The sequence below is a fragment of the Streptomyces sp. Je 1-369 genome, from assembly GCF_026810505.1.
Classification (GTDB): Bacteria; Actinomycetota; Actinomycetes; order Streptomycetales; family Streptomycetaceae; genus Streptomyces.
In genome coordinates this window covers 1-230,686 of record NZ_CP101750.1, presented here as the reverse complement: position 1 = coordinate 230,686, position 230,686 = coordinate 1, and the positions used below count along the sequence as shown (strand labels likewise).

Genomic DNA, 230,686 nt, shown 5'->3' with positions numbered 1-230,686 from the left:
GCGGTGTCGGCCTCGCGCAGGCACTCCTCGGCGGCGTCCCAACGGCCCCGCAGGAACGCCTGATGGCAGCGCGCCTTCGCGACGGACCCCTGAGTGGCGTACGTGTGCTCGTCGTCGAAGAGCCGCCGCAGCTCCTCGTCGGCCGCGTCCACCGCCGACGCCGCCCAGAGCAGCAGCCAGGCGGCCGCGGTCTCCCGCCGGGCCGCGACGCGCGCCACCAGGGACCGCACTTCCGTCTCCGCGTCGTGCGCCGTGCGCGGCGGGTCGGCCCAGGCGCGGTGGCACAGGCGTACGGCGGGGGAGAGGTGCTCGCGGTGCCGCTCCAGCATGTCCCAGCCGCGCGGGTCACCGGTGTAGGCCGACGCGAGCAGCAGCTTGAACGCCACCTGCTCGACGAGATCGCCGAAGCCCGGCGCGCCGGGCGCTGTCAGCGCCTCCAGTGCCCCGGGCAGCAGCTCGAAGGACGAGGTGAAGTCCACGTGGTGGCTCTGGTCGACGTACACGACCGCGTAGGCGAAGAGCGGGGCGATGTCCTCCGGCACCGGCCCGCGCCGGATCTCCCGCAGGAGTTCCGCGGCGTACGCGAGCCGCCCGCCGCGCGCCGACATCACGGCGGCCCACGTCAGTCGGCGGGCGCGGTCGCCGGGACCCGTCCCGAGAGCGGCCGCGCGGTCGAGGAGCAGGGCCCCCTCCGCGTCGCCGCCGCGCAGCGCGATGCGCGTACCCGCGGCCTGGAGCCGGAGGGCGAGGCGTTCGTCCGGGCCATCGGCGGCGGACGCCTCGTGCAGCAGCCGACGCGGGTCGTCCTCGCGCAGCCGCTCCGCCAACGACCGGTGCGCGGCTCGTCGTTCGGTCGCCGAGGCGGCGGTGATCACAGCGCTCCGCACCAGAGGATGCCGGAAGACCAACCGCCCCGTGGCGTCCCAACGGGCGAGCCCGCTCGCCTCGATCGCGCCCAGCACCCGTTCGGCGCCGCCCGGTGCCGCCCGGCGCACGGCATCGTCTCCGACGGCCGCCGCGTCGTCCAGCGCGGCGAGCAGCAGGACGCGCGCCGCGCTCTCGGGCAGCGACCGCAGCCGCCGCACGAACACCTCCTCGAGCCGGCTGCCCAACGGAAGCCGGTCCGGCAGCGGTACGACGCCCCAGCGGTGCTCGTCCGCCGACCGGCCGGGCAACTCGGCCAGGGCGAGGGGATTTCCCGCGGCCTCCGCGACCACTCGCCGGACGGCACCGGCGGCGAGCCCCGGGTGCAAGCGCCGCAGCAGCGTCCGTGAGTCCTCGCCCGACAGCGCCTCGACGTCCACCGGGTGGGCGGGCCAGCCCTCCAGCGCGGAGCCGTCGGACCGGCTCGCGCACACCATGACGACGGGCAGAGCGATGATCCGCTGGTGCAGGAAGACGAAGACGGCGGCGCTGGTGGGGTCCACCCACTGGAGGTCGTCGACGACGATCAGCACCGGGCCGCGGCGCGCCTGCTCGGCGAGCAGCGCGAGCGCGGCCGCGCCCACCATGAACCCCGCGGGCGGCAGTCCTTCGCGCAGCCCGAGGGCCCGTTCCAGGGCGAGCCGCTGGTGCGGGGGCAGGGCGCGGGAGTTCTCCCGCAGCGGCAGCAGCACGTGGTGCAGCGCGCCGAAGGCGATGCCGGACTCCGACTCGCTGCCCACCACACGCAGGACGGTGAAGCCCTCCCGCGCCGCGCGTACGGCCGTCCACTCCAGCAGCGCCGTCTTCCCGATACCCGCGTCGCCGCGCAGCACCGTCGCCGAACCGCCGGCCCCAATGCGCGCGTTCTCCAGGAACCCCTCCAGCAGCGCCTGTTCGCGCCGACGGCCGACGAGCGTCCTGTCACCCTGCCCGCTACCCATGACTCTCCCTGATCGCCCTCCGACCACCGTGGCACCGCCGCGCTGCCTGTGCGTGCACGGCTTGTGCCCCTGCCCGCAGGGAAGGCCGTACGCTCTCGTCAACGGGGCCCGACCGCAGCAGGCTGACGGCGTGACGACGACCACGCCCACCCCTACCATGGGGGACACCACCACCGCGCGCCCCATCGGCTTCCTCCGCATCCACACGCTCCGGGGAGCGGCGCGCCAGGTCCGGCACGTGCCCGACGCCGATGCCCTGACCGACCCGTACGTTCTGCTGGGCCTCCACATCAGGGGGCGGGCCACACTCGCCAGGCCGGACGGCACCGCGACCTGCCTGCCCGGAGACGTCTTCGTCCGCGACGGGGCGCGGGGCTTCACCCTGGAGGAGGCTGAGGACTTCGAACTGCACCTGGTGCGCGTGCCGCACCGCGCCCTGGCCCTCACCGACCGGCAGGTGGACGACCTGGCACAACGGGCCCCTTTCGCCGACGGAACCGTCACGCCGCTGCTCGGCCCGCTCCTGCGCGAGATCGCCGCGGCGGAGCCCGGGCCCCCGTCGCGGACCGCGCTCCGCTCGGCCGGTGCGGTCGCCGACCTCGTTGCGCTCCTCGCCGTCGAGGACACCGGCCCCGGCCCTCGTGAGGACGGACAGGACCGCGAGGCCCTGGTGCGCAGCCTGCGCGCATACGTCGACGCGAACCTACGGGACCGCAACCTGACACCGGCCACCGTCGCCGAAGCGCAGCACATCTCCATCCGCTATCTGCACAAGCTCTTCGAGGGGCGGGGCAGCACGGTCGGCCGATGGATCCAGCACCGCCGCCTGGAAGAGGCCCGCCGCGAGCTGGCCCGCCCGGCACGCGACGACATCACGGTGGCAGCCGTCGCCAGACGCTGGGGCTTCGCCAGCGCCACGCACTTCAGCCGCAGCTTCCGTACGGCATACGGCATGTCCCCCAGCGACTGGCGCGCCGGCCGAACCAGCCCCGCCGAAGAGCCCGGGGCCGCCTGCCGTTGACGGTGCGCCGAGGGGTTCCGTGCTGCCTGCCGTTGGCGGTGCGCCGAGGGGTTCCGTGCTGCCTGCCGTCGGCGGTGCGGTGAAAGACCCGCAGCCGACAGCCGTTGGCGACGTAGCGAAGGCTTCGGGCCAGCTCGCCGTTGATGGTGCGCCGAAGGACCCGAAGCCGCCTGCGGCCGTTGGCGGACCGAAGGCCCGGGGCCGCCCGGCGTCGAGGGTGTAGCGAAGGCCCCCAAAGCCCCCGCCACCGACGACGCACTCAGAGACACGCCCCCGTCGCGTCGGCCGTCCCGGACATCACCATCCGCCGCCACTGCTGCGGCGGATGCCCGTACACGGACTTGAACGCGCGGCTGAAGTGCGCCGGGCTTCGGAAGCCCCAGCGGGCCGCGACCACGGCGATGGACGGGCTGCTCCGGCCGCGGCGGGTGAGTTCACCCGCGCACCGTTCGACGCGCAGACGCTGGATCAGGCGGCCGACGGTGACTCCCTCGGCCTCGAAGAGGCGGTGCAGATAGCGGACCGAGATCAGGTGCGCCGCGGCGATCCGTTCCGCGGACAGTTCCGGGTCGCCGAGGTGACGGTCGACGTACTGGCGGATCGTGACCACCAAGGGATGCCTGTCGTCCTCCGGTGGCCCTTCCGTGGCCTCGGCGAGGTCCTCGACGAGCCCGGCGACCAGATCCGTGACGAGGCCGCCGAGTCGTTCGCCCACCGGGGCGGATACCCGCGAGGCCGACGTCTCCAAGTGCTGGAGCAGGGCGGGGAGCACCGCCGCGGAGCCCGCGGGCGGCGGGAGCGCGCGGGCCGTGAGGGACCGCAAAGGCACCGAGGGAACGTGCAGCGCGTGCAGGGGCAGCCGCAGGAGAACGGACCGGGCCGTGCCCTCGTACTCGATGGAGAAGGCGCGGCGCAGGTCGACGAGGGCCGACTCACCCGGCACCACGGAAACGCCGCGCCCGTCCTGGACCAGCCGCACCATCCCCTCGCGGGGGACGAGCAGCGCGACCGCATCCTCCGCGCCCGGCGCGGTCGGGCCGGGACCGCGGGCCAGCCGCAACGGCCCTGACACGGACACGCAGGTGAGCATGCGGACGTATCCGAACCGCCGGAGCGTCACGGACCCGTCGGTGCGGCTGCCCATGTCGTCGGCTGTCACTAGAGGCGTGAGCCAGCGCGCGAAGGCTGACTCCACGTCGGTCGAGGTCTCGGCGCCCGGCGACACGGCCGCTGCGGATCGAGCGCTCACGGAGGGCTCCTTTCAACCGTCCCCGGGCCGGTGCCCTGTGCGTGGCAGAGGGGGACGGTCACCCCTGGTCCACGGCCCATGACCGTGAGTCTGGGCGGACGGCCGCGGGAGGCGTTAGGTCATATGACTGCCTTTCGCGCCCGCGTAAGCCGCTGCGCCCGAAGTGTGCACGCAGCGGCACGGATCAGTGGGTCGGCCGGTCCCCTTTCCGGCCGATGGCGCCCTAGGGTGAGTACTCCGAGCCGGCCGAGCCGCGAACGGCCCCGCGATCCGCCCCCTGCGCAGGAGTTCCCGTGGAAGCAGACGTCCCGGCCCCCGGGGAGCCACCGGTGCTCGAACGGCGCACGAGGGCCTTCGCCGAAACGTATTCCTGCCCCGCCGCGCCCGAGCCCGCGCCCGAGCCTGAGTTCGCTTCCGCCTCCGACTCCGCGCCCGAGTCCGAGACCGCGTCCGACCCCACCCCGTCCAGGTCCCGCATGGCAGCCCTGTGGGACGGCGGCGGCGCGGACGATCCGGACGTCGAGGAGGAGTGGCTCGCGCTGCCGGGAGCCGACGGAAACCGCATCAGGGTACGGATCCTGCGGCCGGCCGGCACCGACGAGCCGCTGCCGGTCGTGCTGTATCTGCACGGCCTCGGCTGGATGCTGACCGACGCGTACGCGCACCGGCGGCTGCTGGCGGATCTCGTGCTCGGCGCGGACGCCGCCGTGGTCGTCCCCGAGTACGACACCCCGCGGGACGCCCGCCACCCGCACGCGGTGGAGCGCGCCCACACGGTGGCCCACTGGGTCGCCCGGCACGGAGCGGAGTGCCGCCTGGACGGGGCCAGGATGGCGGTCGTCGGCGCGAGCGCGGGCGCCCAGCAGGCCGCGGCCCTCACGCTCGTGGCGCGCGAGCGCGGCGGTCCGGACTTCCGGCACCAGGTGCTGCTCTGCCCGGTGACGGACGCGGGGATGGACACCCCGTCCTACCGGCGGTTCGCGGACGGCTACTTCCTCAGCCGCGCCGCCATGCACGGCTACTGGCAGCAGTACGCGCCGGACCGCGAGAGCCGCGCGCACGGCGCAGTCTCACCGCTGCGCGCACCCGTGGACCGGCTGCTCGGACTGCCGCCGGCGCTGGTTCTGACGGCCGAGGCCGATGTGCTCCGCGACGAGGGCGAGGCGTACGCGGCCCGGCTGAGGGAGGCGGACGTACCCGTCGTGTCGATCCGCTATCAAGGCACGATCCACGGCTTCGTGCTCTTCGACCTGCTCCGCGGGACCGAGGCGTCCCGGGCGGCCCGCATCCAGGTGACGGACACCTTGCACGCCGCCCTGCACACGGCCTGAACGCGCTCCGTACCCGCGCTCCTCAACGGCCGTCCGTGCTCGCGGCGTCGCGGTGCCGACGCCACTCGCCGGGGGACGTGCCGTACGCGGCCTGGAACCGGCGGCTGAAGTGACTCGGGCTGGTGAACCCGCACCGGGCGGCCACCGCGGCGACGGTGAGCCGGTCGTAGCGCGGCGCGGTCAGCATGTCGCGCGCCTTGGCGAGGCGCTCGGTGATGAGCCACTGCTCCAGGCTGATGTCCGCGTCGTTGAGCAGGGCGTAGAGCGTGCGCACTGAGACGGCGTGCTCCCGCGCGATCCGCTCCGGTGTCAGGTCGCGGTCGGCGAGATGGCGACGGGCGTACGCCAGGACCCGCGTGAGCAGCGTCTCGTCCATCGCCGAGCGGACGACGGGGGACTCCTCGGCGTGCGCGGCGGACAGGAGCAGCGCGCGGACGAGCTCGGTGGTGGCCGCGGCGAGGGCGCCGGCGCCGGGGTCGCCCTCAAGCCGCCCGGGGTCGTGCCAGACCCCGCGCAGATGGTTCAGGACCAGGCTGTACATGGGGCTGGCGCGCAGCCGCGCCGAGGCCCGCACCACGGCGTCCACCGGCACGTCGAGGCGGTCCACGTCGAACATCATGGACTGGGAGGCGCCGTCGCCCGACCATCCGTAGACGCGGGGCGACAACTCGTGGAACACGCAGATGTCGTCCGGCCCGAGGAGCTGCCGCCGCCCCGCGATCTCGGCCCGATGGACACCTTCCGGCTGAAGCGAGACCGAGATGACGGGCCGGCTGCGGTGATGACGCACGTGCCGGTCGCTTCGGCGCACCTCGAAGCCGGAGTTACGCGTCGAGAAGAGCCCGAGCCCACCCACCTGCCACAACTCCATGCGCGCGTGAATCCCCGTCTCCGGCTCCTCGTGGACCACGTCATTGGGCACCAGAGAATCGGTCAACGCATGATGAAACGCGTCGGCCCGCTCGCGCGGCGCCACCGTGGACAGATCGACGAGCAGCACACAACCCCCAACAGGCCTACCCCCATGAAGCAGACATTCTGCCCTATGGGGAAGCGCGGCCCGAACGGTCGACGGCGCCGAGCGGTCGGTGGGGGAGAGAGCGTGCCTGTCCGGCGGAGAGGGTGCCTGTCCGGCGTGAGTAGGCGGCCCGTCCGGCGGAGAGCAGCCCTGTCCGGTGGTCCGCTACTGGCGCGGGGCGCGCGCCTCGATGCGGTAGTCGAAGGCGGCGCCGCCGACGCCGACCGTGGTCACCCCGCCGTCGACGGTGAGGACGGCCCCGTTGACGTACGACGCGGCCGGCGAGAGCAGCCAGCCGATCGCCTCAGCGACCTCCTCCGGATCACCCGGCCGCCCGACGGGAGTCAGCCGGTTCGCCTCCGCGTACGCCTCCTCGGCACCGCCCGACAGCCCCGCCTCCGCCGCGAACCGCGCCATCCGCTGGTCGGCCATCTCCGTACGCACCCAGCCAGGGCACACCGAGTTGGCCCGCAGCCCCTGCGGCCCGTAGTCGACGGCGAGGGAGCGGCACAGGTGGAGCAGTCCGGCCTTGGACGTCGCATACGCGGCGTTGCCGGCGCTGTTGCGGAGCGCGGCGACCGAGGCGACCGCGACCACCGCGCCACGGGCGGCAAGCAGATGCGGCAGTGCGGCACGGAGCAGGAGGAACGGGCCGGTGAGGTTGGTCCGTAGCAGCTCTTCCCACTCCTCGACCTCGGTGTCGCCGACGGCACCGCCCCGTCCGATTCCGGCGTTGAGTACGAGGCCGTCAAGTCTCCCGTAAGTCTTCACCGTCGTCTCGACGAGCTTCCGCACGGCTTCGGGATCCGCGGTGTCGGCAGGGTGAGCCAAGGCCCCGGTCTCAGCGGCGACTTGATGCAGCGGCTGCGGCCTCCTGCCGGCGATCACGACGTGGTGCCCCTCGGCCCGCAGCAAGCGGGCCGTCGCAGCACCGATGCCCGTACCCCCGCCAGTGACGACGACAACTCGCTCACCAGACATGAAAGTTGATCTCCTCACCTTCAAAAACATGCAGTTCGATCATATGCGGCACTGCCGAATCCGAATGACGGAGATCGGTCATGGCCCGTCGCGAACCGTTAAGCTCGCGCCTCGTGGACGAAGTCGTGGTGATACGCACCGGCTCGGGGCCGGAGGTCCTGCTCGTGCACGGGGGCGCGGGCCCGCGGACGACGTGGGGCGCGCTGTCCGCGCTGGCCGACCGCTGGACGCTGGCGTACGTCCATCGGCGCGGCTATCCGCCGAGCCCGGCACCACTGACAAGCCAGGACTACGAGGCGGACGCCCAGGACCTGGCGCCGCTGCTCATCGGCCGCCCGCACGTCGTCGCCCACTCCTACGGCACCCTCGGGGCGTTGATCGCGGCCGCGGCCGCGCCGGGCAGCGTGCGCTCGCTCACCCTGATCGAGCCGCCGCTCGCCTTCCTCCTCCCGGGCGATCCCGACGTAACACGGCTCGAGCGCCTCGGCGACGCGGTCCTCACCCACGGAATGGACACGGACCCCGCCGAACTGCGGGAGTTCCTGCGCCTCGCGGGGGCCTCCGTCGACGAGGGCCCACTCCCGGACGAGGTGGTCGCCGGTGTCCGCCGGGCGCACGGAGCCCGGCTGCCCAGCCGGGCACGTCCACGGCTCGACCTCATCCGCCGGGCCCGCGTCCCGGTGCTCGTCGCGTCGGGAGACCACGCGGTCGCACACGAGCGGATCTGCGACGCCCTCGCGGCCACGCTCGACGGCGAGCGCACGGTAAACCCGGGCGCCGGACACTTCGTCGCCGCGGCGCCGGGTTTCACCGACCGACTCGACACGTTCCTGCGAACGAGCGACAACTGACACCCACACCCACACCACCCCACCCCACGCGCACGGGTCGCCGCCAACCCGTCGAGGTCGCTGAGACAGAACGCGGACATTCTCAGGATCAGTTGAGGATCAACGCGGTCGTAGTGTCGGCGGTGTCAGCAGGAGACACCGTTACCGACAGGTCCTGGAGATCATCATGCGTTCGCGTCGTGCCGCCCGTTCCGCCCGCCTCGTCCTGGCTGCCGCGGCGGTGACGGCCCTCACCGCCACCGCCACCGCGTGCGGCCCCGAGGACACCGCGGGTTCCGGAACGTCCACGGCCTCCTCCTCCGGGAGCGCCGGAGGCGAGGGCTCCGCGAACGACAGCTCGTCCAGCGGCTCCGACTCCAACTCCGTTAAGGGCAGCGGCAAAGCCGACTCCGGCTCCGACTCCGGCACCGAGGGCGGCGGTGACAAGAAGAGCGGTTACGGACAAGCCTGTGGCACCAACGACGTGAGCTTCACGCTCACTTCCAAGTCCCAGGCCGGCGGCTACTACCAGGTCACCGCCAAGGCCAAGTCCGGCATCACCTGCTACCTGGACGTCAACACCCCCAGCGTGTCCTTCGGTTCCGGTACGGAAGGCGTGGCGTCCCCCGTCGGGCAAGGCGGCGAAGACCCCATCAAGCTCACCGGCTCCGCGGTCGCCTATACCGGCATCAGCCCCAAGACCACCGACACCGACGGCGGCACCGAGTTCGAGAGCGTCATCGTCGCCCTGACCGAGGACGACTCCAACCCCGCCGAACTGAAGCTGCCCGAGCCCGCCGACGTCGACAAGCCCATCGTCACCAACTGGTCGACCAACAGCGCCGAGACCGTGCCGGTCATCCCCTGACGAGCAGCCGCGGGACGTCGTGGTCGTCGGCGACGGGATCCGCAAGATCGAGCAACCGCTTTCGCTGTTCCGGCCGCTCGATCGTTCCGCCGGGCAGGTCACGTCGGTAGATCGGCCGCGAGAAAGGGAGCAAGGAGCGCGAGCAACGCGTCGGGGCGGTCGAGGGGGATGATGTGGCCGCAGTCCTGGATGTGGTGTCCGACCAGATCATCGGCGACGGGACGGAGCTGACATTCGAGCCCGGGGCCGACGGGGTGGGAGCCGACGGCCATGGTGGGCATGGTCAGCCGGGCCGCAGCGACGGCATCCTGGATCTGCTGCGCGCTGGTGGGAAGGGCCCGGTAATAGGAGAACGCGCAGCGCAGGGCCTCACCCCCGGTGTACGCGTCCACGAAGGCCGCACGAATGTCGTCGGGTACGCCTCGCCCGAGCGTCCCAGAGTCGAGGAACCAGTCGATGTACGGGGCCTCGTTGCCGGCCAGGACGGTCTCGGCGAGGCCGGGGACGGCGTGGAAGCCGAACCACCACGGGGCTCCGCCCGCGACGACGTGCTCTGCTCCGGGCAGACGCCCGAGCAGTGCCTCCATCACGACCAGGCGCCGGACGAGGCCGGGTCGGCGCAGCGCGAGCAGGACGGCGGGGGCGGTGCCCGCGTCGATGCCGACCACCGCTGCCGAGGGCTCGCCGAGCGCGTCGAGCAGCCCTTCGACGTCGGCGGCGAGGGTGCCTGCGTCGTACCCCTCGACGGCACGTGTACTGGCACCGAAACCTCGAAGGTCCGGGGCGATGACCCGATACTGCCCGGCCAGGCGGTCCATGATGCCGCTCCAGAGCTGCCAGGTGTGGGGGAAGCCGTGCAGCAGGAGAACCGCTGGTCCGTCCCCGGCGATGGCGACGTTGAGTTGGACTCCGTTCGTCGTGATGCGGCGTAGGCGGTGTTCGGTGGTGACGGGCAAGACGGCTCCCTTGGCTGGCTGCCGATGGCTGGTTGGATGGTTACCATTGGTGACCACAGAACGATAGGAAACTGTCCGACCGCTTCCTAGACGGCACTTTCAGGGAAGGTGGTGAGCCGCAGGTGACCACCCGACGAGAGGTGACCACCCGAGGAGCCGGGGCCGCCGGTCGCGGGGTACGCGGCGATCTGTTCGATCCCGATTGCCCGACGCGCCAGTTGCTTGACCGCATCGGTACGAAGTGGACGTCCATGGCCGTCAAGACCCTCGCCGGTGCCGCACCGGACGAGGTGCGTTTCGCGGAGCTGAGACGCCGGATGCCCGGCGTCTCACAGAAGATGCTGTCCGTGACGCTGCGCAGCCTGACCCGCGACGGGCTCGTGTCGCGCCGGGTCGAACCGACCGTGCCCCCACGGGTCTTCTACCGACTCACGGGACTCGGCTTGTCCCTGGAAGCCGCGCTTGCGGGGCTGAGGACCTGGGCGGAGGAGCACATGGCCGAAATCGACCGCGCCAACGAAGCCGCCGACCAGGAGGCCGACGGGGGGTAGACAGTCGGACTCCGTGCTCATCACTGGTGGCTGTGGCTGTGGCTGTGGCTGTGGCTGTGGCTGTGGCTGTGACACTGGGGCTGGGGGCTGGGGTCCTCGACGTAGCCGGTGTCGCCGCCCTGAGACCACGTCACCTTGTCAGGTCGACGTGCCGCTGACGCAGGCCGTCGCCCGGGCGACCGCCGAGGTCACCGGCGTCCCTGGCCCCGGGTAGCAGCCGCCGCTGTTTCGGCCAGGTCGGCACCAGGGACGAGAGCAGGCTGCTGGACTCAGCGCTCCGTGTCGGAAAACCTCTGTGCAAGGTCGCGATGCTTGCGCAGGTGCTCGCGCCGCGCGTGCTCACGACAGGCAAGGCAGGTCACACGATCCGGGCGAGGAGAGGTCTTCGCGTAGCCCACGTGCGAGGGCCGCGACGCCGACTACAGCCGGACCGTCGAGGGCTATCCGGACCTGGTGATTCACGGCCCTCTCCTGGCTCCCTCGCCGCTGGACCTGGCGGTGCAGCACAGGCGGCCGCTGAGCGGGTTCCGGTACAAGGCGCGCTCGCCTCTCTTCCTGCCCGCAGCGTTCACCGTCAACGGGCGACGCGAAGCCCGAAGCGCGGTGCCGGGCTCTTGGATCCGAGAGAAGAGCCCGGCACCGTGTACCGAAGGCGGTGAGTCGCTGACCGAGCTACGTGGTGCTTGCGAAGAGCTCGGCGAAATCGATTTCGACCGCATCGGTGCGCTCACCCTGTGGGGTGATGGAGGTGGGGCGGGTGTCTTTTCCGCAGAGCCCGACTGTCTGCGGGTTCAGGCCGTCAATTTTGATCTGCTGCAGGATCTTGATGTCCTTGAGGACGTCCTGGATGTATGCGCAGATGCTGTCGGTGAGCTTGTTCTCGGAGGTGGTGGCGGAGGTGGGGGCGGGGGGTGGTTCGGCCGCGGTGCCTGTCGTGGCGAGGGGGCCGAGTACTGTGGCGAAGGCCAGACCGAGGCCGACGAGGCCAGTGCGTGCGCTCATGATTCTCCTGTGCATGCGGAGGTTCCTGGTTCTCCCACCCCATTCATCCAGCCCCCGGGGCGGGCCGCATCCGGTGCACCCCCGATCCGTAGCCTTGGAACGATGCTCGGGCGGGTGAATTCGAGCGTCCTCTGGTCGGCGATGTCCCGACCCGTGCCGTCAGGCAATGGAGCGATACACGGTCAGTGGCCGTGAGCGGCACGGCCGCTACGCCACCCGTGCAAGTCGGACGACGCATCAGGCACGGGGAGGCTATTGCGGTCACTCTGTCAGGTGCGGTCGCTCGTATGGGTGATGGAACCGTCGGCCTCGGCGGCGCCCCACTCCGAGGACGGCGCCGGAGCCGTTCCGGTGGCCGACGCGACCTGTGGTGGAACGTCGGGTCAGATGACGCCCTGGGCGGTCATCGCGTCCGCCACCCGTTCGAAGCCGGCGATGTTCGCGCCCGTCACATAGTCCCCGGTAGCGCCATAGCGCTCGGCGGTCTCGTGACACGTGCGGTGGATGTCGTTCATGATGCGCGTCAGTTCGTCCTCGACACGCTCCGCCGACCACGACGTACGGGCGTGGTTCTGCGCCATCTCCAGCGCGCTGACCGCGACGCCGCCCGCGTTGGCCGCCTTGCCGGGCCCGAAGGAGACACCCGCCTCCTGGAAGAGGCGCACGGCCTCGGGGGTCGTCGGCATGTTGGCGCCCTCCGAGACCGCTTTCACGCCGTTGCGGATCAGAGCGGCGGCGTCGTCGGCGTCCAGCTCGTTCTGCGTGGCCGACGGCAGCGCGATGTCGGCCGGTACCTCCCAGACCCGCCTGCCGGGCACGAAGCGGGCGGAGGCGCCGCGGCGTTGGGCGTAGGTGTCCACCCGGGCGCGTTCGACCTCCTTGACCTGCTTGAGGAGGTCCAGGTCGATGCCCTTGTCGTCGACCACGTAGCCGGATGAATCCGAGCAGGTCACGGCGTTGGCGCCCAACGCGGCGAGTTTCTGGATGGTGTAGATGGCGACGTTCCCGGAGCCGGATACGACCGCTGTCCGGCCCTCGAGCTCCTCGCCGCGCTCGCGCAGCATCGCCGCCGCGAACAGGACGTTGCCGTATCCGGTGGCCTCCGGACGAATCAGCGAGCCGCCCCAGTTCCGGCCCTTGCCGGTGAGGACGCCCGCTTCCCAACGGTTGGTGATGCGCCGGTACTGTCCGAACAGGTAGCCGATTTCCCGGCCGCCGACGCCGATGTCACCGGCGGGTACGTCCGTGTGCTCGCCGATGTGCCGGTACAGCTCCGTCATGAACGACTGGCAGAACCGCATGACTTCCGCGTCGCTGCGGCCATGCGGGTCGAAGTCGCTGCCGCCCTTGCCGCCGCCGATGCCGAGGCCCGTCAGCGCGTTCTTGAAGATCTGCTCGAAGCCCAGGAACTTGATGACGCCGAGGTTCACCGACGGATGGAAGCGCAGACCGCCCTTGTACGGTCCGAGCGCGCTGTTGAACTCCACCCGGAAGCCGCGGTTGACCCGTACGCGACCGCGGTCGTCCTGCCACGGCACCCGGAACACGATCTGCCGCTCCGGTTCGCACAGCCGCTCGATCAGGGCGGCGTCGGCGTACTCGGGGTGAGCGGCGATGACCGGCGCCAACGTCTCAAGGACCTCGCGGACGGCCTGGTGGAACTCCGGCTGGGCCGGGTTGCGGTCTTCGATCTCGGTGCGCAGCCGTGAGAGCGCTGCCTTCGTCTCGGGTCGCGTGGTCAAAGGGGCCCTTTCTGACACGGCCGGTACGGGGGATCCGGTGAACACACGCATGTAAACACAGCGTCGGGCCCTCAGGTCCAGGCAGTGACCATTATGCGAGACCGGGGGCCCGGCCATGAGAGCAGCGGTGCCTCCCTGTGGCGACGCACTCCCCTGTGACGACGCCCGCACCTCGTCCCGCCTCACCCACTCCGCCTGCCCCGCCTCATGACTCAGCGCGTTCCCCGGCACCCGACGGTTGCGGGTTACGGCGCCACGCTGTGGGGCAGGAGCCGCGACGTCCGTCTCAAGGGCGGGACGACCGAGGCCAACTCACGGAGTCGGTGACGGCCGCCGGCAGGGCGGGAACACGCACGCCCCGTCACACCGTGACCGTTCACGCCAGACGCCCCCGCACCGGACCGCGTGCCATGACTAACTGAACCTCACTCGGAAACGTCGACGGACAGCACCTGAACGCGCGCGGAGCTAGCCGAAATCAACCTGCGTAGCTCCGGCCACGCCGGATCATCCGCTCGGACCAACTCGTCGACATCTCGTATTCGACGATGCTCGCACCCCCCACATCGCCGCAGCAGGTCAGCCCCCCTTGTCGGGGTGTTTGAATTGACCGTCGTTCTGGCCGAGCAAGGAGAAGTACCGTGCCTTTGGTGTCTGTCGTGATGCCCGTCCACAACTCGGTCGTCACGCTCGGCGCAGCTGTCCGGTCGGTGCTCACGCAGACCCACAGCGACCTGGAGCTGCTGGCCACCGACGATCAGTCGTCCGACGGCTCCATGGACCTGCTCAGGGAGTTCGCCCGGCAGGACGAGCGTGTCCTGCCGAAACGGGCGGCCGAGCGGGGTGGTGCCGGGCGGGCCCGCAATCTCGCCATCGAGCGGGCCCGGGGTGACTACGTCGCCTTCCTCGACAGCGACGACATGTGGCTGCCGGAGAAGGCCGAGCGGCAGATCGCTTTCGCGCAGGCGGGCAGCGCGCCGCTGACCTTCACCTCGTACTTCAAGATGGACGCCGACCACAAGGGCGAGAGCACCGACTTCACTCCGAACGGCCGCGTCGTTCGCGCGCGCGAGCATGTGGACTACGGCGCGATGCTGGTCCGGGATCACATCGGTGCGCTGACCGCCATGTACGACCGCAACGTCCTTGGCACGAGGTTGATGCCGGAGATGCGTAAGCGGCAGGACTACGCGCTGTGGCTGTCGATCATGCGTGACGGAGCCGACGCGCGGGGCCTGACCGAGCCCCTAGCGGTGTACCGGGCGCACCAGGCGGATTCGCTGTCCTCCAACAAACTGTCCCTCGTTCCCTACAACTGGGATCTGTACCGCCGGCACGAAGGGCTGTCGGTCCCGCGGGCGACGCGTGCGCTGGCCGGTGCCGTGTGGCAGTCGGTGCGCAACTCGCGTATCTAAGGGCTGTCCCGTAAATGATCTCCGACGTGGTCAGAGTGCGGTCTTGCGGAGCCCGATCAGGGGGCTCTTGCGCCTCCGGTGGCTGGCAGTGTGGTCGGGCAGGAGGTCGGCGACGGCGGTACGGATTGCAGCTCCGGATTGTGAGCCAGCGCCGTCGGCGGTCGCATTCGCGTACAGCGGCCAAGCGGCGGGTGCACGAGGCGTCGGCCAGCGCGCACCGAGGTATGGCGCCAGAGGTCCGCAGTGACTTTACGATGGCGCTGCCGTTTACACGGAGTGATCATGCAACGAATCGTCATGCCTTTGGGCCTTGCCACAGCTGCCCTGGCAGGCGGACTCGCTACTGCGGGCCCGGCGGCAGCCGGAGGCGTCGGTGATTTCCTGTCCCCGGCCTTCGGCACCAGCTGCGCCAACCAGAACACGGGTGCCCATACAGACGGCGCCACCACACATGGTCCGGGCGCGGCCAACAGCACTCTCGCGGGGCTTCCCCTCAGCAGCGCTCTGAACCAATGCGGAGGAGCCGACCTCGACCCCGTCCCGCTCGTCACCCAGACCGTCCGCACCGTTGCAGCGGATTACCAGCCGTCCTTTAAGGCGGCGATTATTCACCATGGTTTCGCGACCCCTTCATAACGGATCTCATCGAGAGGTTGGCCGGACGAGATGCGGGTCCTGTTCCGGCGGGTGGTGTCGCCGACGGAGGTGAAACGCCCGCAGGGCGGTGGTCGCCGTCGGGCAGGTGACCGTGAGGCCCTGGCCGCGATCGTCTTCGTGCCCACATCGGGCTGTGCATGGCGGCAATTGCCACCGGTCTTCGGCCCAAGCTGGCAGACGGTCTATCGACGGTTCGCCGAGTGGAAACCTGCGGGCGCAAAGGGGGGCCACTGACCGGACCGAATCCGACCGATCGCGGCAAGCTCGGATCGAAAATTCACCTGATCACAGACAGGAACGGGTTGCCGCTGTCCCTGGGCATCTCGCTTGCGAACATGCACGACGGGCAAGGTCTGGAGCCGCTCGTGCGCGGCATCCTGCCCATCCGGTCGCGCCGTGGCCAGGGCTACACCCTGCGCGTCAGCGCCGTCCCCGCCGCGCACCTCGGACTCCTCGCCCGCTGCCAGCCGCTCGACGGCGGCCGCGGCGTTCCACGGCCCCGGCCCAGCGCAAAGCAACGGCTAGGGCCCGTGCCGGAAGAAAGTCCCACTACCGGAGCGTGCGTGGAGGGGGCTCGGCGTCCGGCCTGCGGCCAGTTGGTCCGCCAGCTCGCCGGTTCACCAGTCCGTCAGTCTGCCAGTCCGTCAGCCCGCCGGTTCTCCGGCCGCGTGGGCCTACGCGCCAGCAGGGGGAGACAGGGGGAGACAGGAGCTGCTCGCCGTCATCGACGACCTCGGCGTCATGGACTGGACGGAATCGCCAGGTTCGGTCGCTTCAGCGGCTGGCACGGGCAGCTTGTGCGAGGACGGCATGGGAGACGATCATCCGGTCATGAGATCCGAGGTGCAGACGTTCGTCGGCGACGGACCGCTTCCCGACTGGGATGTGAGCGAGGAAGAGTTCGACCGGCGTGAACGCCGGCTGACGGCGATCTCAGGCCCCGTCACCCCCGAAGAGGCCGCCGCCCTGGCCACCTGCTTCGGTCCCGACGACTGCTACGGCCTCGCCTGGACGCTCGTGCATTTGATCGAGACGGCTCCCGGCCCGGTGCCGCAGCTCGCGGACCCGGGCCCGGATGCCGACGACTGGGCCGAAGTCCTGTGGGTGCGCTGGGGCAGAGGCAGCGAACTTCCCCGTGGCTTGACGACTTGATCGTATGAGAAGCCCCCCTGAGGCAGCAGGCAGCAGGCAGCAGGCAGCAGGCAGCAGGCAGTCAGGATGGCTGGACGTGGTCGAAGAGGGCGAGGGCTTCGGCGGGATCCGGGCTCACGAGACGTTCCAGGCCGGCCGCCGTGATCCTCGCCCACCTGCCGGCCCGCGCCCACATCTGTTCCTCGAAGGAGCGGACGGCTTCGTCCAGCTCTCCGGGGCCGGGAGCGGCGACGATGGACTCGGCGAGTTCGGCGCCTTCCAGCATCGCCAGGTTGGCGCCCGCCCCCAATGGAGGCATCAGATGGGCGGCGTCGCCCAGCAGCGTTACCCCGGGGACGTGGGTCCAAGTGTGGGCTACGGGCAGGACGTAGAGGGGACGGTGGGCGAAAGCGGTGCTGTGCCGGAGGAGATCGAGGACGGGATCGGCCCAGCCGTCGAACAGCGCCGGCAGGCACGAGCGCATGGCCTCGACGTCGTCGGTCAAGTCCAGTTCCGCGTGCCAGTCCAGCGGCACGCGGAACTGGGCGTACACCTTGACGTGGCCGCCGCTGACGCGCTGGGCGACGATGGCCCGGTTGACGCCGTACACAGCCAAGGAACCGTCACCGACCAGCCGAGCGAGGTCCGGGCGGCGAGTGTCGACGTCGTCCAGGGAGGCCTCGACCGTGGTGACGCCGGTGTAGTGCGGCGTCACCGACGAGACCGCCGGACGAGTCCGGGACCAGGCGCCATCCGCGCCGACCACGAGGTCGTACGTCTCCTGTCGCCCATCCGCGAAATGGAGCAGTACGCCGTCATGAGTCCCCGGCACCACCTGTGTCACGCCCCGCCCCCACCGGACATCGAGAGGCCCGAGCAGCAGGTCACGCAGTTGCCCGCGGTCGATCTCGGGGTTGGCCCGGTCATCCGGACGGGGTCGCCAGTCGCGTAGGACGGTCCCGTCCGTGTCCAGGATGCGCATGGCCTGCCCCTCGGGGCGGGACAACGTCTGGAACGCCGCCATCAACCCCGCCTTTTCCAGGGCGAGTTGGCCCATCCCCGCGTGCAGGTCCAGCGTGCCGCCCGGGGGCCGGGCGTGGGGGGCGGGATCGCGTTCGAGGACGGTGACGGGGTGGCCATGACGGTGCAGGACGTGGGCGAGGGTGAGGCCGCCGGGGCCACCCCCGACTACTGCGATGCGCTGTCTCATGTCGATACACTGTATTGATTCGATACGCTGTATCGCAACAGTACGATGTCGGCATGACTGTCTGGGACCGGCAGGAGCCGCCGCCTCGCCCCGTGCCGCTCGACCGGGAGCGGATCGTCGCGGCCGCCGTCGCGCTGGCCGACGAGGGCGGCCTGGAAGCGGTGTCGTTGCGCAAGGTCGCCGCCCGGCTGAACGCCGGCCCGATGCGGCTGTACGGATACATCTCCACCAAGGAAGAGCTGCTCGACCTCATGGTGGATGCGGTCCAGGCCGAGATCCTCCCCGAGGAGCTGCCCGGTGACTGGCGTGCGGCGCTGCGTGACCTCGCCAACGGCACCCGGCGGACCGCGCTCCGGCACGAGTGGTTGGCCGACCTGCTCGGCGGCCGCCCGGCCTTCGGCCCGAACGGCCTCGCCGTGGCCGATGCGACACTGGCCGCACTCGATGGCCTCGCTGACATCGATACCGTCATGCGCGCCGTGGAGACAGTCAGCTCCTACTTCACCGGCGCGATCAGGCGCGAGATCGCGAACCTACGGGCCGAGCGCGCCACGGGCCTGTCCAAGCACGAGTGGCAGCGCGCCTCTGGCCCGTACCTCACGAAAATGTTGGCCACGGGCCGCTACCCGACACTGACCAAGGCCGTGTACGACGGCACGGACATGGACGCCGAAGCATCCTTCGCGACCGGCCTGGACTGGGTCCTCGACGCCGTGTCCACCAAACTCACCGGGTCCTGACCGTCCCGATGGATGTGGTGCGGGTCATGGAAGCGCCGGCCGATCCGGACGGACGCCGTCCAGGCACCACGGCCGCGCGGCGAGCTTCATCTGCCGACGGTTCACCGACCCGGCCTCGCGACAGGGCTATCCGCAGGAGGACCTCGACCCGCCGTCACGCTCGTTCGTTGCCGACCTGCGCGCGGCAGTCGGGCGTCGCAGCCCGGGCGACGCCGAAGCGACCAAGCTGTTGGACGAGTGGCTGCAGCAGTGACCGGAGTTTCAGGCGCTTCGGGCCGACCAAGATGTGGAGGTGCGCAGAGACGAGCGCAAGCGGATCGTTCACCCCACTTTGGGATGCTCGACCTCAACTGCTTCAGCCTTTTCGGTGAGGACAGCCGCCAGCGGCTGCTTTGGTTCACGCCACGCGCCGGGACCGACACCGCCGAGAAGCTCACGCTGCTGATCGTTGTGGGCACACAGGTGATGCGAACCGAAGCCTCCGATGAACCGATCGAGGAGGTACGAGGAAGTACCGCTCGAGCGATGGACGAGCCAGGCCAATCACCACCGTCCAGTGCGGCCAGTCCGACGAGTTACAGACCTACCGCGTGCTCTCGAACAGCGAGCGAATGTCCAGGTTTCTGATGCGTTTCTCCGGGCCGCGGGAATGAGGTCGCTTGCAGTTGCTGGGACAAGGAATGGCTCCAGCCGCTCTCGGAGTGGTGGCCGACGGACGGTGGATCCGCGTTTTTGCCCAGTAGGTCGCCGCCACTGGGGTGTCCGAGACGGGCATCCGGAAGCCTGTGGTCGGCTCCTTGCAGATCTCACGTTCCCGTAGCAGGCCACGCGCGAGTCTGCGCTGCACGAGCGGCGCGGCGGATACCGGAGGCGGGTGAGCCGGCGACGGGCCCGAGCAGTACTTGGTCTTCGTCGACCGGCTCGTGGACAGTGGCCCACCGCACGGTGGAATCGGGACGGGAGAATGTCACGTATGACATTTTTCTTCCGTTGTCCGTCGGCGTCGCGGCGCCGGGTTCCTGGGCCGGTCGCACTGGTTGGCGTGGTGGCCACCGTCGGCGTGTTGGCGGCGTGCACCCCCGACGCTCTCCCGGCCGCCGAGCCTGCCAAGTGGGGCATCTCGTATGAGGCACCGAAACGGGGGAGCGGTGTGGAGGCTGAGTTCCTGCGCGAGCGGCGCGTCCTGGAAGAGGTGCGAAGGTCGCTGGCCGAGCAGGTGCGGCTGCCCGGAGGCGTGAGGATGACGGCCAGATCCTGCAAGGACGCCGAGGCCGAGTACGACCCGGAGACGGGGCAGATCGTCGTCTGCTACGAGTTCGTCGCCGAGACGCGCGAATTGCTCGGCGGCGAAGTCCGGTCGGATCTCGACGAGCGGGTCGAGGGTGCGCTGCGCGAGACGCTGTACCACGAGGGCGCGCACGCGCTGATCGACAAGTGGGAACTGCCTTTCGTCGGGCGGGAGGAGGATGTGGCCGATCAGTTCGCCGCGCACCAGCTCATACGGCAGGGCGCGCGCGGGCAGCGGCATCTCGCCGCCGTGGCCGACACCTACCGGCTGTACGCGGCGGACGACGACCCCTCGGACATCGACTTCTCCGACGAGCACTCCCCGGATGCGGCCCGCGCCGCCAACTATCGGTGCTGGCTGTACGGGGCCCGCCCCAAGATCCACGAGCGCCTGGTCGACGGCACGATCCTCACCCGGGATCGGAGTGAAGGGTGCGAAGAAGAATGGGAGGCGCTCCGGCGCGGCTGGGAGCACTTGTTGAAGCCCCACCGGGCGAGGAGTGGAACGTCGTGAACGGGGCGGATCGGTTCAGCCCCGGCCCCAGTTGTGGCCCTCCACCAGGGCCGCACGGCCGACAAAGATCGTCGATGGTGAGGCCGACTGCTGGTGTTCTACGACTTCCCCGCCTAGGGCGTGTGCCGAAATTGCTGGTGCTGTGAGATACCGGACCTTGATCGGTATGCCGGTGTTGGGGCAGGCTGACATGCATGGTTTCGGTGTTGCAGAACGTGGCGATCGACTGTGCAGATGCCTATGAGCTGGCTCGTTTCTGGAGCGAGGTGACCGGTTGTCCCCTGCATCCAGAGGACAAGCCGGGCGATCCGGAGATTGACGTGATGTTGCCGGAGGGCCCACTGCTGCACTTCAACCAGGTGCCGGAGCCGAAAACAGTCAAGAACCGGGTCCACCTGTGCCTGCGCCCGAAGACCTCGCGCGAGGAGGAAGTCAAACGGCTGCTGAGCCTCGGAGCCGTCCTCGTCGCCGATCGCCGAGAACCCGATGGCGCGGGCTGGGCCGTCCTCACAGACCCTGAAGGCAACGAGTTCTGTGTTCTCCGTAGTGAGTCTGACCGCGCTGCGATGTCTTCCTGAGGCTCACACGAAAGATCAGGTAGGCGCGGTTCTTGCGGGAGGCGTATGCCTTGTCGGCGCGGACCCGGTCGGGCCGGGTCCGCGGACGCCCGGCCCCCGGGCGGGCGACACAGACCTTCTTCAGGACGGGCTCGAACTGCGGGGAGTCACCGCGCTGTCCAGCGGTGATCACGATGGACATCGGCTTCTGGCCCTGCGCGACGGCCAGGTGCAGCTTGGTTGTCAGGCCGCCGCGCGAGCGGCCGAGGCCGTGGCCGTCCGGCTCGACGGCGACACCGCCGGACGGTTCCTTCTGCAGGTCCCCTTTTTCCGTGCTCCTGCGGCGTGCCGGTGGGCCCGGCACACGGTGGAGTCGATGCTGAGGTCCCAGGTGATGAGCTTCTCGGCGTCGGCCTGGGCCTGCAGCTCCGCAAAGATCTGCTGCCAGGTCCCGACCCGCTGCCGGCGGCGGAAGAGGTCGTACACCCGGGCCCAGGGTCCGTACCGCTCCGGTACGTCCCGCCACGGTACGCCGGCGCGGGTGCGGAACCGTATGCCGTCGATCAGCTGCCGCCTGGTCCATGTCGGCGGACGGCCCAACTTCTTACCTCTGGGCAACAGCGTTTCCGGGCAGGCCCACTGCGTACCCGTCAGTTCTCCACGCGCCACAGAAGAAGATCATCTCAGCTCAAGATCCCCTTCCGATACCCGCCCTAGTGCTGGTTCCAGCGTATGACTCCTGCAGAGAAGCTGCCCTCGCCCGTACGACCGGCCAGGGCGATGCCGGTCCGGGACGCGACGTTCAACTTCCGCATGATGCGTGCCACATGGTGCTCGACGGTTCGGGTCGACAGCACCAGGCTTTCGGCGATCTCCCGGTTCGCCCGCCCCTGCACGACGAGTTGAGCCACCTCCTGCTCGCGGGGCGAGAGCTGATCGCCGTACCCGAGGCGGCCGCGGCGGTGGGTGGTGACGATGTCGTGGCGGCGCAGCAACCGCTGACAGCGCGCGACGTCCCAGCGCGCGCCCAGTTCGCGGTAGGTCTCGACGACGTCCTGGATGACACCGGCCGCCAGAGCGACGTCGCGCGCCGCGCCGGGCACGTCGAGCAGGCAGCGCCCACGAGCCTCGGCCGCCCTCGCGGCGTCGAAGGGCCGACCCAGCCCGCGCCACCGCAGCTCCGCGTCCTCCCACAGGCCGACGGCCTCGTCCCGCCGCTCGTCGGCGTCGGCGAGCAGCGCCCGGCACATGGTCAGCGCGGCGCGGGCCGCGGGCGCGTCCAGATGCTGCGTCGCCGCGTCGAAGTCGGCGACGAGCCGCCGGGCCCGCCCGCCCTGCCCGCTGCCGCACAGCGCCTCCACCGCGGTGGGCGCCACCTCGCCCGCCCATACCCAGCCGCCGGTGCGCTCCAGGCGGTGCAAGGTCTCCTCCACCGCCTCGCACGCCTGGCCGGGGCGTCCCGCCTCCAGATGGACGCGGGCGGTGGCGGCGGCAGCGGCGGTGAGGATGACGCCGGTGTCGTAACGGGTGGTACGGGCCGCCTCCGCCAGGTCGCGTCGGGCTTGCGGGACGTCGCCGAGGACGTGCAGCCCGGTCAGCCCGCGGACCAGCATGGCCTCGGCGGTGAGGTCGGGTATCTCCGCGTAGAGCCGGGTGGTGCGATCGGCCGCGGCGTGCAGGCCGTCCCAGCGCCCCTCGTGCCAGCCGAGGACCAGTTGGGCGGTCTGTGTGAGCCCTTCCAGGTACGGGCTGCTGGTCTCGGTGAGGCCGTGGGCGGCCCGCGCGAGGAATTCGCGGGCCCGCGCGTCGTATCCGAGTGCGGTGGCCGCGTGCGCCAGATTGGTCCAGCCGCGCGCGTGGTGCGCGGCTTCCATGGCGGTCGCGGCCGGACCGCGCAGTGCGTCCGCGGCGGCCCAGGCGCGGGGATCGCCGAGCAACATCAGGGCGGTCGCGCGGTTCGCGGCGATGGCGGCGCGGGCACCCGGCTCCGTGACCTGGCCGTCGAGTGCCTCGCACCGCTCCAGCCAGTGCAGATGACGGTCGACGGGCCAGCCCTTGATGGACGGGATGGCGGCAACCGCCATGGCGCGTGCGGCGGTCTGCGGGTCCGTCAGCTCGAGGTCGGGTATGGCACGGGCCACCTCGTTGAGGCTGTCCAGCGCCCCTCCGCTCTGGTTGCGGAGCACGACGCTCAGGTGCAGTCGGATCTCGCCGCGCAGCCGGGGCGGCGGGGCGTCCTCGTCGAGTACGCGCCGTACCGCGGCGACCACGCGTCCGTCGGCGCGGGCGAGTTGGGCCGTGCGCGCGAGTTTCGCGGCGGTGCGGATGCGGCCGTCGGCGCGCGGGTCCTCGTCGACGGCGCGTGTGTAGAGGCTGGTCGCGGTGGAGTAGTCGCCGGCCGTGGCAGCCCGGTCGGCCGCGGCGACGAGGCAGCGCACCCCCTCGCGTACGCGCCCGGCCGCCTGGTACAGCCGGGCGAGGTCGACCAGCGGCAGCGGACCGTCACCGCCCCGGTGCAGGGCCCGCGCGGCGCGCAGACTCAACCGGGCCAGCCGGGGCCCGGGCAGGCGCGCCAGCGCCGCGCGGCGGTCCAGCGGATGGCGGAAGACGGGGCGGGGGCCGTCGGCCCGCAGCACGGCCCTTCGCAGGCACGTCTCCACGGCCGCCCCGGCGCGGTCGGGGGCGACGTCGCCCACCTCGGCGAGCACGGCGACCGGCACGGGGCGGCCGAGCACGGCCGCCGCCTCGACGATGCGCAGGGCGTCGTCGTCGAGGCGGGCGTACCGCAGTGCGAAGTCGCGCCGGAGCGGGGGCGGAACGCCCACGGACCGCACGGCCGCGAGCACGGAGTCCGAGGTCGGCAGCGGTGCGTTGTCGGTTGCGGGTGTCGGCGCTGTCTCCATCGCGCCGATGTGGTCCGCGGTGGTCGGCTCTTGGTGTGTGCCGTACGCGTCTACACCGTTGGCTCCCTTGGCCCTCGCGTGCGGTGCGTCGCTCACCCGACGGGTGTTTCCCCTCGTTCCCCCCGTTCCTCCTGTTCCTCCTGTTCCTCCTGTTCCTCCCAGCGTCATGGGCGGGTCGGCGCTCCCGATGTCCCGCACCTTTCGGCTGACGACCGCGGCCAAGGGGTCGCGTCGGCCCTCCTCCACCCGCGCACACAGCAGCTCTTCGGCGGCCCGCAACAGGGCCTCGGCGACCTCCAGGAAGCCGCCTGACCACTCGTGCACCAGGACGACCAAGTCGTGCAACTCCGCGACGTACTGCGGGCGGTGGGCGTACAGCCACCGGCGTACGAACTCCTCCGTCTCCCCGCACGTCCAGGGCCGGACGTCGATCTCGGCCACCGGCGCCCGCACCGCCAAGCCGACCCCGAAGAGCGGCAGGCCGGGCGCGGCGTCCTCGGTGACGACGAGTCGCAGGCGGGGCGGCATCACGTCCATCAGGTGGTGGAGCAGGGCGAGGGTGGCGGGGTCGGCGTGGTGGACGTCCTCCACGACCAGGACGGCGTCCCCCAGCCCCGCCAGCAACGCCGCGACGGCACGCGGCAACATCGCGCGCCGTGACGCGGGGTCGGCCGCAGCCGCGGGCGGCTCCGGCAACTGCTCGGCCAACTCCGGTACGAGGAGTCCCACGATCCCGGCGACGGCGGGAAGGGACCACCCTGCATCGCCGGGACGGCACGGCAGCCCGGCGAGGGCGTCCGCTATGGGGGCGAGGGCATCGGCGACGGGTGGTTCTGCGGGTGGTTCTGTGAGGGCGGCGACCGCGGTGACGGAGGTGCGCGTCCCCGACTCCGGCGGGACGGACGATAGGTGCGTGACGTCGGCGGCGGGGGAGAGGGGCGGACGAGTCGGCGCGCCGCCACCCCGAACTTCGGGCGCCGCAGCCACCTGCGCGGCTGCGTCGACCTCGCTGGGAGCGTCAACACCTGCCGTTCTCGGCTCCCGGCACGTCCCGCGCAACTGAGTCCACCCGGCGAACTCCATCTCAGCAAGGACCTCGTCCACCAGACGGGACACGCCCGTCCCGGACTCTCCCCGCACCACTGCGACGATCGGACCCGCACGCAGCGCGTCCCGCAGACGTCGGGTCGCCTCGGCCCGGCTGACGGAACCGCCGCCCTCGGCGGCAGCCGCCTCCACGTCCCAATCGGAGTCGAAAGAACACCCCGGGTCGAAAGAACACCCCGGATCGTAAGAACACCCCGGATCGTAAGAACACCCCGGATCGGGAGAACGACCCGGAACGAAGGAACGGTCCGCGTTGAAGGGACGTCGGGTCACGGTTCCGCCTCTCGCCTGCCGTCGTCACCCCGGGCAAACCGCCCTCGGCGAGGAGGACGCTTCTCGTAGGTGCGCGGCGTTCGTTGAACCGTGGTCTACCCGCCGTTGGTACGACGTCGCAATAGGGGCCCACCACCTACGGAATGCCGACACCCGCCGTCAGAGCGGCATTCGGACCGACCGCCCACCCGAACGCCGAGAGGCCCGCACCGCAGCTCCTTCCCCCCCGCCCCCACTCTTTGGGTAGCGCTACGGATTGCTGTGCCGCGTCCGCGTGACCGAAGCTCTGCCCCGTCCGACGACGCCACTTCGTACGTCCAGGTCCCCGGCCCACTCATCCCCGCGTCCTGACCGCATACATGGCGCTGTCATGTGCATGCCGCAACATGTCCACCACCCCCCACGTGGTGCAGAGCCCCCACCCGTACCCGAGGAGAACCCATGAAGTTCGATGCTCGCGTCGTCCGGCGCGTACTCGCCGTCGGCGCAAGTACCGCCCTGCTAGCGGGATTTGCCGCGACCTCCGGCGCCGTCGCCGCTCCCGTTCCGCCGGGCGGCGGCGAAGACCGCATCGTCGGGGCGGACCGTCCCGGCGCCGTCAACGGCTCGTACATCGTCACCTTCAAGAACTCGGTCGCCCGCGCCGACATCCCCGCCTCCGCGAAGGCCCTGGCCAAGGAGCACGCGGGAAGCCTGCGCTACACCTACACCGCCGCCTTGCGCGGCTTCGCCGTGCGGATGACGGAAGGCGAGGCCAAGGAACTGGCCGCCGACCCGACGGTGGCCCGCGTGGAGGCCGACGCCGTGGCCTACGCGGTCGACACGCAGACCAACCCGCCCTCCTGGGGCCTGGACCGCGTCGACCAGCGCGACCTGCCGGTCGACAAGAGCTACACGTACGACACGACCGCCTCGGGCGTGAACGCGTACATCGTCGACACCGGAATCCGCATGGGCCACCGCGACTTCGGGGGCCGCGCGGTGAGCGGCTACGACTTCATCGACGACGACTCCAACGCCTCCGACTGCCAGGGCCATGGCACGCACGTCGCCGGGACCGTCGGCGGCGGCGCGTACGGCGTCGCCAAGGGCGTCAAGCTGATCGGCGTGCGCGTGCTGAACTGTCAGGGCACCTCGGGCGACACCTGGGCCCCGGTCCTCGCCGGGATCGACTGGGTCACCAAGAACGCGGTCAAGCCGGCCGTGGCCAACATGAGCATCGGCGGCGGCAGGACCCAGTCCGTCAACGACGCGGTGGCCACCTCCATATCCTCCGGGGTGACCTGGGTCGTGGCGGCCGGGAACAACAACGCCGACTCGTGCTCGTACTCCCCGTCCTCCACCCCGTCGGCCATCACGGTGGGCGCCACCAACAGCCGGGACGCCCGCGCCACCGGCTGGTCCAACGGGCAGGGCTCCAACTACGGCTCCTGCCTGGACATCTTCGCCCCCGGCGACAGCATCGTCTCCTCGTCCAACGCCGGTGACAGCGCCTCGCAGACGATGAGCGGCACCTCCATGGCCTCCCCGCACGTCGCGGGCGCCGCCGCCCTGCTGCTCGCCGCCCACCCGACGTGGACCCCCACCCAGGTCCGCGACCAGCTGGTCACCGACGCCACCTCCGGCAAGGTGACCGACCCGCGTACCGGCTCCCCGAACAAGCTCCTGCACACGGGCGGCGGCGACAGCACCCCGCCCACCGGCAAGAAGTTCGAGAACACCGACGACTACCCGGTTCGCGACAACGCCACCGGCGAATCGCCGCTCCCCGTCACTGGCGTCACCGGCAGCGCCCCCGCCGACCTCTCCGTGACCGTGGACATCCGGCACACCTACCGCGGCGACCTGAAGGTCGAACTCGTCGCGCCCGACGGAACCGTCTACCTCCTGAAGAACTACGACAGCAACGACAGCGCCGACGACGTCCGGGCCACCTACCGCGTCGACGCCTCGAGTGAGACCGCCGACGGCACCTGGAAGCTGCGCGTGAGCGACAACTGGGCCAACGACACCGGGACGATCGGGTCCTGGGCCCTGCAGTTCTGAGCGTTCCGACCGCGCTGAGCAGGGGATACCTCTGACTGACCCGCCACACCCCATGGGGGGCGTCGACCGCGCACACGCCGGTCGGCGCCCCACCGGCGCTTCTCACGCCTCGACGGCAGCCGGCGCAGAGTCACCTCGTGCCGCGCCGGAGTCGTCGACCGTCAACGAAGCGGATGCGCGACGTGTGGCGAGCTGGGGGCGTAGGGAGCATCAGCGAGCGGGAAGTCCACGAGCAGGCGGCCGTCCGGTAGGCCAGTCCAGATCGTGGCGCCCCGTCCACCGCCTGGCAGCGCGCCGGCCGGCTCCCCGGGCAGGGGATGGCCAGGGCTCCAATCGTGTTGACCGCCCCGGGCAGGCAGTGCTGAAGTCGGCACGTGGACAGCATCCCCGCCAACCGGCGCCTCTGGAACCAGATCAGCAGTGCCTACCAGCACAAGCACGACCCGCACATCGGCGCCGCCCCACGGCTGTGGGGCATGTACTCCATCCCCGACGCCCACCTGCACGCCCTGGGCGACGTCACCGGCAAACGCGTCCTCGAACTCGGCTGCGGCGCCGGCCAGTGGTCCAGGGCACTCGCCGCCGAGGGTGCCACCGTGGTCGGGCTCGACCTGTCCGAAGCCCAACTCGTCGCGGCAACCCGCGCGATGGGAACGGACCGCTACCCGCTGGTGCAAGGCGCCGCCGAACAACTTCCCTTCGCCGACGCCAGCTTCGACCTGGTGTTCTGCGACTTCGGCGGGCTCAGCTGGGCACCCCCGCACCTGGCCGTCCCGCAGTCCGCACGCGTCTTGCGCCCGGGCGGGCGCCTGGTGTTCAACGTCGCCAGCCCATGGTTCGAAGCCTGCTACGACGAAGCCGCAGGCCGCGTGACCACGACGCTGCAGCAGGACTACTTCGGGCTGAACACCATCGCCGAAGGCGACGGCGCGACCAGCTATCAGCTCACCTACGGAGACTGGGTCAAGGTCCTGCGCGGCGCGGGTCTCATCATCGACGACCTCATCGAGCCGCGGCCCGGACCCGGAACACGCAACGGCTACAACGAAACCGACCCACCGGACTGGGCACGCCGCTGGCCGGCCGAACTGCTCTGGGTAACCCACAAGCCGTAAACCCCACCACGCCACCACGCCAGTCGACCAGACACGTCCGGCCTTACGTGCCTACCACTGGCCTCACCACACCGCGCGTGCACACCCGCGCCTCCACCGAGCCGGACGACCATACGATCGGTCGCTCCGGCGACGGACGGGACCATCTGCGCAGGCACGGTACCCGCGCGGTGATCCCGGAACGGGCCGACCAGCGGCATCGCCACCCGCTACGAGACGACTGCGACCATCCACCTAACCGGACTCCACGTCGCGGGCATCTTCCTCCGGTCCACCGGCTGATCCGCTGGCTCAAGTGACCGCCGGACCCGAGTGGCGGTAAGAGACCTCGACTCGTTTCCGTTGCGCCTGAGTAAGTCGGAGCAGCGGCAGGTCGGCATCGGGATGCCCGGACCGGACCTCCTGACGCCAACTGTTCCTCCTACACGGCCAACTCCCGCTCCACGCCCGCCGAGGCCGGCCCGGCAGGCACCCAGACCGGTGTACGGGGCGACGTCATGCGGGGGCGCCGAGCGGCGGGTGGTCGAGTACGCGGGGCTTGTACTCGACCAGCTGGATGCGGCCGTCGAAGGTGTGGTGCTCAAGCATGTCGAGGGCGAGGTCCGGATAGCCGTCGTAGATGCGTTCGTCGCCCGTGGCCCCGGTGATCACCGGGAACATCACGACCCGGAAGCGGTCGACGAGGCCGGCGCGCAGCAGGGACCGGCACAGGCTGAGGCTGCCGATCGTGCTGAGGAGCCCCGAGCCACTCGCCTTCATGGCGCGGACCGTCTCGACGGCGTCGTCGCGGACGAGCGTGGAGTTGGCCCACGTCAGGGGCTCCTTGAGTGTGGAGGAGAACACCACCTTGGACGCTTGCGTGAGCTCGTCGACGGACGCCTCTTCCTCGGGCCTGAATTCCTCCTGGCCGCCCGGGACCTCGCCTGCGGCGAAGCCCGACATCAGGCGGTAGGTGTTCGCTCCCATCAGGTAGGTGACCTCGGGCTGCGCACCGAGCCAGGCGAGGTACTCCGGGCCCTCAAGACCCCAGAACCCGGGCCAACCCTCTCCCGATGCGTAGCCGTCGAGGGAGGTGATGAAGTCGACGAGAAGCTCCGACATGACAATGTCCTTTCCTGGGCTGTCTGGGCTGTCTGGGCTGTCTGGGCTGACCCGGACTACCCGGGCTGTCACGAGCTTGGACCGGCCTGATGTCACAAACTCATCGGCCGCGCTCTGGAGTAACGAGAAAACCCATGACGCCGCAGCCGGCCACCGGGCGGAAACTTCGTGCAGCCTTACAGTGGCGAGCGCGAAAACCTCGGCGCTGTGGCGCGCGGGCCACCCGCGCAGCTCATGAACGATGTCGAGGCATCCGCTGTCGGCCCCCGACGCAGCCCCGGATCCGTACTGGCTGATCGTGCAGCGGCGCGCCCCCGCGTACGCCCAGCACTCAGAGGGCGCGGCACAAGCCGCGGGACCCGCCCGCGCCGATGACGTACTGGATCCGCCATGACTGTGCCTGGCGCCGGGGTCACAGGAAGCGGCGGATGGGCTGGACGGCCACTTCTCGGATCCGCTGGACGGCGGAACGCTTCTTCCAGCGGTCTGGCCGGATCAGTTCGCTGACTGCGGTGTCGGCGTCGAAGTGTTCATCGAGGGTGGCGGTGAACTCCTGGTCCAGGATGGCGAGCATCACTTCCTCGTCGTGGTCGAGGGAGCGACGGTTGAAGTTGGTGGAGCCGATCAACGCGGCGACGCCGTCGACGGTGATGATTTTGGCGTGCATCATCGTCGGCTGGTACTGGTAGATCTTGACCCCGCACGCGGTGAGCTCTTCGTAGTGGTGCTGGCCCGCCAGCTGGCAGACCCGCTTGTCGGTGTGCGGGCCGGGGAGCACGATCTCCACCTCGACGCCGTGCCGCGCGGTGGCACAGAGGAGTTCGACGAAGTACGTGTCGGGGGAGAAGTAGGCGGTGGACAGCCGGAAGCGTTCCTCGGCCGATTCCAGCATCACACGGAGCAGCGTCTGCATGTCCTGCCAGCCGAAGCTCGCCGAGCCGCGCACGACCTGCACGATGGCGCCGCCCTGCGGGCGGTGGTCGATGAACCGGTCCCTTTCGTCGAAGAGTTCGTCATGGCACTCGGCCCAGTTCTGTGCGAACGCTGCCGCGATACCGTCCACAGCGGGCCCGCGGACCTCCACGTGCGTGTCGCGCCACTCGTGCTCGTTGCGGGCATCGCCGCACCATTCCTCGGCGATGCCGACCCCGCCGGTGAACGCGGTCTCCTCGTCGACGACTAGGACCTTGCGATGACAGCGGTGGTTCTGCTTGAGCGGTGAGAGGTACAGGGGCTTTCGGAACCACGCCACCTGCACCCCGGCCTGTTCCATCACAGCCAGTTGCTCGGTCTCGATCAACCGGCTGCCGAACCCGTCGAGGAGCAGCCGCACCCGCACCCCGGCTCGGGCTCGCTCGGCGAGCGTCTCGGCGAACTGGAGGGCGATGTCGCCCTTCCAGTACACGAAGGTCATCATGTCCACCGTGTGCTCGGCACGGCGGATCCCCGCGAGCATGGCCGCGAAGATCTCGTCCCCGTTGCGCAAGGGAACGAGCGCGTTGCCTTCGGTCGCCGCGATCCCGATCAGCCGCTCCAGACGTCGTCGTATCCGCGCGACACGGGCCTCGAAGTCAGGCCCACCCGTTTCATCGGGCAGCGGCGTATTCAGCTCGGTGGGATCCTGCGTACTGGTCATGATTCTCCGGCCGGCACACAACGCGGATGTCTCAGGGCGGCGGTGCCCGGTCCGGCGCGGGCTGAGCAGCCAGCCGACTCTACCTCTCGGTGGTGCGACCAGAAGGCCCCGTGCATGGGCCCACATCCGCGGGGCACGCGATGGAGACACGACACCTCAATCCAGGGAGACCATCGTGGTGATTGTCGGCATCGTCGCAGTTTGTGTCGTTCTGGCGGTCCTCGCCTTCCTCGTGCCCCGCCTCTCCCGCCACCCCGAACGCGGTACGCAGCGCACCCTGGGGGCCGGGTCGCGTGCAGGCGGCAAGGCTCCGGGCATCCTGGGCCGGCTCTTCAGCAAGCCCTTCCGCAGCAGCTCCAAGGCGGTGGGCCGCAGTGGCTCCGCCGGACGCCGCGCCCGGGGCCGTATGCCCTTCTGAGACGGCGCGCGGGAGCCGAAGCGTGCACTGGCAGCACGCCTCAAGGTCTATGAACAACGGGCCGTGCCGCGTACTGAGCACATTGCCCGGGTGAGTCTCGCCGTGAAGCAGCTGCTCCACGGCGCCGCGGTCGCCGTCCGGTGGTCGCGGGCTCATCAGTCTGCCGCTGAGGAACACGCCGTCGGCGTAGCCGACTGATGTGATGTGAGGTGTCACGGGTTCGTAGTGGGTCCACAGCGTCACGACGAAGCCATCCCGGGTGTACACGCGCGGGTCCGCCCGCGGCTCCAATGCCGGGCATCGTTTAACGTCGCGACGTGACGACGATCTACGTACTGGATGGCAGGCGGATCCACACGCTGGAGGACTTCTGGCTGGTGATGGGTGAGGCGGTCAACGGCCCCGGCGGTTACTTCGGACGGAACCTCGACGCCTTCAACGACTGCTTGGCGGGCGGATTCGGCACACCGGACGACGATGACTTCGCAGTGGAATGGCACGATCACGCGCACTCCCGGCAGGCCCTTGGGCATACGGAAACAGCACGCCAACTGGAGATCCGGCTGGGGCGCTGCCACCCCACGAATCGCCCCAGGGTGGCCCGGGAACTCGCCGAGGCGCGCGCCGGCGAGGGGCCGACGGTCTTCGACTGGTTGATCGAGATCTTCGACGACCAGGTGCCCGAGGCTCTGGTGCTGCTGTGACGCCAGTGAGCTTTGGCGCGTCGTCTGTCAAGGTGCACGGCACGCTGCGGGTCGAGCAGGTGCTCAGGCGCTGGGACGCCCGCGTCTCCGCCCCTGGCTGGACTGGGGGCTGATGTCCCGATACGTTCCGCAACGGATGCGCGGATGCGCGGCTGCGCGGGAAGAGAAGGCGGCGTGAATCTGTCGGAAGCCGACGGGTCGCCGCACGCACGGCGGCGGACGCGGGACAGTGGGAAGTGATCGTCGAGACCCGGGACCAGGCGGGGATGCGAGCGCAGTCGCGCCGCCTTCGGGAGGCAGGAGTCGATGCGTCGCTGATTCTTGTGCACCCGGGCTTCGTCGTGCAGATGTATCCGTCGAACCACGCCGAATCCACGTAGCCTCCGCCAACGCGGTCAGATCCAGTTGCAGTTGGATCAGCGACCATCGGCGACCATCAGCGACCAGAACGCCCAGTCTGGCGACTCGTCATCGAGCGGGCCCATCCCCGTTTCCTCCCTGCTCCTCCGGGACGTCCTCGGACGAGTTCGAAGGTGCGGGGTGGCCGTGAGCTCGCGTGCCACTGTATGGGGCTCCCCGTCCGCTTTCGGCGGTCTGCGCCGAATTACAGATTCTGTCCGCATTACCGCCGCGCATAGTGATGCCGTCGTCGCCCCGCGCGGCGCGCTCCCACTCGTCCTCCGGGGGCAGCCGCACGTCCAGGACGCCGAGGCGCCGCCTCGGCTGATCGGACATGTTTCATGGTCACCCGAGCCTGCTACCTAGTGCTACTGTGTAGAGGTACCCAGTACTACGAAGTACCGCGCGACTGCACAAGGCGAGGGAAGGACGGGTGCGATGGACGATCTGACGGAGATGCTGAAGGGCACGCTCGAAGGGTGCGTGCTCGAAATCATCAACAGCGAGGAAACCTACGGGTACGCCATCACCCGCCGACTGAACGAGCTCGGCTTCGCCGATGTCGTCGAGGGGACGGTGTACACCATCCTGCTGCGGCTGGAGAGGAACAAGCTCGTCCAGGTGACGAAACGGCCCTCCGGGGTCGGGCCACCGCGCAAGTTCTACGCACTCAACGACGCCGGACGCGAGGAACTCGCGAAGTTCTGGGCGAAATGGCAGTACGTGTCATCACGGATCGACAAGCTCAGGGAGGGCGGGCGATGAAGTTCTGGGAGACCGTCACGGGAAGTGATCTCACCAGGGACTGGCAGGCGTTCGAGGTCCGGGCCGAGGCTCTGCCCGACGACCATCGGGCAGCATGGGGCCAGATCAAGGTCAGCCTCCTTCCCCACGGTGACTTCACCGGCCGCAACTTGATCCCGATCCTCGACTCCGCCCTGGGGCTGCTCGAGCAGACCGCGGCGGACGGACAGAACGCCTACGAAGTCCTCGGCGACGACATCCAGGGCTTCTGCACGGCGTTGGTCGGCGGGGAAGGGGCCCGCACCTACCGCGACCGGTGGCGCGAGCAGTTGAACCGGAACGTCGCCAGGAAACTGAACCGGCTGGGAGGCTGACGTGAGCATCCAGGACATCATCGAGGGCAAGAAGCAGTGGCGCGCTCACATGGCCCGGGTCAAGGCGCTCCCGCCGGACTACCGGATTGTCTACAAGGAGATGCAGAAGTATCTGTTCAAGGTCGGACCTGTCGACCTGCTCGACGGGTCCCTGCTCCCCGGGATCGTCGACTTCTTCGAGGAAGGCGCGGCCTCGGGCAAGGGAGTCCTGGAACTCATCGGCCCCGACGTCGCCGCGTTCTGCGACGACCTGATCAAGGACTCACGCACGTACGCGGACCTCTACCAGGAATCGATCGGCGCGGAGCGAGGCGCGAACGAGGAAGCTCGTGGGTGAGGTCGGTCGTGCAGTTCTGCGGCGTATCGAGCCCAGTTGCCTCCGGACTCCTCCGGACTGGGTCTAAGCGGTGGCGGTCTCGGGGCTGATGCCCAGAAGCTCGATGAGGACCGTTGCCGGCAGCCGGGTGGAGAGCCCCATCAGGGCAATGGAGGTGACGGTCTTGCTGATCAAGGTGATCGGGTCGCCGCCGGGCAGCCGCCAGCAGTCGCGGCAGATCGCCTCGCCGGTGCGGCGGTAGACGCAGGCTGGTCAGCTTCTTCGTGCCGCGTCGTGCAGGTGCTTGACCATCCAGAAATCCTCGACGCGTGCGCCGTCCCCGGTCATCGCCGTGACCAAGGAGCTGAGGATGTCGGGGAGCCCGTCCGTTGGGGCGGGTAGATGGGCGGCGACGCACTGAGCCAGGACACCGAAGACGATGGCCTGGCGGAAGACGAGGTGGGAGGGGCGTTCCCACTCGGGTTCGAAGTCTTCCGGCTCGCCGATCAGCAGCGCGCGAGCACGGGGGAGCGCTTGGTCGTGTGCGGCGGTGAGGTCCTCGCGCAGTCGCACTCTCGCGTCGGCCGGGAGGGCAGCGGCTGTCAGTGCCGCTACGGCCAAGGGGTGTTCGCGTAGGCCCGCATGTACGAGGGCCAGGTCCAGGGCGTGGTGCCGCATCGGTTGAAGCAGCGAGGGACCCAGGTCGGCCAGATAGCTGATGAAGGGCTCCCGCTTGAGCAGGGGCGAGTCGATGAGTCCCTGCCCGAGCAGGTACTCCGGCACCCGCGTGATCTCCACAGCGCGGTGCGGGCCGCGTACCCAGGAGTTGTCGAATCGCGCACCGGTCGCGCGCTCGACAGCCGCCAGACCGACGCCCCACAGATGGCCGTCGTCCAGATCCAGGCCTTCCAGCAGGGGCTGCCAGGCGTCGGGGCGCGCGCCGAACGTGTACTCGGGCGCGATCATTTCGAAAGCGGAGGAGATCAGCCCGTCCTCGGCCAGGCTCAGTTGGGAGACCGCGTTGACGTTCCAGTAGGCGCTGGCGGTGCGGCCCTGCCGGGAGAGCGGGCGCAGCACCTCCTCGCGAGAACCTTGGTAGTTGTTGTTCTCCACGACGACGACGGCAGGTCCCGACCGGGAGACCAGGATGAGATCCCTTTCGTAGTGCTCGCGCAGTTCCTCCAACCGCAGGGGGCGGCACTGCTCGGGGTTGCCGCCGAAGAGCCGGATGACGGCGTCCTCGTCACGGCCGTGCACGGCCGTGAACGTGGCTGCCTCCTCCAGTCCTAAATCGGCGAGGAGACCCTGAAGGTGCTGGGGTGAGGTCATGCGGAGATTGTCGTCTGCGCCACTGACAGTCGGGGCCCGGTCTCATCGAGCGCGCGGTCGCGACCTCGACAGGAACGTAGGGGGCAGTCCTCAGAGGTTCGGTACCGTCCGGCACTCCTCGAACCGGCTCCGGATGACGCCGAGTTTTACGGCCCTCCGGTCGTCCGACCCAGCGGTCCCCCCGGACGGTTCGGTGACGAAGACGATGCGCGGCTCCGCGGCCATGCGGTCGCGGATGACACAGGCGGGCGCCCCGACGCTGTTCAAGGTGTGGGAGGCGTCCGGACCGCTGTCCAAGGCGATGTCACGAAGACCCGTAACGATGCAGGGAGTCGGCAGCACCCACCCCCGGTGGTGCTGCGGCAGGTACCCCACCGCGTCTCCGGGACGGCCTGTTTCCCGGACGGCCCGTGCCGTGCCGTGGCGGTGGTGTCGACGCGGTCATCGCGATCACGGACACCCACCCGTAGGCACGGTGGCCCAGGCGTCTCAGCGCTATCGCCGAATGACTGAACGGATCCAGGAGAGTTGCTGGGAGACCTCCCCGGCTTCGGCGCTCTTCTCCCGGTCAGAACCGTTGAAGACGCCGATGAGGGTTTCGGTGCCACGCGGGCCGATGGTCATCACCGGGCCTCCGGAGTCGCCCCCGGCGGGAATCCCGGACACCTTCTTCATGCAGAAGTCGGGGCCGCCCGGTGCGGTGTGGCCCGCGCACAGCGGGTCATCGGCCCGTACGACCTTCAGGTCCGACTGCTTGAGGACGGGGGACTGGCAGGCGCTCTCGTCCGTGGTGCAGGTGGCACCCCACCCGTACTGCCGCACAGCTTGGCCACGGTGCACGCCGACCGTGGACAGCTGCGCCGTGCGGACGTTCATCGGCGGGACCTTGACGAGCATCATGTCGGCGTGTGAGCTGCCCACGCGCTTGCCCGGCAAAGGGCGGACCGTGGTGCCCCTGCGCATGTCGAGATGGCCCACCCGGAAGGAGATCCGCTTGTCGGCGACCGGCTGTGCCTGCTCGTAGAAGCAGTGTGAGGCGGTGAGGATCCACTGGCGTGCGACCGCCGTTCCCGTGCACGCCGGTTTGCCGTCCACGAGCATGCGCACCGCCCACGGGCCGTAGGTGCTCTTGGACCCGCCGATGACGGCGGAGGCCGGAGTGGACGAGAGTACCGAGCTCGCGACCAGCATCAGGGCGGTCAACAGCAGTAGTCGAACGCCACGCACGCGACGCACCATGCAGAACAACTCCTCTCAGAGGTACAGCCGTACAGATGGTGAGAGGCACTGCTGAGCAAGGACGTTCCGCATGAGCCGCACCACATCGGGTCGGCGCAGGAAGTTCTTCTGTATGCCCACTTGAGCGAGCTCGTGTCCACATACGGGTCACCACAACGTCCGCCCCTGTTCATGAGCCGCCGGGCAACTCCGTTTAGGGGCCCCCTGTCTAACCGGTTGACCAGAAGCACCACTGCACACGCACACCCTGAAGGGTCACTTTCGCATGCGCATTCACCGGACCATCGCAGCCACCGCCACCGCCACCCTCGCTCTGACGCTCGGCACGGTCGCCTTAGCGGCGTCGACGGCCCAGGCCGCCCCGTCCACCGCCTCCGTCGTCGTCGAGGACGGCGAGCTCTGGTACAAGGCGGCAGCCGGTCAGCAGAACCAGGTGACGGTCGACGAAAAGATCGACCACCGCGGTGAGCACGACTCCTACTACGTCCTCACCTTCCACGACCGGTACGACATCTCCATCTCCGCCGACGCGGCGGAGGGGGACGAGTGCGCGTACCCCGAGGAGGGCGACCGCACCGCCGTGCGGTGCGCGGTCAAGATCCCGGAGAACTCCGACGACTCCGACAGCTACGACATCGACCTCGGCGACCTGAACGACACCGCGACCCTCGCGCCCGACAGCCAGGCGTGGGCCGGGATCTACGGCGGCAAGGGGAACGATGTCATCAAGGCGTCGGAGTCCGCGCTCCTGCACGGCGGCGAGGGCGACGACCGCCTCGACGGCGGTGGCGGCCCGATGGGCTTCGGCCCGTGGGGCGATGCCGGGAACGACACCCTCACCCACTGCAGCCAGGACTGCTTCGGCGGCCCCGGCAACGACTCCCTGACCGGCACCGGCGAGGCGAACACCCTGCACGGCGAGGACGGCAACGACGTACTGCACGGCCAGGCCGGCGCCGACGTCCTCTACGGCGGCAAGGGCAACGACAAGCTGTACGGCGAGGCGGGCGACGACACGCTGTGGGGCAACAGCGGCGACGACGTCCTGTGGGGTGGCACAGGCACCGACAAGCTCTCCGGCGGTCCGGGCCGCAACGAAGTCCACCAGGACTGAGGACAGTGCGGGACCTGTCCGAGCTCTACCTGACGCGGGGGCCGTCGAGTCGCGAGGAGACAACGGACGGCCCAGGTTGAGCGATGCCCGCCGTCCTCCCGCCGCCCGGCGATCTGCTGGAGCTGGACGCCCAACTCACCGAGCGCCTGGACCGCATCCGCTGGACGATGCGCACCGGACCGTTCGTCGGCACCCTCATCAACCACCTGGTTGACGATCCGGGGGAGCCGCAGGAGAGCCTTACCTTCTCTGGACCGGCCGGCCTCTGCTACCGGTCAGGACGCCGACGACGTGCGCCTGGCCATCGCGGAGCTTGTTCAGTCCGGCGATGCCCGCGTGCAGCGCGGCCAGGAGCCGGGCGAGGCGGAACCACTGGAAACGCACCAGCGCTTCCGCCTCGTCATGGACTGCGAGCACTTTCACGAGCACCGGCTGCGGTCGGGCCTCGGGGACTGACGGCGTGCCGGGCAAGGTACGCGTCGAGGACGACCACGACTCATCGTGATCTAGGCAACAGCGCCTCAGGCAAGTCAACCCTCCGGCCACCATCCGGTGGTGGTGGCGGTCCGTCCGCCGCCTGCGGAGCAGTCCCGTGGTCGGCGGCCCACATGTGCGCCGCCTGCCCGCACCACGCGCGGAAGCCGGAGATCTCGGCGGGAGGGTTCAATGCGCTTCAATGCGCAATGTCCGGGTGTCAGGACGAAGGCGAGGGGCCCGCATCGTCCGTCGGCGTCAACCTCCTCGCGTCGGCAGCGTGGGTGAGGACGCCCGCGTCGTAGTCGGCCTGCATGCGCTCGGTGTTTCCGTCAGGTGGACCAAATGACACAGCAGCCGTTGGGCCCGAGGGGGCAGTGCGCATCAACATCGTGAGCCACCTTCAGCAGATGCGAGCAGTTGTTGCCAAAGCGCTGCACTGAGACCGTTAGCATGTCATCTACTGGATGACGAACACCGTGTCGTCGACCTGATGACTACCCGAGGGAGGTGCCCGTGACCGCAGCCGACCAGCCGTCCACGGCCCGTACCGATGCCCACAGCCCGGCGTCCTTCCTCGCCGCCGCGGCGGCTCTCACCGTCATCGACGGCGCGCTGCGCGACGCCCAGCACGAGACTCCCGACGCCGTCGGCCCCGGTCCCGAACAGGCGCTGGCCACCCTGATGTTGCTGCGGCAGGTGCGCGAGCAGCTCGCCGGCTGGGAGACCGGCCTGATCGAAACAGCCCGTGACGCGGGCGCCAGCTGGGCCGACCTTGCCGCCCCCCTCGGCGTGGCCAGCCGCCAGGCCGCCGAACGGCGCTACCTGCGCGGCCGCCCCGGCGCCGTCGGCACCACCGGCGAACAGCGCGTGACGGCCACCCGCCGGGCCAGGGCCGCCGACCGCGCCACGGCCACCTGGGCCCGGGCCCACGCCGCCGACCTGCGCCGCCTCGCCGCACAGATCACCGCACTCGACAACCTCGCACCTGAGGCGTGCTCAGCCCAGACCGCCCTGCACACCGCTCTCGGCGCCACCGACGCCGCCGACCTCGTCACGCCCCTGGTCGGCATGCGCCCCTATCTCGGTGCGCGCCACACCGGCTTGGCGGCATCCCTGGACGCCCTCGAAGACCGGCGCACGACGACAGTCGACGACGGCTGACTCCCACCGCGCAGAATCACCTCGTACGGGCGCGGTATGGCCCACCCCGAACCACGCGGACGACGGACCGCGGTCCGTCGTCGGCCCCAGTCCCATCCGTTCATGTCGTTCTTACAGGCCTACAGGCATACAGGACTTCAGGCATACAGGAGAAAGAGAGCACCATGGGTAGCAGTGTCGAGACGATGGAGTTCCAGGCCGAGACCCGCCAGTTGCTGCGACTGGTGATTCACTCGATCTACTCGAACAAGGACATCTTCCTGCGCGAGCTGATCTCGAACGCCTCCGACGCCCTGGACAAGCTGCGGCTGGCATCGCTGACCGACGACGGCCTCGCCGATACGGACACCGCCGACCTGCACATCGCGCTGGAGGTCGACACCGACGCCCGCACGCTGACCGTCCGGGACAACGGGATCGGCATGACCCGGGACGATCTCGTGGAGCTGATCGGGACGATCGCCAAGTCCGGCACCGCCGGTCTGCTGGAGAAGGTCAAGGAGACCAAGGACGCCGCCACCGCCGAGAGCCTGATCGGGCAGTTCGGCGTCGGCTTCTACTCGGCGTTCATGGTCGCCGACAAGGTCACCCTGCGCACCCGGCGGGCCGGCACTGATTCCGGCACCCAGTGGGAGTCCGACGGCGAGGGCACCTACGACCTCCAGACCATCGACGGTCTGCCGACGGGCACCTCGGTCACCCTGCACCTCAAGCCGGCCGACAGCGAGGACGGGCTCGCCGACTACCTGTCCGAGTCGAAGATCCGCCAGATCGTCAAGCGGTACTCGGACTTCATCCGCTGGCCGATCCGAATGGCCACCGAGCGCACCGACACAGAGGGCGCCACCACCCGCGACATCGACACGCTCAACTCGATGAAGGCCCTGTGGGCGCGTCCGCGCACCGAGGTGACCGAGGACGAGTACAGCGAGTTCTACCAGCAGATCAGCCACGACTGGCAGGCTCCGGCCGAGACGATCCACATGCGCGCCGAAGGCACCTTCGAGTACGAGGCGCTGCTGTTCATCCCCTCGCAGGCGCCCTTCGACCTGTTCTCCCGAGAGACCAAGCGCGGCGTACAGCTGTACGTCAAGCGGGTGTTCATCATGGACGACTGCGAAGCGCTCATGCCCAACTACCTGCGCTTCGTCAAGGGTGTCGTGGACGCGCACGACCTGTCGCTCAACGTCTCCCGCGAGATCCTCCAGCACGACCGCCAGATCCGCGGCGTCCGCCGGCGCCTGGTCAAGAAGGTCCTCGGCGCCCTCAAGGCCATGCAGTCCAAGGACGCCGAGCGTTACGCGAAGCTGTGGGAGCAGTTCGGCCGGGCGCTCAAGGAAGGCCTGCTCGAGGACACCGACAACACCGAGACGCTGCTGGAACTTGTGTCTGCCGCCTCCACCCACGACCCGGAAGAGACCACCACACTGCGCGAGTACGTCGGGCGCATGAAGGATGGCCAGGACGCCATCTACTACCTGACCGGCGAGAACCGCGCGATGGTGGAGAACTCCCCGCACATGGAAGCCTTCGCCGCCAAGGGGTATGAAGTCCTGATCCTCACCGACCCCATCGACGAGGTATGGGTGGACCAGGTCCCCGCCTTCGACGGCCACCGCCTGCAGTCCATCGCCAAGGGCCAGGTCGACCTCGACGACTCCACCGACACCGACGGCGAGAAGGAAACCGACGCCGCCAAGGCCCAGCGCGAGCAGGACTTCGCCGCGCTGCTGCCCTGGTTGACCACCACCCTGTCCGAACACGTCAAGCAGGTCCGCCTGTCCTCACGCCTGACCACCTCGGCGGCCTGCATCGTCGGCGACGCCCACGACGTGACTCCGACCCTGGAGAAGATGTACCGGGCCATGGGCCAGCAGATGCCCCCGGTCAAGCGGATCCTGGAACTCAACCCCGCACACCCGCTCGTCACGGCCCTGCGCACGGCACACGACGCCAATGCCGACGACCCCGCACTGGCGGAGATCGCCGAACTGATCTACGGCAGCGCGCTGCTCGCAGAAGGCGGCGAGCTGCCTGACCCGGCCCGCTTCACTCGGCTGCTCACCGCCCGCCTGACCGGCACGTTGTAACCACGGTTGCGGTCCGGCAGAGCCGAATCGCCCGGCTCGTTAGCCCGGCCTGCTGCGGCGCCCCGCACAGGGCGCCGCAGCAGGCGGGTACCTTCGGGCTTCCCACGTTCTGAGTGACCGCATCGGCACCGCGCGGACGGTGAGGTGCACCTCGCTTGCCCGCGCAGCCGTGCATGTAGAGAGCCATCCAGTACTGGGGTGGGTGTCCAGCGGCGCTACGCGTAGAGGTGCGTGAAGCCACGCAGGATGTTCCGGCCGTCGCTCCGGTATTCCAGATGGGACTGCGAGCCGATGAGTCGGCCGTCCTCGGAGCGGAGGAACTCCACGGGAGCCTGCGCGGAGCGGCCGATGACCCGGAAGCCCTGGGGAGGCTCCCGCACATACAGGGTGTGTCGCTGGAACAGGGTCACCGTCGGCCGCACATGCGTGAACAGGGGTTCTGCCGGGTCGACGTGTACCTGGCTGCGTCCGACGCGCTGGGGGCCGACCTCCAGGCGGCCGCCCGCGGCGACGGCGAGGATGTGCATTCCGCCGCAGATGCCGAGCACGGGGACATCGGCGCACAGGACGAGGTCGATGAGGGGTGCGTAGTGCTTGCGGTCGTGGGCGCGCACTTTGGTGCCGCTCAGCACGATCGCTTGATGGCGGCCCCGGAGCCGGGAGGGCACCGAGGTCGCGTTCACGGTGTCCGTGTGTGATCCCAGCTCTTCCAGGCATCGGCGCAGTTGCGTCAGTGACAGTGTTCCGTTGTCGACGATCAGGACGCGGGGGTGGAGCACGTGTTGGCTCCTCAGCCTCGGGCGATGACGGTGCCGACGTCGGCGTCGGCGTCGGCGTCGGCGGTGAGCAGGTGGGACAGGAGTCCGTTGCCGATGACGACTCGCTCGACGCCGCGCCCCAGTGCTTCGTCTGCGGCGCGCAGCTTCTTGCGCATTCCGCCGGTGGCGATGGTGTCGCGCAAGACGGCCGCGGTCTTGGCGGAGATACGGCCGACGGGCCTTCCGTCGACCATCAGGTGGCTGACGTCGGTGACGAGGACCAGGTCCGTGGCGGCGACGGCGGCGGCGACCGCGGCGGCGGCCCGGTCGGCGTCGGTGTTGACCTCCTGTCCCGAGGGGTTGCGTGCCAGCGGGGTCAGGAGAGGGATGTGGCCCGGCTGTGCGTGCCGCAGCGGCGCGGGGTTCACGCCGATGGGGGGTCCGACGAGGTTGTCGAGTTCGACGAGCTCCCTGTCCCGCCACCACAGGCGCTCGGCCGGGCCCGCGCTGATCATTCCGTCGCTGCCGAGCAGCCGTCGGGTGGTGACGGCGCGCGTGCGCAGCTTGTGCCGGATTTCTTCGCTCAGTGCCGCGCTGACGGTCTTGATGTCGTCGAGGACCTGTGGCGTGGTCCAGCGGCTCTGGTTGCCGTAGCGGTCGCGCAGCATCGCCGATGGCGGGCGATGGCGCGGGTCGAGCTGCTGCAGCGGGCGTGACCAGCCGTGGACGAGGATGAGCGGGCGTTCCCGTGCCAGGCGGGCCAGGTCGTCCCACCAGGGGTCGTCGAGGGTGTCCAGGCAGCTCCCGCCGAGCTTGACCACGGTCGTGGTCGCGGGCGGCCTGTGCGACCCGTGCGGCGTCTGCGGCATCGTGCTCATGCGGGCATCACCGGCTGCATCGTCAGCCCCGTCTCCTCGGCGAGGCCGAAGCGCCGGTTGGCTGCCTGCACGGCTTGGCCCGCGGCGCCCTTGACGAGGTTGTCGAGGGCGGCGAGGACGACGATGTGGCCGCCGTCCTCGTCGACGAGGGCGGTCACATCACAGAAGTTGGATCCCAGCACCGCCTGCGGGTCGGGCATGGGGATGCGAGTCTCGGTGTGCCGTCGTACGCGCACGAAGGGATGCCCCTTGTAGAAGCGGAGGTAGGCCCGCTCGAGGTCCCGTGGGGTGATGGTCCGGTCGCTCAGCACATAGAGGCTGGCCAGCAGGCCCCGCACGGTGGGGACGCCGTACGCGGACATGGTCAGGGAGCCGACGGAGCCGGATCGGGTCCGCTGCAGAAAGTCGGTGACCTCCGCGGCGTGCCGGTGGCCGGTCGGGGCGTACGGGGTGATGGCGCCGCTGCGCAGGGGATGCAGGCCGGCAGTGCGCAGGCGCAGACCGCTGCCGCTGGATCCGCCCTTGGCGTCCACGAGCACCCGGTCCACGCGCAGACCCAGGCCGAGGACCAGAGGCGCCAGGCCCAGGGTGACCGCGGTGGCGTAGCAGCCGGGAAGCGAGATCAGCGCGGCGGTGTCCAGTTGCTCGCCGGTCAACTCGGGTACGCCGTACACGAAGCGGTCCACCAGGTCGGCGCGGCGGTCCACTTCGGGGTACCAGCGGTCGTGGAGCTGTCGGGTACGGATCCGGAAGGCGCCGCTGAGGTCGATCACGACGGGTACGCGGTCCGCGAGCAGTGCGGCGAGTTCCGCCGACACCGGAGCGGGGGTGGCCAGGAAGGCCACATCGAGCTGATCGGCGATGTCCGCGGTGACGCGCCGCACCGTCAGGGCCGGGTCGATGCGCAGGCCGGGATGGAGCTCGCCGGGGCGCATGCCGACGCTGGAGGCTCCCCCGAGGAAGGTGAGTTCGAGGTGGGGGTGCAGCGTGAGGAGTCTGATGAGTTCACCGCCGGTGAGCCCGGAGGCGCCGATGACGCCCGCACGGATCATGCGGGGACCTCCCGGAGATGACGGGCGATGGCAGAGGGGGTGTCCGCGCCGGTGACCGCGTCCAGCGACCGGAAGCCCGGCGCGTGATTGACCTCGTTGACCACGTAGCGTTCCGGGCCCCGGAAGAGGTCGACCCCGTAAATGCCCGGGCCGAGTTCGCCCACCACGTCGTCGAGCACCTTGCGCAGCTCCGGGTCGCTCGGCACGGCGCGGGCCCGATGCCCGAGGGCCGCGTTGGAGCGCCAGTCGACGTTGTCGCCGGTGTCGCCGGTGCCGCCGGTGCACTCGACCGTACCGAGCAGCTCGCTGCCCACCACCATGCAGCGCACCGAGGTGTCGCCCAGGTACGGCTCCATCAGGCATGCCTGTTCGAAGCCATGCCCGAGGTCCTCGACGTAGTCGTAGATCGACGCGGCGGTGTCGGCGTGCCGGAGCAGGGTGACGCGCTTGCCCATACCGCCGAAGACGGGTTTGAGAACGAGGGGCAGCGGCAGCTCTTGCAAGCAGCGATCGAAATCCCCACGGGACAGGACGAGACGGAAGTCGGGGACGGCGATGCCCGCGGTGCGCAGCACGGCACGCAGGGCTGCCTTGTTCTGGCACAGCCCGATCGCACGGGCCGTGTTCAGCGTGCGGAGCGCGGCGGACTCGGCGAGCGAGGCGAGGAGACCGCCGCGGGTGTAGCTCCGGCTGCGCACCCACAGCGCGTCGTAGCCGGCGAGCGAGGGCGCGTCCGGGTGCCCCAGGCACAGCGACTCGTCGTTGACCCACTCCAGGCGCAGGCCGAAGGCCGGGCCGGCGTCCATCACTCGGCGTTCTTCCCAGCCGACCCGGTCCGCGGCGACGGCGACCGTCCGCGGCACGTCACTGACCCCAGTCGCGAAGCCGGGTCTCGACCATGTGCAGGATCATCCGGCCCTCCGAGATCCCCTCGACGCGCAGGGTGAGCATGCACTCGGGGCAGGCGAGCGTCTCGCCCTCGACCAACGCCGGTACGGTCAGGTCCGTCTCGCACTCGGGGCAGGTACCGGCGAGCGTGTCTCTCGTCATGCGCAGTCTCCCATTCCTGCTGTGGGTGTCAGGCGGACGCGAAAGCCGCGGCAGCCCTACGGATCGCGTCCCGGTCGAGCAGCGGGCCGCCGTCCCGCTCCTGCCGTTCGACGAGCCAGGCGGTGAGGACGTCGACGTCCACCTGAAGGCCCGATCCGGCCAGCGCCCAGCGGACCAGGGCGGGCGTGAGACGACTGCGCACACGTAACCGCCGTTCGTTGCCGAGGAGTTCGGCGGGCAGCGTCTCGTACGCGTCGGGGTGGCTGAGCTGGCCGACCAGCTCGTAGGCGAATGCGTGTGGGGTGGCCGGACCGGGTTGGAAGGCGTCCCCGAGTCCGGAACCGCGCAGCGCGAGGCGGGAGAGTTCGGTGAGGTGCGTGAGGTCGAAACGGGTGTCCGCGTGCAGGACGCGCAGGGCCATGAGCAGCTCGGCCAGCGGCGTGTTGCCCCCGCGCTCTCCGATGCCACCCACGGTGGCGGAGATCCACCGGGCGCCCGCTTGCGCCGCGGCCAGCGAGTTGGCGACGGCCATGCCCAGCATGTTGTGCGAGTGCACTTCGATCTCAGAGCGGTCGATTGTCACCAGGTGTCCAATCAACTCCGCCATCTGCCACGGAGCGAGACAGGCGACGGTCTCCGCCAGCCGGAAGCGGTCGGCTCCCGCCCGAAACCCCGTCGTCACATAGGGCAGAAGCCGTTCGACGGGAGTCCGGGCGCCGTCCTCGCCGCTGAAGGTGACATGGAATCCGCGCTCCTTGGCCTGCTCAATGGCCGAACGGGCCAGCACCTGCAAAAACTTGAGGCTGGACGAGCCGAGCTTCAGTGCGGCGTGCCGCTCGGAGGTGGGGATGGAGCACATGAGGTGCCGCACCCCCAGCCGCCCGGCCTCCTCGAGGGCCGCGGCGACCTGCCGACGGTCGCGTACGACGAGCAGTGTCATACAGCGCTCGGGACCGACGGCCTCATGAGCGGCGAGGACGAGGTCGGCGTCCCTGCTGCCCGGGCCCGACACCATCCCCACTTCGACCAGCGCCACGCCGGTCCTGACCAGCAGGCCCGCGAGTGCGGCGGCGTCCTTCGGACGGAATTCGACTCCCGCCATGTGGGCGGAGTCCCGCAGGGTGGCATCCGATACGAGCGGCGGGCGCACCGCGCCGGCCGGGCTCTCTGCTGCCATGTCCCGCACTCCTTGTCGCGGACGTGTGTGCGCCGGACGCGCCTTGCGTTGTTCGTGTATGCGTCGGACGCGCCTTGCGTTGTTCGTGTATGCGTCGGACGCGCCTTGCGTTGTACGTGTATACGCCGGACACACCTTGCGGTGTACGCGTATGTGCCGGACGGCTCCACGAGCAGGCCGTCCGACCTCACTCCCAGTCCATGAAGGGCTCAAGCCCCACGGTCAGCCCCGGGACCGCCCCCACCCGGCGCACCGCGAGCAGGAAGCCGGGCGTGAAGCAGGCACGGTCCATGGAGTCATGCCGGATCGTCAGCGTTTCTCCCGTTCCGCCGAAGATGACTTCCTGGTGGGCCACGAGCCCGCGTGCCCGCACGGCGTGCACCGGTACGCCTTCGACGTCCGCGCCGCGGGCGCCCCGCAGCGCGGTGGTGGTCGCATCCGCTTGCGCAACCCTGCCGGCCTTACGGCGGGCGTCGGCGATGAGCCGGGCCGTGCGCACGGCCGCCCCGCTCGGGGCGTCGACCTTGTCGGGATGATGCCTCTCGACGACCTCGACGGACTCGAACCAGCGCGCCGCGTACTGCGCGAGCCGCATGGTCAGCATCGCGCCGACGGAGAGCGGTCCGATGAGCACGCCCGTCGTCGGAGAGCCGGCCAACCAACCTCGCAGTGTCTCCAGCCGCTCGTCGCTCCAGCCCGTGGTGCCGACCACCCCGTGGATGCCCGCACGCACGCAGAACTCCACATGGTCCATGGCCGCGTCGGGATGGGTCAGCTCCACGGCGACCTGGACACGGGCGCGGGTGAGGTCGTGCAGGGGGTCGGCGCGCCCCAGCGCCGCCACCAGTTCCAGATCGTCAGCCGACTCGACGGCCGCGACCACTTCACGACCCATACGCCCGGCCGCACCGATCACTCCCACACGGATGGTGCCCACCCTGTTCCCTCCCGCGGCCGAGGGATGCCCGTACACACAAGCCAAGCCCCGCCATCGGAGCGTTGCCACAGGCGCCGACCGCTGGGAGACCTTCCCTCCGCCGTTCGAGATCACCCGACGACTGAGGGGCGACGGCTGGTTCCCGACGATGTTCGTCGAGAAGACGCGGAACGAACCGCCGAGTGAGTCTGCCGTACGGCGGGGGGCCGGGCGGGGCACGGCACGGGGGAGCGGGTTGCCGGTGGCCGGCGTGCGACGTGCCGGCCACACGGCCGGGAGAGCGAGCGCGGCGGCGGACGCCGCGATGAACCGTGCTGTACGCATGTCTTCTCCCCGTTCGTGCCGCTTGGCCAGAGGGGGCACTCCCCGTGCGCACCCTGCTGATGCGCACCGCTCATCCTCCGCAAGCCGCACACACCTGCCACCGAGCCTCAGGCAGGCCCGAAACTACCTTCGGGGCGCCGCCGACCGGTCCGAAGGAGCCGCAGGCAGCGGCGGAAACCGTGGGCGGCGTCATTCGCTGCCGTCGATGAAGCCGGCTATGGCAGCAGCGACGGCTTCGGGCTGCTCATCGGGGATGAAGTGCCCGGCGTCGGGCACGACGACTCCGGTGGTGGTGTCGGCCCATGGGCTGATGGAGGCTGCCATGTCCGGGATGGAGCCGTGGCTGCTGGAGATTCCGAGGACAGGCACGGTCAGATGCTGCCGGTCGAGCGCCTGGTGGTTCTTGCGCGCCGACTCGGCGGCGTCCCGGTAGTAGGCGAGGGACGCGCGGAGGCCCCCGTCGGCGGCGAGGGCCGCTGCGTAGTGGTCGAGGTCGGCGTCGTCGAACGCGTCGGGAGACAGAGCCTTCGTTTTCAGGAACCAGCCGACGTAGTCCCGTTCGCGGCCGGCGAGCAGGGTTTCGGGCAGCTCGGGCACGAGGTGGAACGCGAAATGCCACGTCTTCCACGCCCGGGCCGGGTCAGTGGGAATCGTTTCCGGCAGGGTGATGCCGGGGATTCCGGCGTCGAGCAGGGCGACCCCACGCAGCCGGCTCTCGTAGTTGAGGGCGAGCGAGAAGCCGACCCAGGCGCCGATGTCGTGGGCGGCCAGCCAGTAAGACGACACTCCCAGCGCCTTGACGGCGGCGTGGACGTGGGCGGCGACCGTGTGGGTGTCGTAGCTGTGCTTCGGTCGCTCGGAGTGGCCCTGGCCCGGCAGGTCGATCGCGATGACGCGGAACCGGTCGGCGAGGCTGGTCATGACTTTTCGCCAGGCCCGCCAGGTCTGCGGGAACCCGGCGAGCAGGACGACAGCCGGACCGGCCGGTCGGCCGCCTTCGACGGCATGAAGACGGATGCCGTCTGCGTCGACCCAGCGGTGGGTGAACCCGTCCAGGCCGTGCAGGGGCAGGTCGCGGACGGGGTTGGCTTCGCAGGCACGCTGATTGGTGGTCGCAGGGTCAGTCACGGGTGTCCTCCGTTGGTGTGGGGTTGTGGGTTGTGGGGTCTGCAGGTTCGGCCACGCCTCCGGGCCGGCCCCGCGAACGCGGTGGCGGTGGCGGTGGCGAGAACGGTCAGTGTGATGCCGGGGTGACGCAGGCGAAGTAGGCCCCGGGGGGGAGAGAGACCTGCAGCCGGACTTTGGCGCCCGCAGGCCGTAGGAGCAGAGCGGTCAGATCCCCGCCAGCCACGACGACGGCACATGAGGACGGCGGTGGCCGGGACCGGGAGGCGCGCCCTTGGCGCTTCCTCGGATTGCCGGGACCCGTGGTCGTGATCATGTCTGCAACGTAACACATCTTGAACTATTCAGTTCAAGATGAAATGGTGTGCAATACAGCCCATAGACATGAACAACATCGGCAAGGAAGTGTCACGTGGCAGGCAAGAAGCAGTTCGACATGGAGACGGCATTGGACGCCGCGATGATCCAGTTCTGGCGCGCCGGCTACGCCGACACTTCCCTGGACGACCTGTCGCGGGCAACCGGCCTGAACCGCAGCTCCATCTACTCCTCGCTCGGCGGCAAGGACACGCTCTTCCTGCGCTGCCTGGATCGCTACGCCGCGCGCTATGGCGACAAGTACGACGCCGCCCTGTCCTGTGCAGCCAAGCAACCCCTCGCGGCCCTCCGCGCGTTCTTCGACGTCACCCTCGAGCGCATCGCCGATCCCGAACTGCCCGACGGGTGCCTGATCGCCCAGTCGGCCATGGCCATTCCGGTGCTGAGCCCGGCCGTCGGGGCGCACGCAAAAGAGGCGCTCGGCTTTCAGCGTCTGCGCCTGCGCGCCGCGCTGAAAGCCGGGCGACTGACCGACCGGGACGCCGATGCCTTCGCCGAACACACGGCGGCCGTGAACCAGTCCCTCGCCGTCATGAGCAGAGCCGGGGCAAGCCCGGCGCAGCTCCTGGCCGTCGTGGGCGTGACTCTTGACGCGCTCTCGCAAACGCTGCACGCAACCAGCCGTACCTAGAAGACCAGGGGCCGCAGCACCCGTCGGACCGGCGACAGCCAGCGCCGCGCCGAGATCCTGCCCACCGCGCCGGAGAACCAGCCAGCGGCCACGCTGACCGCGACGAAGGAGACGGCAGCGCTACCGTCCCGGCTGCACTCGCCGGACACAACCACTGGGGAGACGACCCGGCGTCACGCCCGGTGTTCGCCCCGATCGTCGGCGAACCCCGGCGATAAGCCCGAACGGCAAAGGGGCCGACCGCGAACCTCATCGGCCCGAAGCGCCCGCGCCCGCCCAGCTGTACTTCCAAACAACCCGGCCGGTGCCCCCCCCACTACCGAGCCCGGCCCCGCATCGCGCACGAGCGACAACGCCGCAGCCGGCCCACTCACCACCCGCTGGGTCGCCGACGGCTACCTGCGAGACCTCCAGGACGAACTGACCTGGAGCCAAACCCACCGCTACCTGTTCGAGTAGGCACCACACTCACGCGACCCTTACAGCGAGGAGCCTGTGGTAGATGACATGAGATGACATGGCCGAGGGCACGCACACGAAAAGAAGCGCATTGACCCGCAACTCTCGCCCTTGCCGCACAGCCTTCGCGACCACGAGCCCGGGGGCCTGTATATCCCGCGGGAGCAGCGCGAAGCCTCGGCTTCGTGTCCGCTTGCTCGTACCGGAAACCCAGGTGCGCACGGCGATATCGCTCTGCCACCATTCCCGCATGGCCCACCCTCTCGAACATCTGGTCGTCCGACACACCCACCGTCTCCCTGCCCCCGAGGGGCCAATCGGTGACGGTGCCGCCGCTGCGCGGCAGTTCGACTCAGCCTTGATGTCCGTGGGGTTCAAGTTGTCCGGTCCCCTCCTCGAGCGACTGGCCGGGCTGTCCCAGGACGCGGTGGTCGATATCGCCGTGCGGACGCTGACCGGCGTGCGTGAGCTGGTGGGTGACCACGTGCGGCACAACACGTACTTCATCGGCTTCCCGGCCAATGTGCCGGACACCCTGGACTTCTGGATGCAGTGCATCCGCGAGGCGCTCGCCGACGACGAAACCCGCGAAGGCACCCTCGAGCAGCTCAGCACTGGCGTGGTGAATCTGCTGACGCTGCCTTCCTACGGCCGCTACCAGCACACGTACACCCAAATGCTCAACCACCACGACGAGTTGCTCGCGGCGGCCGGTGACCGGGTGACGGTGCTGCACCTCGGCCAGGACGCACCGGACGAGGTCGGCGAGCTGTACCGCAAGCTCGCAGGCAGCCGCACACCGCTGAGTGAGGAACACCTCCGTGACCTCGATGCGCTGGCGACGCACTGCGCGGACGGCCCGCAGCCCGAAGAGATCCCCGTGCGAGAGAACCGCGCCGTGATCAACAAGGCACGTCTGCGGGCCGGTACGGGGCTGCTCCTCGACACCGTGACCGATGTGCTGCGACTTGCCTGCGCGCTGGCGGACGGCGACGTGTCCCTGCTTGGGCCCACCAAGTTCGTGAAGCTGTCGAGGCCCGCGCGCCGGGCGCTGCTCGCGGGCCTTGACGCGGTGGTCGCCGCGGCGCCCGCGAAGCTGGCCGATGTGAGCGCGCGCCGGGAAGTATGGAAGCGGCTCGGTGAGCGGCTGCACCCGCACGAGTTCCCCCAGTGGCCCTACGCCGCCCGGGTGTTCGCGGTGGCGCGCGGTGAGCAGCGGGTGCGATCGTTCGCGAGCCGGGTCGAGGAGCTGCTGGGCCAGGGCGACCTGGCCGGTGCCGTGAACCTGCTGGAGTCCGCACCGGGTGTGCTGCTGCGGGCCCTTGACCGGCTGGTGCGCTTGGCCCGTACGGACGAGGAGTACGCGGCTGTGCTCGCCGGGGCCGAAAAGGCGGCCCGGCAGGCTGCCGGGCGGGTACTGCTGTCGGTGCGCCAGCACCTGCTGAACCGGGGAGACCAGCTCGAACAGGGCGGCGCACGCAGGGTGTTCATCAACCGGCTCGGGCGTGCCTGGGTCACCGAGGACACCCGCCCCGCACTGCCCGGCTCTGCCAGGGAGCGACTGATCGAGCTGCTCGACACGGAGATCGCGAGCCGACTGCCGGATGCCGGGTCGGTGCTCATTGACCCGGACTTCCTCGATGTGGCGCTGCCGCTCAGCGGCAAGGCGGTCGCCTCCGGGCTCGGGGTGCTGCCGCGCGGCTCGGTGTCGCCTGTCGAGGGCGAGCTGCTGCGGTTCTTCGTGTACTGGAAGCAGAAGAGCCAGACCACCGACTACGACTTGTCCGCGGTAGTCCTGGACGAGAACTACGAGCAGGTCACCTGGCTCTCGTACACCCAGCTGACGGACGTGGAGGGCCGGCATTCCGGAGACATCACCGAAGCACCCGAGGGTGCCTCGGAGTTCATCGAGCTGCGGCTGGGAGCGGTACGCGGCAGCTTCGTCGTCCCGCAGGTCCTGCTGTACTCCGGGGAGAGCTTCCTGGACACCGAGGAGTCGTTCTTCGGGTTCATGCTGCGAGAAGGCGAGCAGAAGGGTCGGCCGTTCGAACCGCGGACCGTGCGGATGAAGTCGGATCTGCGGGGCCCCGGCCGGGTGGCGCTGCCGCTGGTGTTCCAGCGCGGCGACAACGGCCGGTGGCGTGCGCACTGGCTGCACTTGTATCTCAAGGGCATGCCGGCCGCCAACCGCGTCGAGGAGACCCGTGCGACGGTGGAGGAACTGGCGCGCGGCATCGTCGAGCGGGAACAGTTGACGGTGCGCTGGCTGATCGGCCTGATGGGCGATACGGAAGTGACCTTGTGGGACGGCAAGAGCACCCCGGGAGGGCCGGTCACCTACCTGGGCATGCAGCGCCCCGAAGGGCTGCACCCCGAGTCGCGGATCTTCACTCCGGAAAATCTGCGCGACCTGATCCCCGAGTGACTGGTAGCGTTCAGCACGTTGAGGCCATGAAAGGGCTTCCTTCTCAACCCACCCTTTCGGGGGTTCAAATATAGCCCTTTCGCTTTCCTCAGCTCAGGCCGGCGAGGCCATGAAGAGGCTTCCTTCTCATACCTTTCCTGTAGAAATAGCCTCCTCGCTTTCCTCACCGCCGACTTCAAGCCCCTGGCTTCCCACGCCGGGGGCTTTGTCGTACGCCGTTCACTACGCACCACATCGGCGGTGTCCTCCACCGGTTCTTACGCGAGGTGCCGTTGGTCTTCGCGGTCACGCGGGACACCCGACAGGAGGCACGTGGAGGCCCGTGGTGTCCCCGATGACGGGCCAGGCACGGCTGACGGGCACGCGCAACGAACCCGGAACCCACCCATGCCGTCATGCCATGACCTCGCCAGCCACCGTGCTCGGACAGCGCCCGGGTGTAGACGGGGTCACCGTCGGCCACTCGGGTCGGCGAGGATCCGCAATCGTGCCGGGACATCCAGAGCCGAAGGATAGAGAACTGCCGCGGACGTGGGATCGAGCATGGGAACCCAGTAGCGGGCGCGCAGGTGGTGACGGCCTCGCGGCGGGCAGCGGGGAGCTGTTCGGCCCCGGCCGGAGCAGTCATCTCCTGGGCTGCGCGGCCGGCTTGACCGGCGAGGATGGCGGTGAGTCTGTCCGCGGCCCAGGTCTCGGCCTGGCGGCTGCCGACAGGACGGAAGGCGTGCGCGGCTGTCCATGTGTACTCGGCGACGTGCACGAAGTCGAGCAGGACATGAATGTGGATGCCGCGGCGGGCGGCTTCGTCCTGGATCAGGTCGAGTTGGTGGCGGGCGCCGTCGACGAGCACGATCCAGTCCCGCAAATGCTGCGGGTCGCGGGATGCGGCCTGGGCGAAGGCGCCGGAGACGACCTGTTCCGGGGGATGGATCACGGAGGCGGTGCACCATTTCCGCTCCGCTTTCGGGCCCGGCCTGGGCGGTCAGCCAGCCGCGTTCCACCAGGCGCTTCAGCTTTCCCCGGGTGCCCTCCATCTTCCCGGTCGTCGTCGGCAGCCCGATCCGCGGCACGATCTGCTTGGCCTGCACCGGCTCTGGCGCATCCGTGATGATCTCCACGATGTCCCGGTAGATATCCGGCAACACCGTCACGACCAGGCCCTCACGCCACGGCGGCACCACCATCACCCCAGCGCCACGAGGCACTGACGTTTCGTCCGTCTCCGATGCATCGCCCGACACGACGTCCGGTTCGGCCTCCGTGGCTGAGAGCTCTGCCAGCACCTGCGCGACGGTTTCCCGCGTGATCTCCAGTCGTGACGGATCGTCCCGCGCCCTCTCTAACCGCAAGGCCAACTCCGCCGCCCTCGCCTGGAGTTCCTCGACATGTCGCCGGACCGCGGCCTGCCGCGCCTGAAGCTCTTCGGCCAAAGACACCATGGCGTCCCACCGCCACTCTGCAACGGTAGAAGCAAGCCCGCCGTCTCCCACACTGTCAATCAATGTCTTCGAGCCGAGCATCACTTCAAAGGATCCACACCCAAGTGAGTTTGCCGTACGGCAGCACTGTCGACCAGATTCACCCACCGGGTGAGCGATCACGGGAAGGTCGACAGGCACCCTGCGTACGCGGCCACAGGGAGCGGACCAGGGGCCGTGCCCGGCACCGGATGGGTGCCAGAACGGAGCTGGGCGTTTGTCGCGGGCACCGAGGACTCGTTCGGCTGGCACGGACGCCGTCGGCTCCGGCGCCCCATGCCCCTTCCTGTGTTTCCGCCGTGCCTGCGGATCCGGTTGGGGCGTGCGGTGCGGTGTGGAGGGCGTACGGATGCGGCCGTCGGGGTGTGCGGCGTGCGCTTCTTCCTTCGGGTGGCGGGTGTGGTGGGGGTGGTGATCAAAGACGGCAGCTGGGTAGCCCCTGGGGCGGAACGGCACGCGGTGGCCGGGCGACAGGCCCGGCCAACGTCGTGCCGGCCGGACCTGGAGGAGATCTCTTGAAGCGCAGGTACACCGCCCTGGCATCGCTGGCGACCGTGCTGGCCCTTGTCGCGGCCGTCCCGGCGAGCGCCGCTCCGCGCACGCACTTCTACGCCTTCGAAAACCCCACCCGCCCGACGAAGAGCAGGACGGTCGACGTCGTCGAGACCAACGCGAGCCCTTCGGAGCACCAGACCGGCACGTGCAAGAACATCCGCATCGGCCGCGACTTCTACAACGAGAGCGGCCGTACGGTGCAGCTCTTCAAGGTGGCCAACTGCGCCGGCTACCCGGACTACCAGCTCGGTGACGGCGAGGAACTCATCAACGGCCCCGGCCTGCAGTCGGTCTTCATCGTCCGCTGACCGTTGATCCAGTCTGAACTGGGCCCGGCCGCTTTCGGCCGGGCCCCAGTTCACTGACCGGCGCGCCCTGTTCTTCGCCCTGGCCGGGACGGGGGTGCTCCGTGCGGATCAGCGGGCAAAGGGGATGTCAACGTGATCACGGACGTGGCCACCGCCTCGGCTGCCACCAACGACGCCCGGACGTTGCCTCGCATCCACGCCCGTCCGGCGCATCGCGCCGTCTCCGTCTCCGGCCGGACAGCAGACACCCGAGTGGATGGCCCGTCACGCGGTCCGCTCCGCCGCAGCAGCCTGCCACCGACCGAGCGAAGGCCTTCACCACGACCACCGACCGCCTTCCAGGCCTTCCTGGATCAGCACGAGGTCCCTCGGTGCCACCCGAAGTGGGGTCCGTTCCCAGTGCTTGGCGTGCGGCGGTGACCAGGGCGCCCGGGTCTCTGTGCACCGGTCTCCGGCCTCGATGACGATGAGGGTCTGGTCCTCGTCCGGGAGGTAGGCGAGCAAAGGGCGTTGCTCGAGCGCCAGTTCGAGGACGTGCCGGTGTCGTGCGGAGCGCCCGCCATGTTCCGCAAGTCGTCCTCCTACGAATGGCCTTACGAGGAGCGGGAGCTGCGGACCGACGTATCGGGCGAGTTCGCGAGGGCGTGCGACGCGCCGTCGGGTAAGTGGTGCGTCCGTGACCATCGCGCGGCCCCCCGTTCGTCGTCGGGTGAGGTGCGGCAACAGGACCGGCGCAGCAGGACGCGAAACCGTGACACACGAGCCCACCGGTGCCCATGGGGGCTCGTCGGCGCACTGCCCCGGAACGGTCGATCGAGCACCGGACGGCGGCCCCCAGCGGCAAATCGCGCGGCAAATCGCCCTCTGTTACACACCTGTGCCGATTCGCCCTACAACGAACCCCGCGGGCGCGTCGTCTAGCAGATGGGACACACCCCGCAGGCGAATGCAGACGAACGACGAACGAGGAGTGGGCAGCAATGGGGGACATACGCAGACGAGGAGCCGCAGTTCTGGGGATCACCATGTTGGTGGCCCCGCTCACGGTGGCGCTCGGCTCCGGCAGCGCTCAGGCAGCGTCGTGCTCGACACAGACCGGCCCGTACCAGAAGCAGGTCGAGAAGTTCCTCGGCCGCCCGGTGGACGGCAGGCAGTCGGCGGCCGACTGCAAGGCCATCAAGGCCTTCCAGACTAAGCACAAGATCACCCCGAACGCCGGGTACGCGGGCAGTGTCACCTGGGGTGTCATGAACCTCATGAACAAGCAGAAAGCCGTGGGCAACAACCCCAACAAGGCGGGCAAGTGCCCGACCAACAAGGGCCGCATCGCCTGTGTCGATCTGACGCTTCAGCTCAGCTGGATCCAGGACGGCAAGAACCTCAAGTACGGCCCGGTGCCGGTGCGCACCGGCCGCAATGGCCATGAGACCCGCACCGGACTGAAGAAGGTCTACTGGCGCGACATCGACCACGTGTCGAGCATCTATCACGTGCCGATGCCATACAGCCAGTTCTTCGACGGCGGCCAGGCGTTCCACTCGGTCGGCATCAGCGTCTGGGCCCCGCCGGGCTCCCACGGATGCGTCAACATGACGAAGAAGGACGCGACGAAGTACTGGAGCATGCTGCGCAAGGGCGACGACGTCTTCGTCTACGGCCGCAAGTCGGGCACCTGATGCAGGGCGGCCGCCCGCGAACGGTCCGGCGCCCCGGAGCGCAGAGGTTGAGTGACCCACGTCGATGAGGTGCTGTTCGGGCTGGTTGGGGGTGGCCGTGCCGGACGCGTACGGAGTGGTCACCCCGGCGTAGACGAGATGGAGCATCATGCCGACCTGGGCACGGAACAGGTTGTGGCAGTGGTGCATGGGATGGTGGTCGTAGCTGCGATTGACGAAGGTCATCTTGATGGTCCCGCATGGTGAAGGTCAGGTCGTAGCGCCCGCCGGCTGCCATCGGCAGGGTCTTGCCACGGATCTCGCCGGGGCCGTACAGCTCACCACCGTCGATCGCGGCGACCCGGAAGGGGCTGCCGACCAGGGTCAGGTCGACGGGGTCGTTGGCGGTGTTGACCAACCGGAGCCGCACCGGAGTGCCGGGAGAGATCCGCTGCCACCGCAGGCCGTAAGGCCGCGCTGTACCTGCTCGTCCGACTGCTGGTGCGAGTGGTACGAGTAGGTGTCGGCGTCCTTGGCCCGGAACCGGTACGTCATGCGGCTCCCGGGGCCACCGCGTTCTGGGTGACGCCGACGGCTCCGTCGGCGGCGTTGGGCACGTTGTAGCCGTGCCCAGCGCAGGGTCACCCCAGCCTTGACGTCGGCATTCGCGAGGGTGGTGACTTCGACCAACTCGTTCTGACGTAACCGTAGTTCGGGGACCGGGGGGCTTCCGTTGAAGGTCCAGGCGTCGATGGTGTAGCCCGAGTCGAGGCGGATCCTGGCTGTTCGGCCGGTGAGCTCGAAGCGGCGCACCGGCCCCGACAGGCCCCGCTCGGTGAGGCTGTCGACGCTCGTACCCGAGGCGGTGGAGGGGGAGTGCGCGGCATGCTGATGCCCGGTGGCCGCCCTGGGTACGTCCGGCCCGCGACCGAGGTCGCAGTCACCGTGGTCGTTCGCGGCGTGACGTTCGGGCAGCCTGCTTCTCTCGGCCGACCAGATCAGTCCGCCGCCGAAGGGCGACCTCAGGGCGGAAGTAGCGGAAGTAGTCGAAGAGGGCGACGAGTTGCTCAGGCTGGTATCCGCCGAGGTTCCGCTCGCGAGACGTCACGGGGAGACGGCGTACGCGGCCATGAACATGTCGAGCAGACCGTCGATCGCCGCTTCGTCGATGGGGCGTGTGGACAGCAATCCCCGGTAGTAAAGGGCACCGCACAACACCTCGGCGGAGTAGGTGAGGTCGGCGTCCGCGACGAGTTCGCCGGTACGCTGGGCGCTGGTGAGGCGGTCCAGAGTGCGCTGTTCGATCACGGAGAGGAACTGCTCGTAGAGCCGCTCGCGCAGCGCGTCGTCGTCCTGGGCCGCGATGATGACGGCACGGTAGACGGGCCAGATCGCGGGGCTCCGCAGTGCGGTACTGGAGCGGACGAACTGTTCGCGCAGGTCGGCGCGGACGTCGCCGGTGTCACGGTAGCCGAGGTCGGGGCCGAGGGTGCGGTGCAGCGCGTCCAGGAGCAGCTCGGACCCCAAGAGCCTTCCCACCCCGGAGACCATCGAGATCCGCCCGATCCTCGAATCCGCCTGAACGACACGGCCATCCGGCCCGGCCCGACAGCGCCCAACTGCTGGGGGCGCCGGGGAGCACCTGAGCCCTTGAGGAGAACACCCCGCCCGGAGCGTACCGTGCACGGCGTACACGCCTGTGCCCCACGCCCCCGGTTCACCACTAAGCGCCCCGCTGCAGAAGTGCACTGACTCACCGGCAGGCGCATCTTCCCTGAAACGCTCGGTTCCACACGGGGCGAGGGGTACGGAGGGGACGGCATGCGGGGGCGGCAAGTCTGGACACGGCGCAGGCTGTGGGGCGGCGTCGGGTGTGCGGCGCTGGTCGTGCTGGCCGCCACGCTGCGCCAGGTCGGCGGAGGGGACGGCGGGCAAGCGCAGTACGACGGACCCGCGTTCGTCGTATCCGTGGTCGGCGTCATGGTGTCCGTCGTAGCACTGCTCGTGGACATCCTGCGTCGCGCGAGTACGTCCTCGGAACCCGGCGCCGTGCTGCGGCAGACCTCTGATGCGCTCGCCGATGCGGTACGGATCCAATGGGCGCAGGAGGCGCGGCTGCGGCGGCTGCAGGACCCGAAGCCGCTGAACGTCCGCTGGCGGTGGGCCGACCGGCTGCTCGCGGACGACATACGGAACATCCGGCGCGGTCGCCCGGTGCCGGAGCCCCGGCCCGGCGACGACTGTCTGGCGTCGATCGCCACGACCTTCGTCGAGGTGCCGTCGAGGCGCATGGTCGTACTCGGAAGCCCTGGTTCGGGGAAGAGCGTGCTCGCTGTGTGCTGCACGCTCGATCTGCTGAGGACGCGCACGCCCGGCACGGCGGTGCCCGTGATCTTCCCCCTGGCGGCCTGGGACCCGGATACCACCTCGCTGCGTGCCTGGCTTCTCGAGCGGCTCGTGGCGGAATACCGGCCGCTGGCGGCCACCACCGACGGCACCCCCTTGGCCGGAGCGCTGCTCGATGCCGGACTGATCGTGCCTGTTCTGGACGGCTTCGACGAGCTGCCGCCGGCGTTGTACGGCATCGCGATGCGCAGGCTCAACGCCGAGTTGGACGACGGCATGCCGGTGCTCGTCACCTCGCGGACCACGGCCTGGCGCACCACGGTCGCGTGCAGCGACGTACTGACGGGCGCGGAGGTCCTAGAGCTCCTGCCGCTGGAGTTCGCCGAGTCGACGTCGTATCTGGAGCGCACCGCGCGCCCGGTACGCGGTCCCGGTGATCGCCGTACGACGGTGTGGACCCCGGTGCTTGACTCCCTCCAGCAGGACTCGCGTACCCCGGCAGCCGACGCGCTGTTGCAGGTCCTGACCAACCCGCTCATGGTGGCCCTGGCACGTACGGTGTACGGCGATGTGTCCCGCGACCCCCAAGAGCTCCTCGACGACCCTCGTTTCGGGACGACGGCGGGGATCGAGCAGCACCTCCTCGACGCGTTCGTACCGGCCGCGTTCGGCGACGGGGACACCGACTCACGGTGGCGCGCCGCGGACGCCAGGCGCTGGCTGGCCTGGTTGGCCCGCGAGTTGGAGCGGCGCGAGACCAAACGGCTCGCCTGGTGGGAGCTGTATCTCTGCGTGCCGCGGGTGCTGCGGCTGGCGGCACCCGCCCTGCTCGCGCAGGCGCTCACGTTCGTCCTGGCCGCCCCCATCCTGCTTTCCAGCGTCGGAGGCGACGTCTTCGTCTTCGACGACAGGCCGTCCTTGGCAGCCAATCTGGTCGGCAACCTGGTCGGATTCGCCGGCGGTCTTGCCCTGCTCCTGCCCGTATCGGTCGCGCGGCGCGAAGGGCGCTCGGCCCTGCCCCGGCAGCTCACGGTCTGCATGGCGACGGCCGCCGCGGCCACCCTCGGATACGGCCTCACCGGAGGCTCCGTGCAGTTCGGGCTGCAGTTCGGCACGGTCACGGACGGCTGGGTGGCCGAGCTGTTCGGGGGCGCGGTCTTCGGCGTACTGATCGCCCTGTACTTCGGGGTAGCGGGGCTGGCCCGCCACGCGGTGCCGCTCGGGTTGCCCTGGGCGGGCAGCCCCACCGGTCGGCTCGCGGCGCGGTCCGGGAGTGGTGCTCTCGCCCTGGTGGGGTTCTTTCTCCTCACGTCATGGCTGCTCGGGCGCGGCCTCGGCACGTGGCCGATGGTGGCCGGCGCCCTGTGCTTCGCCGCGGCCCTGTGCCTGTGGGCGGCGGCGGGGCGACAGGGGGTGCGGACGGGCGTTTCCCTCGGCGGCGAGAGCCGTATCGCCCGGCGTTTCGTCACCGGGCTTCTGCACGGCTGGGCTGTGTGCCTGCTCGTCGGAGTGGCGGCAGGCGGGACGGTGGGCGCCGTCGCCTGCGCGTTCTCCGCGGTGGAGACCTCACGAGCGCCCGACCTGAACGGCAGGCGGATCGGGGAGTGGTCGCACCGGGAAACACCTGACGGCGTCCGCACCGTCGAGTCCTCGACGGAGATCGCGGTCATCCTGGTGTACCCACAGGCGGGCACCCGGCCCATGGCGTACCCGCACGGCAGCCGTCCGCCGAACTGCGGCCGCAGGTGCGAGTCGTTCGATACGCGGGTGACCTTCCGCGTCGCCCAGGGCGACCTGCGCGTACTCGTCGACGGCAACACGGCGGACACAGCGCCTATAGCGCCTACCGCATATATCGCCGCCGATGCGGTGAACATGCTGCCGGAGCTGCCCGAGCAGTCCAGGACCTGGCTCGCGCAGAGCGCCGCCCGGCACCCTGTCGAGGGGTTCCTGCTTCCCGGTGCCATGGGTGGAGTCCTGATCGCGCTGATCGGCGGCCCCGCTTCGGGTCTCTACCGTGCGCTCAGCACTCCCTCCGACCTCATCCGGGCGGCCAACCCGCAAGTCACCCTGCGCACGGACCGCATGGCTTCGCTGTCCCGGTCCGGAGTCGTGGCGGTCATGACGGGCGGCGTGTGTGTCGTCCTGGCCTGGGCGTTCGCGTCGCAGGGCGGGCTCGACCACGTCGCGGCGCAGATGTGGGTCCCGATGGGCACCGCCGCCCTCGCACTCACCGCTTGGGGGCAACTGGCGGTCGCCCGCGTCTGGCTGGCTCTGACGGGGCGGCTGCCGTGGCGGATCATGACGTTCCTCGACGAAGCGCACCGCAGGGGAGTACTACGACAGTCCGGCGCGCACTACGAGTTCCGGCATCTGCGCATGCAACAGCGACTCGCCTCGGGCGCCGAGGCGTCGCAGGAAGACCCTCGGGCGACCGTGCCCACGGTGTGACGGCGCAGGGGCGGCAGGTGGGGGAGGCGAGGGAGGGGCCGGGCGCCGGGCGACAGCTGCGGCGGTTCGCTGTCGGCCGGCGCCCGGCCGGGTCCGGCCCGTGTGCCCGGCGTGCGTGGGGTCAGCCGCGGACGCCGAAGTCGACGCGTTCGGTGAGACCGGCGGCGGCAAAGGCGGCAGCGAGCTCGTCACGGCCCTCGGTGAAGTGGGCCCAGCTGTCGTAGTGGACGGGGACCACGCGGCCGGCGTCGAGGATCTTCGCGGCCCGAGCGGCTTGGGCGCTGTCCAGGACGATCACCTCGTTGTCGAAGACTTCGGGGAAGCGGGGTGCTCCGGCGAAGAGGAGGGCCGTGTCCACCGGGGCGAAGCGCTCGGCGATGTCCGTGACCGCGTCGAGAGAGGCGTTGTCGCCGCTGACGTAGACGGTGGGCAGGCCCTCGCCGGTCAGGACGAAGCCGACGACCTGGCCGGTGATCGGCTCGACCTCCTCGCGCGGGCCGGGGCCGTGGATGGCGGGCACGCCGGTCACGGTAACGGTGCCGGGTCCGCCGTCCCGACGCTCGAGCTCGACCGATTGCCAGTCGGCCAGGCCGGTGGCCGCCTTCCCCAGACGCTCCCCGCCGCTGGGGGTGGTGAGCGTCAGCGGGACGTCGGCGAGCAGGGCCCGGCCGGAGGTGTCGAGGTTGTCGGCGTGCTCGTCGTGCGAGAGCAGGACCACGTCGACGCGGCCGAGGTCGGCCGGGCTGCCGTCGGCCGCCGCCGTCTTGGTCAGCACGACGGCCGGTGCCTGGTGGTCGCCGGGGGCGTCGAAGGTCGGGTCGGTGAGAAAGCGCAGGCCGGCGTAGTCGAAAAGGGCGGTCGGGCCGCCGAAGACGCGGATGGGGAACGGAGCGGTCCGCAGGGTCGGGGAAGACACGTTAAGAGTTCCTCACGGATAGTCGGGGTGTTAACCGTGAGGTGACTGTAGGCATATCTCACGGATGGCGGCAAGCCGTACCATGAGAAGCGTGGAAGAGTTCGTGACGGAAGAAGCGGCCACGTCGTCGGCGCCGGGCGAGGATGAGCACCCCGCCCTGGCCCTGGCGAACAGTGCCCTCGTACTGCCCGGCGGGCGCACGGTCGACCTCCTGGGCACCCCGGCGCAGGCCGAGCAGTGGTTGGCGCGGCGCGACCTCGCCCCGGCCGACGCCGGCTTGGCGGAGGTGTGCGCGGCACGGCTGCGTGTACTGCGGGAGCAGGTGAGGTCGCTACTGGCCTCCCGCGTCGCCGGGCAGCCCGCCCCGCCCGCCGCCGTCACGGCGGTCAATGACGCGATGACCCGGGTCCCCACCGCATCCCTCCTGATGTGGGACGCGGAGACCGGCCCCTACCGCGCCACACCCCACCCCACCACCGCGATCGTCGAGCACGCCCTGGCCGTCATCGCCTCCGACGCCGCCGACCTGCTCACTGCCTCCGACGCCGCCCGCCTGACCGCCTGCGCGTCCCCGCCCTGCAACCGCTTCCTGCTCAAGCACGGCCGCCGCCAGTGGTGCTCCACCCGCTGCGGCGACCGCGCCCGTGCCGCCCGCGCGTATGCCCGCCGCACCACGATGGACTGAAGGCATCGCGACCCGGCGCGACAGGCGAGCATCCTTCCGGTGCGGCCGGGCCTGCGAGGTCCCTCTGTGGAACCAGGCGCTCCCGCACCCGTCGTGCGCAGGTGCGAGCCCAACGCAAGGGTCAGGCTGCCTGCCTGGGGCGTGGGTCGGCCTGGGTGTGTTCGCGGACCTGGGCGCAGCTGCGGGTGATGAGGCGGGAGATGTGCATTTGGGAGACGCCGATCTCCTCTGCGATACGGGACTGCGGCATGTCTTCGAAGAAGCGCAGGTAGAGGATGCTGCGTTCCCGTTCTGTGAGCTGGGCAAGGCCTCGCCTGGCGGCTTCGCGGTCGGTGGCCAGGTCGTAGCCGGGGTCGGTGTGTCCGAGAGTGTCGGCGAGGGTGAAGCTGTCGCCGTGCGGTGCGGTGCCGATGTCGGCATCCAGGGAGAGGCTGTTGTTGCTGTCCCAGGCCTCCATGCCGTTGTGCACCTCCGCCAGGGTGAGTCCCGCCTGCGCGGCGATCTCCTCGAGGTCGGGCTCGGCGGGGTGATCGGGTCGGTTCATGAGGTCCTGGTGGGTGCTGCGGACCTTGTTGCGCAGTTCCTGTACGCGCCGCGGGACGTGGACGTCCCAGCTGTGGTCGCGGAAGTGGCGGTGCAGTTCACCGGTGACCATGGGGACGGCGTAGGAGGGGAAGGCGCCGCGGTCGGGGTCGTAGCGTTCTACCGCCTTGAGCAGACCCAGGGCCGCGACCTGCTTCAAGTCGTCCATGCTCTCGCCCTTGTGGCGGAACCGGCCGGCCAGGCGGCGTGCCAGCGGCAGCCAGGCCTCCACCAATTCCGCTACCAGCGCGTCGCGCTCGCGGCCGGGGGGAGTGGTGGCCAGGTGACGGAAGGTCTGCTCGGTGTCGGGGGCGTCGTCGTGGGTACGGCGGCTGGGCATGGGGGTGTTCCTCATCGCGGTGGGGGGAGCGGTCCAGGGATCGGGGGCCTGGTCGTCTCGTTGAGGAGCACCTGTTATCCCAAGCACTCGGTGAGCGCCTGCCCGCCACCTATAGGGACAAACCACCCGTTTTTGCGGGTTCCGCCGTCCGGGCGTCACCACAGCAGACATCACGCGGATGCATGTTCGGCAGCGCGAACTCGGAGTGCAGGAACTCTGCGAGCGGCTCGCCGAGCGGACCCGGCACTTCACGCCCGCATGGGGCCATGGGCCCTGCGGGCGCCGTGGACCACGCCCAACTGTCAGTACGGGCCGCGGCCGTTCTGGCGGTTCGCCCGTATCCACCGTCGCGCGGGCGACGCGCTGGTGGAAGGCGAGCGCTCGCATCGCGCCGCGCGACCGGGCCGCCGCCGTCCGGCGGGTGCCACCGTCACAACGGCCCGGATTCTCTGCGGACCTGCTTCTCTGCGAAGCCAGGACGGTGGCGCCGTGGCGTCGGAAGCACCTGGAGTGATAGCGCTGGCGCTGTTCCGGGGGCCTACCAGGTGGTGGCGCCGCCGTCGACGGGGAGGGTGGTGCCGGTGATGAAGGAAGCGTGGTCGCTGCAGAGCCAGGCGGCCGCCTCGGCGACTTCCTCGGGTTCGGCCATGCGGTTTTGCGGGGAGGAGGCTTTGCTTTTGGCCTCCTGGGCGGGGTAGCGGGTGAACCAGTCCTCCGTCATCTCGGAGCGGGCCAGGCCGGGGGCGATGGCGTTGATCCGGATGTGGTGGGGGGCGTATTCGACTGCGGCGACTTTGGTGAGGCCGATCACCGCGTGCTTGGCAGCGATGTAAGGGGCGGCGACGGAGGTGGCGACGAGACCGGCGACGCTGCTGGTGTTGACGATGGCGCCGCTGCCGGTGGTGAGCATGGCGCTGATCTGAGGGCGCAGGCAGTTCCACACGCCGCGGACGTTGGTGTCCATGATCCGGTCGTAGGTGGCGTCGTCCATGAGGTGCAGAGGGCTCTTCTCCGCTGCGGCGCCTGCGTTGTTGAAGGCGATGTCCAGGCGTCCGCAGGTGTCGACGGCGTATGCGACGGCGCGTTGCATGTCGGTGGCGATCTGTACGTCGCCGGTGCAGTAGGACGCTTCGGCGCCGACCGCGTGCAGTTCCTTGACCAGCGTCTGCAGCCGGTCTTCGCGCCGGGCGACCAGGACGACCCGGGCACCCTCGCGGGTGAAGACGCGGGCGGCTGCGGCGCCGATCCCGCTGCTGGCTCCGGTGATCAGGGCGACCTTGCCGGCGAGGGATCCCTGATGCTGAGTCATGTGCCGCGTTCTCCTTGGCTGGGGCGGTGCTTGCCGCAAGGTGCTGCTCCTGCCCGAGAGGGCGGGATGATCTGCCGTAGCCTAGCGTGCATGTTCGATAACTGGGGTGGCTGAAGCGGGCCAGGCCGGATCCTTGAACGGCGAGTTGTTCGTCCCGCCGCTTGCCCACAATCTTCCCGCACCCACGGTCCAGGGCGGCCTTCGTTGGTCGTAAAACCCGCGTACCGACTTCCAGCACCACCCGGCGTGTGTGGGGGGCCTCCTCAGAGCGACTCTCAGCGACAGGAGGGCGAGCAAGGCCCAGGCAGTGCTTGCGGGTTGGCTGGTCGGGCCGGGCACGTACGTGTTGGTCGAGCAGCCGCTGTGGTGCTCGGCCCAGCCGCCGTAGGGGAGTTGGATGTTCTCCAGCCACCAAGCGGTCTTGGTGAGGCTGGGGTGGGTACGGGGCAGCCCTGAGGCCAGCAGTCCGCGTACGGCGAACAGCGTGCCGTAGATCCTGTTGACTCCCCAGGCGGCCGGCCAGAACCCGTCGGGAGACTGTGTGTGGAGCAGGAACGCCTGCGCCGTTCCAAGTGCACGCTGGTAAACGGCGCGCTGAGCGGGGTCGGCGTGATCGTGCAGGTGGGAAAGCGCGATCGCCGCGATCCGGTGCACTCGGTGTACGAGCTCGGTCCTGGCCAAGCTGCTGTGGGTGTGGGTGTGGGTGTGGGTGTGGTCTGGGCTGGGCTGGTTTGGATTGGGGTTAGTGGGTGGGGGCGTGGTGGGTTGTTGCTGGTAGGGGGTGGGTGGGCGTGCCGGCGGGTTGGAGAGTGGGGAGGGTGGGTGGGCTGGCTACCGAGGGCAGGAGGAGTTGCCAGAAGTTGGTGAGGGGGGTGGGGGAGAGCCAGCCACGGTTGGCGCGGCTGAGGACCTCGAGGCCGACGGTGGTGGCGACGATGGTGGCGACCAGGCCCTCGGGTGAAACGCCGGTGGCGAGGGCGTGTTCGTCTGCGGCGCGGGTGACCAGTTGTTGGACGCGGGTCTGCCATTGCTGGCGCAGGTCCAGCGGGGTGCGTGGGCCGGTGTCGCAGTTGAGCCGGAACCCGGCGCGTACTACCACGTCGTGGTGCAGGAGTTGGACCATGCGGTGGGAGAGGTCCATCAGGTGCTGCATGGCGCTTTCCTGGCCCAGGGGTACTGAGTCGGCGGTCTCACGCAGGGTCTGGGCGGCGGCCTGTTCCACGGCGTCGGCCACTGCCGCCTTGTTCTCGAAGTGGAAGTGCAGTGCGCCGCGGCTCACGTTGGCGCCGGAGCTGATCTCGTCCAGGCTGGCCCGTACGTAGCCGTGCCGCTCGAAGAGTTCGGCGGCGGAGCGGATGAGGGCGTTGCGGGTACGGGTGGCCCGTTCCTGCTTGCTCACTGGTGACTCCCGTCACGAATGGTGTCCAGACCGCGTATAAAACCAACTTGACGGTTTGATCTCTAGAGGTGGGTCGGACCCTACTGCGGGAACGGCTCGGCGTGACGCATTCCGCTTGCCTGTCCGTCGGTCGCTGCAGGGTAGCCACCTCGGCAGGTATCCGTGGGGCGGGTCCGGGGTGGTGGGTGGCGCTTTGGCCGGAAGCCGAGGGTTCCGCTCCGGCTGCCCGACGGCTTGGGCGGGGGATTGTCGGCGGGGAACATGCCCGTGACATTAGCCCCATTAAAAACCGTACAAGCGGTTTTTAAGCAAACCGTGTGTCACTTCTGCACCTTTGGGCCGCTCAAAGGGTAGGCCCGGATGGCCTGCCCGGACGGCTCGGCCCGTTCGGTGCATTGCGATGGGCGGTGTGGTGCGGTGGGTGGCGCGGTGTGGTGGGTGGTGAGGGGCGCGGAGCGGGGAGGCTTTCGTTTCGGGTCATGCCGGGCCTGTGTCTCAGGTGCCGTCTGTCCTCGGCTGTCTGACTTCTCCTCGGGCTGGCTGGGTGTAACCCGGGTGCTGCCGCGTGCTGTTGGGCCTCACGTGTGCTGTCGGGGTCCAGGCCGCTCGTGTCCGCCGGGGCCGTCGGCGTTGTGTCGGCTGGGCTGGCTTTTGTTGGGGGTTGCTCAAGGCGGACCCGAGCTTGTGTTGAGGGGGGCGGTCGACCGTTGGGGTGGAAAGGGAGGTGGGGTTGTGGAGAGTGTCGGTGATGGGTCTGTCCTGTTCAGGGTTGAACGTGGGCGGGCCAGTGATGTGGAGCTCGCTGCTGTTGCGGTGACGCTGATGTCGCTGGCGGCCGGCCGGCCGCGGGATGGAGGCCGGGCGCCGCGTGGGCCGGGTCGGACGGCGGCCTGGCGCCCGCGGGAACTTGCCGCGGCGTATCGGGCTCCGCACAGCTGGCGCTGACGCGCCGCGCTGCCCAGGGCGCCGAATGGCCACGCCCCGTGGGGGCTGGTGTGGTGTGGGGCTGGTGTTGTGGGTTGGTTGGTTGGGGTGGGTGTGGGATGGGGGGAGTGTTGTGGTGATGGCGGCGGGGTCTTCTGTAGCAGGCGGGGTGTCGGCTCAGGCGCGGGTGGCGGAGCTGGCGGCAGTGCGGGGGCAGGCGCTGGCCGGGCCAGGTGGGGAGGCGACCCGGGCGCAGCACGCCAAAGGCAAGTTGACGGCCCGGGAGCGGATCGCCCTGCTGATGGATGAGGGCAGTTTCCGGGAGGTGGAGGCGCTGCGCCGGCACCGGGCCACCGGGTTCGGCCTGGAGGGGAAGCGGCCGTACACGGACGGGGTGGTCACCGGCTGGGGCACGGTCGAGGGCCGTACCGTCTTCATCTACGCGCACGACTTCCGTATTTTCGGCGGCGCGCTGGGCGAGGCCCACGCGACCAAGATCCACAAGATTATGGACATGGCGCTGGCGGCGGGTGCGCCGCTGGTCTCCCTCAACGACGGGGCGGGTGCCCGCATCCAGGAGGGTGTGTCGGCACTGGCCGGCTACGGCGGCATCTTCACCCGCAACACCAGGGCCTCGGGGGTCATTCCGCAGATCAGTGTGATGCTGGGCCCGTGTGCGGGCGGCGCCGCCTACAGTCCCGCGCTGACCGATTTCGTGTTCATGGTGCGCGAAACCTCGCAGATGTTCATCACCGGCCCCGACGTGGTCAAGGCGGTCACCGGCGAGGAGATCACCCAGAACGGGCTGGGCGGCGCGGACGTGCACGCCGAGACCTCCGGGGTGTGCCACTTCGCCTACGACGACGAGGAGACCTGCCTGGCCGAGGTGCGCTACCTGCTCTCGCTGCTGCCCTCCAACAACCGCCAGGCCCCGCCGCCCGCCCCCTGCACTGATCCCGCCGACCGGGCCGTCCCGAAGCTGCTGGAGGTGGTGCCGGCCGATGGCAGCCGCCCCTATGACATGCATCGGGTGCTGGAGGAACTCGTCGATGACGGCGAGCTGTTGGAGGTCCACGAGCGCTGGGCGCGCAACATCATCTGTGCCCTGGCCCGGCTGGACGGGCAGGTCGTGGGGCTGGTCGCCAGTCAGCCGGCGACGCTGGCGGGTGTGCTGGACATCGAGGCGTCGGAGAAGGCCGCGCGCTTCGTGCAGATGTGCGATGCCTTCAACATCCCGATCGTGACGCTGGTGGATGTGCCCGGCTTCCTGCCCGGCGTCGACCAGGAGCACGGTGGGATCATCCGTCACGGTGCCAAGCTGTTGTATGCGTACTGCAATGCCACCGTGCCCCGTATCTCCCTGGTGCTGCGCAAGGCCTACGGCGGGGCCTACATCGTCATGGACAGCCAGTCCATCGGCGCGGACCTCACCTATGCCTGGCCCACCAACGAGATCGCGGTGATGGGCGCCGAGGGTGCGGCCAACGTCATCTTCCGCAGGCAGATCGCTGCCGCCCCTGATCCCGAAGCGATGCGCGCCCGTGTGGCCAAGGAGTACCGGGCCGAGCTGATGCACCCCTACTACGCCGCCGAGCGCGGCCTGGTCGATGACGTCATCGACCCCGCCGCCACTCGCGAGATCCTCATCCAGTCCCTGGCCATGCTGCGCACCAAACACGCCGACCTGCCCTCCCGCAAACACGGCAACCCGCCGCAGTAACCCGCGCGCGGTCGTCCCGCGCGCCTCGCCGCCCGCACGGCCTCGCCGCCCGGCACGGCCCCGCCGTCCGGCACGGCCTTGCGTCCGGCACTCCGGGCGGTCCCGTCGTCCCGTACCGTCCCGCGTCCGTCGTCCCGTACGGTCCCACCCTCGCCGCCCCGCACAGTCCCGCGCGCCGCCCCCGTACAGTCCGGTCCCACTTCCCCGGGCGGTCGGCGTGGCTCCGGAGCGGTCCCGCCGAGCAGGGTGGTCGAAGCGTCGCTGGTGGCGGGCCAGCGCGCTTCGGGTGGTCGGCGCACCTTGGGCGGCCCGCGTGCTCAGGTTTGGCCGCGTGCTCAGGGTGGCCCGCGTGCCCCCGGATCTGCAGAGTCCTGCGGGCGGCTTCGGGGGCATCCTGCCGGGCCCGGGAGTATGCGGGGTGGGGTGCGGCCGCCGCCATCCACTCCGCCAACGCGTACCACCCGGCCTGGCGCCATCCAGTCGGGCCGGTCCGGTCGACCCGCCCTGCCCGGCTTGGTCAACCCGCCCCGCCTGGCTTGGTCGCTCCGCCCCGCCTGGCTCGGCTGGTCCGGTTCGGCCTGTCCTATCCGGGTCGATTGGCTGCATCTGGGTTGACGCGTGGTTTGCGGGCCGGCCCAGGCCGTCTCGCCCGGTCTGGGCCGAGTTATTTGACTCGGCTGGTCCCGCTGGGGGAGGAAGCCGGGAGCTGGGGGGCTTGGCCGTGCATTTGCTGGCCGCGGGGCTCCCGAGCCGTCGGGCCAGCCCTCAGCCGATGGTTCCGCTTCCGGGTGCCGGGTGCCGGGTGCCGGGTGCCGGGTGCCGGGTGCGGGGTGCGGGGTGCGGGGTCTGCCGGGCTTGCCCGGGTGGGTCCTTGGCCCTGTCCTTGGGGGCGCCCCCGCCTCCGGCCTCTGGTCCTTGGCTGCTGGTCCCTGGTTTCTGGTGGTCGGGTTGTGTAACGGCGGGTGTTCGCTGTTTTGGGGTGGGGGGTGGGGTGGGGGTGTGTGGCTGGGTGGGTGTGGGTGGGTGGCTGGGGGTGGGGGTGGGTGGGTGTCTGGTCTGGTGGTTTCTCAAGATCTGCTTGAGGGGGGTGGGTGGATGGCCGGAGGTGGGCTCCAGCGCTGCTAGAAACCAGCTACGCGGTTTTGTATTGACAGGGGTCGTGGAATCTATTTGAATCTGGGTGCGGTAAAGGGGATCGGCTCCGTGTGTGGCGTGGCTGCGGGCGGTAACTACCACTTTCTGGGGGACGCTGTGGATGTTGAGGTGCTCGGCGCGCTGGGGGTGCGGGTGAACGGGGTGTCGGTGGTGCCTACGGCGCCCAAGCCGCGGCAGGTGCTGGCGTTGTTGGCGTTGCATGCGGACCGGATGGTGCCGGTGTCGGTTCTGGCGCAGGAGTTGTGGGGTGCGGCTCCGCCGCGCAGTGCCCGGACGACGTTGCAGACGTATGTGCTGCAGCTGCGTGAGCTCATCGCTGCCGCGCTGGCCCGGGAGGCCGTCCCCGCCGCCGCCCCTGCCCCTGCCCCGGTGGCCGCCGCAGTCGCGGCCGTGCCGGGTGCTGCCCCCGCCGCCGTCCCCGCCGTGCTGGGTGCAGCCGTCCCCGCCGCAGTCGCCGCTGTCCCTGCCGCAGTCGTTCCTGCCGCAGTCGCGGCCCCTGCTGGGCCGGGTGCAGTCGTTCCTGCCGTAACTGTTCCTGAGGCTGTCCCCGCCGAAGCCGCAGTCGCGGCCGCGGCCGTCCCTGTCGGGGTGGGTGGGGTGCGCAGTGCCAAGGAGGTGTTGGTGACGATGCCGGGTGGGTATCTGCTGTGTGGTGGTGGCGGGGTGAGTGATGTGCGGGCTTTTGAGGAGTTGGCGGGGGCGGGGTATCGGGCGATGGATGCGGGGGATTGTGCGGGGGCGGCGGGGCGGCTGCGTGAGGCGCTGGCGTTGTGGTCGGGTACGGCTTTCGCGGATGTGCAGGCGGGTCCGCAGTTGCAGATGGAGATCAAGCGGCTGGATGAGAGCCGGCTGTGTGCGCTGGACCGGCGGATCGAGGCCGATCTGCGGTTGGGCCGGCACCGGGAGCTGCTGGCCGAGCTGACGGTGCTGGTCAATGGCTACCGCACGCATGAGAGTCTGCATGCCCAGTACATGCTTGCGCTGCACCGTTCGGGGCGGCGTGGTGAGGCGCTGGATGCCTATCAGCGGCTGCGGGCCACGCTGGTGCAGGAGCTGGGTCTGGAGCCCTCGGTCCGGCTGCGGCGTCTGCAGCGGTCCATTCTGAGTGCCGGCCACGACCTCACCGCCCCCGCCCCCGCGCCCGCTCCCGCGCCTGCTCCCGTGTCTGCTGCTGCGGCTGGTCGGCTGGCTGCGGGGGCTGCGGTCTCCGCGCCTGGCGCGGCGGGGGCGGGGGCGGGGGTTTCTGTGGGCCGTGTGCGGCTGGTGCCCACCGGCTGAGCCGTTGGGTGCGGGCGGGTCCGGTCCGGGCTTCCGGGCCGGGGCTGGGGGTTTGCGTGCCGGGCCGTCCCTGTCGGGGGTCTGTTGCTTGTGGTCGTGTGCTGGCCCGCTGCGGGTTTGCGCGGTGGGCGGGCGGGCCGCGTCGATCCCGCGTGTGCCCCGGGGCCGGCCGTGCTCAGCGTGTACTGCCGTGTTCCGTCGTCTGCCGGCCTCGTGTTGCCGTGCGGCGGGTGTCCGGTACCGCAGCTGCAACCGTGCAAGGACGTGGGGAGCGAGGGGGCGGTGGGCGGTGTGCGACAACGTTTCCTTGCCGGCCGCGCGGACTTCACTCCGGGCCAGGCGCACCTGGCCCGCGCCGCCTACCGTGCCCCTGGGAGCCCGTCCCCCGGGACGGCCTCAACCCGCCCGCCCGTCACGGCGCCTGACTGTGCCGCACTCCGCCCGCCTCCCGCGGTTCCTGCCCCCTCAGCCCTGTTCCGGTACACCAAGCACCAAGCACCAAACGCCAGCACTACGTGCCAAGTGCCAGTTTCAGCACCAAGTCCCAGCACCACGTGCCAGTTCCAGAACCAGGACCAGCGCCAGGACCAGCACTACGTGCCAGCACCAGCCCGGTACTACGTGCCAGTTCCAGTCCCAGTACTACGTGCCAGTTCCAGCACCAAGTCCCAGCACCACGTGCCAGTTCCAGCACCAGCGCAGCGTCAACACCAGCGCAGCGCCAGCACCAGCACCAGCGTCAGCACCGGCGCCAGCGCAGCGTCAGCGTCTGTGTTTGTGCCTGTTTCTGTTTCGGTGTGTGGTGCCCCGTACGGCGAAAGGAGGGTGCCCCGCACCCGATACGAGAGCGCCCGCGGCGACGGAATGCAGTCAAGACAAGAACTCGACGAAGTACGGAGAACACCCATGAAGATTCAGGTTCTGGGTCCGTTGAGCGCCGAGGTCAACGGGGGATCGATTGTTCCGACGGCACGCAAGCCGCGGCAGATCTTGTCCCTGTTTGCCCTCTATCCGGGACAGGTCATGCCTGTTCCCACGCTCATGGAGGAGCTCTGGGGCACTGAGCCGCCCCAGAGTGCGCTGACCACCCTGCAGACCTACATCCTGCAGCTGCGCCGGCATCTGGGCACCGCGCTGGGGCCCGGTACTCCGGGGACCGCCAAGGAGGTGCTGGCCACCCGGCACGGCGGTTATCTGATGCAGATACCGGCTGATGGCGTGGACGTGCACGAGTACGACCGTCTGGCCACCGAGGGCCGTGGCGCCTTCGAGAGCGGGGATGATGCCACCGCCGCCGACCGTTTCCGTCGGGCGCTGGCGCTGTGGCGCGGGCCCGCGCTGGTCGATGTGCGGGTCGGTCCCATCCTGGAGATCGAGGTCATGCGTCTGGAGGAGTCGCGTCTTGGCACGGTGGAGCGGCGTATCGATGCCGATCTGCGGCTGGGCCGGCACTCCGAACTCATCGCCGAACTCACCGAACTGACCGCGCGCTACCCCCAGCACGAAGGACTGCACTCGCAGGCCATGGTGGCGCTCTACCGTTCGGGGCGGCAGGCCTCGGCGCTGGAGATCTACCGCAAGCTGCGGATCCGCATGATCGAAGGGCTGGGGGTGGAGCCCTCCCCGCAGGTGCAGCGGCTGCACCAGGCCATGCTGGCCGTCGATCCCCAGCTGGACGTCACCGCCGGGCCGCGGCGCAGCTCCACGTTCGACCTGTACGCCGCCTGACCGCCGGCCGATGCGGCCGTCCGGCCACGGCCGCCCGCACGCCCGGTCACCGGCCGTCCGGCCACGGCGATCCGGTGACCGGCCGTTGCGGCTTCCGGCCGTCCGGCCGGGGCCACCCGGTGACCGGCCGCCTGGCCACAGGCCGTTCGGGCAGGGCCACTTGGCACCCGGGCTGCCGGTCGCCGGCCTGTGGGCTTCCGGCCGTTCGGTGTCCGGCTTGTCCGGCCCGGGGCCGCTTGGTGACTGCCGCTCTGGTCATGTGCTGTTCGGTCAGGGGCTCATGGCGGCCGGGCTGTCCGGTTCCGGCTGCCGGTCGCCGGCCTGTGGGCTTCCGGCCGTCTGGTGTCCGGTTGTCCGCCCTGGGGCCGCCTGGTGACTGCTGCTCTGGTCACGGGCCGTTCGGGCCGGGCCACTTGGCGGCCCGGCTGTCGGTCGCTGGCTTTTGGGCTTCTGGCCGTTCGGTGTCCGGTTGTCCGCCCCGGGGCCGGCTGGTGACCGGCGCTCTGGCCGCGCGCCGTTCGGTGACCGGTTGCCCGGCCGGAAGCGCCTGGTGACCGGCCGTCCGGCCACGGGCACCGGTCACGCGGCGGCCCCGGCCACCGGTCGTCGGGCTGTCCGGCCACCGGGCGGCTCGGCCGTCGGGCCACGGCCACCTGCTCACCCGGGGGCCCGGCCACCAGGCCGCCCCGGCTGTCCGGCCGCCCGGTGGTCCGGCCACCTGCTCACCGGCTGTCCGGTCACCTGGCCGTCCGGTCACCTGCCCCCCCGGGGTCTGCTCGCGCCGCATCCGCTGCCTGCCTGCCTCGCGTGCGGTGCCCGGGCCGGGCGGACCGGGGCGGGCGCGGGGGCGGTCTGGCTGTCCCCGGGCCACCCCGGCCGGGGCGGGGCCGGTCAGGGGCGGGGTGGTTGTCCGGTGTGTGGGGGCGGTCGTGTTGCGTGCGCTGCGCAGCGAGGCGGACTCGAGCCGTGTGCGGGCACGCGTCGAGCCGGGTGGGGCACACTGCACAGACCACCGGCCCCGCTCCCGGCGCGTTCGCCCCGGGCCTGCCCGCCACCGGGCACCACCTGCCCGTCACCGGGTTCCACCTGCCCGTCACCGGGTACCGCTGCGCGCTGCTGTGCCGCTCTGTTGCGTCTGGCCCGCTCGGCCCGGCTTCGTCACGACCATTGCGTGCACATGGCGCGAGAGAAAGGGGGGTCCGGTGCCCGGCGAGCGTATCCACCGGTTGTCGCACACGCTGGAGGTGGCCGCGCCCGCCTCCACCCTCTACGCGCTGATCGCGGACCCTGAGCGCTGGCCGCTGTACCTGCCGCGCAGCGTCTACGCCCAGCGTCTGGACTTCGACGGCGTCAACGAACGGGTCCGTCTGTGGGCGCTGGCCGAGGGCCGGATCGTGTCCTGGACCGCCTGCCGCACCCAGGATCCGGTGCGCCGGCTGATTTCCTTCCGTCAGGATGTGCTGATGGAGCCGGCCACCTCGATGGCCGGGTGCTGGAGTGTGCGGCCGCTGGCGCCGGGCCGCTGCCGGCTGACCCTGGAACACGAGTTCACCGCTGCCCCCGGCCGGCCCCAGGACGCCCTCTGGCTTGCCCAGGTCACCGCCGACAACACCCGTTCCACCCTGCGCAGCCTGCAGTTTCTGGCCGAGCGCTGGAGCCGCCTGGACGAGCTGGCCCTCTCCTTCGCCGAGTCGGTGCGGGTGAAGGGGCCCGCCGAGCTGGTCTACGGTTTCCTCTACGATGTGGCCGACTGGCCCGGCCAGCTCCCGCACGTGCGCCGGGCCGCGCTGGAAGAGCCCCACCTCGGCATCCAGAAAGTCGCCCTGGAACTCACCGCCGCCGACGGCGGGCCCGCCCCCGGGGTGGCCGGGATCCGTATCTGTTTCCCGCACGCCGGCCGTATCGTGCACAAGGCCACCGTGCCCCGCCCGCTGCTGGCCGCGCACTGCGGTGAATGGTCGGTCCTGCCCGACGAACGGGGCGTCACCGTGGTCGCCCAGCACCATGCCCTGCTGCGCGAGGACCGCATCGAACAGGTCCTGGGCGCCGGCGCCACCCTCGCCGAGGCCCGCCGCCGTATCCGTGCCGACCTCGCCCGCGACAGCCGCCAGATCCTGCAACTGGCCCGCCGTCACGCCGAATCCGCCATCCGCGTCCTGTGACCCCGCCCAGCCGCCCCCCGTCCCGGCCCGCGCCACCACCGACCCCCGCGCCCGCGGCCCCGCGGCGGGGCCCGGCACCCGGCCCCGCCCCGGCCTCCCGGGTCCGGCCGCCCCACCCGGCCCCGCCCCGGCCTCCCGGGTCCGGCCGCCCCACCCGGCCCCGCCCCGGCCTCCCGGGCCCGGCCGCCCCACCCGGCCCCGACGCCTGTCCGCCCGCCGGGGCCGACACGAACTCCCGCACCCGCCCACCTCCCTGGCGTCGCGCCCTGCCCGGCCCTGCCCGGCCCTGCCCGGGCCTGGTGAGGCGCCGGTGCCCCGGCGCGTCCTCCGGCTCTGGCGTCTGCCTGCCGGACGGGGTGTATTGGGGATGCCGGCGTACGGCGGCACGCTGCGGCGACGTGCCCGGCCCCCGTCCCGGACCGCAGACGTCCGGTGCTTGGACCGGCCCGGACGTCCGCCCCCGCCGTGAGCAGCCCGGCCTCCCCGTAAGCGACACCCGCAGCCGATACGCCCAGCAGCCCGGCCCGGCCCGGCCCGGCCCGGCCCGGCCCTGCCCGGCCCAGCAGTCCGGCCCGGCCCAGCAGTCCGGCCCGGCCCAACAGCCCTGCCTGGCCCAGCAGTCCGGCCCGGTCCCGTCCCGGGTGGTTGGGTACCGGCGCGTCATAGGGCCCCGACGCCTGCCGTCCGCCCGGGCAGGCGCTGTGAACTTCCGTATACGCAGCGCCCCGAGGCGGGGCGAGGCGTCCGGCCGGCCCCGGGCGCCCCGGCCGCGCCGCCCCCAGACGTCGGGCCCCGGCATGCCGCCCGGCTCTGACGTCTGCCCGCCCGCCCCCGGCGACACACCAAGGCGACAGGCCAAGGCGACACATTAAGGCGACACATTAAGGCGGCTGGCCAAGGCGGCTGGCCCGGGCGGCAGGACCGGGCCGTCCCGGGCAGCCGGAGGCCGGTGTGTCACGTGGCCCTGACGTCTGTCCACCCGCCGGGGGCATCACGAACTCCCGCGCACGCGACACGCCGAGGCGACATGCCGGCCCGCCCCGGTGCCCCGGAACGCCGGGCCGCGGTGCGCCACCCGGCGCGGCGATCTGTTGGGTGGCGCGCTCAGCTCGAGTTTTAATCTCGGACGGCTTGCTCGCCCCGTCTCCGCGGTATCCGCCGCCGATCCCGCCCGGCTCAGGGCGGACGCCAGGAGGGCCGAGGCGTGGTCGCGCTGGGGTGAGGAGCCGGTCGAAGGTCAGAACCCAGGCCGGGAGTCGTCAGACGAAGAAGGCGTTCATCCCGGGCACGTCGGAGAGATAGGTCTCGATACTCGCGATCTTTCCGTCGCGGAGCCGGCAGACCGTGGCCAGGTATTCGTCCAGCACGGCGTCTTCCCGGTGCGCGGTGTTGTGCAGGGAGAGCGCCATGTTCTCCCTGCTGGCCAGGAGATGCAGCAGCTCGAAGTCGAGGCCGTACGAGGCGATCAGCTGAGCGCGCTCCACCACCGCCTCGGCGCCGTCGGCTGTGCCGGAGATGGTGTTGTCGCCGGGCAGGGTCCAGGTGGCGTCGTCGTGCAGCAGGGCCCGGATGCCGTCCCAGTCGCCCGAGACCAGGGCCTGGTGGAAGGTGCGCCCGAGGGCGAGGGGGGCTTCGTTGGTGGACATGGCATTCCCTTCACAACACTAAAGCGGTGATCTCCGCTTTAGCGTGACCGTAAGCCCCCTGCTCGCTAAGGCGCAACTCTTTGCTTTAAGGTGGAGGGGTGAACGCTGACGCATCGACGAAGCGGCCCGGCGGCCGCAGCGCCCACGTCCGTGCCGCCGTACACAGCGCCGCGGTCGCGCTGGTGGGCGAGTTGGGCGCCGACCAGGTGACCCTCCCCGCCGTGGCCCAGCGCGCGGGGGTCAACTCCAGCACCCTCTACCGGCGCTGGGGTACGCTCGCCGCGCTCCTGGCCGACATCGCCCAGCACCGCGGCGACACCGGCGCGCCCCCGCTCGCCGGTGACCTGCGCACCGACCTGGAGAACCAGGCGGTCTGGACGCTGGCGGAGCTCTCCCGGCCCGGCGGCATCGCCTTCTTCCGCGCCGAAGTCGCGCCCGACGTCGACGAGCGCCACGACGGACTGCGCGAATGTCTGCGCAGGGTCAGCGAGCGCTTCCGCCCGGTCCTCGACGCGGCGCGGGAGCGCGGCGAGGCGCCCCCGTCCCTGGAGCAGGTTCTGGACCGGATCGTTGCGCCGCTCTACTTCCGGGTGGTCTTCTCCATCCCCGGTACGGATGAGGCGTACGCCCGCGGCCTTGTCGCGGAGCTGCCCGGGAAGCTCCAGCCTGAGTTGTGAACTTCGCCCGGCTCCTCGCTCCGGCGGAACCCGCCCGGAGCCGCACACACCCCGGGGCCCCGGAGGGAGAGGTTACGGAACACCTGCCGGACGCCCCGATGGCCCCATGCCGTTTCAGAACCTCTCGGCACCTGCCTGAGCCGGGCGGAACCGGCGTTGCCCACTACGGGAGACGGGGCCGGCAAGCCGGCCCGAGGTTGAAACTCAAGCTCGGGTGTTGTGCCGGGCCCCGGCCCGCCCCCCCCCGGCACTCCGGCCGTCCCGGCGCCGCCCCGGGCGGCCGGGGCCCCTCCTCGCACTGCCCCCGCCGGGCGGCACGCCACGGACTCCGGCTCACGCGGCCCCCGCCTCCCGGAGGCGGGTCCCTGCGGCGGCGGACGCCGGACAGCGCGCCGCCATACGGCCGTTGCGGGCGCCCCCCCGGGGGCCGCCGCAGCGCAGCCGGGCGGCCCCGGGGGAGTGCCGTGGCCCCGGCAGGGGCAACCGTGCGCCCCGGCCGCGGCCGCGGCGGTGCGGGGAAGTCGGGCCCCGGGGCCCTGGGGCGCCGGTCCGCGGATGGCGCTCGGCCCGCCCGCCCGCTCCCTCATCCGCCCAGCCCTCATCCTCCTAGCCCTCATCCTCCCAGCCCTCATCCTCCCCGCCCCCGAGCGCCTGGCGTCACGGCCGTCAACTCGGCCCGGGCGCACGGAAGATGCGGACGCGGTGACTCCGTGCGGGGCGGAGCGGCAGTCGGGGAATCCGGTCCGCACAACACCCCGCCCCAGTGACCTACGTCACTTTCGGAGTCCCTTGGTGCGGGGACGGCATCCGTGTCACTATTTCCGCACGACTTCCCTGCCCAAAGCCGGTTCTGAGGCGGTGGGTTGAGTGTCGTATCCGCCGCCTCTTACGGGCCGTGCCGAGTTCATGCCCCGGCGGTATCGCTTCCCCCCACCGCATTTCATTGCCCGTATGCCATGACGCCCGGCGTCCACGGACACGGACCCGGCGGGGATTTCTCCCTCCCTCATTCCGGCTGCCCTGAGCGTGCCGAAATCTGTGCCGGAAAAGAGCAGCCCTGCACCATCGGCCGGCACCGCCACCGGCACCATCAGCCGGCACCGGCACCGGCACCGGCACCGCGCGGGCACCGCCGTGCCAGGGCCCCGGCCCGGCGCAGTCCGGCCGGCGCATCCTCGTTCTGTCCCAACTCCCGCCTCCCCGCCCGTAGGTGAGTCGGCGGCCGGGGGGAAGGGGGCGGGGGAGTGGCGCGCCGGGCAGGAGGCCGGCGGGCCGGTAGGCGCGCGGGCCGGACCGGTGCCCGTGGCCCGCCCGGGCCGGTACGCAGCCCGCGCCCCCGCCGGGACGTCAGAACCCGGGGACAGCCAGCCCCCGGGCGCGCCGGGCAGAGGGCACCGCTCCCGTACCGCCAGAGCAGCCCCCGTACCCGCCCGGTACCCGCACCGCCCGCCCGGCCCCGGCCCGCACCCCGGGCGACCAGCCCCACTGCCCCACGCCCGCGCCCCGGACCCCCGCCCCGCTCCGCCCCGGGCAGGACCGCGGCCTTGCACCCGCACCTGGCGCACCCGGCACCTGGCGCACCCGGCACCTCCGCACCTGGCGCACCCGGCACTCCCGCACCCGGCACCTCCGCACCTGCGTGCCACCAGTCCTCAGCCCGGCCCCCGCCCGGGGCAGGGCCCGCGCTCCCGCACACCGCCCCAACCCCCCCGCTGCGCCCGGGCGGGACCGAGGCCTTGCACCCGCACCTCCGCACCTCCGCACCTCGGCCCCCTGCACCCTGGCCTCCCCGCACCTCCGTGCCACCCGGCCTGCCGACACCTCCGTGCCACCCGGCCTCAGCCGCGTCCCGCCCGGGGCAGAACCGCGGTCCTGCCTCAACCCCGCGCCGCCCCGGCCCCGTTCCGCCCCGCGCCGCCCCGACCCCGTTCCGCTCCGCCCCGACCGCGCCCCCGGGACGGGACGGCAGCCCCGCTGGGCAGGGCTGCGGCCCCGCCCCCGAACCTCCGTGCCCCGCCCGGCCATACCCCCGACCCCCGGGGGAGAGGGACAGCGCCACAGCTCCCGCAACCTCCGCACTCACGCCCCACCCGGCCCCGGCCGGCCCGCCCCACCCGGCCCCGGCCGGTCGTCCCATCCGCGCCGCCTTCCCCGGCGCCCGGACCGATCACCACTCCTGCCTCAACGGGCCCTGCCTCAACGGGCCGCGCCCCGCGAGGCTGCCCAAGGCCCCCAAGGCCCCCAAGGCCCCCAAGGCCCCCGGCCCTCAAGAGCCCAAGGCGCCCCGAGGAGCCCCTAGGAACCCCGAGGCCCCCCCGAGGGAGGCCCAGACGGGCAGCGGGGCGGCGGGGCAGCGGGGTGGGGAGTGGTGATCGGTCCGGGTCCGGAGAAGGCGGCGCGGCAGACGCCGTCACAGCAGCTGCCCCCCTTCCACCGCCCCCGCGGGCGGCACCGGGAGTGCGCGAAAGCTTCTCCACGTGCAGAAGGCAGACTCTAGAGAAAGTGGATTCCCGATATGCCTAGGCTATGCAAGCCGTCAGTGCGTGTGCCGGAATACGTCATCACAGCGGAAGAGACGCTCCAATTCGCCGAGAAGGCCCACGCCGGAAAGCCGCAGCTTCCCCTGGCGCTGCGCCTGATCCGTAACACGGGGGTGCTGAAGCGGCATATCGTGCAGCCCATCGAGCAGACCCTGGCACACCCCGGCCTGACCGAGCGCAACCGCATCTACGAGGCGGAGTCCAAAAAGCGCACCCCCGAGGTCGTCGAGGAGGCCCTGGCCAACGCCGAGGTCAGCGCCCGGGACATCGACGCGATCATCTACGTGTCGTGCACCGGGTTCCTGATGCCCTCGCTGACCGCCTGGCTCATCAACAAGATGGGCTTCCGCTCCGACACCCGCCAGATCCCCATCTCCCAGCTGGGCTGCGCGGCCGGCGGCGCCGCCATCAACCGCGCCCACGACTTCTGCGTGGCCCACCCCGGCAGCAACGTCCTGATCGTCTCCTGCGAGCTGTGCTCACTGTGCTACCAGCCCGACATGGACGACATCGGCTCGCTGCTCTCGGACGGCCTGTTCGGCGACGCGGTCGCCGCCGCCGTGGTGCGCGGCATCGGCGGCACCGGCATCGAGCTGGAGCGCAACTCCTCCTACCTCATCCCCCACACCGAGGACTGGATCTCCTACTCGGTGCGTGACACCGGCTTCCACTTCCAGCTGGACCGCCGGGTGCCCGGCACCATGGAGCCGCTGGCCCCGGTGCTGCGCGAGTTCGCCGCCGGCCACCAGTGGGACGCCTCCAACCTCGACTTCTACATCGTGCACGCCGGCGGCCCGCGCATCCTCAACGACCTGGCCAAGTTCCTGGACGTGGACCGCAAGGTGTTCCGCCACAGCTGGTCGACGCTGACCGAGTACGGCAACATCGCCAGCGCGGTCGTCCTGGACGCGGCACTGCGCCTGTTCGAAGAGGACACCCCGATGCCCGACGCCACCGGTCTGATCGCCGGGTTCGGCCCCGGCATCACCGCCGAGATGGCCCTGGGCCGCTGGAACAGCGACACCCCGCCCGCCGCCGGCTGACCCGCGCCCGCCCCCGCCGAAGCCGCCCCGCCCCGCCCCGCCCCGAGGCAGGACCTGGGGCAGGACCTGGGGCGCTTTGTGTGCTGTGCGCGATGTCCGTGACAACCAAAGGAAAACCATCACATGACTGGCAGCCTGATCGTCCCGCCCGGTGGGGGACGCACGCTGAAAACACCGGCGCAGGAGGTGACCTTCAAGGCCACCCAGGCGCAGGGCTCCGCCGTCTCCATCTTCGAGGTGATCGTGCCGCCCGGCTTCGACGTCGGCGCCCACGTGCACCACGAGTCCCAGGAGTTCTTCTACGTCCTTGAGGGCGAGCTGGACCTGATGTGCTTCGAGCCCACCGAGCGCACCCGGGACACCTGGCACCACTGGCAGTCCGCCGACGGCCAGCGCGTCATCCGCGCCGCCGAGGGCGGCTGCATGTTCGTGCCGACCGGCACCCCGCACGCCTTTCGCAACGCCACCGACAAGCCGGTCAAGATGCTCTTCCAGAGCTTCCCCTCACCCGACCACGAGCAGTACTTCGAGGAGATCGCGGAGATCTGGGCGCGCGGCACCACCGTGGACCCCGCCGCCGTGGAGGAGATGCGCAAGCGCTACGACGTCGAGGAACTCACCCCCCTGCGCTACCAGCCACCCGCCACCACCGCACCCGCCACCACCGCAGCCCCCACCACACCACAGCAGCCGCAGGGGACGTGACCGCCATGACCACCACCACACCCGCCCCCGCCGCCTCGGCCGCCTCGGCGGCTGCGGCTGCTTCTGCCGTTCCGCTGGTGCACGCCAGCCTGGGCGAGCAGGAACTGGCCGCCGTCGCGGAGGTGTTCGCCTCCGGCTGGCCGGCCGGCCAGGGCCCCCGGGGCAAGGCCCTGGAAGCCCAGCTCACCGAGCGCTACGCCATGGACGCGGTCGCCCTGAGCAACTGCGGCGCCGCCCTGCACGTGGCGCTGCTGGCCCTGGGCGTGCAGCGCGGCGACGAAGTCATCGTCGCCGACTACACCTTCCCCGCCCCCGCCCACGCGGTGCGCTACCTGGACGCGGTGCCCGTCTTCGCCGACGTACGCCCCGACACCCACACCGTCGACGTGCAGGCGGTCGCCGACCTCATCACCCCGCGCACCACCGGCATCATCGCGGTGGACACCGTCGGGCTGCCCGCCGACTACCGCGAACTGCAGGCCCTGGCCGACCGGCACGGCCTGTTCCTCATCGAGGACGCCGCCTGCGCGGTCGGCGCCACCTACCAGGGCCGCCAGGCCGGCGCGCTGGCCCCCGTCTCCTGCCTGTCCTTCCACGGCCGCAAGGGCGCCACCAGCGGCGAGGGCGGCGCGCTGCTGGCCGCCGACCCGGCCATCGCCGCCGACGCCCGGCTGCGCTCCTCCTTCGGCATCGGCAGCATCTTCGACCAGTCGAAGATCGTCGGCCTGCCCGTCCCGGAGTTCACCGAGGTCGGCTACAACTTCAAACTCTCCGACATCGCCGCCGCCATCCTGCAGGTCCAGCTCGGGCGGATCGAGGAACTGCTGGCCCGCCGCGATCAGGTGGCCCGGCAGTACGCCGAACTGCTGGCCCAGGAGGAGCTGCTGACGCTGCCCCAGGTGCCCGCCGACCGCACCCACGCCTGGCAGTCCTACCTGGTGGCCCTGGACGCCCGGGTGGACCGGGCCGCCCTCGCCACCGACCTGCGCGGCCAGGGCATCGGCTGCGGCCACGGCACCTGGGCCAGCCACCTGCAGCCCGTCTTCGCCGGCGGCCGCAGCTGCCCCGTCTCCGCCGACCTGTTCGCCCGCCACCTGGCCATCCCCATGCACGCCGAACTCACCGCCGACCAGGTCGAGCGCGTGGTCACGGCGCTGCGCACCGCCCTTCGTACCCACGCGGCCCCCGCGGGCCGGGGAGGAACCGCATGAGCGAGCACCAGAACACCAAGAACACCCGGGACACCAAGAACACCCGGGACACCAAGGACTCCACCGTGCAGACCGCCACGGCAGCCACGGCCGGTGCGGCGGCGGCCGGTGCGGGCGGCGGCCCGGACAGCGGTCCGGACACCATCCTGCGGCTCATCAACGGCTACTGGTCCACCGGCATCCTGGGCGCCGCCGCCGAGCACCAGCTGTTCACCCACCTCGAGGACGGCGCAGGCAACGCCACCGAGCTGGCCGCCCGCGCGGACATCTCCGAGCGCGGCGCCCAGACCCTGCTGGACGGCCTGGTCAGCATCGGCCTGATCACCCTCGAGCAGGGCCGCTACCGCAACACCCCCGCCGCCTCCGCCTACCTGGTCACCGGCCGGCCCGCCGACCTGTCCGCGATGGCCCGCCTCAAGCTCACCCACATGGGCAAGCTGGCCGCCCTGCCCGAGGTGGTCCGCGCCGGCGGCCCGGTCAGCGACCCCACCACCGAAGTCGCCGACAACCCCCACTGGGGCCAGGTCGTGCCGGCCATCGCCGCCCAGTCGGTGCCCGCCGCCGCCATCGCCGCCGACGTGCTGCGCCTGTCCGAGGCCGGCCCGCTGTCCATCCTGGACGTCGGCGGCGGCTCGGGCATCTACTCCGCCACCTGGCTGGAGGCCAACCCCAAGGCCCGCGCCACCCAGCTGGACTGGGAGCCCATCAACGCCATCGCCCGCGAGCTGCTCGCCGCCCGCGGCGTCGCCGACCGCTTCACCTGCATCGACGGCGACTTCCACACCACCGAATTCGGCACCGGCGCCTATGACGTGGCGCTGTACTCGCACATCGCCCACCAGGAAGGCCCCGAGGACAACATCGCGGTCTTCACCCGCCTCAAGGACGCCCTCAGGCCCGGCGGCGCCCTGGTGGTCTGCGACTACGTCGTCGACGACGACCGCGCAGGACCGGCCTTCCCGCTGCTGTTCGCCTCCGAAATGCTCCTCAAGTCCCAGCAGGGCGGCACCTGGCGGCGCGCCGACTACCACGCCTGGCTCACCAAGGCCGGCTTCAGCGACATCACCTTCCACTCCGCGCCGCCCGCCACCCTGGTCATCGCCCGCTAGCGGCACCGCGCACCACACCCACCCAGCACCAGCACCCCGTACTCAGCACCAGCACCCCCTGCTCAGCACCCCGTACTCAGTACTCAGCACCCAGAACACGAGGAAACAGCTGTGGAACCTGTGAACGTGTCCGTCATCTATTACAGCGCGACCGGCAACGTGCACACGTTGGCTCAGGCGGTGGCCGAGGGCGCGGAGAAGGCCGGCGCCACCGTGCGGCTGCGCAAGGTCGCCGAGACCGCCCCCGAGGCGGCCGTCCAGGCCAACCCGGCCTGGGTCGAGCACCGGGCGGCCACCACCGACCTCGCCGAGGCCACCCACGACGACCTCGCCTGGGCGGACGCGGTCCTGTTCGGCACCCCCAGCCGCTTCGGCAACCCCGCCAGCCAGCTGCGCGCCTTCATCGACACCACCGGCCCCCTCTGGTTCGCCGGGAAGATCGCCGGGAAGGTGTTCTCCGCGTTCACCGCCAGCAACACCGCCCACGGCGGACAGGAATCCACCATCCTGGCCCTGTCGAACACCTTCTACCACTGGGGCGGCATCATCGTGCCCCCCGGCTACACCGACCCCATCCAGTTCCAGTCCGGCAACCCCTACGGCACCTCGCACGTCGCCGGCGACGGCGCACCCGGCGAAGTCGCCCTGCAAGCCGCCCGCCACCAGGCCCGCCGCGTCGTGGACACCGCCGCCGCCCTCAAAGCCGGCCGCGCCGCCGCCTGACCCGCCCCCGCCGCCCTGCCCGGGGGCGGGGGCGGTGAGCCGGCCGGGCCCGCGCGGCTTCGGTCAGAACCGCACGGGCCCGGCCGGTGGCCGTGGGCGGGGCCGGGGACGCGGCCGGTCGGCAGACCCGGCCCGAGGGGGCGCCCCCGGCACCCCGGTGCGGCCCGGGGCAGCGACCCGCCCGGCCCACACGCTCCGGGCCGGCGGCGTCCGCCTCGTCCGCCTCACCCCTCCGACGACACAGCCCCACGCAATGTGAGCCAGGCCCCGAAATTCCTTCCCCAACCGCCCCGGCCGACCACGCCCCGCCCCGATCACGGCGGGCCACGCCCCGGCCGACCACGGCCTGTCCGGTCACGGCGAGCCACGCCCCGCCCCATCACGGCGAGCCAGGGTCCGGCCGACCACGGCGGGGCTGGTTATGGTCCGCCCGGCTACGCACCGCCCGGCCGGGTCGTAGTGCTGGCCATGAGCGGGTCGATCACAGCCCGGCCGGCCATGGCACGGCCAACTAGGGTCCGGCCGACCACGATCCGGCTCGCCCGCCCCGTCTCGCCAGGGCGTGGCGCTGGTTGCGCGTGGGCCGCTCACGGTCAGGTTGGCCAGGGTCCGGCCGGACCACGGCCTGCCCGATCACGGCGGGCCACGGTCCGGCTGACCACAATCCGCCCGGCCACGGCACGGCCAACTACGGTTCGGTCGACCACGATCCGGCCGGCCACGGCCCGCCCGCCCGCGCCAGGGCGCGGCGCCGACCACGGCTGGCCGATCACGGCCCGCACAACCACGCTCCGGCCGGCCACGGCCCGCCCGACCAGGACGTGGTCGACCACGACCCCGCCGGTCACGACCCCGGTTACGACCCGCCCCACCACGCAGACCGTACGAGATGTCGTCCCGGACGGCGGCGGCGTCGTCGTCGACCGCGGAGCGGGAGATGCGGGGCCCCGCCCCACCACGACCCGCCCCACCACGACCCGCCCCACCACGACCCGCCCCACCACGACCCGCCCCACCTCGGCCCGGCCCGCCTCGGCCGACCGCGAGCGGTCCGGGCCGAGCGGGCCGTCCGCCTGACCGGCCCGCAGCACCCGCCGCACCGCCCTTGGCCACCCGTCCCGCCACCCGGGGCCGTTCGCCGCGCCGCTCCAAGCCAAGTCAGCCTCACCACCGAGGCGGGCCCGCTCCCGCCAACTCCGCGCCGGGTCCCTCTCGCACCCCGGCCCCGGGCACTGCCTGACCGACCCCGGCCCGGGGGAGGGCACCGCCTCACCACCCCGCCCCGGGGCACGCACCACCGCACCACCCCGCGCCAAGTCCGTCTCGCACCCCGGCCCGGGGGAGGGCACCGCCTCACCACCCCGCCCCGGAGCACGTACCGCCTCACCACCCCGCCCCGGGGGAGGGCACTGCCCCACCACCCCGCCCCAGGGCACGCACCGCCTCACACCCCGCCCCGGGACACGCACCACCGCACCACCCCCCCGCCCCGGGCCCCCGCCCCACCCGCCGACGTCCGGCCAACTCACCTAAGGAGACAGCCCCGATGAAGGGCTCCACGGTCTACGCATCGATCCAAAAACGCGGTCTGCACCTCGGTCTCCTGCCGGAGATGGCCGCCGCCGTCAACGGCTCCATCCCCATCACCCTCGACCACGACCTGCACGTCCTGCCCCAGGCCGGCCGCCGCCTGACCCTGGCCGAGTTCGCCCAGGCCATCGACGACCTGGCCGCACGCCTGTGGGCGGCCGGCATCCGCCCCGACGAACACCTGGTCATCCACAAGAGCGCCAACGCCGACATCTGGATGCTGGGCGCCGCCGCCTCCCGCATCGGCGCCGTCCCGGTGATGCTCTCGCCCGCCCTGGACGCCCCCACCGTCGCCGCCCTGATGCAGCGCCTGGAACGCCCCAGCCTCCTGACCGACCTGCCCAAACTCGACGCCGGCCTGGCCAAGGAGGCCCTGGCCGACCTCACCCGGCACGTCCTGATCACCGCCGGCGAACGCGAGGGCACCCAGTCCCTGGCCGACCTCGCCGACGCCCCCCGCGTCACCCCGGTGGTACGGCCCATCGACGAGGCCGCCGTCATCACCCACACCTCCGGCACCACCGGCCTGCCCAAACTCGTCGTGCACACCCCCCGCACCCAGGGCATCCGCCTGGTCCCGCAGTGGCGGCTGCTGGCCCTGCTGCGCCGCAAGGACACCGTCGCCATCCACATCCCCTTCGTGCACTCCCGGATGGTCGCGGCGATGTCCCTGGCCCTGCTAAAACAGCTGCCGATCCTCCTCATGAACGAATCCGACCCCGACAGCGTCGCCGAGCAGTTCCTGGCCCACCGGCCCGGCTTCGTCGAAGCCCTGCCCAACTCCCTGATGGACTGGGAAGACCTGGCCGGCGACCCGCGCCGCCCCTTCGCCTCGGTGAAGGTCTTCAGCAGCACCTTCGACGCCATCCACCCGCGCACCATGAGCCGGCTGCTGAACTCCTCCGACCGGCCCGGCGCCCTGTTCTTCCAGATCTACGGACAGAGCGAGGTCGGCCCGGCCGTCGGCCGCGCCTACTTCCGCAACTCCGCCCACAAGGCCAACGGACGCTGCGTGGGCTGGGCCATGCCCAACGGCGCCGCCAAGGTCCGCGTCGTCAGCCGCAACGGCAAGACCCCCTCACCCGCCAACCCCGGCTTCATCGAGGTCGCCTGGCCCGGCCTGGCCAAGACCTACTACGCCGAACAGGACCGCTACGACACCAACCGCAACGGCGCCTGGTGGCGCACCGGCGACGTCGGCTACCGCACCAAACTGGGCTGCCTGCACATGCTCGACCGCGAAGTCGACATGATCGAGGGAGTACGCAGCTCCCTGGAGGTCGAGGACGTCGTCCTTGGCCGGCTGGCCGAACTGAGCGAACTGGTCGTGGTGCCCGGCCCCGACGACCGGCCCGTGCCCGTCGTGTGCACCACCGACGACGCCCCCCTGGACCTGGAGCGCTGGCGCGCCGCCGTCACCGACTTCCCCCAGCTCGCCGACCCCGTCCAGCTCCCCCAGGCCGACCTGCCGCGCACCGCCACCCTCAAGGTCCAGCGCATCGCCCTGGCCCACCAGCTCCCACACCACCTGCCCGACCCCGCCTGACCCACCCCACCCACGGCCCCCTGGGGGCACCCCCCGCAGCCACCGGAGCCAGCACCCCCGCCCCGCCCCGGCCCGCGCAAGACACACACCAGAACCGCGAGAAAACAGGCGGGGCGGGCCGGGAGCGAGGGGGCGGGGGAGTGGGGCGGCTTCCTGCCGCCCCTGCCGGGCAGCACACCGCCCCCCGGCGTACGGCGAAAGTGAACTCCCGCCGCAGAGCGGGAAGTTGGGCCGCACCCGCCCCCGAGACGTCCACCGCGCCCGCCCCCCCCACCACGCATCACGCATCACCCGCCCCCCCCACCACCACCCACCACCCGCCACACCCACCCGCCCCCTCCCGCCAGGAGAGCCATGTCCCGCCGCCTGTTCACCTCGGAATCCGTGACCGAGGGCCACCCCGACAAGATCGCCGACCAGATCAGCGACACCGTCCTGGACGCCCTGCTGAGCCAGGACCCCGCCTCCCGCGTCGCGGTCGAAACCCTCATCACCACCGGCCAGGTGCACATCGCGGGCGAGGTGACCACCACCGCCTACGCCGACATCGCCACCCTGGTCCGCCAGAAGATCCTCGAGATCGGCTACGACTCCTCCGCCAAGGGATTCGACGGCGCCTCCTGCGGCGTATCGGTGTCCATCGGCGCCCAGTCACCCGACATCGCCCAGGGCGTGGACACCGCCTATGAGAACCGGGTCGAGGGCGACCAGGACGAACTGGACCGCCAGGGCGCCGGCGACCAGGGCCTGATGTTCGGCTACGCGACCGATGAGACGCCCACCCTCATGCCGCTGCCCATCGAGCTGGCCCACCGCCTCTCGCACCGCCTGAGCGCGGTCCGCAAGGACGGCACCGTCCCCTACCTGCGCCCCGACGGCAAGACCCAGGTCACCATCGAATACCAGGGCAGCCGGCCCGTCCGCCTGGACACCATCGTCGTCTCCTCCCAGCACGCCGCCGACATCGACCTCACCGACCAGCTCACCCCCGACCTGCGCACCCACGTCGTGGAGCACGTACTGGCCCGGCTCGCCGACGACGGCATCAAACTGGACACCGACGGCTACCGCCTCTTCGTCAACCCCACCGGCCGCTTCGAGATCGGCGGCCCGATGGGCGACGCCGGCCTGACCGGCCGCAAAATCATCGTCGACACCTACGGCGGCATGGCCCGCCACGGCGGCGGCGCCTTCTCCGGCAAGGACCCCTCCAAGGTCGACCGCTCCGCCGCCTACGCGATGCGCTGGGTCGCCAAGAACATCGTCGCCGCCGGCCTCGCCTCACGCTGCGAGGTCCAGGTCGCCTACGCCATCGGCAAGGCCGCACCGGTCGGCCTGTTCATCGAGACCTTCGGCACCGCCACCGCCCCGCAGGCCGCCATCGAACAGGCCGTCACCGACGTCTTCGACCTGCGCCCGGCCGCCCTCATCCGCGACCTGGACCTGCTGCGCCCCATCTACGCCCAGACCGCCGCCTACGGCCACTTCGGCCGCGAACTGCCCGGGCTGACCTGGGAGCGCACCGACCGCGCCGACGCCCTGCGCAAGGCCGTCGAAACCGCCTGACCCACCCGCCCGCACCCACCCGCCCGCACCCCCGGGGCCCGCACCCCCGGGCTCCGCCCCCCCGGCCCGGACTCCCGGGCCCCGCCCCCCCGGGGCCCGGGTCCCGGGGCCCTCACCACTCATCACCCCCGCCCCGCTTCGGCCACCGGCCACCCGCCCCCCCCCGTGCCGTGCCCCGCCCGGCACCCCCCCCGGGGGGGGCGGGGCGCCGGCCACACCGCCGACCCACCCAGCGTCAAGGAGTGCCCTGCCGTGCGTATCGCCGTGACCGGATCGATAGCGACCGACCACCTGATGGTCTTTCCCGGACGCTTCGCCGAACAGCTGCTCAAGGAACAGCTGGAGCGGGTCTCCTTGTCCTTCCTCGCCGACCGCCTGGAGGTCCGCCGCGGCGGCGTCGGCGCCAACATCGCCTTCGGCCTGGGCCTGCTCGGCCTGGACCCCCTCCTGATCGGCGCGGCCGGCCTGGACTTCGCCGAGTACGGCCACTGGCTGCGCGAACACGGCGTGGACACCGGCGCCGTCCAGGTCAGCGACACCCTGCACACCGCCCGCTTCGTGTGCACCACCGACCAGGACCAGAACCAGATCGCCACCTTCTACGCCGGCGCCATGGCCGAGGCCGCCCACATCGACCTGGCCGCCGTCACCGCCGGCACCGCCCCCGCCCTCGTCCTGATCGGCGCGGACGACCCCGCCGCCATGCTGCGCCACACCGCCACCGCCCACCGCCTGAACATCCCCGTGGCCGCCGACCCCTCCCAGCAACTGGCCCGCCTGGACGGCGAGCAGGCCCGCCGCCTGGTGGACGGCGCCCGCTGGCTGTTCACCAACGCATACGAGGCCGCCCTGCTGCAGGAGCGCACCGGCTGGAGCGAACAGCAGATCCTGGACCGCGTCGGCACCTGGATCACCACCCTGGGCGCCGACGGCGTCACACTGGCCCGCGCCGGCTGCCCCCCGCTGCCCGTGCCCGCCGTCCCCACCGGCAAGATCGCCGACCCCACCGGCGCCGGCGACGCCTTCCGCGCCGGCTTCCTGGCCGGCACCGCCTGGCAACTGCCCCACGAACGCGCCGCCCAGCTCGGCTGCGCCCTGGCCACCACCGTCCTGGAATCGGTCGGCACCCAGGAGTACAAGCTCATCCCCGCCGACCTGACGGCCCGCATCGAGCACACCTACGGAGCCGGCGCCGCCCGCGCCCTGGAGGCGCGGATCGTGAGGACCCTGTGAACCCCACGCCCCGCGCCCGCGCCGCCGCCCTGCGCCAGGCCCTGGCCACCCGCGTGGTGGTGGCCGACGGCGCGATGGGCACCATGCTCCAGGCACAGGACCCCACCCTTGAGGACTTCCAGCAGCTCGAGGGCTGCAACGAGATCCTCAACGTCACCCGCCCCGACATCGTGCGCTCGGTGCACCAGGAGTACTTCGCGGCCGGCGTGGACTGCGTGGAGACCAACACCTTCGGCGCCAACCACGCCGCCCTTGGCGAGTACGACATCGCCCACCGCATCACCGAACTCTCCCGGGCCGGCGCCCGCATCGCCCGCCAGGTCGCCGACGAGTTCACCGCCGCCACCGGACAACAGCGCTTCGTCCTGGGCTCGATGGGCCCCGGCACCAAACTCCCCACCCTGGGCCACACCGGCTTCGCCACCCTGCGCGACGGCTTCCAGGCCAACGCCGAAGGCCTCATCGACGGCGGCGCCGACCTCCTCATCGTGGAGACCACCCAGGACCTCCTGCAGACCAAGGCCGCCCTCCTGGGCGCCCGCCGCGCCCTGGACCGGGCCGGCCTCGACCTGCCGCTGGTGTGCTCCCTGGCCTTCGAGACCACCGGCACCATGCTCCTGGGCTCCGAGATCGGCGCCGCGCTGACCGTGCTCGAACCCCTCGGCATCGACATGATCGGCCTGAACTGCTCCACCGGCCCCGCCGAGATGAGCGAACACCTGCGCTACCTGGCCCGCCACTCCCGCATCCCGCTGCTGTGCATGCCCAACGCCGGGCTGCCCGTCCTGACCAAGGGCGGCGCGCACTTCCCGCTGGATCCCGACGGACTGGCCGACGCGCAGGAGAACTTCGTGCGCGACTACGGTCTCTCGCTGGTCGGCGGCTGCTGCGGGACGACTCCGGAGCACCTGCGCCAGGTCGTGGAGCGGGTCCGGGGCCTGACCCCGCCCGCCCGCACCCCGCGCCCCGAGCCGGGCGCCGCCTCGCTGTACCAGACGGTTGCCTTCCGTCAGGACACCGCGTACATGGCGATCGGGGAGCGGACCAACGCCAACGGTTCGAGGAAGTTCCGTGAGGCGATGCTTGAGGCCCGCTGGGACGACTGTGTGGAGATGGCGCGGGAGCAGATCCGTGAGGGCGCGCACATGCTGGATCTGTGTGTGGACTACGTGGGCCGTGACGGTGTGGCGGACATGGCGGAACTCGCGGGCCGCTTCGCCACCGCCTCCACCCTGCCCATCGTCCTGGACTCCACCGAGCTCCCCGTCATCCGGGCGGGTCTGGAGAAGCTGGGCGGCCGGGCGGTCATCAACTCGGTGAACTACGAGGACGGGGACGGGCCCGAGTCCCGCTTCGCGAAGGTCACCGCGCTGGCCCGGGAGCACGGTGCGGCGCTGATCGCGCTGACCATCGATGAGGAGGGCCAGGCGCGTACTCCCGAGCACAAGGTCGCCATCGCCGAGCGGCTGATCGAGGACCTGACCGGCACCTGGGGCATCCAGGAGTCGGACATCCTCATCGACACCCTGACCTTCACCATCTGCACCGGCCAGGAGGAGTCCCGGGGGGACGGCATCGCCACCATCGAGGCGATCCGGGAGCTGAAGAAGCGTCACCCGCAGGTGCAGACCACGCTGGGGCTGTCCAACATCTCCTTCGGTCTGAACCCGGCCGCGCGGGTCGTGCTCAACTCCGTCTTCCTTCACGAGTGTGTCAAGGCGGGCCTGGATTCGGCGATCGTGCACGCCTCGAAGATCCTGCCGATCGCGCGTCTGGAGGAGGAGCAGGTCACGGTCGCACTCGACCTGATCTACGACCGGCGTGCGGAGGGCTACGACCCGCTGCAGAGGCTCATGGAGCTCTTCGAGGGGGTCTCCACGAAGTCGATGAGGGCGGGCAAGGCCGAGGAGCTCCTCGCGCTGCCGCTGGAGGAGCGTCTGCAGCGGCGCATCATCGACGGGGAGAAGAACGGTCTGGAGGCCGACCTCGACGAGGCGCTCCAGGACACTCCGGCGCTGGACATCGTCAACAACATCCTGCTGGAGGGCATGAAGGTCGTCGGTGAGCTGTTCGGGTCCGGGCAGATGCAGCTGCCCTTCGTGCTGCAGTCCGCCGAGGTGATGAAGACGGCGGTGGCGCATCTGGAGCCGCACATGGAGAAGACGGACGACGAGGGCAAGGGCACCATCGTGCTGGCCACCGTCCGTGGTGACGTCCATGACATCGGCAAGAACCTGGTGGACATCATTTTGTCCAACAACGGCTACAACGTGGTCAATCTGGGGATCAAGCAGCCGGTCGCGGCGATCCTGGATGCCGCGGCGGAGCACAGGGCCGATGTGATCGGCATGTCGGGGCTGCTGGTCAAGTCCACGGTGATCATGAAGGAGAACCTTCAGGAGCTCAACCAGCGCCGGATGGCCGCGGACTACCCGGTCATCCTGGGCGGGGCGGCGCTGACCCGCGCCTACGTCGAGCAGGACCTGCACGAGATCTACGAAGGCGAAGTGCGCTACGCCCGCGACGCGTTCGAGGGCCTGCGTCTGATGGACGCGTTGATCGCGGTGAAGCGGGGTGTGCCCGGGGCGAGCCTGCCCGAGCTCAAGCAGCGCCGTGTGCCCAAGCGCGAGGCGCCGGTGGCCGTCGAGGAGGCCGAGGGTCCCTCCCGCTCGGATGTGGCCGTCGACAACCCGCTGCCCACGCCCCCGTTCTGGGGCACCCGCGTCATCAAGGGCATCCAGCTCAAGGAGTACGCCTCCTGGCTCGATGAGGGCGCCCTGTTCAAGGGCCAGTGGGGGCTCAAACAAGACCGCACCGGCCAGGGGCCCTCCTACGAGGAGCTCGTCGAGAGCGAGGGACGGCCCCGGCTGCGCGGCTGGCTGGAGCGGGTACAGACCGAGGGCCTGCTCGAAGCCGCCGTCGTCCACGGCTACTTCCGCTGCGTTGCCAAGGGCGACGACCTGATCCTGCTGGACGAGGCCGGCGCCGAGCACACCCGCTTCACCTTCCCCCGCCAGCCGCGCGGGCGACGCCTGTGCCTGGCCGACTTCTTCCGCCCCGAGGAATCCGGCGAGACCGATGTCGTGGGGCTGCAGGTCGTCACCGTCGGCTCGAAGATCGGCGAGGCCACCGCGGAACTGTTCGCCGCCGACTCCTACCGCGACTACCTCGAACTGCACGGCCTGTCCGTCCAGCTCGCCGAGGCCCTCGCCGAGTACTGGCACGCCCGGGTACGCGCCGAACTCGGCATCGCCGGCAGCGACCCGGACAGCGTCGAGGGCATGTTCCGCACCCAGTACCAGGGCTGCCGCTACTCCCTGGGCTACCCGGCCTGCCCCGACCTCGCCGACCGCGCCAAGATCGCCGCCCTGCTGCGGCCCGAGCGGATCGGCGTACAGCTCTCCGAGGAATTCCAGCTCCACCCCGAGCAGTCCACCGACGCCATCGTCCTGCATCACCCCCAGGCCAGCTACTTCAACGCCGGAGGCCGGCCATGACCGCCCTGCGCGACCTCATCGACCAGGACACCCCCAGCTTCTCCTTCGAGTTCTTCCCGCCCAAGAGCGACGCCGCCGCCCGCACCCTGTGGAAGGCCATCCGCCGCATCGAAACCCTCGCCCCCACCTTCGTCTCGGTCACCTACGGCGCCGGCGGCTCCTCCCGCGACCGCACCGTGGAAGTCACCAAACGCATCGCCGCCGAAACCACCCTGCGCCCCGTCGCCCACCTGACCGCGGTGGGCCACTCGGTGGCCGAACTGCGCCACATCATCGGCCAGTACGCCGACGCCGGCGTCCGCGACGTCCTGGCGGTGCGCGGTGACCCGCCCGGCGACCCCGGCGCCCCCTGGACCGCCCACCCCCAGGGCCTGACCCACGCCCACGAACTGGTGCGCCTGGTCAAGGAGTCGGGGGAGTTCAGCGTCGGCGTGGCCGCCTTCCCCGAACGCCACCCGCGCTCGGCCGACTGGGACAGCGACATCAAGCACTTCGTCGCCAAGTGCCGGGCCGGCGCCGACTACGCCATCACCCAGATGTTCTTCCACGTCGAGGACTACCTGCGCCTGCGCGACAAGGTCACCGCGGCCGGCTGCACCACCCCGATCATCCCCGAGATCATGCCGGCCACCGACGTGCGCCAGATCAGCCGCTTCGCCCAGCTCAGCGGCGCCGCCTTCCCCGAACAGCTGGCCCACCGCCTGGACGCCGCCCGCGAGGACCCCGCCGAGGGACACCGCATCGGCGTCGAGCACGCCACCACGATGGCCCAGCAGCTGCTGGCCGAAGGCGCCCCCGGCCTGCACTACATCACCCTCAACCGCTCGACGGCCACCCTCGAGATCCACCGCAACGTCACGAACTCAAGGAGCACCCCGCATGACCTCGCAGCCCACCACTGACGGCCACGACTTCAAGGTCGCCGACCTGTCCCTGGCGGCCTTCGGCCGCAAGGAGATCACTCTGGCCGAGCACGAGATGCCCGGTCTGATGTCGATCCGCAAGGAGTTCGCGGCCTCCCAGCCGCTGGCGGGGGCCCGCATCATGGGTTCCCTGCACATGACGGTGCAGACCGCGGTGCTCATCGAGACCCTGGTCGCGCTGGGCGCCGAGGTCCGCTGGGTGTCCTGCAACATCTTCTCCACCCAGGACCACGCGGCCGCCGCGATCGCGGTGGGTCCCACCGGCACGCCGGAGGACCCGCAGGGCATTCCGGTGTTCGCCTGGAAGGGCGAGTCCCTGGAGGAGTACTGGTGGTGCACGGAGCAGGCGCTGACCTGGCCGAACACGCCCACCGGCGGCCCGAACATGATCCTGGACGACGGCGGGGACGCCACCCTGCTGGTGCACAAGGGCGTCGAGTACGAGAAGGCGGGCAAGGTTCCCGCCGTCGACAGCGCGGAGAACGACGAGCACCGCGTCATCCTGCAGCTGCTGAACCGCACCATCACCGAGGGCTCGCAGAAGTGGACCCAGCTGGCCTCGGAGATCCGCGGGGTGACCGAGGAGACCACCACCGGTGTGCACCGGCTGTATGAGATGCAGCGTGACGGCCAGCTGCTGTTCCCGGCGATCAACGTGAACGACGCGGTGACCAAGTCGAAGTTCGACAACAAGTACGGCTGCCGCCACTCGCTGGTGGACGGCATCAACCGCGCCACCGATGTCCTGATCGGCGGCAAGACCGCGGTGATCTGCGGTTACGGGGATGTGGGCAAGGGCTGTGCGGAGTCGCTGCGCGGCCAGGGCGCCCGGGTGATCATCACGGAGATCGACCCGATCTGCGCGCTGCAGGCGGCGATGGACGGCTACCAGGTCACCACGCTCGACGAGGTCGTCGAAAGCGCCGACATCTTCATCACGACGACGGGCAACAAGGACATCATCATGGCCGCGGACATGGCCCGGATGAAGCACCAGGCGATCGTGGGCAACATCGGTCACTTCGACAACGAGATCGACATGGCCGGTCTCGCGCAGCTGCCGGGCATCGTCAAGGACGAGGTCAAGCCGCAGGTGCACACCTGGACCCACCCGGACGGCAAGGTCCTGATCGTGCTGTCCGAGGGCCGTCTGCTGAACCTGGGCAACGCCACCGGGCACCCGTCGTTCGTGATGTCGAACTCGTTCGCGGACCAGACGCTGGCGCAGATCGAGCTGTTCACCAAGCAGGAGGCCTACCCGACCGGTGTCTACGTGCTGCCCAAGCACCTGGACGAGAAGGTCGCCCGCCTCCACCTCGACTCGCTGGGCGTGAAGCTCACCACGCTGAGCGCGGAACAGGCCGCCTACATCGGCGTCGAGGTCGACGGCCCCTTCAAGCCCGATCACTACCGCTACTGACACGGACCGGCCCCCGGCCGCCGGAACAGGAGGAGCACGTGCACGACACCGAAGAGGAGGACACCAGGCCGCCCGGACCGGGCCTGGCCCTGTCTGTTCCGGGCACCCCGCCGCTCCGGCTCGCCGGCATCGACGAGGACGACACCGGGGAGCCCAACGTCGTGCGCGGCATCGACTGACCCCCGCCGCCGGGGCCGCAGCCCCCCAACCGGCCCGGCTCCGGCGGCAGTCCACCCCGCCCCGCCCCCGTGCACGGGGGCGGGGGCGCGCCCCGGTCCGCACGGATCACGCCACCCGCGGCGACCGCCCGGCCGGTTCGAGCGGACATTGAGCGGCTCAAGAGCGGCCATGGGCGACGATGGCCGCTCTTCCCGAAGACCGGCACCACCGCACGCCCGACCGGGGCCCGACACCCACAGCGCGGGCCCCCGTTCACCAGGAGGAGCGATGTCCACAGCCGCCGCCGAAGGCCCCAACGCCCTGAGCGACATCGGGGACGCCCTCGCCGAGGCCGGAGCGGCCTCGCTCACCGGCGAACGCGGCCGGCTCGCCGAGGGCCTGCTGCGGGCCGCCCTGTCCAAATGGGAGGACCCCCAGGCCCGCCCGCAGCTCCTGGGCGCCTTCAGCGCCGTGTTCGCCGACGACCAGGGCGCCGCGCAGATGCGCGACTTCATGTCCCGCCAGATCTTCCAGCAGCTGGCCGCCTCCCTCGACGACGGACAACCCCCCAAGGACTTCGAGGAGGTGGCCAGGGCGCTCGGCGTGCCGCCGATGAACATCAACGCCGCCCAGGCCCAGGTGTGGGGCGTGGCCGTGCTGCGCTACGTCGTGAAGCTGGAGCCGATCGCCTCCGCCTCCGTCGACGACGTCGTCGCCCTCGTCTCGCCCACCATCCAGCGCTACCTGACCGGCTGACCCCGCCCGCACCGCCCCGCCCCCCCCCGGCGGGGGCGGAATCGCGAACTCCCCCTCACATTCCGGAGGGCTGCATCGTCGTACCGGTGGAGACGGCGCCAACCCGCGCACCGCGGGCGCGGGCCACTCACCGGCGCCGGCCGGAATGTCCGCGCGGACGGCCTTCTTGGGTCGCACTTATTCGGAGGAAGTAATCAGGCCATGAGTACTCTCGACAAAGAGTCCACGGGCGGGGCGGAAGCCCCCGTCGGCGACCCGCGGCGCTGGAAAGCGCTGGCCATTTTGGCCGCCATTCAGTTCATGCTCGTCATGGACGTCACGATTGTGCTCGTCGCGCTTCCCGAAATCAGGAGCGATCTGACCTTCTCCACCGAGGGCGACCTCGCCTGGGTCATCAACGGCTATGTGCTGATGGCCGGCGGATTCCTGCTCCTGGGCGGCCGATTGGCCGACATGTACGGCCGCCGCAAGATCTTCATGGTCGGCGTCATCTTCTTCGGTGTCGCCTCGGCCACCTGCGGCGCCGCGATGTCCTCCGGCATGCTGGTCTCCAGCCGCTTCGTCCAGGGCCTGGGCGAGGCGCTGTGCGGCCCGGCCGCGCTCGGCATGATCCCCGTGCTGTTCCCCGACGCCAAGGAGCGGATGAAGGCGCTGGGCGTATGGGGCGGCACCGCCGCCCTGGGCGGCGTAATCGGCTCGGTCGTCTCCGGCGCCCTGACCGAATACGTCGACTGGCGCTGGATCTTCTACATCAACATCCCCATCGCCCTCGCCGCGCTGATCCTGGTGCCCAAGGTCATGCCCGAGAGCCGCATGGAGCGCGAGGGCCGCCGTGTCGACGTCGTCGGCGCGCTGTCCATCACCGGCGGCCTGGTCGCCGTCGTGTACGGCCTGATCAAGGCCGCCGACCACTCCTGGGGCTCCTCGACCGTGCTGATCCCGCTGCTCGGCGGCATCGCCGTGCTGCTCCTGGCGGCCGTCTGGGAGACGCGCACCCCCGACCCGATGGTGCCCATCCGCTTCTTCACCAACCGCACCCGCGTCACCTCCAACGTGGTGACCCTGGCGCTGCTGGCCAGCTTCCACTGCTACGCCTTCCTGCTGATCATGTACATGCAGGACGTCCTCGAGTACTCCGCGATCAAGTCGGGCATGGCCGTGGTGCCGCTGGCCTTCGCGATGGGCGCCGGCATGGGCGCCGCCTCCGGCCTGATGCCCCGCATCGGCGTCAAGGCGGTCCTGGCCATCGGCTTCGGCGGCGCGGCCGCGGGCCTGGTCGTCGCCTCCACCCTGGAGTCCGACTCCACCTACCTCAACGGCGTCCTGCCCGGCATGATCGTCTTCGGCCTGTTCAGCGCCATGTGCTACCCGGCCCTGGTCAACGGCGCGCTCTACCAGGTCACCGGCAAGGACTCCGGCCTGGCCTCCGGCGTGCAGACCGCCATGCAGCAGATCGGCGGCGCGCTCGGCCTGGCCACCCTGGTGCCGCTGGCCATCCGCTACACCACCGACCACATCGGCGACGGCGTCATCCCCACCGTCGCACAGTCCGACGGAACCTCGCGGGCCTTCCAGGTCGGCGCCATCCTGGTGGCCGTCGCCGCGGTGCTCGTCGTCGTCCTGATGCAGAAGGTGGACGCGGTGCCGCGCAACGTGCTCGCCGAGGCCGAGGCGGAGCCCGACGCGGAAGCGGCCGACAAGCCCGCCGCCACCGGCGTCTCCTCGTAACACCGCAATGCCGTCACACCGCAATGCCGTAACACCGCAATGCCGTAACACCGTGCTGCCATAACGCCTTTCGGCGGCCGATGGCCGACGGTTTGTTCTGCCCGTACCGCCCCCGGGTCCTGCCCCGGGGGCGGTACGGGCTTTTCAGCCTCACGTGACCCACACCACCCCCACGCGCCCTAGGCGCAGCCTCATCCCGCGTGTCACTATTCCGGTGCATCCACCCTGCCCAAATACCCTGCCGCGGCGGGGGATTGGGCCGGGGCGCCCCGTATCCGCAACCGGTGAGGCGAATACGCCCCCGGACCGGACCGGCAGCCGGATCGGCACGGCGCAGCACCGGACGGGCCTTACCGCTGCGCCCTGCTACGCCTTTTACGTACCCGTCGTACGTCTGCGTTTCCTCATTCCTTCCGAGAAGTCTGGACGATGCGATCTCCATGCGGAAAACACCAGGGGAGCTGAGCGCGTTGACACCACCGGCCCCGGCCCCGGACGCCGCCCCCGCCGCCCGCCGGGCCCGCACGGTCGGGGTCGGCCGCGCCCACGCCAAGACGATCCTGCTGGGCGAGCACGCCGTGGTGTACGGGGCGCCCGCCCTGGCACTGCCGGTGCCGCAGCTGGCGGTCACGGCCAGCGCCGGCTGGTCCGCGCCGGGCCCCGCCGCCGCCGGCGGGGTGTCCCTGACGATGACCGGCTCCCCCTCCCGGCCGGTGGCCACCGAGGCCTCCGACGGGCTGCGGCAGCTGGCCGCGGAGTTCCGTACCGCCATGGACGTGGCCGCGGACGTGCACCTGGAGGTGATCCTGGACTGCGCGATCCCGCCCGGCCGCGGCCTGGGCTCCAGCGCCGCGTGCGCCCGCGCCGTGGTCCTGGCCCTGGCCGACCTCTTTGGCCGCGAGGTCGATGCGCGCACGGTCTTCGACCTGGTGCAGAGCGCCGAGAACGTGGCCCACGGCCGGGCCAGCGGCGTCGATGCCACCGCCGTGGGCGCGCCCGGCCCGCTGCTGTTCCAGCAGGGAGCCGCCCAGGACCTGGAGGTGGGCTGCGAAGGGCTGTTCATCGTGGCCGACAGCGGCGAGGTGGGCCGTACCAAGGACGCGGTGACCCGGCTGCGTGACGGCTTCACCCGCCACCCCGGCAGCCGGCACCACTTCCTGCGCCGCGCCGCCCTGCTGACCGACCGGGCCCGCCACGCCCTGGCCCAGGACACCCCCGACGACCTCGGCCCCTACCTGACGGCCTATCACCACCTGCTGCGCGAGGCCCGGCTGAGCACCGAGCGCATCGACGCGCTGGTCGAGGCGGCGCTGGCCGCGGGCAGCCTCGGCGCCAAGATCACCGGGGGCGGGCTCGGCGGCTGCATGATCGCGCTGGTCCCCTGCGACCAGGCCGGCGCCGTCACCCGCCGCCTCCACGCGGCCGGCGCGCAGCAGACCTGGGTCCTGCCGCTGACGGCCCGCCGCACCGGCGGCCCCCGCGCCACCTCCTGACCCCCCGCACCGCTTCCTGACCCCCGGCATCCACCCCCGGCGTCACCCGGCGGTACCCGGCGGCACCATCCACGTATCCCGGCACCATCCCCGCACCATCCACGTATCCCGGCACCATCCACGTATCCGTGTACGGACAGGCGAGAGGAGCAGGCACATGAACACCGCCAGCACCGTGTACGCCCTTGGCCCCGGCACTGCCCCCGGCACCGGGACCGGCACCGGGACCGGCACCGGTCCCGGCTCCGCTGTGTCCGCCCGCCCTTGCACCGGCCCCCGCCCCTTCGGCGATGATCCGGTTCTGTTTCTGCTGACGCGCGGGGGAGGCGGCCGTGCGGCCGCGGGGCCGACCCGGCGCGCATGGTGAACGGCTACCGTCCGCCCCGCGACAGCGGCTGACGGCCGGCGCAGGAGGGACGCGCGGGGAGCACCCGCGGCGCGGCACACCGCCCGCCGCCGCCCCCGCCGCCCGTCTTCCCCTCCCGCACGCGCCGCCGTACGCCCACACCCTCCCGCCGCCCATCCGGCGTGCCGGGTGTGGTCCGCCGCCCAGGGGTGAGGTCTGCCCGGGCCGGCGGGGCGTGCGCACGCCTGCCGCCGAGCCCGGCTCGGCGCCAGGCCCGGACCCGGCCCCGCAGTCCTGCCACCCCGCTTCAGGGGCGGCGGCCCGCGCGGTGTCCCGTGGTCCTCGCCCCGTTGCGTGACCAGCAGAAACGGTAGACATGACAGCGAGCCCCCGCACGGTGTGCGTGGTAGGTGCCGGACCGCGCGGCCTGTCCGTACTCGAGCGCCTGTGCGCCAACGCCCGCCTGCGGCCGCAGGACGGCCCCCTCCGCATCCATGTGATCGACCCCTGCCCGCCCGGCCCCGGCCGGGTGTGGCGCACCGACCAGTCCCCGCACCTGCTCATGAACACCGTGGCCGGCCAGATCTCGGTGTTCACCGATGCCAGCGTCGACCTTGCGGGGCCGCTGGAGCCGGGGCCCAGCCTGCACGAGTGGGCCCTCGCGCTGGCCGCCGGGCAGCTCGGCGACGCCTACCCGCAGGAGGTGGTGGCCCAGGCCCGCGCGCTGGGCCCCGACACGTATCCCACCCGCGCCTTTTACGGCCACTACCTGCGCTGGGTGTGCCGGCGCGTGGTGCGCGGCGCGCCCGCCCGGGTGCGTGTCACCTTCCACCGCGGCCTGGCCGTCGCGCTGGACGACGAACCCCCCACAGGTACGGGGCCGTCCGGTGGCGGGCGGCAGCGGGTGCGGCTGGCGGACGGCACGGTGCTCGGCGGACTGGACGCGGTCATCCTGTGCCAGGGCCACCTGCCGGCCGGCGCGGACGCGGGGGAGCGGGCCTTCGCCGGCCGCGCCCGCGCCGCGGGGCTGCCCCACCTGGCGCCGGCCAACCCCGCCGATGTGGACCTGCGCGCGCTGGCGCCGGGCATGCGGGTGCTGCTGCGCGGCCTGGGCCTGAACTTCTTCGACTACCTGGCCCGGCTCACCGCCGGCCGCGGCGGCACCTTCACCCGCCGCGGTGGCCGGCTGTACTACCAGGCCTCGGGCCGCGAGCCGCAGCTGTACGCGGGATCGCGGCGCGGCGTTCCCTACCAGGCGCGCGGCGAGAACGAGAAGGGCCCGCACGGCCGCCACGAGCCGCGCCTGCTCACCGCCGGGCGCATCGCCGTGCTGCGCCGCGAACACGCCGTGGGCGGCCTGGACTTCCGGCGCGATGTGTGGCCGCTGATCGCCCGGGAGGCGGAGGCCGTCTACTACGCCACCTTGCTGCGCTCGCGCGGCGAGGCGCTGCCGGCCCGGCAGCTGGAGGCCGCCTGCCTGGCCGCCCCGCCGGGGGAGCGGCACCTGCGGGCGGTGCTGGAGGAGTACGGCATCGGCGAGAAGGACCGCCTGGACTGGGAGCTGCTGGCCCGCCCCTGGCGCGACCGGGAGTTCACCGGCCCGCACGACTTCACCGGCTGGCTCCTGGACCAGCTGCGCCAGGACGTGGCCGAGGCGCGGGCGGGCAACGTCAGCGGGCCCCTCAAGGCGGCCCTGGACGTACTGCGGGACCTGCGCAACGAGATCCGCCTGGCCGTCGACCACGGCGGCCTGGACGGCGACTCCCACCGCACCGACCTGGACGGCTGGTACACGCCGCTCAACGCGCACCTGTCGATCGGCCCGCCGGCCCGCCGGGTGGAGGAGATGACCGCGCTGATCGAGGCCGGGGTGCTGGACGTGATCGGCCCCGGCCTGCGCGTGCAGGTGGAGCACGGCCGCTGCACCGCCGCCTCCCCGCTGGTGCCCGACTCGGCGCGGGAGGTGGACGCGGTCGTCGAGGCCCGGCTGCCCGCGATCACGCTGCGCCGCACCGAGGACCGGCTGCTGCGCCACCTGCTGGCCACCGGCCAGTGCACCGCCCACCGCATCCGCACCCGCGGCGTACAGCCCTTCGACAGCGACGGGCTGGCCGTCACACCGCGCCCCTTCCGCCTGATCGACGCGGCGGGCCGCCCGCACCCGCACCGCTACGCCTTCGGGGTGCCCACCGAAGCGGTGCACTGGGTGACGGCCGCGGGCATCCGCCCCGGCGTCAACTCGGTGACCCTCACCGACGCGGACGCGATCGCCCGCGCGGCCCTGCACCACCCGCCCCACCCCACCCCCGCACCCGCCACACTCCGGCCCACCACCACCCCCGCCACCTCCCGGCCCACCACCACCCCGACCCCCCACCCGGCCCCGGCCCCGTACCCGACCGACCCCGCTCCCGGGACGCCCCTGCCCGACCGAGCAGAAACCTGACCCACACCACGCCACCCACCGCCCGCCACACCCGCCCCCTCCCGGCGTCAACCATGGGTCGGTGGTCGGGGTTTGCTCCTGGGCCCGGGGCTCTCCGGTCCAGGACCACCTGCCCACCTGTCACCGCGCCCGCCCCCCCTGCCGGAGCCAACCATGGGCCGGTGGGCGGTATTTGCTCCCGGGCCCAGGGCTCACCGGTCCAGGACTACCTGCCTGCCCGTCACCGCGCCCGCGCCCTCTCGGCGTCAACCGTGGGTCGGTGGGCGGTGTTTGCTCCCGGGCCCGGGGTTCACCGGTCCAGGCCCACCTGCCCACCTGTCACCGCGCCTGCACCCTCTCGGCGTCAACCATGGGTCGGTGGGCGGTGTTTGCTCCTGGGTCCGGGGTTCACCGGTCCAGGACTACCTGCCTGCCCGTCACCGCGCCTGCACCCTCTCGGCGTCAACCATGGTTCGATGGGCGGTGTTTGCTCCTGGGTCCGGGGCTCTCCGGACCAGGACTACCTGCCTGCCCGTCACCGCACCCGCCTCCCTCCCGGCGCCAACCATGGGTCGGTGGGCGGAAGTTTTCCCGGTACGGGGCTCGCCCTCGAGCCGGGCCTGCCATGCCCGCCCACCCCCGGGCATCAGCCACGCGCCGGGGAGAGGGTGCCCCGGACCGGGGCCCCCTCTTGGCCCGGGCCACCACGCCCCGCGCCTGCCGCCACCTCGCCTGCCGACCGGCCGGGGGCGGGAGCCGAACCGGGACCCGGGGCCGCCCGGACAGGGAGCAGCGCGCGTCGTCCACCCGCCCGCCTGCCGCGCCGTCTCCCCGACGCGGCGGCAACGCCCCAACCGCAGGGGGGCGTTGAGTCGGAGCCGGGTGGGGGAGCCCACCATGTTCGCCGCCCGTCCGCCTGCCCCCGTTGCCCCGTGGGGCGACAGCCGGCCGCCCGGAGCAGGAGGCGAGCTGAGACCGTGCCGTCCGGGCCTGGGGTGGCGCGAGTCCGCTGCCCGTCCGCCTGCCGCGCCACGACTCGGCGGCAACCGCCCAGCCGCAAGCGGGCGCAGCCGCCCCGAGGCCGGGCGGGGGGAGCCCGCCACGGCCTCCGCCGTCCGCCTGACCCGTCCGACCGACCGACCGTCCGACCGACCGACCGTCCGACCGGCCGCCCGACCCGTCACGTCCGTCCGACCGGCCGCCCGACCCGTCACGACCGTCCGACCGGCCGTCCGGCCGTCACGCCCGCCCCCCCCGGGGCCCCGTCGACCCTCCACCCCGGCGGCAACCAGCCCCCCCAGTACGCGGGAGTTGCGCCGAGGCCGGACCCCCGTACAGAACAGGAACAAGGAGCCACCCATGAGCGCTGATCCGCCGAGCACCACCCCGCCGCCTCCGCCCAAAACCGGCGCGGCGGGCCCGGACATGGCGGGCCCGGACATGGCGGGACCGGACACGGCGGGACCGGACATGGCAGGTCCGGATGCCGGGCTGCTTGCGCCCGTGTGGGCCGGGGTGCCGGTGGCGGGGGCGGTGGGGGACGGGGCGTGGCTGCAGGCCATGCTCGATGCCGAGGCGGGGCTGAGCCGGGCCCAGGCGCGCCTTGGCACGGTGCCCGAGGCCGCCGCCCGGGTGATCACCGAGACGGCGCGGGCGGAGCGGCTGGACGTGGTGGCGCTGGCGGCCCGGGCCCGCCAGTCCGCCAACCCGGTGGTGGCCCTGGTCCGGGAGTTCACCGCGCTGGTGGCCGCCCGCGACACGGCCGCGGCCGCCTACGTGCACCGCGGCTCCACCAGCCAGGACATCTTCGACACGGCCGCCATGCTCGTCGCCCGGCGGGCGCTGCGCCTGATCCGCGCCGATCTGGCCCGTACCGAGCAGGCGCTGGCCGCGCTGGCCCATACCCACCGCGACACCCTGATGGCCGGGCGCACCCTGGCCCTGCACGCGGTGCCCACCACCTTCGGCTGCAAGGCGGCGGGCTGGCGCCACCTCGTACTGGATGCCGCCGACCGGCTCGCCGCCCTGGACGCGGCGGCACCCGTCCAGCTCGGCGGGGCCGCCGGCACCCTGGCCGGCTACCTCGCCCACGCCCCGGGCACCGACCCCGCCGCCTATACCCGTGATCTCACCGAGGCCTTCGCCGCCGAAGTGGGGCTGCGCGCACCGCTGTTGCCCTGGCACGTGCTGCGCACCCCGGTGGCCGACCTGGCCCAGGGCGCCGCGTTCACCTGCGCCGCCCTGGGCAAGATCGCCGTGGATGTGCTGTCGCTGACCCGCACCGAGGTCGGCGAGGTGCGCGAGCCGGCGCCCGCCGGGCGCGGCGCGTCCTCGGCGATGCCGCACAAGCAGAACCCCGTACTGGCCACCGCCATCCGCTCCGCCGCGCTGCAGGCCCCGCCGCTGGCGGCGGGCGTGCTGGGCTGCATGCTGAGCGAGGACGAGCGCTCGGCCGGTGCCTGGCACGCCGAGTGGGAGCCGCTGCGCGCCCTGCTGCGGCTGGCCGGGGGAGCGGCCCACCAGGCCGCCGAGCTGGTGGGCCGGCTGCGGGTGGATGCCGCACGGATGCGCGCCAACACCACCCTGACCGGCGGCCTGATCGTCTCCGAGCGGATCGCCGCCGTCCTGGCGCCGCTGCTGGGCAAGGCCGCCGCCCGCGACCTGCTGGATACCGCATCGGCCCAGGCCGCAGCCAGCGGCCGGCCACTGGCCGAGGTACTGGGCCAGGACCCGCGCGCGGCCGCCGCACTGAGCGGCGTCGGCCACCGCGACCTGTTCGACCCGCAGGCCTACACCGGGGCGGCCGCCGCGCTGACCGAGCGCGCCCTGACCCGCCCCGCACCCCCCGCGCCTCCTGCACCTCCCGGGTCCTCCGCCCCGGCAGGAGCGGTCTGACCGGCGAGGGCGGCGGCGAGGGCGGCGGCGAGGGCGGCGGTGGCGGCGAGGGCGACGGCGAGGGTGGCGGCCGCCCCCGGCACCCCGTTGCGGGGGTGGCGGGGGCGGCCGCGGTCGAGACGGCCCCGGGGGGCCGGGCGAAGGCGCTCACGGAGATCGCTCAGCGCTGGCGCTGCAGAGCGATCTCCGTGAGCTCTTCTATGTCGAACTGGGAGCGTCCTGGTGTGCCGTAGCGGGTTATCTTGCCCCGGCTTACCCACTTGCGGATGGTCGCTTCGGACACACCCGTGGCCAGTGCGGCCACATTCGTGGGAACGAGCCGGTGGCGCGGCGGTCGGTTCATGCGGCGTCCTTCCGTTGCCGGTCCATGAGATGCCGGATGGTGAGCAATTCGCGCATTTCCCAGGAATGGCCCGACGAACAGCTGACGCTGCCCCGGACCGCTGTCCGCGCATGACCCGCCGACGCATTGATCGTCCCCGGGCAGTCGTCCACGACACACCCGATGACCGGCGCCTTCTCGTCCTCGGAATCCGGGTCGATGGCCCGCAGCGATTCCACCTGGAGGCTCTCGACTTCATCGGCGAATTCGGCAGCCGGAGGCTGGGTGGCAAGCCACTCCAGATGGAGTATCAAAAAGCAGGCCAGATGCGGGACGGAACGCCCGGGCACGGCCGCCCCCCGCTTCTCCACGACAAACCCGGACCACGATTCCAGAATGGCGAGAATATTGTTCCTGGCATCGAGTGCGGAAATGTTCAGATGATCCCGCCTGCGGCTGCCCGACACCTTTGTCGGGTTCCGCCGCCGGGACGTCGACAGAATGTGGTGCAGTCCTTCCTGGTGGAGGCCGGGAAGGGCACGCAGATTACGTTCCAGCTGCTCGACGCAGCCGGTGCACAGGACGGAGCCGGCGGCGGCAGGGACTTGCTGAGCATGGTTCCTGGGGCATGAGTGAAACTCCATTGAATCTCCTTCATGAGCTGACGCGCCCCGCATCCGGCACGACGAAGACACGCATCTTCCGTACCGGATGCCGCAGTGAATTGCTGAATCGATGGCCCTCGGAAAAGGAAGAAGGGGGCGTGGCCGGAGCCTTTGGATGCAGGCCGCTGAACGGACATCGCATCGTCACGTGGCAGAACGGTCCCGTTCAGGAAATTCCGGCAAAGAATTCAGGCCCCGCCCGATAGGCGTAGGCCCTGATGCGCACAGTGAATACAGCTGCCATGTACGGTCCATCCCCCCGATGCCTCCCCAGGCCCCACCGCCGCCTAGACGCGGCTATGGGTGCCCTCGGAGAGTTCCATGACCGGTCGGGGGGTGTCAACGTGCGTCCCACCGGGAAGGGAGCGGTAATCCAGCGGTTGTAAATTTTTCATTTCGTAATCGATCTGCCCTAAAGGGGAATTTGAGATTCCTCTTTTCTAAAGGAGAACTCCAGGATTCTTCAGGCTTCGCTTTGGACGGATGACACCCTGCTTTACCGCCCCCCGGCCCGCGCCCCTCCCAGCCCCTCCTTCCAGCCCCCTCCTGCGGCACCCCCCCGGCCGGCGGCCCACCCCCGGCCGCCGCACGCGCCCGGCCGCGGCAGCCCCCCCACACCCCGCCGCGCCCCGACCCCTGCCCCCCCTCGGCGGCCCACCCGGCCGCCCCGGTGACACCGCCCCCTGCTCCACCTCAACGCAAGGGAAAAGCTGTGGCTATGGAAATGGCCTGTATCCAGACCGACGGAACCGACCAGGAATTGGCCGCGACTGCGCGCCGCACCCGCGACGATCTGCTGGAGAGAATGGAAGGACACCTGCGCGCCTTCCTCGCCGCCGAACACGAGTTATGGGCCCGCGTGAACGACCGCGCGGTCGGCGCCGTCGAGGCGCTGAGCGAACTGATCGCGGCCGGCGGCAAACGCATCCGCCCCGCCTTCTGCATCGCCGGCTACCTCGCCGCCGACGGCGACCCCGCCGACCCCGCCGTCGTGGCGGCCGCCGCCGCCCTGGAGATGCTGCACGCCTCCGCCCTCATCCACGACGACGTCATCGACGCCTCCAGCCACCGGCGCGGCCTGCCCACCGTGCACGCCCACCACACCGCGCTGCACGCCGCCCGGGCCTGGCAGGGCGAATCCCGCCGCTACGGCGAGGGAGTGGCCCTCCTCGTCGGCGACCTGGCCCTGGTCTACAGCGAACAGTTGATGAGCGCCGCGCCCGCGGCGGTGCACGCGGTGTGGCACAAGCTGCGCTCGGAGCTGATGATCGGCCAGTACATGGACATGACCGCGGCCGCCGAGTTCTCCGTCGACCCGCGCCTGTCCCGCTGGATCGCCCTGGCCAAGTCCGGCCACTACACCATCCACCGGCCGCTGGCCGTCGGCGCGAGCGCGGCCGGCCGCGCCGACCTGGCCCCCGCCTTCGCCAAGTACGGCGAAGCGGTCGGCGAGGCCTTCCAGCTCCGCGACGACCTGCTGGACGCCTTCGGCGACTCCGCGCACACCGGCAAACCCGCCGGCCTGGACTTCCAGCAGCACAAGATGACCCTGCTGCTGGGCTGGGCGATGCAGCGCGACGAACGCATCCACAGCCTGATCACCCGACCCGGCCACACCCCCGACGAGGTGCGCCGGCGCCTGGTGGACACCGGCGTCCCCGACGACGTCGAAAAACACATCGCCGCCCTGGTCGAACAGGGCTGCGACGCCATCGCCGAGGTCCCCATCGACCCGGTCTGGCGCACCGAACTGACCACGATGGCCACGCAGGTCGCCTACCGCACCACCTGATGACCCCACCCGCCCGGAGCCGCCGCCCCGCCTCCCGGGGAAGCGGCCCCGGGCGGCCCCGGGCGGCCCGGGCCGCCCTCCGGCCGGCGGCGGGGGGAGGGGCGGTCAGAGGGCTACGTCGCACTGCTCGGCGTACCGGTCTGCGCGTACCGGCCTGTGCGTACCGGTCTGCGCGTACTGGTCTGTGCGTACCGGTCTGCGCATCCCGGTCTGTGCGTACCGGCACGAGGTACGCGGAAACCTGGCCGCCACCCCGCCCCGCCCCGTCCCGCCTCACCGGCCGCCGCTACTTTCGGTCAACCCCCGCCCCGCCAAGCCCAGTTGCCCCGGACCGCACCCGCCCCCCCCCGGAACCGTGCGGTCCAGTCGCGGGGGAGGGGTGCCCGGAGGGTGCGGCGGAGGGGCCCCAGCGGCTCCCGCGCCAAGTCGCCCTCCCCGTACGCGAATCCACCCCCCTCGGCCGGACACGCCCCCTGAACCCCCGCAAAGCCCCCCGTGCGCCCCGCCGAAAGCCCGCTCCGCCCGGGCCGGGCCGGGTGACCCCTTGCATCTGGTGGCGGACCGGGCACACCCCCGGCGCCCCGCGCCCTCCCTCCCACACCCACACCCACGCCCCCTCCCGCCCACGCCCCGGCACCCGCTCGACGTCCGCCACAGCCCCCGTCGCAGCCCCCTCGAGAACCGCTTGAAGGCCGCCCCCGTCCCGCACCGCGCCCACGCCCCGCCCCGTGCCGCCGGGCGGGGCGGGCGGATGGGGTCCCACCAGGGACATCGCGCCGCGCCGCGCCGGACGGGGGCGGCGCCGGGGGCGGAGGAGGCGGGTGGATCCCAAGGCCGGGGGAGCGGTGGGGGGTTGGGCAAATCCCGCCGTACGGGCGCGCGCACGCCGCATGATGCAACCACGAACGCACCGGAAGGGCGGCCCAGATGAGTCAGGACGCACGCGGCGTCGACGGGAGCGAGGGCCGCAGCCACGCCGTGGTGATCGGTGCCGGCCCCGCCGGGCTCACCGCCGCGCGGGCCCTGGCCAACTCCATGGACCACGTCACCGTCATCGAACGCGACCGCCTGCCGCACGGCGCCGCCCGCCGCCGCGGTGTGCCCCAGGCCCGGCACGCCCACAGCCTCACCACCACCGCCCAGCAGGGCCTGGAAGAACTCTTCCCCGGCATCGGAGCGGACTTCGCACGCGCCGGCGCGGTCCGTATCGGCCTGTCCCAGGACGCCCTGGTGCTGGGCCCGGCCGGCTGGCTGCCCCGCTTCGACGCGGGCCTGTCGATGCTCAGCGCCTCCCGCGACCTGATCGACGCGGTGCTGCGCGCACGGCTGCACGCCGAGCCCAAGGTCACCTTCCTGGCCGGCCACGAGGTCCAGGGCCTGCAGCCCGGCCGCAACGACACCGTCACCGGCGTGTGGACCCGCCGCCGCGAGCGGCCAGGACCCCACGGCCACGGCCCGCGCCGCCTCATACCCGCCGACTTCGTGGTGGACGCCTCCGGACACACCTCCCGCGCCCCCCACTGGCTGGCCGACCTCGGCTACGAGCCGCCCCGCGAGACGGCCGTGCCCGCCCGCACCACGTACGCCTCCACCGTCTTCGCCCCGCCCATCGGCCACGTCGCCGACTGGCAGAGCCTGCTGCTCCTGGCCGCGCCCGGCCACCCCCGCCAGGGCACCCTCAACGTCATCGAGGGCGGCCGCCTCGCGCTCACCCTCACCTTCGCCGACGGCGCCCCGCCGCCCACCGACCACGCCGGCCTGCTGCACGCCGCGGGCCTGCTGCGCCACCCGCTGCTGCGCGACGTCATCGAAAGCGCGACGCCGCTGGGACCCGTCTACACCTGCACCCGCACCGAGAACCGCTGGCGCCACTACGACCAACTGCGCCGCTGGCCCGACCAGTTCCTCGTGGTCGGCGACGCCCTGGCGGTCACCGACCCCGCCCACGGCCAGGGCATGACCCACGCCGTGCAGAGCGCCCTCGTCCTGGACGGCATGCTCAGCGGCCACGGCACCACGGTGGGCCTGGCCTACCGGCTGCGCCGCGCCCTGGCCCACCGCCTGGCCCCCGCCTGGCACACCAGCACCCGCCACCTGCACACCACCGGCCCGGCACCCGTGCCGCCCCCGCCGAGCACCCCCGAAACCCCGCCCCCCCCGCCTCCGCAAGCACGGCAGCCGCCCCCGGCCCCACAGACGCGGCTAGCACCCCCGGCCCCCCGGCCGCGGCGGCCACTCCTGGCGCGGCAAGCGCCGCAGACGCGGCGAGCGCCACCGGTACCGCAAGCACCGCAGGCCCGGAGGCCGCCCCCGGCGCGGGTGCTGTCCCCGCCACCCCAGGCGCGGCAGTTGCCCCCGGCCCCGCAAATACGACGGCCGCCCCCGGCCGCCCCGCAGACGCAGCGGGTCCCCCCGGCCCCGCCCGTGCGCCAGGCTCCGGCGCCGCAGGCGCGGAGGCTGTCCCCGACGCGGCAGCCGCTCCTGGCGCGACAAGCACCGCAGACGCGGCGAGCGCCACCGGTACCGCAAGCACCGCAGGCCCGGAGGCCGCCCCCGGCGCGCTAGCCGCCCCCGCCACCCCAGGCGCGGCAGCTGCCCCCGACCCCGCCAGCACGGCAGCCGCCCCCGGCCGCCCCATAGGCCCCGCAGGCGCAGCAGGTCCCCCCGGCCTCGCCGGCACGCCCAGCCCTGCAGCCGCCCCCGGCCTTGCGGACATGCCCGGCCCCGGCGCCGCAAGCGCCGCAGGTACCGAGGCCGCCCCCAGCCCTGCAGGCACCCCCCGACCCGCCCCCGCCCAGGGCCGCCCCCGCGGCCTGCGCGCCTGGCTCGCCCGGCGGGGCAACGCTCGTATCGCGGCCGAGGCCGTCACCGAGCCACACGCAACCGCCCCCGGCCCTACCGGCACCGCAACCGCCCCCGGACCCGCGGTCGGAGCAGCCGCCCTCGCCTCCGCAGGCGCGGCAGCCGCCCCCGCCCCCGCATACACAGCCGCCGCCCCCGCAGACACCCCCAGCCCTGCAGCCGCCCCCGTCCAGGACTGCCCCCGCGGCCCCCGCGCCTGGCTCGCCCGGCGGGTCACCGCCCGGATCGCGGCCGAGGCCGTCACCGAGCCGCACGCCGCCGCCCGGCTGCTGGCGCGTCTGCAGGCCGCCGGGCCGCTCGCCGTGGTGCCCTGCCCCCGCGCCCGGGACCGCCGCCGCGCCCCCGCCCCGCCGCCGGTGCCGGTGCCGGCGCCGCCCAGCATCACCCACGGCGCGCACGCCCGCCGGCGCCGCGCCCCGGCCCCGGCGGTGCCCGCCATCGGGGTCGCCGCCGGTTCCGCCCGGCTGCATCCGGCAGGCTCCTCGGCGCAGTGGCCGGCCCCGGCCCAGGCCCCGGCCGGCGAGCGCCACCGCCCCTGAACAGCCGGCCGGGCCCCCGGCCCGCGCGGACCACAGAGACGCCGGAGACGCCAGAGACGCCAGAGACGCCGGAGACGCCAGAGACGCCAGAGACGCCAGAGACGCCAGAGACGCCAGAGATCACAGAGACGTCAGAGACGCCGAAGATGCCAGGGACCCAGCCCCCCCCAGGAACCCAGACCCGCCCAGGAACCCAGACCCGCCCCGCGGCACTCCGCCGACGCCCCCGCCGGCGCCCCGCCCCCGCGCCCGCAAGGGGGGGTGCCGGGCGCACGCGCCAAATGCCCCCGACATAGGCTTCGGGTATGACAAGAGCGCAGCAACTAGCCGCTGTTGAGGTCTACTTGGGCGGCCCGGGGCGGCGGCTCCGTCCCAACTCACCAGCACAAACCGCCCAGTTGGGCGGGGTCATGACATCTGCGCGGCGGGGCGACTCGAAACTCGCTCGAGAAACGGTGGAGTTGGGGCCGGGTTCCGGCTTGAGCACGGTTGTCCGGCCGCTCACCGTGTCGATAGCGTTCGACCCGCTTCACGGCACGGGCCCGTTTGCGCCGCTGCAGGCCGCCCCCGCCACCGAGCCTTCACCGGCCGGCCCGGGTGTGCCTGTGACGACTCAGCGGCGAGGGGAGGGCGCACGGGCATGAGCATCACCGACAAGGCGCCGCAGCGGACCACGGCACCGCAGGGCGAACGCATCGCCGACTGGGCGGACGGCCGGCTCGGGATCTACCAGTGGCGCACCCTGATGCGCAAGGTCTTTCCCGAGCACTGGTCCTTCATGTTCGGCGAGATCGCGCTCTACAGCTTCATCATCCTGATCCTCACCGGCCTGTACCTCACCATGTTCTTCAACCCGAGCATGGCCCACACCGTCTACGAGGGACCGCACGTCCCGCTGCAGGGTGTGCAGATGTCGGAGGCCTACGCCTCCACCCTGCGCATCAGCTTCGAGGTGCGCGGCGGCCTGTTCATCCGCCAGCTGCACCACTGGGCCGCACTGACCATGATCGCCGCGACCATGGCGCACACCCTGCGGCACTTCTTGACCGGATCCTTCCGCAAGCCCCGCGAGCTGAACTGGCTCATCGGCGTGGTCCTGCTGATCCTGGTCACCCTGGAGGGCTTCCTGGGCTACTCGCTGCCCGACGACCTCCTCTCGGGCACCGGCCTGCGCATCGCCGAGGGCGTCACCCTGGCCATCCCGCTGGTCGGCACCTACCTGACGATGTTCCTGTTCGGCGGCGAATTCCCCGCCACCGACGTCATCCCGCGCTTCTACAGCTTCCACATCCTGCTGCTGCCCGGCATCATCCTGGCCCTGGTCACCGTCCACCTGATCCTGGTCATCTACCAAAAGCACACCCAGTTCCGCGGCCCGGGCCGCTCCCAGCAGAACGTGGTCGGCCAGCCCCTGATGCCGCACTACGCGGCCAAGGCCGGCGGCTTCTTCTTCCTGGTCTCCGGCGTGCTGGCGCTGATGGCGGGCATCGCCCAGATCAACGCCGTGTGGGTGTACGGGCCCTACCGGCCCGACCAGATCTCCCAGGGATCCCAGCCCGACTGGTACATGGGCTTCCTGGAAGGCGCCCTGCGCGCCTTCCCCGCCTGGGAGTTCGCCGTCGCCGGCTACACCGTCAACATGGGCGTGCTGGTGCCGGCCGTGGTGCTGCCCACCCTGCTGATCGCCATCGCCTGCCTGTGGCCCTTCATCGAGGCCTGGATCACCGGGGACAAGCGCGAGCACCACCTGCTGGACCGCCCGCGCGAGCAGCCCGTGCGCACCGCCTTCGTCTGCTCGCTGGCCGCCTTCTACCTGGTGCTGTTCTTCGGCGGCGCCAACGACATCCTGGCCGAGCGCTTCCACCTGTCCATGAACGCCATCACCTGGGCGGTGCGCATCGGGGTGTTCGTCATCCCGGCCCTGACCTACGTCATCACCAAGCGGATCTGCATCGGCCTGCAGCTGCGCGACCGCGACAAGCTGCTGCACGGCCGCGAGACCGGCCGCATCAAGCGCCTGCCGCACGGCGAGTTCGTCGAGGTCCACGAGCGCCTGGGCCGCGGGCAGGAGTACACCCTGCTCTCCCGCGAGGTGCACCCCGCACTGCCCGCCCCGGTGCGCGAGGACCGCGACGGCGTGCCCAACCCCAAGTCCCGCGCCGAGCTGCTGCGCCACAAGCTCAGCCGCTGGCTGAGCGACGGGCAGATCGCCAACCCCACCCCCCAGGAGATGCAGCAGGCCCTGGAACACCTCGACCACGGCCCCGGGGGCCATGCCGACGGCCACCCCGGCGGGCAGGTGGGCGGGCAGAGCAACGGCCAAACCGGCGCCCTGGAGGGCCGCGGACCGGACCAGCCCGTGCACTGACCCCCAACGGCCCGGCCCGCCGGCCGGGCCCAGTCAGCAGCGGCGCGGGTGACCAGGGGACGGGTCACCCGCGCCGCCCCGTTGCGCCCTTCCGCCGGCGCCGCGCGCCAACGGCCCCACCAGCGGCGCGAGTTGCCCCGGCCGGGCGGGCGCCGCCCTCCGTTTCACGTGACCCACGTCACTTTGAACGGCTCTTGGTGTAAGGGCCCGCCCGTGTCACTATTTCTGCACGCCTCCCCTGCCCAAAAGCCGTGCCCCCTCCCTGCGGAGCGTGGAGCCCTTGGCCGCAGGGGAGTTGCGCCGCAGGGCCCGGGAACCTCCGCGTACCCCCGCGTACCTGACGGGCCCTCACCCCCCAAGCCCCCCTCGCACCACCGGCCGGTGCCGCCGCCGCGGCACGCCCCGGCCCGCGGCCCGGCGCCGCCTTCCCGCGCGCCCGCCCCGGCCCGGCGCGCCCCGCCCCCCGCGCACGCCGTGCACCGCCCGCACCACGCCCGGGGCCCGGGCGCAGCCGTCCCCGGGCCCCGGTGCGCCGCTTCGCACTCCGCCGCCGCTTGCACCGGCGCCGTAATCCATCTCTGGAGGAATGATGTCGGGAACCGCCGATCTGGCCGGTGTCTACGCTGCCGTCGAGGAATCCGCCGGGCTGCTGGACGTGGCCTGCGACCGCGACAAGGTGTGGCCCATCCTGGCCGCCTACGAGGACGTCCTGCCGGGCGCCGTGATCGCTTTCCGGGTGGCCACCAACGCGCGCCACGAGGGCGAGTTCGACTGCCGCTTCACCGTCCCGGGCCACCTGGACCCCTACGCCGTGGCCGTGGAGCAGAACCTCACCGTGCCCGGCGGCCATCCCATCGACTCGCTCCTGGCCGAGGTGCAGGAGCACTGCGCGGTGGACAGCTACGGCGTCGACTTCGGCGTGCAGGGCGGTTTCAAGAAGATCTGGGTGTACTTCCCCGGCGGCCGCCACCAGACGCTCTCGCACCTGGCCAAGATCGCCTCCATGCCGCCGGGCCTGGCCGCCACCGAGGACTTCTTCGCCCGCTACGGCCTGGCCGACCAGGTGGACCTGATCGGCATCGACTACGCCAGCCGCACCATGAACGTGTACTTCGCGGCCTCCTCCGAGGTGGTGGCCCCCGAGACGGTCCTGGCGATGCACCGCGAGATCGGCCTGCCCGACCCCAGCGAGCAGATGCTCGACTTCTGCCAGAAGGCCTTCGGCATCTACACCACCTTGAACTGGGACTCACAGAACGTGGAGCGGATCGCCTACAGCGTCAAGACCGAGAACCCGCTGGAGCTCTCCGCCCGCCTGGGCGCCAAGGTCGAGCAGTTCCTCAAGAGCGTCCCCTACGGGGCCGACACCCCCAAGATGGTCTACGCCGCCGTCACCGCCGGCGGCGAGGAGTACTACAAGCTCCAGTCGTACTACCAGTGGCGCACCGACAGCCGGCTGAACCTTTCCTACGTCGGCGGGCGCTCGGCCTGACCCGCCCCCGCCCCGCACCCGCCCGCCCCCGCTCGCCCGCCGGGGCTCTCCCCGGCCTCTGCACCCCTATCGAAAGGGAACAGCCGCAAATGTCTACTGAAGCCACCCTCGCCCGGTTCCGCGAGTACATGGTCGGCCCCTCGCGGTTCATGAGCCTGCTGTCCGTCTTCGAGCTCGGCCTGGTCGACCAGCTGCGCGCCACGCCCGGCGCGGATGCGGCCCGGCTCGGCGAGGCGGTGGGCGCCAAGCCCGACGCCGTGGAGCAGCTGTTGTTCCTGATGGTCAAGGAGGGCTTCGTCGCCCAGGACGAGGACGGCGGCTACCGCCTGGACGCGCTGGCCGAGGTCGCCGAGCACGACCTCAAGCGCGCCCTCACCTACATGAACATGATCAAGGTGGTGGCGCTGCGGCAGCTCTTCTACCTCACCGACAGCGTGCGCACCGGCACGATCGTGGGCCTCAAGGAGCTCTACGGCGCCGGCGAGGGCACCCTGTACGACGCGGTGGCCGACCACAGCGACCTCAACGACGCCTGGCTGACGCTGATGAACAACGTCACCGCCAACATCGACCCCTGGTTCTTCGCCAACATCGACGTGCCCGCCGGCGCGAAGGTCCTGGACGTGGCCGGCAACACCGGCCTGGGCGCCATCCACACCTATGAGCACAAGGCCTCCCCGGGGCTGACGGTGACCACCTTCGACCTGCCGGAGAAGGAGAGCACCTGCCTGGAGAACTTCAAGAAGCACGGGGTGGCCGAGCACTGCTCCTTCATCGGCGGCAACGTCTTCGACGAGATCCCCCAGGGCTTCGACACCGTGCTGATCAAGCACTTCCTGGACATGTTCGACAAGGACGACGTGTTCACCATCCTCAAGGGCGTGCACCGCTCCCTGGAGGTGGGCGGGCAGGTCCACATCATGGTGCCGGTCTATCCCGAGGACATCCGCGACACCGACAACTACAACGTCGACTTCTTCCCGGCCTTCTTCATCGGCTGCACCATGGGCCAGGGCGGCCCGCAGAAGATCTCCACGTACCAGAGCTGGCTGGAGGAGTGCGGGTTCAAGGTCACCAAGGCCATCACCAAGGACCCCGCCGAGGTGCCCCGCGACGTCATTCCCGTCCAGGCCATCCTGTGCGCCACCAAGGTCGCCTGACACCCCCTCACCCCCCGGGCGCGGGTGCCGCCCCCGTGCGGCGCCCCGCCCCGGCCCCCGCTGCGAACACGCGCCAACCGGCCCATGGAGGAGTCATGCCCCAAGCCACGGGGATCAACGAGGTGTGCTCGGCCATCGAGGAGGCGGCCCGCCTGGCGGGCGTGCCCGCCCGCCCCGACAGCGTGCGGCCCATCGTCAGCGCCTTCGCCGAGGGCCTGCACGAGGCCGGGGTCGTCTACAGCCTCTCCACCCGCCAGGACACCCCGGCGGAGCTCGACTTCACCCTCACGGTGCCCACCCGCAGCGGCGACCCCTACGCCACCGCGCTCGCGCACGGCTTCCTCACCGCCACCGGCCACCCCCTCGACACGCTCCTGGCGGACATCCAGAGCCGGTGCACCATCAGCGAGTACCTCATCGACGGCGGCGTCGCCGGCGGCTTCAACAAGATCTACGCGCACTTCCCGCAGGACGTCCAGGACGTGGCCGGGCTCGCCGAACTGCCCTCCATGCCGCCCGCCCTGGCCCAGAGCCTGGGGCTGCTGGCCCGGCACGGCCTGAGCGACGTCGCGATGATCGGCATCGACTACCCGCGCCGCACCGTCAACCTGTACTTCACCCAGCTCTCCGAGCAGTGCCGGGCGCCCGCAACCATCCTGGCCCTGCACCGCGAACTGGGCCTGCCCGCCCCCGGCGAGGCGATGCTGGCCTTCGCCGCCCGCTCCTTCCGCATCTACACCACCCTCAGCTGGGACTCCGCCGGCATCGAGCGGATCTGCTACGCCCCGCCGCCCGCCCGCGGCTGGGAGCCGGCCGCGCTGCCGGCGCCCGTCCCCGAGCGGGTCGCGCACTTCGTGGACCACGCCCCGCGCGCCTACCCCGGCGAGCCCATCGTCATTGCGGCCGTGAAGTGGGCGCCCGAGGGGGAGTACCTCAACCTCGGCCCCTACTTCCAGCTCTCCCCGCTGATGCGCCAGGTGATCAGCGCGGTCCACAACGGAAAGCTCTGAACACAGAACCACTTGTGAAATGCCTGAGCCCGGCTTGCGCCCAGCTCAGGCATTTCTTCGCACCACCCGGCCCGAGACTGCCTGAAGGGCCATTCTGCATTGTTTCCACCGGTGCGGGCACCCCCATGCCCACATTAAAGTTGAATATTACACAACGTCATGAGTGTACGGTCAAAACGGTGTTGATTTGCTCTGTGGAATCGGGCAAGATCGCACCGCGGAACGGGGGACGGACGCGCCCCGATGCGCCCTCCCCCCACCATTCGCCAAACGCACTCGCTCATCACGAAGGGGACACCCATGTCCGAATCCGTCCCGGGCCTGCCATTCACCGACGCGGCCGAACTGCGCCGCGCCAACCGGGCCACCGTCGAGCAGTACATGCACACCCGCGGCCAGGACCGGCTGCGCCGCCACGAGCTGTTCACCGAGGACGGCCGCGGCGGACTGTGGACCACCGACACCGGCTCCCCGGTCGAGACGGTCGGCCGCGACCGGCTCGCCGAGCACGCCGTATGGTCCCTCGGCTGCTTCCCCGACTGGGAGTGGTACAACATCCAGATATTCGAGACACAGGACCCCAACCACATCTGGGTGGAATGCGACGGACGCGGCAAGATCCGCTTCGGCGATTACCCCGAGGGATACTACGAGAACCACTTCCTGCACTCCTTCGAACTGGACAACGGGAAGATCAAGCGCAATCGCGAGTTCATGAATCCCTTCCAGCAGCTGCGGGCGCTCGGTATTCCAGTACCGGAAATCAAGCGCACCGGAATTCCCACCTGAGTTATCACTTCACCGCTGGATCGGAGTACGTCATGGAAGACGTTATACGGGAGATTCGTATCCGCGGGGCACTGCAGCAACCCGAATGGAGCGACCTGTCCCAGCTGAACCGGGTGGGCGAGGCCCTCGCCTCCCGCCCCCCGCTCGTCCAGGGCGACGACCTGGCCACCCTGCGCACCCTGCTGGGCAAGGTCGCCCGCGGCGAGGCCATGGTCCTGCAGTCCGGCGACTGCGCCGAGGACCCCCAGGAATGCACCCCCTCCTACGTCGCCCGCAAGGCCGCCCTGCTGGACGTGCTGGCCGGCTCCCTCGGACTGATCACCGGCAAGCCGGTGCTGCGGGTGGGCCGCATCGCCGGCCAGTTCGCCAAACCCCGCTCCAAGCCCACCGAAATCATCGACGGGGTGGAACTGCCCGTCTTCCGCGGCCACATGGTCAACGGCCCCGAACCCGACGCCGAGAGCCGCCGCCCCGACCCGCTGCGCATCCTCACCGGCTACATGGCCGCCGGCGACATCCTGGAACACCTGGGCTGGCGCGACCGGGCCGCCGGCCGCGACGTCGTCGAACCGATGGTGTGGACCAGCCACGAAGCGCTGCTCCTGGACTACGAAACACCCATGCTGCGCACCGACGACAAGGGCCGCCTCTTCCTCGGCTCCACCCACTGGCCCTGGATCGGCGAGCGCACCCGCCAGGTCGAAGGCGCCCACGTCGCCCTCCTGTCCCAGGTCAGCAACCCCGTCGCCTGCAAGGTCGGCCCCAGCATGGACACCGCCGACCTCCTGGCCCTGTGCGAACGCCTGGACCCCTGGCGCGACGAGGGCCGCCTGACCCTCATCGCCCGCATGGGCGCCGACCACGTCGGCGAGAAACTGCCCCGCCTGGTCGAAGCGGTCCGCGAGGCCGGCCACCCCGTCATCTGGCTCAGCGACCCGGTGCACGGCAACACCGTCACCGCCCCCGGCGGCTACAAGACCCGCCTGGTGGACACCGTCGCCCGCGAGATCACCGGCTTCGCCCGCGCCGTCCAGAGCGCCGGCGGCACCGCCGGCGGACTCCACCTGGAGACCACCCCCGACGACGTCACCGAGTGCGCCAGCACCGAGGCCGACCTGGACCGCGTCGGAGAGCGCTACACCTCCTGCTGCGACCCGCGCCTGAACCCCGCCCAGGCCCAGACCGCCGTCAACGCCTGGCCCGCCTGACCCCACCGGACCGCCCGCACCCCCGCACCCGTTCGAGGACTTCCACCATGACCGGCATACCCCCCATCAGCCCCTACCCCCTGCCCGCCGAGGGCGACCTGCCCCCGGCCGCCGTGTCCTGGACCGCCGAGGCCGACCGGGCGGTCCTGCTCGTCCACGACATGCAGCGGTACTTCCTCAAGCCCTTCCCCGACCCCCTGCGCCACGAGCTGATCACCCACGCCGCCCAGCTGCGCGACCACTGCGCCACCCTGGGCATCCCCGTCGCCTACACCGCCCAGCCCGGCGGCATGAGCGACGAACAGCGCGGCCTGCTCAAGGACTTCTGGGGCCCGGGCATGCGCCCCGCCCCCGAGGACCGCCAGGTCGTCGACGCCCTCGCCCCCACCGCGCAGGACTGGCAGCTCACCAAATGGCGCTACAGCGCCTTCTTCAAGACCGACCTGCTCCAGCGCATGCGCGCCGCCGGCCGCGACCAGCTCATCGTGTGCGGCGTCTACGCCCACGTCGGCGTCCTGGCCACCGCCATCGACGCCTTCACCCACGACATCCAGCCCTTCCTCGTCGCCGACGCCACCGCCGACTTCTCACAGGACTACCACCGCTCGGCCCTCACCTACGCCGCCGAGCGCTGCGCCCGGGTCACCACCGTCAAGGGGCTCCTCACATGACACCGACACCCCCCACCCCCGACCTGCTGGCCCGCGCCCTGAGCGGCCACAGCAAGGCCTTCGCCCTGCTGCACCGGCCCCACACCACCGGCCCCGGCACCCTGGAAGTCCTCACCGGCTCGGTCACCCGGCCCGCCACCCTGGCCGACATCCCCCTGCCCGAGCAGCCCGGCACCGGCGCCGGGGACACAGCGGGCCACGAAGTACTGGTCCTCATGCCCTACCGGCAGCTGGCCGAACGCGGCTTCGCCTGCGCCGACGACGGCACCCCGCTGCTCGCCATGACCGTCACCGACCAGCAGCAACTGCCCCTGCAGCAGGCCCTGGCCCGCATCCCGGACGTCCCCACCCCGCTGTCCGGCGGCGACTTCGACGTCGACGACGCGGCCTATGAGGACGTGGTGCGCCGCATCGCCAAGGAAATGATCGGCACCGGCGAGGGCGCCAACTTCGTCATCAAGCGCACCTTCGTCGCCGACATCACCGACTACGGCCCCGCCAGCGCCCCCGCCCTCTTCCGCCGCCTGCTGGAGAGCGAGAGCGGCGCCCACTGGACCTTCCTCATCCACACCGGCGACCGCGTCCTGGTCGGCGCCTCCCCCGAACGCCACGTCAGCCTCAAGGACGGCACGGCCGTCATGAACCCCATCAGCGGCACCTACCGCTACCCGCCCTCCGGCTCCACCCTCGAAGGCGTCCTTCAGTTCCTCGGCGACCGCAAGGAAACCGACGAGCTCTACATGGTCCTCGACGAGGAACTGAAGATGATGGCCCGCATCTGCGACACCGGCGGCCGCGTCGTGGGCCCCTACCTCAAGGAAATGGCCCGCCTGGCCCACACCGAGTACTTCATCGAGGGCCGCACCGACCGCGACGTGCGCGACATCCTGCGCGAGACGATGTTCGCCCCCACCGTCACCGGCAGCCCCCTGGAAAGCGCCTGCCGCATCATCCACCAGTACGAGCCCGGCGGCCGCGGCTACTACAGCGGCGCCGCCGCCCTCATCGGCCGCGACGAGCACGGCGAGCGGGTCATGGACTCCGCCATCCTCATCCGCACCGCCGACATCAGCGAGCAGGGCCGCCTGGCCATCGGCGTCGGCGCCACCATCGTGCGCCACTCCGACCCCGCCTCCGAAGCCGCCGAGACCCGCGCCAAGGCCGCCGGCCTGGTCGCCGCCCTCGGCGGCGAAACCACCCAGCGCTTCGCCGACCACCCCAGCGTGCGCCGCGCCCTGGAAGGCCGCAACGACTCGATCGCCGGCTTCTGGCTCTCCGACATCCCCGCCCGCGCCGCCGCCCGGCCCCAACTGGCCGGCCGCCGCGTCCTGGTCGTCGACATGGAGGACACCTTCACCTCCATGATCGACCAGCAGCTGCGCTCCCTGGGCCTGGACGTCACCCTGCGCCGCTACGACGAGGCCTACACCTTCACCGGCCACGACCTCGTCGTCATGGGCCCCGGCCCCGGCGACCCCCAGGAAGTGGCCCACCCCAAAATGGCCCACCTGCACACCGCGGTCGCCACCCTGCTGCGCGAACAGCGCCCCTTCCTCGCCGTCTGCCTCAGCCACCAGGTCCTGGGCCTGCAACTGGGCCTGCCCCTGCGCCGCCGGGACGTGCCCAACCAGGGCGTGCAAAAGCAGATCGACCTGTTCGGCGCCCCCGAACACGTCGGCTACTACAACACCTTCGCGCTGCTGAGCGAGCACGAGGAATTCACCCCCCGCGGCGTGCCCGGCCACACCGGCCACCAGCCGGTCCAGGTCAGCCGGGACGCGGCCACCGGCGAGGTGCACGCCCTGCGCGGGCCCGGCTTCGCCTCCCTGCAGTTCCACCCCGAATCCGTCCTGACCCGCGAAGGCCCCCGCATCGTCGGCACCGCCCTGGCCGGCCTGCTGGCCCCGGCCCGCACCCCCGACCCGGCCTGAGACGCCCCACCGACCGCCGGGCCGGCGCCCACCCCCGAGCGCCGGCCCGGCCCCTGCCCTGCCCCTCCGCCCCTCACAGCCCGCTGGGGCCGCACCGCTGAAGGATTGATCCATGTCTGATGTACGGCGTTCCGAGACGATGACGGGCTCGGTGGAGGTGGAGTTCGCCGAGTTCCGCACCCCGCCCGCGGAGCCGCTGGGATTGTTGTCGGCCTGGCTGAAGGCGGCCACCGAGCAGGGCGTGCGCGAGCCGCGCGCGCTGGCCCTGGCCACCGCCGATGCGCAGGGGCGCACCTCCTCGCGGATCCTGGCGGTCAATCAGGTCACCGACACCGGCATCGTGTTCATCACCCACACCGGCAGCCAGAAGGGCCGCGAGCTGAGCGCCAACCCCTGGGCCTCGGGGGTGCTGTACTGGCGCGAGACCAGCCAGCAGATCACCGTGGCCGGACCGGTGCGCCGGCTGCCGCGCGCCCAGGCGGAGGAACTGTGGGCGGCGCGCGCGGTGTTCACCCACGCCATGTCCACCGTCTCGCTGCAGAGCGAGCCGCTGCGCGACCTGGACCACCTGGAGGACATCCGCGCCCGCGCCCTGGAACTGGGCCAGCCGCCCCGGCCGCTGCCCTGCCCGCAGGCGTTCGCGGCCTACGTCCTGGAGCCGGCCGCGGTGGAGTTCTGGGCCAACGGCACCGACCGGCTGCACGAGCGGCTGCGCTACGACCGCACCGACAGCGGCTGGGACACCACCCGCCTGCAGCCCTGACCCCCACCTACCCGGAGATGTGATGACTGCCCCTGCCCCGGTGTTCACCGACCACCTCGAGCTGCGCGCCCGCAACCGGCGGGCCGTGGAGCAGTACATGGAGACTGGGCCCGAGGCCCGGCTGCGCCGCTACACCCTCTACACCCAGGACGGCACCGCGGCCCTGTTCAACACCGACATCGGCCGCCCCATCGTGGTGAAGGGCCGCGCCAAGCTGCAAAAACACGGCGAACTCTCCCTGCAGGTGCTGCCCGACTGGGAGTGGTCCGACGTGCGGATCTACGAGACCCAGGACCCGGCGGTCATCTGGGTGGAGTGCGACGGCGAGGGCACCATCCGCTTCCCCGGCTACCCCGAGGGCCGCTACCGCAACCACTTCATCCACGGCTTCACCCTGGACGACGGACAGATCGCCGCCAGCCGCGAATACACCAACCCCATCGAGCACATGCGCGCCCTGAGCATCGACACCCCACACATCAAGCGCGACTGGATCCCCTCCTGAACCCCAGTCCCCAGCCCCGCCCTTGCGTGCGGTGAGAGGGGGTGGGGGCCGCCGACCCGACGGCCGGCGGCCCCCACCCCCTCTGCCTACCCCTGCGCGGCGCGCGGCGCCTCAGATCTCGCTGCGGCCGGCTTTGAGGGCGGCGGCGGTGTCCACGACGCGGCGGGCCTGGTGGCGGGCGGCTTGCAGGGCGACTTCGCCGGGTGCGCCGTCGCCGGCGACGTGCGAGGTGCCGTAGGGGTTGCCGGACTGGAACTGGATGGGGTCGGTGTAGCCGGGGGGCACGATGATGCCGCCCCAGTGGTAGAAGGTGTTCGACAGGGCCAGGATGGTGGATTCCTGTCCGCCGTGGGCGGTGTTGCTGGCGGTGAACGCGGAGAACACCTTCCCGGCGATCTTCCCGGCGAACCAGAGGGGGCCGGTGGTGTCGATGAAGGCGCGCAGCTGGCTGGCGGGGTTGCCGAAGCGGCTGGGGGTGCCGAACAGGACCGCGTCCGCCCAGGCGAGGTCGTCGTGGGTGGCCTCGGCGATGTCGGTGGTGGCCGCCCGGTGCTCCACCCAGGCCGGGTTGGCCTGGACGGCCGCCTCGGGGGCGGTCTCGGCGACCTTGCGCAGCCGCACGGTGGCGCCGGCCTTCTCCGCGCCCTCGGCCACCGCCTGAGCCAACGTGTGCACGTTGCCGGTCGCGCTGTAATAGATGATTGCAACGTTCACAGGTTCCACGACTGTTTCCTTTTCTTCGCGTGCTTAACGGGTGGTGCCAGGAGCGGGCCGCCCGACGGGAGCCGGCCGTACCCCTGTGGAAAAGACGTCCGACAGCGGTCAATGCGTAAAAGCCGAGAAAAACCTCGCGCGGCCCCTGCGGGGCGCCGCCGGCGGTGTGGCACTGTCGGCGGCCCCCCGCCAACGGGAGCCGTGCGGCCCAGGTCAGCCGCGGGCGTCCCGCAGCCGGGACGGGGCCTTGCCTGCCGGGCGGGGGCCGCACACGGCGGCACCCGGCCCCGCTGGTGAGCCGCGGATCGAGGTCAGCTGCACGGCAATTCTCCTTCGCAGACGGTGCACGACCCGGAAAAGCCCGAAGTCGCGGGCGGAGAACGGGGATTCCGGTGCCGGGCGACCGGGGGACGGAGCCCGGCAGGAATTCGATCTCCAGCCATACGACGACGCAGCCCGTTGTAATGTGAGGTGACGCGCGCCACCTTCAGGGCGACGCCGGAACGAACTGGTGAAGTCGGGGCGCAGTCAAGGGAGTTGGCGACACCATGAGCAAGCATGTGGAGCCGGAGGACAGCCGGCTCGACCCGGGCCTGCGCGCCGTACTCAGCGAGCGCCGGCAGCTGATCAACCTCGCCTACCGGTTCCTCGGCTCGCTGGCCGACGCCGAGGACGTGGTGCAGGAGACCTACGCCCGCTGGTATGCGATGTCCGAACGCCAACGGGAGGCGGTCGCCGCCCCCGGCGGCTGGCTGACCACCGTGGCCAGCCGCATCTGCCTGGACCTCCTGGGCTCGGCCAGGGCCCGGCGCGAGCGGTATGTGGGGGAGTGGATCCCCGAGCCGCTGCCCGACCGCATGGAGTGGATCGGCGGCCCCGACCCCACCGGCGACCCGGCCGACCGCATCACCCTGGACGAGTCGGTCAACATGGCCTTCCTCGTCGTCCTCGACGCGATGACCCCGGCCGAGCGCGTCGCGTTCATCCTCCACGACGTCTTCCACTACTCCTTCGCCGAGGTCGCCCAGATCCTCGGCCGCAGCCCGGCCGCCTGCCGCCAGCTGGCCTCCTCCGCCCGGCGCCGCATCGCCGCCGCCCGCAGCACCCCGGCGGCCGCCACCACCCACCGCGCCGATCTGGTACGGGACTTCAAGCAGGCCTGGGCGGCCAAGGACATCGAGGCCCTCATCGGCCTGCTCGACCCCGACGCCACCACCATCGCCGACGGCGGCGGCCTGGTCAGCGCCCAGCTGCAGCCGGTCACCGGCGGCGAGCAGATCGCCCACGTCTTCGCCGACGTCGCCCACCGCGCCCCGGACCTGACGATCCTGGAGCGCACCGTCAACGGCCAGCCCGGCCTGGTGGCCCAGCTGGACGGCGTCACCGTCTCGGTGCTCGCCTTCGACTTCGAGGGCGAGCGCATCAAGCACATCTGGGCGGTGCGCAACCCCGAGAAGCTGCGCCCCTGGACCGCCGGCTGACCCGCCCGGGCCACGCCCCCGCCCCGGACCGCGCGCCGGGGCGGGGGCGTGGCGGGCGCTCTCAGCCCTGCGCAGGCGGCGGGCCGAGGGGAACCTTGTAGCTCTCCAGGTGGCTGATCGCGTCCCCGACGAAGGTGAACACGTCGCTGAAGAGGAACTCCGCACTGCCCCCGCCCGGCAGCGGCAGCGCCGCACGGCCGGTGGCCACCACGGTGTCGCCCTCCTCGATGAGCCGGTCGACCGTGATCCGCGGCCGCTGCACGACGCCCTGCGCCGCGACCCCGTTCTTGTTCTGCACCACACCGCGCAGCGCGTCCTTGCCCTGCACCCGCAGCTGGCCCAGGCTCTCCCACACCACGTCGTCGGTCACCAGGGCCAGGACCTGCTCGTGGTCGCCGCTGAGGACCCCGTCGCGGTACCGCTCCACGATCGCTTTGTGTTTGCTCATGCCATATGACTATTTGATACGACTAGGAGGGCGCTGGAATCCTGCCAGAAGGGGGTGCCCGCCGGGCCGGGCCGCCTCACATTCCCACCGGCTGTCTCGTCGTATGCGATGACGGCAGATTCCGGCCAAGGGAGCAAGCGAGACGATGAGGACGCAGACCGCGCCAGACGACGACCGGCTTGAGGCGGACCTGAGCACGGTCCTGAGCGAGCGGCGTCAGCTGATCAACCTCGCCTACCGGTTCCTGGGCTCGCTGGCCGACGCCGAGGACGTCGTGCAGGAGGCCTACGCCCGCTGGTATGCCATGACGCCCGCCCAGCGCGAGGCGGTCGCCTCGCCCGGCGGCTGGCTGACCACCGTGGCCAGCCGCATCTGCCTGGACCTCCTGGGCTCGGCCAGGGCCCGGCGCGAGCGGTATGTGGGGGAGTGGATCCCCGAGCCGCTGCCCGACCACTCCGAGTGGATCAGCGGCCGCTCGGTGGGCACCGCCGACCCGGCCGACCGCATCACCCTGGACGAGTCGGTCAACATGGCCTTCCTGGTCGTCCTGGAGTCCATGACCCCCGCCGAGCGGGTCGCGTTCATCCTCCACGACGTCTTTCGCTACTCCTTCGCCGAAGTGGCCGAAAGCGTCGGCCGCAGCCCGGCCGCCTGCCGCCAGCTGGCCTCCTCCGCCCGGCGCCGCATCCGCAGCGCCCAGCAGCCCCCCGCCACCGCCCAGCGCGCCGACATCGTGCGGGACTTCAAGCAGGCCTGGGAGGCCAAGGACATCGGCGCCCTGATCAGCCTCCTGGACCCCGAGGCCACCGGGCTGGCCGACGGCGGCGGCCTGGTCAACGCCGCGCCGCCCACCGGCGGCGGCGAGCAGATCGCCCGCTACCTGGTCACCATCACCGCCAAGGCGCCCGCCATGACGATCCTGGAGCGCACCGTCAACGGCGAGCCCGGCCTGGTCGTCCAGCAGAACGGCGTCACCGTCTCGGTGCTGGCCTTCGACTTCGCCGGCGAGCGCATCAAGCACCTGTGGGCGGTGCGCAACCCCGAGAAGCTGCGCCCCTGGACCACCGCCTGACCCCCGCCCCCGCCCGCGGGCGGGGGAGAGGGGCAGGTCACGCGGGCGGCTGTCACATTCGGGCGGGCTGTGCGGTCTCAGCTGTGTACGCACCAGCACGGCAGAGGAGCCCACCATGGACGCTCGCTTGAACCTCTTCGACAACCCCGTCTCGGCCGCCTTCTTGAAGTACCTGGCCGCGGCGGGCAAGGCGGCAGCCAACTCCGCGCTGCCCGCGTCGACGCAGGAACTGGTCAGGCTGCGCGCCAGCCAGATCAACGGCTGCGGCTTCTGCATCGACATGCACACCAAGGAGGCCGCGCACGCCGGGGAGAGCGCCGTGCGCCTGAACCTGGTCGCCGCCTGGCGGGAGGCGACGGTCTTCACCGAGGCCGAACGCGCCGCCCTGGAGCTGGCCGAGCAGGGCACCCGCGTCGCCGACGCGGCCGGCGGGGTCAGCGAGGCGGCCTGGGCGAACGCCGCCCGCCACTACGACGAGGACCAGCTGGCCGCCCTGCTGGCCACCATCGCCCTGATCAACGCCTTCAACCGGCTCAACATCATGGCCCAGCAGCCCGCCGGGCACTACCGGGTCGGCCAGTTCACCTGACCGGCCCACCTGAACCGCCCCCAGCGCCCGGGGGGGGGAGGGGGCGGGCCGCCCGCGGCCCGCACGGGCCGCGGGCGGCGCCACCTCAGCTGATCTTCATGGTCGCCATCATGCCCATGGCCGAGTGGTCCAGCATGTGGCAGTGGTAGACGTAGGAGCCCCGGTAGGTGTCGAAGGTCGCCTGCAGCTTGACCGTCTCACCCGGCGCGACGATCACCGTGTCCTTCAGCCCCGACTCGCCGGGCGCCGGCGGCTTGCCGCCCCGCTCCAGGACCCGGAACTGCACCAGGTGCATATGGAAGTTGTGCGGCACCCGAGGATTGGCGTTGGTGACCGTCCACACCTCACTGGCCCCGAACCGGATGCTGGCATCCACCCGCGCCGGGTCGTACATCTTGCCGTCCATGTACCCCTTGGGGTGTGCGACGCCCTCCTCCATCTTCATCACGATCGTCCGCTCGTTGGTCGGCGTGGGCAGCGCCGGCAGCGAGCGCAGCACCGGCGGCACCGAGCTGCTGTCGGTGGCCGTGCGCACCACGTCGAACCGCATCACCTGGCCGACCTGCTCGGCGCTGCCGGCGAAGATGATGCTGTTCTCCAGCACCACCTTGTCGCCCACCTGGTAGCGGGAGAAGTCGACGACGGCGTCGATGCGCTCGCCCGGGGAGAGGGTGAGCGCGTTGGTGGTGTGCGGGCTGGGCAGCAGCCCGCCGTCCGAGCCGATCTGGACGATCTCGCTGCCGTCCGCCAGCCGCAGCCCCAGGAAACGCTGGTTGGACATGTTGGCGAAGCGCAGCCGGTACTTGCGGGCCGCGACCTGGAAGTAGGGGTAGGGCGCGCCGTTGACCAGCAGCGTGGAGCGCTGCTGGTCGTCCATGACGTACACGAGCTGACCCGCGGTGTCGAAGTGCGCGTCGCGGATGGCGATCACCACGTCGTACTCGCCCTTGGGCAGCGGCAGCTGGTCCTCGGTGGTGTCGGTCAGCAGGTAGCTGCCGTGCAGCCCGCGGTAGACGTTCTCCGACTCCATGTGGTGGGCGTGGTCGTGGTACCACAGCGAGGCGTGCGGCTGCTTGTTGGGATAGGTGTAGGCCCGCGACCCGCCCGGGGCCAGGGTGTCCATCGGGTCGCCGTCGTTGGCCTGGGTGACCGAGGCGCCGTGCAGGTGCGAGGAGGTGGCCACGTCCAGCTCGTTGTGCTGGCGCACGATGACGGTGCGTCCCGAGCGCGCCTTGATGGTCGCGCCGGGGAAGTTCCCGTCGTAGGTGATCAGATCGGTCTGGATGCCCGGCAGGATCTCCCTGCGGACCCGGCGCGTGGTGACGTCGTAGTAGTCGGTGGTCGTGGTGCGGAAGGTGGGTCTGAGTACCGGCATCTGCGGCATGGGCACGGTGAACAGCTCGGGTATGGCCGAGGTGGCCGCGGCCGGGCTGGCCTTGGCGCGGTCCACGCCGAGCAGGGGGGTGAACGACGCCCCGGTGAGCCCTACGCCCGCGGCGGCGAGTCCGGTGCCGAGCAGACGGCGTCGGGTAACCATGGTGCCCTCCTAAGTACGTGAATACGTGAGTGAAAAGCGGGGCAACCGCGGGGCCGGCCGCACGGGGTGACAAAGAGCGCGGCCGCGTCAAGCCGTGCGGTGCCAGCGGTAGTTCACCAGCCGCTCCTTGAGATTCGCTCGGATCCGCATGGTCCTGGTCCGCCCCGCTTTCAGCCCCTTGGGCCTCGCGCGGCGGCGCCCGGCTGCCGCACACTGCGCATGACCCGCCGCGCAGCGGCCCGAGCGCAGGTGAAAGGACGGCACGATGCCCGTGAGCGAGCCCGGTGACGCGCGGGGCCCGGTCCTGCTCGGCCCGCACCAGACCCGCGCCCCCGGGCGCGGACCGGTCCACCTGGTGTGGTCGCTGCGCGGCCGGGGGCGCGATCTGGACGCCGCCGTGGTGCGGCTGGCCCCCGGCACCGACCTGGGCCAGGACGCCGGGGCCGGACACGGGCTCCTGCTCACCGTGCTGGCCGGCGAGGGCGAACTGCGCCTGGACGGTGCCGCCTTCCCGCTCGCCCCCGGCGCGCTGGCCTGGCTGCCCGCCCGCACCGCGCACGCCCTGCGCGCGGGCGACCAGGGCCTGACCTACACCACCGCCCACCGCCGCCCGGCCCCCGCCGACACCGGCGCGGGGGAACCGGCCTGCCTCCTCGACCGGCTCTGCCCCGAGTGCGGCCACCTGACCGCCACCCGCGAGGACCGCTTCTGCGCCCACTGCGGACACGCACTGACCGAGACCGAGGACGCCCCCGGGGCCGGGTGAGCAGCCGGGCCCGGGGCCGGGTGAGTGCGGGCCCGGCTCTTCTCATCCGGCGGGCTCGCCCGCACACTTCACCGGTGCGTCCGCGCGGTGCGGGCGCGGTGCGGGGCCGTGTCGTGTCCCGCCTGCGGTGAGGAGATGCCCGTGCCGATGGACCAGCGTGCCCGACGCGCCGCGCGCCTGCTGCTCGGCTGGCTGTGCGTGCTCGCCGTGATCGTGCCGGCGGCCCCCGCCGCCGCGGCCCCGGCGCCCGCGGCCGCCCCCCGGCCCGTGGTCTTCGTGCACGGCTACAACGCCGACCCCGGCGTATGGGGCGCGATGCGCGAGGACTTCCGAGCCGCCGGCTACGGCGAGGACGACCTGTACTCCTTCGGCTACGACACCAGCCGCTCGGTCAACGAGGACCTCGCCGGCCAACTGGCCGCCCACGTCGCCCAGATACGCGCCCGCACCGGCGCCGACCGCGTGGACCTGGTCGCCCACTCCTTCGGCAGCCTGGTCACGCGCTGGTATGTGAAGTTCGGCGGCGGCGCGCCCGCCGTCGCCCACTGGGTCTCCCTGGGCGGCCCCAACCACGGCACCACCACCGCCTGGGCGTGCGCCCTGTGGTCGCAGGCCTGCCGCGACATGACCCCCGGCTCCTACGTCACCGACCGGCTCGCCCAGGGCGATGAGACCCCCGGCCCGGTGGCGTACGCGACCTGGGCCTCCTCCTGCGACGAGGTCATCAACCCCGACGCCAGCGTCCCGCTGACCGGGGCGGCCAACGCGGGAGCCGGCTGTCTGGCCCACAACGACCTGCTGGGCGACGACGCCGTCTCCCGCGGGGTACGGGACTTCCTGACCGCCACCCCGTGAACCCCCGCCCCACACGTGGCCTGTTCAGGCCGGTGCGGGCTCGAAGACCAGGATGAAGAAGCGGGCACCGGGCGAGCCCAGCGGCACCGCGGCACACATGGTCACCTGCCCGGCCCGGGAGGGCAGATGGTGCGCACAGCACCGCTCGGCGCCCGCCGGCGGGCCCGCGGGACCGGGCCAGGGAAAACGCACCGGCCGGGTCGCCCCGCTGGGCTGGACGTAGGTCACCGGGTCCGAGCGGTAGATCGGGCCGGCCACTGGGTCGGCCTCCACCTCCTTGTCCAGCTCCCGCAGATCACTGTTGCCCGGATACAGCGCCACGGCCTTGCGCAGCTGCGCGGCCAGCGGCCGCGCCCACTGCCGCTCCCAGTCCCGCAAGTGGTGCTCGCGCGCGGTCTCCCGCAGCAGCATGTAGCGCATCAAGTTGCGCTCCGGCAGCGCGGGCCGGTCCCCCGGGGCGCGCGGGAACATGGCGGTGAACGCCTCGTTGCAGGCCAGGACGTTCCAGGCGACGTCATTGACGTAGCAGGGCCGGGTCACACTGGCCACCGCCTGGTGCCAGGCGCCATGGATGTCCTGCCCGGCCAGCGGGTCCTGCGGCCTCGGCGGCTCGTGCCCCAGCGCATACGCGTACAGCGCGGTGCGCTCGCCCTCCTCCAGGTGCAGCACATCGGAGACCCGGTCGAGGAAGTCGGCGGCGGGGGAGGGCATTTCACCCCGCTCCAGCTGGGCGTAGGTGCGCTCGGAGACATACAGGAGCTGGGCGACCTGCGCCTGGGAGAGCCCCGGGGCGCGGCGGCCGCGGCCGGTGCGCGGGCGCAGGCCCACCGCGGCCGGCTCCAGCCGGCTCCGCTTCCAGCGCAGCAGCTGCCGCAGGGCGGACTTATTGTCCACGGCCGGCCCTCCCGCCCCTGGCGCCCGCGTCAACCGCCGTGCGCGGCACGGGTATTTCCGGAAATCCGTGCACAGGAAGAAACCGCTCCTGGCCGTGCCCGCCGAGAACCCCCGACAATGACGGCCTGGATCTTGCCGCACGGCGGCCGGCACGGCGCTCCGCTGCCGCCGGGGGGTGTTCACGGCGGCGCGGCGCGCCGCACGCGCACCCGCCGCGCACTCCGGCGGCGCACCCGCCCCCCGCCGGTATGCCCTGGTCCAGGCCCCGCATGGTCCTCTCCGCCTTCCCCCAAGGCCGTGCGCGCGGCCCAACGCGCACACCGGCCGCCCCTGTTCGTGCCGGGCCCGTCGGCCCGGCGCAGAGTACCCCGACACCGTAGGAGCCTGACTTCGAGCCCCCGTCGTGCGCGCGGAGCGCGGGTGCGGCGGCGGTCGGCGGGTGCGCCATGGGGGTCCCCCTGTCCGAGCGCGGGCCGAGAGCTTGGGGGAGTGCGTGCCGGGCGTCGGGGCGCAGACGGGGCTGCAAAGGCACGCCCGGAGAGGCCACCCGTGCCCCGTGCCGTGCCCCCTGCCGTGCCGTGCCGGTCACCGGCGGCAGCGCGGCACCGACCCGGCCGTGCCCGCGCCCGCGTTCTGCGGGCGTCGTCGCGCCCGGGGCGCCCCCGAGGAGATCGCCGCCGCCCCGACACCGGACCCCGGCCACCAGGGGATGAATGCGGACATATGGGTACGGTCAGGGGGTGGCGGGACACCGGACGGTCCGCCCGCTGCCCGACCACGCCCCGACCACCCAGCAGAGAGCAGCAGCCATGGCCGAGTTCCTGACCGACATCAAGACCATCCGCGAGCGGGCCCGCCACCAGATCGAGAAGGGCCCGGTCACCGACGCCTACGGCGCGGACCTGCAGCGCGTACTCCTCGTACTCAACGAGGCCCTCGCCACCGAGATCGTCTGCACCCTGCGCTACAAGCGGCACTACTACACGGTCTCGGGCCTGTACTCCGAGCCGGTGGCCGCCGAGTTCCTCGAACACGCCCAGGAGGAGCAGGAGCACGCCGACAAACTGGCCCAGCGCATCGTCCAGCTGGGCGGCGAGCCGGACTTCAACCCCGACACGCTCACCTCCCGCTCCCACGCGGAGTACGACGACAGCACCGACCTGATCGAAATGATCAAGGAGGACCTGGTGGCCGAACGTGTCGCCGTCGCCGCCTACACCGAGATCGCCCAGTGGCTGGGGGAGGGCGACCCCACCACCCGCCGCGTCTTCGAGGACCTGCTGGCCCAGGAGGAGGAGCACGCCGACGACCTGCGCGGCCTGCTGGAGCGCATCCCCGGCGACCACCGGGCCTGAGCGCCCGGACCGGAGTCATGGCCCCGGCACCGCACACCCCGGCCCCGCACACCCCGGCCCCGCACGGGAACCCGGGACGGGGCGTGCGGGGCCGGGGCCTGCTGCGGGCGCGCCCGGGCGGGTGCGCGGCTCAGCGGCTCTCCAGCCGCAGCGACACGTCCTTTTCCTGATCGCCCGAGGCGGAGCCCTCCTCGGTGACGGTGAAGGCCGCCGAGAGGACCGTGACGACCTGGTCGACCGCCACATAGCCGCCCTGCACGCCGGCGGTCACCGGACCCTGCAGCGTGGGCGTGCCGCCCGGCCCGCCGCCCGCCGGACGGGCGGTGTCGAAGACACCGCTCCACACCGTGGGCCCGCTCGCCTCCGACGCCGTGGGCCCGCCGTCCCGGTCCGAGGCGTAGACCGCCGTCAGGACGTCGAAGACGCTCCCGGCGTCCTTGGCCGCCCCGCTCAGTTCCACCGTGACCTGCGCCGGCTCTTCTCCCGCACCACTCACCGTCAATCCCTTTCCCTCGCCTTGCTCATCTCGTCGGGCCGCGCCCTCACCCGGAGGGCTCCTGCGGCACCGGATCCTCACTGGGAGCGCCCGTCTGCCCGCCGCTGCCGCGCCGGCCGGTGCCGGCCTCGTCGGTCTCGGGCACGTCGTCGTCGCCCCCGTCCCCGGCAGCCCCGCCGCCGGTTTCGGCCGCCTCCTGCGCCGCCTCCCAGGGGTCCTGGCCGCCGTCGGCCTGCTGGTCGGGCGGGTCCCTGGGCACGGGCGTCTCGCCGTCCGCACCGGGGGAGGGCGGTATCTGCGCGCTCACGATGTCTCCTTTCGGCCGCTGGGCCCCGGAAGCGGCGGGCCGGTCCGGGCCGGCTCGTTCCGGAGCTGGGGTTGCAGGTACCCGCGCAGGGCGGGACAACTCGTACTGATCACCGTGGACCACCCGCAGCCGATCGGCGACACGGCGGCCGGGCAGGCACGCCGGTGCGGTGTGAGACTGCTCGGAGGAGCCTGTGTCACCACCCCGGCCGTGTCGCGCAGCCCCGGGGCGAAGGGAGAGGACGTGCCGGCATCGGAGCCGCCCAGCGGACTCGAGGAGTTCCTTGCCGACCCGGACAACGCCGTACTGGACCTGGCCACCGCGGTCGCCCGGTGCGCCACCGCGCTGGGCGTGCCCCAGGCCGTGGTCTACCTCGCCGACCTCCAGCAGCGCCGCCTGATCCCCCTCAACGACGACGCGGCCGCCGCCGACGTGGACAACTCCCTGGCCGGCTGGGCCTACCGCACCCTGGCCCTGCGCGTACAGGAGTCGCCCGCCGGCGGCATGACCGCCTGGCTGCCCCTGCTGGACGGCGCCGAACGCCTGGGCGTGCTCGCCGTCCACACCCCCTTCCTGGACCCCGCGCTGCTGCGCCGCGGCCGCGCCCTGGCCGCCCTCCTCGCGATGATGATCACCTCCAAGCGCGCCTACAAGGACAACGTCGTCCAGCGCACCCGCTCCGAGCCCATGCAGCTGCCCGCCGAGATGCTCCGCGCCTTCCTGCCGCCGCGCACCATCGGCAACACCCATGTGGTCTCCACCGCCGTGCTGGAACCCGCCTACGAGATCGGCGGCGACGCCTTCGACCACTGCCTCACCCCAACGGCCCTGCACGCCACGATCGTCGACGCGATGGGCCACAACCTGCTCTCCGGCCTGACCACCGCCGTCGCCCTGGCCGCCTGCCGCAACGGCCGGCGCACCGGGGCGGAGCTGCCCGAACTCCTGGAGGCCGTGGACGCGGCCATCGGCCTGTGGCTGCCCGACCAGTTCTGCACCGGCGTCCTGATGCGCCTGGATCTGGCCAGCGGGGTGCTGCGCTGGAGCAACTGCGGGCACCCGCCGCCCCTGCTCATCCGCGACAACCAGCTGGTGGAGGGCGCCCTGGAACGCGAGGCCGACCCGCCCATGGGCTTCTCCGCCTTCCTGCGCAGCACCGACCGCCAGGTCCATGAGACGACCCTGGAACCCGGCGACCGCGTGCTGCTCTACACCGACGGCATGACCGAGGCGCGGCTGGCCGACGGCACCGAATTCGGGCTCGAACGGTTCGCCGACTCCGTCATCCGCGCCTCCACCGGCGGCGAGGTCGCCGCCGAGACGCTGCGCCGGCTCATCCACTCCGTGCTGGACGCGCAGACCGACCGGCTGCGCGACGACGCCACCATCTTGCTGATCGAGTGGCATCCGCCGGGCCGGGAACCCCGGCCCGCGCACCGCTGAACGCCCCGCTCAGCCCCCGTTCTCGTTCTCGTGGATGTCCTCGTGGATGTCCTCCTGGGCGGCGGGGCTGGGCGTGAGGGTGTCGCCGGCCTCGCCGTCCTTGGTGTGCTCGCGCTCCTCGTCGGGCACGGGCCGCTCCTCGGCGTCCTCGACCTCCTCCAGGACCTCCTGGGCCGCGGTCTGCGCCGGCTCGGGGTGGCTGTGCTGCTGCATGGTGCTGTCCTTTCGTGGTCAGGGTGTTCAGGATGGTCAGGTGGTCAGGGCAGGGGCGTGCCGCCGGTGGCGTTCATGATCTCGGCGGTGAGGAAACCGGCGTGCTCCGAGGCGAGGAAGACATAGGCCGGGGCCATCTCCGCGGGCTGCGCGGGCCGGCCCAGCGGCGCCTGCTTGCCGAACTCCGTGGTGTCGGGCAGCGTCGCGGGGATCAGCGGCGTCCACACCGGCCCGGGCGCCACCGCGTTGACGCGGATCCCGTCCTCGACCAGCATCTGCGCGAGCCCCTGGGTGAACGTGACGATGGCGCCCTTGGTCATGGCGTAGTCCAGCAGGTGCGGACTGGGCTTGTAGGCCTGCACCGAGGTGGTGTTGATGATCGAGGCGCCGCGCGGCATGTGCGGCACCGCCATCTTGCACAGCCAGAACATGCCGTACAGGTTGGTGCGCACCACCCGGTCGAACTGCTCGGTGGGGATGTCCGTGATGCCCTTGGGCCGCGACATCTGGTAGGCGGCGTTGTTGACCAGGACGTCGATCCGCCCGAACTCGGTGACCGCGCGCTCCACGAGCCGCCGGCACTGTTCCTCCTCGCGGATGTCGCAGGGCACCGGGACGGCCCGGCGCCCGGCCTCCTCGACCCAGCGGGCGGTCTCCTGTGCCTCACCGGCCTCGGAGGGCAGATGGGTGAAGACGACGTCGGCCTGCTCGCGGGCCATCGCGATGGCCACCGCCCGCCCGATCCCCGAATCGCCCCCGGTGATCAGCACGATGCGGTCGCGCAGCAGCCCGGAGCCGCGGTAGGAGTCCTCCCCGTGATCGGGCGGCGGGTCCATCGGCCCGGTCCACCCCGGCACCTCCTGGTCCTGCTGGGGAAAGTCGGGGCGCGGCCCCTTGGTGGTGGGATCCTGCGGGCCCTGCCGGCCGGGAGTGTCCGTCATGGGGGCTGCCTTTCTTGCGGGGGCGTAGGGCCGGGCGCGGGCGCTCCGGGCCCCGGGGGGGGGCGCCTCTCCCACCTTCCGCAAGACGCGGGCACCTCACCACCGGAGCGCCGGGCCGGCACTCCTGGGCGCACCGGCGGCATCCGGCGCGGCCGCGGCCACCGGGTGCCCTGGCCTCCGACCGGCAAAACGCACCCCCCGGCCGGGGCCGGGTGGGGCGCGGCAGGCATGTCCCGCCCGATCGGGGACAACCGGGGACCATGAAGATCCTTCTTGTCCTCGTCGTCCTCGCCGTCGCCGCCGCCTGGTACCTGAAGTCGCACAAGCGCCGCTGACCACCCGGCCGAGCCGATCCTCAGCTCCGGCGGCATCCTCGAACCGCCGCCCGGCTGCTTCGCCGCGCTGCACGACAGCCGCCGCCTCCTGCGCCTCGCGCCGCCGCTGACCGCCGCCCGCGACGGGCTCGCCCAGGGCCCGAGCATCCTGGACCAGGCCCTGACCGAGACCTGCGCCGGTCTCTGACCGGGGCCGCAACCGCCTGGCCGGGGCCGCACCCCTGAGCGGTCAGGGGCGTTCGGGTTCCTTGCCCGCCGCCTCGGCGATGTTGCGGGCCATGCCGCCGAAGACCACCGCGTGGAAGGGCGCCACCGCCCACCAGTAGGCGTGCCCGGCCAGGCCGCGCGGGTGGAACAGGGCGCGCTGGCGGTAGCGGGTGCGGCCCGAGGTGTCCTCCTCCACCCGCATCTCCAGCCAGGCCAGGCCGGGCAGCCGCATCTCGGCGCGCAGCCGCAGCAGCCGGCCCGGCTCGATCTCCTCCACCCGCCAGAAATCCAGGGAGTCGCCCACCCGCAGCCGGTGCGCGTCGCGGCGCCCCCGGCGCAGGCCCACCCCGCCCGCCAGCCGGTCCAGCCAGCCCCGTACCGCCCAGGCCAGCGGGAAGGAGTACCAGCCGTTGTCGCCGCCGATGCCCTCGATGACCCGCCACAGTGCCGCCGGCGAGGCGTCCACGACCAGGGTGCGGTGGTCGGTGTAGAGGCTGCCGCCGGCCCAGTCGGGGTCGGTGGGCAGCGGGTCGCTGGGCGCGCCGGGCACCGACGCCGAGGACCAGCGGGTGCTGACCTGCGCCTCCTGGATGCGTTGCAGGGCCAGCCGCAGCGCCTTGGTGAAGGGCAGCGGGCGGCCGGGGCCGTCGGGGACCCAGTCGGCGATGTCGTGTTCCTGGCAGATCACTTCGTGGCGCAGCGACTCCGCCAGCGGCCGGGCGATGCCGCGCGGCACGGGCGTGATCAGGCCGACCCAGTGGCTGGAGAGGGTGGGGGTCAGCAGCGGCACCGGCACGATCAGCCGGTGACGCAGGCCCGCCACCTGGGCGTAGGTGCGCATCATGTCGCGGTAGGTCATCACGTCCGGGCCGCCGATGTCGAAGCCCCGGCTGACCTCGGCGGGCAGCTCGGCGCAGGCCACCAGGTAGCGCAGCACGTCGCGGACCGCGATGGGCTGGATGCGGGTGCGCACCCAGCTGGGGGTGACCATGACCGGCAGGCGCTCGGTGAGGTAGCGCAGCATCTCAAAGGACGCCGAGCCCGACCCGATGATGACCGCCGCCCGCAGCACCGCGGCGGGCACCGGGCCGTCCAGGAAGATGCGGCCCACCTCGGCCCGCGAGCGCAGATGCGGCGACAGCTCCCGCGCGCTGACCCCGGCCGGGGTCAGCCCGCCCAGATACACGATGCGCCCCACCCCGGCCGCCGCGGCCTGCTCGGCGAAGACGCGGGCCGAGCGCCGGTCGGTGTCCTCGAAGCCGGCCCCGGTGCTCAGCGCGTGCACCAGGTAGTACGCCACCTGCACCCCCTCGAACGCGCCGGCCAGCGAACGCGCGTCGCGCACATCGCCGCGCACCACCTCCACCTGGCCGGCCCAGGGATGGTCGCGCAGCTTCTCGGGCGAGCGGGCCAGACACCGCACCCGGTAGCCCGACGCAAGGAGTTCGGGCACCAGCCGGCCCCCGATGTAGCCGGTGGCCCCGGTCACCAGGACCAGCCGCCGGGGGGAGGAGTCCTTGCCGTCGCTCACGTGCGCTGCCGCCTCCTTGAAGAAGAGCCCCCCAGAGGGGCGGGCGCCGCACCCGGCGGCCCTGGAAAGTCTCACCCGCCACGGCCCCGGCCGCGACACGCCGCACCCCGCCACCGCATGCCCGCACATCTGCCCCGGGGCGCGAAGACGACGCGTGTCCCGCACGATGTTGAGGACGGCTGATCGGGGCACCCGGCGATGACGGCGAGTCAGGGAGGCAACAGATGGCACGGCGTCATCGACTGATCACAGTGAGCCCGGCGACGGTGTGGAGCGTGCTGGCCGACGGCAGCCGCTACGCCCAATGGGTGGTGGGCACCGCCTCCTCCCAGCCGGTGCGCGGCCACTGGCCGCAGGTCGGCGCGGCCCTGGAGTACGAGGTACGGCTGGGCCCGCTGCGGGCCACCAACGAAACCGTCGTACGCCGCTGCCAGGAGGGCACCATCCTGGAGCTGGAGGCCAAGGCCGGCCCTCTGGGCACCGCCCGGATCGCCCTTGAGGTGCGGCCCTGGGGCGAGCACTGCCTGGTCACCGTCGACGAACATCCGCTGCGCGGCGCGGCAGGCGCCCTGCACAACACCCTGGTCGAAGCGCTCGTCCAGGTCCGCCACCGTGCGATGCTGGCCCGCCTGGCCCGGGTGTGCGAGAACGAAGCGGCCCGCCCCGCCGGCGGAGCGGGCCATGCCTGACGCCGTGGTCATCGGGGCCGGCCCCAACGGGCTGGTCGCCGCCAACCTCCTGGCCGACGCCGGCTGGAGCGTCACCGTCCTGGAGGAACAGCCCGAACCCGGCGGCGCGGTCCGCCACGACCGGGGCGTACACCCCGACTTCGTCAACGACCTGTGCAGCTCCTTCTACCCGCTGGCGGCCGCCTCGCCGGTCCTGCAGCGGCTGCGCCTGCACGAACACGGCCTGCGCTGGAGCCACGCCCCGCACGTGGTGGCCCACCCCCTCAGCGACGGCCGCTGCGCCGTCCTGGACCGCAGCCCGCAGGCCACCGCCGCCTCCCTGGACGCCTTCGCGCCGGGCGACGGCGCGGCCTGGGAGCGCCTGCACGCGATGTGGGACGACGTCCGCCCCGCCCTGCTGGACGCCCTGTTCACCCCCTTCCCGCCGCTACGGGCCACCGCCAAGCTGGCCTACCGGCTCAAGACGGCCGGCGCGCTGCGCATGGCCCGCACCCTGCTGCTGCCGGTGCGCCGCCTGGGCGAGGAGGAGTTCACCGGCGAGGGCGGCCGGCTCCTGCTGGCCGGCAACGCCCTGCACGCCGACCTGGCCCCCGAGGCGGCCGGCAGCGGCGGCTTCGGCTGGCTCATGGCGATGCTCGGCCAGAGCTACGGCTTCCCCGTCCCGGTGGGCGGCGCCGGCGCCCTGACCGCCGCCCTGACCCGGCGCCTCCAGGCGCGCGGCGCGGCCGTGCACTGCGGCCGCCGCGCCCAGCAGATCATCGTGCGCGGCGGGCGCGCGGTCGCCGTGCGCACCGCCGACGGCGAGACGGTGCCCGCCACGCGCGCCGTCCTGGCCGATGTGTCGCTGCCCGCCCTGTACGGCGGCCTCATCGCCCCCCAGCACCTGCCCGACCAGCTCCTTGCGGACCTGCGCCGCTTCCAGTGGGACTTCGCCACCTTCAAGGTCGACTGGGCGCTGGAGGGGCCGGTGCCCTGGCAGGCCAAGGAGGCGGCCGGCGCGGGCACCGTGCACCTGGCCGACGGCGTCGACGAACTCACCCGCTTCGCCGCCCAGCTCGCCATGCGCCAGGTCCCCGACCGGCCCTTCCTGCTCTTCGGCCAGATGACGACCGCGGACGCCACCCGCTCACCGGCCGGCACCGAGTCCGCCTGGGCCTACACCCACGTCCCCCAGGACATCCGCGCCGACGCCGGCCACGACCACATCTCCGGCGCCTGGCGGGCCGCGGAGCAGGAGCGGATGGCCGACCGGATCGAGCAGCAGGTCGAACGCTTCGCCCCGGGCTTTCGCACCCTGATCCGGGCCCGCCGCATCCTGGCCCCGCCCACCTTGCAGGCCCTGGACCGCAACCTGCACGCCGGCGCCCTCAACGGCGGCACCACCTCCCTGCACCAGCAGCTGTTCTTCCGCCCCCTGCCGGGCACCGGGCGCCCCGAAACCCCCCTGCCGGGCCTCTACCTGGCCTCGGCCGCCGCCCACCCCGGCGGCGGCGTCCACGGCGCCCCCGGCGCCAACGCGGCCCGCGCCGCCCTGCGCCGCCGCCTCCCGCTCCCGCTGACCCGCACTCAACGCCACCTCACCCGCCGCGACCGCACCGGCACCCCGCCCCGCCCGTGAAGAGCCCGCGCACGCACCGCACGCGCCCCGGCCCCCTGCACCACCGCACCGTCGTGGTGACCGGCGCCGCCCGCGGCCTGGGCGCCGCACTCGCACGGGAGCTGGCGCACCGCGACGCCCGCCTCGCTCTGCTGGGCCTGGAGCAGGACGCGCTGGAACAGGTGGCGGCCGCCCTGCCCGCCCCCGCCCTGGCCCTGCCCGTCGACGTCACCGACCCCGCCGCCCTGCACACCGCCGCCCGCACGGTGCGCGAACGCCTGGGACCGCCCTCCGTCGTCATCGCCAATGCCGGCATCGCCCAGGCCGGCCCCCTGCAAAGCGCCGACCCGCACGCCTGGCGCCGGGTGATCGAGGTGAACCTGACCGGCAGCGCCCTGACCGCCCAAACCTTCCTGCCCGACCTGCTGCACACCCGCGGCTACCACCTGCAGATCGCCTCCCTGGCCGCCCTGGGCGCCGTGCCGATGCTGAGCGCCTACTGCGCCTCCAAGGCCGGCGTGGAGGCCTTCACCCACGCGCTGCGCGCCGAAACCGCCCACCGCGGCGTCGCGGTGGGCATCGCCTACCTCAACTGGCTGGACACCGGCATGCTGGACGAGGTGGACACCTACGCCGCGCTGCGCGAACCGCGCGCCCTGCTGCCGCCCTGCGCCCGCCGCATCCGCCCCCTCGCCCCGGTGGCCGCCCGCCTGGCCGACGCCGTCGAAGCGCGCCGCACCGCCGTCTACATCCCGGCCTGGACCCGGCTGGCCCAGGCCGGCCGCGGCCTGCTGCCGCCCCTGGTCACCCGCCTGGCCCGGGCCCGCTTCCACCGCCGCCCGCCGGGGGAGCCCATCGCCCAGACCGGCCCGCTGGGCGCCGGCGGCCGCGCCGCCCACCGCCCGAACCGACCACCGCCCCATTGACCACCCACAGCGCGCCGCCCGCCGTGCCCCGGCCCGCCGCCTGCGCCAGGCTGGAACCCCGCACGCACGCCCGGCCGGAGGTGTCATGGAGCCCGTGGAGGCACTGGAACGCATCGCCTTCCTCCTGGAGCGGGGCCGCGCCCCCACCTACCGCGTGCGGGCCTTTCGCACCGCCGCCGAGGTGAGCGCAAACCTCTCCGGCCCCGAGCTGGCGCGCCGCGCCGGGGACGGCTCCCTGGAATCCCTCAAGGGCATCGGGCCCAAGACCGCCGCCGTGATCCGCGAGGCGCTGGCCGGCACCATGCCCGGCTACCTGCAACGCCTGGAGGAAGAGGCCCGCGCCCCGCTGGCCGAGGGCGCCGGCAGCGGGCTGCGGGCCCTGCTGCGCGGCGACTGCCATCTGCACTCCGACTGGTCCGACGGCGGCAGCCCCATCGAGGCGATGGGCCGCGCCGCCCGCGAGATCGGCCACGAATGGGCCGTACTCACCGACCACTCGCCCCGCCTGACGGTGGCCCGCGGCCTGTCACCCCAACGGCTGCGCGACCAGCTGGAGGTGGTGGCCGCCCTCAACGAGCAGTGGGCGCCCTTCCGGCTGCTGACCGGCATCGAGTGCGACATCCTCGACGACGGCTCCCTGGACCAGGAACCCGACCTGCTGGACCGCCTGGACGTCGTGGTGATCTCCGTGCACTCCAAACTGCGCATGGACGCCGCCGCGATGACACGCCGCCTCATCACCGCGGTCAGCAACCCCCGCGCCGACGTGCTCGGACACTGCACCGGCCGCCTGGTCACCGGCCGCGGCCGGCCCGAGTCGCAGTTCGACGCGGAAGCGGTCTTCGCCGCGTGCGCGGCCGCCCGCACCGCCGTGGAGATCAACAGCCGCCCCGAACGCCTCGACCCGCCCCGCCGCCTGCTGCGCCAGGCGGTCCGGGCCGGCACGCTGTTCGCCGTCGACACCGACGCCCACGCACCCGGCCAGCTCGACTGGCAGATCATCGGCTGCGCGCGCGCCGAGGAGTGCAAGGTGCCCGCCGAACGCGTGGTGAGCACCTGGACCGCGCCCGAGATCCTGTCCTGGACCCGCGAAAGCCGCGCCCGCACCGCCCCCTGAGCCGCCGGCGCCTACAGGGCGCCGGCCAGCACCCGGTCCGGGGTCAGCGGGAGTTCCCGCAGCCGTACCCCCGTCGCGTGGTGCACCGCGTTGCCGATCGCCGCGGCCGTTCCCACGATCCCGATCTCGCCGATGCCCTTGCTGCCCATCGGGTTGAGATGCGGATCGTCCTCCTCGATCCAGTGCGCCTCGATGTCCGGCACATCCGCATGCGCCGGCACGTGATAGGAGGCCAGATCGCACTCGGTGAAGTCCCCGAAGGCGGCATCCACCGTGCTGCCCTCCATCAGCGCCATCCCCAGCCCCATCGTCATCGCGCCGACGAACTGCGAGCGGGCGGTACGGGAGTTGAGGATGCGCCCGGCGGCGTAGACGCCGAGCAGCCGGCGCACCCGGACCTCACCGGAGACCGTGTCCACCGCGACCTCGGCGAAGTGCGCACCGAACGCGTGCCGCGCGTAGTCGCTGTCCGCATCGGCCCGCCCCGCCGTGTCGGCCGTGGCACTGACCCCCTCCGGCGGCAGCTGCCGGCCCTGCTGCTCGGCCAGGCGCCCGGCCAGCGCCGTACACGCCTCGTGCACCGCCCAGCCCCAGGAGGCCGTGCCCGAGGAGCCGCCGGCCAGCGGCGCCGCGGGCAGATCACTGCTGCCGATCTCGGTGCGCACCCGCTCCACCGGCACGCCCAGCGCGTCCGCGGCGACCTGCGCGAGCACGGTGCGCGCCCCCGTCCCGATGTCGGTGGCGTTGATCCGCACCACGAACGTGCCGTCCGGGCAGGCCTGCACGCCCGCCCGGGACGGCCCCACCACGACCGGATAGGTGGCCGCCGCCATCCCGCTGCCCACCAGCCACGGCCCTTCCCGGCGGGTGCGCGGGCGCGGATCGCGCCCGGCCCAGCCAAAGCGCCGCGCCCCCTCGCGCAGGCACTCGGCCAGATGCCGGCTGCTGAAGGGCTTGCCGCTGTCCGGCTCGTGCCCGGTGTCGTTGCGCAGCCGCAGCTCGACGGGGTCGATGCCCAGCGCCTGGGCGAGCTCGTCCATCGCCGACTCCAGCGCGTACATGCCCGGCGCCTCGCCCGGGGCCCGCATCCAGGAGGGGCTCGGCACATCCAGCGGCACCGCCCGGTGCGTGGTGCGCGCGTGCGGCGAGGGATACATGACGCGGGTGGCGGCCGCCCCGGTCTCCATGAACTCCTTGACGCGGGAGGTGTGCGCGGTCACCTCGTGGATCACCGAGGTGAGCGTGCCGTCCGTGCCCGCACCCAGCCGCACCCGGTGCAGGGTCGGCGCACGGTGCCCCACCACGGAGGGCAACTGCCGCCGCGGCAGCACGAGTTTGACCGGCCGGCCCGTGGCGCGGGCGGCCATGGCGGCCAGCACCACGTGCGGGCGCGGCGTCCCCTTGGAGCCGAACCCGCCGCCCACATGCTCGGAGACGACCGTCACCTGCTCCTTGCGCAGCCCGAACAGGCCGGCCAGCACATCGCGCACGGTGGTGGCGCCCTGGCTGGAGTCGTACACGCTCAAGTGCCCCTCCTGCCAGTGGGCGGTGGCCGCGTGCGGCTCCATGGGGTGGTTGTGCAGCGGCGGCACCCGGTAGCCGGTGTCCACCCGCACCGGCGCGGCCGCGAACGCCGCCTCCGCCTCGCCGCGCACGTGCTCGCCCGAGGTCCCGTCGGAGTCCTCGGGCACGTAGGCGTCGGGGTGCCCGGCCCGCAGGGTCACCTCGTGCGGCTCGGCGGCGTAGGTGACCTGTACGGCGGCTGCGCCCTCGCGGGCCGCCTCCAGGGTGTCGGCGACCACCAGCGCCACGTACCAGCCGTAATGCGGGACGCGGGCGTCCTGCAGCACGGCCAGGGTGGCGTCGTCCGGCTCGGCCAGACGCGGCGCGTTGCGGTGGTGCAGCACCGCCACCACACCGGGCAGCGCCAGCGCCGCCCCCTCGTCCACCGCCCGCACCTGCCCGCGCGCCACGGTGGCCGCGACCGGCCACGCGTACGCGCAGCCCTCAGGGGTGTGCTCGGCGGCGTAACGGGCGCTGCCGAGCACCTTGTCGGTGCCCTCCCGGCGCTCGAGGCCGGCCCCCAGCGCGTCGGCGGTCTGCGGCATGGTGTTTCTCCCTGCAAGCGGATACGGACGTACGAAAGACAGACGGCGGCCGGCCGGATCAGGGCCCGGCGCCCCCGTCCTGGCCCTGGCCCTGGCCCTGGCCCGGATCCTGGCGGGTCAGGCGGCGCAGGACGTCGCAGGCCAGGTTGCGGGCCAGCGGCACCTTGAAGGCGTTGTCGCGCAACGGCTCGGCCGCCGCCAGCTCGGCATCCAGCGCCCGCTCGAACGCCTCGCCGCCGGGCGCGGCACCCCGCAGCGCCTCCTCGGCGCGCCGGGCCCGCCAGGGCCGGTGGGCCAGCCCGCCAAAAGCGATCCGCACCTCGTGCACGGCCCCCTCCCGCACGTCGAGGACCACCGCCACCGAGGCCAGCGCGAAGGCGTAGGAGGCACGGTCGCGCGCCTTGCGGTACGCGGAGACGGTGCCCGGTGCCGGCGGCGGGAGCAGCACGGCGGTGATGAGCTCGCCGTGGGCGAGCTCGGTGTCGCTCTGCGGCCGGTCGCCCGGCAGCCGGTGGAAGCCGGCGGCCGGCACCGTGCGCGTCCCGCGCACCCCCTGCAGTTCGACCTGCGCGTCCAGCGCGGCCAGCGCGACGGCCATGTCGGAGGGGTGGGTGGCGATGCACTGCGCGGAGTGCCCCAGCACCGCGTGGTCGCGGTGGACGCCCTCGCGCGCACCGCAGCCCGAGCCCGGCTCGCGCTTGTTGCACGGCTTGGCCGGGTCCTGGAAATAGGGGCAGCGGGTGCGCTGGAGCAGGTTGCCGCCGGTGGTGGCCATGTTGCGCAGCTGGCCCGAGGCACCGGCGAGCAGCGCCTGGGACAGCACGGGGTGGCGGGCGCGGACGAGCGGATGGGAGGCCAGGTCGCTGTTGCGCACCGTCGCCCCCACCCGCAGGGAGCCGTCGGCCAGCTCCGCCACGTCGTCCAGCGGCAGCCGGCTGACGTCGATCAGCGTCTCGGGCCGCTCCACGCCCAGCTTCATCAGGTCCACGAGGTTGGTCCCGCCGCCCAGGTAGCGGGAGGTGGCCCGGCCGGCGTGCGCCGCGGTGGCCTCCTCCACGCTGTGGGCGCGCACATACCTGAAGGACTTCACCGCACCCCACCCCCCGCGGCGTCCTCGGCGGCCGCCAGGTCCTGGACGGCCTCGACGATGCGCGGATAGGCGCCGCACCGGCACAGGTTGCCGCTCAGCCGCTCCTGGATCTCCTCCCGGCTCAGCCGCACCGGCTCACCGCCCTCCGCCTTCGGATCCGTCACGTGCGAGGCATGGCCGGCCCGGGCCTCGGCCAGGACGCCCAGGGCCGAACACAGCTGCCCCGGCGTGCAGTACCCGCACTGGAAGGCATCACGCTCCACGAACGCCCGCTGCAGGGGATGCGGCGGGTGGCCGTCGGCGGCGTGCAGCCCCTCGACCGTGGTGATGTCACATCCCTCGACGGCGACCGCCAGCAGCAGACAGCTGTTGGCCCGGCGCCCGTCCACCAGGACGGTGCAGGCACCGCACTGGCCGTGGTCACAGCCCTTCTTGGCGCCGGTCAGATCCAGCTGCTCCCGCAGGACGTCCAGCAGCGTCGCACGGTGATCGACGACCGGGCGGTGGGCCCTGCCGTTCACCCGCAGCGGCACTTGCGAATGGAACACATCGGTCCCCATGGCGCTCTGCTCCCTCGTCCCGGAGGCGGATCGGTGCCGGTATCAGCCCCTCCAGCCTGGGACAGGAGACACGTTCCGGCATGCCGAGCCGCTCCGGGACGACGCAGACCGGGAGAGGGGAGAGGGGAGAGGGGGCGGCGGGGGGGAAGAAGGAGCGGGGGCGGGGTCAGTCCGTGGGGCGGGAGGTCCCGACGTACCGCCACAGCACGTGCACCACCCGCAGCACCCCGAGCACGGTGCCGGCCCAGGCACCCGCGACCACCAGCACCCTTTCGGCGCCGGAGGGGAGCTGCCAGACGGCGGCCGGACCGGCGATCGCCCCGAACACGACGGCGCCCAGGAAGCAGGCGCTGAGCAGCGCGTAACCGATCTCCACGGTCATCGCGTCCCGCTCGGCCTGACTACGACGGCTGGTCCCCATGACCGCAGAGCCTACCCAGCCCCGCGCCCGGCCCCGCCGTACCCCGCCAAGTCCCCCCCCCGGGCGCACCGCGGGACCGCCCCCGCACCGCTACCCGCCGCCGTGGACGCCGGCCGCGACCCGCACGAACGAGCGGACCAGCACATCGGTGTTGCCCGCACCCCACGCGGCCACCAGCGGGCTGGGCGGCATGTCGCTCAGCGGCACCACCGCAAGGCCGGGGGAGGGCGGGTGGTCCAAAAGGGTCATGCCCACGGTGCCGTTCCACAGCACGGCCTGCCGGCACTCCACGACCGCACGCACCACCGGGCCCTCGCGGTGGTGACCGCCGCCCCAGTAGGCCTGCCACAGCGGGTCGGTGCCCGGCGGGAAGCGGAACCAGCGCCGTTGCGCCACACGCCCCGCCTCCTAGGGCGCGTGCCGGGCGCCGCGGGGCAGGCGGGACTTCCGACACAGGCCCTAGGCCTGCCCGGCCAGGGCGAGTTGGTGCAGGTCCTCCAGGGCGTCCAGGAGAACGGTCTCCTGGTGCCACCTGATCCACTCGCCCATGGTGCGGCCGGCGGCGTGCAGTTCGCGCAGCTGGGCCTGGGTGAAGCCGATCAGGGGCCGGGCGTGGTGGGAGGAGATGACGCCGTGCACGGTCCGGTGTTCGTCGACGAGCGGGATGCTGTGGCAGGCGCGGCTGCCGGAGGTGAGGATCACCCGGCGCGTCTCGTCGTCGAACCCGGCCGAGGAGGCCACCTCCTTGACGGTGACCTGGCTGCCGGCCTCGGCGGCCCGGGAGCAGGAGGTGTTGCCGTCGACGAAGGCGAAGTAGTCGGTGAAGTGCCGGGGGTGCCCCGCGTGTTTGGCCATGCGCAGCACGTCGTCCTCGAGCAGCTGCACGTTGCCCATGTCCGTGCCGGTGACGCTCAGCACGCGGTGCAGCGCGGCGCCGAGCACCTCGCCCTGGTTGCGCACGTCCAGCGTGCCGGCCTCCAGCGCGGCCAGGCTGGGCAGGGCGTGCGGGGCCCGCTCGGGCAGCCACCTCTCGGCGCCCGGCGCGGGGCCGGGGGTGCGCACCACCGCGGCGGCCAGCTGGTGCAGCTTGATGTTGGCGTGCTGCGAGGCCCGGCGCAGCAGCACGAACGCCTCCTGGGCGTGGGCCAGCCGGTAGCGCTCGACCAGGATGCCCTCGGCCAGCGCGATCCGGGGCCGCGCCCGCGCCCGCACCTCCAGCTCGGCCACCTGCTCGCGCAGCCGCCCGGCGGTGGCGCGCAGCTGCTCCGCCTCCAGCTGGAGCGAGGAGATCTGCTCGGGCGAGGAGCGCGGACCGGGCGGCGAGAGCCGGTCGGATGAGGAAGTCCGTTCGGGTGAGGAGGTCCGGTCCTCCGGTGACGAGGACGCGGTCGGAATGCTGGTCAAACTCTCTCCCCTGGCCGCACCTGCTCCGGCCTCCTTTGCCGATCGGCCAAGGAGCAGCGGGCCGCGCCACCGGCCCCGGCGCGCCCGGTTCCTCCCGGCACGCCTGCTCCTCACCCACTTCGGCGACCGTATCCCGCCCGCTCCGCGGTGTCATGACCGCCCTGGCACGCATCGTCGACGACCCCACGCCGGACGGCGCACCGGACGCCGCGGGGCCCGCCCTCCGGGCGGACGACGGGACTTCCCGACACAGGCCCCAGGGGGCTACTTCTTCAGGATCTTGAGATCGTAGAAGAACTGGTAGCGGCCGGGGTCGTCGGGCAGGAACCAGTGGAAGCCCTCCAGCAGGAACACCGCGACCAGGTTCACCGCCGTCACCAGCGCCACGAAGGCGAACACCAGCTGTCCCGCGCGCCGGCACACCGGGGCGGGCAGGCCGGGCGCGGCCGTCCAGGGCGCGAAGGCCAAAAGGATGCCGATGGCCGCCACCGCCGCCATGAACAGGATCCACGCCCACACGTACAGGTGCAGGCCCAGCACCGGAGCGCCGTACCCCGCATCGCCCGGCAGGATGTGCAGCATCGTCTGCCGCCAGGAGGTGAAGGCGCCGGCCATGCAGGCCACCAGGGCAAGGCCCCAGCCCGTCATGTAGTCACGGCCGCCGATCGTTCCGCGCATGCCCGCGCGGACGACGTGCAGCGCGCCCAGGGCGGCCAGCAGCATGAACATCCGCTGCACCATGCACAGGGGGCAGGGGTACTCCCAGGAGCCGAACTGCACGGCCAGGCCGCCGCAGACCACGCCCGTCCAGCCGGCCGCGAACAGACACGCGAACCAGAACTGCGCCTGCCCCAGCCACGGCGGCCCGCAGCCCCGGCGGGCCCCTTCCGCCTGCCGCGCGGTGGCCATCAGTAGGTCAGCCCGAGCGAGAGGCCGCTGGTGATGTGGTGCGCGAGCAGCACCGCGGTGGCGGCCAGGACCACCCACCACACCCCGAGCACCACCGCGGGGGACCGCTCCCGGTACAGGGCGGCCAGCCCGGCGAGGAGCCCGGCGAAGATCAGGGTGTCCATGGCGCGCATCGTAGGAAGAGCCGCCGCCCGCACGGCCGGCCGCCACGCGCACGGCCGGTGCTCTACCTCCCAACGGACCAGCCCCCCCCCGCCCGCGGCGCCCGCAGCCCGTTATCGGGTTGCCGCCGCCCGGTCCGGCCGGGTAGGAAGCTCGCATGCTCCAGGGCCGCACGGTCGCACTCCGGGCCCGGCACCCGCAGGACATCCCCCTGCTGCAGGCCGGTCTCTACGACGACGTCGCCACCCACGCGCGCGCTGATGCCCGCCCGTGGCGGCCGATCGTCCCCGGCTCCGGGGACACGCACTTCGCGGTGGACGACACCGAGCAGCGCCACGCCGCCTTCTCCGTGGTGGAGCGGGAGGGCGGCACGCTGCTGGGCGCCGCGGGCCTGTGGCACATCGACACCCACAACCGCACCGCGCACCTGGGCCTGGCCCTGCTGCCGGCCGCCCGCGGCCAGGGCCGGGGCGGCGACGCGGTCGCGGTGCTGTGCCACTACGCCTTCGTCGTACGCGGCCTGCAGCGGCTGCAGATCGAGACGCTCGCGGACAACACCGCGATGCTGCGCTGCGCCGAGCGCAACGGCTTCGTGCGCGAGGGCGTGCTGCGCTCCTCGGCCTGGGTGATGGGCCGCTTCGCGGACGAGGTGGTACTCGGCCTCCTGGCCCAGGACTACCGCTGACAGGCCCTCAGGCCCTCAGGCGGTGGCGGCATGGGTCGGCCGGCGCCGGGCGGCCCACCGTGTCAGCAGCAGTGAACACAGCGCGGCGAACGCGCACCACGTGGAGACGTACTCGCTGCGCCACAGCACGAAGCACACCGCCGCGCCCGCCGCGACCAGCACGCCGAACAGGACCAGGGCCCGCTCGCCGGACAGGAGCAGGGAGCCGACGGTGGCCAGCAGGTAGCCGGCCACCAGCAGCCCGGCCTGCGGCAGTCCCAGCGAGTAGCCGACGGTGTGCCCGCGGATCTCGGCGCCGACCGGGCGCGTCGCCAGCGCGTACGCGAGGGCCGCCGCCGTCGCCGTCCCCGCCGCCAGTGGGACGAGCAGGCGGCGCCGGGCCGTGGGCGCCGCCGCGCACCAGACGGCCACCGGCACCCACAGTGCCAGCACCGGCAGTGCGATGACGGCCCAGGCCAGGGTGGCGGGGCCGGTGCCGCCAGATTGCGGCCTCGACGATCTGGTGGGCGCCCAGCAGCAGCGGCAGCGCGGCCAGCGGCAGGTCGCGGGGGCGGTGCGCCGCCAGGCTCACCGAGACGAGGCCCACCGCCGCGATGCCCGTTCCCGCCGCGAGATCGGCGGTGGCACTCCAGCACATGACAGCAACGCTAGGGCCGCCCCGGCACCGGAGCGCGTCATGCGTGTCATGTGCGCCGTGGGCGCCGTGTGCGTCATGTGCACGGATGGAAGTGTCAGCCCAGCCGGCTGTGGAGGGCCGCGGCGCCGACGGACAGCACGAGGAAACCCGTCAGGATCAGCGTGCCGGTGCCCGTGTGCAGGGCACGTTCCTGTTCGGCGTGTTTCCTCTGCAACTCGGGTGCGCCTGACCAGTCTTCGTACCCTCAAACCTCACCGGCACCGGTCTGGGCGGCGGGGGCGGGTCCGGCGTGGAGGATGTCGCGGGCCTGTTCGGCGGCGCGGGCGGTGCTTTCGGAGACGAAGTCCAGGAACCGGGCGATGTTCTCCAGGCGGGTGGCGGCGGGCGTGCCGGGGCGCAGGACGGGGACACCCTGGCGTGCGGTGGCCACGACCTGGGCGGTGGCGCGGGCGGTGGCCATCATGGACTGGTAGTAGACGTCGTCGTCGACGACGTAGCGCTCGCGCCGGCCCTCGCCGCGCTCCCGGCGCACGAAGCCCTGGCTCTCCAGGAAGGCGATCGCCTTGGAGACGGCGGCCGGGCTGACCTGGAGGTGCTGGACGAGCTCGGCCGCGGTGAGGCTGCCGGAGTCGGTGAGGACGAGGGCGGCCACCACCCGGGACATCATCGTGGGCATGCCCGAGCCGATCATGACGGTGGTGAACACCTCCTCGTAGGCGCGTACTTCACCGGCGTCGCGCCCGTGCGGCTGCGGGGGTGTGCGCGGGGTGCGGGGCGCGCTCCGTGTGCGGCGGTGGGCACGGTGCTCGGTGGCGCGGTGGGCGACGTCGGCGCGGTAGCCGGCCGGGCCGCCGTTGCGCGTCACCTCGCGGGTGATCGTCGAGGTCGGCCGCTCCAGGCGCCGGGCGATCTCGGCGTAGGCGAGGTTGTCGGCAAGCCCCAGGGCGATCTGGCGGCGTTCCTGCTGGGTGAGTCTGCCTCCCGGCATCGGCGGTCTCCTTCGTGGCCGGGGCCGGTGTCGGGCCCGCGGTGGTCGGCGAACGCCGCCGACTATAGCGTTCACGCCCATCTCATTGCAATGCAATGGGGTGGGGGTTGTTGCGTTAAGCGTGAGCCCATTGCTTCAACTTCCCCGCATCCACCTGCAATTATGGGGTTGCAACGCAACAAGTTCGTTGTCAGATCAGTGAATGCAACGTAGCGTTTCTGTCATCGGAAAGCGCGGGCCGCACGGGGCACGCGACACCGGACCAAGGAGCACACGATGCAGAAGTTCGACACCCCCGCCGCCGTCCGCACCGTCCTGGACATCCCCGCGGGCCGCATCCAGTTCATCGCCGCCGACCGCACCGACACCACCGTCGAGATCCGGCCCGCCGACCCCACCCGCGGCCGCGACGTGCAGGCGGCCGAGCAGACCCACGTCGCCTACGCCGACGGCGTCCTGCGCATCCAGGCCCCCGAGGCCAAGAACCGCCTCCTGGGCAGCACCGGTTCCGTCGAGGTCACCGTCCAGCTGCCCGCGGGATCCGGCGTCCGGGCCACGTCCTCCGCCGCCGAGTTCCGCGGCGTGGGACGCCTGGGCGAGGTCGCCTTCGACGGCGGCCACGGCTCGGTCAAGCTGGACGAGGCCACCAGCGCCCGCCTGACCGGCCTCGACGCGGACATCTGGGTCGGCCGCCTGAACGACGGCGGCGAGATCCGCACCCTGCGCGGCGACGTGCACATCGCCGAGGCCGTGCGCGGCGCGCTCGCACTGAGCACCGAGCAGGGCGACATCACCGTCACCGCCGCCCGCGGAGTCAGCGCCGCCATGGACGCCGGCACCTCCTACGGCCGCATCGACAACGCGCTGTACAACACCGGCGGCGCGCCCGCCCTGACCATCAAGGCCACCGTCGCCCAGGGCGACATCACCGCCCGCAGTCTCTGACCCCGGGCCCCCTTCCCCCCTTCTGGCTTCCCCTCTTCTCCCTCCGCGGCCCCCGACACGAAGGAGCTCACCTCATGACCGGCTTGGCCATCGCGGCACACGGGCTGCGCAAGTCCTACGGCGACAAGACCGTCCTGGACGGCATCGACCTGAGCGTCCCGGAAGGAACGGTCTTCGCCCTGCTGGGCCCCAACGGCGCCGGCAAGACCACCGCCGTCAAAATCCTCTCCACGCTCGTCCGCGCCGACGCCGGTGAGCTGTACGTCGCCGGCCACGACCTCGCCCACCAGGCCCAGGCCGCCCGCGCCTCGATCGGCGTCACCGGCCAGTTCTCCGCCGTCGACGGCCTGATCACCGGCGAGGAGAACATGCTCCTCATGGCGGACCTGCACCATCTGCCCCGGCGCGAGGGACGGTGGGTGGCCGCCGAACTCCTGGAACGCTTCGACCTCGTGGCGGCCGCGAAGAAACCCGCCGCCACCTACTCCGGCGGCATGAAACGCCGCCTGGACATCGCCATGACCCTGGTCGGCAGCCCCCGGATCATCTTCCTCGACGAACCCACCACCGGCCTGGACCCCCGCTCCCGCCACACCATGTGGGGCATCATCCGCGAACTGGTCACCGGCGGGGTGAGCGTCTTCCTCACCACCCAGTACCTGGAAGAGGCCGACGAACTCGCCGACCGCATCGCCGTACTCGACGACGGGAAGATCGCCGCCGAGGGCACCGCCCAGGAGCTGAAGCGCCTCGTCCCCGGCGGGCACGTGCGCCTGCGCTTCACCGACCCGGCCGCCCACCGCGCCGCCGCCGCGTCCCTGTCCGAGGCCGTCAGCGACGAGGAGGCCCTCACCCTCCAACTCCCCAGCGACGGCAGCCAGCGCGCCCTGCGCGCCCTGCTTGACCGCCTCGACCTGGCCGGCGTCGAGGCCGACGAACTGACCGTGCACACCCCCGACCTGGACGACGTCTTCTTCGCCCTCACCGCCCACACCACCCCCCGGCCCGCCCCCGCCAAGGAGACCGTCCGATGAGCTCCCTCTCCCTCGCCGTGCGCGACTCCTCCACGATGCTGCGCCGCAACCTCCTGCACGCCCGCCGCTACCCCTCGCTCACCCTCAACCTGCTGATGACCCCGGTCATGCTGTTGCTGCTGTTCGTCTACATCTTCGGCGACACCATGAGCGCCGGCGCGGGCCGCTCCGCCTACACCGCCTACATCGTGCCCGGCATCCTGCTGATGACCATCGGCTCCACCGTCATCGGCACCGCCGTCTCCATCTCCACCGACATGAACGAGGGCATCATCGCCCGCTTCCGCACCATGGCCATCCACCGCGGCTCCATCCTCTTCGGCCATGTCGTCGGCAGCGTCCTGCAGATCCTCATCAGCGTCGTCCTGGTCGGCGCCGTCGCCGTGGCGATGGGTTTTCGCTCCACCGACGCCACCGTCCGGGAATGGCTCGCGGCCTTCGGCCTGCTCGCCCTGGTCGCGCTGGCCTTCACCTGGATCGCGGTCGGCATGGGCCTGGGCAGCCCCAACGCGGAGGCGGCCGGCAACAACGCCATGCCGCTGATCCTGCTGCCGCTCATCTCCAGCGCCTTCGTCCCGCTGCACTCGATGCCGGGCTGGTTCCAGCCGATCGCCGAGTACCAGCCCTTCACACCCGCCATCGAGACCCTGCGCGGCCTGCTCCTGGGCACCTCGATCGGCAACAACGGCTGGCTCGCGCTGGGCTGGTGCCTGGCCCTGACCGTGCTGGGCTACTGCTGGTCCACCGCCCAGTTCAACCGCGACCCCAAGTAACCCCCCGCCCGCGTGCCCTTCGGTGCGCGGGCGGGCGGTCCGGGGGCTAGGCGAACGCCTCGTCGCGCAGCGTCGCCACCGCCTTCTCGATGCGCCGCCGGCGCGTCTCGGGCTTCTTCGCGCTCTCGATGGCGTGCACGTGTGCCCGCTTGCGGCTGGGTGACAGCCGGTCGTACACCTTGCGGGCGATCGCATCGGCGTCCAGCGCCTGGGTGAAGTCCTCCGGCTCGACCAGGACGCGGGGCTCGGTGTCCAGGGCGAGGTCGACCTCGACCTCCTCGCCGGTCTCGACCCCGGCCGCCTCCCGGTTGGCCTTGCTGAAGCCGATCAGGTGGCGGCCGCGCATGATGGCCAGCCGGCTGTTCCAGGAGTGCCCGTTGATGGTGATGGTCACGGCCGGCCGTTTGCCTCCGTCGAGCTTCTCCACGACCTCCGGAGGAACTTCCAGGCCCCGCATGGGCTCGGGAGGCTCGACGTAGGTTCGGAACTTCATCATCTGCTCCTGTCGAAGTGAGTGACCGTGCTGGGTCACATCCTGACCGGGGCGGGGCCCCTGGGGGCAGGGATCGGCGCCATCCGTGTGGCGGCAGACGGATGGCGGCAGACGGAAGGCAGACGGCAGGCAGGCGGCAGGCGGCCCGGGGAACGCGGCCCGCGGAACGCGTCAGCCGAAGTCCGGCTTGCGGTCCCGCGTGCGCTTGAGTTCGAAGAACCCGTCCGTCGCGGTGACCAGCAGCACCCCGTCCCACAGCCTGGCCGCGGCCTCGCCGCGCGGCACCGGGGTCACCACAGGACCGAAGAACGCGTTGCCGTCCACGGCGATCACCGGGGTGCCCACGTCGTAGCCGACCCGGTCCATGCCGGCGTGGTGCGAGGCGCGCAGCGCCGTGTCGTACTCGGTCGAGTCCATCGCCGCGGCCAGCTCCGCATCCAGCCCGGCCGCTCCCAGCGCCGCCTCCAGGGTGGCCCGGTCCTTGGGCGCCTTCTCGTGGTGGTAGCGCAGGCCCAGTTCGGTGTAGAGGCGGCCCAGCACCTGGGGCCCGTACTTCTGCTCGGCGGCGATACACACCCGCACCGGCCCGAAGCCCAGCCCCACCCGGTACTTGTGCGGCACGTCGCGCCCCTCGTTCAGGACGGCCAGGCTCATCACGTGCCAGCGGACACTGATCGGCCGCAGCTCCTGCACCTCGTTGATCCACCGCGAGGCGATCCACGCCCACGGGCACTGCGGGTCGAACCAGAAGTCGACGGCGCTCACGCTCTCCCCGGACACGCCGGCCTCCCTTCCCTCGCCATCGTGGACCTCTCTCCCGGTCACGCGGGGCCGGCCAAGGTGGTGGTGCGCAGCTCGCCGAGCACCTCCTCGGCGGCTTTGAGGGCGCCGGCCACGCACTGGCCGACCCCGACCCCGTCGTAGGCGGCGCCGCACACCGCGAGGCCGGGCTGGGCGGCGACCCCGGCCCGGATGCGCGCCACCCGCTCCAGATGCCCCACCGTGTACTGCGGCACCGCCCTCTCCCACCGGCTCACCCGGGAGGCCAGCGGCGTGCCGCTCACCCCGGTGACCTCGGCGAGTTCGGCGGCGGCGAGCGCGACGAGGTCGGCCTCGTCGCGGGCCAGCAGGTCCTCGCCGCCGCTGCCGCCGCCCTGGCAGCGCACGATGTCCACCTCGCCCGCCAGGTGCGGCCACTTCATGGTGGAGAACGTGACCACCTTCATCGCCCGCCCGTCCACCGCCGGCACCCGGTAGCCGCTGTGCCCCAGGCCGCGTACCGCATCAAGTGCCCTACGGGGAAAGGCGAGCGTGACGATGACGGAACCGGCGTGGGGGATCTCGGCGAGCGCGGTGGTGGCCCGGCCGGTCCCGGGAAGGCCGGCGAGCAGCGGGCCGGCCTGCGCCGCGGGCACGGCGACGATGACGGCGTCCGCGTCGAGGTGCTCGTCCCCGGCGGCGCCGTGCACGCTCACCCGCCAGCCGTCCTCGCGGCGTTCGAGCCCGCGCACCCTGCTCCCGGTGCGCACGGCCGAGCCGGGCGAGGCGGCGAGCAGGCCGTCCGCGAGGACCTGCGGCAGCGAGCCGAGCCCGCCGGTCAGGGTGGAGATGCCGGTGGTGGGCTCCTGCCCCGGCGGCAGCGGCTCCGGCAGCAGCGCGCCCGCCGCTTGTGCCAGCGAGGCGCGCCGCCGGGAGGCGCTCACCAGCGGGGTGAGGGTGGCCTCGAAGGACAGCTCGTCGGCGCGCCCGAAGTAGGCGTCCGACAGGAACGGGTCCACCAGGCGCTCCACGACCTCGCGGCCCAGGCGCCCGCCGACGACGTCCGCCACCGACCGGTCCTCCTCCCGCCCGGCCCGCGGCAGCGTCAGGTCCTCGCGGGCGCGGGCCACGCCCTCCTCGGAGAGGATGCCGGACTTGGCGAGCTCGTCCAGGTCGCAGGGCACGCCCATGAACTGACGCTCCAGCGGCGGCCGCAGCCGGCCCCCGCTCCACACCGCCATCGACTTGGTGCCCGCCGCCACGACGCGCTCCTCCAGGCCGGCGGCCTTGAGCAGCCGGGCGGTCTTGGGACGCCGGGCGTACGTCGACTCCGCGCCCTCGTCGATGACGACGCCCGCCAGCTCCGAGACGGCCAGCTGCCCGCCCAGCCGCCCGGCGCCCTCCAGGACGGTCACCCGCACCGGCTCCTCGCGCAGGAAGAACGCCGCCGCCAGGCCCGCGACGCCGCCCCCGACGACGACGACATGCGGAGCCGTGCCCGACCGAGCCATTCCGTTGTCCGCCATACGACCTGCTCCTTCGTGGATACGGTGTCGCATCAGTTTTGAAGGGCTGCCGATAGTCTCGGTTGAGCGGGAGTGGATCGGGCAACCCTCCCGCAACCCGCCTTATTCCAGGGCGACTTGGCTGCCGCGACGGCGCTCGGGTGCACCCGATTCATCCTCCACCCGCCGTCAACCGGAGCGCTGGACATTACCGCTGCGCACAACACACCCCGTGACAACATGAGGAGAGTGGTGGCATGCGGAAGGTCGTTTCCCAGGACGGCACAACGATCGCCTGTCGCAGCACCGGCGACGGCCCGCCGATCGTGCTGATGAACGGCGCGTTCCGCGACCACACCATCTTCGACGCCCTGGTCCCGGAGCTGGAGCCGCACTGCACCGTCCACGTCTACGACCGCCGGGGCAGGGGACAGAGCGGCGACGCCCCGCAGTACGCCGTCGAGCGCGAGATCGAGGACCTCGCGGCCATCATCGACGACGCCGGTGGCCAGGCGGTCGTGTTCGCCGGTTCCACCGGCGCGAACCTTGCCCTCGAAGCGGCCCTGGCCGGCGTGCCGATCACCAAACTCGCCCTGCACGAGCCCTACTTCCGCATCGCCCCCCACCCCAAGCCGCCCGCCGACTGCATGGACACCCTCAAGGCGCTGCTCGCCCAGGACCGGCGCGGGGAGACCGCGGAGTACTGGCTGCGCGAACTGCTCGGCCTGAGCGCCGAGACCATCGCCGACTGGCGCAAGGCGCCCCTGTGGGCGACGAACGAGGCCAACGCCCACACCCTGCTCTACGACACGACCATCCTCGGCGACTTCGAGGTGCCCGCCGCCCGCCTGGCGACCCTGCGGACACCGGCCCTGATCGTCAACAGCGACGCGACCGGCGACTGGCTGCGCGACGCGGCCCGCGCCACCGCGGCCGTCCTGCCCAACGGCTGGGGCATGCAGCTGCCCGGCTCCTGGCACCGCATCGACACCGACATCCTGGGCCGCGTCCTCGCCGGCTTCACCACCACCTGAAGGCCGCCGACGCCAGGCACCGCCCGAGGACTTGGTCCCCGGGCGGTACGGTGCTGCCTAGGCCACCGGAACCGTCCAGTTCTCGCCCAGCCACGCCTCCAGGGCGACCACGTCGGGGCGGATGCGGCGCAGTTCGGCCATGTCCGCGCTGTAGCCCTCCGTGTCGAGCCAGTCGAACATCGCGGCCAGGTCCGGGCGGGCCGCGCGCAGCGGTTCGAAGGACCGCTGCGCGTAGCGGACCGGGACGCCCGCCACCCGCCCGAACGCCTCGGCGATCTGCGGGCCGGTCAGCTCGGCACTGGCGATCTCGACCCGCCGGCCCAGCCACGCCTGCGGATCGCCGAAGGCGTCCGCGGCGAACGCCCCGATGTCGCTGGTCGCGATCACCTGGACCGGGACCTCGGGGCGCAGCCACAGGCCCAGGACCAGTTCGCCGCCGGCCGGCTTGGGGCCGAGGTCCAGGAGGATGTCGTAGAACATGGTCGGCCGCAGCACCGTCGCCGGCAGGCCGAGCTTGTCGATGTGCTGCTCGATGTGCCATTTGCTGCGGAAGTGCGGGATGACCTCGCAGCGGTCCGCGCCGCCCACCGAGCTGTACACGAAGTGGGCCACGCCCGCCTCGGCGGCCGCGTCCGCCACCGCCTTGCCCTGGCGCTCCTCCGCGGCCACCCCGCCCGGGCCCCGGAACGTCTGGACGCTGAAAACGCCCTGGACGCCCCGCATCGCCGCCCGCAGCGACGCCGTGTCCTCCAGGTCCCCGCGCACGAGCACCGCACCCGCCTCGGCGAGCGCGCGCGCCGCGGGAGCCTGCGGATCGCGCACCAGCGCCTGCACGCGGCGTCCCCGGCCCAGCAGAGCGCGGGCCGTCGCACCTCCCTGCCGGCCGGTTCCGCCCAGCACCAGGACCGTTCCGTCTACCGCCACCGTATTCCTCCGTCGTGAAAGATGTGCCGCCAAAGGTGCCGTGCAAAAAAGGAGGGGCGGCCGCCGCCGGTCCGGCTCGTGCGGCCGCCCTTTCCGCCCCGCCTGTTCCAAATCCCGTTTTGGGAAGGGGAATTCAGGAAGGGGAATTCAGGAAGCGGAATTCAGGAAGCGGAACCCTCGGTGACACGCTGATCGAGAATGCGGGAGACCGCGTTCGCCAGCAGCTGCGCCGCCTGGTCGGCGCCGCCCATGCTGCGCCACGCCACATGGTTGTCGGGCCGCACCAGGATCGCGCCGTCCGGGGCGATCTCGCGCACCCGCGCCCAGCCGCCCTCGGCGTCGGTGAACTCCGCGCCCGCGCCGATCCGGACCGGCCGGATGGGCAGCGACAGCTTCTCCGCCACCTGCGCGGCCGCCTCCGCCCACGCGCCGCCCTCGGCCCCGGTGATCAGGACGAACCCGGCCGGGGAGCCGGTCAGGTCGTGGGTCGACAGGCGCCGGCCGTCCTGCTCGAGCCAGGCGTGCGGAAGGCGGTGCCCGGGCCGCGTCGTGGGCTGGTACACATCGCGCATCGCCACCCGCGCGGGCGGCTCGCTGCCGTCGGGCACCAGCGCGCCCTGCTCGTAGTGGAAGCCGATCTCGAAGTCGTGCGCCTGGCAGCCGGCCCGGTGGGTGTCCAGGATCTCCGCGGTCCGGGCCCGCACCACCTCACCGATGGGGGAGGGGTCGAAGTACGAGGCGAACATCCGCTGACGGCGCTGCGCGGGGGCGTGCGGGCCAAGGCCCACCGCGTCCAGCACGGCCTGGTGGTGGGAGGCGGCCGAGACCGCCCAGTCGACGTTCAGCTGGCACACCGGGCGCCGCTCCGCCTCGTAGGTGTCAAGGAGGCTGTCGTCGGCGCGGCCGTCCAGGACCGCGGCCAGCTTCCACGCCAGGTTGTGCGCGTCCTGGATGCCGGAGTTCAGGCCCAGGCCCACGGTGGGCGGCTGGCGGTGCGCGGAGTCGCCGGCCAGCAGCACCCGCCCCTTGCGGTAGCGCTCGGCGACCAGCGCCTGCACCGTCCAGTTCGTCACGTGGTGCAGCTCCAGCTCCAGCTCGGGCAGGCCGAGCAGTTCACGGACCCGGGCCACCACCGACTCCTCGTCCAGGTGGTCGGCGTCCATCGGCGGGAAGTGCAGCACCCACTCCTCGCAGGCCTTGCCCCAGCTGGGCCCCATCTCGATGAGGTTGCTGCACAGGTCCGGGTCGTGGGCGTTGAGGAAGTGGGTGAGCAGGGTGCCCTCCTGCCACCACTGCGACAGGTCGGCGGTGAAGTACGCGGTCGTCACGTCGAGCAGCGCGGGCACGCCCCGCATCTCCACGCCCAACGCGCCGCCGACCGTGCGGCCGCCGTCGGCGCCGATCATGTAGCGGGCGGTGACCGTGGTGGTCTCGCCGGTGGCCCGCTCGCGGACCTCGGCGACCACCCGGTCGCCCTCGTCAGTGAAGCCGGTCATCTCGTGGCCGAACAGGATGCGCCCGGGGCGGCGCTGTTCGGCGGTGGCGCGCAGGATCGGCTCCAGGCGGACCTGCGGCAGCTTCACCGGCAGGACGGGCCCGGCCGCCGCGTACCGCGCGCGCAGCGAACCGCCGCCGAAGGCGTCGATCTCGTGGAGGTGCTGCGCGTCCATCGGCCCGTCGCCGGCCAGCGAGGTCAGCCAGCGCAGCTTCCCGAACAGCTCCAGGGGCGCGCCCTGTTCCACCATCGGCCCGTCGAGCCCGTGCTGACGGAAGATCTCCATCGTGCGCTGGTTGAGGTAGTGCGCCTTGGGCACGTGCGCGGTGTCCGCGTGCCGTTCGACGAGCAGGTGGTCCACACCGTGGTCGGACAGGAAGTTGGAGGCGGCAAGACCGCATCCGCCGCCGCCCACGATAAGAACCGGAACCTCGACTGTTCCCATTTTCGTCCTTCCGGAAGGTGACAGTCCCACGCTCACGGAAACTGCCGAATGTGCCGGGAATGAAAGTGCGTTGAGCTGTCCGGAGATGCTTTCGCGTGTCTCACCGGCGCCGGGCGGCGTCCGCCAGCGCGCGGTGCAGACGCTCGTCCTCGGTCTGGCCGGCCTCCCACTGCACGCCGAGGGCGAAGGGGTGGCCCACCGCCTCGACCGCCTCGACGACGCCGTCCGGCGTGCGGGCGGTGGCGGCCAGGTGCTCGCCGATGCGGTCCACGGCCTGGTGGTGGTGGCAGGCGGTCTTGGGGGTGTCGTCGCCGTAGACCCGCGCGATACGGCTGCCGGATCGAAGGTCAAGGACGTGCCGGCCGAACTCGAAGCCGGCGCCCTGCGGGCGGTGGGCGTCGGTGCCGGTGACCTCCGGCAGATGCTGGTGCAGGGTGCCCCCGCAGCGCACGTTGAGCAGCTGCATGCCCCGGCAGATGGCCAGCAGCGGCAGCTCGGCCGCCAACGCCGCGCCGATCAGCGCGAGTTCGGCGCGGTCCAGCTCCGTGCTCGCGACCCGGGTCAGCGGGTGGCGCTCCTGCCCGTACAGCGCCGGATCGATGTCCGGGCCGCCCGGCACGAGCAGCCCCTGCAGACCGTCGAGCAGCTGCTCGACGCCGGGCCGCACCGGCAGCACGACCGGGACGCAGCCCGCCGCGGCCAGGAAGTCCACGTGCGACTGGAGCGAGAGGCTGACGACCATGTCGGTGCCCTGCAAGGTGACCGGGACCGTGCGTGCGGTGATCCCGACCACCGGCGGCTTCGCTGCGTTCATGTCCACCTGTCCCTGGTTCTCAGTAGTCCCTGGTCCTGGTTCTCAGTCCGCGGGGTCCGGCTCGGGGTCCGGCTCGGGGTCCGGCGACACGTGGACGAAGCCGTCCTCGACCTTCACCCGGTAGGTGGCGATCGGCCGGGTCGCCGGCGGGTTCACGGGCTGCCCGGTGCGCAGGTCGAAGCACGAGCCGTGCAGCCAGCACTCGATGGTGGTGCCGTAGACCTCCCCCTCGGCGAGGGAGACCTCGGCGTGCGAGCACAGGTCGCTGACCGCGTACACGGTGTCGTCCCTGCGTACCAGTGCGACCGGCGCGTCCCCGACCTCCACCGCGAGCGCGCCGCCGGCCGGGATCTTGTCCACCGGACAAACCTTGATGAAGCTCATCGCTCCCGCTCTCCTCCACACTCGGGGATCCGGCATCGGGGTCCGGAAACAGGGGCCCGGAAACAGGGGCCCGAAAAACAGGGGCCCGGAATCAGGAGTCCGGTCTCTGCCGGATCTCCACGCGCCGGGCCACACGTTCCGCTGCGGCTCTTGAGGATGACCCGAGCTCAGGACGAGGTTCATCGGAGCCCGCGGCGCCCGCGGCGCACCTGCTACCAGGGCACCGGCCCGTCCTCCGACAGGGAGGCACCCGTGGGCCCCGCCGCGTCCAGGAGCGCCAGCCGTACCGCGATCACGGCGCCCTGGGCGGGCGTGCGCTGCCCCCGGTGGCCGTTGATGTCGGTGGCCACCACGCCGGGGTGGGCCGCGTTCACCTTGATCGGCGTGTCCCGCAGCTCCTTGGCGTAGGCGAGGGTGAGCGCGTTCAGCGCGGTCTTGGAGGACTGGTAGGCGAGCATGTTGACGTGGGCCATGGGGGAGGCCGGGTCGGCGTTGAGGGCGAGTGATCCCAGGTGGCTGGACATGTTGACGATGCGCCCGGCCGGCGCGCGGCGCAGCAGCGGCAGCATCGCGTTGGTCACCGTGACCACGCCGAAGACGTTGGTCTCGTACACCTCCCGCAGGTCGCCCGCGGCCGCCAGGCTGGGCGCGCCGGTGAACCGCCCGGCGATCCCGGCGTTGTTGACCAGGATGTCCAGGCGGCCGTAGCGCTCTTCGATGAGGGCGGCGGCCTCGGCCACGCAGGCCTCGTCGCGCACGTCGATACGCAGCGGCACCGCCGTGATGCCGCACTCCGCCAGCGCGGTGCTCGCCTGCTTGCCGCGCACCTCGTCCCGGGCGCCGACCAGGACGACGGCTCCCCGCTCGCCCAGCTGCCGTGCGGTCTCCTGCCCGATGCCCTTGTTGGCGCCGGTGATGAGCGCGATCTTCTCGAGGGGCACGTCTGTCATCCCTTCTGTCGTCAAGGGGGTTCCGTCGTAAAGGAAGGGGTGGGGGTGGGTCACGCCATGCGCGGTGAGCCCACCGAAGAGTCACACAGTTCGCCCGGCACTCCCCGACGCCGTCGTGAACGCCGGGGATGTTCAACTGCGGACACGGCGCGGTCGAACACCGGGCGTACGCCGCCCTGTTCGCCCGGCACTTGCACGGACGCCCGGGGCGGCGGCAGCCTGGTGGGCCGGCACTCGCCGCCGCCCGCCCCGCCCTACCTCCGTGCCCCCGTGCCCCCTGTCGCCGGGCGGCGCCGGAGCGGTGACGGCGCGGGCCCGACTCACAGGAGACGCCCCGATGCCACCCCGGATGAACAACCCTTCGCTGGTCGTGCCCGACGCCCTGCAGCCCCTGCTCGACCTGACCGCGGTCATCGGCAAGGTCGGCGTCCCCCAGCGGACGCTCGACCTCATCCGGCTGCGGGTGAGCCAGATCAACGGCCGCATCTACACGATCCCCGACGACCTGGGGCAGGCCGCCGAGGCCGACACCCGCCTGCCCCAGGTCGCCGAGTGGCGCGAGGCGACCTGCTTCACCCCCGCCGAGCGCGCCGCGCTGGCGCTGGCCGAGGACGCCACCGAGCTCAGCGGCCGGGAGGACGCGGTGCCCGACGAGGTCTGGCAGGACGCGGCCGCCCACTACACCGAGGAGGAACTGGCCTCCCTGGTCGTCCACATCGGCCTGGTCAACTGCTGGAACCGCATCAACGTCGCCACCCGGCAGGTGCCCGCGGCCTGGCGCTGACCCGCCCGCACGCCGCCCCGGGCCCGCCCGTGGCGCTGACCCGTCCCGCACGCCGCCCCGGACCCGGCCCGTGCGGTGACGAGGGCCTGTCACATCTGCGCGCCGCCGGGCGTCATAGCAGTGACGGCCGGCCCCTCATGCACCACCTGACCACCCCGCCGCAGGGAAGGAACCGCACCGTGTTGAAGCTCATCAACGCCGGTCTCGGCAGGACCGGGACCACGTCACTGCAGGTGGCGCTGGAACAGCTCGGTTACGGCCCCTGCTACCACATGTTCGACATCGTGGGCGACGAGAAGCGCCTGGAGCAGTGGGAACGCATCATCTGCGAGGGACAGCAGCCCGACTGGGACGCGGTGTTCGAGGGCTACACCTCCGCGGTGGACGGCCCGCCCTCCTTCTACTACGACCAGATCATCAAGGCCTTCCCCCAAGCCAAGGTCGTCCTGACGGTGCGCGACGCGGACGGCTGGTACGAGAGCACGTACAACACGCTGTACCAGTTCGTCCTGAAGAACAAGGAGACCCCGCCCGAGCAGGGGACCCGCCAGGCCCGGGTCTTCCGCATGACCAACGTCATGACCTGGGAGGGGCTGTTCAAGGGCCGGTTCTCCGACAAGGACCACGCCATCGAGGTCTACCACCGCCGCAACCAGGAGATCATCGACGCGGTCCCCGCGGACAACCTCCTGGTCTACGACGTCACCCAGGGCTGGGAACCGCTGTGCACGTTCCTGGGCACCGACACCCCGGCGACGGAGTTCCCGCACGCCAACACCACCGCGAACATGCGCGAGCGGATGCAGCAGATGGCCGCCGGCGGCCCGCCCGCCCCCGGCAGCGCGCGATAACACCACCCGCACCGCACCCTTTTCTTTCCTTTCCCCCGCGGACAGCCCATTACCGGCTGACCGCGGGGGCTTTTTTCGTGTGCGGCGGACAAGTCCCGCTGTTCCGGCCCGATACCGCCGTTCCAGCCCCGCTCGACCGCCGGTCATTGTTCAACCGTAGTTGTTTTCACGCCACTTCCCGCACCCGATAGTCTCGCGCCGCCCCCTGGACCCGCCCGAGAAAATCGGCTTCGCCGGCCTGCCCGCATATCGGCCCGGCGGCGTATCTGCCTCAAGAAGGGGATTACGTGAGGAAGTTCCTAGCAATTACGGCGGCGGCCGCCACTGCCCTGGCGGGAACGGTCGCCGCGGCGCCCGCGAAAGCCTCGCCCGAGCGGCCGGTGTCCACCATTGCCTGGTCGCCCTGCCCGGACAACGACCCCGTCGTCGGCGGCCTGCTCAAGGGCCTCGAATGCGGCACGCTCGCCGTCCCGCTCGACCACACCAAGCCCCGGGGCCGCACGCTCGAGCTGGCGCTGACCCGCGCCCGGCACACCGCCCCCGACGCGCAGTACCAGGGCATCGTGCTGCTCAACCGCGGCCAGTGGCCCGGCCAGTTCGGCCGCGACCTGCCCACCCGGTTCGCCAAGGGCACCTCCGGACTCTCCCCGGCCGTCGGCGCCACCTACGACTGGATCGGCTTCGACCCGCGCGGCACCGGCGCCAGCGAACCGCAGATCACCTGCGCGCCGGAGTACGTCTGGCCCGGCCGGGCCCGCGCCGACCTGGTGCCCCGCACCGCCGCCGAGGAAAACGCCTGGCGCACCAAGGCCCGCGCCTTCGCCGCCAGCTGCGGCCGCGCCCACGGCGACACCCTCAACTACTTGAGCACCAAGGACACCGCCCGCGACCTGGACCTGATCCGCAGCGCCCTGGGCCAGGAGCAACTGACCTACTTCGGCTGGGACTACGGCACCTACCTCGGCTCGGTCTACGCCTCGATGTTCCCCCACCGGGTGCGCCGGATGGTCCTGGACACCGTGATGCTGCCCGGCGACGGCTGGTACAAGAACGTCCTGGACCAGAACGCGACCTTCGAGAAGAGCGCCGAGAACTACTTCTCCTGGATCGCCCGCAACGATGCGACCTACCACCTGGGCACCACCCGCGCCGCCGTCGAGGCGAAGTACTACGAGGGCATGGACAGGCTGCGCACGGCCCCCCTGGACGGCAAGATCGGCCCGGCCGAGTACACCGAGGTCTTCCTCATCGACCTCTACCGCCGCTCCGCCTGGAGCGGCCACACCAAGGCCCTGGCCGACTGGGTGCTGCGCGGCGACGCCACCGGCCTGAAGGCCGCCTTCAACGAGCCGGGCTACCCCACCCAGAACAAGCAGGCCATGTACAACGCGGTGCAGTGCACCGACACGCCCTGGCCGCGCGACTGGCAGCGCTGGCACCGCGACTACAGCCGCGACTACCGCTCCGGCAACACCTTCCTGACCTGGTATAACGCCTGGTACAACGCGCCGTGCGCGTTCTGGCCGGCGCCCGCGGGCACCCCGCAGAAGATCGGCGCCGAGAACGTCGACGCCCTGGTCGTGCAGGGCGAGCACGTCGCCGGGTCCCCGCTGGCCGGCGCCCGCGACATGCACCGCAGGTTCCCCGACTCCCGGCTGCTGGTGGAGCAGGGCGGCTACGAGCACGAGACGTCCCTGTCCCGCAACGCCAACACCTGCATCAACACCGTGGTCGACGCCTACCTCAAGGACGGCAGCCGCCCGGCCGCCGCCAGGGGCGCCGACGCCGTCTGCCAGGCGGGCCCGCCGCCGGACCCCGCCCCGTAGAAAAAAGCCCGTAGAAATCGCCTATGAAGTCCGCCCGCCGCGTTCAACCGTGGAAAATCAGCGGTTGAACGCGCGGGCGGGCGCCCCGACTTATGAATTCAGTACCGTCATTGCAGCCGAACATGCTGATGTGTAGTTTGACATCGACGATTCCTCAGCCGCCCCGCGTGGAAGGTCAACAATGGAAACTGGCGTAATAATTGTCGGTGCCGGTCCGGTCGGATTGATGCTGGCCGGCGAACTCCACCTGGGCGGTGTGAATGTCACCGTCTTCGACAAACTCCCCGCCCCCTCCGGGGAATCCCGTGCGCTCGGCTTCAACCGGCGCGCGGCGGAAACCCTCGACCAGCGCGGACTCCTGGCCGGGCTCGGTGCGTTCCGGTGGGGCCCGATGGGCCACTTCGGCGGCGTCCGTTTCGACCTGGGCATGCTGGAGGAGGACCACAGCGGCGTCCTGGGACTCTCCCAGGCCCGCACCGAGGACATGCTGGCCGCCCGGCTCACCGAGCTGGGGGTGGTGGTGCACCGCGGGGTCGAGGTCACCGGGGTGCACGAGGAGAGCGACGGCGTCGTCGTCACCTGCCAGGGGCCCGAGGGCCCCGGCGAACACCGCGCCCGCTACGTGGTGGGCTGCGACGGCCCGCACAGCACCGTCCGCGCGGCCGCCAACATCCCCGCCCGCCACTGGGAGGCCACCCGCGGCATGTACACCGCGGAGCTCACCGGGGTCACGCTGCGCCCGCGGCCCATCGGGGAACGCCTGCCCGGCGGCCACATGGTGGTGTGCACCCCGCTGGGCGAGGGCCGCTGCCGCATCGTCGTCCACGACAAGGACCTGCCCCCACACCAGGACCCCGCCACACTGACGTTCCCCCAGATCGCCGACGCCTGGCAGAAGTTGACCGGCGAGGACATCCACCACGCGAGCGCGCAGTGGATGTGGGCCTGCAACAACGCGGCCGCCCTGGCCACGGAGTACCGGCGCGGGCGGGTGCTGCTGGCGGGCGATGCCGCACACGCCATGCCGCCGCTGGCCGCCTGGGGACTGAGCGCCGGGCTGCAGGACGCGGCGAACCTGGGCTGGAAGCTGGCCGCGCACCTGGCCGGCCGGGCGCCGGAGCACCTGCTGGACACCTACCACGGCGAACGCCACCCCGTCGGGGAGCAGTTGATCCGCAACGCGCAGGCGGCGTCGATGCTCTACCTCGGCGACGCCGCCATGGATCCGCTGCGCGGCGTGCTGGGCGAGCTGATGGAGCACAAGGAGGCCGCCGGGCAGCTGGCCGGCATCGTCAGCGGGCTGGGCATCGGCTACGACCTGGGGCCGGGGGAGCACCCCCTGCTGGGCCGGCGCATGCCGCCGCAGCAGGAACTGACCCGCCCCGAGGGCACCCGCACCCGCGTCGCGGAGCTGCTGCACAGCGCCCGCGGCGTCCTCATCCTCACCGAAGGCACCGCCGCCGCGGACAAGACGGCCCACCTGGCCGCCGACTGGAGCGACCGCGTCGACGTCGTCACCGCCACCTGGACCACGAAAGCGGCCACAGCGACCGAGGCGGTCCTCATCCGCCCCGACGGCTACGTCGCCTGGACCGCGCCGGGCAGCGACCGCGACCTGACCGACGTCCTTGGCCACTGGTTCGGCACCCCCGGCACCACCCACCGAACAGGAGCGCGAGCATGAGCAGGGACGTGATCGTCGTCGGCGCGGGCCCGGTCGGACTGATGATGGCCGGCGAACTGCGCCTGGTCGGCGCGGATGTCGTCGTCTACGAGAAGCTGCCCGCCCCGGCCCGCGAGTCCCGCGGCGCCAGCCTCACCCGCCGCGCCGTCGAGAGCTTCGACCAGCGCGGCCTGCTCGCCCGGCTCGGCGCCACCGAGCCCGCCGACGCCCACTTCGGCGGGGTGCCCATCGACCTGGACCTCCTGGAGGAGGACCACAGCGGCGCCCGGGGCGTCTCGCAGTTCCGCACCGAGCGGATGCTGGAGGACTGGGCGGGCGACCTCGGCGTGCCCATCCGCCGCGGATACGAGGTCACCGACCTGGACCAGAGCCCCGACGGCGTCGAGGTGACCCTGAAGGGGCCACAGGGACCCGGCCGCGACAGCGCCCGCTACCTGATCGGCTGCGACGGCGGGCGCAGCACCGTCCGCAAGCTGGCCGGCATCGACTTCACCGGCCCCGAGCCCACCCGCGGCTTCTACACGGCCGATGTGACCGGCATCGAGACCCGCCGCCGGCGCATCGGGGAGAACCTCCCCGACGGCAGCATGATCATGGCGATGGACCTGGAGGACGGCGTCACCCGGGTGGTCGCCTACGAGCGCGGCATGCGCCCCAAGGACCGCGAGGCCCTCTCCTACGCCGAACTGGCCGACGCCTGGCAGCGGCTGACCGGCGAGTCCATCCACCACGGGCAGTGCCGCTGGATCAGCTGCTTCACCGACGCCTCCCGGGTGGCCGCCCACTACCGGCGCGGCCGGATCTTCCTGGCGGGCGATGCCACCCACGTCCAGCCGCCCGCCATGGCCCAGGGGCTGAGCGTGGGCGTGCAGGACGCGGTGAACCTGGGCTGGAAACTGGCCGCGGTGCTGGCCGGCCACGCCCCCGACACCCTCCTGGACACCTACCACGCCGAGCGCCACCCGATCGGAGAGCAACTGGCGCGCAACGCCCGCGCCGCGATCGAACTGCGCCTGACCGGCCAGGAGATGGCCCCGCTGCGCGAGGTACTGGGCGAACTGCTCACCCACAAGGACGCGGCCGCCCACCTGGCCGGCGTCCTCAGCGGCCTGGGCATCCGCTACGACATGGGCCCGGGCGCCCACCCCCTGCTGGGCCGGCGCATGCCGCCGCGGCAGGAACTGACCCGCCCCGACGGCACCCGCACCCGCGTCGCCGAACTGCTGCATCCCGCCCGCGGCGTACTGATCACCACCGACGGCGCGGACGGCACCGGCGGCAAGGCGGCCCAGCTCGCCAAGGACTGGACGCACCGCATCGACCTCGTCACCGCCACCTGGAGCACCCACCCCGCAGGCCCGGCCCCGCAGGCCCTCCTCATCCGGCCCGACGGCTACGTCGCCTGGACCGCGCCCGGCAGCGACAGCGACCTCACCGACGCACTGACCCGCTGGTTCGGCGCCCCGCACCCGCCCGCCCGGCCGCTCTGACCCGCGCACCCCGCCCCGGCGACCACCCCCGACCCCCCCCCAGGAGATGCCCGTGAGGACCGGAGTCACCGTCTGGCTCACCGGCCTGCCCAGCGCCGGCAAGACCACCATCGCCTACGAGCTGGCCGCCCGGCTCCGCGCGGAGGGCCACCGCGTGGAGGTCCTGGACGGCGACGAGATCCGCGAGGCGCTCTCGGCCGGCCTCGGCTTCTCGCGCACCGACCGCCACACCAACGTGCAGCGCATCGGCTACGTCGCCGAACTCCTGGCCCGCAACGGCATCCTGGCGCTGGCCCCGGTGATCGCGCCGTACACCGACAGCCGCGAAGCGGTGCGCAAACGCCACGACAGCAACCACACCCCCTACCTCGAAGTGCACGTCGCCACCCCCCTGGAGGTGTGCAGCGCACGCGACGTGAAGGGCCTGTACGCGAAGCAGGCCGCCGGCCACCTGACCGGCCTGACCGGCGTGGACGACCCCTACGAGGAGCCCGCGGCACCCGACCTGCGCCTGCACGCCCAGCACCAGAGCGTTCAGGAGTCCGCCGCCGCCGTGCACGCCCTGCTCACCGAAAGGGGACTGTTATGACACCGGCCCTCGATGCGGTGACGGCCGCCGGCGGGGGCGGCGAGAGCCCTTACGCCCTCTCGCACCCCGACGCCCTGGAATCCGAGGCGGTGCACATCCTGCGCGAGGTGGCGGGCGAGTTCGACAACCCGGTGCTCCTCTTCTCCGGCGGCAAGGACTCCATCGTCATGCTGCACCTGGCGCTGAAGGCGTTCACCCCCGCGCCGGTGCCCTTCGCGCTGCTGCACGTGGACACCGGCCACAACTTCCCCGAGGTGCTTGCCTTCCGCGACCGCGTCGTCGCCGAGCACGGCCTGCGCCTGCACGTCGCCCTGGTGCAGGACTACATCGACCGCGGCGTGCTCAAGGAGCGCCCCGACGGCACCCGCAACCCACTGCAGACCCGCCCGCTGACCGACACCATCCAGCGCGAACGGTTCGACGCGGTCTTCGGCGGCGGCCGCCGCGACGAGGAAAAGGCCCGCGCCAAGGAACGCGTGTTCTCCCTGCGCGACGAGTTCTCCCAGTGGGACCCGCGCCGCCAGCGCCCCGAGCTGTGGAACCTGTACAACGGCCGCCACCTGCCCCGCGAGCATGTGCGGGTCTTCCCGCTGTCCAACTGGACCGAGCTGGACGTGTGGCAGTACATCGCCCGCGAACGCATCGAGCTGCCCGCCATCTACTTCGCCCACGAACGCGAGGTGTTCCAGCGCCACCACATGTGGCTGACCGCCGGCCCCTGGGGCGGCCCCGAAGAGGGGGAGCGGGCCGAGAAGCGCCGGGTGCGCTACCGCACCGTCGGCGACATGTCCTGCACCGGCGCGGTGGACTCCGACGCCGACACCATCGACAAGGTCATCACGGAGATCGCCGCGTCCCGCCTCACCGAGCGCGGCGCCACCCGCGCCGACGACAAGCTCTCCGAGGCCGCGATGGAAGACCGCAAGCGCGAGGGGTACTTCTGATGAGCGTTCTGAGCGACACCGCCGCCGACACACTGCGCTTCGCCACCGCCGGCTCCGTCGACGACGGCAAATCCACCCTGGTCGGACGGCTGTTGCACGACTCCAAGTCGGTCCTGGCCGACCAGCTGGAGGCCGTCGCCCACGCCTCCCGCAACCGCGGGCAGGCCGCCCCCGACCTGGCGCTGCTCACCGACGGCCTGCGCGCCGAACGCGAGCAGGGCATCACCATCGACGTCGCCTACCGCTACTTCGCCACCCCCAGGCGCCGCTTCATCCTCGCCGACACCCCCGGCCACGTGCAGTACACCCGCAACATGGTCACCGGCGCCTCCACCGCGGAACTGACGATCATCCTGGTCGACGCCCGCAACGGCGTCGTCGAACAGACCCGCCGCCACACCGCCATCGCCGCCCTGCTGCGCGTCCCGCAGATCGTCCTGGCCGTCAACAAGATGGACCTCGTCGGCTACCAGGAGCCCGCCTTCGCGGCGATCGCCGAGCAGTACACGGCCTACGTCAAGGAGCTGGGCGGCCCGGAGGTCACCGTCATCCCCATCTGCGCGCTGGCCGGCGACAACGTCGTGGACTCCTCCGCGCACATGGACTGGTACAGCGGCCCCACCGTCCTGGAACACCTGGAGACCGTGCCGCTCAGCGACCACCTGGCGCCCCTGACGGCCCGGCTGCCCGTGCAGTACGTGATCCGCCCGCAGAGCCCCGGCCACCCCGACTACCGCGGCTACGCCGGCCGCATCGCCGAGGGCACCTTCCGCACCGGCCAGCAGGTGCGCGTACTGCCCTCGGGCCGCACCTCCACCATCACCGCCATCGAACGCCTGGGCCGCCCCGTCGAGACGGCCTGGGCCCTGCAGTCGGTGACCGTGCTGCTCCACGACGACCTCGACATCTCCCGCGGCGACCTGATCGTGCCGGCCGCCGACGCACCCGCCACCACCCGCGAGGTGACCGCGACCGTCTGCCACGTCGCCGACCAGCCGCTGACCACCGGCCACCGGGTGCTCCTCAAACACGGCACCCGCACCGTCAAGGCCCTGGTCACCGACATCCCCTCCCGCCTCACCCTGGAGGACCTCTCGCCCTACCCGCACCCCGGGCAGCTCGTCGCCAACGACATCGGCCAAGTGCGCCTGCGCACCGCCGAACCGCTGCCCCTGGACACCTACGCCCACTCCCGGCGCACCGGCTCGTTCATCCTCATCGACCCGGCCGACGGCACCACCCTGACCGCGGGCATGGTCGGCGAGTCCTTCGCCCTGCCGGACCCGGCCGCCCACGCCGCCAAGGACGAGGGATGGGACTTCTGACCCGGCGCGCCGCCCCCGCCCTGCTGGCCGCACTGCTGCTGCTGGCGCCCGCCGGCTGCGGCTACGGCTCGCAGGCCAAGGACGAGGACACCGTGCGGATCGCCGCCGGCGCACAAAAGATCGACGGCCTGGACTCGGTACGGATCGGCTACTTCGCCAACCTCACCCACGCCACCGCCCTGGTCGGCAACCGGCAGGGCTTCTTCCAAAAGGCGCTGGGCGCCACCCGCGCCCGGTACGCCACCTTCAACGCGGGCCCCTCCGAGATCGAGGCCCTGAACTCCGGCTCCCTCGACATCGGCTGGATCGGCCCCTCCCCGGCGATCAACGGGTTCACCAAGTCGGGCGGCACGAACCTGCGGATCATCGGCGGCTCCGCCTCCGGCGGCGTGAAACTCGTCGTGAACCCGAAGAGGATCACCTCCCTGGACGACGTCAGAGGCAAGAGGATCGCCACCCCGCAGCTCGGCAACACCCAGGACGTCGCCTTCCTCAACTGGGCCTCCCAGCAGGGCTGGCAGGTCGACGCGCAGAGCGGCACGGGCGAGGTGACCGTGGTGCGCAGCGACAACAAGGTCACCCCCGACGCCTACCGGTCCGGCTCCATCGACGGCGCGTGGGTGCCGGAGCCGACCGCCTCCAAGATCGTCGCCCAGGGCGGCAGGGTCCTGCTGGACGAGAAGAGCCTGTGGCCCGGCCACACCTTCGTCATCACCAACATCATCGTGTCGCAGAAGTTCCTCACCCGGCATCCCCGGGTCGTCGAGGCGGTGCTGAAGGCGTCGGTGGACACCAACCGGTGGATCGAGGAGCACCCCGGCCGGGCCAAACGCGCGGCCAACCGCCAGCTGGAGGCCGACGCCGGCAAGGCCCTGCCCCCGCAGGTCCTGGACCCGGCCTGGCAGTCCATCGACTTCACCGACGACCCGCTGGCCGCCACCTTGCGCACCGAGGCCGCACACGCCGTGCGGGCCGGCCTGCTCAAGCGCCCCGACCTGTCCGGCATCTACGACCTCACCCTGCTCAACAAGGTCCTCAAAACCGCCGGGCACCGCCCGGTGGACGACGCCAACCTCGGCGTGCGCCAACCCCCTCGCTGAGTTCCTGGAGGTGACCACCATGACCGCGACCCTCGACAAGGCCACCGGCGCCGCCGCGACGGCCCGCCACGCCGCCCGCCTCGAGCACGTCTCCAAGTCGTTCACGGGCCCCGCCGGGCCACAGCTCGTCCTGGACGACATCAGCCTCGCCGTCGCACCCGGCGAGTTCGTCACCCTCCTGGGAGCCTCCGGCTGCGGCAAATCCACCCTGCTCAACCTCGTCGCCGGCCTGGACGAGCCCACCACCGGCGAGATCACCACCGACGGCCGGCCCGCCCTGATGTTCCAGGAACACGCCCTGTTCCCCTGGCTGACCGCCGGCAAGAACATCGAACTCGCCCTGAAACTGCGCGGCATCGCCCCCAAACGGCGCCGCGAACGCGCCGAGGAGCTCCTGGCACTCGTGCGCCTCAAGGGCGCCCACCACAAGCGGGTGCACGAACTGTCCGGCGGCATGCGCCAGCGGGTCGCGCTGGCCCGCGCCCTGGCCCAGGAGAGCCGCCTGCTGCTCATGGACGAGCCCTTCGCCGCCCTGGACGCCATCACCCGCGACGTGCTGCACGACGAACTGACCCGCATCTGGAGCGAGACACAGCTCTCCGTCCTGTTCGTCACCCACAACGTGCGCGAGGCCGCCCGCCTGGCCCAGCGCGTGATCCTGCTGTCCTCCCGCCCCGGGCGCATCGCCCGCGAATGGGCCGTGGACATCCCCCAGCCGCGCCGCATCGAGGACAGTGCCGTCGCCGAACTCTCCATCGAGATCACCGAACAGCTGCGGGGGGAGATCCGCCGACATGGCCAGTACTGAGACCGGCGCCCACAAGGACGGCAGCGACAACGACCTCGCCGGCCTGGACGCCCTGGAGACCCCCCAGCCCATCCGCACGCCCTTCACCCTCACCCTGAAGGAGAAGGTCCTGCCCCCGCTCACCGCCATCGCGCTGGTCCTCGCGGTGTGGCAGGGCCTCATCTCCTTCCACATCGTGGAGGACCCCAGCAAACTGCCCGCCCCCGGCGCCGTGTGGGACGTGGCCCGCCAGGCCTGGCTGGAGGGCGAACTCCTGGGCTACATCTGGACGTCCGTCTCGCGCGGCCTGTCCGGCTTCCTGCTCGCCCTGCTCATCGGCACCCCGCTGGGCCTGCTCGTGGCCCGCCTGAAGTTCCTGCGCGCGGCGATCGGCCCGATCCTGTCCGGCCTGCAGTCCCTGCCCTCGGTGGCCTGGGTGCCGCCCGCGGTGATCTGGCTGGGCCTGAACAACTCGATGATGTACGCGGTGATCCTGCTCGGCGCGGTCCCCTCCATCGCCAACGGCCTGGTCTCCGGCGTCGACCAGGTACCGCCGCTGTTCCTGCGGGCCGGCCGCACCATGGGCGCCACCGGCCTCAAAGGCACCTGGCACGTGGTGCTGCCGGCCGCCCTGCCCGGCTACGTCGCCGGCCTCAAACAGGGCTGGGCCTTCGCCTGGCGCTCCCTGATGGCCGCCGAGATCATCGCCTCCTTCCCCGACCTGGGCCTGGGCCTGGGCCAGCTCCTGGAGAACGGCCGCAACGCCAGCGACATGGCCATGGTCTTCGAGGCCATCCTGCTGATCCTGCTGGTCGGCGTCGCCATCGACCTGCTGGTCTTCAGCCCCCTGGAGCGCTGGGTCCTGCGCAGCCGCGGCCTGCTCGTACACCGCTGAAACCCGCCCCAACCGCAGTCCGACGACCATCGACCCACCCTCTACTGCGGCTAGAGAAACCGCTGCGACGCTCATCCGGAATGGCAGCAGAAAGGGCACACCGGATGGCTTTCAAAGACGGGCGGGCTACGGTGATCGCAGACAGTTTGAGTTCCGCCGCATTACGGTACGGGGAACCGGCGGCCGGTGAAGGAACCGGCCCGAGAATCGGCCCCCAGAACATCGAGAAGACACCGGCACAGGAACTCCCGGTCCATGCACTGTCGCCCGGACTGCACCTGCGCCAGGGCGGAATCAACACCGCCTATCTCCAATTGCTCGTCGAAGCGTCGGGCCGTACGGAATTACCGCCCGTACTCGTCCAGAAAGACGGCTGGCGGATCATCGACGGACTCCACAGGCTGGAGGCCGCGAAACTCTGCGGCGACCACAGCATAAAAGCACGGCTCGTCGAGTGCACCGACGCCGAAGCACTCGTACTCGCCATGAAGGCCAACAGTTCCCACGGACTTCCGCTCTCACGGGCCGACCGCATCGCCGGAGCCGAACGCGTCCTTCTCGCCCACCCCGAATGGTCCGACCGCGCCATCGCCAGCGTCACCGGACTGAGCGCCAAGACGATCGCCGTCCTGCGCGAACGCTCCGCGTGCGCCACCCCGCCCGGCGGCCAGCGCCTGGGCCTGGACGGCAAACTGCGCTCGGTCGGCGCCGGCGAGGGCCGCCGCCGCGCCGCCGCCTACATCCACGCCCACCCCGAGGCCACCCTGCGCGAAGTCGCCCGGGAGACCGAGGTGTCCCTGGGCACCGTCCACGACGTCAGCGCCCGCCTGCGCCGCGGGGTCAGCCCCGAACGCAACGGCCTGCGCGCACCCGGCGCGCACCTGACCCTGCACCCCGCCGACCGGCCCGCCGACACCCCGCCCACCGCGCACCCGGCCCCGCGCCCGGACCGGCACGCCCCGCCGCAGGCCGCCGAGGCGGCGCCCGCCTGGGAGACGGTCGCCGCCAAGGTCGCAGGCGACCCGTGCATCCGCTACACCGCGGGCGGCAAGGAGTTCCTGCAGTGGATGGCGCTGCACGCCGGCGACCCGGACGGCTGGCGCGAGCTCGTCAACGCCGTCCCCGCCCACTGGGTCGGCGTCATCGCGCCCATCGCGGAGAGCGTCGGCAGGGAGTGGAGCCAGTTCGCCGAGCGGCTGCGCAGCCGCCAGGAAGCCGTCTGAACCCCCACCGCCCACCCCCGCACGGCCTTCAGGGCCCGGCCTCCAGCTGCCGCTTGAGGGCCCGCTCCACCGGGGACAGGGCGACCTCCGGACACAGCCGCTCCGGATGACCCGCGGGCGGCCCGCCCCGCGGCGCGGCCTCGGGCGGCGCGGTGCCGGGCGGGGGAGTGTGCTCGGCGGGCTGCGCCCCCGAGATGTAGATGGCGCCATAGGCCTGCAAGGCCGCGTACACCTCGCGCCACACACGCCTGATCAAGCTGGCCATGAATCTCCCTCCACAGGGGCGTGGCCGCGTGGCGGCGCCGGCTCGGGTGCGCCAGGAGCCGTCACTGTGCGGGCCGCCGGTCGCACCGGGTTCGAAGCCGACTCAAGCGCCGCGGTGCGGTGTCGAGGCGGACTCGAGCCGCCCCTCCGCCCGGCCTCCAGAGCGCTTTGCCAACGTGGGCGGGTGGAGCAAGCCGGCTCCGCAGCCCCGCGGGGCGCACGGTCGCGGAAGGACAGGCCCATGGACGAGGCCGAACGTGAGCGGCAGACACGCGGTGTCGAGGGAGTCGCGCCGGTGCTCCGGCTGGCCGGGGTGGACGAGGAGGAGGACGATCCCGCGGAGTGCAACGTGGTCCGCGGAATCGACTGACCGGGTGCCGGGGCGCGCGTTGCGCCGGTGAGACGAACAAGGAGTCCAAGACGATGACGCTCTCCCCGCAGCGCGCCGGCGCGACGGCGATGTCCCCCGCGGCACGCCGGTTCCTCACCGCGCCGCACACCGGCGTGCTGAGCACGCTGCGGCCCGACGGCTCGCCCCACCTGACCCCGGTGCGCTTCACCTGGGACGCACCGGCCGGCCTGGCCCGCGTCCTGACCGTGAACACGACCCGCAAGGTCAAGAACGTGCTGGCCACCCCGCACGCACGCGTCGCGCTGTGCCAGGTGGACGGCTTCGCCTGGGTCTGCCTGGAGGGCACCGCCCGGATCCTCGATGCCCCCGAACGCATCGCCGAAGGGGTCCGCCGCTACACCGAGCGCTACTTCTCCGGGCCGCCGAACCCGCCCGGCCGCGTGGTCGTGGAGATCACCGTCGACCGGGTGCTGAGCCTCAACTGCTGACCCCCCGCCCGCGGCAGGCCCCCGGGCCATCAGCCGCGGGCGCCGGGCGGTACCCCGTCCACCCAGATCAGCCCGAACGAGAGCCGGGCCAGGCGCCAGCCGCCCGGAGTGCGGCGGGCCGCGCCGCTCACCGAGGTGCCGGTGGTGAACAACTCCGGGCCCGGGCCGCCGGGATGGTGCACGTGGGTGGAGAGCAGATTGGCGCGCAGGCTCGCCCCGTCACCCGCCAGCTCCACCACCGCAGGCGAGTTCAGATGCTGGGTGCGCGCGAAATTCTCCAGCGCGTCCCGGTGCCATGCGGCGAGCCCGGCCATTCCCTCGTGCCGGCTCAGCGGGAATGCGACCACCGCGTCCTCGGTGAACAGGGTGCGCGCCCACGCGTCATCGAGCTTTTCGGTGTCCAACGCCAGCAGATAACGGTCCAGCAGACCGCGCACGGTAAAGGCGTCCACCATGGCCGTGTCCGGAGTGAAGGATTCAGCTTCAGTCGAGGTCATGCTTGAGAATGGGCCCACACACCCGCCCCGACCAACCCCGCCTGTCAAAGATCTGACGTTGCCCGCACATTTCTGTAGTGGACTGCAAAAGCTGTGTACCGGCGTCCCTTTACCGGCCGCTCGGGCGCTGTCCATACTCGTAAAACATCAACCACAAGACGGCGGATGGGCGACGATGGACAATTATGACGCGGACGTGATCATCGTAGGTGCAGGACCCACCGGCCTTATGCTCGCCGGTGAGTTGGGCCAGCACGGAATTTCCGTTCTCGTGCTCGACAGGCTCGCCGAACCGATGCGGCAGTCACGCGCCCTCGGCTTCTCCGCGCGCACCATCGAGGAATTCGCACAGCGCGGACTGCTGACCCGCCTCGGCGAGGTCGACACCATCCCCGGCGGGCACTTCGGCGGCGTACCGCTGGACTACCAGGTGCTCAGCGGCGGTTCCTACGGCGCACGCGGCATCCCCCAGTCCCGCACCGAGGCGATGCTGGCCGGCCACGCCACCGAACAGGGCGCCCGCATCCGCCGCTCGGTGGAGGTCACCGGCCTCGGCCAGGACGAGCACGGGGTGACCCTGCACACGAGCGGCACCGGGACACAGGACGGCGGCCAGGAACTGCGCGCCCGGTACGTCATCGGGTGCGACGGCGCCCGCAGCCAGGTGCGCGCCGCCGCCGGCATCGACTTCCCCGGCACCGAACCGGCCATCGAGCTGCGCTTCGCCGACATCAGCGGGGTGCGGCTGCGGCCCCGCTTCGCCGGGGAACGGGTACCCGGCGGCATGATCATGGTGCTGCCGCTGGGCCCGGACCGCTGCCGCATCATCTACTACGACCGCAGCGAGCCGCTGCGCAAGAGCACCGAGCCGATCACCTTCGACGAGGTCGCCGACACCTTCCAGAAGCTGTCGGGCGAGGACATCCACGCGGCCACCCCGCTGTGGGTGAGCTCGACCACCGACGTGAGCCGACAGGCCGAGCGGTACCGGCACGGCCGGGTGTTCCTGGCCGGCGACGCCGCACACATCCACCTGCCCATCGGCGCCCAGGGCATGAGCGCCGGCGTGCAGGACGCGGTCAACCTCGGCTGGAAACTCGCCCTCGTCCTCAAGGACCTGGCCCCCGACACCCTGCTGGACACCTACCACAGCGAACGCCACCCGGTCGGCGCCCGCATCCTGACCAACACCCTGGCCCAGCGCATCCTCTACCTCGGCGGCGAGGAGATCACCCCGCTGCTCGACGTCTTCACCGAACTCACCCGCTACGACTCGGTCCAGCGCCACCTGGTCGGCATGGTCACCGGCCTGGACATCCGCCACGACGTCGGCGCGGGGGAGCACCCCCTGCTCGGCCGGCGCCTTCAGGACGGCGACCTGACCTGCGAGGGCCGGCCCACCCGCGTCCACGCCCTGCTGCACACCGGCCGCGGCGTACTGCTCGACCTCGGCGCCGACAGCGCGCTGCCGGCCGCCGCCAAGGCCTGGTCGGACCGCGTCGACATCGTCACCGCACGCCCCGGCCCCACCCTGCCCGCCGCCGAGGCGATCCTGCTGCGCCCCGACGGCTACATCGCCTGGATCGCGCCCGACCCGGACGCGCTGCCCCTGCCCGCCGCCCTGGAGCGCTGGTTCGGCCCCGCCGCCTGACCGCCCCTCGCCCGACCGCGCCCGCGGCGGCCCGACCGCGCTCCGGCCAAAGGACCGCGCTCCGGCCAAAGGACCGACCGCGCTCCGGCCAAAGGCCCGCGCCCCGGCTAAAGGACCGACCGCGGCCCGCACGGCCGCCGCCCGGCCCCGTGCCGCGGCCCCGGCCCCGCCCGCCGCGCACCCGCCCCTGACAGCCCGACAGGAAGAGACCCGACGCCATGCCCTACATCTCCACCCAGGACAAGCACCTGACCGTCCTCAACCTGTTCACCACCGACCAGCCGGAGAAGCAGGACAAGCTGATCCAGGAGATGCGGAAGATCGTCGACACCGCGGCGTTCGACGGCTGGATCTCCTCCACCGTGCACGCCGGACAGGACAGCCCCGGCACCGCCAACTTCATCCAGTGGCGCAGCGGCGAGGACCTGGAGAAGCGGTATGCGGGCGAGGAGTTCAAGCACCGCACGCTGCCCGTCTTCCAGGACATCACCACCTCGATCCGGCTGCTGCAGAGCGAGATCGTCCATACCCAGCGCCACCCCTCCCAGGGCGAGGCCACCGAGGTCTCGCCCGACCGCGACGACCACACCGTCATCGAGATCTTCAAGGTCTCCCAGAGCAACCAGGACGAGCTGATCGCCGAACTCGGCGAGGGCCAGTCCTGGCTCCTGGAGGTCGACGGCTACCGCTCGCACAGCGTCTTCAAGGGCCTGCGCGCCCGCTTCCTGGAAGGCCCCTTCGTCGTCGTCTACTCCCAGTGGGCGAGCAAGGCCGACTACGACGCCCACCGCCACCAGGCCACCGCGCGGCAGTCCGAGGCCCGCCAGAAGTCCGAGGCGCGCATCAACGCCCTGAAGACCGAGAGCGACTGGAACTCCTACCGGGTGATCCACAGCCGCGCCGCCGGCGCGTGAGCCGCCCGGCCGGCCGCGCGGGCCCCGCCCGCCGGCCGGTCCCGCCCCCTTCGACCACGGCGCACGGCGCCCACCGCAAGGAGCGAGGTATGCACAGCACGCTGATCGTGGCCCGGATGGCGATCGACTCCAGCCGCAGCGTCGCCGAACTGTTCACCGACTTCGACGCCACCGACATGCCCCACCGCATGGGCACCCGCCGCCGCCAGCTCTTCGCCTACCGCGGCCTGTACTTCCACCTCCAGGACTTCGACTCCGACGACGGAGGCGCCCGCATCGAACGCGCCAAGGACGATGCCCGCTTCGTGCGGATCAGCGACGACCTCAAGCCGCACATCGAGGCCTACGACCCGGCCACCTGGCGCTCCCCGGCCGACGCGATGGCCCAGCGCTTCTACTCCTGGGAGGCCGGCGCATGACGCAGCGCCGCGTCGTCATCACCGGCCTGGAGGTCCTGGCCCCCGGCGGCCTGGGCCGCAAGGAGTTCTGGCAGCTCATCAGCGAGGGCCGCACCGCGACCCGCGGCATCACCTTCTTCGACCCCGCCCCCTTCCGCTCCAAGGTGGCCGCCGAGGCCGACTTCTGCGGCCTGGAGCACGGGCTGAGCCCGCAGGAGGTGCGGCGCATGGACCGCGCCGCCCAGTTCGCCGTGGTCACCGCCCGCGCCGCCGTCCAGGACAGCGGCGCCGAGCTGAGCGAGCACGCCCCGCACCGCATCGGCGTGGTCGTGGGCAGCGCGGTGGGCGCCACCATGGGCCTGGACGACGAATACCGCGTCGTCAGCGACGGCGGCCGCCTGGACCTGGTCGACCACCGCTACGCGGTGCCGCACCTGTACAACTACCTGGTGCCCAGCTCCTTCGCGGCGGAGGTGGCCTGGGCGGTCGGCGCGGAAGGCCCCTCCACGGTCGTCTCCACCGGCTGCACCTCGGGCATCGACGCGGTCGGCTACGCGGTGGAGCTGGTGCGCGAGGGCTCCGTCGACGTCATGGTCGCCGGGGCGTCCGACGCGCCGATCTCCCCGATCACCATGGCGTGCTTCGACGCGATCAAGGCGACCACGCCGCGCCACGACGCACCCGAACAGGCCTCACGGCCCTTCGACAGCACCCGCAACGGCTTCGTGCTGGGCGAGGGCGCCGCCTTCTTCGTCCTGGAGGAGCTCGAGAGCGCCCGGCGCCGCGGCGCCCACATCTACGCCGAGATCGCCGGCTACGCCACCCGCTCCAACGCCTACCACATGACCGGACTGCGCCGGGACGGCGCGGAGATGGCCGAGGCCATCCGCCTGGCCCTGGACGAGGCACGGATGATCCCCGAGCAGATCGACTACATCAACGCCCACGGCTCGGGCACCAAGCAGAACGACCGGCACGAGACGGCCGCGTTCAAACGGGCGCTGGGCGAGCACGCCTACCGCACCCCGGTCAGCTCCATCAAGTCGATGGTGGGCCACTCGCTGGGCGCCATCGGCTCCATCGAGATCGCCGCCTCCGCGCTGGCCATGGAGTACGACGTGGTGCCGCCGACCGCCAACCTGCACACCCCCGACCCCGAATGCGACCTGGACTACGTGCCGTTGACGGCCCGCGACCAGCAGGTCGATGCGGTCCTGACGGTCGGCAGCGGCTTCGGCGGATTCCAGAGCGCGATGGTGCTCGCCCCGGCGCGAAGGAGCACCGTATGACTGCCGTCGCGGTCACCGGCATGGGCATCGCCGCCCCCAACGGCCTGGGCGCGGCCGACTACTGGGCGGCCACCCTCGGCGCGAAGAGCGGCATCGGCCGCATCACCCGCTTCGACCCCTCGAGCTACCCCGCCCAACTGGCCGGGGAGATCCCCGGGTTCGAGGCGGCGGAGCACCTGCCGGGCCGGCTGCTGCCGCAGACCGACCGCGTCACCCGGCTCTCGCTGGCCGCCGCGGACTGGGCGCTGGCCGACGCCGGGGTGGACGTGGCCGCCTTCGACCCGCTGGACATGGGGGTGGTCACCGCAAGCCACGCCGGCGGCTTCGAGTTCGGCCAGGACGAACTGCAGAAACTGTGGGCCAAGGGCAGCCAGTTCGTCTCCGCCTACCAGTCCTTCGCCTGGTTCTACGCGGTCAACAGCGGCCAGATCTCCATCCGGCACGGCATGAAGGGGCCCAGCGGCGTCGTCGTCAGCGACCAGGCCGGCGGCCTGGACGCCCTTGCGCAGGCCCGCCGCCTCATCCGCAAGGGCACCCCGCTGATCGTGGGCGGCGCCGTGGACGCCTCGGTGTGCCCCTGGGGCTGGGTGGCCCAGCTCGCCGGCGGCCGCATGAGCGACAGCGACGAACCCACCCGCGCCTACCTGCCCTTCGACCGCGACGCCCGCGGCTACGTGCCCGGCGAGGGCGGCGCCCTGCTCACCCTGGAACCCACCGAGGCCGCCCGCGCCCGCGGCGCCACCCTCTACGGCGAACTCGCCGGCTACGGAGCGACCATCGACCCGCCCCCGCACAGCGGCCGCCCCTCCACCCTGCGCACCGCGATGCGCACCGCACTGCAGGACGCCGCCGCCGCGCCCGGCGACATCGACGTGGTCTTCGCCGACGGCGCGGGCGTACCCGACCTGGACCGGGCCGAGGCCGCGGCGATCAGCGAGGTGTTCGGCCCGGGCCGCGTCCCGGTCACCGTGCCCAAGACGATGACCGGCCGCCTGCACTCCGGCGCCGCGCCCCTGGACGTGGCCTGCGCGCTCCTGGCGATGCGCGCCGGCCTCATCCCGCCCACCGTCCACATCGACCCCTGTCCCGAGTACGACCTGGACCTGGTCCTGTACCAGGCGCGCCCGGCCGCGCTGCGCACCGCGCTGGTGCTGGCCCGCGGCCACGGCGGGTTCAACTCCGCGATGGTCGTGCGCGCCGGACAGTGAACCGCCCCGCGGCACACCGGCGGCGCCCTGCCGCCTTGCCGGCCGGGCCCGAGACGAAGGAAGCAGACCAACCATGAGCGAGCAGCCCTTCACCCTGGACGACCTCACGCGCATCCTCGTCGAGGCCGCGGGCGCCGACGAGGCCGCCCCGCTGGACGACGACATCCTGGACACCGCCTTCGGCCTGCTGGGCTATGAGTCGCTGGCCCTGCTGGAGACCGGCGGCTGCATCGAGCGCGAGTACGGCATCGCGCTGGACGACGACACGCTGAGCGACGACCTGACCCCGAGGGAACTGATCCACACCGTCAACGAGCGGCTGGCCGCCGCCCGCGTGGCCTGAGAGGACACCCGCCATGACACAGACCGCCCCCCGCCTCGCCCTGGTCACCGGCGCCACCAGCGGCATCGGCCTGGCCGCCGCCCGCCTGCTCGCCCAGCAGGGCCACCGAATCTTCCTGGGCGCCCGCACCGACAGCGACGTCGTCGCCACCGTCAAGTCCCTGCGCAACGACGGCCTGGAGGCCGAGGGCCAGGTCCTCGACGTGCGCGACGGCGCCTCCGTCACCGCGTTCGTGGCCGCCGCCGTGGAGCGGTTCGGGCCCGTGGACGTGCTGGTCAACAACGCCGGCCGGTCCGGCGGCGGGGTGACCGCGCAGCTCACCGACGAACTGTGGGACGACGTCATCGACACCAACCTCAACAGCGTCTTCCGCATGACCCGCGCCGTCCTGACCACCGGCCGCATGCAGGAGGGCGGCCGCGGCCGCATCATCAACGTCGCCTCCACCGCCGGCAAGCAGGGCGTCGTGCTCGGCGCCCCCTACTCCGCCTCCAAACACGGCGTCGTCGGCTTCACCAAGGCGCTCGGCAACGAGCTCGCGCCCAGCGGCATCACTGTCAACGCCGTATGCCCCGGCTACGTGGAGACCCCCATGGCCCAGCGCGTGCGCCAGGGCTACGCCGCCGCCTACGACACCACCGAGGAGGCGATCCTCACCAAGTTCCAGGCCAAGATCCCCCTGGGCCGCTACAGCACCCCCGAGGAAGTCGCCGGCCTCATCGGCTACCTCGCCTCCGACACCGCCGCCTCCATCACCTCCCAGGCCCTCAACGTCTGCGGCGGACTCGGCAACTTCTGACCGCCCCGATCGCCCCGCCCCGATCGCCCCGCCCCGCCCGCCCCGTACGAGGAGCACCTGCCATGACGACGCGTCAGGTCGAGCACGAGATCACCATCGGCGCGCCCGCGGCCACGGTCTACCGCCTGCTGGCGGACGTGAGCCACTGGCCGCAGATCTTCCCGCCCACCATCCACGTCGAGCGCGAGGAGACGGGCGAGCACCAGGAGCGCATCCGCATCTGGGCCACCGCCAACGGCGAGCCCAAGAACTGGACCTCGCGCCGCACCCTGGACCCCGAGGGCCTGCGCATCGTCTTCCGCCAGGAGGTCACCACCGCGCCCGTCGCCGCGATGGGCGGCACCTGGATCGTCGAGCCGCAGGGCCAGGACACCTCCCGGGTGCGGCTGCTGCACGACTACCGGGCCATCGACGACGACCCGGCGGACCTGCGGTGGATCGAGAGGGCCGTGGACACCAACAGCACCGCGGAACTGGCCGCCCTCAAGGACAACGTCGAACACGCCCACGCCGCCGAGCGCGAGGACCTGGTCTTCTCCTTCACCGACACCGTGGAGATCAACGGCGCCGCCAAGGACGCCTTCGACTTCGTCAACGAGGCCGGGCGCTGGCCCGAACGGCTGCCGCACGTGGCCACCGTACGCTTCGAAGAACCCGCCCCCGGCCTGCAGATCCTGGAGATGGACACCCGCGCCAAGGACGGCTCGGTGCACACCACCAAGTCCTACCGGGTCGCCCTGGACACCCGCAAAATCGCCTACAAGCAGGTCACCCTGCCCGCCCTGATGACCCTGCACACCGGCTACTGGACCTTCACCGACACCGGCCGGGGCACCACCGAGGCCGCCTCCCAGCACACCGTGTCGATCAACACCGCCAACATCGCCAAGATCCTCGGCGACCGGGCCACCGCCGCCGACGCCCGCGCCTACGTGCACAGCGCGCTGTCCACCAACAGCCGCGCCACGCTGGGCCATGCCAAGGACTACGCGGAGCGGACCCACTGACATGGCCGCGCAGGACGCGGGCCGCCCCCGCCGCTCCCGCGAGAGTGCTCCGGGCCGCAGCGACGTGCTGGACACCCAGGTCATCGTCGTCGGCGCAGGCCCCGTGGGGCTGCTGCTCACCGCCGAACTGTGCCTGAACGGCATCCAGGTCGCCGTCGTCGAACAGCGCCACCGCCCCACCAAGGAGTCCCGCGCCTCCACCCTGCACGCCCGCACCATGGAGATCTTCGACAGCCGCGGCCTGCTGACCGACTTCGCCAGCCCGCCCACCGAACCGCGCGGCCACTTCGGCGGCCTGCCCCTGGACCTCACCCTGCCCGGCGCCTACCCCGGCCAGCACAAAGTGCCCCAGACCAAGACCGAGTCGGTCCTTGAGGAGTGGGCGCTCTCACTGGGCGCCGACATCCGCTGCGGCCACCGCCTGGAACTGATCGACCTGGTCCAGGACGGCGAGGCGGTCGAGGCGCAGGCCATGGACCGCGACGGCCGCCCCGTACGCCTGCGCGGGAAGTACCTGGTGGCCTGCGACGGCCAGGACTCCACCGTGCGCCGCCTGACCGGCGCCGCCTTCCCCGGCCACGGCGCCACCCGCGAACTGCTGCGCGCCGACGTGGAGGGCATCCACATCCGCGACCGGCGCTTCGAGCGGCTGCCCGGCGGCCTGGCCATCGCCGCCCGCCGCCCCGACGGCGTCACCCGCGTCATGGTCCACGCCTCCGGCACGCCCGCCGGGCAGCGCACCCGCCCCCCGCGGTACGCCGAGGTAGTGGCCGCCTGGCAGCAGGTCACCGGCGAGGACATCAGCGCCGGCACCCCGTTGTGGGTCAACCACTTCGACGACGCCAACCACCAGCTCACCCACTACCGCCACGGCCGCGTCCTGTACGCGGGCGATGCCGCCCACCGCCAGATGCCCATCGGCGGCCAGGCCCTCAACCTGGGTCTGCAGGACGCCTTCAACCTCGGCTGGAAACTCGCCGCCGTCCTGGCCGGACACGCCCCCGCGGGTCTGCTGGACACCTACCACAGCGAACGGCACGCGGTGGGCCGCGCCGTGCTCGCCAACATCCGCGCCCAGGCCATGCTGCTGCTGGGCAGCGCCGAGGTGGAGCCGCTGCGCGCGGTCCTGGCCGAACTGCTGGGCGACGAGCAGGTACGCACCCGCCTCGCCGGCATGATCAGCGGCCTCGACATCCGCTACGCCGACCGCGGCACCGGCCACCCCCTGACGGGCCTGCGCCTGCCGCACGCCCGGCTGCGGGTGGGCAGCGCCACCTGCACCACCCTGGAACTGCTGCGCTCGGGGCGCGGCCTGCTGCTTGGCCTGGAGGGGCGGGTGCCGGCGGCGGGGGAGCGGTGGGCCGACCGCATCGACCTGGTGGTGGCCCGCCCCGAGCCGGACAGCGACCCCGGCGAGCTGGACAAGGTGACCGCGGTGGCGGTGCGCCCGGACGGCTACGTGGTGTGGGCGGCCACCAGCGACCAGCCCGGCGGCGCCGAGGACCTGAGCGCCGTCCTGGAGCGCTGGTTCGGCACCCCGCACTGACGCACTGACGAGCACCCGACATCCGCGAGCAAGGAGAGGCAGGACAATCATGGCGGGGACAGCGGCGGACACCGACAACACCCACGAAACCCACCACGCCCACGACACCCATGACACCCACGACACCCATGACACCGACGTCATCGTGGTCGGCGCCGGCCCGGCGGGCCTGATGCTCGCGGGCGAACTGCGCCTGGGCGGGGCACGCGTCACCCTCCTGGAGCGGCTCGCCGAGCCGACAGGGCAGTCGCGGGGACTTGGTTTCACCGCCCGGGCCATGGAGGTCTTCGACCAGCGCGGACTGCTGCCCCGCTTCGGTCAGGGCGAAAGCCTGGAGGTCAGCCCGCTGGGCCACTTCGGCGGAGTGCAGTTCGACTACACCGCGCTGGAGGACGCCCACTTCGGGGCCCGCGGCATCCCGCAGAACGAGACCGAGGCGGTCCTGGAGACCTGGGCCAGGGAGCTCGGTGCGGACATCCGGCGCGGCTGGCAGGTGACGGAGCTGGCCGAGGGCTTCCTGGACGGCGACCACGTCGAGGTCACCGCCCGCACCCCCGAGGGGCCCCGCCGGCTGCGCGCGGCCTACCTGGTGGGCTGCGACGGCGGACAGAGCAGCATCCGCAAGGCGGCCGGCTTCGACTTCCCCGGCCTGCCCGCCACCCGCACCATGTACCTGGCCGACGTCGTGGGCTGTGGCCTCAAGCCCCGCTTCCTGGGCGAACGGCTGCCCAACGGCATGGTGATGGCGGCCCCGCTCAAGGAGGGCGTGGACCGCATCATCGTCTGCCCGCACGGCGTCCCGGCCCAGGAGCGCGACGAGGACATCACCTTCGCCGAAGTCGCCGCCGCCTGGCAGCACATCACCGGCGAGGACATCAGCGCCGGCGGCGCGCAGTGGGTCAGCTCCTTCAGCGACGCCACCCGCCAGGCCGACACCTACCGGCGCGGACGGGTGCTGCTGGCGGGCGACGCGGCGCACATCCACCTGCCCGCGGGCGGGCAGGGGCTGAGCACCGGCGTGCAGGACGCGGTCAACCTCGGCTGGAAACTGGCCGCCACGGTCCGCGGCACCGCCCCGGCGGGCCTGCTGGACACCTACCACGCGGAGCGGCACCCGGTCGGGCAGCGGCTGCTGATGAACACCCGCGCGCAGGGCATCGTCTTCCTGGGCGGCGCACAGTCGGACCCGCTGCGCGCCCTGTTCACCGAACTCCTCGCACACGACGAGGTCAGACGCCACCTGGCCGGCATCGTCAGCCACCTGGACATCCACTACGACATGACCCCGCCCGGCACGGAGCCGCCGCCGTCCCCCCACCCCCTGCTCGGCCGCCGCCTGCCCAAGCGCCCCCTGACCGGCGCCGACGGCGAGAGCGACACCGCCCGCCTGCTGCACCCCGCCCGCGGCATCCTGCTCGACCTGGCCGACGACCCCGCCCTGCGCGCCGCAGCCGCCCCCTGGACCGACCGCGTCCACACGGTGACGGCCACCGCCAAACCGGCGGAGGGCACCACCGACGTCCTGACCCCCCTGGACGCCCTCCTGATACGCCCCGACGGCCACGTGGCCTGGACCAGCAAGGACACCCCCGCCGCCCTGACCGCCGCCCTGACCCGGTGGTTCGGCCCGGAACGGACGGCGTAGTGCCAACGGCCCCTGGGGCGCCGGAGGCTGCGCCAACGGCTCCCGGGGCGGGCGGGGCGGCCGCCGCACGCGAGAGACCGACGCCGCGGGCCCGGCGGGAGGCGGGCGAAGGAGTGCCAACGGCCCCCGGCGCGGCTGAGCCCGCCACGTGTGCGGCGCCGGTGCCTGCGCCGGTGGCCCGGCGCGGGGCGGGCCGGGCAGTGCCGACGCCAACAACCCCTGCCCCGGCCGCCGTTGCCCCGTGCGGGGGGCAGCCGGGCGAAGTCCGCGCGGTCGTCCTGGACGCCGCCGGGCTCTCTCTGTCCGGCCTGCTGTGCGAACCCGCGGGGCCCCCGCGCGCACTGGTCGTAGCAGTGCACGGCGGCGGCATGAGCGCCGGGTACTTCAACGGGCAGGCCCGCCCCGAGCTGTCCCTGCTGCGCCTGGGGGCCCGGCTCGGCTGCACCGTGCTGGCCCTCGACCGGCCCGGCTACGGCCGGTCGAGGGCCGCGCTGCCCGAGGGCCTGCCGCTGGCGGAGCAGACGCCGCTGCTGCGCGCGGCCCTCGCCGACTTCGCCCGCCGCCACCCGGTGGGCGCAGGCCACTTCCTGCTGGCGCACTCCTTCGGCGGCAAGCTGGCCCTCTCCCTCGCCGCGCACGCCCAGGACGGCGAGGGGCTGCTCGGCGTGGACATCTCGGGCTGCGGACGGCGGTACGCGCCGGGCGCCGAGGACGAGGTGCGCCACGACCGTCCCGCCGCCCGGCGCCGGCACTGGGGGCCGCTGCGGCTGTACCCGCCGGGCACCTTTAGGGCCAGCGCGGACACGGTCGCGCCGATGCCGCCCCGGGAGGCGGCCGATCTCACCGCCTGGCCGGGGACGTTCGACCGCCTCGCGCCGCGGGTGCGGGTGCCGGTGCGGTTCACCTTCGCCGAGCATGAGCTGTGGTGGCGCAGGCAGGAGGCCGACCTGGCAGCGCTGGCGGCCGGTTTCACCGCCGCGCCCCGCGTCCTGCTGGAGCACCAGCCGGGCGCGGGGCACAACATCAGCCTGGGCTGGGCGGCCCGCGCCTACCACCTGCGGGCCCTGGCGTTCCTGGAGGAGTGCCTGCCCCCGGGCGCCACCGCGCCCGGGAGCTGACCGCGGCTCAGGCGTCCAGGACCACGATGTCCAGTTCCCGCAGCCGCTCGGGCCCGGCCACCAGGTCGATCGCGGCGATCCTCCCGTCCTCGATGGTGAAGTTGAAGACCACGATGGGGCGGACCTTGGACTGCCACACCGCTCCCACCGACCCGTCGATGAGCGCGATGCGCGCCGCTTCCGCCCCGCCGGAGAAGATGCTCGCCACGCCCTCGGCGCCCTCGGTCAGCGGCGCGGCCCCGATGCGCACCGCCGTGTCGTCGGCATGCATGGAGGCGTCGGGGGCCAGCAGGGTGAGCAGCCGCTCGAACTCCCCGTTGCGCGCGGCGGTCAGGAAGGCGTCCACGACCTTGTGCTGGCGCTGCAGGTCGGGCAGGGGAGAGGCGCCGTGCACCCGCCGGCGGGCCCGGCTGGCCAGCTGCCGGGTGGCCGCCGGACTGCGCCCGATGATTGCGGCGATGTCGGCGAACGGCACGGCGAAGGTGTCGTGCAGGACGAAGGCGAGGCGCTCGTCGGGGTCGAGGGTGTCCAGGACCACCAGCATCGCCAGGCCCACCGAGTCGGCGAGCACGGCCGCCTGCTCGGGATCGGAGGTGTCCTCGGTACGGGGCTCGTCCGAGGGCTCGGCGTGCTCGGCCAGGAACTCCTCACGCCGGTTGCGGGCGCGCAGCATGTCCAGGCAGACCCGGCTCACCACCGTGGTGAGCCAGCCGTCGAGGTTCTCCACACTGTCGGTCTCGGTGCGGTGCAGCCGGATCCAGGCCTCCTGCACGGCGTCCTCGGCCTCATCGGTCGCGCCGAGCATGCGGTGGGCCACGGCCTGCAGCCGCGGCCGCTTCTCCTCGAACGCGCGCGCCAACCGTTCGTTTTCCTGCATGACCACCGTCGTCCCCTTCGATCCCGGTCGGTGTGTGACAAACGCCTGTCACATCTTCGCGCTGCCGGGCGTCATAGCAGTGACGAACGGGACCACCCGCGTGTGACGGGATGCGGCCGCGCAGGCTTCGACCAGGCGCCGCGCCCCTGGTCGCGCTCTCCCCAAATTTTTCAAGAGCGGAGCTGTCCGAAGCAGGCTCCCTGACCCTTTGCGAGCAACCATGACAACGCTACGTCGTCGACCAGACACCCACAGTGACAGTCCAGGCGCCGCAGCCGGATTCCTGGCCCGCTATGCCCGCATGGTCAGCGGACGCCGCTCCAAGTGGGCCGTACTCCTCATCTGGCTCGTGCTCATCTCCGCCGGCGGCTCCCTCGCCGCCAAACTGGGCGACGTCCAGGACAACGACCCCGAGACCTGGCTGCCCTCCAGCGCCCAGTCCACCCACGCCGTCGAACTGGCCGAGAAGCACTTCGCCGACAAGGACAGCAGCACCGCGATCATCATCTACGCCCGCGGCGGCGGACTCACCGACGCCGACCGGGACAAGATCGCAGCCGACCGCGCCGCCCTCCAGGACGACATCGCCGTCGGCGACGTCGCCAAACCCCAGGTCTCCAAGGACGACAAGGCCGCCTTCCTCAGCTACCCGCTGCGCACCAGCCCCAGCGACAACAAAGTACTCACCGACGCCGTCGGCGACTCCGAGGACATCGTCAAGAAAGACGCACCCGACGGCCTGGACATCCGCATCGCCGGCGAGGCCGGCAGCGTCCGCGACTTCGCCGAGGTCTACAGCGGCATGGACGGCGCCCTGCTCGGCGCGGCCCTCGGCGTCGTCGCCCTGCTGCTCCTGCTGACCTACCGCAGCCCCGTCCTGTGGATCGTCCCGCTGCTCACCGTCTTCCTGGCCAGCCAGGTCGCCAGCGGCGTGGTCTACCTCCTGGCCAAACACGCCGGCCTGCTCGTCAACGGACTCAGCGCGTACATCCTGATGATCCTGTGCGTGGGCGTCGGCACCGACTACGCCCTGCTGCTCATCGCCCGATACCGCGAGGAACTGCACCGCCACGCCGACCGCCACGAAGCGATGCAGATCGCCGTACGCCGCTCCCTGCCCGCACTCGCCGCCTCCGCGGCCACCGTCGGCGTGGCCACGCTCTGCCTGGTCTTCGGCAGCATGAACTCCACCCAGGGCCTGGGCCCGGTCGTGGCCATCGGCATCGCGGTGGTCTTCCTGGCGATGACCTCCCTGCTGCCCGCCCTGCTGGTCATCCTGGGCCGCTGGACGTTCTGGCCCTTCGTGCCGCGCCACACCCCCGGCTACGACGCCAGCGCGGAGAACGAGCACGGCACCTGGGCCCGCGTGGCAGGCGCCGTGGGCCGCAGGCCCCGCGTCATCTGGGCCGCCTCCATCGGCGTCCTGGCCGTCCTGGCCCTTGGCACCGCCACAGTGGAGACCGGCCAGACCCAGGCCGAGCAGTTCACCAAGTCCGTCGACTCCGTGGAGGGCCAGCACCTGCTGGCCAAGCACTTCCCCGCCGGCTCCTCCGCACCCGCCGACATCTACGTGCCCGCCGCCGGAGCCGACACCGCACTGCGGACCGTCAAGGACGTCCCCGGCGTCGAATCCGCCGCCACCCAGCGCACCGCGGGCGGCTGGACCCACCTGACCGCCGTCTTCGCGGACGCCCCCGACACCGCCGGGGCCAAGGACACCGTCGAGCGGATGCGCACCGCCCTGGACAGGACACAAGGTGAGAGCGCCGAGGCGGTCGTGGGCGGCCAGACCGCGATCGTCCTGGACACCTCCGACGCCCAGAAGGACGAGGAGATGCTCCTCATCCCGCTGATCCTCGCGGTCGTCCTGCTCATGCTGATCCTGGTGCTGCGCGCGGTGGTCGCCCCGCTGGTCCTGCTGGCCTCGGTGGTCGTCTCCTTCGCCGCCGCCGTCGGCGCGGCCTCCCTGCTCTTCCACGCCATCGACTACCCCCGCATCGACCGCGGACTGCTGCTGATCGGCTTCCTGTTCCTGGTCGCCCTCGGGGTGGACTACACGATCTTCCTGATGGCCCGGGTCCGCGAAGAGGTCAAACTCCGCGGCCACCGCGAGGGCACCCTCACCGGCCTCACCGTCACCGGCGGCGTCATCACCTCCGCGGGCGTCGTCCTGGCCGCCACCTTCTGCGTGCTGGCCGCCATCCCCACCGTGGCCTCCCTGCAGCAGGGCCTGCTCATCGCGATCGGCATCCTCCTGGACACCTTCCTGGTGCGCAGCCTGCTCATCCCCGCCCTCTCCCTCAGCATCGGCCCGCGCATCTGGCGCCCGGGCCACCCCGAGGACGAGGCGCCGCTGCCCGGCGAGCGCCCCGCACAGACCGCCCGCGTCGACGTCGGCACCTGACCGGCGCGCCGGACGGAAGGGGGCGCCGCGCCGAATCCCCCGCGGCGCGCGCCCCCGCCCCACCCCCGCAGCCCCGGTGACCTGCCGCTGTCACACTCACCCGCCCCCGATCGTCATAGAAGTGACGCTGCCTGAAAGCGGCGTCGATGTTGATCCAAGAGAGGAAAAATCATGGAAGCGCGCCTGCAGAACCCGGCGATGATCCTTGACGCCACCCAGCCTGTGCAGGACATGTACAAGGCGATCTACTCCGGTGGAGTCCCGAAGACGACCCTGGACCTGGTCCACCTGCGCGCGAGCCAGATCAACGGCTGCAGCCCCTGTGTGGACTCCGGGGCCCGCGGCGCCCGCAAGGCCGGCGAGACCGAGGAGCGCCTGTTCGCCGTCGCCGCCTGGCGGGAGACCTCCTACTTCACCGACGCCGAGCGCGCCGCGCTGGAGCTGTCCGAGTGCGCCACCCGCCTCGCCGACCGCTCCGACCCGGTGCCGGACGACGTGTGGGAGCGCGCCAAGGCCCACTACGACGAGAAGGGCCTGGCGGCCCTGATCCTCATGGTCTCCCTGACCAACTTCTTCAACCGCCTGAACGTGACCACCAAGGCGATCGCCGGCGCCTGGGGCTGACCGGCACCGCACCGCACACGGCTGAGGCCGGCCCCCTCCACGAGGCGGGCCGGCCTCAGCCGCATGCAGCGCTCACCGGCCGCGCGAGCCCCTGGACGGCACGAGGTTGATGCGCCACGACACCCCGAACCGGTCGGTCAGCCACGCGAACCGGGCACTGAATTCATACCCGCCCGCCGGCATGATGACCTCGCCCTTCTCGGAAAGCGCCGTGTAGAAACGATCGAATTCACTTTCCGATTCGCACTGCACGTATATCGCGGTCGCGGGGGAGAACTCATACGAATCCCACGGCGCAAGATCGTATCCAACGGCCCCCGGCGGCGGCATGTTCGTACACATGAACATCTGCCCGTCGAGCGTGAAGAGAGCATGCTGCAGCACCCCTTCCTCCCACCCCGGCTCCCCGGCGCGGGCCCGGATCATCCGGTGCACCTCACTGTTGTCGAAGAGCGAGGTGTAGAACTGCAGCGCCTCCTCGGCCTGGCTCCTGAAGGTCAGGAACGTCATCAGTTTCGGCGCCGGCGTCGCAGGCATCGTGGCAGCTCCTGTTCGTGGTCGGACCCCCTGGGGGCGGTTCGTGGGCACGACGGTAGAACCGCCCGTCACTGTTCAACCGAGCAATTCACCGGTTGAACAAAGCAGTCGAGTACGCCACCACCGAAGCTCATGGAGTGGTCGAGACACCGTCGTAACGATGTGGGCGTCTCGAACCGACCCGAAGGGTGAGTGTTCCGTGAGCGAGAACGCATTGCCGGCGGCGAAATCCGCCCGTTCCGAGCGGATCGCCGCGCGAACTCGCGGCGAGAACTGGAAGAAGCCACCGCGCCGCATAGAAACCTCGGAGTGCATCACCTGCGACAGCTGCCTGCGCGGCTGCCCCGAGGAGTTCGGCGCCATATTCGACCGCGGTCTTGACGTCATCATCATTCCCGAACTGTGCTCGGGCTGCCCCGCCTGCGTCCTGGAGTGCCCCGTCGACTGCATCTACGTCGACGAGGACTGGGAGTCCACCGACGCGAGCCTGTGGAGCCACATCGACCTGTCCGCGGGCACCTCATGACCGGGCCCGCCGAAACGAACGGGCCCGCCGAAACGACCGGGCCCGCCGAACGCGAGAGCCGCCGCGCCGCCAACGCCAGAAAACGCCTCAGCCGCCGCCCCAGCCGCCTGGGCACCACCGCGGGCACCGCACCGGGCCCCGACCGCACCCGCGAGCCCGGCGCCGGCTTCCCCGCCCTCCTGGAACGGGTCTGGCAGCGCGCCCGCACCGCCGCCGACCTGCGCACGAGCGTCGACATCCTCCTCAACCTGGACGGCCACGTACCGCCCCAGGTACAGCTGCGGGCCCTGAGCACCACCGAGGAAGCCGCCTTTCACGCCCTGTGGGGCCTGACCTGGCGCGAGGACACCACCACCGCCACCGCACACGAGAGCACCGACACCGCCGAACCGGCCGTCGTCGACCTCATCGAAGCCGCCGCCGAGGAACCCGTCTTCGTCGGCGAACTCGCCCTGGCCACCACCGGCCGCATCGTCCTGCGCGGCCCCACCCAGGGCCCCCTGGACCGCCGCCACCTGGTCGGCGGCGTCCTGCGCGTGCCCTGGTCCCTGCAGGCCGCCCGCGCCTACCACGCCCACATGAGCCGCGCCGCCGCCCGCACCGCCCACACCCTGGCCGACTGCCGCGCCTGGCTGGAGCGCCAGGGCGAGAAGGGCCGCGACGAACTCCTGGACCAGGCCAAGGAAGCGGCCCTGCGCACCGCCCCCTTCGTGCTCTACCAAGAACACCGCCAGTACACCAACTTCCGGGAGCAGAACAGCCTCACCGGCAAGACCCTGTGGCCCGGACACCCCGACTGCGTCCTGAGCAGCCTGCAGCAACTGCCCCTGGAACTCTGGTCGGACCACGACGTGCAGCTGGTCATCGCCCTGACCCTGCTCATCCGCTCCGCCGGCGCCGGCCGGGTGGAGGAGGCCAACGGCACCCAGCTGAGCATCGACCACGTCGCCGCCATGCTGGAACGCATCCGCCACACCTACGACAGCGTCCCCGGCGAGCCGATCGCCCCCGCCGCCTCCCACGGCGTGGAGGACCTCAAGACCCTCGCCGAAGCGCTCGGCGCACGCCGCCGCCAGGTGATCCGCCAGGTCCCCCTCTACCGCGAGATCCACGGCACCCTGATGCACAAGGTGGAACGCATCGCCGCCGACACCGACGGGGTACGACACCACGACGAGGAACTCAGCCGCCGCCTGACCGGCCGCCTGCCGCTGACCGGCACCACCCTGGACGAACTCGGGCACAGCACGGCCGCCGACCCCGCCTGGCTCGCCCGCCCGCACGGCACCCACGCCACCGGCCTGGAAGCACTCGTCCACGAAAGCGTCACGGCCGTCGCCGACGTGTTCGCCGCCGACTTCGCCATGAGCCGCGGCATGCGCTCCCTGCCCGCGCTGATCACCGCGCTGCGCACCGAGAGCTGGGCGGAGATCTGCGGCTGGGACATCACCCACTACTTCTGCTGCGTGGTGCCCCGCCCCCAGGCGCGCACCCACTTCGGCGGCTCGGTCGAGGCGATGGCGGACGCGGCCTGGGCGATGTCCTCCCGCATGCAGTACAACTCCTGGCACTTCGTGCCCGGCAACCTGCCCCGCCACCCCGCCGTGGTGGCCCGCGACCACTTCGTGCCGCCCACCATCCCCGACATCGCCTTCTTCTCCGACCAGCACCACCACGGGCACGTCAGCAACCAGGTGCGCTTCTCCATCCGCTCCCCCCAGCCCGTCGAGGTCGCCGGACGCACCTTCAACGGCTTCGTCGACCTGCGCCTGCTGCGCTGCGCCGGCACCCCCTTCACCGAACCCGACCTGCTCGCCGCCCACCGCGCCTCCCGCTTCATCGCCCGCGCCACCACCCTGGCCGCCGAACTCACCCTCACCGGCACCCCCGTCGAGGTCACCGCCTTCGACGCCCCCTGGCACTGGCAGACCATCACCCACCCCGCCCCCCAGGGCACCCCACGATGACCGCCGGGGCGACCGGGGCGATCGGGGAGCTCACCGGGCGGCTGCGGCGGGGCGAGACGACCGTCGTCGAGCACGTGCAGGCCGTGCTGAGCGCCGTACGCGAACGAGACACCCTCGGCGCGTTCGTCACCGCCGCCGGCGACGAAGCGCTGCGCGCCGCCGAGCAGGCCGACCGCCGCATCCGCGAACGCGGCACGCAGGCCTGGCAGGGCACCCCGCTGCTCGGCGTCACGGTCTCCGTCAAGGACCTCCTGCAGACCCGCGACCTGCCCACCACCCGCGGCTCCCTGCTGCCCAACCACCGCCCCCGACAGGACGCCCCGGCCGTCGCCCGGCTGCGCGCCGCCGGCGCCGTCATCATCGGCAAGACCACGACCAGCGAGTACGGCTGGAGCGCCACCACCCTGGGCCGCACCGCCGCGCCCACCGCCAACCCCTACGCCCCCCACCTGAGCGCGGGCGGCTCCAGCGGCGGGGCCGCCGCCGCGGTCGCCACCCACCTGGGCGAGGGCGCCCTGGCCACCGACGGAGCCGGCTCCATCCGCATCCCCGCCGCGTTCTGCGGCGTGGCCGGCTACAAACCCTCCTACGGACGCGTCCCCTACGTCCCCAACGGCGTCGACCGCCTCGCCCACCAGGGCACCCTGGCCCGCACCGTCACCGACGCCGCAGCGCTCGCCGCCGTCATCGCAGGCCCCCACCCCGCCGACCCCGACTCCGGCCTCGGCTCCATCGACCTGCCCTCCCACCGCCGCCGCCAGCACATCGGATGGATCGAGTACGAGGGCACCACCGACGAGATCCGCAAAGTCACCGAACAGGCGATGCACGCCCTCCGGGGCCAGGGCCACCACATCGAACGCATCCAGGTGCGCTGCAAGGACCTCTACCCCGCCCTCGTCGACATCCTGGCCGCCGCCGAAGCCGCCGGCACCACCCGCCAGGACGAAGAACACTGCGACCCGGGCCGCCTGGAAATCGTCCGCTACGGCCGCACCCTGAGCGGCACCGCCCTGATGCGCGCCGAAGAGGTCCGCCAGCAACTGCGCACCCGGCTGCGCTCGGTGATGCGCCGCCACCACCTGCTGGCCATGGCCACCGTCCCCATCGAACCCTTCGACCTGCACGCCATCGCCCCGCCCTGGGCGGCCGACCCCCGCGACCTGCTCTGGCTGGCCTGGTCACCCGCCTCCTACCCCTTCAACATGACCGGCCAGCCCGCGGTGACCCTCCCGGCCGGCCTGACCGGCTCCGGACTGCCCGCCGGCATCCAGCTCGTGGGCCCCGTCGGCGCCGACGAACTGGTCCTGACGGTGGCCCACCGCCTGGAAAGGGAGCTGGGAGCCCTGCCCCCGCCCCGCCCCGGGCACGCGCTCGTCCCCGCCACCGAAAGGACCCCCTGACCCATGTACACCCGCGCATGGCGCTCCGTAGCCGCCCAGGACGCCGTCGGCACGCCGTCCTTCGTCGCCGACCACCACCTGTGGAGCGAGGAGCAGTTCGCCGCCGCCGAACAGATCGAGGCCGACCTCGCCCACCTCGACTTCGTCCGCCTGGTCTTCTGCGACCCGCACGGCCTGGCCCGCTCCAAGACCCTGACCGCGGACACCTTCGCCTCCGTCCTGCGCAACGGCATGAACTTCAGCCCCGGCCCCTTCCTCTTCGACACCGGCCACGCCCTCGCCGTCGACCTGGGCGACCCCGGCCTGGGCGTCGAAGAACTCACCGGCGCCGGCAACTTCATCCTCGTACCCGACCCGCTGACCTTCCAGCTCCTGCCCGACACCCAGCCGCGCACCGCCTGGGTCATCGGCGACGAATACCTGCGCGAGGGCACCCGCCACCCGCTGTCCTCCCGCGCCGTGCTGCGCCGCCTGAGCGACCAGTACACCGCCCACGGCTACACCCCGGTCACCGGCCTGGAAGTCGAGTGGTACCTCACCCGCCTCCTGCAGGAGACGCCCGGCAACACGGGCAACGGCTTCGGCCTGCAAGGCCAAGCCCCCCCGGTGGCCGCGATGAACGCCGGCTACCAGTTCAACCTCGACGCCCGCTACGACTCCGTCGCCCACATCACCGACCCCCTGGCGATGCACCTGGCCGCGCTCGGCCTGCCGCTGCGCTCCATGGAACACGAATCGGGCCCCGGCCAGGTCGAATCCACCTTCAGCCCGATGTCCGCCCTGGACACCGCGGACGCGATGCTGCTGTTCCGCACCGCCACCAAACGCTGGTGCGCCCGCCGCGGCCACCACGCCTCCTTCATGTCACAGCCGCGCCTGGACGCCTTCGACCCCAGCGGCTGGCACCTGCACCAGTCCGTCCTGGACACTGAAAGCGGCCGCAACCTCTTCGCCGCCGACGGCCCCGCGGGCGGCCTGTCCCCGCAGGCCAAGGCCTACGCGGACGGCCTGCTCGCCTACAGCAGGGAGCTGTTCCTGCTCTCGGTGCCCACCGTCAACGGCTACCGCAGGCTCAACTCCCGCCACGCGCTGGCCCCCACCCGCATGGACTGGTCCATGGAGGACCGCAGCGTCATGCTCCGCATGGTCGGCGGCGGCACCGGCGCCCACATCGAAAACCGCAGCGGCGAACCGTGCGCCAACCCCTACCTCGCCATCGCCGCCCAGCTCTTCGCCGGCCTCACCGGCCTGACCGGCACCCCGGACGCCGAACGCCCCGCCCCGGCCACCGGCCAACACGTGCCGCAGTCCCTGGGCGAAGCCCTCACCGCCTTCACCGCCGGCCGCGCCGACCAGCTCCTGGGCCGCCCGCTGGCCACCTGCCTCACCCGGCTCAAGGAGAGCGAACTGCGCCGCTACGAAACCTGGTGCGCCACCACCGGCACCAGCCCGGACCAGGTCACCGCCTGGGAACAGCGCGAGTACTTCGAGGCGTACTGAACGTGCCGACCAGCCGCGTGCCGAACACCCGCGTGCCGACAGCCACCCGCGTGCCGATACCCCGCAGAACAGAGGTCGTTGCATGATCGCCCGATACACCCTGCCCGAGATGGCGGACCTCTTCAGCGACCAGACCCGCTACGCCACCTGGGTCCGCGTCGAGATCCTCGCCACCGAGGCACAAGTACGCCTGGGACGCGTCCCCGAGGACGCCGTGCGCGACATGCGCCGCGCCCCCGTACCGCTCGCGCACCGCATCGCCGAGATCGAGAAGGACCGCGACCACGAAGTCCTCTCCTTCCTGGCCGCCTACTGCGAGAACATCCCCGAAACCACCGCACGCTGGGTCCACCTGGGCATGACCAGCTACGACCTGGTCGACACCGCGCTGGGCCACACCCTGGCCCGCGCCACCGACCTGCTGAGCGGGGCCGCCCGCCGCCTGCGCCGCACCCTGGTGGCCCGCGCCCTGGAGCACTTCGACACCCTCATGGTCGGCCGCACCCACGGCATCCACGCCGAGCCGACCACCTTCGGCCACAAACTCGCCGGCTACGCCTTCGCCGTCGACCGCTCCCTGACCCGCCTGGCGGCCGCCCGCGAAGCCGTCGCGGTGGGCACCGTCTCCGGCTCGGTGGGCACCTACGCCCTCATCGACCCCTACGTCGAACAGTACGTGTGCCAGTCCCTGGGCCTTGGCATCGAGCCCGCGCCCAGCCAGGTCGTCGCCCGCGACCGCCACGCCCAACTCGTACAGGCAGTGGCCGCGTTGGGGGCCTGCGTCGAACAGATCGCCCTGGAGATGCGGCTGTTGCAGCGCACCGAGGTCGCCGAGGTCGAAGAACAGCGCGCCCCGGCCTACCAGGGCTCCAGCGCCATGCCCCACAAACGCAACCCCACCACCAGCGAACGGCTGTGCGGCCTGGCCCGCCTGCTGCGCGGCTACGCCACCACCGCCCTGGAGGACGTCGCGCTGTGGCACGAGCGGGACCTGGCCCACCAGTGCGTCGAGCGGGTCATCCTGCCCGACAGCCTGGCCGTGGCCCACTTCCAGGCCACCAAGGCCGAAGAGCTGCTGACCCACCTCACCGTACGGCCCGAGACGATGCGCGCCGCACTGGAGCGCACCCACGGCCTCATCTACAGTTCGGCCGTCCTGGTCGACCTGCTCGGCGACGGCACCGAGCGCGAGCACGCCTACCGCTCGGCGCAGGCCGCCGCCAACCGGACGGCGGCCACCGCCACCCCCTTCCGGGACACCCTGGCCACCGAGGGCGTCGAGCTGCGCGAAGAGCTGCGGCCCGAGCGCTTCCTCGTCCACCACGACGTCATACGGCGGCGATTGGAGATGCTCGATGAACTGGAAGACTGAACGCGTCAACGGAGGCGACCTCGACCTGGACGAGGTCCTGGCCGTCTACCACGCCTCCGGCCTGGGCGAGCGACGCCCCGTCCAGGACCGCGAGCGGATGGCCGCGATGGTGCGCGAGGCCAACCTCGTCGTCGTCGCCCGCGAGGCGGACGGCACCCTGATCGGCATCGCCCGCAGCATCTCCGACTTCTCCTACGTCACCTACCTCTCCGACATCGCCGTGGTCCTGGACCACCAGCGCTCGGGAGTGGGCATCGCCCTGATGGAGGAGACCCGCCGCCAGGCCCCCGACGCCAAGGTGGTGCTCCTGTCGGCGCCCGCCGCCGCCGGCTACTACCCGCGCGTGGGCTTCACCCGGCACGACTCCGCGTGGGTCCTGAACCCCGCGGCGCCCCTCCAGGGCCCACCGGCCACGAAACCGTAGGCGGACCCGCACCGCGGCGCGGCCGGCCGGCCCGCACCGGCCGGCGGCCCGCCCGGGCACCGCACACCCAACGGGGGAAGGCATGAGCCACATACCGTCACCGGCACTGCTGGAGCCCTTGACCGCCCTGCCCGAGACCGCCCGCCCCACCGAGCCGGGCACCCCGGCCCCGGCCCGCGCACCCACCGGCCAGCGCATCCTGGTGGTGGACGGCGACGCCGCCCTGGCCGGCTCCCTCACCGCCCAGCTGCGCCGCCACGGCCACGACCCCGTCGGCGTCCGGCACGGCCAAGCGGCCCTGCACGCCTACGAGGACGCCGAACTGGTCCTCCTCGACCTGGACCTGCCCGACCTGGACGGCCTGGAGGTGTGCCGCGCCATCCGCGAGGTCAGCCGCATCCCCATCATCATCGTCACCGCCCGCCGCTGCGAACTCGACTGCGTGCTCGGCCTGCACGCGGGCGCCGACGACTACGTCACCAAGCCCTACGGGCTGCGCGAACTCATCGCCCGTATCGAAGCGGTCATGCGCCGCACCCGCTGGCAGCCCGCCGCGGCCCGGGAGATGGACCTGGGCCGGCTGCGCATCGACGTCGACTCCCGCCAGGTCACCGTCGACGACGAGCCCGTCGCCCTGACCCGCAAGGAATTCGACCTGCTGTGCCTGCTGGCCGCCCAGCCCGACACGGTCATCCCGCGCAAGCAGCTCCTGCAACAGGTGTGGGGCGACTCCTGGTCGCGCCGCACCATCGACACCCACGTCAGCAGCCTGCGCGGAAAACTCGGCGGCAACGGCTGGGTCGTCACCGTACGCGGCGTCGGCTTCCGACTCGGCACCGGCTGACCCCAACCCCACCCACACCCCACACCGCCCGAGCCCGCGCCCGCCCGAGCCCGCACCACACCCCACACCCGCCCGCCCGAGCCCGCCCGCCGCACCCCACTCGCACTGACCGCACCGTCCGAGCCCGCGGCCCGCCCCGCCCGAGCCCGCACAGCACCGAACCCGCACTGACCGCACCGCACCGCACGCACCGCGCGAGCACGCGGCACGCACCCGCACAGCACCACACCCGCACCGCGCGAGCCTTGCGAGCACGCGGCCCGCACCCCGCGACTACGCCGCCCACGAGCACGCCACCCACACCCCGCGAGTACGCCGAACCCACGCCCGAACCCGCACCGCGCCCGAACCCGAACCTGCACCGCCCCGCCCCGCACAAGCCCTCCCACCCCGCCGGCAGCGGCGCCGAACAGCCCTGGAGCACCCATGATCACCCGACGCAGTGCCCTGAGCGTCACGCTCGCCACCGGCGGAGCGGCGCTCACCGGCGCCGGCCTCACCCCGCTGCTCGCCGCCCACGTCCGCGCCCAGCCCACCACCGCCAACGCCCCCGCGCCACCGGGGACCGTGGCCAAGTTCCAGCGCCCCATGCCCCTGCTCCCCGAGAAGAAACCCGCGGGCCGCACCGGAACATCCGACGTGTACGTGATGACCATGAAGCCCGCCCGCGCCCAGATCCTGCCCGGCCCGCCCACCGACGTCCTCACCTACGACGGCCACTTCCCCGGCCCCGTCATCAGAGCCCGCGCCCACCACCCCGTCGTCATCCGCCAGCGCAACCGCCTCACCGTCCCCACCGCCGTCCACCTGCACGGCGCCGCGGTACGCCCCGACAGCGACGGCGACCCCATGGACGTCATCGAACCCGGCACGGACCGCGTCTACCACTACCCCAACCGCCAGCCGCACGCCCCGCTGTGGTTCCACGACCACGCCCACCACCTCGAAGCGGAGAACGTCTACCGCGGCCTGTCCGGCTCCTACCTGCTCACCGACGCCACCGAACGCGCCCTGCCCCTGCCCCGGGGCCGCTACGAAGTCGTCATCGCCCTGCGCGACGCCCGCTTCGACGACGGCAACCAACTCGCCTACGCCATGGGCGACCGCGCCCGCAACACCCTCCTGGCCAACGGCGTGCCCTACCCCTACTTCCAGGTCGCCGCCCGCAAGTACCGGCTGCGCCTGCTCAACGCCTCCAACCAGCGCCGCTTCGACCTGCGCCTGGCCGACAACAGCCCCCTCACCCAGATCGGCTCCGACGGCGGCCTGCTCACCGCCCCCCACACCACCGACCACATCGCGATGTCCGCGGGCGAACGCGCCGACATCGTCGTCGACTTCTCCCGCTACCCGGTGGGCACCAGCGTCGTACTGAAGAACACCACCGGCACCGGACCCGCCGAGGAGACCGGCGAGATACTCCGCTTCGACGTGGTGCGCACCGCCCACGACCCCAGCCGCATACCCGCCCGGCTGCGCACCCTGCCGCCGCTGCCCCGCCCCGCCACCGAGCGGACGGTGGTGCTGCGCATGGACGAGGGCGGCGAACACCCCGGCGCCTACATCGACGAGAAGGAGTACGACCCCCAACGCGTCGACGCACAGATCAAGTTCAACACCAGCGAGATCTGGACGGTCACCAACGCCAACGCCCGCGCCGAGCACAACTTCCACCTGCACCTGGTGCAGTTCCGCGTCCTGGAACGCGCCGGCCGGCCCCCCGGGCCGGGCGAGAGCGGCCTGAAGGACACCATCCACCTCGCCCCCGGCGAAACCGTCCGCCTCCAGGCCGTCTTCGACAGCTACCGCGGCCGATACCTCTACCACTGCCACATGTTCGAGCACGGTGTGCGGGGCATGATGGCCACGATGCACATCAGATGAGGCGCACCCGTCAGAAGGAGGAGCCCGTGAACGCGCCGACGGGCGAGGCCGAGGGGACACGGCGCGACCCCGGGCCGCGCAGCGTACGCCTCGCGCTGATACCCCTGCTCCTCGCGATGCTGCCCTCCTCGCTGGGCTCCACCATCGTGGCGACGTCGATGCCGACCATCGCCGGCGAACTGGGCGGCACCGGCTACCTGTCCTGGGCGGTGACCTCCTACACGCTGGCCGCCGCGGCCGCCATTCCCGTCTGGGGCAAGCTCGGCGACATGTACGGGCGCAAGCGGTGGCTGATCGTTGCGATGTCGGTGTTCCTGACCGGGTCGCTGCTGTGCGGCCTCTCCCAGGACATGGCCGAGCTGATCGCGGCGCGCACCGTGCAGGGGCTCGGCGGGGGAGGCCTCGCGGTCGGTGTGATGGCGGTCATCGGCGAGCTGATCCCGCCGCGCGAACGCGGCCGCTACCAGGGCATGATCACCAGCGTCATGGTGTTCTCCATGGTCGTGGGCCCCCTGGTCGGCGGTTCCCTCACCGACTGGGCCGGCTGGCGCTGGGCGTTCTGGGTCAACCTGCCCGTCGGCCTGCTGTCCCTGGCCCTGATCACCCGCCTGGTGCGGGTGACCGGCCGGCGCAGGAAGGCCCACATCGACTACGCGGGCGCGGTGCTGCTGGTCGTGTGCATCGTCTCCTTCGTGCTGGTGGTCACCTGGGGCGGCGTCGAACACGCCTGGAACTCGGCCACGATCGTGACCCTGGCCGCCCTGTCCGCCGCGGCCCTGGCCGGCTTCGTCCACGCCCAGTCCCGGGCGCTTGAACCGGTCCTGCCCCCGCACCTGTTCGGCGAGCGCAACTTCTGCCTGATGGCCGTCCTGAGCTTCACCAACGGCTTCGTGATGTTCGGCGCCGTCCTGTATCTGCCGCTCTACCAGCAGGCCGTGCACGGCGTCTCCGCCACCGGCTCCGGCCTGCTGCTGCTGCCGATGCTCGGCGCCCTGGTCCTGGCCTCCCAGCTGTCGGGGCGCACCGTCGCCCGCACCGGCCGCTACAAGATCCTCCAGATCACCGGCTCGGCCGCGATGCTCACCGGCACCCTGCTGCTCTCACACCTGGGCACCGGCACCTCACGCCTTGCCGCCGCCCTGTTCATGGCCCTGCTGGGGGCCGGCATGGGCTTTCTGGGGCAGAACGTGATGACCGTCGCCCAGAACAGCGTCGACGCCCACGAGGTGGGTGTCGCCTCCGCCGCGATGACCCTCTTCCGCACCCTGGGCCAGTCGGTCGGCGTCGCCGTCATGGGCACCTTGTTCAACCACCGCGTACGCGACGTGATGAGCGGCCACACCCACACCACCGCCCTGCACGACACCCGCCTGGACGCCGACAGCATGAGCCGCCTCAGTGCGCCCGTGCGCACCGTGTACCGCAGTGCCGTCGCCCAGGGCGTGCAGGGGGCGTTCGTGCTGGCGTCGCTGGCCGCGGGCCTGGCCCTGGCGGCCGCGCTCCTGGTCCGCGAGGTGCCGCTGCGCACCACCCGCAAGCAGCACAAGCAGGACACCTGAGAGCCTGAGAAATGACTCCGGCGCCGCACCCCTCCCGGCAACCGGGGGAGGGGTGCGGCGCCGGACCGAGCGGGCACCGGGCGGGTGGGTTCAGTGTGCGCTCGCCTCGACGATCGAGATCGCCGCCGGTGTCTGCACCACCCGCTCCAGCTGGAAACCGGCCCTGCCAAGGAGTTCGGCGTACTGGGCGCGGGTCCGTTCCTTGCCGCCGACCAGCAGCATCAGCCACAGGTCGACCAGCTTGCCCGAGTGCGGGCCGTTGGCCTTGTCGGGCACGACCATCTCCATCACCAGGAGCCGCCCGCCGGGGTTCATCGCCTTGCGGACGTTGCGCAGGATCTCCAGCGCCTGCGGCTCGGGCCAGTCGTGGAGGATGTGCTTGAGGATGTACGCGTCCCCGCCCGCCGGCACCGCGTCGAACAGGCCGCCGTCGGCGATCGTGCACCGCTCGGACACCCCCTGCTCGGCCAGGAACCCCGCGGCGCCGTTGGTGCCCACCCGGGGATCGGAGAGGATCCCGCGCGCGGCGGGCGTCTTCTTCAGCACCCCGGCCAGCAGATCGCCGCGGCCGCCGCAGAAGTCGACCACCGTGGCGTAGCGCGCGAAGTCGTAGGCGGCCAGCAGCGGTTCGGTCTCCGTGCCCGACATCGCCCCCATCCCGTCGGTGAAGACCGCCCCGTACTCGGCGTTGGCCTCCAGGTACTCAAAGGCCCCCATCCCGCGCAGCTTGGGCAGGCTCGGCTCACCGGTGCGCACCGCGTCCAGGAGATGCCCCCAGTCCTCCCAGTGGATGGGGTGGCCCATCAGCCGGGCTATCCCGTACATCGACATCGGGGCGTCCTTGAGCAGCGCCCGCGCCATCGGGGTCAGCGCGAACCGCCCGTCCTTGTGCTCGGTGAAGATGCCGTAGGTCGCAAGGAGACGCAGCAGACGGTGCAGCGCGTCGGCATCCGCCCCGGCCCGCTCGGCGATCTGCTGCGGGGTGAGCGGCCCGTCCTGGAGGGTCTCGGCGACGCGCAGTTCGGCGGCCACGTAGATCGCCTGGCTGACCATGGCGCCCTGGACGAGTTCGAGCAGCGCGAACGGCGGGGGCGCGAGCCTGCGCGTCAGGCTCTGCAGCGCGGCGCGCACGCTTTCGACGGCACGGACGACACGGGCGGGCGGCAGTGGCGGCATGACATTCCTCCGGCTGAGTACTGGACGGTTACGGACGACAGAGAGAAAGAAGAAGGGGGCGGGGGCTCACCCCCGCAGTGCGCGGTCCACCAGCGGCCCCGCCGCACCCGTGTAGTGCCGCGGATCGAGCAGCCGCGCCAGCTCCTGCCCGCTCACCACCCCCGCCAGGGCGGGCAGTTCGGCCAGGACCTGCCCCAGCGGCCGCCCGGTGTCCCGCGCCTGCCGCGAGGCGCCGGCCAGGAGCTCCCTGGCCGCGCTCCTGCCGAGCCGGGGCGCCAGATACGCGGCCAGCCGCTCCGAGACGACCTGGCCGCCCGTCAGATCAAGGTTGGCGCGCATCCGTTCGGGATGCACCACCAGCCCGGCGGCCAGTTCGGCGGCCGCGTGGGCGGCGCCCCCGGTCAGGCGCAGGCACTCGCGCAGCGGCTGCCACTCGGCATGCCACAGCCCCGCCGAGCGCTCGTCCTCGGCGGGCAGGCACTGCGCCAGGACCGCGCCGAGCGCGGGCACCTGGACGGCGGCCGAGCGGATCAGGGTGGCCAGGACGGGGTTCTGCTTGTGGGGCATCGCCGAGGACGCGCCGCGCCCCTCGGCGGCGGGCTCGGCGACCTCGCCGATCTCGGTACGGGCCAGGACCTGCACGTCCGCCGCCATCTTGCCCAGGGCGCCCGCGGTGTGCGCCAGCGCGGCCCCCAGGTCGGTGACGGGCGTGCGCAGGGCGTGCCAGGGCAGCACCGGCCGGGCCAGGCCGGTCTCGGCGGCGAACGCCTCGGCCAGCTCTTCCACCACCTGCGCGGCGCTGCGGCCCGCGAAGGAGCCTGCCGGGGCCTGCTCGGCGTACTGCAGGTAGCCCGCCAGCGTGCCGGCCGCCCCGCCCAGCGAGATGACCAGCGACTGTCCGGCGACCCGCTCCAGACGCGTGATGGCCTCCAGCACCAGCTGGCGCCAGCCGGCCGCCTTCAGCCCGAAGGTGGTGGGCACGGCGTGCAGGGCCAGGGTCCGCCCGGCCATCACCGTGTCACGGTGGGCGCCGGCCAGCGCGGCCAGGGACGCGGCCGTCTCCCGCAGGTCCGCGACGATCACACGCAGGGCGCGTGCGGCCACCAGCATCGCGCCGGTGTCGAAGACGTCCTGGCTGGTGGAGCCGCGGTGCACGTACTCGGCCGCCTCCGGCGCCCGGCGGGCGACCACCCCGGTCAGCGCGGCCACCAGGCCGACCACCGGGTTGGCCGTCGCCCGGGCGGCCAGCGCCACCTCGCGCACATCGAAGTACTCGGCCCGGGCGGCCGCGGTGATCGCCTCCGCGGCCGCGGCGGGCACCGTGCCCATGCGCGCCTGCGCCCGGGCAAGGGCCGCCTCCGCGTCCAGCATGGCCTGCAGCCAGGCCCCGTCACCGACCGCGGCCTCCACGGCCGTACCCACCCGCACCGGGGAGAGCAGCCCCGCATCCGGCTGCACCGGGCAAGCATCCTCTGCCGCTGAGTCGCCGCGTGGCGTCGTCTTCACGACTGCACCCCTTCGCATCCGGGCCGCGGCACCGTCCGCGGCGGGGCGGGCAGCGCCAGCACCGCCCCCGCGATGGCATCGGAGTCCTCCAGCGTCACCGACCCGACCCCGGGCCTGATACCGGCGGCCGTCACCCAGTGCACCGACTCCGTGGGCACCCCATAGGCCAAGCGCCGCCGGTGGGCCACCCCGCCGGCATCCAGCAGATGGAAGGACCGCGTCACGGCAAGACCGCCCGTCTCGTGCCCCTGGACGCGATAGGGACGGCACTGCCCCGAGGCGAGGAGACGGCGCAGCAGCGGATCGTCCGTACGGCGCAGGTCCATCTCGGGCAGCCGGGCCTCGATCAGCGCCGACGCCCGCACCCGGATGCCGGGCACCAGCGCCGAGGACCCCACAAACCCCGCCCCCTCCCCGCCGGTTGAACCCTCCGCGACGGTGACGCGGATACCGGGCAGAGCCACATCGAGCACCCCGGCCTCCATCAGCGCGAGCATCTCCTCCACCCGCCCGGCGGGCGGCCCGATGGACAGGTAGGCGTTGAGCGGCGTGTACCAGCCCTCCAGCTCGCTGCGGTGCGAGGCGCCCGTCAGCCCGCCGTGGTCCACGGCAAGCCGGATCTCGTTGCGCAGGTCGCGCAGCACGTCCAGAGCGGCCTTCAGCGGCCCGCGCACATTGCCCCGCCGCGCCTGCGCCACATCCTCCTCGAGGTGGCCGCGCAGCCAGGACCGGAACTGCGCCGCATCGGCGAAGACCTGCGAGCCGTACGGGCGGGCCAGCACCTCCCAGTCGAAGCGCGCCTGCGCACCGATCCCGGCCGCCGCGAGCACCCCCTCCTCGGCCCGCCCCGGCGCCGCGGCCAGAAAGTCCGCCCCGAACCGGGCCACCACCCCGGGCGCCACGCCCCGCCCGGCCAGCAGCGCCTCGTAGTACACGCACCGCACCTCTTTGGAGATCAGCGGCCACAGGTCGCTGCGAAAGCCCAGCGGGCCCCGGCCCGGCGCGCGCAGCGCCGCGACGTGCCCGGCGGTCAGCAGCCGCGGCCGGTAACGGCCGTACGCGCCTTTCTCGTTGTCACCGCGGGAGTGGTACGGGATACCGCGCCGCGACCCGGCGTGCAGCCGCGGCTCGCGCCCCGAGGCCCGGTAGACCAGGCGCCTGCCGGCCCGCTCGAAGCGGCCGCCCCTGCCCTGGGTGAGCAGCGACATGTAGTCGAAGAAGTTCAGGCCGAGACCGCGCAGCAGCACGTCCTGGCCCGGCGCGATGGGGGAGAGGTCCACGTCGGCGGGGTTGGCCGGCGCGACGTAGAGCAGCCCGTGCCGGGCGGCGAACCGGGCCAGCCGCCCCTCCTGCTCACCAGGCCGCACGGGCAGGTGCCCCTGCGCGAGCACCACCGCGGACAGCCCCGCAAGCCGCGTGCCGTCCTCCAGCACCACCGTCTGCGCACCCGCCCCGCGCACCGCCCCCGCCCCCTCGCCCGCGCCCTCGACGCCGCCCTCGGCCTCGTCCGTGAGGGCCACCGCCCGCACCCGGTGCACACGGATCACCACATGCGCCGGCGCGTCCGCCACGACCTGCGCGAACGCCCAGCCCAGATACCGCCCGTACAGGGCGCGCGTGGGATAGCTGTCCGGTCCCAGCGCCCGCGCCTCGCCCAGCACATCGGCGTCGCACGGGGTGGCGGGGCCGGGCGCCAGCGCGCCCCGGCCCAGCGCCCGGGCCCACTCGTAGAGGCTGGGCCCCTCCTCCAGCGGGCCGCGGATGCTGACGCTGTCGTCGGTGTAGACGGTGACCTGCGAGGCGACGGTGTTCATCAGCAGGTGCGGCGACTGCGCGGGCCGCCACACCCGGCCCGCGCCGGGCGGTGCGGGATCCACGACGTGCACGCTCACCCGCTCCCACAGCGGGGACTTGCGTTCCTGCGCGCAGATCCGCTCGAGCACGGAGAACCCGCGCGGGCCGGCGCCGACCAGGCACACCGCGGTGTGCTGAGCCAGGGGTCCTGTGGGCATGGTCGCGTGCTCCTTGTCGCGGAGGCATACCGGCCTGGAGAGGGCAACCGCCGCCGGGCGGTGCGCACCCACACTGGCCACGGGGTCAGGAGGCGGGCTCAACCAGGACTCGCGTCCCGGCGGAGTCCGGCGCCACCCGCAGCTCTCCCCCTTCCGGATCACCGGATGGATCACCCAGGAGGATCACCCGGGAAATGGGGGAGGGGCCCGCATTGCGCGGCCCGGCCCGCTCTCACCGCTCTCGCGCGTTTATCAGAACTCCGCCGGCAGGTCCACGGTCGGAGGAATGCGTGAATGAGGGCATGGCGCCGTGTCGGACATCGGCCCGTCCGGCGCAGCGTGACAGATCACAATCCCGCAGACCTTATTACAAGTGCGCGCGGCAGGGGAGACCTCATGTACGGAAGAGCGGCGGAGGTATTACCTCCGCTTCATCCCGCACGGGCCGATCCGGCCGCCGAGGGAAGCACTTGCCGCACCCGCCAACCAGTCGACACAATTCCGCTGGCCCATGAGTTATCGGTGGACAACGGCGAATGTGACATCAGAGAGATACCTGAAAAGCGGTGGAGTATCTGCAGATCCGGGGCCGCCCCCACGCGGCCGGCGTACCCGACGGATCGGTGAGCAGAGAGAGGCTGTGAAGTCTGCCATGCGACATGCGCTGCAGATCAGATTCGGTGCCGGCTCGCAAACGCGAAGCCGCCGGATTCTAGGAGGAATCTGTGAGGGTAAAGGTCCTCGGCCCGCTTGGTGCCGATGTTAACGGTGTGAATGTTGTGCCAACAGCAAGCAAGCCACGGCAGATCCTGGCGCTTTTGGCTCTCTACCCCAGAAGGGTCGTGCCGATCTCGACGCTCATGGAGGAGATCTGGGGAGTCGACCTGCCCGCCAGCGCCATGACGACCCTGCAGACCTACATCCTCCAGCTGCGCCGGCGCCTGGGCACGGCCATGGGGCCGGACGCCGCGGGCAGCGCCAAGGACGTCCTGGTGACCCGCTACGGAGGCTATCTCCTGCAGATCCCGCCCGAACAGGTCGACGTCCACGAGTACGAACGCCTGGTGGCCGGCGGCCAGCGCGCCTTCGACAGCGGCGACGACCGGGCGGCGGCCACCCTCTTCGGGCGGGCCCTGGACCTGTGGGACGGGGCCGCACTGGTCGACGTGCGGATGGGCTGCGTGCTGGAGATCGAGGCCACCCGCCTGGAGGAGAGCCGCCTGGTCACCCTGGAGCGGCGCATCGACGCCGAGCTGCGCCTGGGCCGGCACTGCGAGTTCATCGCCGAGCTGAGCGACCTGACCGCCCGGCACCCGCGGCACGAGGGCCTGCACTCGCAGGCGATGGTGGCGCTGTACCGCTCGGGCCGTCAGGCCTCGGCCCTGGACGTCTACCAGCGGCTGCGGGCCCGGCTGATCGAGGACCTGGGGGTGGAGCCGTCGCCGCAGTTGCAGCGGCTTCATCAGGCGATCCTCGCGGTCGACCCGCGCCTGGACGTGATCGCAGGCCCCCGGCCCTCCTCCACGTTCGACCGCTACGCGAGCTGAGCGGGGCGCACACGCGGTGCCGTCGGCGGCATCCGCACCACTCCGCGGAGCACACGCACTCCGCGGAGGGATGCCGCCCACACGCCCACCTCGCCCGGCCCCCCGGGTCCCTGCGGGGCCCGACTGCGGAATTTCCTCAGTTGAACCCGCCCGGAGCCCCGCCCGGAGCCCCGCCCGGAGCCCCGCCCGGAGCCCCGCCCGGAGCCCCGGCTGAAGCCCCGCTGGGAGCCCTGCCCGGAGCCCCGCTGGGAGCCCCGCCCGGAGCCCTGACCGGAGACCCGCCGGAAGCCCCGGCTGAAGACCCGCCCGGAGCCCCGGCAGAAAACTCGGCTGGATACCCGGCAGAAAACTCGGCTGAAGCCCCCGGCCGGCAACCTCAGTTGGAGGCCTTGGAGCATTCGTCGCACTGGAGCTCCATGCGCATGGCGATCCAGTTCCACTGCGCCGCGCACGCCCGGGCCAGGGCGGCGATCTTCCTCGCCTGGTGGGCGGGGGCCTGCAGCACCAGACCGGGGTCGCTCTTGCGGATGATGCGGGCCTCGAGCCAGCGGATCATCTCCCGGCCGTCGTTGCTGTACTTCAGGGCGGGGTCCCGCCTCAGCGACTCGAGCTGGGCCAGGGGGTCCACGAGGGGCGGGGCCGCCTCGGGGCCGTGCGGCGCCCGGCTCCTGGCCTCCGCGCCGGCGGTGGGCCCCTCCGCGGCGCTGCGCAACCGTTTCTGCGCCTCCTGGGCCGCCGGCCCGGGCACCCCGCCGCTCCCGGCGCTCTCGCGCGGGACGGTGTCCGGCTCCGCGGGCAGAATGTGGGCGGTCTGGCGGCGGTCCTTGTGGGAATTCAGCGGCCGTACGCGGCCGTCGCGTCCGACTCTCAGCGGGGCCTGGGCGATCTGTCCCGCGAATTTACGGCGCAGTACCCCGACGGTCTTGCCGGAAAGGCCGGTCTTCATGGCCACCGCCCGGTCGGACCACTCGGGGAAACTCTCCAGGATCTTCATCGCCGACTTCTTGCGGTCGGAGAGAGCCAGCGCCAGGCCGTGCTTCAGGTTCAGCTCGACGGCTAAGAGGAACGCTTCCCTGTTCGATCCCTCGAAGTAGCGGACCTCAATGGTTTCCTCGCCGTTCAGCCGCGCCACGTGCAGCCGGTGCATTCCGTCGATGACCTTCATCGTCGAGCGGTGCACGATGATCGGCGGAAGTTTATCGGTGCAGGCCGCCAGAGTACGTACATGATCCTGGTCGACACCGGCCAGACGAGGAGAATCCGCATCACGGAGCAAGGTGATGGGAATCCTGATGATTGAAGCAGAAACTTCGGTCGAGTGGTCGGGCCCGACGGGCCGACAGAACTGATCTTTAGGAAGTTCCCCCCCAGGGGCGGCCTCCCCTGGCATTCCGATCATCACGCTGCTTCTCCTCCCCCGGACCGAAGCGCATAACGCGGCGAGAGTATCATGAGATTCCGCCACGAACAGAGAACTCTCCGGGATTTCATGCAATTGCGTTATGCCCGTTTTTTCCGGAGAAGGCCCCCGCCTGCAGAATCCACCAGCGATCACCGGACCGCAACGACACAAGCCACCCCGCCCACACCCCCCACCCCCGCCCCCACCACCCCCCAAGCCGCCCGAGACCAGGCCCGACACCCCCCGGACCACCCCCGCCCCCACGGGCGCACCCCGGCCACCCGCGCGCCGCGCGACCCCCCACACCGCCCCCGCCGGCCCCCTCCGGCTCACTCCCGCCTGGCTGCCTCCACATTCAGCCACGCAACACCCTCACCCCGCGGTACTGAGCAAATGGGTCCCTGCGTAAGTAGCGGTGTGCAAAGCGGTATTGCGGTGCCGCACGGTGCACGAGAGGCCTGCGGTACGAAGCACCGTCGCATGCTGACTCGCGCTCGCCGGGGAGATCCCCGCACGACGGGCGAGCTCACCGGTCGTACAGCCCGGATGCTCGGCAATGGTCCACAGCACCACGGCACGCGTATGCCCCAGCAGTGCCGTCAGGGAATCAGGGACCGTACTGAGTACCCGGGCGGTCTCCACGGGCGCCAGAAATAGATCCGTGTCACGTACACCGACGGGATAGGTCAGCCACGGCTGAGCCTCAGCCGTTTCATCGAAGGCCGGAAACACCGCACCGAACACCGACGGAATCAACAGCAGCCCGCGGCCCGCGAGATGAATGTCCCCGGTGAACCCGGAAGCCGTCGTCAGCTCCAGCACCGGCGAATCCCACCGGATACAGCGCGGGTTGAGCCCCGACAGCAGCATGTCCCACCCGCCGTGGGCCACCTGACGGGCACGCAGCACCCGATCGGCACGGCAGAGCGCGTCCATGTGCTCCTGATACGGCGCGACGACCTCCCGGTGCGCATGCGCCACGGCATCGGCGAGCTCCCCGAGCAGCCGCCCGTCACCCCCCAGCGCCCGCGTCCACCCCGGCAGGCCCTGCCCGGGCCTGCGCCCCGCCCAGGTCTCCATGTCCGAGCGGACCCGGGCGGCCGGCGTGGCCCGCACCCGCTCCACCGCCTCCTCGATGCTGCCGGCCCCCGCATGGTCCAGGAAGTCGACGCTCCAGCCGGTCGGCGGAATCAGATCGAACAGCCGCCGCACCCCGGGCGCCAGCCGCCGCAACGACTGCCGCCGCCACGCCCCGAACCGCGCCGCATGCGCGCCGTCCTGCAGCAGCCGCACCGCGATGTCCAGCTCCAGCATCGGACGGGGCGCCTCGGCCAGCCGGGTACGGGCCAGGTCGGCGGCGGTGAAGTGGATACGCAGCGGCATGCGCAGAGCCTGATCAAGATGTCGTTATTCGGGCTAGCCCAAAACACGTCGACCTCGATCACCCGCCTGCGCCACCCTGGAGCACGAACAGCCCCCGCCCCGGCCCTTCGGCGACCGGCCCTTCCTGGGCCCTCCCGCAGCGGCCGGCCCGATACCGGTGGGACGGCCGCGCCACGGGGGAACGCGGCCGTCCCACCAAACCCGCCACCACCGCCGCCGCCCTGGGCGCCTGGGGTCTCAGGCGTCGAACCGGCCGCGCGCACCCTCGATATGGGCAAGGTGCCGGTGGGTCCAGCCACAGATGGCGTCGACCGCGGCGAGCAGTCCCCGGCCCGGCCCGGTGAGGGTGTACTCGACCCGCGGCGGCACGGTGGGATGCACCTTCCGCTCGACCAGGCCGTTGCGCTCCAGCATGCGCAGGTTCTGGGTGAGCATCTTGTGGCTGACGCCCTCGACCTCGTCGCGCAACTCACCGAAGCGCAGGGTGCGTTCGCCGAGCGCCTCGATGATCAGGAGCGCCCACTTGTTGGCGACGTCGGAGAAGATCTCCCGCGCCAGGGAGTCCGCGCGCCGCAGGTCGGCGTCCTCGGGCAGGCCCTTGAGGAGCTGCTTGGTCACCATCAGGTTCCCCAGTCACTAAAAAGTGCGTTCTTCCAGGTCAGCCATCACTCTCCTACAGTTACCGAGTAACCACAAGAGAGCGTCCCGGAAGGACGGCCACCACCATGACCACCCCCAGCACCTTCCACCTCGACGTGCCCGCCGAGGACGACTTCGGCTACGTGCAGGCGATCAAGTCCGGCGATCTCGTCCACGTCTCCGGACAGCTCGCGTTCGGTGAGGCGGGCGAGCTCCTCCACGCCGGCGACTTCACCGCCCAGCTGAAGCAGACCCACGCCAACATGGACAAGGTCCTGGCCCACTACGGCGCCACCCGCAACCAGGTCATCGCGCAGACCCTGTACCTGGTGAACCTGCACCGGCACAGCGCGGCGACGATGAAGGGCAACCTGGCGTACTTCGGCGACCACCGCCCGGCCGCCACGGCCCTGGGCGTCACCGAGCTGACCTTCCCCGGCCAGCTCATCGAGATCAGCTTCGTCATCGACACGAAACTGCCCGCCTGAGGCTTCGCGGGCCTCATGCGGGCTCCCGGGGGGGCGCCAACGAAGGCGCCCCCCGGAGAAGGACAGGTCACCGGTTCGGCGGCAGGACCCATCCCTTCTTGACCAGCTGGTCACAGTGCCAACGGCCTTGAGAAGGGCTCTCGCCCTTGTTCTTGGTCGCCTTGAGGCAGTCCTGGTAGGGGAACGGCGGGCCCTGCTTGTGAGCTGAAGACGATGCCTGGGCGGTCGCTGCCGACGCACCGAGCCCGGCAGCGGCCACAGCCAGGGCCAGGGCCATACTCATCCGACGCACAAAGTTCTCCTCTTCTCGCGCCGAAGCGGGGAACGCTCCGGCAGATCCACGCCGTCTTGCCGCGGCCCAACCGCCGCACAAGATCAGCGATCACTCAACGAGCGAGGTCATCGGCAGGACATCGCTCATCCGTGTGATTCCCCGGCCATGACTGAGCCCGCCCGCCCCCAAGAACTCCCCGGCGCGAGAACGCCCGTGCGAAAGAAACACCCGCGGCCGCCCATGACAGAACGCGGTGGTGAGGAGGGCTGAGCCCCGCCTCACCACCGCGCCTCTGCGGATCCCGAGTGCCTACGTCAGCGCTGGGCGCCGGGCTCGTGCCCCATGCCCTCGTGGCCGTAGCCCGCCGCCTGGGCCCAGACGATGCCGAGCGGGCCGCCGACGCTGTCGTACGTACCGGCGAACCCCTTGTGGTTGTAGCCCACCCCGTGGTGCGGGGCGTCGTGGTCGTCGTCGGCGACGGCCGAACCCGCCCCGATGGCCAGAACGGACACGGTGAGGGCGGCGGCGAGGATGGTCGAGCGAACGCGCATGAGGATATTCCTCCTGGAATATGCAGGTGCTGTCGCCATGTCACTTGCCGCGGCGGCAGCCCCGGGTAACGGTCCAGCCCCCCCTCTCCACCCGAACGGTCCCCGGAGTGCTACCGCATGGCCCACGCGCCCCCGGCAGCCGGCCAGGCAGCCGCCTCCGCTTGACCTTGTCACGGTGACAAGGTGTCCACTGCCTCCCAGAGAGAGGCGGACCGATGACCACGACACCCCAGCCCCCAGACCCGGCACGAGCCCCCCACACCCAGCAGACCCCTCAGACCCCCCTGACCCAGCAGACACTCCAGGCACTGCAGGACAACAACTCCTCCGTACGCCTACGAGCCGCCCTGGCAACCGGTACCACCCCCAACCCGCGCTACGTCGGCCAACTCATCCAACGAAGCGCAACCGAGCCCGAGTTCTTCGTCCGCGACATGCTGACCTGGGCACTCACCCGCCACCCCGTGGCCCTGACACTGCCCGAACTGCTCCGGGAAGTCCGCTCGGAGCGCGCCCAGGCACGCAGCCAGGCCCTGCACACCCTGTCCAAGATCGCAGACCCGCGGTCCTGGCCGGCCATCACACCGGACCTGCTGACCGACACCGACGACGACGTCGCGCGCAGCGCCTGGCGCGCCGCGGTCGTCCTCGTACCGGAAGGCGACGAAGCCGCCCTGGCCGCGACTCTGGCGACCCAGCTCGGACGCGGTGAGCGGGAGACGCAGCTGAGCCTCAGCCAGGCACTGGTCGCGCTCGGCACAGTCATCGAACCGGCCCTCCACGAGGCGGCCACAGCCCAGGATCCCGACATACGAGCCCACGCCCTCGCCACCCGGCGACTGCTGCGCGACCCGGACGCCGGATTCACCCTGGCGATCGAGGAAGCCAAACGCACCATGGCCCTCACCGGCGCCCCACAGAACGGACGGGACGACCCACGGGACGGCCAGGGCGCGCCCCACAGGACGGACAATAGGCCCCGTGCTGATCGGTGAGGTGGCAAAACAGTCCGGAGTAAGCGCCCGCATGCTCAGGCACTACGAATCCCTCGGCCTGGTCCAACCAGCACAGCGAACCGACTCCGGCTACCGCGAGTACTCCGCGAAAGACATCCAGCGGATCTTCCACATCGAAAGCCTGCGCTCCCTGGGCCTGTCCCTGCGCGACATCGGGCGCGCCCTCGGCGACCCGGACTTCACCCCCGCGGCACTCGTCGGCGACCTCATCCGTCAGACACACGACCGCATCGCCACCGAGACCGAACTGCTCACCCGCCTGCGCCGCATCGACGCCGCGGGCCCCACCGACTGGCAGGACGTCCTGAAGGTCGTCGCGCTCCTCCAGGCGCTGGGATCGCACCACCCCGGAACCCGCCAGCGCGCCGCCCTCTCCACCGCCCACGGAACTCCCGTGCCGGTGGAGGCCCTGGTCGAAGCGGCACTGAGCGAAACGCAGCCGAACGTCGCAGGCGCCCTGCGATGGGCACTGGCGCAAGCACCCGCCGACGCCCCGGCACTCCTGGCCAAAGGCCTTGACTCGCCCCTGCCCGCGGTACGCAAGCGTGCCGTCCAGGCCCTCGCCGAAATGCCCGGGGACGAGACCACCACACACCTGCGCGACGCCGTCACCGACCCGGACCCGCAGGTCCGCGCGCAAGCGGCCCTGGCGCTCGGAACACGCGGGGAGAGCACAGTGATCGCGACGCTCATCGACATGATCGTCGCGGGAAGAAACGACACCGACGCGGCCGACGCACTGAGCCGACTGGCGAGCAGCGACGACACCACAGCCGACCGGATCACCACCCGCCTCGTCGACCACCTCGCCCACCCCGCCACCGAACCACCCGCACGCGGCCGCCTGACCCAGGCACTCGCCGACATCCCGGGAACGACAGCCGCACAAGCCCTCCTACAGCTGTCGCACGACGAGGACCAGGCAGTCTCACTGACCGCCACGTACCTCCTCCAAGCCCGCCGGGCCCGCCGCTGACCCGCACAGCGACGACGCCGCACCGACGGACACGCCCGCCGCCCACTCCCGGCGAAGAGCCGCCTCAGAGGCGGTGGACGGTATGCAGGGAGTCCGCGTAAATCCCCGGCCCGTCCAGAATCGACGCACCCGAGACATCGGCCATGGTCGGCCCGTCGGCGCTCTTGCGGCTGGAGAGGAAACGCCGTCTGCCCGCCCGGTCGAGGCCGAGGTGAACGCCCACATGATCGACGTCGTACGCCTCCGGATCCTCGGGGTCTCCCGCCACGTCATGGACGTCGAACAGGACCAGGTCACCCGGCTGCAACTGCCCCAGATCCACCGCGGAACCGCCACCACCCGCCCGCTGGGCGACGCGGACACCGGGCGCGAAGTCCACCATCGCACCGGACTTACGCGGCAGCGCCTTCTTCGCCGGGTCCTTCACCGCCACCATGTCCACGCCCATGTGAAAGCCGTAGACCATCCGCACATACCCCGAGCAGTCCAGGTTGCCGAGCTGACCGTCCTCGGGCCTGCGGGTCTCGTCGGGGAAGGTCCACGGCCGCTGCATGTAGTCGTGGAAGTCCGCGCCGACGGGCAGCAGCCCCTGACTGTCGGGCGCTCCGTACCCCGCCTCGCCCAGCACGTCAGCGCCCGCCACCCGCGGATCCGCACCCTGAACATGCGGGGCGCCGGGCAGGAACATCATCGCGTACGAGAAAACATCCGGCGCCATCGAACCGGCCCAGCCGCGCACCACGGCCTCGAGGCCCGGCGTCCACTCACCGTCGAACGGCGCATCCAGGAGCCGCACCCAGTCGCGATGGGTGACCGAGGGCGGCGACGCCCAGGTGGCTTCGGCCACCTCGAAACGACGCACGGTCAAGGTGACGGGCAGGTTCGTACAGCCGGGAGAGGCGAACCCGCGCACCCCCACCCGCCCGCTACGAAGCCCCGCCTCGGCGACCTCGACCTCCGCGGTGGGCGCCTGCGGTTCCCCACCGGCCGCGGGCCACGCCGTGACCTGCGCCTTCGCCCCCGTACGGCGCACCCGGACCTGCCACACAGCACCGGCCCGCACATCCGTGGCCAGCGGCCCCGCCTCGGCCAGCACCACCGTCCTGCCGTCCGCGACCTTCTCGACGCGCAGGTCGACTTCCCCCTTCGTGGTGAAGGAGAGCCGGGCCCGGTAGTGCGCGCTCCCGCCCCGGTACCCGAAGAGCAGGGCGAAGGAGCAGGCGTTGCCCGCAGGCACCTTGTCGAAGGAGGCCTCACAGGTGACGTCGACGTCGGATATCTGGTCGTCGGTCAACGTGGCGTAGCGGCCCTCCTCCGTGTCCTTGAGGAGCATCGTCGCCGCGCCCCTGGTGTGGACACCGAAGTCGGCGTCGCCGGGTGTTCCCCCGTACACGCTCCAGGTACCGCCGGCGGGCGAGGTGCCCCAGCCGGGCTTCAGCTGCTTGGCGGGCGGGAGCGCCGGGTCGGGGACCAGCCGGTGGAACACGTCGGTGAAGGACTGCTTGTTCTCCGTGAACGTCCGCTCGGGCCCGGACATCAGGACGGTACGGGCCCCCTTGGTCAGTACGGCGACCCGCTGCTGCCCGTGCCGGACCTCCGTACGCACGGGCGTACCCGGCAGCACCGTCGCACTCAGCTCGCCGAGAAAGGAAGGGGCGAAGGCGGCCGTGTCGTACGGCGTCCCCGTGAAGGTCATCGCCGAGCGCGGCCCGCTCGTGGAAGCAGCCCCTGGGCCGGACGCTGACGCGAGCGGCGCGGCGGACGCGAGGGGAGCACCGCGCCCCGGAGCCGCGGCGGCGGCAGTAGCAGCAGCCGATGGAACCGCGGCTGAAACGGTGAGCGCCCCAAGGGCGCCGAGGAGACTACGACGGGAGGTATCGGTCACGGGCCACATCATCCCCACGGCCCCCCGGAAGCACCGCATCCGGCACCACCCGCCCCCACCACTCGAGGCCGATTACCTCGCCGCCGAACACGCGAAAATCTATGCTGGCTGGAGTAGACATTGGGCGGTGCTCTGGTTATGGTTTCTCTCGTAACCCAGGGAGTTAACAGGGCCGGGCAGAGACGAACTGCCAGGCAGCAGTACCCGCAGTATCAGCAGTACCGCAGTACCCGCAGTTGCAGTAGGCAGGACGGTGCGGTGGCGGAGTCTCGAAGCCAGGGTTGTTGCGTGACGGCGATGGGGCTGGCGACCGGACCGGGTGGCCCGCAGTGATCAGGGGCCGCCATGAGCAGTACCGCAGTACCCGTAAGTGCAGTTCAGCAGTACGCAGTTGATCACCGAGGGAAACGGAGGAGCCAGGCGCCATCAGGATCGCCCGGGCGTAAGCCTTGAGCCCGGGTACCGCAGGACATCGATAGTGAGGTGGTCTCCGGTCAAGCAACCGCGATCCCCGCAACCCCGGCAGCTCCCAGGCCGGGTCGGCGGAAACAGAGGGCCGGCGCAGTACCAGGGCCGGCAGATGGTGTAGCAGTTCCTTCGGGGCCCGGGTGCCGTAGAGCACCCGGGCCCCTCAAGCGCGTTCCACAGAGAGGTGCAATGACAGCAGACGACTCGTTCAACCGGCTCGATGACGACGACTACCCCGCCTACACCATGGGCCGGGCCGCCGACATGCTCGGCACTTCCCAGGGCTTCCTGCGCGCCATCGGAGAGGCCCGCCTGATCACCCCGCTGCGCTCGGAGGGCGGACACCGCCGCTACTCCCGCTACCAGTTGCGCGTCGCAGCCCGCGCTCGCGAGCTCGTCGACCAGGGCACCCCTATAGAAGCCGCCTGCCGCATCGTCATCCTCGAAGACCAGTTGGAAGAAGCCCAGCGGATCAACGCCGAACACCGCCGCACCGCCGCCGCACCGCACCCGCCCGCCACACCCTGAGCGGCCCGTACAGCATCGCGCGACGTGACGACCTGACGGTATGCAGGCGGTGCCGGTCGCGCTGACGGCGGAGCTGGGCCCGCGCGGTGGCGGCCGCACCGGGCGCAGCCGGACCGTGACCGTCCAAGGCGAAAGCGGCCGCGTACCGACGGCCCGTGAGCGGCGCGCAGGGGCGCCCGCACGCTCACTTCACCGCTGCGTGCTCACTCCACCGCTGCACGCTCGCGCGCCGCCCGGACCGCCAGCACGTTGTCGACCAGCCGCACGGCCTCGGTCGCCGGATCCATCGGCAGGGTCAGCAGCGCCCGCACATAGGCCGGTGCCAGCACCAGTTCGAAGATGTCCATCCAGGTCAGCACGGTGGCACCGGCGGCGTCCAGGGTGGCCTGGATCTGCTGGATACGGGGCTCGGCGAAGCTCCGCGTGTCCTGCCCCTCGCCGCCGGCCCGGAGCAGGGCCCGGAAGAAGGCCAGGTGGCCGGGGCTGGTCAGATCGCTGAGCAGGCCGGTGATCCAGGCGTGCAGATCGGCCCGCAGATCGCCGGTGGCGGGCAACGGCGAACGGCTGTCCAGCTCGTCCACCACCGCGTCGATGATCAGGCCGTCGGCGCTGCGCCAGCGGCGGTAGACGGTGGCGGGATGGACGCCCGAGCGGGCCGACACCTCCGCGATGTCGACGGTGCCGTCGGCCGATTCGGCCAGCAGCTCGCGGGTGGCCGCGCGCACGGCCTCACGGGTGCGGGCGGTACGGCCGCCGGGGCGGGCAGTCCCTGATGCTTGCGTCACCGCTCCACTCTATCGCGAAACTCTTGCATTAGTGCGTCCGAGAGGCCTACGGTAAATGCGAAACATTCGCATGAGGGTTGCTGGGCCACCCCAGCACCCGAAGCCAAATCAGAAGCCAAAGCACAAGCGGAACCGGAGGATGCCGTGGCCCACGCACTCGTCGTCGGCGCTGGAATCGCGGGGGACACCCTCGCGCTACTCATGGAAAGGGACGGCTGGACGGTCACCGTCGCGGAGATCGCACCCACCCTGCGCACCGGCGGCCAGACCGTCGACCTGCGCGGCGACAGCCGAGAGGTCCTCCAGCGCGCCGGACTGCTCCAGCAGGCACTCAACCGCCTGGTCCCGCAGCGCGGCGCAGCCTGGATCGACGCACACGAACGACGCCTCGCCGAGATGCCGGTAGAGGCATTCGACGGCCGCGGCTACGTCTCCCGCGAGGAGTTGCTGCGCACAGACCTCGCCCGGATCATCCACGAGGCAACCGGCCCGGGCGTGACCCACCGGTTCGGCGAAACCGTCAAGGCACTGCAGGACACCGAGACAGGAGTCCTCGCCCACTTCCGCAGCGGCACCCAGAAAAAATTCGACCTCGTGGTAGGCGCCGACGGCGCACACTCAACGGTCCGCACACTGCGCTTCGGACCGGAGGAGACCTACCGCAAGCCCCTCGGCCTGGCCCACGCCTGGTTCACCCTCACCGAACGACCCGAAACGCCGCCCCTCGACGGCTGGTTCCTCACCCACAACGCACCCGGCCGCCGCGCCGTCGAGGCCCGCCCCGGCCACCCCGGACACCAGGAGGTGGGCCTGACCTTCGCCACCGACACACTGCCCCCACGACACGACCGCCAAGCCCAACACGCCCTGCTGGAACGGACATTCGCCGACGTCGGCTGGCGCACCGCCGAATTCCTGGCCGCGGCCCGACACGCCGACGACTTCGCCCTGGACACCTTCGACCAGATACACACACCGCGGTGGAGCACCGGCAGAATCGTCCTGCTCGGCGACAGCGCCTGGTGCGCCAGCCCACTCAGCGGCCTCGGCACCGCCCTCGCCCTGCGCGGCGCCGCCGAATTGGCAGCCGCACTGCACGCCGCAGGCGCACCCGACGACACCTCGCGGACACCCGCCGCGCTGACCGCCTTCGAGCAGACCATGCGACCCAGAACCACCTCGGCACAGCAACTCCTGCCCGGCCGGGTCGCCTCCATGGCACCCAAGTCCGCACTGGGAATCCGGATCAACGCACTGGCCATGCGCGCACTCCAGTCAAAGGCCGCCCGCCCACTCATCCGCAAGGCCCTCGCCGACTCCGAGCACGGCCGCACCACCACCCCCACGGCCGAACCCCGAACGAGCCCGGCCACCTGACCGGCGACTCACCGCTGACCACCCCGATCCACGACGGCAAAAAACCCCGGCACAGCCTGAGCGCCTCCGGCCGAGCACTGCTGGAATCAACCACTCCCCGACGGCACCAGACGCCAACCCGACTCAGCAGTACCGCACTGGTTGCACTCACCGAGCGAACAAACCAGCGCAGTACTCCCGGCTCAACCCACCGCAGGACGCGCCCAAGGCCCCGCACTCCATAGCCTGTGAGTCACAACGCAACCGACCACCGCGGGGAAACCGACGCGCGTACGTTCCATCGCTACCACCGCGCTGAACGGACCCGCCGATGACAGCACTGGCGCGAACCGCCGAAGACGCTTCCGGTCGGTGCATTCGATCAGGGCCTTCGGAGCCCTGACGGCAAGAAGAACAAGGGGGATGGCACGTGAAGCGAATCATCGCGCAAATCGGTCTCACGGCCACTGTCGTTGCAGCAACATCAGTCGGGCTCGCCTCCTCGGCATCGGCAGCGCAGGCGTGCACCAACCTGCCCGGACCGGCCGGCGGCAAGCTGCCGTTGTGCAAGACCTGGGTCTGGGACGGCAACGACTACGACGGCAAATGGAGGACGAACGGCCCCTCCACACTGCCGTCGTACAGCTACCTGGAACGGTACGAAGACGGCACCGTCTACAGGTCCTCGTACTCAGGCAGCTACAACGACCGCGACAAGGTGTACTTCCGAGTCTGCGACAGCCGCGCCGGCAGGTGCGGCGCCTGGTGGTGACAGACCCCGCACAACCCCCGGGCACGCTGCCACCCGCCCCGGGGACACACCACAGGCCTTGAGCCAAGACCTGTCCACTGGGCCATCGCGCCACTCTCCCGCAAGGACGAGAAGCGCGCGATGGCCTTGCCCCAGCACAACCTGCTCCAGCTGCCGAGGCACCAACCTGCCCCGTGACCGCCCTGAGTTATGTGAGAACCAGCCTCTGTCCGCCATCGATCAGCATCGCGCCTCCCCGCAGGCAGGCAGCGGCGGGGCGGGAGGCTCAGGCCCCTTCAGTACGGATTGCACAGCCCGGAGCGCCCGGCGCATGCGCACGCCCTCCTCACATTCCTCCGTGCGACAGCCGGGGCAGCCCGGCGTGTGCCCACGAAGCCGACTGTCCAGCACACGTGCGGCGGCCTCCGGGCTCAACATCGAGAACACCAGTCCGCCGGCGGCACTCATCGTGCGCCCGACCATCGCGGATCGCGAGCCATACAGATGAGAGCGGCGACAGACGGAACAGCGCACAAGTCACCCGCGATGCGAGGGCGCACCGCCCAGTGCAGGCCAGTCGGGCCGGTGAGGTCAGAGGCAGGGACGGACAGGTACTGGCCGCTCCCCAGCATCGGGGCCTCAGGATACTTTGCCGTCCACGGCGGCACGGGCGTGCGCTCGACGAGCGCGTAGTACTGGTTCTGCGGGCGATTGTGGATGACCGGGCCATCAAGCAGCTCGGCGAGCATACGGGTCACGATCTCCAGGTCACTGGTTCCGGCCGCGACATGTACGAGCGGACCGGGCAGGTAGACCGAGTTGAACCGCCTGCCGAGCGGGAGCAGGGCGAAGCCCCGCTCCGTCCACTCCCGTCGCGCCTGTTGCGGCGCCGCCTGCGCACGCGCCAGCCAGTCGAAGACCACGTTGTATGTCTGCTGCGTGTCCACTGTCCAACCCCTGCCGCCGTCACTGATCAGCTGTGAGACAAGGGTGGTGACCTGCAACGGCGATAACTGTCACTCTTCGGTGACAGTGGGTGTCACAGACCGAGCCACGCTGACATGTAGCCCAGGGCGTCCGGCGTTCTACGCCGCTGGCGCACCAGCCCTTCAATCGTCGCGCGAGCCCCCGGGTGGTATCGCGTCTGCTGCGGAGCCAGCTCGCGGGCCTTCGCGATCGAGGTGAGCGCCGCCCCGCTGCGCCCCGTCTCCATCTCCGAGCGCCCGCGGTCAATCCACACGTGGGCACGGCGCGACGTCGGCCAAGAGTCCGGAATGCGCAGCTTCTTCGCCTTCTCGACGGCCTTGCCGAACTGGCCGATCTCCGTGAGCGCCGACAGCTCATGCGCGGCCCAGTTCGTCGGCCCGAAGGAGAGCCAGTGCACATGCTCGACGTCCCCGGCTCGCTTGGCAATCTCCTTGGCCTCCCGCAGATGGCTCTTCAAGGCGTCCTCGTCGCGGGCACGCGCGGCCATGACAGTGGCGCCAAGATGCAGTTGCCCGGATACGGCCAACACCTCCGAGGTCTCGCCGGTCTGTTCAAGTAGGAGGTGACCGGCCTGCACCAGACGTCGTCCGATGGCGAGTTCACCCTCACGGTGATAGACGAGGCCTCGCATGTACTGGCGGACAGCGGCGAGGACCGGGTCCGAGGCTCGTTGAGCCGCCCACTCCATGCGATCGAGAGCGATGGTGGAGAGGTCGTAGAAGCCAAGCTTGATCGTGACGTCATGGGCGGTGCGATACGCAGACCCGAGAGCAGCCCACAGCTCTCTGGAGGGAGCGCGGTACGCCGCGGTCGTCAGCTCGGCGATGAGCCGCGGCAGCGTCTGCGCTGCCTTGTTGAGATGCGTAGCTCGGACCTGCTGACACAAGAGGTCTGCTGCGGCTGTCAGCTGGGGCGTCTCACGCGTGGCGACGTCGGGGTCGGCTCCCAGGTCGTACAGATCGAGGGACTCACGGATGGGGCGGATGAGCCCGGCGAGGCGATCTTGTTGGAGCTCGGTCATGTACGGCTGTCCTGTCAGGCTCGCGACGCCGATGTGCAGCGCCCGAGCGCAGGCAGCCATGAAGGCCGTACTTGCTGCCTTATGGCCGCTCTCTACCTGGTGCAGGAGGCTGTACGAGTAGCCGATCTTGAGGGCTAGACCACTCTGCGTGTATCCGGCCAGCTTCCTGTACTTCGCGATCCTGGTACCGGGGTGGTCGTCTCTAGGCATACGGGAACTCCGTTCCTGGCTCACCACTTGGAACGGTACCCGCGCTCGATACCACCGGCCCGGCTTATGCCCTCGGCCCACCAGGACCAGGAGCAGTTGCGTGCGAACGGCACGGCCGGTGGGATAGGGCCCATGACTACGCGGACGCTCTACTTGTTCGGCTCTGCAGCACCGCCCGTCTTCGACGTGGCGAAGGTGATCAGCATGGCGCAGGCCGATGAGTGGGACGTTTGTCTCGGACTCACGCCTTCTGCAGCACGCTGGCTGCACGAGACCCTCGACGACCTGGCCGATCTCACCGGACACCCGGTACGCAGTGAGTACAAGGCACCCGGCGAGCCGGATGTGTGGCCCGAGGCCGACGTGATCCTCTTCGCTCCGGCGACGTTCAACAGCATCAACTCCTGGGCGCTCGGCATGACATCGTCATTCGTGGTCGGCGTCGTCGCCGAGGGCATCGGCAAGGGCATCCCCACGGTGACCATGCCGTGCGTGAACGCCGCGTACGCCACACACCGGCAATTCGACCGCAGCATCGCGGAGCTGCGCGAGCAGGGCATCACGGTCCTGTACGGCGAGGGCGGGTTCATGCCTAACGCGCCGGGGACCGGGACGCCGCAGGCATACCCGTGGGGCGCTGCGGTCGCCTATGCAAGGGAGCTGGTCGGCCGAGCATGACGAAAGGCCCCCTTCCACTCGAAGGCGAGAGGGGGCAGCTCTGTCTGTCGTGGGTACTGGCGGCGGGCGGGAACGAGCGTGGCCGACTCGGGACCGCTTCAGGCTCGGGCTGAGGTGCCCCGTCACCGAGGAAGATCAGGGCATCCGGACCTCGTACGGCGGCTGGAGCGAGATGCGAGAATTCAACGAACACTATTCGCCCAAATGCCGGAAAATTAGCCGTAGTTAAGGTATTGTGTAAACCACAGATCCTCACAGAAAGGGACCCTCATGCCGGAAAGGACACATGATTTCGGGCATTACGGGGCCCGAGGAATCAAGGGCAGTGAAGCCGTCGCCCGCCAACTCGACAAACTCACCGAATTCATCGCCACCCCGATCACACAACAACGCGGCCTGATGGCCCGTTTGAAATACCTGACTCGCACAGGCCACGCTCGCCAGGCTGCACGTGATGCCGGCCTGACGGTCACCGACCGCACTCTCAACGCCTGGCTGACAGGTAAACGTCGCCCCTCTAAGGCCAACCTGGCGAAGATCGAGGCTGCTTACCGTGCGGTACGCCGCCAGAACGTGGCCCGCTACCTGCTGCGCCGACTGAACAACGGGGGAGGGACCCGAGTGGAGATCCACCCGTTCAACCAGTCCCAGGTCGACCGACGGTTCCAGAGAGTGCTGGAGTACCGCAGTCTCAACATCCGTCAGTGGGACGCCATTATCCGGTCATGGGCGGCTGGAGATGCGACGGCCCAGGACGATGCGTGGGTGGACGCGATTGTGGATCTGGGGTCGCAATGGGGGCAGTACGAATATGTTTCGGCGGTGGGGTTTGCGGCGTGAACTGACGTCATATCAGGTGGTGACGTACGGTCAACTGACGGAGCGTCACCATGCGTACGAGGCCTGGCCTTTGCTGCCGCTTTTAGTGAAAGCCGCGGAGCGGATTTCACCCGGAAATCGCGGAGCGAATTCCGGTAGGCCGAATCGCGGAGCGATTCGAGCCGCGGACAACGGAGTTGTCCGCGCCGGTGACGGAGTCGCCGGCTGCCGCGCGGAGCGCGGCTTCCCGCCGCGTAGCGGCGGCGCGTCGTGTCTGCGGAGCAGACCGCGCGC

199 protein-coding genes and 7 pseudogenes (1 of these 206 cut by a window edge) are annotated in these 230,686 nt (G+C 71.9%); 127 read left to right on the top strand and 79 right to left on the bottom strand.

Features of this window, described 5'->3' with window-relative positions:
* On the bottom strand, nt 1–1,865 hold the 5' portion of the coding sequence (locus NOO62_RS01035) for a helix-turn-helix transcriptional regulator (protein WP_268768981.1). 862 nt of this gene lie to the left of the window's left edge; 1,865 of the gene's 2,727 nt are visible here — the first part of the coding sequence; it begins with the start codon at nt 1,863–1,865; the stop codon falls past the left edge of the window.
* A gap of 130 nt (nt 1,866–1,995) precedes the next feature.
* Here NOO62_RS01035 and NOO62_RS01030 point away from each other — a divergent pair, with 130 nt between their 5' ends.
* Nucleotides 1,996–2,886, top strand: coding sequence for a helix-turn-helix domain-containing protein (locus tag NOO62_RS01030; RefSeq protein WP_268768979.1), 891 nt, complete (start codon nt 1,996–1,998; stop codon nt 2,884–2,886).
* A 259-nt stretch (nt 2,887–3,145) separates the two neighbouring features.
* Here the strand turns inward: NOO62_RS01030 and NOO62_RS01025 are convergent, their stop codons facing one another.
* Nucleotides 3,146–4,135 (bottom strand): helix-turn-helix domain-containing protein, encoded by a 990-nt coding sequence (locus NOO62_RS01025; RefSeq protein WP_268768978.1) that lies wholly within the window; start codon nt 4,133–4,135, stop codon nt 3,146–3,148.
* A 293-nt stretch (nt 4,136–4,428) separates the two neighbouring features.
* Between NOO62_RS01025 and NOO62_RS01020 the strand changes: the two genes are divergently transcribed.
* Nucleotides 4,429–5,466: an alpha/beta hydrolase gene (locus tag NOO62_RS01020; RefSeq protein ID WP_268768977.1), complete on the top strand. Its 1,038-nt coding sequence runs from the start codon at nt 4,429–4,431 to the stop codon at nt 5,464–5,466.
* Between the two features lie 22 nt (nt 5,467–5,488).
* On the opposite strand, the gene NOO62_RS01015 is transcribed toward NOO62_RS01020, so the two are convergent.
* Nucleotides 5,489–6,403, bottom strand: a complete 915-nt coding sequence (locus NOO62_RS01015) for a helix-turn-helix domain-containing protein (protein WP_268768976.1) — start codon at nt 6,401–6,403, stop codon at nt 5,489–5,491.
* Between the two features lie 246 nt (nt 6,404–6,649).
* Nucleotides 6,650–7,465, bottom strand: a complete 816-nt coding sequence (locus NOO62_RS01010; protein ID WP_268768975.1) for an SDR family NAD(P)-dependent oxidoreductase — start codon at nt 7,463–7,465, stop codon at nt 6,650–6,652.
* Between the two features lie 113 nt (nt 7,466–7,578).
* On the opposite strand from NOO62_RS01010, the gene NOO62_RS01005 reads away from it, so the two are divergent.
* Both NOO62_RS01005 and NOO62_RS01000 read left to right on the top strand, forming a co-directional pair.
* A complete protein-coding gene (locus tag NOO62_RS01005) occupies nt 7,579–8,316 on the top strand; it encodes an alpha/beta fold hydrolase (RefSeq protein ID WP_268768974.1) in 738 nt (245 codons plus the stop codon).
* Nucleotides 8,317–8,482: 166 nt separating this feature from the next.
* Entirely contained in the window at nt 8,483–9,163 is a 681-nt protein-coding gene (locus tag NOO62_RS01000) for a hypothetical protein (protein ID WP_268768973.1), read from the top strand.
* Nucleotides 9,164–9,261: 98 nt separating this feature from the next.
* Here the strand turns inward: NOO62_RS01000 and NOO62_RS00995 are convergent, their stop codons facing one another.
* Complete coding sequence (locus NOO62_RS00995) at nt 9,262–10,119, bottom strand: alpha/beta hydrolase (protein WP_268768972.1); 858 nt, start codon at nt 10,117–10,119, stop codon at nt 9,262–9,264.
* Between the two features lie 140 nt (nt 10,120–10,259).
* Here NOO62_RS00995 and NOO62_RS00990 point away from each other — a divergent pair, with 140 nt between their 5' ends.
* Nucleotides 10,260–10,670 carry a winged helix-turn-helix transcriptional regulator gene (locus NOO62_RS00990; RefSeq protein WP_268775417.1) on the top strand — a complete coding sequence of 137 codons (411 nt, stop codon included), beginning with the start codon at nt 10,260–10,262 and terminating at the stop codon, nt 10,668–10,670.
* Nucleotides 10,671–11,342: 672 nt separating this feature from the next.
* Here the strand turns inward: NOO62_RS00990 and NOO62_RS00985 are convergent.
* Together NOO62_RS00985 and gdhA are read right to left on the bottom strand one after the other, a co-directional pair.
* Nucleotides 11,343–11,672: a hypothetical protein gene (locus NOO62_RS00985; protein ID WP_268768971.1), complete on the bottom strand. Its 330-nt coding sequence runs from the start codon at nt 11,670–11,672 to the stop codon at nt 11,343–11,345.
* Between the two features lie 383 nt (nt 11,673–12,055).
* A complete protein-coding gene (gene gdhA / locus NOO62_RS00980; RefSeq protein WP_268768970.1) occupies nt 12,056–13,414 on the bottom strand; it encodes an NADP-specific glutamate dehydrogenase in 1,359 nt (452 codons plus the stop codon).
* 641 nt (nt 13,415–14,055) lie between these two features.
* Between gdhA and NOO62_RS00975 the strand changes: the two genes are divergently transcribed.
* The 3 genes and pseudogenes from NOO62_RS00975 to NOO62_RS00960 all read left to right on the top strand — a co-directional run bounded on the left by NOO62_RS00975 (nt 14,056) and on the right by NOO62_RS00960 (nt 16,638).
* Complete coding sequence (locus tag NOO62_RS00975; RefSeq protein ID WP_268768969.1) at nt 14,056–14,829, top strand: glycosyltransferase family 2 protein; 774 nt, start codon at nt 14,056–14,058, stop codon at nt 14,827–14,829.
* 666 nt (nt 14,830–15,495) lie between these two features.
* Nucleotides 15,496–15,887 (top strand): annotated as a pseudogene (locus tag NOO62_RS39195) (transposase); the annotation flags it as partial.
* Between the two features lie 430 nt (nt 15,888–16,317).
* Nucleotides 16,318–16,638 carry a hypothetical protein gene (locus NOO62_RS00960; RefSeq protein ID WP_268768967.1) on the top strand — a complete coding sequence of 107 codons (321 nt, stop codon included), beginning with the start codon at nt 16,318–16,320 and terminating at the stop codon, nt 16,636–16,638.
* Nucleotides 16,639–16,699: 61 nt separating this feature from the next.
* Here the strand turns inward: NOO62_RS00960 and NOO62_RS00955 are convergent, their stop codons facing one another.
* The gene (locus NOO62_RS00955; protein ID WP_268768966.1) at nt 16,700–17,827 is read right to left on the bottom strand and encodes an FAD-dependent oxidoreductase; all 1,128 of its coding nucleotides are present in this window, start codon (nt 17,825–17,827) and stop codon (nt 16,700–16,702) included.
* Between the two features lie 53 nt (nt 17,828–17,880).
* Here NOO62_RS00955 and NOO62_RS00950 point away from each other — a divergent pair, with 53 nt between their 5' ends.
* The 3 genes from NOO62_RS00950 to NOO62_RS00940 all read left to right on the top strand — a co-directional run bounded on the left by NOO62_RS00950 (nt 17,881) and on the right by NOO62_RS00940 (nt 20,946).
* Nucleotides 17,881–18,567 carry a TetR/AcrR family transcriptional regulator gene (locus NOO62_RS00950; protein ID WP_268768965.1) on the top strand — a complete coding sequence of 229 codons (687 nt, stop codon included), beginning with the start codon at nt 17,881–17,883 and terminating at the stop codon, nt 18,565–18,567.
* 1,150 nt (nt 18,568–19,717) lie between these two features.
* Complete coding sequence (locus tag NOO62_RS00945) at nt 19,718–20,368, top strand: DUF4344 domain-containing metallopeptidase (protein ID WP_268768964.1); 651 nt, start codon at nt 19,718–19,720, stop codon at nt 20,366–20,368.
* Between the two features lie 194 nt (nt 20,369–20,562).
* Nucleotides 20,563–20,946, top strand: coding sequence for a VOC family protein (locus tag NOO62_RS00940; RefSeq protein ID WP_268768963.1), 384 nt, complete (start codon nt 20,563–20,565; stop codon nt 20,944–20,946).
* Here NOO62_RS00940 and NOO62_RS00935 read toward each other — a convergent pair.
* From NOO62_RS00935 to NOO62_RS00925, 3 genes are all read right to left on the bottom strand, one after another.
* On the bottom strand, nt 20,876–21,154 hold the full coding sequence (locus NOO62_RS00935; protein ID WP_268775416.1) for a transposase: 279 nt from the start codon (nt 21,152–21,154) through the stop codon (nt 20,876–20,878). The two genes, NOO62_RS00940 and NOO62_RS00935, sit on opposite strands and share 71 nt — an antisense overlap.
* A gap of 14 nt (nt 21,155–21,168) precedes the next feature.
* The gene (locus tag NOO62_RS00930) at nt 21,169–21,543 is read right to left on the bottom strand and encodes a transposase (RefSeq protein WP_268768962.1); all 375 of its coding nucleotides are present in this window, start codon (nt 21,541–21,543) and stop codon (nt 21,169–21,171) included.
* Between the two features lie 95 nt (nt 21,544–21,638).
* Entirely contained in the window at nt 21,639–25,067 is a 3,429-nt protein-coding gene (locus NOO62_RS00925) for a helix-turn-helix transcriptional regulator (protein WP_268768961.1), read from the bottom strand.
* Between the two features lie 582 nt (nt 25,068–25,649).
* Here NOO62_RS00925 and NOO62_RS00920 point away from each other — a divergent pair.
* Together NOO62_RS00920 and NOO62_RS00915 are read left to right on the top strand one after the other, a co-directional pair.
* Entirely contained in the window at nt 25,650–27,254 is a 1,605-nt protein-coding gene (locus NOO62_RS00920) for a S8 family peptidase (protein ID WP_268768960.1), read from the top strand.
* A gap of 374 nt (nt 27,255–27,628) precedes the next feature.
* Nucleotides 27,629–28,369: a class I SAM-dependent methyltransferase gene (locus NOO62_RS00915; protein ID WP_268768959.1), complete on the top strand. Its 741-nt coding sequence runs from the start codon at nt 27,629–27,631 to the stop codon at nt 28,367–28,369.
* Nucleotides 28,370–28,864: 495 nt separating this feature from the next.
* Here the strand turns inward: NOO62_RS00915 and NOO62_RS00910 are convergent, their stop codons facing one another.
* Both NOO62_RS00910 and NOO62_RS00905 read right to left on the bottom strand, forming a co-directional pair.
* Nucleotides 28,865–29,470 carry a dihydrofolate reductase family protein gene (locus tag NOO62_RS00910; protein ID WP_268768958.1) on the bottom strand — a complete coding sequence of 202 codons (606 nt, stop codon included), beginning with the start codon at nt 29,468–29,470 and terminating at the stop codon, nt 28,865–28,867.
* A gap of 412 nt (nt 29,471–29,882) precedes the next feature.
* On the bottom strand, nt 29,883–31,106 hold the full coding sequence (locus tag NOO62_RS00905) for a phospholipase D-like domain-containing protein (protein WP_268768957.1): 1,224 nt from the start codon (nt 31,104–31,106) through the stop codon (nt 29,883–29,885).
* 175 nt (nt 31,107–31,281) lie between these two features.
* Here NOO62_RS00905 and NOO62_RS00900 point away from each other — a divergent pair, with 175 nt between their 5' ends.
* The 5 genes from NOO62_RS00900 to NOO62_RS00875 all read left to right on the top strand — a co-directional run bounded on the left by NOO62_RS00900 (nt 31,282) and on the right by NOO62_RS00875 (nt 34,082).
* Nucleotides 31,282–31,524, top strand: coding sequence for a DUF6411 family protein (locus NOO62_RS00900; RefSeq protein WP_268768956.1), 243 nt, complete (start codon nt 31,282–31,284; stop codon nt 31,522–31,524).
* A 317-nt stretch (nt 31,525–31,841) separates the two neighbouring features.
* On the top strand, nt 31,842–32,228 hold the full coding sequence (locus NOO62_RS00890) for a barstar family protein (protein ID WP_268768955.1): 387 nt from the start codon (nt 31,842–31,844) through the stop codon (nt 32,226–32,228).
* Nucleotides 32,229–33,065: 837 nt separating this feature from the next.
* Nucleotides 33,066–33,392 carry a PadR family transcriptional regulator gene (locus NOO62_RS00885; RefSeq protein ID WP_268768954.1) on the top strand — a complete coding sequence of 109 codons (327 nt, stop codon included), beginning with the start codon at nt 33,066–33,068 and terminating at the stop codon, nt 33,390–33,392.
* Nucleotides 33,389–33,745 carry a DUF1048 domain-containing protein gene (locus NOO62_RS00880; RefSeq protein WP_268768953.1) on the top strand — a complete coding sequence of 119 codons (357 nt, stop codon included), beginning with the start codon at nt 33,389–33,391 and terminating at the stop codon, nt 33,743–33,745. Before NOO62_RS00885 ends, NOO62_RS00880 begins: the two co-directional genes overlap by 4 nt.
* A 1-nt stretch (nt 33,746) precedes the next feature.
* Nucleotides 33,747–34,082, top strand: coding sequence for a DUF1048 domain-containing protein (locus NOO62_RS00875; protein ID WP_268768952.1), 336 nt, complete (start codon nt 33,747–33,749; stop codon nt 34,080–34,082).
* A 252-nt stretch (nt 34,083–34,334) separates the two neighbouring features.
* On the opposite strand, the gene NOO62_RS00870 is transcribed toward NOO62_RS00875, so the two are convergent.
* Together NOO62_RS00870 and NOO62_RS00865 are read right to left on the bottom strand one after the other, a co-directional pair.
* Entirely contained in the window at nt 34,335–35,390 is a 1,056-nt protein-coding gene (locus tag NOO62_RS00870; RefSeq protein ID WP_268768951.1) for a DUF6461 domain-containing protein, read from the bottom strand.
* A 495-nt stretch (nt 35,391–35,885) separates the two neighbouring features.
* Nucleotides 35,886–36,581: a S1 family peptidase gene (locus tag NOO62_RS00865; RefSeq protein ID WP_268775414.1), complete on the bottom strand. Its 696-nt coding sequence runs from the start codon at nt 36,579–36,581 to the stop codon at nt 35,886–35,888.
* Nucleotides 36,582–36,894: 313 nt separating this feature from the next.
* On the opposite strand from NOO62_RS00865, the gene NOO62_RS00860 reads away from it, so the two are divergent.
* From NOO62_RS00860 to htpG, 5 genes and pseudogenes are all read left to right on the top strand, one after another.
* The gene (locus NOO62_RS00860) at nt 36,895–37,743 is read left to right on the top strand and encodes a calcium-binding protein (RefSeq protein ID WP_268768950.1); all 849 of its coding nucleotides are present in this window, start codon (nt 36,895–36,897) and stop codon (nt 37,741–37,743) included.
* An 83-nt stretch (nt 37,744–37,826) separates the two neighbouring features.
* Nucleotides 37,827–37,928, top strand: a pseudogene (locus NOO62_RS00855) (hypothetical protein); the annotation flags it as partial.
* A gap of 106 nt (nt 37,929–38,034) precedes the next feature.
* Complete coding sequence (locus NOO62_RS00850) at nt 38,035–38,199, top strand: hypothetical protein (protein ID WP_268768949.1); 165 nt, start codon at nt 38,035–38,037, stop codon at nt 38,197–38,199.
* Nucleotides 38,200–38,733: 534 nt separating this feature from the next.
* Nucleotides 38,734–39,381: a type III effector protein gene (locus NOO62_RS00845; protein WP_268768948.1), complete on the top strand. Its 648-nt coding sequence runs from the start codon at nt 38,734–38,736 to the stop codon at nt 39,379–39,381.
* Between the two features lie 164 nt (nt 39,382–39,545).
* On the top strand, nt 39,546–41,471 hold the full coding sequence (gene htpG, locus NOO62_RS00840) for a molecular chaperone HtpG (protein WP_268768947.1): 1,926 nt from the start codon (nt 39,546–39,548) through the stop codon (nt 41,469–41,471).
* A gap of 215 nt (nt 41,472–41,686) precedes the next feature.
* Here the strand turns inward: htpG and NOO62_RS00835 are convergent, their stop codons facing one another.
* The 8 genes from NOO62_RS00835 to NOO62_RS00800 all read right to left on the bottom strand — a co-directional run bounded on the left by NOO62_RS00835 (nt 41,687) and on the right by NOO62_RS00800 (nt 48,775).
* Nucleotides 41,687–42,250 (bottom strand): type 1 glutamine amidotransferase, encoded by a 564-nt coding sequence (locus NOO62_RS00835; RefSeq protein WP_268768946.1) that lies wholly within the window; start codon nt 42,248–42,250, stop codon nt 41,687–41,689.
* Nucleotides 42,251–42,261: 11 nt separating this feature from the next.
* A complete protein-coding gene (locus tag NOO62_RS00830) occupies nt 42,262–43,107 on the bottom strand; it encodes an acetylglutamate kinase (protein WP_268768945.1) in 846 nt (281 codons plus the stop codon).
* Nucleotides 43,104–44,159 (bottom strand): N-acetyl-gamma-glutamyl-phosphate reductase, encoded by a 1,056-nt coding sequence (gene argC / locus NOO62_RS00825; RefSeq protein ID WP_268768944.1) that lies wholly within the window; start codon nt 44,157–44,159, stop codon nt 43,104–43,106. Before argC ends, NOO62_RS00830 begins: the two co-directional genes overlap by 4 nt.
* Nucleotides 44,156–45,022 (bottom strand): ATP-grasp domain-containing protein, encoded by an 867-nt coding sequence (locus NOO62_RS00820; RefSeq protein ID WP_268768943.1) that lies wholly within the window; start codon nt 45,020–45,022, stop codon nt 44,156–44,158. The genes argC and NOO62_RS00820 overlap by 4 nt, the downstream gene beginning before the upstream one ends.
* 1 nt (nt 45,023) lies before the next feature.
* Nucleotides 45,024–45,209, bottom strand: a complete 186-nt coding sequence (locus NOO62_RS00815; protein WP_268768942.1) for a lysine biosynthesis protein LysW — start codon at nt 45,207–45,209, stop codon at nt 45,024–45,026.
* Nucleotides 45,210–45,237: 28 nt separating this feature from the next.
* Nucleotides 45,238–46,386 carry an isopropylmalate synthase gene (locus tag NOO62_RS00810; protein WP_268768941.1) on the bottom strand — a complete coding sequence of 383 codons (1,149 nt, stop codon included), beginning with the start codon at nt 46,384–46,386 and terminating at the stop codon, nt 45,238–45,240.
* A 187-nt stretch (nt 46,387–46,573) separates the two neighbouring features.
* On the bottom strand, nt 46,574–47,323 hold the full coding sequence (dapB, locus tag NOO62_RS00805; RefSeq protein ID WP_268768940.1) for a 4-hydroxy-tetrahydrodipicolinate reductase: 750 nt from the start codon (nt 47,321–47,323) through the stop codon (nt 46,574–46,576).
* Between the two features lie 513 nt (nt 47,324–47,836).
* Entirely contained in the window at nt 47,837–48,775 is a 939-nt protein-coding gene (locus NOO62_RS00800) for an alpha/beta fold hydrolase (RefSeq protein WP_268768939.1), read from the bottom strand.
* 409 nt (nt 48,776–49,184) lie between these two features.
* Here NOO62_RS00800 and NOO62_RS00795 point away from each other — a divergent pair, with 409 nt between their 5' ends.
* A complete protein-coding gene (locus NOO62_RS00795; protein ID WP_268768938.1) occupies nt 49,185–49,781 on the top strand; it encodes a TetR/AcrR family transcriptional regulator in 597 nt (198 codons plus the stop codon).
* A 709-nt stretch (nt 49,782–50,490) separates the two neighbouring features.
* The gene (locus NOO62_RS00790) at nt 50,491–52,665 is read left to right on the top strand and encodes a hypothetical protein (RefSeq protein WP_268768937.1); all 2,175 of its coding nucleotides are present in this window, start codon (nt 50,491–50,493) and stop codon (nt 52,663–52,665) included.
* A 406-nt stretch (nt 52,666–53,071) separates the two neighbouring features.
* Here NOO62_RS00790 and NOO62_RS00785 read toward each other — a convergent pair.
* Together NOO62_RS00785 and NOO62_RS00780 are read right to left on the bottom strand one after the other, a co-directional pair.
* Nucleotides 53,072–53,234: pseudogene (locus NOO62_RS00785) on the bottom strand (aminoglycoside phosphotransferase family protein); the annotation flags it as partial.
* Nucleotides 53,231–53,647, bottom strand: a pseudogene (locus NOO62_RS00780) (ISKra4 family transposase); the annotation flags it as partial. The pseudogenes NOO62_RS00780 and NOO62_RS00785, both read right to left, overlap by 4 nt.
* Before the next feature lie 1,011 nt (nt 53,648–54,658).
* On the opposite strand from NOO62_RS00780, the gene NOO62_RS00775 reads away from it, so the two are divergent.
* Together NOO62_RS00775 and NOO62_RS00770 are read left to right on the top strand one after the other, a co-directional pair.
* Nucleotides 54,659–55,006 carry a hypothetical protein gene (locus NOO62_RS00775; RefSeq protein ID WP_268768935.1) on the top strand — a complete coding sequence of 116 codons (348 nt, stop codon included), beginning with the start codon at nt 54,659–54,661 and terminating at the stop codon, nt 55,004–55,006.
* Nucleotides 55,007–55,986: 980 nt separating this feature from the next.
* Nucleotides 55,987–56,682, top strand: coding sequence for a L,D-transpeptidase family protein (locus tag NOO62_RS00770; RefSeq protein ID WP_268768934.1), 696 nt, complete (start codon nt 55,987–55,989; stop codon nt 56,680–56,682).
* Nucleotides 56,683–57,045: 363 nt separating this feature from the next.
* Here NOO62_RS00770 and NOO62_RS39190 read toward each other — a convergent pair whose 3' ends face one another.
* The gene (locus NOO62_RS39190; RefSeq protein WP_414930747.1) at nt 57,046–57,474 is read right to left on the bottom strand and encodes a multicopper oxidase domain-containing protein; all 429 of its coding nucleotides are present in this window, start codon (nt 57,472–57,474) and stop codon (nt 57,046–57,048) included.
* Nucleotides 57,475–57,765: 291 nt separating this feature from the next.
* On the bottom strand, nt 57,766–58,200 hold the full coding sequence (locus tag NOO62_RS00765) for a TetR-like C-terminal domain-containing protein (protein WP_268768933.1): 435 nt from the start codon (nt 58,198–58,200) through the stop codon (nt 57,766–57,768).
* Between the two features lie 282 nt (nt 58,201–58,482).
* Between NOO62_RS00765 and NOO62_RS00760 the strand changes: the two genes are divergently transcribed.
* Nucleotides 58,483–61,458 carry an NACHT domain-containing protein gene (locus NOO62_RS00760; protein ID WP_268768932.1) on the top strand — a complete coding sequence of 992 codons (2,976 nt, stop codon included), beginning with the start codon at nt 58,483–58,485 and terminating at the stop codon, nt 61,456–61,458.
* Nucleotides 61,459–61,579: 121 nt separating this feature from the next.
* Here the strand turns inward: NOO62_RS00760 and NOO62_RS00755 are convergent, their stop codons facing one another.
* Nucleotides 61,580–62,374, bottom strand: a complete 795-nt coding sequence (locus NOO62_RS00755) for an MBL fold metallo-hydrolase (RefSeq protein ID WP_268768931.1) — start codon at nt 62,372–62,374, stop codon at nt 61,580–61,582.
* An 82-nt stretch (nt 62,375–62,456) separates the two neighbouring features.
* On the opposite strand from NOO62_RS00755, the gene NOO62_RS00750 reads away from it, so the two are divergent.
* Nucleotides 62,457–63,059, top strand: coding sequence for a CGNR zinc finger domain-containing protein (locus tag NOO62_RS00750; RefSeq protein ID WP_268768930.1), 603 nt, complete (start codon nt 62,457–62,459; stop codon nt 63,057–63,059).
* A gap of 121 nt (nt 63,060–63,180) precedes the next feature.
* Here the strand turns inward: NOO62_RS00750 and NOO62_RS00745 are convergent, their stop codons facing one another.
* From NOO62_RS00745 to NOO62_RS00735, 4 genes are all read right to left on the bottom strand, one after another.
* Nucleotides 63,181–63,981 (bottom strand): SigB/SigF/SigG family RNA polymerase sigma factor, encoded by an 801-nt coding sequence (locus NOO62_RS00745; protein ID WP_268768929.1) that lies wholly within the window; start codon nt 63,979–63,981, stop codon nt 63,181–63,183.
* Between the two features lie 538 nt (nt 63,982–64,519).
* Nucleotides 64,520–65,290 carry a glucose 1-dehydrogenase gene (locus NOO62_RS00740; RefSeq protein ID WP_268768928.1) on the bottom strand — a complete coding sequence of 257 codons (771 nt, stop codon included), beginning with the start codon at nt 65,288–65,290 and terminating at the stop codon, nt 64,520–64,522.
* An 81-nt stretch (nt 65,291–65,371) separates the two neighbouring features.
* Entirely contained in the window at nt 65,372–65,944 is a 573-nt protein-coding gene (locus tag NOO62_RS39185; protein ID WP_414930965.1) for a hypothetical protein, read from the bottom strand.
* 88 nt (nt 65,945–66,032) lie between these two features.
* Entirely contained in the window at nt 66,033–66,689 is a 657-nt protein-coding gene (locus tag NOO62_RS00735; RefSeq protein ID WP_268768927.1) for a ScbR family autoregulator-binding transcription factor, read from the bottom strand.
* Nucleotides 66,690–67,049: 360 nt separating this feature from the next.
* Between NOO62_RS00735 and NOO62_RS00730 the strand changes: the two genes are divergently transcribed.
* The 6 genes and pseudogenes from NOO62_RS00730 to NOO62_RS00705 all read left to right on the top strand — a co-directional run bounded on the left by NOO62_RS00730 (nt 67,050) and on the right by NOO62_RS00705 (nt 75,656).
* Entirely contained in the window at nt 67,050–67,634 is a 585-nt protein-coding gene (locus NOO62_RS00730; protein WP_268768926.1) for an acyl-CoA carboxylase subunit epsilon, read from the top strand.
* A gap of 148 nt (nt 67,635–67,782) precedes the next feature.
* Nucleotides 67,783–69,333, top strand: coding sequence for an acyl-CoA carboxylase subunit beta (locus tag NOO62_RS00725; RefSeq protein ID WP_268768925.1), 1,551 nt, complete (start codon nt 67,783–67,785; stop codon nt 69,331–69,333).
* A 1,251-nt stretch (nt 69,334–70,584) separates the two neighbouring features.
* Nucleotides 70,585–70,824: pseudogene (locus NOO62_RS00720) on the top strand (AfsR/SARP family transcriptional regulator); the annotation flags it as partial.
* 87 nt (nt 70,825–70,911) lie between these two features.
* Nucleotides 70,912–71,766: an AfsR/SARP family transcriptional regulator gene (locus NOO62_RS00715; RefSeq protein ID WP_414930964.1), complete on the top strand. Its 855-nt coding sequence runs from the start codon at nt 70,912–70,914 to the stop codon at nt 71,764–71,766.
* A gap of 906 nt (nt 71,767–72,672) precedes the next feature.
* A complete protein-coding gene (locus NOO62_RS00710) occupies nt 72,673–73,494 on the top strand; it encodes an AfsR/SARP family transcriptional regulator (RefSeq protein WP_268768924.1) in 822 nt (273 codons plus the stop codon).
* 1,202 nt (nt 73,495–74,696) lie between these two features.
* Entirely contained in the window at nt 74,697–75,656 is a 960-nt protein-coding gene (locus NOO62_RS00705; RefSeq protein WP_268768923.1) for an aromatase/cyclase, read from the top strand.
* 1,259 nt (nt 75,657–76,915) lie between these two features.
* Here NOO62_RS00705 and NOO62_RS00700 read toward each other — a convergent pair.
* Nucleotides 76,916–77,302: a nuclear transport factor 2 family protein gene (locus NOO62_RS00700; protein ID WP_268768922.1), complete on the bottom strand. Its 387-nt coding sequence runs from the start codon at nt 77,300–77,302 to the stop codon at nt 76,916–76,918.
* 98 nt (nt 77,303–77,400) lie between these two features.
* Between NOO62_RS00700 and NOO62_RS00695 the strand changes: the two genes are divergently transcribed.
* The 18 genes from NOO62_RS00695 to NOO62_RS00610 all read left to right on the top strand — a co-directional run bounded on the left by NOO62_RS00695 (nt 77,401) and on the right by NOO62_RS00610 (nt 106,887).
* On the top strand, nt 77,401–77,979 hold the full coding sequence (locus NOO62_RS00695; RefSeq protein WP_268768921.1) for a TetR/AcrR family transcriptional regulator: 579 nt from the start codon (nt 77,401–77,403) through the stop codon (nt 77,977–77,979).
* 2,515 nt (nt 77,980–80,494) lie between these two features.
* Nucleotides 80,495–81,562, top strand: coding sequence for a type III polyketide synthase (locus NOO62_RS00690; protein WP_268768920.1), 1,068 nt, complete (start codon nt 80,495–80,497; stop codon nt 81,560–81,562).
* A gap of 123 nt (nt 81,563–81,685) precedes the next feature.
* Nucleotides 81,686–82,267 (top strand): cupin domain-containing protein, encoded by a 582-nt coding sequence (locus NOO62_RS00685; RefSeq protein WP_268768919.1) that lies wholly within the window; start codon nt 81,686–81,688, stop codon nt 82,265–82,267.
* Nucleotides 82,268–82,272: 5 nt separating this feature from the next.
* On the top strand, nt 82,273–83,478 hold the full coding sequence (locus tag NOO62_RS00680; RefSeq protein ID WP_268768917.1) for a DegT/DnrJ/EryC1/StrS family aminotransferase: 1,206 nt from the start codon (nt 82,273–82,275) through the stop codon (nt 83,476–83,478).
* Nucleotides 83,475–84,587 carry a class I SAM-dependent methyltransferase gene (locus tag NOO62_RS00675; protein WP_268768916.1) on the top strand — a complete coding sequence of 371 codons (1,113 nt, stop codon included), beginning with the start codon at nt 83,475–83,477 and terminating at the stop codon, nt 84,585–84,587. Before NOO62_RS00680 ends, NOO62_RS00675 begins: the two co-directional genes overlap by 4 nt.
* A gap of 111 nt (nt 84,588–84,698) precedes the next feature.
* On the top strand, nt 84,699–85,310 hold the full coding sequence (gene wrbA / locus NOO62_RS00670; RefSeq protein ID WP_268768915.1) for an NAD(P)H:quinone oxidoreductase: 612 nt from the start codon (nt 84,699–84,701) through the stop codon (nt 85,308–85,310).
* 1,546 nt (nt 85,311–86,856) lie between these two features.
* Nucleotides 86,857–88,446: a class I adenylate-forming enzyme family protein gene (locus tag NOO62_RS00665; RefSeq protein ID WP_268768914.1), complete on the top strand. Its 1,590-nt coding sequence runs from the start codon at nt 86,857–86,859 to the stop codon at nt 88,444–88,446.
* 354 nt (nt 88,447–88,800) lie between these two features.
* Complete coding sequence (gene metK, locus NOO62_RS00660; RefSeq protein ID WP_268768913.1) at nt 88,801–90,012, top strand: methionine adenosyltransferase; 1,212 nt, start codon at nt 88,801–88,803, stop codon at nt 90,010–90,012.
* 252 nt (nt 90,013–90,264) lie between these two features.
* The gene (locus tag NOO62_RS00655; protein WP_268768912.1) at nt 90,265–91,245 is read left to right on the top strand and encodes a carbohydrate kinase family protein; all 981 of its coding nucleotides are present in this window, start codon (nt 90,265–90,267) and stop codon (nt 91,243–91,245) included.
* Entirely contained in the window at nt 91,242–94,742 is a 3,501-nt protein-coding gene (gene metH, locus NOO62_RS00650) for a methionine synthase (protein ID WP_268768911.1), read from the top strand. Before NOO62_RS00655 ends, metH begins: the two co-directional genes overlap by 4 nt.
* Nucleotides 94,739–95,644, top strand: coding sequence for a methylenetetrahydrofolate reductase [NAD(P)H] (gene metF / locus NOO62_RS00645; protein ID WP_268768910.1), 906 nt, complete (start codon nt 94,739–94,741; stop codon nt 95,642–95,644). Before metH ends, metF begins: the two co-directional genes overlap by 4 nt.
* Nucleotides 95,622–97,085, top strand: coding sequence for an adenosylhomocysteinase (ahcY, locus tag NOO62_RS00640; protein WP_268768909.1), 1,464 nt, complete (start codon nt 95,622–95,624; stop codon nt 97,083–97,085). The genes metF and ahcY overlap by 23 nt, the downstream gene beginning before the upstream one ends.
* A 38-nt stretch (nt 97,086–97,123) precedes the next feature.
* Complete coding sequence (locus tag NOO62_RS00635; RefSeq protein ID WP_268768908.1) at nt 97,124–97,264, top strand: hypothetical protein; 141 nt, start codon at nt 97,124–97,126, stop codon at nt 97,262–97,264.
* Between the two features lie 268 nt (nt 97,265–97,532).
* The gene (locus NOO62_RS00630) at nt 97,533–98,000 is read left to right on the top strand and encodes a hypothetical protein (protein WP_268768907.1); all 468 of its coding nucleotides are present in this window, start codon (nt 97,533–97,535) and stop codon (nt 97,998–98,000) included.
* Nucleotides 98,001–98,201: 201 nt separating this feature from the next.
* On the top strand, nt 98,202–99,728 hold the full coding sequence (locus tag NOO62_RS00625; RefSeq protein WP_268768906.1) for an MFS transporter: 1,527 nt from the start codon (nt 98,202–98,204) through the stop codon (nt 99,726–99,728).
* A gap of 440 nt (nt 99,729–100,168) precedes the next feature.
* Nucleotides 100,169–101,221, top strand: coding sequence for a mevalonate kinase (mvk, locus tag NOO62_RS00620; RefSeq protein ID WP_268768905.1), 1,053 nt, complete (start codon nt 100,169–100,171; stop codon nt 101,219–101,221).
* A gap of 722 nt (nt 101,222–101,943) precedes the next feature.
* Nucleotides 101,944–104,013: an FAD/NAD(P)-binding protein gene (locus NOO62_RS00615; RefSeq protein WP_268768904.1), complete on the top strand. Its 2,070-nt coding sequence runs from the start codon at nt 101,944–101,946 to the stop codon at nt 104,011–104,013.
* Between the two features lie 1,404 nt (nt 104,014–105,417).
* Nucleotides 105,418–106,887: a lyase family protein gene (locus NOO62_RS00610; protein WP_414930963.1), complete on the top strand. Its 1,470-nt coding sequence runs from the start codon at nt 105,418–105,420 to the stop codon at nt 106,885–106,887.
* 160 nt (nt 106,888–107,047) lie between these two features.
* Here the strand turns inward: NOO62_RS00610 and NOO62_RS00605 are convergent, their stop codons facing one another.
* Both NOO62_RS00605 and NOO62_RS00600 read right to left on the bottom strand, forming a co-directional pair.
* Nucleotides 107,048–107,230, bottom strand: a complete 183-nt coding sequence (locus NOO62_RS00605) for a hypothetical protein (protein WP_150163957.1) — start codon at nt 107,228–107,230, stop codon at nt 107,048–107,050.
* Nucleotides 107,227–107,853 (bottom strand): hypothetical protein, encoded by a 627-nt coding sequence (locus NOO62_RS00600; RefSeq protein ID WP_268768903.1) that lies wholly within the window; start codon nt 107,851–107,853, stop codon nt 107,227–107,229. The genes NOO62_RS00605 and NOO62_RS00600 overlap by 4 nt, the downstream gene beginning before the upstream one ends.
* Nucleotides 107,854–108,592: 739 nt before the next feature.
* Between NOO62_RS00600 and NOO62_RS00595 the strand changes: the two genes are divergently transcribed.
* From NOO62_RS00595 to NOO62_RS00535, 13 genes are all read left to right on the top strand, one after another.
* On the top strand, nt 108,593–109,666 hold the full coding sequence (locus tag NOO62_RS00595) for a polyprenyl synthetase family protein (RefSeq protein WP_268768902.1): 1,074 nt from the start codon (nt 108,593–108,595) through the stop codon (nt 109,664–109,666).
* Nucleotides 109,667–110,593: 927 nt separating this feature from the next.
* Nucleotides 110,594–112,231, top strand: coding sequence for an FAD-dependent oxidoreductase (locus tag NOO62_RS00590; protein WP_268768901.1), 1,638 nt, complete (start codon nt 110,594–110,596; stop codon nt 112,229–112,231).
* A gap of 149 nt (nt 112,232–112,380) precedes the next feature.
* The gene (locus NOO62_RS00585; protein ID WP_268768900.1) at nt 112,381–113,067 is read left to right on the top strand and encodes a hypothetical protein; all 687 of its coding nucleotides are present in this window, start codon (nt 112,381–112,383) and stop codon (nt 113,065–113,067) included.
* 640 nt (nt 113,068–113,707) lie between these two features.
* Entirely contained in the window at nt 113,708–115,435 is a 1,728-nt protein-coding gene (locus tag NOO62_RS00580) for a cytochrome b (RefSeq protein ID WP_268768899.1), read from the top strand.
* 589 nt (nt 115,436–116,024) lie between these two features.
* Entirely contained in the window at nt 116,025–116,927 is a 903-nt protein-coding gene (locus NOO62_RS00575) for an aromatic prenyltransferase (RefSeq protein ID WP_268768898.1), read from the top strand.
* 89 nt (nt 116,928–117,016) lie between these two features.
* A complete protein-coding gene (locus NOO62_RS00570; protein ID WP_268768897.1) occupies nt 117,017–118,087 on the top strand; it encodes a methyltransferase in 1,071 nt (356 codons plus the stop codon).
* A gap of 95 nt (nt 118,088–118,182) precedes the next feature.
* Nucleotides 118,183–119,097, top strand: coding sequence for an aromatic prenyltransferase (locus NOO62_RS00565; RefSeq protein ID WP_268768896.1), 915 nt, complete (start codon nt 118,183–118,185; stop codon nt 119,095–119,097).
* A gap of 300 nt (nt 119,098–119,397) precedes the next feature.
* Complete coding sequence (locus NOO62_RS00560; protein WP_268768895.1) at nt 119,398–119,886, top strand: PhzA/PhzB family protein; 489 nt, start codon at nt 119,398–119,400, stop codon at nt 119,884–119,886.
* A 32-nt stretch (nt 119,887–119,918) separates the two neighbouring features.
* Nucleotides 119,919–121,094, top strand: a complete 1,176-nt coding sequence (locus NOO62_RS00555; RefSeq protein WP_268768894.1) for a 3-deoxy-7-phosphoheptulonate synthase — start codon at nt 119,919–119,921, stop codon at nt 121,092–121,094.
* A 47-nt stretch (nt 121,095–121,141) separates the two neighbouring features.
* Nucleotides 121,142–121,765: an isochorismatase family protein gene (locus tag NOO62_RS00550; RefSeq protein ID WP_268768893.1), complete on the top strand. Its 624-nt coding sequence runs from the start codon at nt 121,142–121,144 to the stop codon at nt 121,763–121,765.
* The gene (locus NOO62_RS00545) at nt 121,762–123,696 is read left to right on the top strand and encodes a chorismate-binding protein (RefSeq protein ID WP_268768892.1); all 1,935 of its coding nucleotides are present in this window, start codon (nt 121,762–121,764) and stop codon (nt 123,694–123,696) included. Before NOO62_RS00550 ends, NOO62_RS00545 begins: the two co-directional genes overlap by 4 nt.
* A gap of 112 nt (nt 123,697–123,808) precedes the next feature.
* Nucleotides 123,809–124,459: a phenazine biosynthesis FMN-dependent oxidase PhzG gene (gene phzG / locus NOO62_RS00540; protein ID WP_268768891.1), complete on the top strand. Its 651-nt coding sequence runs from the start codon at nt 123,809–123,811 to the stop codon at nt 124,457–124,459.
* Nucleotides 124,460–124,481: 22 nt separating this feature from the next.
* Complete coding sequence (locus NOO62_RS00535; protein ID WP_268768890.1) at nt 124,482–124,964, top strand: PhzA/PhzB family protein; 483 nt, start codon at nt 124,482–124,484, stop codon at nt 124,962–124,964.
* Nucleotides 124,965–125,075: 111 nt separating this feature from the next.
* Here the strand turns inward: NOO62_RS00535 and wrbA (NOO62_RS00530) are convergent, their stop codons facing one another.
* Nucleotides 125,076–125,687 carry an NAD(P)H:quinone oxidoreductase gene (gene wrbA / locus NOO62_RS00530; RefSeq protein WP_268768889.1) on the bottom strand — a complete coding sequence of 204 codons (612 nt, stop codon included), beginning with the start codon at nt 125,685–125,687 and terminating at the stop codon, nt 125,076–125,078.
* 539 nt (nt 125,688–126,226) lie between these two features.
* Between wrbA (NOO62_RS00530) and sigJ (NOO62_RS00525) the strand changes: the two genes are divergently transcribed.
* Nucleotides 126,227–127,159: an RNA polymerase sigma factor SigJ gene (gene sigJ, locus NOO62_RS00525; RefSeq protein WP_268768888.1), complete on the top strand. Its 933-nt coding sequence runs from the start codon at nt 126,227–126,229 to the stop codon at nt 127,157–127,159.
* A gap of 61 nt (nt 127,160–127,220) precedes the next feature.
* Here the strand turns inward: sigJ (NOO62_RS00525) and NOO62_RS00520 are convergent, their stop codons facing one another.
* Entirely contained in the window at nt 127,221–127,607 is a 387-nt protein-coding gene (locus NOO62_RS00520; protein WP_268768887.1) for a nuclear transport factor 2 family protein, read from the bottom strand.
* A 145-nt stretch (nt 127,608–127,752) separates the two neighbouring features.
* Between NOO62_RS00520 and sigJ (NOO62_RS00515) the strand changes: the two genes are divergently transcribed.
* Nucleotides 127,753–128,679 (top strand): RNA polymerase sigma factor SigJ, encoded by a 927-nt coding sequence (gene sigJ, locus NOO62_RS00515; protein ID WP_268768886.1) that lies wholly within the window; start codon nt 127,753–127,755, stop codon nt 128,677–128,679.
* Nucleotides 128,680–128,794: 115 nt separating this feature from the next.
* Nucleotides 128,795–129,268: a carboxymuconolactone decarboxylase family protein gene (locus NOO62_RS00510; RefSeq protein WP_268768885.1), complete on the top strand. Its 474-nt coding sequence runs from the start codon at nt 128,795–128,797 to the stop codon at nt 129,266–129,268.
* 85 nt (nt 129,269–129,353) lie between these two features.
* Here NOO62_RS00510 and NOO62_RS00505 read toward each other — a convergent pair whose 3' ends face one another.
* A complete protein-coding gene (locus tag NOO62_RS00505; protein ID WP_268768884.1) occupies nt 129,354–130,805 on the bottom strand; it encodes a multicopper oxidase family protein in 1,452 nt (483 codons plus the stop codon).
* Nucleotides 130,806–131,070: 265 nt separating this feature from the next.
* Here NOO62_RS00505 and NOO62_RS00500 point away from each other — a divergent pair, with 265 nt between their 5' ends.
* Both NOO62_RS00500 and NOO62_RS00495 read left to right on the top strand, forming a co-directional pair.
* Nucleotides 131,071–131,571 (top strand): cupin domain-containing protein, encoded by a 501-nt coding sequence (locus NOO62_RS00500; protein WP_268768883.1) that lies wholly within the window; start codon nt 131,071–131,073, stop codon nt 131,569–131,571.
* A 147-nt stretch (nt 131,572–131,718) separates the two neighbouring features.
* A complete protein-coding gene (locus NOO62_RS00495; protein ID WP_268775412.1) occupies nt 131,719–132,426 on the top strand; it encodes a lipase family alpha/beta hydrolase in 708 nt (235 codons plus the stop codon).
* A 24-nt stretch (nt 132,427–132,450) separates the two neighbouring features.
* On the opposite strand, the gene NOO62_RS00490 is transcribed toward NOO62_RS00495, so the two are convergent.
* Together NOO62_RS00490 and NOO62_RS00485 are read right to left on the bottom strand one after the other, a co-directional pair.
* A complete protein-coding gene (locus NOO62_RS00490) occupies nt 132,451–133,320 on the bottom strand; it encodes a helix-turn-helix domain-containing protein (RefSeq protein WP_268768882.1) in 870 nt (289 codons plus the stop codon).
* A 585-nt stretch (nt 133,321–133,905) separates the two neighbouring features.
* Nucleotides 133,906–134,043, bottom strand: a complete 138-nt coding sequence (locus tag NOO62_RS00485; protein ID WP_268768881.1) for a hypothetical protein — start codon at nt 134,041–134,043, stop codon at nt 133,906–133,908.
* Nucleotides 134,044–134,129: 86 nt separating this feature from the next.
* On the opposite strand from NOO62_RS00485, the gene NOO62_RS00480 reads away from it, so the two are divergent.
* Entirely contained in the window at nt 134,130–134,675 is a 546-nt protein-coding gene (locus NOO62_RS00480) for a ferritin-like domain-containing protein (protein WP_268775411.1), read from the top strand.
* A gap of 130 nt (nt 134,676–134,805) precedes the next feature.
* Here NOO62_RS00480 and NOO62_RS00475 read toward each other — a convergent pair whose 3' ends face one another.
* On the bottom strand, nt 134,806–135,171 hold the full coding sequence (locus NOO62_RS00475; RefSeq protein WP_268768880.1) for a hypothetical protein: 366 nt from the start codon (nt 135,169–135,171) through the stop codon (nt 134,806–134,808).
* A gap of 46 nt (nt 135,172–135,217) precedes the next feature.
* Nucleotides 135,218–135,478 carry a hypothetical protein gene (locus tag NOO62_RS00470; RefSeq protein ID WP_268768879.1) on the bottom strand — a complete coding sequence of 87 codons (261 nt, stop codon included), beginning with the start codon at nt 135,476–135,478 and terminating at the stop codon, nt 135,218–135,220.
* Nucleotides 135,479–135,721: 243 nt separating this feature from the next.
* Here NOO62_RS00470 and NOO62_RS00465 point away from each other — a divergent pair, with 243 nt between their 5' ends.
* A complete protein-coding gene (locus tag NOO62_RS00465) occupies nt 135,722–136,921 on the top strand; it encodes a PP2C family protein-serine/threonine phosphatase (RefSeq protein WP_268768878.1) in 1,200 nt (399 codons plus the stop codon).
* 9 nt (nt 136,922–136,930) lie between these two features.
* Here the strand turns inward: NOO62_RS00465 and NOO62_RS00460 are convergent, their stop codons facing one another.
* From NOO62_RS00460 to NOO62_RS00450, 3 genes are all read right to left on the bottom strand, one after another.
* Nucleotides 136,931–137,134 (bottom strand): hypothetical protein, encoded by a 204-nt coding sequence (locus NOO62_RS00460; RefSeq protein WP_268768877.1) that lies wholly within the window; start codon nt 137,132–137,134, stop codon nt 136,931–136,933.
* A gap of 44 nt (nt 137,135–137,178) precedes the next feature.
* Nucleotides 137,179–138,075 carry an SDR family oxidoreductase gene (locus tag NOO62_RS00455; protein WP_268768876.1) on the bottom strand — a complete coding sequence of 299 codons (897 nt, stop codon included), beginning with the start codon at nt 138,073–138,075 and terminating at the stop codon, nt 137,179–137,181.
* Nucleotides 138,076–138,639: 564 nt separating this feature from the next.
* Nucleotides 138,640–140,148, bottom strand: coding sequence for an SDR family oxidoreductase (locus tag NOO62_RS00450; RefSeq protein WP_268768875.1), 1,509 nt, complete (start codon nt 140,146–140,148; stop codon nt 138,640–138,642).
* A gap of 224 nt (nt 140,149–140,372) precedes the next feature.
* Here NOO62_RS00450 and NOO62_RS00445 point away from each other — a divergent pair, with 224 nt between their 5' ends.
* From NOO62_RS00445 to NOO62_RS00430, 4 genes are all read left to right on the top strand, one after another.
* On the top strand, nt 140,373–140,837 hold the full coding sequence (locus NOO62_RS00445; protein WP_268768874.1) for an SRPBCC family protein: 465 nt from the start codon (nt 140,373–140,375) through the stop codon (nt 140,835–140,837).
* The gene (locus tag NOO62_RS00440) at nt 140,830–142,455 is read left to right on the top strand and encodes a phytoene desaturase family protein (protein WP_268768873.1); all 1,626 of its coding nucleotides are present in this window, start codon (nt 140,830–140,832) and stop codon (nt 142,453–142,455) included. The genes NOO62_RS00445 and NOO62_RS00440 overlap by 8 nt, the downstream gene beginning before the upstream one ends.
* Entirely contained in the window at nt 142,452–143,360 is a 909-nt protein-coding gene (locus NOO62_RS00435; protein WP_268768872.1) for a short-chain dehydrogenase/reductase, read from the top strand. Before NOO62_RS00440 ends, NOO62_RS00435 begins: the two co-directional genes overlap by 4 nt.
* An 85-nt stretch (nt 143,361–143,445) precedes the next feature.
* A complete protein-coding gene (locus NOO62_RS00430; protein ID WP_268768871.1) occupies nt 143,446–144,477 on the top strand; it encodes a PHP domain-containing protein in 1,032 nt (343 codons plus the stop codon).
* Between the two features lie 11 nt (nt 144,478–144,488).
* Here NOO62_RS00430 and NOO62_RS00425 read toward each other — a convergent pair whose 3' ends face one another.
* From NOO62_RS00425 to NOO62_RS00390, 8 genes and pseudogenes are all read right to left on the bottom strand, one after another.
* Nucleotides 144,489–146,585, bottom strand: coding sequence for a xanthine dehydrogenase family protein molybdopterin-binding subunit (locus NOO62_RS00425; RefSeq protein WP_268768870.1), 2,097 nt, complete (start codon nt 146,583–146,585; stop codon nt 144,489–144,491).
* Between the two features lie 58 nt (nt 146,586–146,643).
* Entirely contained in the window at nt 146,644–147,675 is a 1,032-nt protein-coding gene (locus tag NOO62_RS00420; protein ID WP_268768869.1) for an FAD binding domain-containing protein, read from the bottom strand.
* Complete coding sequence (locus NOO62_RS00415; RefSeq protein WP_268768868.1) at nt 147,672–148,235, bottom strand: (2Fe-2S)-binding protein; 564 nt, start codon at nt 148,233–148,235, stop codon at nt 147,672–147,674. Before NOO62_RS00415 ends, NOO62_RS00420 begins: the two co-directional genes overlap by 4 nt.
* A 166-nt stretch (nt 148,236–148,401) precedes the next feature.
* Entirely contained in the window at nt 148,402–148,656 is a 255-nt protein-coding gene (locus NOO62_RS00410; protein WP_268768867.1) for a DUF6332 family protein, read from the bottom strand.
* Nucleotides 148,657–148,746: 90 nt separating this feature from the next.
* A pseudogene (locus NOO62_RS00405) lies at nt 148,747–149,052 on the bottom strand (LysR family transcriptional regulator); the annotation flags it as partial.
* Between the two features lie 63 nt (nt 149,053–149,115).
* Nucleotides 149,116–150,060 (bottom strand): ANTAR domain-containing protein, encoded by a 945-nt coding sequence (locus tag NOO62_RS00400; RefSeq protein WP_268768866.1) that lies wholly within the window; start codon nt 150,058–150,060, stop codon nt 149,116–149,118.
* A gap of 264 nt (nt 150,061–150,324) precedes the next feature.
* A complete protein-coding gene (locus NOO62_RS00395) occupies nt 150,325–150,969 on the bottom strand; it encodes a disulfide bond formation protein B (protein ID WP_268768865.1) in 645 nt (214 codons plus the stop codon).
* Nucleotides 150,969–151,133 (bottom strand): DUF5993 family protein, encoded by a 165-nt coding sequence (locus tag NOO62_RS00390; RefSeq protein WP_268768864.1) that lies wholly within the window; start codon nt 151,131–151,133, stop codon nt 150,969–150,971. The genes NOO62_RS00395 and NOO62_RS00390 overlap by 1 nt, the downstream gene beginning before the upstream one ends.
* Nucleotides 151,134–151,288: 155 nt before the next feature.
* On the opposite strand from NOO62_RS00390, the gene NOO62_RS00385 reads away from it, so the two are divergent.
* Nucleotides 151,289–151,816, top strand: coding sequence for a GNAT family N-acetyltransferase (locus NOO62_RS00385; RefSeq protein WP_268768863.1), 528 nt, complete (start codon nt 151,289–151,291; stop codon nt 151,814–151,816).
* Between the two features lie 15 nt (nt 151,817–151,831).
* Here the strand turns inward: NOO62_RS00385 and NOO62_RS00380 are convergent.
* Both NOO62_RS00380 and NOO62_RS39180 read right to left on the bottom strand, forming a co-directional pair.
* A pseudogene (locus NOO62_RS00380) lies at nt 151,832–152,453 on the bottom strand (DUF6629 family protein).
* A 244-nt stretch (nt 152,454–152,697) separates the two neighbouring features.
* Entirely contained in the window at nt 152,698–153,441 is a 744-nt protein-coding gene (locus NOO62_RS39180) for a helix-turn-helix domain-containing protein (protein ID WP_414930746.1), read from the bottom strand.
* Between the two features lie 276 nt (nt 153,442–153,717).
* Here NOO62_RS39180 and NOO62_RS00365 point away from each other — a divergent pair, with 276 nt between their 5' ends.
* From NOO62_RS00365 to NOO62_RS00355, 3 genes are all read left to right on the top strand, one after another.
* Nucleotides 153,718–154,386: a DUF4097 family beta strand repeat-containing protein gene (locus NOO62_RS00365; protein ID WP_268768862.1), complete on the top strand. Its 669-nt coding sequence runs from the start codon at nt 153,718–153,720 to the stop codon at nt 154,384–154,386.
* A gap of 74 nt (nt 154,387–154,460) precedes the next feature.
* Nucleotides 154,461–155,420, top strand: a complete 960-nt coding sequence (locus NOO62_RS00360; RefSeq protein WP_268768861.1) for an ATP-binding cassette domain-containing protein — start codon at nt 154,461–154,463, stop codon at nt 155,418–155,420.
* The gene (locus NOO62_RS00355; RefSeq protein ID WP_268768860.1) at nt 155,417–156,193 is read left to right on the top strand and encodes an ABC transporter permease; all 777 of its coding nucleotides are present in this window, start codon (nt 155,417–155,419) and stop codon (nt 156,191–156,193) included. The genes NOO62_RS00360 and NOO62_RS00355 overlap by 4 nt, the downstream gene beginning before the upstream one ends.
* Before the next feature lie 46 nt (nt 156,194–156,239).
* Here the strand turns inward: NOO62_RS00355 and NOO62_RS00350 are convergent, their stop codons facing one another.
* The 3 genes from NOO62_RS00350 to hemG all read right to left on the bottom strand — a co-directional run bounded on the left by NOO62_RS00350 (nt 156,240) and on the right by hemG (nt 158,971).
* Nucleotides 156,240–156,686 (bottom strand): YdeI/OmpD-associated family protein, encoded by a 447-nt coding sequence (locus NOO62_RS00350; RefSeq protein ID WP_268768858.1) that lies wholly within the window; start codon nt 156,684–156,686, stop codon nt 156,240–156,242.
* A gap of 171 nt (nt 156,687–156,857) precedes the next feature.
* The gene (locus NOO62_RS00345) at nt 156,858–157,466 is read right to left on the bottom strand and encodes a DsbA family protein (protein WP_268768857.1); all 609 of its coding nucleotides are present in this window, start codon (nt 157,464–157,466) and stop codon (nt 156,858–156,860) included.
* Between the two features lie 41 nt (nt 157,467–157,507).
* A complete protein-coding gene (gene hemG, locus NOO62_RS00340) occupies nt 157,508–158,971 on the bottom strand; it encodes a protoporphyrinogen oxidase (protein WP_268768856.1) in 1,464 nt (487 codons plus the stop codon).
* 236 nt (nt 158,972–159,207) lie between these two features.
* On the opposite strand from hemG, the gene NOO62_RS00335 reads away from it, so the two are divergent.
* Nucleotides 159,208–159,984 (top strand): alpha/beta fold hydrolase, encoded by a 777-nt coding sequence (locus NOO62_RS00335; RefSeq protein WP_268768855.1) that lies wholly within the window; start codon nt 159,208–159,210, stop codon nt 159,982–159,984.
* 57 nt (nt 159,985–160,041) lie between these two features.
* On the opposite strand, the gene NOO62_RS00330 is transcribed toward NOO62_RS00335, so the two are convergent.
* The 5 genes from NOO62_RS00330 to NOO62_RS00310 form a co-directional block, all read right to left on the bottom strand.
* Nucleotides 160,042–160,908: an NmrA/HSCARG family protein gene (locus NOO62_RS00330; protein WP_268768854.1), complete on the bottom strand. Its 867-nt coding sequence runs from the start codon at nt 160,906–160,908 to the stop codon at nt 160,042–160,044.
* A 161-nt stretch (nt 160,909–161,069) separates the two neighbouring features.
* Nucleotides 161,070–162,848: an FAD-dependent monooxygenase gene (locus tag NOO62_RS00325; RefSeq protein WP_268768853.1), complete on the bottom strand. Its 1,779-nt coding sequence runs from the start codon at nt 162,846–162,848 to the stop codon at nt 161,070–161,072.
* Between the two features lie 100 nt (nt 162,849–162,948).
* Nucleotides 162,949–163,662: a gamma-glutamyl-gamma-aminobutyrate hydrolase family protein gene (locus NOO62_RS00320; RefSeq protein WP_268768852.1), complete on the bottom strand. Its 714-nt coding sequence runs from the start codon at nt 163,660–163,662 to the stop codon at nt 162,949–162,951.
* A 42-nt stretch (nt 163,663–163,704) separates the two neighbouring features.
* Nucleotides 163,705–164,046, bottom strand: coding sequence for a non-heme iron oxygenase ferredoxin subunit (locus NOO62_RS00315; protein WP_268768851.1), 342 nt, complete (start codon nt 164,044–164,046; stop codon nt 163,705–163,707).
* Nucleotides 164,047–164,258: 212 nt separating this feature from the next.
* Complete coding sequence (locus NOO62_RS00310) at nt 164,259–164,996, bottom strand: SDR family oxidoreductase (protein WP_268768850.1); 738 nt, start codon at nt 164,994–164,996, stop codon at nt 164,259–164,261.
* 337 nt (nt 164,997–165,333) lie between these two features.
* On the opposite strand from NOO62_RS00310, the gene NOO62_RS00305 reads away from it, so the two are divergent.
* From NOO62_RS00305 to NOO62_RS00250, 12 genes are all read left to right on the top strand, one after another.
* Nucleotides 165,334–165,780, top strand: coding sequence for a carboxymuconolactone decarboxylase family protein (locus NOO62_RS00305; RefSeq protein WP_268768849.1), 447 nt, complete (start codon nt 165,334–165,336; stop codon nt 165,778–165,780).
* Nucleotides 165,781–165,959: 179 nt separating this feature from the next.
* Nucleotides 165,960–166,631: a sulfotransferase family protein gene (locus tag NOO62_RS00300; RefSeq protein ID WP_268768848.1), complete on the top strand. Its 672-nt coding sequence runs from the start codon at nt 165,960–165,962 to the stop codon at nt 166,629–166,631.
* 287 nt (nt 166,632–166,918) lie between these two features.
* Nucleotides 166,919–168,457 (top strand): alpha/beta fold hydrolase, encoded by a 1,539-nt coding sequence (locus NOO62_RS00295; protein WP_268768847.1) that lies wholly within the window; start codon nt 166,919–166,921, stop codon nt 168,455–168,457.
* 181 nt (nt 168,458–168,638) lie between these two features.
* A complete protein-coding gene (locus tag NOO62_RS00290; protein ID WP_268768846.1) occupies nt 168,639–170,141 on the top strand; it encodes an FAD-dependent monooxygenase in 1,503 nt (500 codons plus the stop codon).
* Complete coding sequence (locus tag NOO62_RS00285) at nt 170,138–171,631, top strand: FAD-dependent monooxygenase (protein ID WP_268768845.1); 1,494 nt, start codon at nt 170,138–170,140, stop codon at nt 171,629–171,631. Before NOO62_RS00290 ends, NOO62_RS00285 begins: the two co-directional genes overlap by 4 nt.
* Nucleotides 171,632–171,683: 52 nt before the next feature.
* Nucleotides 171,684–172,220 (top strand): adenylyl-sulfate kinase, encoded by a 537-nt coding sequence (gene cysC / locus NOO62_RS00280; protein ID WP_268768844.1) that lies wholly within the window; start codon nt 171,684–171,686, stop codon nt 172,218–172,220.
* Complete coding sequence (gene cysD, locus NOO62_RS00275; RefSeq protein ID WP_268768843.1) at nt 172,217–173,164, top strand: sulfate adenylyltransferase subunit CysD; 948 nt, start codon at nt 172,217–172,219, stop codon at nt 173,162–173,164. Before cysC ends, cysD begins: the two co-directional genes overlap by 4 nt.
* Nucleotides 173,164–174,489 carry a sulfate adenylyltransferase subunit 1 gene (locus NOO62_RS00270; RefSeq protein WP_268768842.1) on the top strand — a complete coding sequence of 442 codons (1,326 nt, stop codon included), beginning with the start codon at nt 173,164–173,166 and terminating at the stop codon, nt 174,487–174,489. Before cysD ends, NOO62_RS00270 begins: the two co-directional genes overlap by 1 nt.
* Nucleotides 174,477–175,589 (top strand): aliphatic sulfonate ABC transporter substrate-binding protein, encoded by a 1,113-nt coding sequence (locus tag NOO62_RS00265; RefSeq protein WP_268768841.1) that lies wholly within the window; start codon nt 174,477–174,479, stop codon nt 175,587–175,589. The genes NOO62_RS00270 and NOO62_RS00265 overlap by 13 nt, the downstream gene beginning before the upstream one ends.
* 19 nt (nt 175,590–175,608) lie before the next feature.
* Nucleotides 175,609–176,397 (top strand): ABC transporter ATP-binding protein, encoded by a 789-nt coding sequence (locus NOO62_RS00260; protein WP_268768840.1) that lies wholly within the window; start codon nt 175,609–175,611, stop codon nt 176,395–176,397.
* The gene (locus tag NOO62_RS00255) at nt 176,384–177,271 is read left to right on the top strand and encodes an ABC transporter permease (RefSeq protein WP_268768839.1); all 888 of its coding nucleotides are present in this window, start codon (nt 176,384–176,386) and stop codon (nt 177,269–177,271) included. Before NOO62_RS00260 ends, NOO62_RS00255 begins: the two co-directional genes overlap by 14 nt.
* A gap of 146 nt (nt 177,272–177,417) precedes the next feature.
* Entirely contained in the window at nt 177,418–178,494 is a 1,077-nt protein-coding gene (locus NOO62_RS00250; RefSeq protein WP_268768838.1) for a ParB/RepB/Spo0J family partition protein, read from the top strand.
* A 28-nt stretch (nt 178,495–178,522) separates the two neighbouring features.
* On the opposite strand, the gene NOO62_RS00245 is transcribed toward NOO62_RS00250, so the two are convergent.
* Nucleotides 178,523–178,759: a DUF6059 family protein gene (locus NOO62_RS00245; protein WP_268768837.1), complete on the bottom strand. Its 237-nt coding sequence runs from the start codon at nt 178,757–178,759 to the stop codon at nt 178,523–178,525.
* A gap of 240 nt (nt 178,760–178,999) precedes the next feature.
* On the opposite strand from NOO62_RS00245, the gene NOO62_RS00240 reads away from it, so the two are divergent.
* Complete coding sequence (locus tag NOO62_RS00240; protein ID WP_268768836.1) at nt 179,000–179,128, top strand: hypothetical protein; 129 nt, start codon at nt 179,000–179,002, stop codon at nt 179,126–179,128.
* Between the two features lie 53 nt (nt 179,129–179,181).
* Entirely contained in the window at nt 179,182–179,598 is a 417-nt protein-coding gene (locus NOO62_RS00235; protein WP_414930745.1) for a pyridoxamine 5'-phosphate oxidase family protein, read from the top strand.
* A gap of 29 nt (nt 179,599–179,627) precedes the next feature.
* On the opposite strand, the gene NOO62_RS00230 is transcribed toward NOO62_RS00235, so the two are convergent.
* Nucleotides 179,628–180,095, bottom strand: coding sequence for a nuclear transport factor 2 family protein (locus NOO62_RS00230; RefSeq protein WP_268768835.1), 468 nt, complete (start codon nt 180,093–180,095; stop codon nt 179,628–179,630).
* A 175-nt stretch (nt 180,096–180,270) separates the two neighbouring features.
* Here NOO62_RS00230 and NOO62_RS00225 point away from each other — a divergent pair, with 175 nt between their 5' ends.
* The 11 genes from NOO62_RS00225 to NOO62_RS00175 all read left to right on the top strand — a co-directional run bounded on the left by NOO62_RS00225 (nt 180,271) and on the right by NOO62_RS00175 (nt 192,013).
* Nucleotides 180,271–181,746, top strand: a complete 1,476-nt coding sequence (locus NOO62_RS00225) for an FAD-dependent monooxygenase (RefSeq protein ID WP_268768834.1) — start codon at nt 180,271–180,273, stop codon at nt 181,744–181,746.
* A gap of 218 nt (nt 181,747–181,964) precedes the next feature.
* Nucleotides 181,965–182,660: an antibiotic biosynthesis monooxygenase family protein gene (locus tag NOO62_RS00220; protein WP_268768833.1), complete on the top strand. Its 696-nt coding sequence runs from the start codon at nt 181,965–181,967 to the stop codon at nt 182,658–182,660.
* Between the two features lie 89 nt (nt 182,661–182,749).
* Nucleotides 182,750–183,079 (top strand): TcmI family type II polyketide cyclase, encoded by a 330-nt coding sequence (locus NOO62_RS00215; protein ID WP_268768832.1) that lies wholly within the window; start codon nt 182,750–182,752, stop codon nt 183,077–183,079.
* On the top strand, nt 183,076–184,347 hold the full coding sequence (locus NOO62_RS00210; RefSeq protein ID WP_268768831.1) for a beta-ketoacyl-[acyl-carrier-protein] synthase family protein: 1,272 nt from the start codon (nt 183,076–183,078) through the stop codon (nt 184,345–184,347). The genes NOO62_RS00215 and NOO62_RS00210 overlap by 4 nt, the downstream gene beginning before the upstream one ends.
* Nucleotides 184,344–185,555 (top strand): ketosynthase chain-length factor, encoded by a 1,212-nt coding sequence (locus NOO62_RS00205; protein WP_268768830.1) that lies wholly within the window; start codon nt 184,344–184,346, stop codon nt 185,553–185,555. Before NOO62_RS00210 ends, NOO62_RS00205 begins: the two co-directional genes overlap by 4 nt.
* Nucleotides 185,556–185,628: 73 nt before the next feature.
* Nucleotides 185,629–185,898, top strand: coding sequence for a phosphopantetheine-binding protein (locus tag NOO62_RS00200; RefSeq protein ID WP_268768829.1), 270 nt, complete (start codon nt 185,629–185,631; stop codon nt 185,896–185,898).
* A gap of 13 nt (nt 185,899–185,911) precedes the next feature.
* Nucleotides 185,912–186,697: a 3-oxoacyl-ACP reductase FabG gene (gene fabG / locus NOO62_RS00195; RefSeq protein ID WP_268768828.1), complete on the top strand. Its 786-nt coding sequence runs from the start codon at nt 185,912–185,914 to the stop codon at nt 186,695–186,697.
* A gap of 62 nt (nt 186,698–186,759) precedes the next feature.
* Nucleotides 186,760–187,704 (top strand): aromatase/cyclase, encoded by a 945-nt coding sequence (locus NOO62_RS00190; RefSeq protein WP_268768827.1) that lies wholly within the window; start codon nt 186,760–186,762, stop codon nt 187,702–187,704.
* A gap of 1 nt (nt 187,705) precedes the next feature.
* Nucleotides 187,706–189,250, top strand: coding sequence for an FAD-dependent monooxygenase (locus tag NOO62_RS00185; RefSeq protein WP_268768826.1), 1,545 nt, complete (start codon nt 187,706–187,708; stop codon nt 189,248–189,250).
* 172 nt (nt 189,251–189,422) lie between these two features.
* The gene (locus NOO62_RS00180; RefSeq protein WP_414930961.1) at nt 189,423–190,895 is read left to right on the top strand and encodes an FAD-dependent monooxygenase; all 1,473 of its coding nucleotides are present in this window, start codon (nt 189,423–189,425) and stop codon (nt 190,893–190,895) included.
* Nucleotides 190,896–191,263: 368 nt separating this feature from the next.
* On the top strand, nt 191,264–192,013 hold the full coding sequence (locus tag NOO62_RS00175; protein ID WP_414930744.1) for an alpha/beta fold hydrolase: 750 nt from the start codon (nt 191,264–191,266) through the stop codon (nt 192,011–192,013).
* A gap of 7 nt (nt 192,014–192,020) precedes the next feature.
* On the opposite strand, the gene NOO62_RS00170 is transcribed toward NOO62_RS00175, so the two are convergent.
* Nucleotides 192,021–192,890 (bottom strand): sigma-70 family RNA polymerase sigma factor, encoded by an 870-nt coding sequence (locus NOO62_RS00170; protein WP_268775407.1) that lies wholly within the window; start codon nt 192,888–192,890, stop codon nt 192,021–192,023.
* Between the two features lie 301 nt (nt 192,891–193,191).
* On the opposite strand from NOO62_RS00170, the gene NOO62_RS00165 reads away from it, so the two are divergent.
* Both NOO62_RS00165 and NOO62_RS00160 read left to right on the top strand, forming a co-directional pair.
* Entirely contained in the window at nt 193,192–195,294 is a 2,103-nt protein-coding gene (locus NOO62_RS00165; RefSeq protein ID WP_268768824.1) for an MMPL family transporter, read from the top strand.
* A gap of 171 nt (nt 195,295–195,465) precedes the next feature.
* Complete coding sequence (locus tag NOO62_RS00160) at nt 195,466–195,918, top strand: carboxymuconolactone decarboxylase family protein (protein WP_268768823.1); 453 nt, start codon at nt 195,466–195,468, stop codon at nt 195,916–195,918.
* Nucleotides 195,919–195,990: 72 nt separating this feature from the next.
* Here NOO62_RS00160 and NOO62_RS00155 read toward each other — a convergent pair whose 3' ends face one another.
* Nucleotides 195,991–196,455, bottom strand: coding sequence for a VOC family protein (locus NOO62_RS00155; protein ID WP_268768822.1), 465 nt, complete (start codon nt 196,453–196,455; stop codon nt 195,991–195,993).
* 199 nt (nt 196,456–196,654) lie between these two features.
* Here NOO62_RS00155 and NOO62_RS00150 point away from each other — a divergent pair, with 199 nt between their 5' ends.
* From NOO62_RS00150 to NOO62_RS00110, 9 genes are all read left to right on the top strand, one after another.
* Entirely contained in the window at nt 196,655–196,981 is a 327-nt protein-coding gene (locus NOO62_RS00150; RefSeq protein WP_268768821.1) for a 4Fe-4S ferredoxin, read from the top strand.
* Nucleotides 196,978–198,948 (top strand): hypothetical protein, encoded by a 1,971-nt coding sequence (locus NOO62_RS00145; RefSeq protein ID WP_268768820.1) that lies wholly within the window; start codon nt 196,978–196,980, stop codon nt 198,946–198,948. The genes NOO62_RS00150 and NOO62_RS00145 overlap by 4 nt, the downstream gene beginning before the upstream one ends.
* Entirely contained in the window at nt 198,945–200,351 is a 1,407-nt protein-coding gene (locus tag NOO62_RS00140) for an amidase (RefSeq protein WP_268768819.1), read from the top strand. The genes NOO62_RS00145 and NOO62_RS00140 overlap by 4 nt, the downstream gene beginning before the upstream one ends.
* Before the next feature lie 3 nt (nt 200,352–200,354).
* Nucleotides 200,355–201,851 (top strand): glutamine synthetase family protein, encoded by a 1,497-nt coding sequence (locus NOO62_RS00135; RefSeq protein ID WP_268768818.1) that lies wholly within the window; start codon nt 200,355–200,357, stop codon nt 201,849–201,851.
* A gap of 82 nt (nt 201,852–201,933) precedes the next feature.
* Nucleotides 201,934–203,223 (top strand): adenylosuccinate lyase, encoded by a 1,290-nt coding sequence (gene purB, locus NOO62_RS00130; protein WP_268768817.1) that lies wholly within the window; start codon nt 201,934–201,936, stop codon nt 203,221–203,223.
* Entirely contained in the window at nt 203,207–203,647 is a 441-nt protein-coding gene (locus NOO62_RS00125) for a GNAT family N-acetyltransferase (protein WP_268768816.1), read from the top strand. The genes purB and NOO62_RS00125 overlap by 17 nt, the downstream gene beginning before the upstream one ends.
* Nucleotides 203,648–203,729: 82 nt before the next feature.
* Nucleotides 203,730–204,491: a response regulator transcription factor gene (locus NOO62_RS00120; RefSeq protein ID WP_268768815.1), complete on the top strand. Its 762-nt coding sequence runs from the start codon at nt 203,730–203,732 to the stop codon at nt 204,489–204,491.
* A 426-nt stretch (nt 204,492–204,917) separates the two neighbouring features.
* Entirely contained in the window at nt 204,918–206,375 is a 1,458-nt protein-coding gene (locus NOO62_RS00115; protein WP_268768814.1) for a multicopper oxidase family protein, read from the top strand.
* A 26-nt stretch (nt 206,376–206,401) separates the two neighbouring features.
* The gene (locus NOO62_RS00110; protein ID WP_268768813.1) at nt 206,402–207,934 is read left to right on the top strand and encodes an MDR family MFS transporter; all 1,533 of its coding nucleotides are present in this window, start codon (nt 206,402–206,404) and stop codon (nt 207,932–207,934) included.
* Between the two features lie 90 nt (nt 207,935–208,024).
* Here the strand turns inward: NOO62_RS00110 and NOO62_RS00105 are convergent, their stop codons facing one another.
* The 3 genes from NOO62_RS00105 to NOO62_RS00095 all read right to left on the bottom strand — a co-directional run bounded on the left by NOO62_RS00105 (nt 208,025) and on the right by NOO62_RS00095 (nt 212,628).
* Entirely contained in the window at nt 208,025–209,110 is a 1,086-nt protein-coding gene (locus NOO62_RS00105; RefSeq protein ID WP_268768812.1) for a methyltransferase, read from the bottom strand.
* Nucleotides 209,111–209,176: 66 nt separating this feature from the next.
* The gene (locus NOO62_RS00100) at nt 209,177–210,634 is read right to left on the bottom strand and encodes a lyase family protein (RefSeq protein WP_268768811.1); all 1,458 of its coding nucleotides are present in this window, start codon (nt 210,632–210,634) and stop codon (nt 209,177–209,179) included.
* Nucleotides 210,613–212,628, bottom strand: coding sequence for an FAD/NAD(P)-binding protein (locus NOO62_RS00095; protein WP_268768810.1), 2,016 nt, complete (start codon nt 212,626–212,628; stop codon nt 210,613–210,615). Before NOO62_RS00095 ends, NOO62_RS00100 begins: the two co-directional genes overlap by 22 nt.
* Nucleotides 212,629–213,353: 725 nt before the next feature.
* Between NOO62_RS00095 and NOO62_RS00090 the strand changes: the two genes are divergently transcribed.
* Complete coding sequence (locus tag NOO62_RS00090; protein WP_268768809.1) at nt 213,354–214,175, top strand: AfsR/SARP family transcriptional regulator; 822 nt, start codon at nt 213,354–213,356, stop codon at nt 214,173–214,175.
* 376 nt (nt 214,176–214,551) lie between these two features.
* On the opposite strand, the gene NOO62_RS00085 is transcribed toward NOO62_RS00090, so the two are convergent.
* The 3 genes from NOO62_RS00085 to NOO62_RS00075 form a co-directional block, all read right to left on the bottom strand.
* The gene (locus NOO62_RS00085; RefSeq protein WP_268775406.1) at nt 214,552–215,565 is read right to left on the bottom strand and encodes a ParB/RepB/Spo0J family partition protein; all 1,014 of its coding nucleotides are present in this window, start codon (nt 215,563–215,565) and stop codon (nt 214,552–214,554) included.
* Between the two features lie 384 nt (nt 215,566–215,949).
* Nucleotides 215,950–216,960, bottom strand: coding sequence for a winged helix-turn-helix domain-containing protein (locus tag NOO62_RS00080; RefSeq protein WP_268768808.1), 1,011 nt, complete (start codon nt 216,958–216,960; stop codon nt 215,950–215,952).
* A 237-nt stretch (nt 216,961–217,197) separates the two neighbouring features.
* Nucleotides 217,198–217,581: a winged helix-turn-helix transcriptional regulator gene (locus NOO62_RS00075; protein ID WP_268768807.1), complete on the bottom strand. Its 384-nt coding sequence runs from the start codon at nt 217,579–217,581 to the stop codon at nt 217,198–217,200.
* 104 nt (nt 217,582–217,685) lie between these two features.
* On the opposite strand from NOO62_RS00075, the gene NOO62_RS00070 reads away from it, so the two are divergent.
* Nucleotides 217,686–218,087 (top strand): RidA family protein, encoded by a 402-nt coding sequence (locus tag NOO62_RS00070; RefSeq protein ID WP_268768806.1) that lies wholly within the window; start codon nt 217,686–217,688, stop codon nt 218,085–218,087.
* 67 nt (nt 218,088–218,154) lie between these two features.
* Here NOO62_RS00070 and NOO62_RS00065 read toward each other — a convergent pair whose 3' ends face one another.
* Together NOO62_RS00065 and NOO62_RS00060 are read right to left on the bottom strand one after the other, a co-directional pair.
* The gene (locus NOO62_RS00065; protein ID WP_268768805.1) at nt 218,155–218,370 is read right to left on the bottom strand and encodes a hypothetical protein; all 216 of its coding nucleotides are present in this window, start codon (nt 218,368–218,370) and stop codon (nt 218,155–218,157) included.
* Between the two features lie 305 nt (nt 218,371–218,675).
* Nucleotides 218,676–218,912 (bottom strand): hypothetical protein, encoded by a 237-nt coding sequence (locus NOO62_RS00060; protein WP_268768804.1) that lies wholly within the window; start codon nt 218,910–218,912, stop codon nt 218,676–218,678.
* Between the two features lie 215 nt (nt 218,913–219,127).
* On the opposite strand from NOO62_RS00060, the gene NOO62_RS00055 reads away from it, so the two are divergent.
* Nucleotides 219,128–219,907 (top strand): HEAT repeat domain-containing protein, encoded by a 780-nt coding sequence (locus NOO62_RS00055; protein ID WP_268768803.1) that lies wholly within the window; start codon nt 219,128–219,130, stop codon nt 219,905–219,907.
* A complete protein-coding gene (locus tag NOO62_RS00050) occupies nt 219,894–220,904 on the top strand; it encodes a HEAT repeat domain-containing protein (RefSeq protein WP_268768802.1) in 1,011 nt (336 codons plus the stop codon). Before NOO62_RS00055 ends, NOO62_RS00050 begins: the two co-directional genes overlap by 14 nt.
* A gap of 64 nt (nt 220,905–220,968) precedes the next feature.
* Here NOO62_RS00050 and NOO62_RS00045 read toward each other — a convergent pair whose 3' ends face one another.
* The gene (locus tag NOO62_RS00045; protein WP_268768801.1) at nt 220,969–222,600 is read right to left on the bottom strand and encodes a hypothetical protein; all 1,632 of its coding nucleotides are present in this window, start codon (nt 222,598–222,600) and stop codon (nt 220,969–220,971) included.
* Between the two features lie 846 nt (nt 222,601–223,446).
* Here NOO62_RS00045 and NOO62_RS00040 point away from each other — a divergent pair.
* Nucleotides 223,447–223,785, top strand: a complete 339-nt coding sequence (locus NOO62_RS00040) for a MerR family transcriptional regulator (protein ID WP_268768800.1) — start codon at nt 223,447–223,449, stop codon at nt 223,783–223,785.
* Between the two features lie 203 nt (nt 223,786–223,988).
* Here the strand turns inward: NOO62_RS00040 and NOO62_RS00035 are convergent, their stop codons facing one another.
* Nucleotides 223,989–224,570 (bottom strand): TetR/AcrR family transcriptional regulator, encoded by a 582-nt coding sequence (locus NOO62_RS00035; RefSeq protein ID WP_268768799.1) that lies wholly within the window; start codon nt 224,568–224,570, stop codon nt 223,989–223,991.
* Between the two features lie 144 nt (nt 224,571–224,714).
* Between NOO62_RS00035 and NOO62_RS00030 the strand changes: the two genes are divergently transcribed.
* Together NOO62_RS00030 and NOO62_RS00025 are read left to right on the top strand one after the other, a co-directional pair.
* A complete protein-coding gene (locus tag NOO62_RS00030; RefSeq protein ID WP_268768798.1) occupies nt 224,715–225,947 on the top strand; it encodes an FAD-dependent monooxygenase in 1,233 nt (410 codons plus the stop codon).
* A 409-nt stretch (nt 225,948–226,356) separates the two neighbouring features.
* Nucleotides 226,357–226,698: a hypothetical protein gene (locus tag NOO62_RS00025; protein WP_268768797.1), complete on the top strand. Its 342-nt coding sequence runs from the start codon at nt 226,357–226,359 to the stop codon at nt 226,696–226,698.
* Between the two features lie 443 nt (nt 226,699–227,141).
* Here the strand turns inward: NOO62_RS00025 and NOO62_RS00020 are convergent, their stop codons facing one another.
* Nucleotides 227,142–227,624, bottom strand: coding sequence for a hypothetical protein (locus NOO62_RS00020; protein WP_268768796.1), 483 nt, complete (start codon nt 227,622–227,624; stop codon nt 227,142–227,144).
* A 92-nt stretch (nt 227,625–227,716) separates the two neighbouring features.
* A complete protein-coding gene (locus NOO62_RS00015) occupies nt 227,717–228,895 on the bottom strand; it encodes a helix-turn-helix domain-containing protein (RefSeq protein WP_268768795.1) in 1,179 nt (392 codons plus the stop codon).
* A gap of 132 nt (nt 228,896–229,027) precedes the next feature.
* Here NOO62_RS00015 and NOO62_RS00010 point away from each other — a divergent pair, with 132 nt between their 5' ends.
* Together NOO62_RS00010 and NOO62_RS00005 are read left to right on the top strand one after the other, a co-directional pair.
* On the top strand, nt 229,028–229,573 hold the full coding sequence (locus tag NOO62_RS00010; protein WP_268768794.1) for a flavoprotein: 546 nt from the start codon (nt 229,028–229,030) through the stop codon (nt 229,571–229,573).
* 270 nt (nt 229,574–229,843) lie between these two features.
* A complete protein-coding gene (locus NOO62_RS00005; protein ID WP_268768793.1) occupies nt 229,844–230,413 on the top strand; it encodes a helix-turn-helix domain-containing protein in 570 nt (189 codons plus the stop codon).
* Nucleotides 230,414–230,686: the final 273 nt, after the last annotated feature.

Excerpts from the sequence above, each read along its gene's own strand:
- NOO62_RS01010 (WP_268768975.1), bottom strand. The coding sequence starts at position 7,465 with ATGTCTGGTGAGCGAGTTGTCGTCGTCACTGGCGGGGGTACGGGCATC.
- NOO62_RS01000 (WP_268768973.1), top strand. The coding sequence starts at position 8,483 with ATGCGTTCGCGTCGTGCCGCCCGTTCCGCCCGCCTCGTCCTGGCTGCC.
- NOO62_RS00985 (WP_268768971.1), bottom strand. The coding sequence starts at position 11,672 with ATGAGCGCACGCACTGGCCTCGTCGGCCTCGGTCTGGCCTTCGCCACA.
- NOO62_RS00960 (WP_268768967.1), top strand. The coding sequence starts at position 16,318 with ATGAGATCCGAGGTGCAGACGTTCGTCGGCGACGGACCGCTTCCCGAC.
- NOO62_RS00955 (WP_268768966.1), bottom strand. The coding sequence starts at position 17,827 with ATGAGACAGCGCATCGCAGTAGTCGGGGGTGGCCCCGGCGGCCTCACC.
- NOO62_RS00950 (WP_268768965.1), top strand. The coding sequence starts at position 17,881 with ATGACTGTCTGGGACCGGCAGGAGCCGCCGCCTCGCCCCGTGCCGCTC.
- NOO62_RS00940 (WP_268768963.1), top strand. The coding sequence starts at position 20,563 with ATGGTTTCGGTGTTGCAGAACGTGGCGATCGACTGTGCAGATGCCTAT.
- NOO62_RS00920 (WP_268768960.1), top strand. The coding sequence starts at position 25,650 with ATGAAGTTCGATGCTCGCGTCGTCCGGCGCGTACTCGCCGTCGGCGCA.
- NOO62_RS00910 (WP_268768958.1), bottom strand. The coding sequence starts at position 29,470 with ATGTCGGAGCTTCTCGTCGACTTCATCACCTCCCTCGACGGCTACGCA.
- NOO62_RS00905 (WP_268768957.1), bottom strand. The coding sequence starts at position 31,106 with ATGACCAGTACGCAGGATCCCACCGAGCTGAATACGCCGCTGCCCGAT.
- NOO62_RS00885 (WP_268768954.1), top strand. The coding sequence starts at position 33,066 with ATGGACGATCTGACGGAGATGCTGAAGGGCACGCTCGAAGGGTGCGTG.
- NOO62_RS00880 (WP_268768953.1), top strand. The coding sequence starts at position 33,389 with ATGAAGTTCTGGGAGACCGTCACGGGAAGTGATCTCACCAGGGACTGG.
- NOO62_RS00870 (WP_268768951.1), bottom strand. The coding sequence starts at position 35,390 with ATGACCTCACCCCAGCACCTTCAGGGTCTCCTCGCCGATTTAGGACTG.
- NOO62_RS00865 (WP_268775414.1), bottom strand. The coding sequence starts at position 36,581 with ATGCTGGTCGCGAGCTCGGTACTCTCGTCCACTCCGGCCTCCGCCGTC.
- NOO62_RS00860 (WP_268768950.1), top strand. The coding sequence starts at position 36,895 with ATGCGCATTCACCGGACCATCGCAGCCACCGCCACCGCCACCCTCGCT.
- htpG (WP_268768947.1), top strand. The coding sequence starts at position 39,546 with ATGGGTAGCAGTGTCGAGACGATGGAGTTCCAGGCCGAGACCCGCCAG.
- NOO62_RS00830 (WP_268768945.1), bottom strand. The coding sequence starts at position 43,107 with ATGAGCACGATGCCGCAGACGCCGCACGGGTCGCACAGGCCGCCCGCG.
- argC (WP_268768944.1), bottom strand. The coding sequence starts at position 44,159 with ATGATCCGTGCGGGCGTCATCGGCGCCTCCGGGCTCACCGGCGGTGAA.
- NOO62_RS00815 (WP_268768942.1), bottom strand. The coding sequence starts at position 45,209 with ATGACGAGAGACACGCTCGCCGGTACCTGCCCCGAGTGCGAGACGGAC.
- NOO62_RS00810 (WP_268768941.1), bottom strand. The coding sequence starts at position 46,386 with ATGGCAGCAGAGAGCCCGGCCGGCGCGGTGCGCCCGCCGCTCGTATCG.
- NOO62_RS00790 (WP_268768937.1), top strand. The coding sequence starts at position 50,491 with ATGGCCCACCCTCTCGAACATCTGGTCGTCCGACACACCCACCGTCTC.
- NOO62_RS00770 (WP_268768934.1), top strand. The coding sequence starts at position 55,987 with ATGGGGGACATACGCAGACGAGGAGCCGCAGTTCTGGGGATCACCATG.
- NOO62_RS00760 (WP_268768932.1), top strand. The coding sequence starts at position 58,483 with ATGCGGGGGCGGCAAGTCTGGACACGGCGCAGGCTGTGGGGCGGCGTC.
- NOO62_RS00750 (WP_268768930.1), top strand. The coding sequence starts at position 62,457 with ATGAGAAGCGTGGAAGAGTTCGTGACGGAAGAAGCGGCCACGTCGTCG.
- NOO62_RS00745 (WP_268768929.1), bottom strand. The coding sequence starts at position 63,981 with ATGCCCAGCCGCCGTACCCACGACGACGCCCCCGACACCGAGCAGACC.
- NOO62_RS00740 (WP_268768928.1), bottom strand. The coding sequence starts at position 65,290 with ATGACTCAGCATCAGGGATCCCTCGCCGGCAAGGTCGCCCTGATCACC.
- NOO62_RS00730 (WP_268768926.1), top strand. The coding sequence starts at position 67,050 with ATGGCCTGCCCGGACGGCTCGGCCCGTTCGGTGCATTGCGATGGGCGG.
- NOO62_RS00710 (WP_268768924.1), top strand. The coding sequence starts at position 72,673 with ATGAAGATTCAGGTTCTGGGTCCGTTGAGCGCCGAGGTCAACGGGGGA.
- NOO62_RS00700 (WP_268768922.1), bottom strand. The coding sequence starts at position 77,302 with ATGTCCACCAACGAAGCCCCCCTCGCCCTCGGGCGCACCTTCCACCAG.
- NOO62_RS00690 (WP_268768920.1), top strand. The coding sequence starts at position 80,495 with ATGCCTAGGCTATGCAAGCCGTCAGTGCGTGTGCCGGAATACGTCATC.
- NOO62_RS00685 (WP_268768919.1), top strand. The coding sequence starts at position 81,686 with ATGACTGGCAGCCTGATCGTCCCGCCCGGTGGGGGACGCACGCTGAAA.
- NOO62_RS00680 (WP_268768917.1), top strand. The coding sequence starts at position 82,273 with ATGACCACCACCACACCCGCCCCCGCCGCCTCGGCCGCCTCGGCGGCT.
- NOO62_RS00675 (WP_268768916.1), top strand. The coding sequence starts at position 83,475 with ATGAGCGAGCACCAGAACACCAAGAACACCCGGGACACCAAGAACACC.
- NOO62_RS00665 (WP_268768914.1), top strand. The coding sequence starts at position 86,857 with ATGAAGGGCTCCACGGTCTACGCATCGATCCAAAAACGCGGTCTGCAC.
- metK (WP_268768913.1), top strand. The coding sequence starts at position 88,801 with ATGTCCCGCCGCCTGTTCACCTCGGAATCCGTGACCGAGGGCCACCCC.
- metF (WP_268768910.1), top strand. The coding sequence starts at position 94,739 with ATGACCGCCCTGCGCGACCTCATCGACCAGGACACCCCCAGCTTCTCC.
- ahcY (WP_268768909.1), top strand. The coding sequence starts at position 95,622 with ATGACCTCGCAGCCCACCACTGACGGCCACGACTTCAAGGTCGCCGAC.
- NOO62_RS00630 (WP_268768907.1), top strand. The coding sequence starts at position 97,533 with ATGTCCACAGCCGCCGCCGAAGGCCCCAACGCCCTGAGCGACATCGGG.
- NOO62_RS00625 (WP_268768906.1), top strand. The coding sequence starts at position 98,202 with ATGAGTACTCTCGACAAAGAGTCCACGGGCGGGGCGGAAGCCCCCGTC.
- mvk (WP_268768905.1), top strand. The coding sequence starts at position 100,169 with ATGCGGAAAACACCAGGGGAGCTGAGCGCGTTGACACCACCGGCCCCG.
- NOO62_RS00615 (WP_268768904.1), top strand. The coding sequence starts at position 101,944 with ATGACAGCGAGCCCCCGCACGGTGTGCGTGGTAGGTGCCGGACCGCGC.
- NOO62_RS00610 (WP_414930963.1), top strand. The coding sequence starts at position 105,418 with ATGGCGGGCCCGGACATGGCGGGACCGGACACGGCGGGACCGGACATG.
- NOO62_RS00605 (WP_150163957.1), bottom strand. The coding sequence starts at position 107,230 with ATGAACCGACCGCCGCGCCACCGGCTCGTTCCCACGAATGTGGCCGCA.
- NOO62_RS00600 (WP_268768903.1), bottom strand. The coding sequence starts at position 107,853 with ATGGAGTTTCACTCATGCCCCAGGAACCATGCTCAGCAAGTCCCTGCC.
- NOO62_RS00595 (WP_268768902.1), top strand. The coding sequence starts at position 108,593 with ATGGAAATGGCCTGTATCCAGACCGACGGAACCGACCAGGAATTGGCC.
- NOO62_RS00590 (WP_268768901.1), top strand. The coding sequence starts at position 110,594 with ATGAGTCAGGACGCACGCGGCGTCGACGGGAGCGAGGGCCGCAGCCAC.
- NOO62_RS00585 (WP_268768900.1), top strand. The coding sequence starts at position 112,381 with ATGCCCGGCCCCGGCGCCGCAAGCGCCGCAGGTACCGAGGCCGCCCCC.
- NOO62_RS00580 (WP_268768899.1), top strand. The coding sequence starts at position 113,708 with ATGAGCATCACCGACAAGGCGCCGCAGCGGACCACGGCACCGCAGGGC.
- NOO62_RS00575 (WP_268768898.1), top strand. The coding sequence starts at position 116,025 with ATGTCGGGAACCGCCGATCTGGCCGGTGTCTACGCTGCCGTCGAGGAA.
- NOO62_RS00570 (WP_268768897.1), top strand. The coding sequence starts at position 117,017 with ATGTCTACTGAAGCCACCCTCGCCCGGTTCCGCGAGTACATGGTCGGC.
- NOO62_RS00565 (WP_268768896.1), top strand. The coding sequence starts at position 118,183 with ATGCCCCAAGCCACGGGGATCAACGAGGTGTGCTCGGCCATCGAGGAG.
- NOO62_RS00560 (WP_268768895.1), top strand. The coding sequence starts at position 119,398 with ATGTCCGAATCCGTCCCGGGCCTGCCATTCACCGACGCGGCCGAACTG.
- NOO62_RS00555 (WP_268768894.1), top strand. The coding sequence starts at position 119,919 with ATGGAAGACGTTATACGGGAGATTCGTATCCGCGGGGCACTGCAGCAA.
- NOO62_RS00550 (WP_268768893.1), top strand. The coding sequence starts at position 121,142 with ATGACCGGCATACCCCCCATCAGCCCCTACCCCCTGCCCGCCGAGGGC.
- NOO62_RS00545 (WP_268768892.1), top strand. The coding sequence starts at position 121,762 with ATGACACCGACACCCCCCACCCCCGACCTGCTGGCCCGCGCCCTGAGC.
- phzG (WP_268768891.1), top strand. The coding sequence starts at position 123,809 with ATGTCTGATGTACGGCGTTCCGAGACGATGACGGGCTCGGTGGAGGTG.
- NOO62_RS00535 (WP_268768890.1), top strand. The coding sequence starts at position 124,482 with ATGACTGCCCCTGCCCCGGTGTTCACCGACCACCTCGAGCTGCGCGCC.
- sigJ (WP_268768888.1), top strand. The coding sequence starts at position 126,227 with ATGAGCAAGCATGTGGAGCCGGAGGACAGCCGGCTCGACCCGGGCCTG.
- NOO62_RS00520 (WP_268768887.1), bottom strand. The coding sequence starts at position 127,607 with ATGAGCAAACACAAAGCGATCGTGGAGCGGTACCGCGACGGGGTCCTC.
- sigJ (WP_268768886.1), top strand. The coding sequence starts at position 127,753 with ATGAGGACGCAGACCGCGCCAGACGACGACCGGCTTGAGGCGGACCTG.
- NOO62_RS00510 (WP_268768885.1), top strand. The coding sequence starts at position 128,795 with ATGGACGCTCGCTTGAACCTCTTCGACAACCCCGTCTCGGCCGCCTTC.
- NOO62_RS00505 (WP_268768884.1), bottom strand. The coding sequence starts at position 130,805 with ATGGTTACCCGACGCCGTCTGCTCGGCACCGGACTCGCCGCCGCGGGC.
- NOO62_RS00500 (WP_268768883.1), top strand. The coding sequence starts at position 131,071 with ATGCCCGTGAGCGAGCCCGGTGACGCGCGGGGCCCGGTCCTGCTCGGC.
- NOO62_RS00495 (WP_268775412.1), top strand. The coding sequence starts at position 131,719 with ATGGACCAGCGTGCCCGACGCGCCGCGCGCCTGCTGCTCGGCTGGCTG.
- NOO62_RS00485 (WP_268768881.1), bottom strand. The coding sequence starts at position 134,043 with ATGTCCGCATTCATCCCCTGGTGGCCGGGGTCCGGTGTCGGGGCGGCG.
- NOO62_RS00480 (WP_268775411.1), top strand. The coding sequence starts at position 134,130 with ATGGCCGAGTTCCTGACCGACATCAAGACCATCCGCGAGCGGGCCCGC.
- NOO62_RS00460 (WP_268768877.1), bottom strand. The coding sequence starts at position 137,134 with ATGCAGCAGCACAGCCACCCCGAGCCGGCGCAGACCGCGGCCCAGGAG.
- NOO62_RS00455 (WP_268768876.1), bottom strand. The coding sequence starts at position 138,075 with ATGACGGACACTCCCGGCCGGCAGGGCCCGCAGGATCCCACCACCAAG.
- NOO62_RS00445 (WP_268768874.1), top strand. The coding sequence starts at position 140,373 with ATGGCACGGCGTCATCGACTGATCACAGTGAGCCCGGCGACGGTGTGG.
- NOO62_RS00440 (WP_268768873.1), top strand. The coding sequence starts at position 140,830 with ATGCCTGACGCCGTGGTCATCGGGGCCGGCCCCAACGGGCTGGTCGCC.
- NOO62_RS00430 (WP_268768871.1), top strand. The coding sequence starts at position 143,446 with ATGGAGCCCGTGGAGGCACTGGAACGCATCGCCTTCCTCCTGGAGCGG.
- NOO62_RS00425 (WP_268768870.1), bottom strand. The coding sequence starts at position 146,585 with ATGCCGCAGACCGCCGACGCGCTGGGGGCCGGCCTCGAGCGCCGGGAG.
- NOO62_RS00415 (WP_268768868.1), bottom strand. The coding sequence starts at position 148,235 with ATGGGGACCGATGTGTTCCATTCGCAAGTGCCGCTGCGGGTGAACGGC.
- NOO62_RS00410 (WP_268768867.1), bottom strand. The coding sequence starts at position 148,656 with ATGGGGACCAGCCGTCGTAGTCAGGCCGAGCGGGACGCGATGACCGTG.
- NOO62_RS00395 (WP_268768865.1), bottom strand. The coding sequence starts at position 150,969 with ATGGCCACCGCGCGGCAGGCGGAAGGGGCCCGCCGGGGCTGCGGGCCG.
- NOO62_RS00390 (WP_268768864.1), bottom strand. The coding sequence starts at position 151,133 with ATGGACACCCTGATCTTCGCCGGGCTCCTCGCCGGGCTGGCCGCCCTG.
- NOO62_RS00385 (WP_268768863.1), top strand. The coding sequence starts at position 151,289 with ATGCTCCAGGGCCGCACGGTCGCACTCCGGGCCCGGCACCCGCAGGAC.
- NOO62_RS39180 (WP_414930746.1), bottom strand. The coding sequence starts at position 153,441 with ATGCCGGGAGGCAGACTCACCCAGCAGGAACGCCGCCAGATCGCCCTG.
- NOO62_RS00365 (WP_268768862.1), top strand. The coding sequence starts at position 153,718 with ATGCAGAAGTTCGACACCCCCGCCGCCGTCCGCACCGTCCTGGACATC.
- NOO62_RS00360 (WP_268768861.1), top strand. The coding sequence starts at position 154,461 with ATGACCGGCTTGGCCATCGCGGCACACGGGCTGCGCAAGTCCTACGGC.
- NOO62_RS00355 (WP_268768860.1), top strand. The coding sequence starts at position 155,417 with ATGAGCTCCCTCTCCCTCGCCGTGCGCGACTCCTCCACGATGCTGCGC.
- NOO62_RS00350 (WP_268768858.1), bottom strand. The coding sequence starts at position 156,686 with ATGAAGTTCCGAACCTACGTCGAGCCTCCCGAGCCCATGCGGGGCCTG.
- hemG (WP_268768856.1), bottom strand. The coding sequence starts at position 158,971 with ATGGCGGACAACGGAATGGCTCGGTCGGGCACGGCTCCGCATGTCGTC.
- NOO62_RS00335 (WP_268768855.1), top strand. The coding sequence starts at position 159,208 with ATGCGGAAGGTCGTTTCCCAGGACGGCACAACGATCGCCTGTCGCAGC.
- NOO62_RS00325 (WP_268768853.1), bottom strand. The coding sequence starts at position 162,848 with ATGGGAACAGTCGAGGTTCCGGTTCTTATCGTGGGCGGCGGCGGATGC.
- NOO62_RS00320 (WP_268768852.1), bottom strand. The coding sequence starts at position 163,662 with ATGAACGCAGCGAAGCCGCCGGTGGTCGGGATCACCGCACGCACGGTC.
- NOO62_RS00315 (WP_268768851.1), bottom strand. The coding sequence starts at position 164,046 with ATGAGCTTCATCAAGGTTTGTCCGGTGGACAAGATCCCGGCCGGCGGC.
- NOO62_RS00310 (WP_268768850.1), bottom strand. The coding sequence starts at position 164,996 with ATGACAGACGTGCCCCTCGAGAAGATCGCGCTCATCACCGGCGCCAAC.
- NOO62_RS00305 (WP_268768849.1), top strand. The coding sequence starts at position 165,334 with ATGCCACCCCGGATGAACAACCCTTCGCTGGTCGTGCCCGACGCCCTG.
- NOO62_RS00290 (WP_268768846.1), top strand. The coding sequence starts at position 168,639 with ATGGAAACTGGCGTAATAATTGTCGGTGCCGGTCCGGTCGGATTGATG.
- NOO62_RS00285 (WP_268768845.1), top strand. The coding sequence starts at position 170,138 with ATGAGCAGGGACGTGATCGTCGTCGGCGCGGGCCCGGTCGGACTGATG.
- cysD (WP_268768843.1), top strand. The coding sequence starts at position 172,217 with ATGACACCGGCCCTCGATGCGGTGACGGCCGCCGGCGGGGGCGGCGAG.
- NOO62_RS00270 (WP_268768842.1), top strand. The coding sequence starts at position 173,164 with ATGAGCGTTCTGAGCGACACCGCCGCCGACACACTGCGCTTCGCCACC.
- NOO62_RS00265 (WP_268768841.1), top strand. The coding sequence starts at position 174,477 with ATGGGACTTCTGACCCGGCGCGCCGCCCCCGCCCTGCTGGCCGCACTG.
- NOO62_RS00260 (WP_268768840.1), top strand. The coding sequence starts at position 175,609 with ATGACCGCGACCCTCGACAAGGCCACCGGCGCCGCCGCGACGGCCCGC.
- NOO62_RS00255 (WP_268768839.1), top strand. The coding sequence starts at position 176,384 with ATGGCCAGTACTGAGACCGGCGCCCACAAGGACGGCAGCGACAACGAC.
- NOO62_RS00245 (WP_268768837.1), bottom strand. The coding sequence starts at position 178,759 with ATGGCCAGCTTGATCAGGCGTGTGTGGCGCGAGGTGTACGCGGCCTTG.
- NOO62_RS00240 (WP_268768836.1), top strand. The coding sequence starts at position 179,000 with ATGGACGAGGCCGAACGTGAGCGGCAGACACGCGGTGTCGAGGGAGTC.
- NOO62_RS00235 (WP_414930745.1), top strand. The coding sequence starts at position 179,182 with ATGACGCTCTCCCCGCAGCGCGCCGGCGCGACGGCGATGTCCCCCGCG.
- NOO62_RS00230 (WP_268768835.1), bottom strand. The coding sequence starts at position 180,095 with ATGACCTCGACTGAAGCTGAATCCTTCACTCCGGACACGGCCATGGTG.
- NOO62_RS00225 (WP_268768834.1), top strand. The coding sequence starts at position 180,271 with ATGGACAATTATGACGCGGACGTGATCATCGTAGGTGCAGGACCCACC.
- NOO62_RS00220 (WP_268768833.1), top strand. The coding sequence starts at position 181,965 with ATGCCCTACATCTCCACCCAGGACAAGCACCTGACCGTCCTCAACCTG.
- NOO62_RS00215 (WP_268768832.1), top strand. The coding sequence starts at position 182,750 with ATGCACAGCACGCTGATCGTGGCCCGGATGGCGATCGACTCCAGCCGC.
- NOO62_RS00210 (WP_268768831.1), top strand. The coding sequence starts at position 183,076 with ATGACGCAGCGCCGCGTCGTCATCACCGGCCTGGAGGTCCTGGCCCCC.
- NOO62_RS00205 (WP_268768830.1), top strand. The coding sequence starts at position 184,344 with ATGACTGCCGTCGCGGTCACCGGCATGGGCATCGCCGCCCCCAACGGC.
- NOO62_RS00200 (WP_268768829.1), top strand. The coding sequence starts at position 185,629 with ATGAGCGAGCAGCCCTTCACCCTGGACGACCTCACGCGCATCCTCGTC.
- fabG (WP_268768828.1), top strand. The coding sequence starts at position 185,912 with ATGACACAGACCGCCCCCCGCCTCGCCCTGGTCACCGGCGCCACCAGC.
- NOO62_RS00190 (WP_268768827.1), top strand. The coding sequence starts at position 186,760 with ATGACGACGCGTCAGGTCGAGCACGAGATCACCATCGGCGCGCCCGCG.
- NOO62_RS00185 (WP_268768826.1), top strand. The coding sequence starts at position 187,706 with ATGGCCGCGCAGGACGCGGGCCGCCCCCGCCGCTCCCGCGAGAGTGCT.
- NOO62_RS00180 (WP_414930961.1), top strand. The coding sequence starts at position 189,423 with ATGCTCGCGGGCGAACTGCGCCTGGGCGGGGCACGCGTCACCCTCCTG.
- NOO62_RS00175 (WP_414930744.1), top strand. The coding sequence starts at position 191,264 with ATGAGCGCCGGGTACTTCAACGGGCAGGCCCGCCCCGAGCTGTCCCTG.
- NOO62_RS00170 (WP_268775407.1), bottom strand. The coding sequence starts at position 192,890 with ATGCAGGAAAACGAACGGTTGGCGCGCGCGTTCGAGGAGAAGCGGCCG.
- NOO62_RS00165 (WP_268768824.1), top strand. The coding sequence starts at position 193,192 with ATGGTCAGCGGACGCCGCTCCAAGTGGGCCGTACTCCTCATCTGGCTC.
- NOO62_RS00160 (WP_268768823.1), top strand. The coding sequence starts at position 195,466 with ATGGAAGCGCGCCTGCAGAACCCGGCGATGATCCTTGACGCCACCCAG.
- NOO62_RS00155 (WP_268768822.1), bottom strand. The coding sequence starts at position 196,455 with ATGCCTGCGACGCCGGCGCCGAAACTGATGACGTTCCTGACCTTCAGG.
- NOO62_RS00145 (WP_268768820.1), top strand. The coding sequence starts at position 196,978 with ATGACCGGGCCCGCCGAAACGAACGGGCCCGCCGAAACGACCGGGCCC.
- NOO62_RS00140 (WP_268768819.1), top strand. The coding sequence starts at position 198,945 with ATGACCGCCGGGGCGACCGGGGCGATCGGGGAGCTCACCGGGCGGCTG.
- NOO62_RS00135 (WP_268768818.1), top strand. The coding sequence starts at position 200,355 with ATGTACACCCGCGCATGGCGCTCCGTAGCCGCCCAGGACGCCGTCGGC.
- purB (WP_268768817.1), top strand. The coding sequence starts at position 201,934 with ATGATCGCCCGATACACCCTGCCCGAGATGGCGGACCTCTTCAGCGAC.
- NOO62_RS00125 (WP_268768816.1), top strand. The coding sequence starts at position 203,207 with ATGAACTGGAAGACTGAACGCGTCAACGGAGGCGACCTCGACCTGGAC.
- NOO62_RS00120 (WP_268768815.1), top strand. The coding sequence starts at position 203,730 with ATGAGCCACATACCGTCACCGGCACTGCTGGAGCCCTTGACCGCCCTG.
- NOO62_RS00115 (WP_268768814.1), top strand. The coding sequence starts at position 204,918 with ATGATCACCCGACGCAGTGCCCTGAGCGTCACGCTCGCCACCGGCGGA.
- NOO62_RS00105 (WP_268768812.1), bottom strand. The coding sequence starts at position 209,110 with ATGCCGCCACTGCCGCCCGCCCGTGTCGTCCGTGCCGTCGAAAGCGTG.
- NOO62_RS00100 (WP_268768811.1), bottom strand. The coding sequence starts at position 210,634 with ATGCGAAGGGGTGCAGTCGTGAAGACGACGCCACGCGGCGACTCAGCG.
- NOO62_RS00095 (WP_268768810.1), bottom strand. The coding sequence starts at position 212,628 with ATGCCCACAGGACCCCTGGCTCAGCACACCGCGGTGTGCCTGGTCGGC.
- NOO62_RS00085 (WP_268775406.1), bottom strand. The coding sequence starts at position 215,565 with ATGCCAGGGGAGGCCGCCCCTGGGGGGGAACTTCCTAAAGATCAGTTC.
- NOO62_RS00080 (WP_268768808.1), bottom strand. The coding sequence starts at position 216,960 with ATGCCGCTGCGTATCCACTTCACCGCCGCCGACCTGGCCCGTACCCGG.
- NOO62_RS00075 (WP_268768807.1), bottom strand. The coding sequence starts at position 217,581 with ATGGTGACCAAGCAGCTCCTCAAGGGCCTGCCCGAGGACGCCGACCTG.
- NOO62_RS00070 (WP_268768806.1), top strand. The coding sequence starts at position 217,686 with ATGACCACCCCCAGCACCTTCCACCTCGACGTGCCCGCCGAGGACGAC.
- NOO62_RS00065 (WP_268768805.1), bottom strand. The coding sequence starts at position 218,370 with ATGAGTATGGCCCTGGCCCTGGCTGTGGCCGCTGCCGGGCTCGGTGCG.
- NOO62_RS00060 (WP_268768804.1), bottom strand. The coding sequence starts at position 218,912 with ATGCGCGTTCGCTCGACCATCCTCGCCGCCGCCCTCACCGTGTCCGTT.
- NOO62_RS00055 (WP_268768803.1), top strand. The coding sequence starts at position 219,128 with ATGACCACGACACCCCAGCCCCCAGACCCGGCACGAGCCCCCCACACC.
- NOO62_RS00045 (WP_268768801.1), bottom strand. The coding sequence starts at position 222,600 with ATGACCTTCACGGGGACGCCGTACGACACGGCCGCCTTCGCCCCTTCC.
- NOO62_RS00040 (WP_268768800.1), top strand. The coding sequence starts at position 223,447 with ATGACAGCAGACGACTCGTTCAACCGGCTCGATGACGACGACTACCCC.
- NOO62_RS00015 (WP_268768795.1), bottom strand. The coding sequence starts at position 228,895 with ATGCCTAGAGACGACCACCCCGGTACCAGGATCGCGAAGTACAGGAAG.
- NOO62_RS00010 (WP_268768794.1), top strand. The coding sequence starts at position 229,028 with ATGACTACGCGGACGCTCTACTTGTTCGGCTCTGCAGCACCGCCCGTC.
- NOO62_RS00005 (WP_268768793.1), top strand. The coding sequence starts at position 229,844 with ATGCCGGAAAGGACACATGATTTCGGGCATTACGGGGCCCGAGGAATC.